Below are 230,686 nucleotides of genomic sequence, written 5' to 3'. Positions count from 1 at the left end.
ATTCCAAGTGAAAAATGTTTTGTTTTTTTCTTTCCCACATCCTCCAGACCGATAATTCTCAATATTTCTTCAATATAACTTTTTTTCTGTATTCCAAACAGCTTGCATTTGATATTCAGATTTTCATATGCAGTCATATTTCCATAAAGTCCCGGTGCCTCAATCAGACATCCTATCCGTGATCGAACTTTTTGCAAATCCTTTCCCTTGTATCCGAACATCTCGATTTCTCCACAAGTTGGCTTGGAAAGTCCACTGATCATCTTCAGACAAGTTGTCTTCCCAGCTCCATTCCGACCGATAAAACCATAAATAGCACCTTTTTTAATATGCATATTGACACTGTCCACAGCTTTATGGTGTCCATATTGCTTAGTCAAATTTCTTGTTTCCAATAACATTTCGCTCAAGTTTTTCATCTCCTTTTTCTTATCTGCATTTATCATAAAGGAATAATCCTAATCAAACGCAAATAAATAGTAAAAAAAGAGTAAAGATTATAGATGAAGACGATAACCGATTCCCCAGACTGTTTCAATATATTCCTCAGATGTAACTGTTTTTATCTTTTTACGAATATTGCTTATATGTACATCCAGAGTTTTTGTTTCACCCATATATGGTTCGTCCCACGCATATTCAAAAATGTCCTCTTTACTGAAAACCTGCTTCGGATTTCTGAGCAGTAATTCTAAAATCGCAAACTCCTGTCTTGTTATCTTAGGAAGTATTTTTCCACCAATGCTGACCTGAAAAGTAGCTTTGTTCAATACCATCTCTCTGAACGAAAGGTTAGATTCTTTTATTTCCTTTTCTTCTGTATGACGAAGCTGTACCTTAATTCTTGCCAGTACCTCTCTGATTTCAAAAGGTTTCGTTATATAATCATCAGCCCCACTAGTTAAAACCTTTACCTTTTCATCCAAGCTATCTTTCGCAGTCAAAACAATAACCGGAAGATTTCCCTTTTTCCGTATTTCCTCCAGAACTGCTTCTCCTGTAATTCCCGGCAACATCAAATCCAGCAACACCAGTGCATAGCTATGCTCCTGCATATTCAAAAGCAGCTTTGCCTCAGTTCCGGAAAACGCCTGCTCACAGGAATAGCCTGCTTTGGATAATGCTTCCTGAAGCAGATTATTGATATTTGTATCATCTTCTACAATCAGTATTTTCTGCATGATAGTTCTCTCCTCTATTTTACACTGTGAAAACATTATTTTCTTGCATTATACGCTTTTCCCTTTTTTCCCGCAATTACTCCCCACAGATTCCCGGAATTCTCCAGTACATAACATACTTTTTGTTCCAGCTGAACTTATAATTTTCAGTATTGCTGTGCTTCCAAGATGCATATATCACTTTTTCCTTACCATTATGTCTTTATTTCTCCATCAGTGCTTTCGCAACCCTTATCCCGCCCACAAATAGAGCCAAACTAGAGCCATTTGATAAAACAAATGCCGGAAGCCCGCATAAATACAGGCTTTCGGCATTTTAATCCGTTATTCAAACTCTACAAAGACTAACGCTTTTTGTTTAGGAATTATTCTCTGTAATGTTTCTCGTTCTTTTGATTATTTGATATATCCATATTATCCTGCCTATACGAGCTAATGTTATCATTTTGTTATCGGCATTGATAACACCTACTCGATAACTGTGGATAATAACTATATGTAGCATGTCAAATTATAAGCTATTTTGCTTAGAGATTCAACACAAAACTGAAATTTTACTTTTCCTTATATTCATCTGGTATTGCTATTTGAAATGTTTCACACAACAGCATCACATCATGCACATCATTTTTATCGTGTTCATATCCCAAATGAAGCATTACCTGACTCAATGGTTCAATACAAGAAACAGTTATATCTCCAACTTTTCCAATACCGGAAAAAGTTTTTGATGGAAATATATCTCCCTCATAAACAATTCCGTCATCTGTAAATTCAAAACAATGTAAATCAATGATTCTTTGTTTATCATCTTTCCAGACAGTATGACCATCCGTTGTATAATCAGTATTTACTTCCTCAAATCCATGCTGCTTAATCACATAAATATAATCATGATAATGTTTCAGTTCAACAAACAAATCAATATCATTGTGTATTCTTGATTCTCTTTTAAGAAGTGCATCAACACCCCATCCGCCATCTAAATATACTTTAATTTCGTTTTGCAAAGCATATTTTATAATTTCACATGCATCTTCTGTACGTACCATAATCTATCCTCCAAATTCAAATCTTTGTATGCTTTCCAACTCACTAAAAGCCTGAAATTTGTCAGTCTTTCATCCTTTTTGTTATCAATCACCAATTAGCTGTAATCCATTAGGATTTAGCTGATATATTTTATCGCACACCTCTTCAATATACTTTCTATCGTGAGAAATGCTAATGACAGCCCCCGGAAATTCTCGGAGCATTTTTCTTATTACCGGACCGGACAATGGTGAAAAATTTCTTGTCGGTTCATCCAGAATAAGAACATTTGCACCACTTAAGCTCATCCTCAAGAGAAGCACTTTCGCCTTTTGTCCGCCTGATAACTCCCGAATCGGATGCTCCATTTCATCTGGTGTGTATTTAAGTGAACCAAGGTATGTTCTAATTCTTGTACGCTCTTCTTTATCTCCTGTTTTATCAAGGTAATCAACCGGTGTAACATCCAAATCCAGCAGGTCTTCATAAGTTTGAGGCATATATTCTGCTTTAATGTCATTCCGATTTAGGAGTTCTTCCGCTATCTTTTTTAGAAGAGTCGTTTTTCCTGCCCCGTTGGCTCCTATCATACAGATTTTTTCTGAACCTTTTATTTTTAAATGAATTCCTTCTGCTAAAATTCTTTTGCCATCCGGAGTCACAAGCTTTGAAAGTTCATATTCTATGACCGTTTTTCCTGCGGGAATGTGTGAGTTTTCATCCCCTAATTTGACAAAGATTGCTTCTTCCTGTTCCGGCATCTGAGTCATATTTTCATCTTCTTTTTCAAATCTTCGTTCCATTGCCTTAACCGTATGCATTTTGTCCTTTAAGTTTTTGGCAACAGACGGTGCTTGTCTGGTACAACTTCTTAATGCACCTTGTACACTCTGCATAACTCTTTGATATTTTTCATCGCGAATCTTTTTCTCCCTACGGTCACTCAGTGCCCGCTGTTTTTGGATTTCAAATTTATGAAGCCGTTCTTCCACATAGCGTCTATAGGGAAGCTTTGCCACGGTATATCTCGCCTTTGTTTTTCGTATAATCTGCTCGATATGTATCACCATGTTGGCAGTACGCTCTATCAGCGTTTCATCGTGTGAAATAAAAAGCACAATGTGCTTCCAGTCATTTATGATTTTTTCCAGTAATGTAAGCGTCGCAATGTCGATGTCATTGGAAGGTTCGTCCAACAACAGCACAGAAACATCGCGAATGAAAAGCCTCATAAGTTGTGTCTTGACTTTTTCGCCTCCTGAAAGACTACCCATTGTCTGGTTACTGTAGAAAAAATCATTTTTCATTCCAAATTTTCCCGCAATAACAGACAATTCTTTAGGCGTTTTCTCCCAGAATATTTCCTCTTCAGAAAAATATTCGTATATTGTTTTTTCCTTATCTTCATCGAGCATCTCCTGCGGAAGATAACCAAGACGTTCGTGTCCCATTATCCTTTCCCCATCTGCTTCTATATAGTTTTCTACAAGCGACGGATTGTATATCCACTTCATTAATGTCGATTTCCCATTTCCCTCTTCTCCAATAATAACTGCCTTATCTCCATCATTTAGCACAAGGTTGAAATCATTAAGAATTATTCTCAGGTCTTTTTTATGTGTTAAATTTAATTTTTTTATCTGCAACATTAAAGTTTCTCCTTTTCGAAGTCTGAGCCAATTATTATTTTGAACACACAAAAACGAGTCTTTTTTGCATACGCAAAAATAGACTCGCTAAATAGCCCCTTATTTCTTTTCCAAAAGGAAAACAAAGGAAATGCCTCTTGCAATAATCCAACTTAAGCGTACACAAAACAAACCTATTCTCTACAGGCTCAATAACTATATGTGTCTTACTTAAATCAAATTATCTATTAATCATTTCCTCACCTTACACAAAATGTGCCTTTCTTTCTTCTAATGGCAATACTATCATACTGTATTTTTTGTGTCAATACATTTCACCTTATGGAAGTGCAAATTAAAATTTTCACTTCCTAATTATACATCCAACCATTACGAAATTCAATCTTTCACAACCTCTTTACAACCACAACCACAGCACTCCAGCAAACGCAGGAGCACCATACCGTAAAACGCTTATGTGTAAATCAACTCCGTTCCTACAACTTCCCTCACACAAGCCTGAATATTATTCATTCTTCCAATCCATTCGTAGGGATTATCTTTCTTTAATTGTTCCGTCACATCTTGTCTGTCGGCATATTCCTTTACCAGTCGAAGAAACATATCCTCTGCTTGCTTATCGACTTCTGCAAGATAACTATGCAGCTTTCCGCTTGTCAGCAGGTTCATATATAACACTTTATAGTGTTCCTTTAAATGCCTTGCATGTCGTTTCCCCCATAAACCAATCGGCTCTATTTCTTCTTCGGCTGGTACTGTGATGTTCGGCAATAAATAATCACCCACCTGTCTATAAGTTCCGCCCATTTCTTCAAAAATTGTCTTTGTCATTTTCCTTTTCCTCCTGTGATTTTTGTCTATCGTGATCGTGTATTATCACGCTTGCGACCTTTAACTGTTCTTGCCTGCTCCAACAAATCATCTATCTGTTTGCGACCAAAAACCTTACGGAGCAGGCTGTAATCTTTATTTTCTGCTTTTAGGATTTTGTTTTCTTCGGTCAATCTTTCATTGACTTTCTCCAAACGCTGATTGGTGCGGTATAACTGTGCATTCGCTGTATTCAGCCTATGATAGTTGTCCCACCCCTCAAAGCAGCGGGCAAGCACCGTTTTGACAAGTTGCTTCAATTTCCTTACAACCGGCTCTGCCATTTTGGTTTTATATGCCTTTGCAGTCATAAATTTCTCTGGTTCTGGCAACTGATATTTCGGTGCAGTATCAAGCTCTATTTCAAGATTTGACAGCTCGTCTTTTGCCTTATCATAGTTCAATACTCGTTCCGACAACACATCAAATTCAATCTGTTTCTGCTCGATTTTCGCACCTAATGCCGCCACTTCTTTTTCTCTTTCCTGCTTTTTATAATCCAAAACAGAAAGATGTTTTTCGTGTGTGCCTAAATGTTCCCACTCAATCCCATAACGTTCCATCACCGCCGCAAGCTGTTCTTTTTCGGACTGTATCCATTGCGACCACTCCGTATCGCCACGACTGCCGCCCTTAAAACCTTGCGTTGCAAGAGCCTGCTTTAGTGACACTCTTGTATCAAGTCCACGCTTGCTGCCTGTGGTAAAAGGTACAAAATCTATGTGCAGATGTGGTGTAGCTTCATCCATATGCAGATGAGCCGAGAACACCCGAAGCTGTGGATTTCGCTCCTGAAAACCCTGATAGTATTCATCTAAAATCTGCTTTGCCAGTTCTCCGTTTTCCGTATCGGCGTTCATATTTCCCTTACCGCCCACCTGTAAAATGATTTCGTGGAACGGTTTTTCCTGCTTGGAACTTCGGATTTTTTCATAATAATCTTTTATCTTTCGGTCTGACCTTATCTGCTTGGCATTGTATCTTTCCAATGCTTCATCAAACAATTCGTGATAAACTGTCTTTATATTTTCATTGCAGTAGTCGATATTGAGATGAGTACGAGTTCCGTCTACATTTTCTGCTCGGAACTTTCGGCTATTGTGATTGACCGAGCCTTTACCGACCATTGCACTTATCGTTCTCTGCATTTTTTCATCTCCCATCTGTAAATTTCAACATTCTCAGGTTTTGTTACTTTTGTCAAAAGTAACGCAAAAGCACTTTTGACGGGTACACCCATCAAAAATGCGACCTGTAAACAGGTTTTGCGTTCTCCGAAGGCTCTCCGAGGGGTGAGCGTGTGCCGGTGGCACACACGCCTGCGAACCGACCGAGCCAGCAGGCGAGACCAAAGAGCCGCCTTTGAAAAGGCACTCTCTGCACACTCCCCTAAACTTTATCCGGTGTCAAAGTGTGACGATGGTGACAATGTTTTTCACAGCGTGCTGCTCTCAAAAACATTGACACCTTTGACACCGTTTGTCACGCCGTCTGCTCGGTTTCTTTCCAAAGTGAAACCTTTCTTCCGTCGTGTGTGCGGCTGTTCTGATAACGGATACCGTAATCACGAAACAGCCTGCTTGCGTTGATACTGAGCCTTAAAGAAAGTACATTCGGCTTTATATCCACCGCAAGCCTTTCGCAAAGTTCCGAAGCAGTTCCTTCCCATCTGTCACTTTCCGAAAAGAGCGTATCCGCTATCTTCTCAAGCAGAGGTTCGGGCGGTTCTTTCCACATCTCCGTTTCCGATTTTGCAAAGTTCCACACCAATCGCTCGCTGTCCCTTACAAGATGGATTTTCATATCCTGCTGGTCTCTGCCAGCAACATCAAGTGTGGCATTGTTGGAAGTACGCTTGTCCTTACTGAGAACAAATGCACCGTCTGCCGCACCCATCAGACCATTCGTGCCTGAAATCATATCGAATATATCTTCCGATTTTTGTTTGCGTGTATGATGAACAATAAGCATTGAAACCTTGTAACTGTCTGCCAACGCTTTCAGCCTTGCCACAACATCATAATCACTTGCGTAGCTGTAATCTGCTCCGCCTGCTTCACGCACACGCTTTAAGGTGTCTATGATAATCAAGCCTGTGTCTGGGTGTTCCCTCATAAACCCTCTTATCTGTTCTTCCAGTCCGCCATTGACCGTTTTACATTCCGTTGCGAAATACAGATTGCCTGTCTCCTTTGCACCGAACATCTGAAACAATCGCTTCTGCAAACGTGGGTAATCATCTTCAAGGGCAAAATAAAGCACCGTTGCCTTACGCACCTTATACTCCCAAAGCGGTGTGCCTGTGCTGATATGATAGGCAAGCTGTGCCATCATAAAGCTCTTTCCCACTTTCGGGGAACCTACGAAAAGGTAAGTTCCCCTTTGGAGCAGACCGTCGATAAGTGGTGTCTGAACCTCAAACACCGTATCATACAGCGTTGTCATTGATACTGTTTTCAGATAGGAAGGGTCTAACTGTCTGAGTATTTCCCTTTGCATTTCTTCAAAAGATTGCTCGTACCCCTTGAAATCCGTATCCTGATTGACTATACTATTGTCAGTACATTTGGAAAGTGACTGTTCCGCATCTGTTGCCGCAGATACATTTGGAATAGTCATTTCTTTTTTATTCTCCATTCGCATCCTCTCCTTTCAAACCGCCGAGAATAATGGAAATCAGTTCTATTACACTCAGCAGTTCATCATCCACACCTTTTCCTGCTTCAATCCTTTTCAGTTCCGCAAGGACTGTGGCAAATTCCGTTTTCAACGCCTTATACACTCTCGGATTGCCCTGTACCACCACATCCTGATTTAAGCAACGGCGGTAACAATACTCCTGTTTTGGCAATCCTGATAGAGCTACAGCTCTGTTAATGAGTTCGTTTTCTTCGGGCGATACTCGAAACCCTACTGTGATATTCCTCCAACGATTTTTGTTATCTCTGTTCTTAGCTGACATTTTCAAAATCTCCTTTCCCTAAATCATCTAATTTTTCTGCCATCTCAATCTGCTTTGACGGAAAGAGGTGTGCGTACTGATAAGTAATATCAATACTTTCGTGACCAACTCGGTCAGCAATCGCCACCGCAGAAAAGCCCATATCAATCAAGAGTGAAATGTGGCTGTGACGGAGATCGTGAATGCGGATACGCTTCACGCCTGCCGCCTTTGCCCCTCTGTCCATCTCGTGATGAAGATAGCTTTTCGTCACCGTAAAGATACGGTCTTTCTTCTTCAATCCGTAAAGCATACCGAGATATTCTTTCATTTCCTCACACAGAAACTTCGGCATTTTAATCGTGCGGTTGCTCTTTTTCGTTTTCGGAGAAGTAATCACATCCTGCCCTTTCAAACGCTGATAGGATTTATTGATTGTGACTGTTTCCTTATCAAAGTTGAAATCTGCCGGAGTCAAAGCTAACAGCTCGCCCTCTCGGATACCGCACCAGTAAAGCATTTCAAACGCATAAAAGGAAACAGGCTTGTCCATCATCTCAAAAGAGAATTTCTTGTATTCTTCCTTTGTCCAGAACAGCATTTCCTTGTGTTCCTCACGTCCCATATTTCCCACCTTTGCCGCAGGATTGGAACGCAGTTCATAGTAGCGGACAGCGTGATTGAAAATGGCGGACAACTGATTGTGCAGCGTTTTCAGATACGTCTGTGAATAAGGCTTTTTCTTCTCATCACGATAGGCAAGCATTTCATTCTGCCAAGTAATAATCTCCTTTGTGGAAATCTCGCTGATTTTCAGTTTCCCGAAATACGGAAGTATCTTTGTGCGTATGATATGCTCTTTGGTAAGCCACGTGTTTTCCTTCAAACGGTTCTTCACATCATTGATATAAAGCTCCGTAAAGGCTTCAAAACTCATATCAAGGTCTGAAGAAGTCTGCAATTTGAACATTCTTTCCCATTCCTGTGCTTCTCGTTTGGTAGCAAAGCCACGCTTGCATTTCTGCTTGCGTTCCCCTTTCCAGTTCACATACCTTGCCATCACATACCAAGTACCGTTATCTTCATTCTTAAATACCGGCATTTACATTTCCCCCTTTCCTGCTCCGTAGAGCCTTTCGTAAAAATACTGGCGATTTACACGCCCTGCAATCGTAATAAAGCCCTTTGCTTTCAATTCCTCATTTAATTGTCTGATGAGTTTATATGCATAAGGTTTTGATACGTTTAGTTCCTGAGCCACATCTTCGGCTCGGATAAATCTGTTTTCCATATCCTTTTTCTTCCTTTCTTAAAATAATTTTTTGCTTGCCGCTTTCTCCGTGTTAAAGTTCCAACAGGCACTCCTGCTTGTCGGCAGGCGCTGTGCTGTCCCAATGCACCGCAGTACATCAGGCGCTCGCTCGTATAGGGGTTCCCGAAAAGTCGGAGACTTTTGGGGAAGAGGAGGAGCAGTGCAGCGAATGAGCTTTTGTGCTTGCACACAAGCGAACGATACGGAACTTGCTCCGACGAGGTCTTGGCGGTTTGGCTTTTCGGACGGTCATTCAGTTGTCGCATTAAGCATATTTGTTTAATTCGTAATTTATTTTACTAAACATATTTGCTATTGTCAAGTGGTTGCAAAGAAAATATTAAACATTTTTGTTTCGGTTTTTCTTGACTTCCACTAAACATTTCTGCTATACTTATTTCACTAAATATAAAAGGAGCGTATCATTATGGCTATCAGCGAAAGAATACATTTTTTCAGACTAATGCGTGGTATGACACAAAAGTATCTCGGTACAGCAATCGGTTTTCCAGAAAAGAGTGCTGATGTGCGTTTGGCACAGTACGAAACTGGTACACGCAAACCGAAAGCAGACCTTACAAATGCATTGGCACAGGTGCTTGATGTTTCTCCACAGGCTCTTGATGTTCCTGACATAGACAGCTATATCGGTCTTATGCACACTCTGTTTACCCTTGAAGATATTTACGGTCTTACTGTCAGTGAAGCAGACGGAGAGGTATGCTTAAAGGTCAACAAGGACAAAGGCAGAGAAGCATATGAACTCCTCAAAATGCTGTATGCTTGGAAAGAACAGGCAGACAAGCTATCTTCCGAAGAAATCAACAGAGAAGAATACGATAACTGGCGTTACCATTATCCAGAGTTCGACACCACACAGCGTTGGGCAAAAGTTCCATCACAGGAATTAAGTGACGCTCTCGTGGAAGCATTCAAAGACCACTTGAAAGATAAATAAGCACCTACAGGACCTGCCACTGGCAGCTCCCTACAGATGCTTTGGCAACGACAAAAAAGCCCTTAACTATGGTTATTAACCACAGCTAAGGGCTTAGTTTATAATATGGAATTTGTTCAGAGCCAAGCTCCGAACTTTAGTCTGCAAGCCACCTGTTAATTGTTCCGTTACCCATAAACCACTGGATAACAAGAATAATGGCACTTGCTATGACTGTTATCAATTTGTTATCAAAAGACTAATCGAAATCGCTGAAACCCGCATAAACACTGGCTTTTTTAAGCAACTCGATTTATTCAAACTCGATTTCGTAACAGCATTTCTGTGTACGTTCATCGTTAATTTTTCCACTAATTTTATGAATTTTATTTGTGATTACTTTCATTACTTTTATTTGTGTTCTCTAATAACATCATAATAACATCATTTATGTTTTTGTCAATACCAGTATATGTATCAAATATAGGCTGATGTTCTAATCTATCAGATTCACCTGCTTGTGCATTTTTTTCATTATCACAATTTTCTGCAATAATTTGAACCTCTGGATTCGTCATTGTGATAGACGGTTTTTTCCAAAACGGAGAAGGAATAACCGGATCAATTAAATCAGATTTGTCAAAATGCACTTTATTATCCTGTTCAACGTACATAATGCCTCCTTAAATTTAATGTTTTATCTCCAAAACATCTTCAACATCACAATCAAGCTCCTGGCATATAGCATCTATAACTTTAAGATTGACAGGTTCGTTTTTACCAAGCTTCGCTAATGTGGCATTACTGATTCCTATTTTATCCCGAAGCTCTGTCTTTTTCAAGTGCTTATCAATTAGTGTTTTCCACAGTCGATCGTAGCAAATCATCTTCTTTCTCCCCCTGTCTTTCGCAAAATTTTCTCTAATTTATCCATTATCGCAATCATATTTCGGTAAATCCTGTTAAAAATACGCTCCCTTTTAAGAGCTTCCTTTAGCTCGACAACCGATTGATTGTATTGCTCTTTCAATCTTTCATCAATCATATAATCACCTCTGTTTTATTATAAATTCGTTTTTCTGTTTTGTCAACTTTTTATTCTGCTTTTTCAGAAAAAATATTCAGAATATTAGAAAAAAGCATTGACACTGGGTGTACATATGGTAATATATTCATAGAAACAGAATAAAAGTTCAATAAAACAGAAAAACAATTTAGGAGGATAAATATATGTTAAAAAATCAATTATTCGGAGTTGAAGTAGAAATGACAGGTATTACAAGAGAAAAAGCAGCTCGTCTCGTTGCCGGAGTTCTTGGAACAACACCTTCTCATCCAGAATCAAATTGCTACCACACACGCACGATTGCTGATCAGGCAGCTCGTAAATGGAAAATTATGAGAGATTCATCTATTACACCAATAAGAAACGATGATACAATCGAGCCTCTTGATGAATACAGAGTCGAATTTGTAACACCGCCTCTCAATTATTCCGACATTGAACTTCTCCAAAACATCATACGAAAACTCCGAGAGAACGGAGCAAAGGCTCATAGCAGTTGCGGCATTCATATCCATGTCGATGGTGCAAACCATACAGCAGTATCTCTTAGAAGATTGGTTAACTTTATGACAGCCAGACAGGATCTGATTTACGAAGCTCTCCAAATCGGAGACCGCGAGAGTAACTGGTGCCACAAGCTCAACAAAACGCTACTTGATGCCATGAAAAAGGATAAGAATCTTACAAAAGAAAAAGCCGAAGAAATCTGGTATAGCAGAGCAAATGATGGTTATTGCGGTGGAATCGATCATCAGCATTACAATTCCACAAGATATCATGGAGTAAATCTCCATTCTTTCTTCACCAAGGGTACAGTGGAATTCAGACTTTTTAACAGCACACTTCACGCAGGAAAAATCAAGGCCTATATACAGTTTTGTTTAGCGGTATCTGCATGGGCTATTACTTCACAAGAAAAAATAGTATTCCGTTCAATGGAGGGATACTCACCAGAACAGAAAGTTACAATTATGAGAAACATTCTCACTCACCGCCTCGGACTTTATGGAGACGAATTTAAAACATGCAGGCTTCATCTTATGACACCACTTAAAAAAGCTGCCGGAATGACTTGTCGAGCAGCTTAGTAAAAAGTGCTGACCTACCGGCACAACGGGGAGATTGGAGAATAATATGGGAAAATTGTATGTAGCATACGGAAGCAATCTCAACTTAAAGCAAATGGCTTATAGATGCCCCTCTGCGAGTATTTATGGCACTGGACAATTAACTAACTGGGAACTTTTATATAGAGGCAGTGCAACCAATTCGCACGCAACAATAGCCAAAAAGCATGGTTCATATGTTCCTGTTCTACTATGGAATATTGAACCAGAAGACGAGAAAAGATTAGATATATATGAAGGATATCCCCGATATTATTATAAGCAGAATGTAATGGTTGATATTGGTGGGAAAAAGAAAAGAGCTATGGTCTATATTATGAACCAACAGCGTACACCCGGAAGACCATCTTTGACCTACATAGAAACCATCCGGCAGGGATACATTGATAACAATTTTGATTTAACACTATTTGAGAATTCATTGGATAGAAATACCATTGAATGCAGATAAATATTGTGGTATAAAAAAAGACGTTCGGTCCTTGAACGTCTTTCTCTATGACAGCAGTGTTGCAGCACTACTTGTCTGACGAAATCAAGGAGCCGGATCTGGTGTGGGTAATCTTCGCATAATCATTTGGCACCCTAACAATCAGTTCATCGAGTTCGCAATGTAGAGCCTCGCATATTAGGTCGAGGTGTTCCAAATTCACTCTATCTGTGTACTCATGGTACAATTCGCTGATGGTGTTGGGTCTGATTCCGGTTGCCCTGGCCAGATCCGCCTGACTCCATTTCATTTCGCCGAGCTTTGTAGATAGTAAAATTCTTATCATACGTCGTTGCTCCTTCCGTTATAAAATAGCATTTTCTGACATCTTTTTGTGTCGTTTGTTATTTTATAGCGGATTATGTTATATCTTATCGGTATAGGTTATGGAGCAACTGACCGTCTTGACTATTACAGTCTGTTTCCATAATCTTCATCAAGAGAAATCCATCTGTCTCTGTCTTTTTCTCCCGATTTTAATAATCCCCAGATTTTAGCTCCCGGACCTTCAGCTGTATCAATGATTGTAAATACATTTTTACCAGTATATTCCGGACTTCCATTTTTCTTCCAGTAATCATAAGTAGTTCCTGGTCCTTTTCTGATTCTGAGATCAGGAATTGTTACCCGGAACTTAAAAGGAGTACCATCATCTTTGATGCAAGGATAGATCTCATTACCATCATTATCAAATACCTTGTATCCGCTATTCTGCTTGCATAATTCAATGGCATTGTTCTGATTCTTGAATGCTCCAATCTGTGAGCCCGCATCATCCCAGCTCTTTCTTACTCTGTAATATCCCGTGCCTGCTGTCTGCTGCTTCTGCTCCGGTGTTGCTTTGAATGATACATATTCAGGTATGGTTGTGATAAAAAGCCCGCTCTTTAACTTGTACCACTTTTCATCTGCTGATATACCAACCACAGTGAATGTGCCTGCGTGTTCAACATGATCAACATACTTGTCCAATATACAAGGTGCTTTTCTTACATTAAGTCCATCATCCCCCGTGTAAATAATCTTCACAGAACCACTCAAAGGATTGACAGCCTGTGAACTTGTATCATCGCTGCTGTTATCTACTGGTGTATCTGGCACTGTGTCAATTGCCTGTCCTCCCATGGCTTTCTTGACATCTTCTCTAAACTGATCCATAGTAAGTCCAAACTTATTCCAAATGTGCTCAACATCTCCATGATTGCTTGCGATGCCTCTCTGATTTCCCTCATGATGTGAGATAATTACACCATCCTCCAATGGATTTAGCCCAAATTCCTTGCACCATTTAGCAAATACCTGTACTGCATTCGCATATGTTGCAAGGACATGTCTCTTGGTATTACTTCCATCTCCTGTCTCAATCCATGTAGCCCCTCCCACATACTTAATTGTAGCCGGCTCTGTCATTTCAAGAGATAAATGTGTGTTGTTGACACTGCCATTCTTTCCGCTTGCTCCATGCCATCCTCTTCTAGCCTTTTTCCTCTCCGGGAAAAGAGGTAAACACTGAATTGCATAAGCGTCAGCGCCTGTAACTGCATGAACACAGGCTCCTGTAGAAGTCTCCCAAATCTTTGCAAATACTTCCGGCTTAGGCTGCGGACACCCTACACTATGTAACATAGAGCCCTTTACAGTAATTTCATCTCCCGTTTTATTGCAGGGACTATTCGTTGCAATCTGCTTTCTGATTTCAATTCCCATATTCAATTCCTCCATTTCGTCATACTGTGTTAATTCATATTTCTTTATGATTGAGCAAATCTTAGACACATAATTTATATCTGTGGCATATCCTCCAGCTTTAATGATTTCAACCGCTTTTCTGTAGTCTTTTTCGTTTGCGATACCACAATATCTATGTTCCGTTCCATTCATAGCACCAACAAGATACATTGAATGGTCCTTTATGCTCATTTCTATGTCTGGATATGCCCTAAAATCCGCTTTGATAGTATAAATTTTTCCGGCCTCATCCTGCTCGTTTGTGACTTTTGTGTATTTTGATACTCTATCCCATACACTTCCCCACGAGTTGCTGCTCAGAGAGCATTTCATGCCGAAGTAATTATTAGCTTTCTTCGCCAATTCAGATGTGCCCCAGGAACTTTCAAGAATAGCCTGAGCAATCGTGACAGAGGCGAGGATTCCGTTCTCTTTCATATCACTTATCGCATATCCACATATTTTCTGAATAAAATCCTGTTCTTTCATGTGTTCCTCCTACAAATCTCTTTGATCATAGTTATTTTGTTCATTATCCAATTCTTTTATGGTCAGTACACAAAGTGCAATTAGACACAGCGGCCATGCTATTGATGCTAACACAAGAAATACCGGGAATATTACTATCCCCGGTGTATTCTCTGTGTGTCTTTTGGATATAGATTTATACATTGCCCTGCAAAGCAAAATCACTCCTGCTGTGAATCCTAAAATTGCAATGATTATGTAGACCATAATCACCGTTCTCATTTATCCTCCGGCTTATAGAACCTTTTCCAAATAGTAATCAGATATTCCCAACCTTTGCAGCAAACAATAGCAACAATAAATGAAGCAAAAATTACAGCCACAAGGTAATACCACACGAAGGTGATTTTCGCATATGAAATATATGCAAAAAAGGCTGTGACGCAAATTATAATTGACAGGATTAAGACCTGCAAAGATGTAGGAATTCTGTTAAGAATACCAATCTCCTTTGTGAACTCTGTAATTACAGAAATCAGTGTACAGATAACCGCAACTACAACAAGTAACTGTGACGCATTAGCAATAATAAATTCCATGTTCATGATGATTCCTCCTATAAATAATCTCAACTAAAGTTACATTCCAATTTGCGTAAATGCAAATCCTAGGACAATTCCTATTACCGCAGTTATTACATAACCAACGACTTTTCTCCACATTTCTCCGTCTTTGCTTTCCAAAGACACGAGACGTTTCCCCTGTGCCTCCTGCTCCCTAACCATGCTTTCAACACTCTGTGCCAGTTTTTCAATTGATACTGTAAGAGCGTTAATCTGCTTGGTAGTTTCCTCCAACTGTTCAATTCGTCGGTTCTGCCTGTGGTCTTCCTGTTCCATTCGCTTCTGGTATTCTTCATACTCAGCTCTTGTAATTGGATCCTCCATTGTTCTCTCACCTCCTTCCAAAGGGCATAAAAAAAGAGCCTTACGGCTCTAATTCGCTTTTCATATCGTTATACTGCCCGATAACTTCATCTACAATTGCTGTATCCTCCGCCAGTTTATCGTCCGAAAATTCCCTGTCATTTTTCAACAGTTGAATATCCGTTGCCTGTCTGGCTACGATTTTTCCAAGGCGGTATATGATTTCATCCTGTTTTTCAACCATATCCATATAAAGTTCGAGTAGTTCCAACATATTGTCTTCATCCATTGTCTGTATCAGCCTCCTTCGGATTGTGCGTAAGAACAAAATCCTCAAATATTTTCTTTTCCAAAGCCCTGCAGTCGCAATGGTCCATCAAGGCCTTATAACTCATAAGAGTGGAGCGGGCTCTATCAAGGTCTATCTCATAATCACGATAAAGCTCCTGTATTGTTTTTAAATGCCTTTTCATTCTCAGACTTGTGCTTTTCCTTAGTTTCACATTTCCAGGTCTTATTGTGTACCCGACAAATTCCATTCCATGTGATATTGGTCGAATTGCTGTCTTGTTATTTAGCTGCAACCTCAATTCATCACCAAGAAATTCTGAAAAACGATTCTTGTATCGATGCAACTCATCCTTATCCGTAGACAAGATAATCACATCGTCCATGTATCTAATGTAATATGGTATATGTTCTTCTCGCTTTGCCATCTGATCCATCGGATTCAGATACATATTCCCATACATGTGAGAAAGACCGCCACCAATAGCAATCCCTACATCCCACAGCATTTCATCATCGGGAATATCCAAAGGAGAACTAATTCCAACCGGAAGACCGAAGGCTCTGGATGCGTGACAAACATAGTGCTCCAAGAACCTCACAGCCTGCTTATCGCCAATTTTCTTCTGGATGATATTCATCAATATTTCATGGTTCATTCTATAAAAGAACTTCGCCACGTCCATTTTTAAGTAATACCAACGCTCGCCGCTTTTTTCGCAGTAGTCAACCCACTCTGCCAACCTCTGCATGGATTTTAGCTGCCCTCTTTCCTTAATACAAGAATAGGTATCGCTTATCATTCCTTTGCAGACTAGTGGATTTAATACATTGTAAGCTGCTCGCTGAATTACCTTGGTTGTATAATCTGAATAGATTACTTTCCTCAGTTTTGGTTCATATACATAAAAATGGTGGTATATATCTGGCGGATATTCATGAGTTCGCAGTCGATCCATAACAGAATGCAAATTGCCCTCTAGGTCGCCCCAAAACTGCAACTGTTCTGTTTCGTACCGTTTCCCTGCTCTCGAATCCTTTTCGGCTTGGAGCAGATTCTCAAAAGATGTTATTTCAGTGTAAATATTTTTGATAGACATATTATCTCCTTTCAGAGCATTGCGGAGTTCTCATATTACCCATGATACTGTCGGCATTCGTGCCTACCATCAGCAATAGCCTCTGTGCTACCGCCGAACTTTTCTTGCATGAGCAAAGGAGACGGAATCCTTTACACCTCTGTACTGACTGCACACCCATTAGGTCTGCAGCATCTGACTTGAAGGCAGAGCGGAGCGGAAGCCGATGTTCCAGTTCGCATTGGAGCGGGGATTGTTGAGGTTCAAGTTGAAGACGCCAGCGTTGGCACCATTGTTCCAGTTGCCCCCGCAAATCGGCAAACGCAGTATTCCGTACCCTATTTGTTTACACTCTTTATCCATCCTCCAACCATTCTGCCAATTTCAACCACCAGACCGGACCATTGTTCATATTTTTTCGGAGGCAAAAAACCTAAATTATATGACAACCGAACATATGCCTTCAGTTTTTCCACTTCTACATCCAATTCCTGCAGAGTAGTCTTCTTGTAATATTTCTTGTTGGCTTCGATAATCCTCTCCAACATTACATCCATACACCTCTTAATATCCACGACAAGGGCGAATTTCTCGCCCTTGGGATATTGTGCCAATGCAGGATAAGCATAGTTCATCATATCGAAGGTTTTCTGTAATATCTTTAATTCCTCCATAAAGTCCCTCTATACCATATTTTGTTACATTCTACCACATAAAGTTCTGCTTCAGATTTATTTGTTATTTTATATCGTATTTCGTTATTGCAAGGTAAAAAATAAAATAAGAGGCTGCTATCGCAGCCTCAGTCAGATTACAGTGCAACAGATTACAGATCAACAAAAGCGGAGCGGAAGCCGAAGCGCCAGTACGCATCGGAGCGGGGATGGCAGAGGTTCAAGTAGAAGACGCCAGCGTAGGCACCAGAGCTCCAGTCGCCCCCGCAAAACGGCAAACGCTCGCCAACAGGGTTGAACCAATGATAATCGCCTGCGTAATCTCCGTTTGGTTCGTCTGGGTAGAGCAATAACATCTTTGCAATTTCTGGAGCAGTAAGCCCGCTTGCAAGTGTCATATCTTTATACTGTCCACCGACACCGCTATCAGTCTTATATGTAATCGCACCAGAAGTAAGCTGAATTTTACTAGATACCCAATCCCACTTTAATGTTCCGGCTGTTCCAGGTTCTACAAGTGAGCCATCCGCCTTAATTGCTTTCCAGAGAGTAGAGGATGCCGACATATCACATTTGCTACCCATCGCTGCATTATTGTATGGAATGATCTGGATTTCTCCATCAACAAGACGCATGCCTGCATTCCACTCCCATACATTTCCGTTTAAGTCACAAATGCCATCTCCGTGATGGTTATGGTTCCATGTTACAGGTCCAGAACCTGTGAAACATCTTCCAGTTTTTCCGCTATCCTTTGAAGATTCCTCGCCGTGTTCATGTGTATAAGCCGAATCTTTTCCGTAATTATTGTTTCCATGCGGCATAGTGCCATTCTTGCGGCACCAGAGAGCAATATAAGCCCACTCTGCCATTGTTGCAAGGTGGAAGCCCGCTCCTTTATTTTCGCAAGCCTTTCTTGCAGCATCCCAATTCATGGAATTTGCAGGATCTCTGTGTCCAAGAGAATATGCCCTTTCATTTACAATAATATTCTGATACTTAGAATAATAAAAAGCGGTCTTCTCGACACTGTCCACATTAAACGCATAATGAACATTATCGCTAAGGCCACTTACAAGCTCTGAATTTTTTCCTTTTGGAATTCTTACATAAATTGATGGCATTCCGATGTCATCCAGTAATACCACATTTTTTCCACCTGACAGCTCGCTTACCGCAGCTGCCATCTGATCATAATTTCCCATAATAGTCCTCCTTATTCGATTGCATATAATTTGAGCGTAACATTTGCCATATTAAATGGAACAGGGGTTCTTTCCATAATTGTTTCGCTGCTGTTTTCTACCTCAGGATCATAATCTGGATTAGGAACTTCCTTTTCAATATACTGCCTTGCCGGAATCTCAATTTGTGCTGCATACTTTTCACCAAGCTGGCCAGAAGTAATCATCCCATTCTTTGCAATGCAAATGTCAACACATTCATCATTATCTCTCTCCAACTTTTCGCAATTGAGCATCAGCTCATCAGCAAATGTAATCTTATTTTTCGATACACTGTACTCAATTTTCTTTCCAACATTTACCTCTACGACTTTCATCTGTCATACCTCCTTAATTCTCTGCAGGCTTCGCCTGTCTTTTGGGCTACGCAGTCCGCCATATCCCTTTGTGCTTTGGTTGCATGTTCCGGATTGATACCATAATCCCGAAGGGTTCTGTTTGTTTCAGCTTTTCTTTCGTCACTATGAATAATGATATTTGCCACTACACCGTACCTCCTCCCTGTACAAAGCAGCGAACAGTCACGCTTTTAGCACTGCCTGTAAAAGCAATCTTAAAGCCATTCACCTGCTTATCATAGACAACCACATCGCCAACATTTACAGGATTGCCTTGTACTTCTGTGATAACCCTGTAATCCAATGTGCTACGCATATTCGCAAGCGCCACAGTCTTAACAGAATTATTAAAATAGAAATCCTTTGTGTTGGTCAATGTAACTTCAAGTTCCTCACCATCAACAGACTCTACGCTTTGCTGAGTATGCTTTACATTCTCTAACAAAAGAGCCAACATAAGTGAGTTGTTATGAATGCCCTGCTCCATGTGATTGAAGTGTTCGGCATCCATTGGAGTTCCCTCCTGGATAATCTCGTCCGAATCTTTGTCCTTTACTTCGTCAAGCCACTGTTCTGGTGTGTATGAGCCAGTTCTGTTGCCTTCCAAATATTCTGGTAATACATTCATCCCTATTCATCTCCTTTCTCGTAAATTGGAAATTCAAATTTAGCTAACACACCCTGATTTGCCGTCCTTTTAACGGCAACTTCCAGTCCTCCACAAATGCGACCGGTAATGTCCCAAAGGCGAATTCCGGTAATTGTGTGGGCTGTCTTGGGAGTGGTGAGCAAACTTACAATAAAAACAATCTTGTTGCCTGTGATTTTCTTACTATTGATTTTGGCATCATACCAATTTCCATTTACTTGGTACTGGAATTTATGAATAGAGCTCATCCATTCCTGCCGTCTTCTGTCGAGAAAATCTTTTTCCCAGAATCCCATCTTGCTACCTCCTATTCTTTATTTCCACAGCTTCTGGTTCCACATCGTCTGATGGTAGCCGAAGCAATGAATACATTTACATCTGCCTCTGTTTCTGATGATGAAACAGCAAGCGTTTTATATGCTTTACCAGCTTTGTGCTCTGGCGAGGCATATATCTCGGTTGATGTTCCAAGCATTATATTTTCCTCAGCTTGTATGCCGCTCTGAACATCCACGGATAAAGAATCAGCCAGCACTCCACCGCCAGATGTTTGACGGCCAGAAGCTGGCATGTTGTATTTCTGTAAATATGTGCTTCCATCGATAAGAATATCTTTCGGAATTATCATTCCCTTCTTTGCCTTATTTGGCTTCAATCCTGCCACACTTTGTCCAGACTGCAGAAAGTCTACGATTTGTAGGTTGCTGTCAATCTCAATTTCTATATCCTTTTTAAGCAATTGTCCAAGTGTCGCATTATATGCAGTTCCGCCTATCCGAATTGTACCTGTTTTGCTTGATTCAAAAGCTGCTATCAAGGCATTTGTATCCTGTTCGCAACGGATTTCGATAATAGTACCGAGTGTTGCTCTCCTCGGATGCGTACCACAAACAATGGTATTGCACCTCGGGACATCATACGAAGAAATCCAAAAATTAAAGGCTATCTCAACGATAGCCTTGATATAATACTCAAATTCAATTCTGACACCCGCAGGCTTTACCATTGGAACCTCGCCCAATGTAACAACTTTGCCTCCCGGTGTAAGGAATGGCATCGTAAGTATAATCACCGCAGGCAGAGCCGGATCCTCTCTGTAATAAATTGGAGATACATCCCACAGAAGTGCCAATCCATCCATAAGATCACGATAAGTACATTCGTTTGTATTGACCAGCATTTGATACTTTAAGAACTGCCGGTATCGTTCATCGCTGATAACCGGATCTTCAACATCTATGCCAGCTAAAACACCTGCTTCTTTTCGTGTAAGAGTTACAATATCTCCTACCATATCCAAATTCGCACCAACAGCACTCTCTAAATCTGTCTCTGCGTCAAGTTGTTTGAACACCCTATGTAAATCTTCCATTTGTTTTGCAAATACCGAAATAAGGTCTTCTATGTGCTTCTTTCCTTGAAACTGCTGTGGTAAATCGTCTAACCATTTATCAAGAATGCCCACTATATACCACCTCAATTCTTGTGTCGGCAATGACTATTTTCTGTCTGCTTTCCACACTTACATTTACTTTCGTGTACTCTTCACTGGTTGGTATATGCTCACTATCCTTTGTTGCTGCACATTTGATGTCAACATAGGTTACACCACCGACTGCAGAATAAATTCCATCATTAAAAGTCTGGGACAACATATTGTCGCCAGCCTGCAACTTTGAGGCATCTTCTACAATTGATTCTATTGTCAGATTTGCGTAATTAGTAGGTAAATATGACTTATCAGCATCCAAAGTAACTTTCATCCATACATAGATATATTCTGGTCTATTGAAACTTACAGGGATAGAATCTCCATACTCTGTTGCCACATTAACAGTAATAGAACCGAAGGTTTGAATTCCAGCAGCTTTTTTATCTAAAATAATACTTGCAATGCTTGTTTCATCTCCTCCGTCCACAATTATTTCAACACTGTGTGGTGGTCTTCCTTCTTTATCCGTATCATCCGTATCATTTTCATATCCTGTGGCACTCTCGACATTCGGAACATTATTTATCAGTTGCGAGCAAATACTGTCTATCATTCTTGTGGACCGAATAGCCGATTTTGCAAGATATGAATGTCTAAGTTCCACATCTGTTTCCTGTAATCTTCCATAAGTTGGTTCGATTAGATTCTCAACAGCATTAAATCCACTGATATTGGTAACCATAACAGTGATTGTTCCATTCGGGAATATGAGTTTTCCATACTCTACTGTGGCAAAATCAGCAAGAGTAGTGACACTTGATGTTGTTAAATTGTCTGACAGAACCAGGATGCCACTCCTTGAAGATGATTCGCAAATTATATCAAGCGTAATACTGCTTTCATTCACCGACACTTTATATCCATCTGGCTTAACAACCTTACTCAGCCCCTCAATAATAGACAATTCATCATCAGAACTGCTCGTAAAACTATACTGAACACCATTTATTGATACGGAATAAATAGCTCCCGTTACAGGAGCAGCAACTCTTATTGACACCCGATTGAAATTTTCTCTTGTTATAACGAATTCAGATACAGCCGCCAGTTTAGCTTGTGGTGCTGTATTTGTCGCAACTGTAGCTCCCTGCCTTACAACCGTTCCATCATCGCCTGTACAATGCAATGTGTAATAACTGTATTTATTAGGGCTTCGTCGAATGCCACCATACTGCACAGCATTATCAAGGCTTACTCCTTCAGCTGTAGACGGATATTTTGCATAATAACTGGCCTGTGCCACTTCCCAAAGTTCAGAAATTTGTCCGCCGTATGTTGTTATTAGTACATTCAGAAATGATTGAGGATCCAATCTGGTGTTAAATCCAAATTTTCCAGAAAGTTCTGAATGAAGTTCTTCCAATATTTCATCCAATCTTTTAATCTCGAATCCTTTATCTGTAATTCCATATTCAGCCACCAATCTTCACCTCTTCCTTATATGTTTTTTCATCTGTAACAGCTTCGTATCGGATTACTGCCGACCTTTTCAAGCTATCAATTTCTATAGATACATCATTAACTTCCGTAATTTCATCTACATTGAAAATTTGTTCTTCTATCAATTCTTTAATCTGGTCTATATCTGGATTTTTCACAAAAAGATATTCAAAATACGGAACACCGGCTTCATCATCCCATCTCCATTCTTGAAAAAACCACTTTAACCGAATTTTTATCTTTTGGCGAACAGAATTGGCAAGGACAATGTCTGTTCCCTTGAATGCCAAGTCGCCATTACTGTCGAGCAATATATCCACTTCCTCGCCTCCTTCTTTATTTTGCCTTTGATGTGTCTCCGTGTACACCTGTATGAGTGTGATTTATAAGAGATACATTCTTTGCTTTTACATCGCCACTCACAATCAGGTTTCCTTTTATTTCCACATTTTCTTTATTTATAGATAACTTAGAATTTCCATTCTGCAATATTATGCTTTCTTTGCTGCATGCCTCTTTCAGTGTCGCACTTCCCTTATTAAGCAGCCCCGGTATTGCTATTGCACTTGTCAAGTCAAAGCGAATGTCATTTTCAGATTCACCGCCTCCAATCCATGCGTCCAGTTCCTGTTCAGAAACTATGAGCAGGCAATCCATTCCTGCTGTTATCGGGAATGCGATATAAATATCATTCATTGGGCTTTGAGGAATGATAACTGGAACTTCTGTAACTGTTGGATATGCCATCTTTCTGCCGGCATCAGTCGTATATGTTCCATAAGGTTTTACAGTAGCAAAGCCTGTTCCTGCATTGAACGCAGTTATTTTTCCCGGTATAGCAGTGTGCATCTCTTCCATTACTGACCGTGCTGTTTTTTCAACCTGTTCTACAAATTCTTGTAACATTATTTCACCTCCAAAAGCTGGGCTGTACATATCCAATCGCCCTCAAGGTTGTCGCCATCAATCGTCAACTTATAAATCCTAAAATAGCCACGTACTTTGTCGCTTTCCAGTCTTACATAATCATTCACACCAATTGCTCCATTCAAAAAATACTTAACCTCATAGCCTATCTGACTATTGCTTTTCCCACTGCTGGAATCGTCACCCTCTGATGAAATAGTTATACGCTTAGGCACCTCTAATAGTCCCGTATCGGAACTTAAAAGATATGCCCTAGTCGTAATAGGTTCGTTTGGCTTTCTTATCTGTAAAACGGAATTCTGAATAGACCAAGAAAGACCACATGTTTTACACAATTTCTTCAGTACAGTCTTTGCAGGGCCAACAAAACTGAAACCATGCGGTAAAACCTTAAACTTGCAACCTTTTGAGTATATAACTGATACTCCCATAGCACCTGCAATCTCGTCAAATACCTCCTTACTGTCAACTCGTCCAGAGCGGGATATCTCCACATATGTGTCTCTCAAGGCTACTCTTCCATCCATAACCTCCAACTCTGTCATTCTGTCAGCCCCATCCATCTCTGTTGATGATGTAACTACATTTCCTGCCAGAATCAATGCAATGTGATTGGCATATCCCGCCTGTAATTCAATTACGCAATCTTCCGTGTCAAGGACGCTGAGATTGGCAGGGGATAAATTCCATATTTGTACCTTGGCTGTATTGGCAGTTTCTGATGTCGATTTTTCAATGCTAAAACTTATATGCAATGCATGCGGATTCTCTGTTGAAGTTTGACCGATTTGGAATCCGTTATGCCCCATTTTTCCAGCCTTCATAAGATATCTTCTGATAAAATTCTCCTGTGCCATTTTAATCCTCCCATTCATCCCAAGGTATAAAAACAAATTCTGCGGTTCCATTATTGAAAGATTCCCTTGTAAGTCTTGTTTCTTCACTAATTGCACCGAATATTCCATCCGGCAATGATGTGAAATTCATAAAATGTGTCAGCGGGAAATTAGGCACAATCTTGGTCGGAGAAATAATAGGATTTTCGTCGGTGTCTGATAATCCAAAGCTCCAAAAATCTCCTGTTCCATTGTATGTAAAGCGGATAAGATACTCTTTTTCTGCAATCGTCACCGACGATACGCTATCGTTCATATCCGGAACTGTAATATATAGCATTTACCCACCTCCTACAAAAATCCTGTTTTTTTCCCGATGTTATATAATATAGAGCCCTTCTTTCCACCACTCGACTTACCAGAGCCTCCGGATTTATTAGAGCCTCCAGATTTGCTTGTCGAAGAACCCGAAGATTTTGAACTACTGGATGACGTTGTCGCTTTTCCTGCGCTCTTCTTCGATTCTCCACTCTGCAAAATATATTTAGGTATGTAAACCGTTTTTCTTTTGGTTATATACACTTTCTTTAATGAAAACTGTATCTGTCGTGCGTACCCAATTTCCGAACTATGAGAAATTGACATTGATGTGATTCCCATACTGGTATATATCTTGTCTGTAGTGACAACCTTTACCAATTTTCTCTGAAAATACAATTTCTCAAACTTCTCACATATCTTCTTGGTTCTGCCCGCAGAAGGACTATGTCCTTTGCGATTTCTCCATGTAGCTGGGCTATCACTTATATATAGAGTGATGCTCAGCTGAATAGGTTTTAATATAATTGTGTCCGATACATTGTAACCATTTTCAACAGGATACTCAGGAATGTCAGCAGAATAGCTGATATCCTCGCTGATAAGAGCATCCCCTTCTATTCCGGCAATGCTAACCGGTTTTAGATTTCTTGCCATTCCTTTTCACCTACCTTGCATATGCCAGCCCTTTAGCCATATAGCTTGTGGCATCCTGTGCCGACTGTTTCATGCCCTTCGATACATTCTGTTGTGCCTGTACATCACTGCCAGAGTAAGAATTATTGAAGGTATTGTTCTGTGTCACATTTGTCGTATTACTTGTGTTATTTACTGCACTTCCAGTTGCTGTTGCAGCTGAAGCTGTAGCTCCTTTCATAAGGGTTGATATGCCGCCTGCAAGCCCTTTAACTTTGTCAAGAACAGTGTCCTCGTTTGAACTGATACCTTCGGCTAGTCCACCCATAAAATCAGGCATCCAACTTTCATAATCAGTTAGTGGTCCTTCATCCGGAACTGAGAAATGCAGAAATGATTTGATCTTATCTCCAATACCTTTTACAGCATTTACAATCCCCTGCACACCAGACATAATTCCGTTTTTTAAGCCCCCGATGAAATCAGCGCCCCATTGGACCGCCTTTGACGGAAGGCTTGTTATAAAGCTGATTGCCGCATTGAATCCATCAACAATAGCAGATTTGATATTCCCAACAGCACCTTTAATTCCACTCACTATATTATTGAATGTGGAACTTACGGAATTAGCTATGTTTGAAAAAATACTACTGAAAAAGTTGTATATGGACTGCAACACTGAAACTATCGTGTTATAAGCAGAATTGATTGCATTCGAAATAGTGCTTGTTATTGTATTCCATATTCCTGTCAAGAAAGAAACTATTCCATTCCATATTCCAGAGAAAAATGCACTTATTGCACCCCAAATTGCGTTCCAAAGTGCTTGCAAAGCACCTAACCCAATAGTCAGAACTGTTGATATTGTGTTCCATGCCTGCTGTAAGAAAGCTACAATCATATCCCATATTCCAGAGAATATCTGTTTGATAGCCTCCCATGCTCCAGACCAGTTTCCTGTGAATACAGAGCTTATAAAATTCGCAAGTCCTTTTATTACTTCGAGGAATCCATTTATAAATTGTCCGCAGTTGTCCCACAGCCCTTTAAACCATGCGAGTATCGTAGAGCCCCACGCATTCCAAAATGCCTGGATCCATCCAAATACAGTTTCTATTACAGTCGCAATAGCATTGAATACAGCACTCCCAGCTTCATATAAAGCATCCCAAACCGTTGACAAAGCATCGAGAATAGCTTGCCATACAGCTAAAAGTTTGTCCTTCGTGCTTGTTGTAGAACCATCTATACTATCTTCCGTTCCTCCAAATATCGTTGCCGCCAGCTGGGAGATAAATGTCCATACTCCACTCAGGAATGTTTTTATGATTCCCCAAACTCTCATGAAGTTAGCCTTTATACTTTCTCCATGCCTCTCGAAGAACCCTTTAACAGTATCAACCCACATTCCGGCAGCTTGTTTGAGAAAATCCCATACATTAAGCAGAAATTCTTTAACTTTCTGCCATGCTTTGAAAATAGCTTCCCTGGCATTATCTGCACCAATACCTGCCTTGTCAAATATTGTTCCAATAACAGAATCATTTCCCATAAGGAAATTTATAAAATCTTCAACAATCAGTGCCAACAGCACTACCGCCGCCACAATAGCCAAAGTCTTCAAATTTGCCAAGCTGAATAAGCCTTTCATTTTTGTAAGTAATGTAATAAATGCCTTTGCTCCAGATATGATTTTGCTCCAATTCATTACAATAAAAAAAGCTCCGGCAATAATAGCCAAGAGCTTCAGAGCGTTATCAACTCCACCAAGTTTATCTATAACATTTTTCACCATTCCCATGCCTTTTTTAGCCCCTATCTGCAAGGTCTGCATCATTCGATCAATAGCCGGCTTCAATCTTTTTACTAAAGCATGCATACCATTGAATGCTTTGGTTAGGATTCCTGTCTCTGATGTCAGCTTTTTCATCCCCACAGTTGCCTTTGATACTAGGGAATTTAGCAGTTTTAATACCATTACTGCCGGCTTTAAGAACGCATTTCCAGCAGCCGCTTTCAAATCCTGCACATTCTGTTTCAAATTACCAAGCTGATTGGTCCAGGTATCAGATTCTCTGGCCGCCTGTCCTATTGCACCAGAGGCTTTATTCGCATCCTCAACCATCTGCAGTAATGTCAACTGTTTTTCCGCTTCCGACAAGTCTTTAAACGACTTTCCGTACAACGCATTTGCGGCTGTATTTCTCGTTGTCTCAGTACATGAAAGACCAAGAGCAGCGTCATTTTCAAAATTACCTTTCAAGAAAGACTGGAGGGAATTAGTTACATCCTCTATACTTCTATCATAGAATGCGGCAGAATCCGCAACAGCTTTCATGGATCTGTCAGCAATATCTAATGCGTCCGCCTGTTCCATGCCTGTTGTTTTTGCAAATGCTGCTATCTGGGTAAAACTGCCCTTCATTCTATTTACGGTTACTCCAGTTTCATCAGCAATCTTATCAAGCTTGTCTGAAGCATCCTGCTCTAAATCTCCAAATACCTGCGAAAACTGTGATTTTAATGCCTCTGCATCTGCCGCTGCTTCCGCTAAGTTTGCAATGCCAGCAATTGAAAAACCTATTCCAATAGCGCCTAATAGCTTTGAAGCCATATTTTTTACACCTTTGATGGCATTCTCTGCAGCACCGACACTTTTCTGATCAACTTCAATACCAAATGCAACCGCAATATCTCTTATCGTCAATGCTATTCCCTCCTTTCTCTCATTTCCTCAGCCTTTCCATTCTGAATATCCATGTCCATACGATATAAAGCATATAGCTTCAATGCCTCGTCTAAGGTGTAATATTCCTTCAGCTCGAACATTGAAGCTAATTTAGCTTTAATCAATATGTACATTCTCAACTCCAGCTCGGAAAATTGTGAGGTGTCAAGTTTTCCGTATTTTACAATATCTTCCTCATCTTCTTCGCTATAGCCTCGCCTGCTTTCCCAGATGGGCCGGCGAGTCTCTTGAAAAAACCATTGAAGTTCAAACGGATAACATAAAAAGCGAGAATGAACATGTTCTGTACATCCCCGCAAAAAATCTCATTTACGATATCCATATCAAGTATTTCCTGTGAATACTCTCCTGTCTCCACATCGTCCTCATCCATTACAGGAAGTTCAACGACTACATTCTTATGAGCAATGAGCAATTTTTTCATCATCGATTCAACTTTGCTACCAGAAAACCCTTCCATACTCTTTGAAATGGAAGCGGCCGCATCATTTACATCAATGTCCATCAAATCTCCATCTTCTCCATCGCTTTCATTGTCGCTATTGCCTACAAGCGGCATAAGTGCTGCAAGAACCGGGGTAAGCAACGAAGCTAAATCTCCCGTAAGGTTTGCGGCAACCATAGCTGGAAAAGGTCTTATATAAAAATTCAGACCTCCAATCGTTTCCTTCTTTGGTTCAAGCTGCTTTAATCGTGCCATATTTTACCTCCTAACTTTCTACACCGTCAGCTACCACAATCTCCCACTCACGGTTGTTCTGAGCCTTTCCGTAAGTTTTGCCTGCGATTTTAGTAATCCAACCAGTAGAAGCACTGAATTTTTCATTTCCAACGAGATCTTTTACTGTAACAGGGAAAAATCCTTTTCCGTTTTTCTTCATCTTCTCATACATCTTCTTGCAATATGCGTTAGTCTTAGAGTTCTGAAGAACAGATACCTTTACTGTGTAAATAGAAGATGGATCTACGCTTACGCATACCTCTCCATCCGCTCCTGCTACATAACTATTACCGTCTCCGGCAGGCTCAATAACAATAAAGCTGTCATCAGCAAAACCGCTTGCAATATGGTTTCCAAGTGCAAGCGTTACCTTTTTCGGATTATAAGTTGTTACTCTTGGCATTAACCTTCACCTCCTTCTATGCGTACACAAGATTTCCATTGATATTTACAACCTGGATTGCTCCAGCTAATTTAGCTGTAAATTTGCAGCCTGTTAACTGTCGGGATGCCTTTTCTACATCACTCATACTTGCAGACGAAGGTACGATAATTGTATATCCTGGAATCTCGTTATCATCGTCGTCATACTCAGTTGGAGCAACACCCCCTACTTTCTGCCCCACTTTTAACGATTCTTCCATCTTACCTTCAATCGCAGTAATACCTTCATCAGTAAAAGGCACTTTCGTGTTCAACACAAGAAGATTAAATACTCTTTCCTGCATGTCATTCTTTAGCCAATCTCTGAATCGAATTGTGTCAATCCATTCGTTTCCAAGCACCTTACCGCCCATCGAACTTGTAACGTTCTTTTTAGCATAAGTCGTAAAATATGTGACATAGTTTCCATCACAGTATTTTTTCATATCAGTTGATAACTTGCACGGATATACCGCAGCCAGTTGTTTTAATCCCCATGTTTCACTTCCTGGATCATATCCAAAGCACTTAGCCATCATTGCCAACGAAATATAATAATTTTCGTCCGGTGTTTCCTCAACATCAGGGACACCACCTCCATAGACAGCAAAGCTGCGGAAATAATTCGTTGTGCTAACTGGCAAAGTCTGCTCAACAAATGTAAATCCAAAGATCTTCTTATTGGCTTCTGTCCATTTGATTGTTTCTTCAATATCTGCTTTATTAAGAAATGCTTTTGATAAAGCAATTCCATACCATCCGCCAGCTTCTTTCGCCCTGTCAAGAGTGACGCTAATTTTCTCATATGTAACAGGATCGCTTTCATCACTCACAACCTGTCTCGCAATAACATAAACAAGACTTGGCTTTGGTGATTGTGAAAATGCCACATTCGCCATAATGTATGCCTGTGATTCTGTTGAAAAGCCATAGTCCGCAAGTTCTCCTGCCTGCGCTACACTAATGACTTTTGTTCCGATATTGTCAGTTGATTTCTTTCCAACAACAGGTCCTTCAACAACAAGTAATACATTGTTGAAACTTTCGTCACTTGAACCCGGAGTAGAAATCTCAATGTCTACATTAACAATATCATCAAGATTATTTCTAATTGCCATTGTCTGTTTCCTCCTGTATTCTTATTTCTTCTATTGCATAGGTTTCTGCCTCTACAAATTCCTTCATTCCTCCACCGCTTGGATTCGGAACGGTTTGAATTCCAGATACTCCATACTTTCCATCAGCCAATCCGACAAATGTTATTGTGAATTCGCACATGGAACGATAATTGAATTTCGTATCTCCGATCAGCTCTGATAAATCTCTTATTGGTGGATTCATAACAATAGTTACATTCTTTTCAGCCAATTCTTCTGTAATTCCATCCGAATCAAGAAATCTGATAAATTCTTCCAAATCTTCTACTGCTGTATTCTCAAAGTAGCTTCCATTTCCAGCTTTTACCTCTTTCCCAACAGTATATAAGTTGATTTCAAAAATGAAATCATAATTGTAATATCTATGTTCTCTTTCATCGTCTGACAAAGGAAAGGCTGACCTATTCAAATTGCTATATCCAAGCGTTATATATGGCGGTTTAGGTGTTACACCTTTGGTTTTCGTCCACACCACCATCGCTCCTGGATGATATCGCTTAACAAGTTCGTAAATGAACTTCTTAACCTCCGAAAATGTCATTCTGTTTCCTCCATTTCAGAATTGCTCGGCTCTTTGTTCTCGCTGACTGGTATCAGCTTAAATGTTGATGTCCAATGCTTCAAAATTGTATTCCTGCTTAGGCGAGAAGACATACATTCAAACCATCTTCCATCATACAGAAGCTGGTCTGACCTAACACATTCTTCCTGTTTTGATGTTCTAACAGGGAAATCTCCAAAAGTTTTCAACATTTCCTCATCCCTGCTTCCACCAGCCTCTATAACTTCATCATCAGATAAAGTCTGCACATCAAGAACAACCTGGATATCTTCATACCCCGCTGTTGGATAACCATCTATAATCTTGTCTTCTCCATATCTTCTTAATGTGTATGTACTACCAAAAAATGGCATTAGTCAGAACCTCCTTTCTCCTGTATTACATAGTTAATAGACTGCCTCATACGACCTGTATCAATCAATGGTTTATCAGAACCCTTCCGCCTGATTGTTTCTGGCGAGTTTGGGACAAAATTACCATTAACGATTTCTTTCTGAATCAAGCCTTTCTGAAACACACCTATTTTCTTTAACACGTCTTCGGCAGAGCCACCTTTTACCAGCTGTGTTCTCATTGACTGCAAAAAGGCATTGATTTCTGGTGAATGTGCATCGACACTATCTCGCAGGAAAGGTCTTGACGGGATATGGACAGTGCCGAGTTCATTGAACATTGCTATATCAACTAAATCAACACCATCCTCGCTGCCTGCCCCCTGTTGTATGCCGATACGAACCTCAAGTTTATTAAGATCCTCCAACATTTTCTGAAATTTCTTGCCATCTGCAGTAACCTTCTCTTTAATCTTAACCGCCACAGTCCACACCCGCCGACACAATTGTGACAATGCAGCGCTTTCTCAAATTAAGATACTGCATACCATACACCGTTAATCCGAATTCCGAATCCGTCGCAGTGTTTCCTGCCTGATTATTGGAAAAGGACACCGATGTCTCACCTTCCGAAACAGAAGATAATCCAATGGTGTCCCCTATCGTTCCTATGCCGATTGTCTTTCCTAAACCAGACATTTTCATTTTATGTGCCGCTAAATATGCCAAAGCCTGCGGATACAACTTTCTGAACCTCTTTTTGCTGATAAGTGGCTCTGCAAGAGATATGAAAGTCTGTACTGTATCATCTGGTACATCTGCAAACTCGTCCATAGTCTTTCTTATAATTTCAAAGGCATCCACAATGGTCACCTCCTACTTGCTGAGTTCGGCTACAATTTTCTCCTTTAGAGTATCAACGGTATCATCGTCCGTTACCTCAAGTCCCATCCCTACAGCTTTTGTAAGAAGGTCATCTTTCTTCATGGTCTTTACAGCTTTAATCTCAGCTTCCTTGGTCTTTGCTGCCTTTTCCTGCTCTGCCTTATACTTTGCAATAGCTTCCTCTTCGATACGAGCTTTTTCAAGGTCACTAATACCTGTTTTCTCCTCCGCAGAGACATTCTGGGAGTCAACCACAATCCCTTTCTGCAGATAGTAAGAAATTACCGGATGGGTTTCCATTCCCTCCGGTAACTCTAAATCCGCTCCAGGAAGGAGTGGCTCTCCGTTGATTCCGATAATCTTTCTCGACTTATTGATAATCTTCATAATGTCATTTCCTCCTTAAATTCCGTATGCAAGAAGCATTGATAACGGATAATAAATGATAAGTCCAGCAGTTCTTGTTTCGCAAGGAATCTCTGTCTCAAGTTTCTGGACCTGCAATGGGTACTGGTAGAACGGAAGCGGAATTTCCAAACTGAACTTTTCCGGATCCTTCGTGTACATAAATGCAACATTCTTTCCTGTAGGATTGATATCAGTAGCGGAATCCTGTAACTCTGCCATGCTCTCGAAGTTCTTTAAGTATGGTGCATGTTCTTTGATAAAGCTGAGTACAGTAGTCTCCGTATCTGGAATTCTCCTTGTTGAAAGATCCATGTAAATGTACGATGGAAGAGCTAATGTATCAGGCTTTTCGATAGACATTGTAATCTTGTCAACAAATTTCTGCATGCCATTGATATCATCAAGAATCTGATCAGCAGTCTTATGTGCCCAGTCTGTGTACTTCTTTCCATCAACTTCAACCTCGGACAAAGTGTACAGAGGAATGTCGGTACCATCAGAGAAAATGCCGACGAGGTTATGTTTCTTATCGCCTGCAAAAGCAATCTTATTAACCATATAATCTGACGCTCTTCTTGCAGCTGCACCTTTTCTGGCATCAAGAGACTTTCCTGCCATTCTGGAAGCTCTCATTTCCTGCACATTGTAACCATAGCTGTCACCGACAGACTTAATAGAAGCAGTGTGAGATTCGCCCTGTACATCAACTCTAGGAAGGTCTGTGGCATAATTGTTAATGATTGCCGCCATACCGGTAATATCATAGCTGTAATATGTTGTGGTTTCTGCTCCCTCATTAACCTCAGAAGTGATAGGGAAGTAAGACAATGCAGAGAGCTCCGGATACTGCTTGTCATAAGTCTTTGTCTTTACCTGGTCAAGTTCTCTGGCAAAGAATACAGTTGCAGATTCAACACTATCAAAACGAAGCTGCTCACTTCCCGCAAGCCCCTTAACAAGGGTAGAGCCCTTTAATGCACTGTAATCATCCATGTTAAAATCTTTCATTCGTGAATACCTCCTTCTTATTTCTCCGCAGCTTTCACAACCGCACCCGGTCTGAACTCTGCGTTTGCAATGCCATTATCAGTTTCTCCAAGGAAAATAGCATTTACTTCCACCTTGGTTGCTGTATCTGCAGATGTTGTGAACTTTCCTGCCTCATCACCATCCGTAATTAAGTAAACCTTCTCCTTGTATGCAGGTTTAGCTGCTGCTCCAGTCTGCACCCAAATTCTTCCAAAATGAAGGCAGCCTACTGTACGCTTGCTGTTGATGGAAACATTGTTATCCATATCCTTTTCCACCATAACAGAATTGTGTACTACAACACCCTCAAAATCATCAGATGTTGCACCTGTTGCCGGAAGTTTTACGTCAGTGCCTTTATTTGTTCCAACGACAACACCAAGACCAAAGGCAACACCATCACCTTCTGCCTGTCTTGTTGTAACATCATGGGCCGATAAATCAAACAGCCCGCCGGCCACTCCTTTAGGAAAGCCAAAGCCATAACTTGTCTGTACTGCTGTGCTCATTACTTTCTACCTCCTGTCATATTCGCAATCATTTTCTTACGAGCAGATGTTGAATTACTAACCTCTTTTGCATCCTTGCGGACCTTATCAGCTGCAATTCTCTCTCTCTGATCATTAGTGCTCTTTCTCTCATGGAATGACTGCTTTGCAATGTCATAAGCTGCATTGATATAGCTGTCGCTCTTTCCATCAAGATTCATCTTCGGATTAACTGCCTTGATAATGCGTTTTCTTCCTTCTCTTACCGAAAGTCCCTCAACTCCATCAAGGTTTAATCGGTCAGCCATTCGGCACACATCAAGGCGGTCCTGAATAATTTTATCCACAGAATCCATGTTTACTCCTTTCTGTTTCTCCGGATCGCATTCTGCACCCGCTCCCTCATCATCCGAATCTGTGTTTTCGTCTGTAGGAGCAGTTTCTTCTTTCTCTCCAGCGTCTTCTCCTTCATCACCATTCATATCGCTCTGAGCCTGCATCTTGTCAATCTCCTGCAAGAGAGTATCAAGGTCTGCTTTCTGCTCTGCAATAATATCCTCTGGCGACATACCATCACCCTCAGCATCTCTGCGGTCAATATTCTCCTTGACCTTTTCAACGGGTGTCTTTTCCGGTTCTCCATTTTCCTCCGGATTGGCTGCTGGTGTTTCCTCTGGATCTTCTCCATCAACTCCCTCACCAGTTGCCTGATTTGCGGCTTTCTGAGCCTTGAATAAAGCAATAGCAGCTTCCATCTCTTCTGGTGTAAGCTCTTCGCCCTCATCAGCTCTTCGGCCTTTTGAATTAGGTTTGTACATAATTACTTTGCCTCCTTTTAAGATTTGTGTATCATCATCCTTGCCATCGATATTCAAGCGAGCAGTTTCTCCCGCTCTTGCTTCTCCGACAAGTGCAAGATGATTGATTTCGATATTTTTCTGAATACAATCGTATTTCTCTCCGTGATATACTCCCGGAGTATCATCAGTATCAAGGCTGTATCCAAGGGATAACTCTTTCAATCCGCAACTTTTCAAAGCATTTGTATCATGAATAATAATCTCACAGCGAACGCTATCTCCATCCCTGTATCCTTCACTCATAATTGTGCCTATCTGTTCTCTGCGGACATTCTCCTTATCCACTTCTCCAGCATCATGTGTAATGATGATTGGTTTGCCCTTGTAACTCTCCAACGATTTCTTGTCAAAGACATTCTCAGGCAATCGGAGTTCCCTCCGTGTGCTTCCATCATCATTCTTATACTCAAATATGCCACATGTAGTCACAATTGGGTGATCTACAAGATAGCCTTCATCTGTGTAATAAGTCTGATCCATGGAAATGCTGTCAATTCGTTTCAGCTTCACTTTCTGCACCTCCTGCTTTCTGTCACTTTTTCAATGCAACCACTTCCTTTCAAACTGGCAAATCCAGATTATCTATATCAAACACCGGAATTGCGCAACACCGGCATTGATAATCCTGTCCAGGATGGCATTTTCTGCCATTTCCTACATCTGGCGGATTGTCCCAGCTGATTATCTTTCCTTCCAGCTCTCTATGGCTTTTCCGCTCTCGTCTATCCATTACTCCAGACCATTCATACTTTGGCACACCCGCATCCCTCTGCTGGCTCTCCGTAATATCTGCATTAAGCTTTGCCGTTTGGTCTCTGGCAATCAGCTTTGCATGACGCTTACTCATTCCGTATTGCCGCTGAATCTCTTTTACAATATTGGTTGTAGTCGTTCCTTTCATGTAGTTTTCATATACCAGTTCTTTCATTCTATCGAGAGATTGATTCGGAACAGTCTTTATTAAATCCACATTATCAGACACCCATTTTTCCAACATCTTTGCGTAATATTCTCCAGAATAATAATCATCAAGCAAATTAATACCCAATGTCTTGCTTACCGCTTTCTTCCACTCTTTAACGGTGAGCTTATGGTCTAGGTTGGCAATTATATTTATCTGTCTTTTCAAGTCGTAAAGTCCAAAAGCGGCATCCAGTTCTCTTTGGATTGTCTTAAAAAGAATTGTGAGGCGAACTATTGTATTGTCTAAAGCTGAAAATCGTGCTGTCCTGCGTTTCTGCTCATTATCTTTCTTTGAATCCGCACGAAGCTGCGTGCCCTCATTAAGTATTTGCTTTATATCTGGCATATACTTCATAAGCACCTCTTTCTCGATAGCCATATATGCATTTACCAATCGCATATATTCTCTTTCCGCACTGTCCGGATACTTAGGTCTGTATTTACACGGGATAATCCGTTTTCCTTTGTTTTTCTCTTTCAATTCAGACCGAAGTAATTCTTTTCGTAACATTTCATCCAAGCTATCACCTTCTCTCATTGCCTCTTATTTGGAATTATGCTTGCAATCGTCTATTTCACTGCTGACACTAAAAAAGCCCCATAATGCCACGATTAGCGGCACTACAGGGCAAAAGAAAAGAGCCTCACACTCGCAAGGCTCGTATCTTATATTCCAAGTTCATCCAGATATTCTAAAATATCATCACTCTTTCTTGCAGGATCTTCCTTGATGTAATCTTTTACTTTCCGGATATCCTCATCATCATGCTTAACTGCACACAAAACGCAGCCAACAAAATCATCATAAGTATCACTTACATTCTCCAGAAGTTTCTTCAATTCATCCATCGGTCTAATCCTCCTCTGTCTTCATGAATATATCGTAATCATCAAATCCATGATTCTTGAATCTATAATAGTATGTAGGGCTATCTGGCTCATTTGAACTCGTGCGAATTGCGCACACTCTCTTTCCCTTGTACTTTGCATGATACACATTATTTATGTCATGCGTGACCTTTGCCTTTTCCTTTGCAGTCATTGGTAAGGACTGGGTTTTCTTTCTCTTAGAGTTGCTCTTCTTATTCTTTCCTCCACTACCCTTCGGGTACCTTCCAGAACCAGGGCCTCCGTCTGCTTCCATATTACTTTGACTTACCTCAGCTGTCAACCGAATTTCATCCAGTTGCCTTAGAAAGTCCTCAAGTGAAAGTCTAAACGGAAGGAATAAGTCCATGTCAAGAACACTTCCTATATCTTCAAAACGAGCATCTTCCATCTCTGTATTAAAGCATATTGGATTTCCATAATACTCTGTGCATAGAAAAACCTGCGAAGGACAATATTGTTCGGACATACCAGAAATCAAAGTTACCGGAATTATATTTGCTATATTGATGCCAAATTCTTCCCTTGTTTCTCTTATGGCTGCATCTTCCGGTGTTTCCCCTATTTCAATATGTCCTCCAGGTCCACACACAAGTCCATTGTCTTTCCTTGTGCCAACAAGCACTTTCCCATCTTTTACAACAATGACACCGCATCCGGTAGGAGTAACTGTATCAAACGCAGAATCAGTCTCGGTTTCTTCCTGTTCCTGCGGCTCTTTCACTTCTGCAGACAATGCCGTATTCGATGTCTCTGCTGATTCATTTGCATTAGTTGGAGCATCATCCACCATTGCTTCCCAATCATCTTCATCATCCAAAATATCGTTTACTGTAAACTCTCCGTTTTCAGCTAAACGTTTTCTGACTTCCGAAGCGTCAAGAGCCTGCATATCCACATAAACCTGTGCTGTCTGTGCCTTTGTAAGCTCCGTTGCAGCCTTTGTCTGATCTACTCCCGCCTGCTCCGCTTCGCTCAAATTCCATAAAGGCTTGAATTTCAGAGTATAGTCAGGAATTTCCTCAAACTCTCCCTTATACTTTCCGGCAATCAAGATAATATCAATCAGTACTCCAAGATTTCTTTTGAGGTTCAACTTCTGAATCTTATTCACATAGGAGTAATAGTTCTCCATATCTCCCTCTCCGGTGGAGTTTTCGCCGGCTGGTGACCTTCCAAAGAGCTTCGTCTGTGGGATGTTTGTTACTGCTGAAAGCATATTGCATGTCGCATCGATAATATCCTTTACTCCGGAAAATGTCACAGTCTTATAATCGTAATCTTCTCCGTTCGCATCAATAGCTATGGAATTGATGATGCCCTTCGCCATATCGATTATACGCAGTCTCCTAAGAACAATATCCTCGCCCTCGTCTGTTTCCAGAAGGTTGGCAAGGTCATTCATCTTATAAATTGCTTGTACCGCCCTATCAAGCAGCTTAACTCCATTCCCATGCGATGTAACAGTTTCCTGCAAGGCTTTATGTATCCTCGTGTACTCTGGCATGCCAAAGAAACGATATTCTGTCCTCGAGCTGGATTGTGGCAATGTTCCATTCTTGAACAATAGGCACCTGCTTTCGTGGACACGAAACTGCTTGCCATACATTGGAGATACATCGTAGAATTCAGGCTTTCCAAATTTCGACCATTTACCGGTCTTTGGATCGTGATTATATATGCTGTTGTAATCTGGTGTAATCAAAGGTCTTTCAAACACAAGCAGTTCATCAATCCCTCTGATATTATCCCAATCCACAGGCTCATCAATCTGTTTCCCATCATCAATTATCATCACCATAAGCGAACCGCCATATAGTCTCGACCATTTGATAGCTGTAGAAGCTGCACCCTCAAAGTCCAACTCGTCAAGTGAATCATTGATAAATGTTTCCAAGTCAACATCATTTACACCATATTCAAATCCACTACTAACAGCATCATCAGATGGGATATCTATTATCTTAGCGAACAATCCGTTTTCCTCGTAGTTCAGTGTGAGTTCCACATCTGTTACAGGATCATCACTCTCAAAGCGATACTGCTCTGACACATCATCTTGAGTACCATACTTATTCATCAGATTCTTATATCCATCTGCTCTGCTTTCTTTCTCATTGTCCTGCATTTCCTCACCTCCTAATCTACGAGACTTCCAATATTGAATGTCTTTTTCTGATAGCAAGACAGCGCAACCGCATCTGCTCTATCTGGGGAATCAATTCCTCGTTTCTTCATTTCCTCTTTGCTTTCAAGCAGCATCTTTCCCCTGCTCGTCAGCCTGTACTTCCTGCAAGTAAACTGAGCGACAAGCTCATTGTCATTTTCCAGACTTACTTCCTCCATCATCAAGGCATCTTTCACTGTGCCCCAAAGATATGTTGTCATATTGTCGTAAATATCACAGGCTTTCTGCTTCCCATCACCAATTGTTTCTTCCGGAACTTTACCTGCGGCATTAACCGGAACAATCACCATTCGTGTGAGCTTTTCTTCCTGTTTTACTTCCTCGAGGCGGTCTGTAACTCCGCCACCAAGGCCGCAATCATCAATGTTAATGTATATCTTCCCTCTGTATCGTGGGAACTCTGTTATAGCTTGTCTATAGAGCTGCACAATCTTTCCAACTGTTGTCATAAGACTTTGCCCTCTGAATGATACAGGAAGTGTTATTCTTCCTCCTACGTTCTTAGCAATAACTGTTTCATCCGAGCCATATCTCGCAACATCCACACCGAATGATATTCGCTTAATAGGGACATCGTCTGGCAAATCCAACATGCAGCAATGCTCTACTATAGAAAGAGCTATAAACACATCATCTTCCTGCTTTGGAAACTCTCCGAACACACGCACCAGCACGACATTACTGTCACGACCATACTTGCGTATAAGTGATTCAATATTCTGCTTGTTGGTTCTCTTACTGTCTGCAGATGATACCGTGTGGCACCTGTATATGGACCTATCTACATTAAAAGCATCGTAGAATGTTCCAGATGTTCTCGTCGGGTTCCCGCACATCAGCAGCTTATTGTTTGCACCAGAAAGAGTACCGAGTATTGCTTCCATGATAGGATCTGCAACACCAGAAGCTTCATCAACAATGAACAGCATATTATCTTCGTGAAAACCTTGCATATTCTCTGGCTTTGTAGCAGTCCTAGCTACGGCAAACCAACGCTTTTCGTTGCCAACCATATAAATATAGGTCTTCGTCCATTTGAGGATGTCTGAAAGTAAAGGAGACTTGCTCATCCACTTGCTGACTTCGGACCACAATACATCGTGCAACTGCTGTTTGGTAGGAGCTGTTGCAACAATTCTCGGATAGGGATAACAGCATAAAAACCACAGCAAAGCAACAGCTTCCATACCTGTTTTTCCAACACCCTGTCCAGACTTGATTGCAACCTTCGGGCTTTCTGCCAAATCCATCAAAGCTTGTTTTTGCCAATCATCAGGCTCAAACAGCAATACCTCTTGTGCAAATAGCACCGGATTTTTCCTGTATATTGGGATTTTCTTCTGGAAGAATTTTCTTCGTAATGTCCGTGAGTTCTTATTCATCTTCGCTCACTTCCTCTCCCAATACAGCTGCAATCCAATCATCAACCGCATCGTTGCCAGCACTTTCACTTTCAAGCCTTGCCTTTTCTATGCGATACTTGGACAACGCTTCAATAGCCTTTGTCTTTTTGCTCTGCACAGTAGAAAGTTCCTGTTCCAGCCTCGCTATGATCATATCCTTATTAGCTGTGTGTGTTGCTATATTATAGGACTTACCCGGAAGAATTTCTTTATTATCAACCTTCTCCTTCTGGCGCCTATCGTACTCTGCCTCTTCCTCTTGGTCTTTAAACGAGCGTTTTGACTCGCTTCGGTTCACATCCATTACCGCAACCTCTCCTTTTTGTTCGCGGTATTTATTGATTGCTTTAAGTATTCTTCGCTCTCTAATCGAAAAAAGCTGTATCTGTTCCATCAGTTGAAGCTCTGTATCTTCTGGAATAGACTCAAGAAGTTCCTGCTCATCTGAATCCAACGCATCCATAAATACAGGAACATAACCACCATGCTTTGTTCTGTCTGGTGGAGGGTTTGGGTTTGGATTGCCAGAACCGCCTTTTGCATTCTGATTTTTGGGTTGACCTCCCCTCTTTTTCTTTTGCAACGTTGCATTTTTCTTCTCATTTTTTTTCGCAACGTTGCACTTGTTTTTTTTTGAGGCTTTTCCCCATCCGTACCGGTTCTTCCAGCTGCGGACTGTTCCGTCTGAAACTTCCAGTTTCTTAGCAATCTCAACCATTGCCATACCATCATTGAATAGCTTTTCAGCTTGTGTTACTTTCTCACTCGGTGCTCTCGGCATATCACCACCTCTCTCCTGTTCGTTTTGCAATCGTGGACGCACAAAAGGGAGGGTGTATGCCCTCCCGTGTGTCACTCTCACGAATATTTATTGTTTTAACATTAAATCTTCGTTATAAACTCTGCTTTTGAATAACCTTGATTTGGTTTAATCATCATATTCAAAAAGTCCTCTTTGGAGAAGTCCGATAATCGGAATATTTCCTCTGGTCTCATACCAAGCTGCTTACCGATTTCTTCAACAGATTTCCCCTCTCCCATAAGCTCTCTAACAATCGCTTTCATAGGTTCAAGCAAATGTGTACCTCTTGCCCTGTTGTGGGTTACAGTACCGTAAATATTACCGGCTTTATCCTTATGTTCTACAATTACAACAGGAACCTTGCCTTCAAGCATTGATTTCAGAGGTTCTTCCCCTGCAACAGTCCAACGATGAAAGCCATCAATAATCGTGAAATCTGGTCTCACGACAATCGGCAGCGTCCATCCGTTGGTTAGTATGGATTGCTTCAGCAATTCCAAGTTCTGCTTCGATACTTTATTTGGGTTGTAATCGTTTGGTTTTACTCTGTCCCTGTCTACCCATTGGAGAGTGGAAAGCGGACTACTCAATTTCTTATCCATTTGTCATGCCCTCCTTCTTTTTGGCTTCTGTAATGTATTTACCATAGATTCTCTGATATAAAGCACGATAGGAACGCAGCTTTGGATCACCAGAAATAAGTCCTTCATATATAGCCTTGCAATCCTTATTGTCCGCAATAGCAGAAACACTCATAAAGAAGTTCCTGTATCGTTCCGCAACATATCTCTTGTGCTTCGTTTGGAAATTTCCATCCATATCAGAAAACAATTCTAAAAGGGCGGCCTTATAATCTTTTTCCGTCATCCCCTTCTCGTTTTGTTTTCTTGCAGCTGTGCTTCTACCGAACATCTCGCTATCCCAATACAAGGCGGCCAGATATGCGTTCGGTTCTCGCCTTACTATCCGTTCCATAAGATCCGGATAATATTCATTCATTTTGACAAGGCTTTTTGCCGTGTCAATCGAAAAGAACTGCGATACCCTCAATTGTCCTTTTCGTGTTCCTGACTGCCACAAGAACAGGTAAATCTCTGGTATGTCAACTTTTTCCCGAAGGAGGTAAAGCCATACATCATTATTGGTCCAATCATATATCGGAAATACCTGGTGTTTATTCGTCATGGTCTTTCCTGCTCTCAGCATAGTTGCAATATTCTGCAGTCTCTGTACTGATTCCGCTGTTCGGATTCCTGTAATCGTAATTCCTCCGCTGCATATTCTTGGAAGAAAATCCTGATATGCATCAATGCGAGGTCTTAACAGCGGATGGTTTCTGATTGCGAATGATGGTGGCTGTCTTACCCAAACATCTTTTTTATATCTGTCCCAACAAATAAATGTTTCATCGTTGGACAGTTCATTAAAGCAGTTGTAGTGTTTTACCTCAAGGCAATACCACTCAAACTTTGCTCCAATTAACATAAATCTTTTTCGCCATTCCCTCACCTTATCTTCCATGCAAGGGAAAATGGCTTCTTCATCTATAAATTGTACAATAAGCTGTGCCGGATTGATTTCCCCTGCCTGCACAAGCTCCATAACAAGCTGTGCCATACAAAGGCTGTCCTTACCACCGCTGAAAGACATATACACCGGCAATCCGTTTTGGAATACATTTCTTATACGGATTTTGGCGGCCTTTACAACATCTATACTGGATTCGCACCGCTTTATAGCCATATTTTCTCCCCGCATTTCGGACAGATAACAAATTTCTTTACTTCGGTGGTATCTTCACTGTCCTCTGGCATTTCCTGTTGTGGCTGAGCAATTGGCTGCGGTGCTGGTGTTGCCTGCTCCGCCTCCGCTTTTTGAATCTGCTGTTCTTTTCTCTCTCCGCTTTCTTTAATACTCTGGATTTCTTCATCATCCAAAGTGCCATACTCGGAGAGCTTTTCTGTAACATCCTCTGCCTCTGACACCATCTGCTTTAATATGTCTTCATCAAAGCCCGGGATATCAAGGTCGCCCTGCAGGTCTTCTAAAAAGCTATTGAGTGTATCGAGATTTTCAATACCTAAGCTGAAAATCTTGTTGTCTGCAATCATCAGCTTCTTTTTCTGATTTTCAGTAAGATTGTCATACTTATAAACATCAGCTGTTTCTTTTCCCATGGCAATCAATGTTTCATACAAACCATTTCCTGCCAAGATTACATTGTTTTCGTCAACAACAATCGGACGGATCTGTCCGAACATTTTGACACTTCTTTGGAACTCCTTCAGCTGTTGCTCCGTATGAATTCTGACATTCTTTTCTGGCTTCACAAGGTCCACCAGCTTCATTGTGATAATTTCCATCTTTGTATCCTCCTGTATTTTGATTGGAGGAACAAATCCGTATGATATATAAGCTATCTGCAAATAGCAAAAGACAGCACTTGCAATCCTTTGTCTGCAAATGCTGTCAAATGTCAGCAACTTATTTTATTGTCTTCAAGAATGCTTTTGCACTCTCAAAATATTCTGCCGCCTCATTTACTATGGAGCTGTCAATCTCATAGATTTCGCTCCAGGCATTCTCTGTACTTCCTGTCCATTGCCGTGCTGGCCAAGGATGTGTTCCGCACAGATAGCCATTTTTCCAATCATATATAGGCGGCATAGCCAAATTATAATAATGGATATATGCCAAAACCTGCTCATGCGTCCAATCTGACAAAGGGCTGTATCTTGTAACTCCCTGACTGTTGGTATAAATGTTATCTCCTTTTCCAACATAATTCCCATCAGCTCTTCGTCTTCCGAGAAGGAGCATATCAAGATTGTTTTCTTTGTAGTATTTTGCCTGTCCTCTGTGCTGAACAATGTGAAACCATTGGGCGGCATACTTGCTATCCTGTGGGAAAAGCATGTGCGGATGGGCAACAAGCCATTTTAAGTCCTGCCCTGTATTGATAATTGTCAATTCCGGAGGCTTATTATCCTCAACCCATTGCGTAAATGCTTTATACTCCAAATTGCTGATTACGAGGACGCAGGAGCTTATTCCTGCCCGACGGCAAATTTCTCCAAGAACAAGGGAATCTTTTCCACCGCTCCATGCATAGGCGGCTTGCTTTCCCTTTGTCTTGGCTTTAATATCCTGTATTGTCTTATTCACAAGCTGATCCAGTTCTTCTTTGGTTATCAGCTGTTCGATTTTGTCAAAAGTTTCTATCCAGTCAGAGTTTTTGATTCGCTGCTTTCTTCCGAGTACGCTATCCATTCTCTGCCCCCCTCTTTCTGCTTGCAATCAAAGCGACTGTTCCGGATAACAGGACTGTCAAAAGACTGCCTGCTGTTTTATAAGCTGCAGTTCCTGTGATATTTCCATAAGCAAATACAGGAAGTCCTATAATCAGTGCGGTCGCAATACCAGTAACAACACCTTCTGGTTTGAGCTTTACTCCCTTTAATGTAAATATTGTTGGGAGAAGCGTTGCTGCTCTGAGTGTGCCATACATTAAAAACAAATGCGTAACTGTAAGCCCTGGGATATTGGCAACTATAATTCCTATTACCAACAGCGCAACCATGGCAATCTTGGTCTTTCCGAGTGTATTCTTTTTGAATATGTCTGTTGTGAGGGATGATATTGCACACAGATTACTGTCAATCGTAGATAATAATCCAGATACAATCATAAATAAAAATGGGATTACCGCCCAGCTCGGAAATAACTCTGAAATGAGTTCAAAGTTAATCACACCTGTATCAATTGCCGTATATCCCATTCCAGCTCCGACAAACCCAAGGATTCCCATTGACAATGGCACCATGCCAAATAGAATTGCTCCAACAAAGAAAGCCCTTCCTATTCGATTTTTCTTTACACAAAATGCTCTCTGCCAAAAACATTGGTCGCCAAATGGTCCCGAGATAAGCCCAACTGTTGTGGGGAGTCCAAAACCAAGAAATATCTCTATACCTTTTGCAGAGAAAAGGGAGCTGCACTCTCCTGTATATCCGCCAATTCCTGCGAACATATTTTGAATACCACCACCATTCTTAATGCCGAAAACTGCAAAGCAAACGCTTGCAATCAACATAAAGACCATCTGTATAGAATCCGTCAGTATCGAAGCCTTTATTCCAGAGAACTGTGAATACGAATAGGCAATCACAGCCATGATTACTGTCATGATCCAGAATGGAATGCCTGTAAGCATACTTAATATTTTACTTCCTGCCAATAACTGGACTCCTGTAGATAATGCCGATAATGCTCCAAGCTGAAACAGGTAAATATTTTTTACCGATTCAGACTGGTATTTCTGGTGCATATATCCAGACAGTGTGATTCCTTCCGGCATTTCTTTTCTTATTCTCCTAGCAAACGGAATAAAGAATATGAGGCAAAGCACATTAGGTACCAGAAACCAAAACAGCCCTGCAAAGCCTTTGGTATAAGCATTCTCTGTTGATGTAAATAGTGAAGGAGCCCATATCCATGTAGCTGCAATGCTTAATGCAGATATAAACCATCCTGTATTTCTATTTCCAACACAAAACCTTTCGACGCTTTTCTCTTTGTTTGTCATAAGTACTGTTGCCGCAATCATAATTACCGCATAAGCAGCCAGCACCATAATTGTGTAATTCATTATTTTCCTCCAATCAATATTATTCTGGAGGAGCAGGTGCATTTCCTGTTCAATCGTCTCTCCTTTCTCGGAAAGTTTGCATCAAAAAAGAAGCCTGCAACAACTCTGCAGACTTCCCCGACGTTCGATTTAGAATTTTACAAATATGATTTTGCCATTTATAAGCTGTGATGTCAATGTAATTATTTTGTAGACGGTGGCTTTATCGTACTTTCAATCCGTCCACCCCGAATATAAGAGCGGTCAATCTTTCCTCTGCAACTCTCAAATCGGAATACACATTTTCCTTTGACATGTTGTGCTTTGCTGCAATCTCTTTTACAGTAAGAACCGGTTCTGCCATGTACTTATCCCAAACCACCTCGTATCTCCTGCGGTCTATATCCTGGTTCGGAGATTTTTCACAATAGGCATCATACAAACCAAACATCGTCTCGATATGTGAAACGATAATAGCCGTTCTGGTTGCACTTCTCTTGATGCTTTCAATGATCACCTCATTGTCATAAAGATTCATCATTGATTCCAAGATATCCAAAGCCGATTCCTCCATCTGTGTTCGCCCGAAAACTGAGTTTTCCGCATGTTCTTTGAGCATGTGATAATTACGCAGGAGCAGCTTTGTATTCCGCAATCTTCTGTCTGCCCGTTTTCCCTGCTCTTTTTTTCTTTCCTGATCATAGGTTTTTAATGCTTCCTTTGCTCCAATTTCAGCTGCATTTGCACAAATATCCTTCAATTGTTCTGGTGTAAGAGCTATTATAACTTTTTCTGCTCTTTCTTCTGTTGATTGGCTGTCCATGCTGTCGCCCTCCTTCTTTTTTATTTCAAATTCATAACGAATTATGATATAATCTAACTGTCTGTTGGGAGGGTTGCGAAAGCACTCTCCTTTTACTTTTCATCTGCTTTTATAAAATCCTCAATCGACATTTGCCCTGGTATTTCATAATATGGAAAATCGTCTGAAGCAGTACCTGTTTTTGAATCTCCATCACGGATCCGCATACTGGTACCGAACACTCTCTTATAACATACCGGTCCGTATCCTACTTCCTTGCTTTGTTGGCTTCTCAATTTTCTTCCGCATTCCATACAGACTGCCATCAGAAATCACCTCCCTCAAAGATAAATACCTTATGTGCCGGTAGTCTCTTGTCCTTAAAATCTTCCCAGTACATATATGCCCCAGAAGCTAAACAGGATGCCGAGTATTCTTCAATCTCCTTATCATTTTTAAGCCACACACAATGACCTGCGACATGTTCCTTTATTTCCTCCAGAAGTTCATTTTCCATAAGTGTCTGTATTATCTGCAAGGTAACTTCCAACCACTTCTCCGGAGTAAATTCTCCTATGTTGGTCTTGTAGAATTCCTTGAACACATTTTTCTGTCTGGTATTTCCAAATCGTGTAATGTATGTAGTTCCTATTGGCTCGCTCCTGCCTATTCGATGATGTATTGCATAGTCTGAAATACTAACTATTTTCATCCTCCACCTCCAGCCTGTCTGCAATAAGCCGAATAACATCTGCCATAATTGTTCGTTGGTCACTATTTTTTTGAACAATCTGATCAATCTCAATATCTGGAATCGATATCTCAATATCATTTAAAAATTTATTGACCATCTGTTTGCTCTCTTCCACTGTAAACGGTGGCATTTCATACTTTTGGGAACATCTACTCACAAATGCTTTATCTAAAATATCTAATCTATTTGTAGCCGCAATAACCACAACATCATTTGCAAGTTTGTCAAATTCCTGCATTAAAGTAACTGTAACCCTACCAATTTCCCGGTCTGCTCCACTTGAAGTTCTTTCTCTATTGCAACTTATAGTATCAACCTCGTCCAACATAAAAACACAAGGATTTGTAGAAGCATAGGTAAATGCCTGTGCAATGTTCCGAGAAGTAACCCCCATGTAACTATCCACAACCTTTGAAAAATTCAAATAGCAAAAAGGCAATCCCATTTTGTACGCTATGTACTTTCCAAACATTGTTTTGCCTGTCCCAGGCGGTCCATAGAGTAGAGTTGCATTTTTGTATGGTATCATCAGTTCCATAAGTTTCCCGCTAACCTTAGCCAGTCTGAAAATATTTTTTGCAATGATTTCCTGTCGTTCTGTCACATAGTAGCGATTCTCTTTGAACGACAAGGAAACATCTTCGCAAACAAGAATATCTTTGAGGTTTCCCGGAAGTTCTATCATTCCTGCTCCCTCCGATGTGAGGATGTTCTTATATCTGGTCACAAAACCTTTGTTTTTTTGCGTAGTGTCCGCATTCAATGCAGCCACCGCCCACTTTCTGGCTTCCCTTATATCATTCTCAGCAATTGACTTTATTAAGTTCTGTTCGTAGTTTCCTAATCCCATCACAGTCCCCTCTCTTTCAACTTTCGGTCAATAATGGGTACAAGCATTCTTACTGAGCATTTCATGTGTAAAGTAGTTGGAGCATCCACAATTTTACGGAGCATATCATAGTACACTTCCTCTGCAGATAAATCCTTAGCATATTCCTCTGCCTGTTCCCTCGTTTGCTCTACTATCTGAATACCTTTACACTTCTCTGAAATTTCATGTATCAGTTCTACAGCTCTGCTCGTAAACACTATTTCGTTATTATCTACTACTGGCTCTTCCAGCAACTTTTCCATAAGTTCATCTATCATTGTCTTTCCTTTCTGCATTTACTGCTTTCTCATATCCCAAGCACCTCATAAATCGTTCTGGTTTTCCACAGGCTTCATAATGTTTGCAGTCAATGCACACATTTTCTTTCTCATGTTTTTCCATCAAGAGGCTTCCCCACCTTCCGCAGTTTCATTTGCACTTTCCGCCCTGTTATTCCATACCTTTGCAGCCCTATCTTTGCACTCTTCAATACTGGTAATAGTATTGTCTTCATGGTTCATATCAGGACAATACCCCTCGGTTCTCGCACCACATTTTCTACACTGACACCAAATAGTGAACCCGTATTTCTTATTGACAGCCTTCATTACTGCCCTCCCGCCACAAAACGGACACGTTTTAAGTTCTATACTCATAATCTTTACCTCACAATTCTAAATTTTTTCCTATTCTGCCTTGCATGATAATCATCTATCACATATTCATGGCATTCCTCTCTTTCCATATTTTCGGGACTTTCTCCATCAAAATTATTGCATATATCGCAAAAGAAACACGGGTGCCAGTCGTATGGCACTTCTTCCGGATTGACAGTAAGGCTCTCTGCATTATTGATGCACGACCTGCATAAACAGTAGTAACATGGATCCACCATCGGAACTCTCTCTTGCTTATGTTCCGATGGCTTTTCCTCTGTTATATTCATAAATTTATCAAATGTTAGCTGACCGTTCATGGCTATTCATAGGTCGGCTCTGGCTTTGTATCGGAATAAACAAAATCCTCGTCTGCAGTCTCGTCTATGATAATTCGTGCATCCGCTCTCTGCAGTTTCGCAAGAAGCAAATCAAACTTATTCATGTGCCTAAGTGAATATATGTCAGGATTTGTGTCTGTTCTAATTTCCCATCCGGCTTTTCTATCCCCTGTCCAGTGCGAAAGACGTACTGTTCTGTTTAATTCATCCTGCTGTTCTTCATCATCCACTGTAAAGTCAATAGTTGCATACTTGAATGAGCTCCAGCTTCTCTCACCCTCTTCTTCGAATTCAAAATGTACATCCATCGCCTCGTATTCAGCATTATCCTCTATCACAACCTCTCGGCCCTCTACCTCCATATCACCGGCAACAAACTTCTTATATTCCTTGAACAAATCAGATATCTTTATATCTGTTTCCTGCGGTTCTTTCATCATAAACTTAAAATTTTCCAGCAAATTTTTGTTGTCAGTAAGGACAGACTTATTGACCATTTCCGTAAGAAGTGTGTCCAATTTTACAATGTATCCACTCATGTCGTAGCTTTCAATAAACGGAACTAAAACCTGCTCAACTCTTTCTTTGACCGCCTTTTCAAGCTTTCCATAATTAAATGAACTAGCTATTGCTTTTTCTATTCCATCCGTCACCTTTTCTCTAATAATCTGGTCAACAGTTCCATCCGATAGGATTTCATCTGTGATTCTCTTAATATCTTCATCAAAATTTGCCATACTATTTTCCTCCTAAATATCTATAATATTCGATTGCTGGTTTTATAGCTTTTTGTACACCTGTAAGCACATTTGCCAACCCTGTCTCTATATCCCGAACGTCAATACCATTCATCTGACAAGCTATAGCCAGCCTCATTTTATCTTCATCTGGAGCTTTGCACAGTGCTTCGTGAATCTGTTCTTTTGTCATAATATGCCTCCTAAATTTCATTTTAGGCTAAACCCTAAATACAAATCCCCTGCAGTAAGGTTCATCATCTTCATAAATCACAAATGTTTCATGTTCTATTGGAACATCATATGTCCATGATATTATCTTTCCGTTCTTATCTTTCTCTTCGCACCATTTTGCAGTAAATCCGAATACATCCGAACGCTCACAGTTGTGTACTATTCCACCATTAGGAATAGCCTTAACATATATTTTGCCACCTTCCCAGCAATCCCCCTCATCTGTTATTGCTCCCTCTAATTCAACCAGGTCATCACTTGCACCTGTAACAATTACAATTCTGTTATCTTTGGCAAGCTGTAATTCTTCTTTGGTAAACATTCGATAGTCATATTGTCTTCCATCAATTAAATTCGCAAATTCTTTTAATTCCATTGTCCTTCCTCCATCACTCTTAGTTATGCGTATCTCTAAAATTCTCCATAGCCCACTTATTTCCTGTAGCCTGCACCTTTGCTCTGATTCTCTCCTGTGGTGTAGAGCCTCTTCCAACACACGCAAGTATGGACTTTCTTACCGAACTTCCCTCGGTCAGCCCTGCATCATCCAGTGCCTCCTTTGTTCCGCACTCATCACATATCATTGTCTTGTTGTCTGCTCTCGACAGAGCCAACAGTCTTTTTGCCTCTTTTCCGCATCTTGGACACTTCATATTTTCTCTCCTTTTTGGTGTGATTTTCGCACTATGGCAGTGTGTATATGAGACTCTATTTTTTTGTTTGTCGGTTTATTGGTTCGTACATTATCACCCTATTATCTGTAGGATTCCATTTACACATAAAGCAAGGTGACTGCACATATATACTTTCATTTCCGTAACGATTATTTATATACCTTTTGTTTTTACAGTCTTTACAGCGTGGCATTTTTCTGTCCTTTCTGGTATGATTTCCACACCAATGGTCTTTGCGATATGCACCCATGCAGTAATTTTCATGGGTGCAGCTGTTACACATCTCCTTTGGTGTCATTCCTGGATAGCCTCGGGATCCTGCGGTTCTCTAACCTTCCATCCAAACAAACCTTTTTTAGCAACAACCTTCTCGCATTTTTCTGTAAGTGTAACTTCTCCGCTTCCCATCATCTGTAAAATTGTTGGTGTAGGTCTTCCAATCTCTGCCCCACATTTTGAACATATATATGGAATGCCCTTATCATATATCTTCCCGCAGTCCCTGCATCTACAAACTTTCTTATAATCTCTCACTAAAATAATCCTCCTTCCAAAATTGCTCTTGCAATAATGCAAGCTACAAATCCGATACAATATGTTCTCTTGTTATATCTGCTTTCATCAGCAACCATTCCGCAAAGCATAACAAACGCAATTATTATCAGTATTATTTTGAATACCATTTGTTTCTCCTTTCCGGGCGGAAGCACCTGCCGCCCCTTTTATTAGTGTGATATATTCCTTATCCGAGACCAATCAGATAACGCATATGAATTTTTGTTTATAGTTACATGGTACTTACTTTATAGCCACAGGGAGAACGATTGTCTTGAAATCGCTATCCTCCGCTTCTACAATCATTGGCATTTTAGGACCCTGCAGAGAAATTCCTACATTGTCACAATCAAATGCTTTTAGTGTTTCAATTACCAATCTGGCATCAAAACCTATTGTTAATTCCTCCGATATATCTTCCTGTAAATCAACAGTCTCATGGTAATCCGTTGTCTGGTCTTTGATACTTAAACCCAGCTGACTTCCTGCTATTTCAAATTTAACGGGGCATTTTTCAGCAGTACACATTTTGGCTCGTACCATTGCATCCAGAAGCTCTTTGCGAGATATTACAGTATGTAGTGGCAGTTCTTTAAACATATTCTGATATTTGTAATATTCTCCCTGTACAAGTCTTGTGCATATTTCAAAATCCTCCGTTGCAAATATAGCCATTGCATTACTATGTCTAATTCTTACCTCTCCGGTTAATCCGAGTGTCTTCAGCTTATCTATAGTATTCTTTGGAATAAGCAGCTCGAATTCTCCGTCATAATCAATCTTGTCCCATGCAAGGACATGCCCATCAAGTCCTACGAAATTCAACTGTCCGTCCTTAGCCTGCAGACACATAGTTGACATAGTGGCATTTCCTCCCTGTTGAGGAATTGCATAAGAAACTCTTTTTACGGATTCCAGTAATTGTCCCGCTTTAAGTGTAAACTCACTACCCTCTCCATCAATATCCGCTACCGGAAATGGTTCCGGATCCATTGTCTGATACTTATTTTTGATTTTGTCTGCTCTTATCGTCATTGTATTGCCATTTGAAACAGAAATATCTACTTCGCCGTCTGGCAGATTATTGATAAGGTCAAAGGCTCTCTCTGGAATAATAAAGCATTCTCCCTCTGTGCCCTCTAACTTCGCCTTAACGGTCATTTCTAAGTTGTTGGCGATTAAATACCCTTCCTTTACCAAAATCCCCTGTAAGATAGGCATTGTTGTCTTTTTGGGAACAACCCCCTTAATCTGATTAAGCTTTGTTGCAAGCTCCGTTTTCTGTATTTTCATCTTTCAATTCCACTCCTTCCAAAATAAGAATCGTGCATTGTTTTTCCTGCAACCTATAAGGCTCCAGTTCCTGTTCTGTCATAAATTTGTGGCAAAACAATTCTTTCATTTTCTTCCAAGTCGCCCATGGCACTCTATAGAATTTTGTTAGCCCTAGCGATACCATCACATAACAATGAGCACCGAACTTCTCGTATATGTCCAAGTTCTCCCATTGCGTATCTGTCACAACATTTTGTCTGATTCTGTCACCGTCAGTATGCTTCGCTTCAAACATAATCCCAGTTCCATCACAGAGGATTCCTTTGTAATCAGGCTGTCCTTTCTTCTCGTAATATCCTTTGACAGTTCCATCTCTGTCCTTGCCAGTGATGTGAAATGGCTCTGGTGTCTTTTCTATGTGAGCCCATCCGTTTCGCAGATAGAATTCGCACGCATTTGAAATCCACCTCTCGAACGTCTCTCCGGATACTTTGCTTCTCCTGCCAACAAGCTGTCTTCGAGGATCAGGCATCAGCTCTCACCTCCAGATGTTTTTCAAGAATAGCTTTTATATCAGCCAATTTAGTTGCTCCAATTCCTTTCACAGAGCTAATTTCCTCGATAATTCCTGTAATATCCACAGTTTTATGTTTGGGTGCCTGTGTTTTTCCACAATTAAAACCTTCACTTCTCGCCTTTTCCACTCTGTCCTCAACGTAATGTACCAGCTGCTCATCTGTCATTTTTCTTATCTTTACAGCCTTATTGTGAATAGCATTCTCGTCAGTTGTTCGTCTGCAGCTTCTCTTTGCCATATTGTTCTTCCTTTCTTCTTTTGACACTCTCTGGATTGCTATGCTGGCGGTATTGTCAGCATAACCCTCTCTGTTTGCGTTCCATTTACTCATCTTTATCACCTGGACCTATCGTTACGCTCTCTGCCAATCCAATAAGCTCCGGTATATCTAATCCAAGGTCTTTGCAAAACTCTTTGAAGCAATCCCTGCACATAAACCCGAATTGTTTGGGCTGTTCGCCTCTTTTTGACCTTGCCAGCAGGGTTATCATTTCGCTTTTTCTCAAATGAGCCTTGCATGATGCACAGCCATCAAACAACTTTGCTTTCAGCTTCGGGCTAATCTCCGAATGTTGCAGCTGCTTTGGAAATTCTCGGCGCATATTTTCTTCCCCGACAATCGGAATCAGACTGTCTTTCATGAAAACTGGCACGGAATTATAATCAGCTTTTACAACAATATCTTTTATCCATTGCAGTTCTGGCACTATTTTATTTTTGTTACGTCCCGTCTCTGCTCCGATGATTATCCAATCAACCTGTCGAAACATCACATTATGCTTAGAAACAATGTCTCCCATTAGTGGTTCAATGCTGACAAACGTATTGCATCCAGCAGGAAGATAATTAAATCTGTCAGCATCCGCATCACAGGTAATGGTTGTTCCGTACCACATATTTTCCAGTCCCGCCGGCACTCCAACTTCCGTATATCTCTCCGGATTCTTGGTGAGAAACAGGTAATTGTGAATTGGGTTATCCAAACAGGTTTCCATTACATCTCTGATCCATTCGCCTGGAACCCATTTCCCAAATATGTCAGCCATTGCTCCAACAAAAATGTTATTTCCCATTTTTAGCTTTTCCGGATAATCCATGCGGTACTTGTGATATGTAGGTTCAAATCCAAATGGATAAACCAATGTATTTCCCGTTTCATTTAGCATAGGTTTATCCAGAATGAATACATTTTCTGAGTTATCTGCCGCAGGCTCTGTTGAGTAATCTTTCTTCGCCATTAGATTCAGTCTTACATCTCCCGCAAATCTTGCTGTCATTCTTTTTGCGTAACAGTATGAGCAATTGTGCCGGCATCCGGTAATAGGATTCCATGTGTGATCACACCACTCAATTTTTGATTTATTCACAGCGTTCCTCCTTTCTGACATATCCAAGCTGAACTTCCTCTTCCCATGGAACATCTGAACAATTAACATGCTGTCCGCACTTACTACAATAATCCGGCTGATAATCTGGACCGGCATTGAGGATATGGTTACATCTAGGACAGATACAATACTGATGAAGCGTAATAACAAAGCCATACTTGTTGTATGTTCCGTGCTTGATTTTGGGTTTCCTTGCAATAAACTTCGGTATTATCAAGCTAGTTACCTGTTTCAGCATTTGTATCATCTCCCTCCACCCAATACTCTACAAAGTACATTGTCTGTCCTTTTCCTCCCGGCCGCTCTTTTCCAATCCTTACCGCATAGCCAGCTTTCACTAATAAGCAACAGAGGGAATTTCTATCCTCGTCATTGAGCTTCTGAAGTAAATTCTTTATTCTGTGTCTCTGATTGTCTGCCATTTATCATCCCGCCTTTCTTTTGGCATTCTTCTTGTTGTCACCTTGTATAGCTTCATTCATTTTCTTTTCAAATACTTTTACAAAGGCTTGAACATCTGCCGGCATTCCGCAGTTTTTAAAGCCTCTGCACTGAATAATTTTGTTATTTCTCCATTCCATAGTGAAATAAGATTTCTCTGGATGATCTGCTTTTCTGATGAAGAAAATATTTGTCTCTCCTCTTGCCACTCTATCGACATATCCTCCGACACAATGATGCAAAGCCTCGCCCTCCTTACGGATTTCATCTCCACTCTGAGGTACCACCAGTATCAAGCCTTTTCCCTTTATCTGGAAAGCATCTACCCCATCATTTCTGCTAAATATCTCTTCCATCGCTTTTTTTGTCTCGGCCATTTTCTTGGCGGCAAGTTTCTCTCTGCGTTTCTTTTCAGCTGCAGCTTTTTTATCTTGCAATGCCTTATATTCTTCCGCAGTTCTATCATGTACCTTTTTGAAATTGTTTGGCATGTAGATAAACTTGTTATCCAGATCGTATTTCAGCTCCCGGCACCATCCTATATACTCAAGCCAGTCATGTGCCATATTCTGTTTTCTCTCTATTCGTGGATCTGTTCTCTCTTTGTACCTGTTGTAGGAATAGCCCCACATGCAAGCATTCTTTTCTCCGATCGGGTATCTCTCACTTTCCTTGTCTATGTACCGGCAGAGCTTATGGAGCGATACCCTTCTGTTCTTCTCCTTCAGAAGATCTGTGTTGCATTCAAAGGTTTCGTAAAATTCCTTTAACTGCTCCGGCTTCATCTGGATATCAAGCCGCTGTGCCACCTGCAACAGTCGGAGTTCGTAATGATTGCCGTCTATTGCCTGTAGTGTCCTCGTATTGACCTTATTCAGCCCTAAGATTTCGTAGATGGTGTCAGCCTTATAATTGACCTTCCCCGTCATGTTCCCGCTGTAGTTGTAGCCTCTTACCACATCCTTTGCCAGCTGGTTCAAGCCCATTTTGCAGAACCACTCTAGCTTCGGGAATTTCAGATAAACATCAAGGGCATCCTCATATCTGAAAGCTGTGGTCGGGATGTTCTGTGCTAGAATTTCCAGTGCGGAATACTTCATCGGTGTGTGCTCCCATGCCTGTGGAAGATTTCCCGGATAGAGTATAGATTCCATACAAGCAATATTTCCCTCATCCGGAATCCAGCGAGAATTCCCTTTCTGGTGATACACTCCCCATTCATAGCTTTCTTTCATCAGCTTTTCGCCGAAGAATGTGCAGAAACAGCGGCTGTACTCATGCATGGTTTCTTCAATGCGTTTCTTACATATGCTGCCTGCTATCATTGCGTCATTCTTTATGTGTCTCCATGCTTTGAAGTACCGGAGTAAAAAACCTTCCTCCTGCCGATCCACATATATGAACCATCTTTCATCTACTATCTGGCATGGCATTTTCCCTCTTGCCTTATATGTCACTCTGCTTCCGCAGAAAGGACATTCCCCCTTTTCATTGTTCCGAAGTCTTATCCTGCTCCGGTCAACGATTCCTGTCTTCTGGCAGTGTGTACACTCAAATTCAGCCTTTCCCTTGGATGTCTCTTTATAAATTCCGTACCGACTGAAACTCATGCCATGCTCCCATACCCAGTCGGTAAAATCCTGTGAAGGCTCTCCTATCGGCTCCATCCGCAGATCAATCGGTGCAAGGACTTTTCTGTGTTTCTCTTCCAGTCGTTCTGCCTTGACCTTGTCCTGGAATCTGTCAATAGCATTCCATACGTTCTCGTCAGTGTCTTTGCGGTAAGCCTTGAAAAAGCTCTCCATGATGCCCTTGTCCTCTGCTGTCCAGATAAACACCTTTGGAATGTGTTCGCTTTTCCATGTTTTTTGATCCCATTTGTACTCCCACAGCCGGAAACCCTGCATATTATCAAATGCAGCTGTAAGCCATTTAACCTTTGACTGTGACAGGTCCTGCGTGATATAATCATCACTCGACAGAAATGTCCTAAATGCTGCTTCCGTTTTTCCTTTTTTGAGCTTCGACACCTCATAGAAATTCAGAAGCAGTATTTTGTTATCATCAACCAGCTCCGCAGTCACAATGTGCTCCATTCCGTCCAGTCTATCTGCCATTTCAACCATTTCTGCTGTTGCCTCTGGTCTAGGCAATGCAGACAGCTTTCTTTTTTCCATCGTACATCCCTCCTTACAGCCCCATCATTGAGAACAGATCCATCTGCCCTTCAAGTTCATTCGACCTCTTCTTAGGAGTTTCTTTCTTCTCTGGCTCTTTCTTTGGTTTTTCCGCCTTTGCTTCCGGCTTTGGAGCTTCTTGGGCTGCCTTATCTTTTTCAACCGCCTTCGCCTTTTTCTCTGCACGCTTCTTCATGCCGTCCAGGCGCTTCTGCTGATCAGCTTTCTGCTTCTTTTCTCTCTCCGCAGCTTCTTTAGCTTTTTTATCCTCCTCAGCCTTATCATCTTTATGGAAATAGTCCTCAGCCCATTCATAAACCACATCATCAAGAACTGCACAGCTACTACCTTTCGCCTGCTTTCTTGCCTGCTCGTAAATGTATTTGTAGCACTTCTCCCATGTCTTATGGTCTTGGCATACATCCGAAGCAAGACTTTCTGATTCCCTGCACCTTTCAATCAGATGTTTGATTATTGGATCTGCAAATGACTTATCCTTAGCCTTTTTCAATTCCTCCTGCAACTTCGTAACTGCCCCAACAACTCCGATATAAACAGAACTGTTATTTTTCTTTGCTGTTTCAACTTCCTCTGGTGTAGGCGCCGGAATTCCCTTCGCAATTTCTTCAAGGCTTGCTGTTCCCATTGGAATCATTTCATCTGTACCTATATTGTTATCAACCGCCTGCTCAAATGCCTGTTTCTCAATCCCTGCAATGGCTCTTCCAATCTCTGACTTCGGCTCTGTTTCATCCAGGCTTTCCATAGCCTCATATTCTTCTTTTAATCTGTCGTTCTCTATATCAAACAATGTGTTACCGTCAGCGTCATAGAATGCGGTTACTTTCTCTCTCTTTAATATCTTGTAGGTAGTATTCCCTACCTCAACTTCGCTCTTGCTATCTTCCGAAGAATATCCGTTTTCCAGATACTCAAGAACAGCTTTGCTCCATTCGTGTTCGTAATCTTGATTATCTCCTAATGCGTAGTGCATTACATTTCTACCTGTTTCCATAGGCTTCCTCCTTTTTATCGAAATCGAAAAACATATAAAAGTGCTCTTTTTCCACTGTTTTTTCGGTGGTTGCAGTTCCACCAAGACCGCCCATTGACTGGAACAATCTTCTCCATGTCCATATTTGATTTTGAAACATTGGCATATACCAGAGTTCCTGTCCATCTTTTTCATTAGGGAACAGTACATGCCCCGTCAAAGGATTTGTAATCGTATTTGCTATACACACATATCCTGCACATCCCAAAAGTGAAAGCTGTATGTAACACATCATCCCAGTTATTCTGTCTATGTCCTGTGCAACAAAAACCACATGATTTTGAAAATTATGTTTGCATTTCTTCATAGTATTTGCGGCAGCTATCAATGTTGCACCCGCTCCGCAGGCAGGATCGCATATAGATAAATACCCTTGCTTCTCGATATGGCTGTCAACATCCTCGCAGGTTATTTCAGACATCATCTTGCATACGCAATACGGTGTGAAAAACTGTCCTTTCCAGTGATTTCCTAGATTTAACTGCATATACATAGCCCCAAGAAAATCCTGTTCTGGATTTCTTTCTAAGGCTTCAACAATGATTGCAAGCATTTTTGCAGGAACTTCCACAGAACCAAGTCTCTCTATGCATTGTGCATATTCTTTTTCTCTGCTCTCATAATGCTCCGGGCTTCTGTCAGCCACATTGCTGATTGAACATGCCATAGCTGCCATCAAGTCGGCCCACACCTGCCAAGAACTTCGTGAATAACAGAGTTTTTGAAATTCGTCTAAAAATTCCTTTTCAGTCCCCTGTATAGCTTCACTATGCTTTGCCACCTAAAATCCTCCTTTTTGCCTCCTCAAACATTCGTTTTCTTTCTTCCAGCTGTTCTTCTGTAAGCTGCACCGGTTCTGGTTTATCTTCACTTTCTATCTTTGGCACTTCTTTCTTTTCTATCGCCGGTACATAATGTTGTTGCAGTAATGCCTTGTTCTGTGCGACGAAATCCGGAAGCGAATTTGTATTTTGTGCCTCCGCAGCTTTTCTCATATATGCCTCTCGGAAGTTCGCCCTTTCCGCAGTTGGATTTTCGCTCTGGCACAGCCTGCTCCATCCCAAATTTTTGACCACAGACAATGTCAGTTCGTCCATTATTGCGAATGCTTCCTGCGGATGATACCATCCGTAATCTGCCATAGCTTTTTGTACCACTCCCCAAGCTTCATCAAAACTCAGGATTTTGGGCTTGCACCTTTCCATACATAGTTTCCTTATTTCAGCTATATTGGGTGGAAAAACATTTGTGCAAATATGCTCCATAACAGCATTTTCAGCAATCTCATACGGAATATCTTTAAGTGTCATATACCAAAAATCCATTGAGGCATTATCTTCGAGTATTTTTGAAGCTGGATATGCGGATTTAATTCCGATTGCCAATGTCGCAAATTGCTGTTTATCCATTCGCCCACTCCCTTGCTCCTTGTGCAAACTGCTCTACCTTTGAGCCGCCGGCTGTCTGATTGTAAGATTGCGTATAACCAGGTGTTCCACCTCTGTTCTGGACCTTTGAAATCCAAGCATTGATAAATCGTTTCATTCCTCCTGCTGTTTTCCGTTTCCTTGGATTAGCATCACACCAGCCTTTCATCGCTCTTAGTTCCTGCATAATGTCAACAGCAGGATATAATTCTGCGAGTTCAAGAACATAACTCTGTGTAATTGGGTATTCTTCACCAGTATTCATCATGATACCTATTACTGGCGGCTCCGCAGCTACTGTCTGCTCGGAGCATATATTTGTATTGGTTTCCGATTCGGATTTGGATTCGGATTGGATTGGATTACGGACACATTTGTTGTCTGATGTTTTTATCTGCTGACCTTTGCTGTCAAATGTCAGCAATTCACAATCCTCTGAAAATCCGGGATACTTGCTCTTTTGATTACGAATTCTCTGATGATCCGCCCAAGTTACCAATTGCAGGTACGGTCTTCCCTGTGCCTCATACACTCTGACCAAGCCCACCGCCGACAACCTACCAAGCGCCTTATCTATATCTTTTTCCGTAATATCTTTCAGAGGAAAGCAGCTTCCCTTGATTATCTTTGCTCTTCCGTCGTATCTGCCGAAGTCATCACAGGTTACAATCAATCTATAGAACAGAACCTCCTCAAACCAAGATAAAGAATCTATTTCTTCACTCCTGCAGATGCTCTCCTTGATTATCCTGTTTGGCATTCGATCATCCTCCTTTCGGACACCGGAGGTTTTCCCTCCGGCTCCTGTCTTAATAAATTACCTTGCTACCATTTTCCGTTTTGACTACATCCAAATTCTGTGGGAATCTGGCTTTCATAGTCGGATCGTGTGTGATAGCCATTATTTTGATATTGTTATATCTGTTCTGTATTGTCTCCAATGCGTCGCAATATGCCTGTATTCCGTCCCCATCCAAGAATGGAGGCTCGTCAATAAAGAGCATTCCAAGCTGGATTCCTGCTGAAGATGATTTAATCTCTGCCAATGCAAGAATTACCGATAATGAAGACTTGACTTTCTCGCCTCCAGATTTTGAAAGGTATGGAAGTATCGACTTTCCGTATTCTTCAATGTAAATATCAAGCGATACCTTTTCTTTTCCATTTTTCTGTAATCTCTCTAATCGGAACTCCACTCCCATTTTTCCGCCAGTCATCTGTCCAAGAATGGTATTTGCTGTAGCTGTCAGCTGTGGAATAATAGAACGGATAATCTGATGTGGCACACCGCTCTGGCTAAATGCGACTTTCAATGTATCGTAATCAGCTGTCTCCTTGGCATATTCCACCTGCTTGTCCTGTAAAGCTGCAATATCCTGCTTCAACTTTGCAATCTGTTCCGATTTCTGCTGTAAAGCTCCAATTCGCATCTGTTTTTCCTTTACCATGCTGTTAATGGCATTCACTTCTGTATCCAGTCCGTTTACAATCGCCTGAGCCTCTTCCATTCCCGCCATAGCAAGTATCTCTTTATCAGCCTCTGCCTGTCTCTCTGAGATTTCATCATCGATACCGGTAATTTCTGCTGTCAACTCCAGAACCCTGTTCAATGCTGTTGCATTTCTTTCCTCTGCTACTGGGAGCATTTTTTCCTTTTCTACCCACGGATCAAGAGCAGTAATGGCACTAAGCACATGCACATGTTCTTCAAACGCTTTGGCATATATATCACGCTCTGTTTCTGCCTGTGTGCCCTTTAATTTGACCTCAGCAAGCCTGTTTTCTGCTTCTGATATATTTGACTTTAAATGTTCCAAAGCCGCCTTAATCAAAGCGAGATTGTTTTCCCTCTGGTTGATTTTTTCGAGCTGTGCCACATACGGAAGCAATGTTGCACATTCGTTTTGCAGGACTGTTAAAGCTGCCGCATCATATCCTATCGCATCCATTTCAGCCTGTTTGTTCTCTATTGCATATCTGCTCTTTGCAAGTTCGCAATCTCTGCGAGCGGCAATGTCTACATACAATGCTTCATGTACTTCCAGCTGTTCCTTTGCTTCGATGGCATCCTGCAAGAATTTACAATGTGCTTTCTCGATATCCACACATCCGGATTCATTCAATATTGCAACTTTCTTTTCAAGAAACTGCTTCTGCTCGTCCGCTTTCTGCTTCTCCCTATCAAAGCTTGACCTTGTCTCGCTTTCATGGAAAACTGCCGCAGAGTATTCAGTTTTTGCTTTCTGATATGCAACAGCTTTTTCCTGCATATCCTCTAACTCTGCTTTCTTTTTGGTGTATGTTTCGGCTTTCTGCCTGACCTCACCATCATTGGCCGAATCCAGTATCATTGCATTCTTTTCATCCTGTTTCTTCTGTAAAGCAGCCTGCAACTCCAGAATGTTCTTCTGTTCACTTTCAGCCTGCTTTGCAAGATTTTCAGCCTCCTGTTTCTTTGTGGTGTAGAGTGCTGACTGTCCTGCAAGTTCCAGTTCCCGCTTCAGCAAATCATTTCTTTCAGCAATCTTTTCCTCTATTTCAGGCTTCTGAGTGAGAGTTGCTAAACTGCTGTCTGCTATTGCCTGCTGTGTAGCTCTATTCTGCTCTGCAATGGTCTTTTTTGCCTGTAATGTTGTAACAGCTGCAAGAGCTTTCTTTCGCCTTTCTGCGGCTTCCTGCTGATTCGACAGAATAAGTTTCTTCTGGTCTCTCTCATTAATCTTTGCCTGCAGTCTGACTTCCTGCTCTGCCAATTCCGTCTTGCATGCTTCCAGTTCTTCGTCCGGCTTGCCAAATTCAGCGATTGTAACATTATGAATTGTGATTTCCTGCTTCAAATCCCTGTTCTTGGCTCCATTCACTTTCGCCTTGTCGGAAGCGATTCTCTCCATTAGCTGATACACTCCAAGTCCAAGAAGCGTTCCAAGGACTTCAACTCTTTCCTCTGGTTTTGCCTGTAGAAATAATCCGTACTGATCCTGCATAATCAGAGCGCATGACTTGAATGTAAAGCTGTCCATTCCGAGGATGTTCAATATTTCCTGCTGTGTATCGTTGTATCGTTCCTTGGAACAATCTTTCCATTCATTCTCAACAAACTGGGAGATATTCAAAGTTCCTTTTCCGGAACGGGCTCTGGTTCGTGTAACACGATACTTTTTCTCTCCGATACGGAATGTAAACATAATCGAACCGGAACGGACACTTTCATCATTTCTAAGCCATGGTGCCTTTCCTGTATCATCCTTGATTACACCCTCTCTCGGTTCTTCATAAAGGCAGTCGATAATCGCATCCATAAACAAGCTGCTCTTTCCTGCTCCATTCTGACCGTTGATTGTGCAGAAAGTGATATCCTCGAAATTAAATGTTTCCTCTTCGTAGTTACGATAATTCTTAACAGCAATTTCTACAGGTTCAAATGTTCCGCTATTTGCTGTCGCTGTCATGCTTGCCTCAGCTTCAGCAATAATCGGTCTTGCCTTTAATACAAGTTCCTGTATTCTTTCCTGCGGTACCTGCTTTTCCTCAAGATACTTAATAAGGTTTGCTTCTGGATCCGTGGCATTTTCAAGCTGTGTTCTGTTGGCGAATTCATCTATCTTGTCCGGAAGAATTTCCCATACCATAAATGCTCCGTCTTCCAGAAGCTCTCTTTCCAAAGTTGCCTTATTCAGAGCCTTGCTGTTTTCTGCGGTGCAGCTATAATGAACACGGACAATCTTTCCATCGATCTGTCCTCTCCACTTCTCAGTAGCAACAAAATCCATAGCCTGCATATTTATCTGTGTCACATCATCATCATTGAGTTCAATGGTTGCAAACTCTCTGATAGGTGTTTCATGGAAAATACTCTGCCATGTTCCCAGCTCGTGCCAGTTGTGAATCCAAAAGCCCCTCTGCTGTCCCTCATCATTAAAGTTCATGGCATTTATCGCACCGGAATAATACCAGTCTCTGTGCATTATCTTCTGTGGTCTGTGAATATGCCCTAAAGCAACCAGATTGTAATTGGCCGCCAATAAAGCCTCCTGCGGAATGATTGGCTCAAACTGTGTGAGCATCATTGTCTGTCCGCTCTCGGTATTGCATCCTGGCACTGTGTAATGTGCCATCAGAATACTTTTCTTTTCTGGAGAGCATTGTGCTTTCAACCCTGTTACAATATTTGATAATTCATTTGTAAACACCACATTTTCTTCATCACTTGACAATCCCGGATGATTAGCTCTGAACACTCCCCTGTCAAATCCCGGGAGCACCGCAATATCAACATCATCAAATGAAATTACCTGTGGGGTAATCACCACATGAACATTCGGAACATCTGCAAACATTTCAGAGAGGACGTTGAACTGTCCTGATCCGTCATGGTTTGGAGTGCCTCTCATAACAACGACCTGCTTTGATACTGCCGCAAGCTCTCTGATATAATGAATGGCAGTAATAATTTCCTCACAACACCTGTCGGACCACAGGCGGCCAACATGGAATATGTCACCAGATACAATCGAGTAATCCGGTTTTTCCTCATTTGCCACTCTGATCAGTTCATCCAGACATCTTTTCGTGTCCTCTGTTCGGAGATTTACTCCGTCCTTAACTGGGCTTCGGAATGTTCCAAGATGCCAGTCTGCTGTATGTAATATCTTCATTTCAACACCTCCATTGTTGCTTTCATCGCCATAATCATGTTATTTAGCTGCAGCTCTAATACCTTAAATACCGATTCCTCAATGCCGCAAAAATCAATGCCATCACCGGTCCATTCTTCCCCAACAATCAGTATGTTTCCTGTTATTGGAATATTGTGTTTATCAGTTTCATAAAGGTAACTGCCTATGAGATTCGGGATGATTACTTCTTTCAACAATCCCTCCTCGTCAATTAGCATACTTACGCACTGCCCCTTGACCTTAGTCGGATGGTCCATTTGGTGTAATTCTGTATATAATCGCTTTGGCATCACATGCTCATATAATCTGCAGTCATTTCCTATCAGCTCTCGAAGCTTATTGTTCTGTTCCTCATGTGTTCCTGTCGGAAACTCATGTACGGATAATTCCAAATCCGTTGAAATCTTAATCAGATTCATCACTTCCCAGCTCCTTTCTGACACTTCATGCAAAGAGGTCTTCCAAACTTATTTAGCGAGTATTCATATACTCTCGCATTGATTTCCGCCCCACATCCGTCACAATAATATCCTGTCGATTCATTCTCGACTGGCTCCTGTTGTGGTGGTGTCTGCTGTTCCTGGTCGAACCAGTTCTTCTCCTGCTCTCCTGCGACCGCATCATCCTCTGTCTGATCTGAGGCAAATGCCGGATTGTCCACTTCATCTTCCGGATTAAAGTCTGTTGAAAACGCTTCTCCGGAAAACGCTGTGGAAATTGCCGGTGGTGTGGATGAAGCTCCGAACATATTTCCCATAGAGTTCATTCCCTGCTGAAGCATTGCATTTCTTACTGTTGGATCCGTGTAGTCTGGTGCAAATGTAACTGTCGGAACAACGAATGGTTTTTCCAGCTCTGCTTTTGAATATGTTCCCTTGATTCCAAGCAAAGCTCTGATAACTCTAAGAATTGCTCCTGTCTGCGCCTTTTCAGAAGCAGTCTTTCTAAGGAGTGTCATATTTACAAGGATCGATCTCTCTATATACTTCTCTCTGTCGCTGTCAGCAATTACATAGTATTTGTCATACTTTCCGTACTGATTTGGTTCTGCTTCCTGTTTCCATTCCCCCTTGAACATTTCAGCGGCGGCCTTGGAAGCTCGCCAGTCATGAATACCCATGATTGACTTATCCATAAATTCAAGGCGGTACTTCGATTCTTCATCATCAAGGCAGATACGCTTTGTTTCCATGTGTGTCTTGTAGCTTCCATCCGGAAGTCTTACTGCTCCGTATGCCTTTCCGACATAGGTATTCGTATTCTCTCTTATGACTGTTGTGTACTCAGGGTGAAACTGGATTCCTGCCGCAGTTGCAAGCTTCATAAGAAGCGGCTTTGCAGGTGAGAAAACTTCCTCATATATGGCTTTTCCTTTTCCATCCTCTCCAGTCTTTACCTTTCCGACCGAGAAGATATCTCCTGAGCTTGGTGCTGTGTCCGCCACCACTTCCATAACGGAGCACTTATAAAATGGGTTGATCTGCACTGATGTAGCTGCTGGTAACAGCAGATTGCAGTTTGGATATTTGGACTGAATTTCAGCCAAAGCATTTGAATTGTTCATAGATAAAACCTCCATATTGTGTAATATTTGCTTGATTTATAAAGCAGAAACTGCTACAATATGGTTATTCGTAGGGGCACTCTGATTTATGATCGGGTGCTCTTTTTCCATATCCTGCAATGTTCTGCATAAATCCATAGTGAATTTTGAAAAAGCAAGGCTTCTCACATATTCCTCTGTGAGCTTCACAAGATACCAATGCTGTAACACAACCTGTCTGTGCTCACGCTGGTATATGTACTCCTGCTTATGCCTGGCATATTTCAATGCCTCCTCGAACTGTTCATCTGTAATTTCGCATCCGAGCAGTTCCTCTACTTCTTTTTTTTCTACAATTTCTTTCATTTTCCAATTCCTCCAATGAATCAAATAAATAGTTAATTGCTTTCCATGCTCCCCAGTAAACCACAGGGATTAATAAATACTCACCTCCGACAGCCTCGTATCCTCTCTCGATATAGGCAAGATGAAAAGCCCATTTCCCGATAGCGTATGTGACAAGCAGCGTCCAGATAACCGCTATCAAATCTCTTTTCAGAGTCTTCCTCATTTGTCCTCACTCCTTGTAAAAATAATGTTTTCCATGCTTAAACAGGAAAGTCAGATTTTCACTATGCCATGTAGAATCGCTCTTGCTCTCAAAGTAAGTTGCTCCATGGCTTTCATCCCATCCACCAGTCTGAATAAGCTGCAATGCTCTGTAACAGTCCTCGTCCGGCTCTACCTCGTCATATCTTCCGTTGCTGATCGGACTAAACTGCCCTTTCTGGAAGATAACCTCCTCGATAGTGTCCGGAAATTCATCATCCCAAACCCTATTCAGCACAACCAGCATCACGAGGGCTTTTCCCTCGGTGTCCTCTGATTCAGCTTCAGCCATTGCAATCTTGGCAAGCCTATACGCATCATCAGAATCCCAATCCATACTGCCGATTTTGGACTGCTCATTTTTTACCATTTCCTGTTCTTGTCCAGTTGTTGTGATTGGTTCCATTGTTGGCATTGCATCCGCTTCCTCAGAAACCACAGCTCTAACAATCATTTCTGTTTCATCTACTTCGTCTGCCGGAGTTCCCGTAAAGCTGAAAGCGAATGCAACCATGGATGTCAAAGAAATCACGAATACCAGTCCTAAACCCAAAAGACATTTGTTTCTCATGCTCCTATTGCACCTCCTTGGGGATGGTCAAACACAAATGACATCTGACCATTGCTATCATCCGCTCTTAAAAACTGACTGTAAAAAAATCTGCTTGTTTCCTGATGTTCTAGCTTTAAGCTCTCGCAATCGCATTTCTCTCCCGGATCCAGATTGCAACCGCACTTTGGACAAACATTGTAATATGCCATTTTGCACCTCCTATTCTTCAATCATGCATCTCTCAAAAAAATACTTTCTTGGGACTTTTCCTATCGGGTATGCCGGTGTAAGCTTGCCTGCTTTAACCAATTCGTCCCGAAGCTGCCTTATCAGCTCGTAGGCCTTGTTTTCCTTGCAATCAAGGTATTCCATCACTTCTTTTGCCCCGATATAATACTTTCCCGGTGTAGCAATGACACCCGGTGCTGTTGCTAATGCGTTCATTTGCTCACCTCCTGCGATAAATCTTGTTTGACAATCTGGTCCATAGTCACACCAAAGAAATCTGCTAGTTTTTCAAGAGTGTCTATTGTTGGTTTGACCTTTCCTGTCTCAATTGCGTTATAGCCTTGTTTCCCGCTATAGCCTAACAGCTCAGATATTTCCTGCTGTGTCATGCCATGCTTTTTACGGAGATATGCAAGATTAAGTGCATATACAGGTATCGGTGGTCTCATATCTGTCAGAACCAAATCATCAAGTGATACCCTGTAAAGTTTTGCCAAACTAACAATCGTGCCGATTGGTGGTTTACGACTACCACATTCCCACGAAGATATTGTCTTTTGTTCAATTCCAAAGAGAACTGCCAGCTCCCCCTGTGTCTTTCCGTTCTGTTCCCGAAGAAACTTTAAGTTTTCTGCTAAATACAACTTGCCACCTCCTCGTGCTTGGAGCTGCTTGTTGCTCCGAGCAAATATTGTATTGGTTTCCCGATTCGGATTTGGATTCGGATTGGATTGGATTACGGACATATTTGTTGTCACTTGCTGTCAAATGTCCGCAGCCTGTAAATAAAAAATTATTAAGCTCTACTCTGCCAATAGCACCGCCAGACTTTCCTCGTTTTCACTCGGTCCAATGATGCTGCCGACCATTCGAGCCCATTCTTACATATTCTTCTTAATCCAAAGCCTCATGCTCTGTGCGATTTCCTCTACCTCTTCCAAGTTTTTCACTACCTCATCAAGCTCCGGCTTTTCACTTTCGTCAATCACTCCATCTGATGTGATATCGAGAAGCATTTCTTTTGTTTTTCCAATTTTTCGGAAAACAGAAAGTGTTCTGACTGTAAGCCTGTCCAGATTTGCCAGCTCGACTTTAGGCATTTCGCATCCCAACGGACACATTGTCCTGCAAAAATAATTTTCCAATTCCGGAGCGTTATATAAATCTGCCATAAGTCTGATTTCCTCTGGATAAGGAATAGCAATGCCGCTTTCTATTCTGTAAAGCCGCCCTCTGTCAATCGACATATAGTCAGCAGCTCCTTCTCTGCTGCTCAACTGCTCATTGTGTGTTGCCGCCTCGCAACGGGCTTTGTAAAAGATGTTGGAGCTGGTCTTAGCTGTCACATTTGCCATTTTCTACATCACCTCCATGCGTTAAAATGGTATCAGTTGAAGTTTCTTGAACTTCTTTGGCAAAAAAAATTTTATATGTCATCTCTTTGGATAATCCGAGATGGATTGCGATTTGATTTGCTATATCTACGGAAATTGAGGTTTTCCCTTTTTCCATCAGGCAGTAACTGCTTTTGTCTTTGAAGCCAAGGCACTTTGCAAGTTTCTCCTGGGTTATACCGCGTTTCATTCGCTCTGCTCTCAATAGTGCCAGATCCATTGTTTTACCTCCTTATGTTGTTTATGTTTCTTCAACTTTCATGTTCATATTACTTCAACTTTATTTTGCTGTCAAGCGTTTTGTTGAAGTTTTTGCAACTTTGTTTTTATTTCTTCAATTTAGAAAGGATGTGGTATATAATGAGTTTGAAATTATTAAACTTACACGGAGGCGATTATTATGGCAAATCTATCTGATAGGATTAAAAGCCTCCGCTTGTCAGCAGATATGACGCAGGAAGAATTTGGCAAGAAGTTTGGAATAGTAAAATCAACCGTTTCATTATATGAAAGCGGAAAAAGTACCCCAAACGACCAAATAAAAAAGCAAATATGCGATTATTTCCATGTATCATTAGATTACTTACTCGGTGTTGACAGGCAGGGAGGACTTGATTATGCGAACTTTCAGATAGACGAATCTGAATTCGCTCTCGATTTCAAAATGCGAATTCGAGAACTAATTTCTGAGCAAGGAATGACCGAAGATGATTTCATGCAAAATACTGGATTTAGTAAAGACGAAATGGACGCTTATCTATATGGCAATAGGATGCCGTCTATAGAGGATCTTATAAAAATCACTGGTGCATTAAATGTATCTGCAGATTATCTTCTTGCCATTTCAAAGAGAAAAAGAATTTCATCGGACGAAGAATCGCTCCTTCAACTTTTTAACAAGTGCGATGAACAATGTAAAAATTATCTTGTAGCAAAGGCAGGTGTTTTGTGCGTAGAAGGTATCTCGGCAGTTGCAGCTGGTGAGTATGGCAAATACGCAGACGAAGAAAAAAAATCGTTTCCTTCGAGTGGTACCGAAGGAAAAGGGGCTTAAAAAAAATAACAGAACGATTGGAGGAATATTATGGTATGGACTGCAGCTTGGACCGACTTTGTTATCTGCCTCCTGTTTGGATGGCTTGGGGTTCATAAATTTAGAGAAAAGAAGATTGGTATGGGTATTCTTTACCTATGCACATTTGGATTGTTCTGTATCGGATGGTTTGTTGACTGCATCCGGTACCTGCTGGCCGCAATACACGGAGAACGCATCCAGGGTAACAGACCGATGCAGATTTCCGCAGGTGCACCGCTACCAGTTGTGCCATCAAATGTAATGCTTGCAAATGGAGAAGTGTGTCATTACTGTGGACCTGCTACTTTTGTTAAAACAAAGAATGTGGTCGTTGGATATTCCGGAGGAAGCCGTGGTACAAGTGTCCGTATTGCAAAAGGTATGTCGGTACATCTTGGGGCGAGAAAAGCAGCTCCAATCCGTGGTGACGTGCAGGAGCGTACACAGGGAGTTCTTTCTATTACGAATAAGAGAGTTGTATTTTCAGCAAACAAAGGAGCTTTCGATAAGAAGATTTCGGCATTGTCAGCTGTAACTCCTTATCAGAATGGCATTGCTTTCCAGTTCGGCGATCAACAGTATCCTTTGGAAACCCGCCAGCCGGAATATATTTATCAGATATTGGCTCGTGTGGTAAATTCATCTGAGGATATCTAATGCCGGCATATAAATACACTCTGAAAAGTGGAAAAACATTATGGTATGCTAATTTTTATTACACCGATTGGACTGGAGAAAAGAAGCATATCTGTAAACGAGGATTTAAAACACAGAGGGAAGCAAAAGATTATGAGAGGTCTTTTCTGGATCAGCAGAACACTTCAAGCGACATACTCTTTTCTTCCCTCGTCGCAAATTATCTGGAAGATATGGAACACCGCTTGAAACCTACAACAATGGAGAATAAGCGGTTTATTATTGAAACGAAACTGCTCCCCTACTTTGGAAAGCAGAAGATTTGTGACATTGATACAATAAAGGTCAGAAAATGGCAGAATGAGCTTATCTCCTATCGGGATGATGATGGAAAGCCATTCTCTCAAACATATCTAAAAACTGTGAATAATCAGCTGTCAGCAATAATGAACTACGCAGTATCTCATTACCGCCTACCTGTCAATCCATGCAAGGCGGCCGGCAGTATGGGAAAGAGCAAAGCAGATGAAATGAACATCTGGACGCAGGCTGAGTACGAGAAGTTTTCAAGTGCAATCAATAAATCATCGATGAAGCTTGCATTTGACATATTGTTTTATACCGGTATGCGTTCCGGAGAACTTCTGGCACTCACACCTGCAGACATTCTTTCGTCAAAAAGGATTGATATCAATAAGAACTATGCAAAAATTAAAGGCGAGGAGCTATTCCTGGAGCCTAAGACACCAAAGGCAAAAAGATGTATTTCCATTCCGGATTTCTTATATGATGATATTCAAGAATACATTTCCAAACTATATGGTATCGGAAATGGTGACAGGATATTTTACTTCCAGAAGACAGCTCTGGAAAAAGAAATGAAAAGAGTATCAGAAAGAATTGGTCTGAAGCCGATCAGAGTACATGACCTGCGGCACTCTCACGCAAGTATGCTGATAGAGCTTGGGTTTACCCCATTAGAGATTGCAGAACGTCTCGGCCACGAATCAATAAAGACTACTTTGGACACCTACTCACATCTTTATCCAGATAAAGATCAGAAGCTGGCAGACCGTTTGAACCAGTTTCGCAAGAATTGAATCTGTAAAGCCGTCTCAGACCGAGGCGGCTCTTTTTCTATCTGCGACTGTTTTCGATTGCACTTTTACAGGAAGCTGCACATCACAAGAATAATGCTCATTTTGAGTGGGAAAAGTAATGGCACATCATTCTTAACATCACATTAACATCACAGAGCAAAAGAAAAGAGCCACAAAGCCCATAAAATAAGGCTTCGCAGCTCAAATGTCCGTTATTCAAACTCAATCGTTCCAGGTGGCTTACTAGTCAAATCATACATTACCCTGTTCACACCCTTAACCTCATTGATAATCCTGTTCATTACCTTCTGAAGCACCTCAAATGGTATCTCTGAACAATCAGCTGTCATGAAGTCTGTTGTGTTTACAGCACGGAGTGCTACGGCGTAATCGTAAGTTCTGAAATCTCCCATACAGCCAACTGAACGCATATTGGTCAGGGCTGCGAAGTACTGACCGAGGCTTCTGTCGAGGCCTGCCTTTGCGATCTCCTCACGGTAGATGGCATCGGCATCCTGAACGATCTTGACCTTCTCGGCTGTGACCTCTCCGATGATTCTTATTCCAAGGCCTGGGCCTGGGAATGGCTGGCGGAATACCAGGTACTCTGGGATTCCAAGCTCAAGGCCGGCCTTGCGGACCTCATCCTTGAAGAGGAGACGGAGTGGCTCTACGATCTCCTTGAAATCTACATAGTCAGGAAGTCCGCCTACGTTGTGGTGGGACTTGATGACTGCTGACTTGTCAAGGCCTGACTCAATGACGTCAGGATATATGGTTCCCTGTACGAGGAAGTCCACGGCACCGATCTTCTTGGCCTCCTCCTCGAATACACGGATGAATTCCTCGCCTATTATCTTTCTCTTTGCCTCAGGCTCGGTTACTCCGGCAAGCTTGCTGTAGAATCTGTCCTGAGCATTTACTCTGATAAAGTTCAGGTCGTAAGGTCCATCTGGTCCGAATACCGCCTCAACCTCGTCGCCCTCGTTCTTACGGAGAAGACCGTGGTCTACGAACACACATGTGAGCTGCTTGCCTATCGCCTTGGACAGGAGAACTGCAGCTACTGATGAGTCCACACCACCTGACAGGGCGCACAGCACCTTGCCATCGCCTATCTTGGCACGGAGACTCTCTATTGTATCTTTTACAAATGAATCCATCTTCCAGTCGCCTGCACACTGGCATACATCCATGACAAATGCTCTGAGCATCTTCATACCTTCCTCGGTGTGCATAACCTCTGGGTGGAACTGAGTCGCATACAGCTTCTTCTCAGCATTCTCCATGGCTGCCACTGGGCATACAGGAGTGTAAGCTGTCTTCTTGAAGCCCTCTGGTACCTCTGCAATATAGTCTGTGTGACTCATCCAGCAGATGGTCTTGTCATTCACATCCGCAAACAGCTTGGATGTCTTGTCAACCTCAACCTCTGTTCTTCCATACTCGCTGACAGGGGCCGTACTGACCTTGCCGCCCAGCAGATGAGCCATGAGCTGTGAACCATAACATATTCCGAGAATAGGAATACCCAGTTCGAATATCTCCTTGCTGCAGCTAGGTGATTCGTCTTTGTATACGCTGTTTGGTCCGCCGGTAAAGATGATTCCCTTAGGGTTCATCTCTTTGATCTTCTCCAGCGGCAATGTGTACGGATGTACTTCGGCATATACATTACACTCTCTTACACGTCTGGCGATCAGCTGGTTGTACTGTCCGCCAAAGTCCAATACGATAATCAGTTCCTTATCCATGTATATCTCCTTTGTTGCCTTTTATTTACCTATAACATATTTCTGAACATTTCCTAGTATAACACAATATGCAGCACTTTTGTGCTGCATATTATCTAAAAATTATGTTGTTTTAATTATTTATGCATTTTACATATACGATAGCATTCGAACAGATACTTCACTGACAAATTTATATAACGCAGTAACGTCATCTGCCCTACCCACTCAATATTGAAATCTATTATATAACTATATTTATACCAATCTCTATTTTAATCCCTACTTCAGTTTCTCCTTCAGAACCTCAATACCCTTCTGGTACTGGCTGTCGTTCTTGCCCTGAAAGTCCTCGTAGGTGTAATCGTCTGGAAGGTCCACTTCTATATCAGGTGCAACACCCTTCTTGTGGATATCGTTGCCGTCGTGTGTGAAATACTTCTGTGTCGTGAGCTTGATCGCTGTGCCATCACCAAGTGGTATAACGCTCTGCACGATTCCCTTTCCGTAGGTATTCTTTCCTACAACAGTTGCAGCCCCAAATTCCTTGAGTGCCGATGTAAGTATCTCTGACGCACTGGCACTGTACTCATTTGTCAGGACTACCATAGGCATATCGAGGTATTCATCATCTGTCGATTTATACTCGTCCACAACCTTGCCGGTCTTGTCCTTGATGGACACTATGGTTCCCTCTGGGAGCAGATAGTCGCAAATGTTTACGACCGTGGTGAGCATTCCACCCGGATCACTTCTGACATCGATCATCAGTGCCTGCATGCCCTCCTTCTTGAGCTCCTCAACTGCCTTCTGGAAAAGCTCGTCTGTGTTGTCTATGAACTGCGTGATCCTCACATATCCGATCTTGTCGTCTATCATAAATGATGATACCGTGCTGTACTCAACTATCTCCCTGGTGATGGTGACATCGTGGTAAGCCTTATCACGCTCCCTGTATATCTTCAGCGTAACATCAGTTCCAGCATCGCCTCTTATGAGTGATACGAGGTAGTCAAGATCATCGTCTGTAGTGATCTCGTGATCGTCTATCTGTACAATAATGTCATCAGGCTGTATATCCACCTTCTCAGCCGGTGCACCCTCAAGGATATTTACCGCACGGACATATCCCGTATCCTCATCCTTGCTGACCGTAACTCCGATTCCGGCATACTCACCTGAATCATCCTCCTGCAGCTTGGCATATTCTTCCTTGGTGTAATACTGTGCATACGGATCGTCAAGGGATTCCATTATACCCTTGTATATGCCCTCCCTGATCGTATCATCGTCAATATCATTGTAATAATAATTGTCTATGATACTCTCGATCTTCGCTGTCTTGTCAAGTACGTCCGCATCCAACAGATTGCCATCATAGGTTATCTTGGTGGAACTGCCGGTTTTGCCGCTGAGTGTGCCACTGAACACACCTGATGTACCGCAGCCCGTCAGACCGATCACCGTACTTGCCAACACCGCTGTCACTACTATCTTCTTCAACATTTTCCTCATATCATTATCTCCTAACCTTGTATTGCCATCAAATACCTGAATCTCTCCATATCCCCTGCCCGGTCTACTGTCCAAGGAAGTCATGCGGATTGACATACGTTCCGTCTATCGACACGCCAAAATGGCAATGCGGACCTGTCGACACACCCGTACTTCCTGCCTTTGCTATGACCTGACCTTTCACAACCTTGTCGCCAACATTTACACATAGCTGTGAGTTGTGCATATATACCGTACATATTCCGCCGCCGTGGCTGATCATGACCATGTTGCCACCGCCGCCATTGTAGCAGGACATCACGACTGTGCCGGCCTCCGCCGCAACAATATCTGTTCCATAATCACAGCCTATATCAAGTCCCTGATGATATGTACTTGCTCCCGCTGTAGGAGCATCTCGGTAACCAAATTCATCCGTGATAACACCTCCGGTCGATACCGGCCACATGAATTTGCCCTTATATTTGGAAGTGTCGTATACCTTTCCATCCTTTGTATACACTCCAGTACCATTTGCATTTGCCTTGCCCATCTCCTGTCTTGATATCTCTGCGATACGTCTCTCAGCTTCCTCACGTGCCACAGTGAACTTGTTCATCAGCGATTTCTGGGCTTCTATATCACCATCATATCTGGTGATCTCTTCCTGCTTCTGATCTATAAGGGTCTGCAGTTCAGCCTCGTTACTCTCCAGATCCGTCTTGACCGACTCCACCTGTCTGAGGTCAGATTCAAGCTGCGCCTCATAATTGGCAATATCTGTCTTGGTCTTGATCAGCTTTGCAAGCTGCCTCTGATCGTATTCCGATATCTGGTCTATATACTCTGATTTATTGAGAAGATCGCTGAATGACATGGATGTGAGCAGGGCATCGACATATTCCGTCTCCCCCTCCTCATACAGATACTGTATTCTCTGCTTCATCCCCTCATACTGCTCATCCTCTGCCTTCTGAGCTTCATCCAGACTTTTCTGAGTTGTGTCTATCTCCGTCTGGAGCTCGTCTGTCTGCTCCTGCAGGCTCGTTATCTGAGTCTGGATGGATGTCATCTTGGCATCCAGATCCGCAACGTCCTGAACGATCTTGTTCTGCTGTTCCTCCAGAGAATCCAGAACGTCCTTGGCATTCTTCTCGTTTTCACTGGCATCATCCTTCTGACGCTCAGCCTCTTCCTTCGTCATGGCATATGCCATATTTCCCCCGGTCTGAGACGCAGCCATGCCCCCCATGACTACACATCCCGCAGCAAGCAATGCCATCCTTCTGATATTTCCTTTTACGTTGACTTTCTTTTTCATAATCTACTACTCCTTGTTATCCCCATCTAACAATTAACTAGTATATCTTATGTCGTCGTGCGTGAGCGCGATGACCTGCGCACGCATCAGCGTGCTTCATTATATTATATCGCCTGCCGGCTCAATGAGGGCATTCGCATCATGACGTCTTGCGCAAGCGCATCCGTCGCAATGCTCATTATATCATACTCTCAAATGCTTCCTCGTTGTAAGGATACTTCCTACCAGTCCAACACCGATACCAAGCACAAGTCCAACCGGTATCATGGTCTTGAACAGGTCATGCTGGCTCACAAATGCAAACAGCGTCGTAACAACCTTGAACCTTCCGGCCACATATGTCAGTATCTTATCATACATGTAATACAGAAGAACCAGAGGTATAGCCGAACCGACCGCGCCTATGATCACACCCTCTATGATGAACGGCGCCCTTACAAATACATTTGTCGCACCGATCAGCTTCATGATCCCTATCTCTTCCTTTCGCACCGTGATACCTATGGTGATAGTGTTGCTTATAAGGAAGATAGATACCAGCATCAGTATCACAACTATTCCTATGGACGCATATCCGACAAGGGATGACAGTGTCGTGATGCTATCCGCGGTCACGTCAGAGCTCTTGACCTTTCTGACTCCTGAAAGCCCCTGGGCAAATGCCACGAACTCCGGCTGTCTGGCCACATCCTTGAGTGTAACCTCATATGATGCCGAATTCTTGAGCGGGTTATCCTCTCCAAATGCGTCCTTTGCCGCCTGTGGATCATCGTAGTTCTGCTCAACAAATTTATTCCATGCATCATCCGCCGACACGTAATCCATCGTGTTTACATAATCCAGAGTTCTTATCTGTGATCCGATAAGCTGTATCGTGTCGTCCGACACATCCTCGTCAAAGAACACTGATATTGTAACTGTATTCTCAAGCTCCTGCATACCGGACTGGAAATTTACAACCACCGCATATATGATTCCAAAGAGGAACAGACATGATATGATGGTTCCAAGTGATGCAAGTGAGAACAGAATATTTCTTCTTATATTTGCAAAGCCCTGTCTGAGGATATAGAAAAATGTACTAATCTTCATCTATATATCCTCCTTCCTTCTCGTCGCTGATAATTACACCCTTCTTCAGAGTGATAACTCTCTTCTTCATCTCATTGACGATATCCTTGTTGTGGGTTACCACGACAACTGTGGTTCCTCTCTTGTTGATATCCTCAAGGAGGTTCATGATATCCAGTGAGTTCTTAGGATCAAGGTTTCCTGTAGGCTCGTCCGCCAGTATGATGTCCGGATTGTTGACCAGTGCTCTCGCCATGGCAACTCTCTGCTGCTCACCACCTGAGAGCTCCTTCGGGTATGATTTGTATTTGTCTGCAAGTCCAACCAGCGTCAGCATGGCCGGAACGCGTCTTCTGATGTATCTCGCCGGAGTCTGGATAACTCTCTGTGCAAATGCAACATTCTCGTATATAGTCCTGTCCTTCAGAAGCCTGAAGTTCTGGAATACGACTCCAATCCTTCTTCTGACCTTCGGTATATCTTTTCTCTTTATCTTACCATAGTCGTATCCGGCAACAGTGATATTGCCCTCCGTAGGATCGAGCTCCTTGAGCAGAAGCCTGAACAGAGTGGTCTTGCCCGAACCACTGCTTCCAACGATAAATACGAACTCGCCTTTCTCTATATTGATGTTCACATTCTTGAGCGCCTGATTGCCCCCAGGGTATGTCATACTCACGTTCTCTAACTCTATCATCTCATGTCTCCTATATTGCCTCTTTACGGCATAAACTGTACATTATCTTACATTTGTCCATAGTCGGATGATTCTGATTCATTTCATCCACGCTTCATTATACTACATATTGATTGTTTTGTTGTGTATAGTTTGTGAATTAAAATTAATACACGATGCGGCAGTCTTCATATATTCATATGTAAGGCTGCCGCTTCTATGCGATCTATATCCCAGACAACTGTCCACCGGACATTTTAATAATCCAGTGACTCCATGTACTTCATGTACTTTACAACCATAAGAGCGATCTTGAATGTGATGGCATCCTCGAATACTCTCAGATCAAGGCCTGTGCTCTTCTGCAACTTATCAAGTCTGTATACCAGAGTATTTCTGTGGATGTACAACTGTCTTGATGTCTCTGATACGTTCAGGCTGTTCTCAAAGAACTTGTTGATAGTTGACAAAGTCTCCTCGTCAAACTCATCAGGGCTCTTGCCGTCAAATATCTCTCTGATGAACATCTTGCACAGAGGAAGTGGAAGCTGGTAAATAAGTCGTCCTATTCCAAGATTGCTGTATGCTATGATATCTGTGTTCTCATAGAATATCTTTCCAACATCCAGAGCCATCTTAGCCTCTTTGTATGAACGTGAAACTTCCTTTATCTCATTGACAATTGTTCCGAATGACACATGTACAGATGACATCGCCTCGGTATTGAGCATGTCAACGATGACCTTGGCAATCTTGTTCATGTCGTCATATGTCTCGTTGGACTTGACTTCCTTGACAAGAATGATGTTCTTCTCGTCCACAGCAGTGATGAAATCCTTTGTCTTGGCTGAGAAGATATTACGTACTGTCTCAAGTGCATTGGTATCCTTCTCATTCTTTGTCTCTATGATAAATACGATTCTTCTCACATCAGTATCTATGTGGAGCTTCTTTGCTCTGTTGTAGATATCAACCAGAAGGAGATTGTCTAAGAGAAGGTTCTTGATAAAGTTGTCCTTGTCAAATCTCTCCTTGTATGCGACCAAAAGGTTCTGGATCTGAAATGCTGCAATCTTGCCGACCATATATGTATCATCGGTCTCGCCCTTTGCCATGAGAATATGCTCTAACTGGTTATCGTCAAACACCTTGAAGAACTGATAACCTCTTACAACCTGGCTCTCTGCCGGTGAATCAACAAATGCACGAACTGAATCCTCGCAGTCATCTATATCCTTAAGTGTTGACGCAAGCACTTTTCCCTCTGTGTCCAACACGCACAGGTCAGTTCTTGTTATACCTTTTAATCCGTCTATTGTATCCTGAAGAATCTGGTTTGATATCATTCTTTTCACTCCTTATACTCATTATACGTTTTATCCCGTAATCCATTACTCTTATTTTAAAGCAAAATTGTAGAAAAAAAAAGAGAAAATGCAGATTTTTTATATGTATTTTCTGCATTTTCTCAATTTTCCAAGAATTAAACTACTGTTTCCAGTTATCTGGAGTGTAATTGTAAGTTCTATGTGTTATCTAAGACTAGTTAACAAGGATCTCCTCTGTCTCCTTATCGAAGATATGGATCTTGCTTAAGTCAAATGCGAACTGAACTGTGTCGCCAGGTCTAGCTGTTGTACGAGCATTTACTCTTGCTGTGATATCGAACTGGTCGATTGTGAAGTATAAGTAAACCTCGGCACCAAGCATCTCGTAGATGTTGATTCTTGCATCGATTACGCTCTCTGGTGATGACTCGATGAAGAGCTGCTCATCATGAATATCCTCTGGACGGATACCAAGAACAACTTCCTTATCGATAGCATCAAGTGCGATAAGTCTCTCAGCCTTGCTGTCTGGAACCTTGATTGAATGTGAACCGAACATAAGGAGAACGTCAGCACCTGACTTAACAACCTTACAATCGATGAAGTTCATAGGTGGCATACCCATGAATCCGGCAACGAACAGGTTACATGGCTTGTCGTAGAGGTTCTGAGGTGTATCTACCTGCTGGATGATACCATCCTTCATAACTACGATTCTTGTACCAAGTGTCATAGCCTCTGTCTGGTCATGTGTTACGTAGATGATAGTTGTCTGGAGTCTCTGATGAAGCTTTGAGATCTCAACACGCATCTGTACACGAAGCTTAGCATCAAGGTTTGAAAGAGGCTCGTCCATAAGGAATACCTTTGGCTCACGGACAATTGCACGTCCCATAGCAACTCGCTGTCTCTGTCCACCTGATAAAGCCTTTGGCTTTCTGTCAAGAAGATGCTCGATATCAAGAATCTTAGCTGCCTCATGTACAGCCTTGTCGATCTTCTCCTTTGGAACCTTTCTTAACTTAAGTCCAAATGCCATGTTATCATATACTGACATATGTGGGTACAGAGCGTAGTTCTGGAATACCATCGCAATATCTCTGTCCTTTGGCTCTACATCGTTTACGAGCTTGTCGCCGATCCATAACTCACCTGAGCTGATATCCTCAAGTCCTGCTATCATTCTAAGAGTTGTTGACTTTCCACATCCTGATGGTCCAACAAAGATGATGAACTCCTTGTCTTCGATCTCAAGGTTGAAGTCCTTAACTGCGTTGAATCCGTTAGGATATACCTTGTAAATGTTCTTAAGTGATAAACTTGCCATTTGAAATTACCTCCGTAGTGTATATAATCTTGTTTTTGTTCACCCTAAAAACTATTGTTATTCTACATCATTGGCATTTTTCATTCTATGTGATTATTGCTCAAAAAAAATTTTGAACTTTTGTCTAAATTGTATACATGCACAAATTTTGCAACATTTTGACGGTTTTCGAACCGTTTTCCCTTGGTTTAAACTTCCTTTTTTGTGAAACCTTCACCATACCCATTTATGTCAATAGGGTTTTTCGTCACGTTTTCGGTATATTTTATTACTTTTGCCTATTGTTTTTACTCATATATATACTTGACAAACCAGAAAAATGTAGAACAGCCGGCAAAATCTGTAACATTTTGTACTACAGTAAAAAAACTCTACTGATATCGGTGTTTTCTATTACGATATCAGCAGAGTTTTCTATATATTTTCTACATATTCTTCTATATCTAGTTGTTGGCTGCGTTGTCCACACCTATTACTACGACAATGTCTGCACCTGAAATGTCGACATCTGAAGCAACAGATGAGTCAATATCTGATCTGTCAGCCGTTGCCGCTCCACCCAGAAGGCTTACAAGTCCGCTAACATCATATGAATCTGATGTGTAGATAACTGTTGTTGACTGATCTCCGTTGTCATATGTTCCTATATCTACTGATGTGTATCCATCCGCTGTGAGTGTTGTCTGCCATGTAGCTGCCACACCTGACACGCCTGATGCGTTGAGCACTACTACATTTGCACCCTTGGCATTTCCCGCATTTGCATCCTCTGTTGAAGCATCCTGTGAGCTGTCATCCGCTGATGTGTCTGAACTGTCTGCAGCATCGCCTGAACCTCCAAATGTAGGATCTGACGGATCTGACTCCTCAGTCACGATGCTTGTCTTATTGCCCGTGTCCGATGCGTCTGATTTCTTGCTCTTGCTGACGGTTCGTGCAAGCAGTACGAGCATGACAACTATAGCCACTGCAAGTATGATAACCGCTGCTCTGAGCATTGTATCTAAGAATAATTTCATTACTTTCTTACCCATTATATAGCCTCCATCTCAATATAAATGTATATTCTCATTTGTTAACAAAAACAACTAGAGTATACCAAAGTGCTTTTTTATTTTCAACATTTAATTCGCATGATATACTAGAATTAAATTTTTGTTCACAAATAGCGGAGGTACAGATTTGAAAACAGCGATAATAATTGGCGCCTCTACGGGCATCGGAAGGGAAACGGCCCTGGCGCTTTCAGACAAATATAACAGCATATCTATCACTTCATTCAAACACAAAGAAGAGCTTCTCTCTCTGAGAGACGAACTTACGGCAAAAGGCTGCATCTGTTACTGTGAGACCGGAGACGCCGGGGATATGGAATTTATGGAAAAGTTTATACAAAATACCATAGATCATCTCGGCAGCGACATCGATCTCCTCATCAACAATGCCGGCATATCTTATGTGGGGCTTATAAACGATATGACAGCCCAGGATTTTGACAGAACCATGAAGTCAAATGTGTACTCGGTTTTCAATAGCTGCCGACTCGTGGTTCCTCACATGATCCAGCTCCACAAAGGACACATAATCAATATCTCATCCGTGTGGGGAAATGTCGGTGCGTCGTGTGAGGTCGCATATTCAGCCTCCAAAGGTGCTGTAAATTCCTTCTCAAAGGCTCTTGGAAAGGAGCTTGCTCCAAGCGGTATAACCGTCAACGCCATAGCATTTGGCGCAATTGACACCTCCATGAACGGTCATCTGTCACCGGAGGAACGCCAGATGCTGGAGGATGAAATACCTGCAGGAAGAATGGCCACACCTTATGAAGCGGCAGATTTCATTGTGCACATTGCCGAGTGTGGAGAATACCTGAATGGCCAGGTGATCACATTTGATGGCGCATGGCAATAGGTGCTTTTCATCAAATTTTACAACAGCATAGGCGATTTTGTCCAAATTTCTATTGCTTAATTGTATATATTGCATTAGAATATATTATATATGTTATAGAATCGGGGTTATAAAATGGGATTTGGATTTGGGAAAAAGAAGAAAAATATTTCATCGGACACAGCTCCCGCCGCCGCAGATATCAAGACTACTCTTGACGAGGACGGCAATGTGGAGATTGTTTCCAAAAACTTCAAGATGAAGCCGACACAAAAGCTGGAGGAGCAACCATCCAGTGAAGGGGACACTTGGATCTGCTGGGGATGCGGACAGCCTACGGATCAGGATATCTGTCCTGTCTGCGGTAAGAAACGCACAAAGTAACAACACACACACAAGGGGCTGTGAAAAAACTCGATTGAGTTTTTTCGCAGCCCTTTTTTACTTTATTGCAATGCGGTCACTGCGCATCGCTTACATTTATTTTCTCTACACTCTGCTAAAATGTGATTCCAAGAGCATTTATTATGAGTCCCCACGCAAGTCCTGCAGCATACAGCACCACTGCTATCCTTATATTCTCCGCAGGTCTATGCCTGTTCATCCTAAAGAGCACCACAAGGCCTACTCCTGCACTCACCAGAAGTCCTGACATCATAGCACCCGCGCTGAGTATTCCCTGAAGATACAGCTCGGTTATTATGACTGATGCCGCACAGTTAGGAATAAGGCCCACCAACGCTGCTGCCGCCTCTCCAAGCACAGGCACATCATTGAATATGCGGGCTATGGATTCCTCTCCTATAGCCTCTATGATCACATTTATCACAAGTGAGAATATAAATATAAATATCGCAATCTTTGCAGTGTGCACCAGAGCAGATCTGAATATTCCCCCCTCGCAGTCGCAGTGTTCCTGTTCGCACACCTCATGGATATTCTTCTCTCCCAAATGTCCGTGGTCGTGACTGTGCTCATGGACATAGTCATGCACATGTCCCTTTCCTTTCTTCTCAGCAGCATCCTTATACACTATATTCTGTGTGTGCAGAGAGCTTTCTGCCGCTTTTGCAGAGTCACTGTGCGCATGTCCGCTATGGTGTTCGTGCTCATCATGTCCACCATGTCTGTGAACCGGATCTATCTTCTTTACCTGAACCGGCTTTCTCATTCTGTCCAGCACAAATCCTACCATATAGCCTGTTATTACGGCTATGACCGCCTTTGTCGCAAGGATCTTCACTATTGTCCCCGCGCTTATCGCGTCATTTGACAGCATGATCGGCAGCATCTCGTCCGAGGTTGACATGAACACGGCTATGAGCACGCCCGCCCCTATCACGCCTCCGCTGTACAGGTTGGATGCCATAAGTGAAAATCCGCACTGTGGCACTATTCCCAGCACTCCGCCAATCAATGGTCCAAGCTTCTCTGCCTTTCCAAGCACATGTGCCTGTCGGCCTGCAGTTTTTCTCTCAAGCCACTCCATGACCACATAGGTGATGAGCAGAAACGGGATGAGCTTCACCGTATCAAACAGTGCATCCTTAAATGAATCTATAAGCAATTCCTTCATATTATAAAACACTCCTTCTCAGATCAGCACTCGTAGATATTGTACCCACAATTGTCCTGACTGAATCCAAAATACTCCTCGTTGGTCATATCCATGAAATAGCTGCATATCGCCCTGCATATTCCGTTATGGCAGACAAACAACACCGACGAATCCGGATATGTCTCGCGGGTTTCAATTATCAGATCGTACGTTCTCCTGGCGATATCCATCATGGATTCTCCTCCGGGATATCTGTATGCGAACATCCTTTTGTTGTTCAGGAAATCCCTGTCGTCCCTCTGAACACCCTCATACACACCGTAATCCTGTTCTATAAGCCTCTCATCCGTGATGACAGGCAAATGCTTTCTCTCCGCCACCGCCCCGGCCGTCTCCTGTGCCCTGGAGAGCGGCGATGCTATTATCACGTCAATAGAGCAGCTATCCAATCTCTCTGCAAGGAGCTGTGCCTGCTGAAGTCCTTTATCTGTAAGATGGGAATCTGTCCTGCCACAGACCTTATTAAGTCTGTTCCATTCCGTCTCTCCGTGTCTTGCAACATATAACTTCATATGGGTTCTCCTTCCAGTCATATTGGGTATCTGCTCTTTTACCAACTGTGTATTAACTACAAAAATCTCATGTCTTTATAATATTAAGCATTTTTGCAAATTAATCAACTGTTTTCGGCTATTAAAGCGTCTGGAATTATCTTCTATATGCTCATGCTGTCTGAGCTCGAACTATTGTCTTTGTTCTGTAAACTGCCATTTGCGCTGTCATTCTGCCCATTATCTGAATCACCATCCGGTCTCTGCATATTTCCATCATCTGAATTGCCACCTGGTCTCTGCATATTTCCATCATCTGAGTTGCCGCCTGGTCTCTGCATATTTCCATCATCTGAGTTGCCGCCCGGTCTCTGCATTCCGCCATTATCTAAATTGCCGCCCGGTCTCTGCATTCCGCCTGAGCCCTCGCTGTACGTAATATCGTCCAGTGTAAATGTACTGTTCTGGTCACCGACAGTCAAAGTGTAGTTATCCCCCTGTTTCATGTCTGATGTGCTGATAACAACCGAGTTAAATTTCTTATCCACCTTATAGCTGAGCACCTCCTTGCCATCTGAATCAGTAAGTGTGATCGTTTCGCCGGCGTCAACCCACTCATCAAAGTTAACAAGAGCCGAGCACTGTGTGGACTCATCTCCAAATTCCTGAGCCATACCGGAACCACTCACAGCTACGATCTCGCCGCCTGTTATCGCCGCACACATTCCGTAGTCCATCGCCCCATTGCCATTGTCCGAAGGGCCGAGTACATATACGCTGCCTCCTGTGATTCCAATATAGCCGTTGGAATCTATTCCATCACCATTGGCATTTATATTTATCGTTCCTCCTGTTATAAGAATATATGCATCACTGTCGGCATCCATGTCCACTCCGCCCATGCCTGGGCCACCTCCAAAACCATCATGGTTGCCTCCCGAACCTGAGCTGCCTCCAGCTGCATTGAAGCCGTCATCACTGGATATCACATCTATATTACCGCCAGTCACAAGGATCTTATCCCCCTCTACCCCCTCATAACTCTTAGATACATCTATATCTCCACCGGTTATTATCAGAAGTCCCTCCGCATGGATCGCATCATCCCCAACCGATATGTTGATGTCTCCGCCTTCTATATATACATATCCATCCTGCTGGTCGTCATTTCCCGCATGTATACCATCCTCATCACAGCTCAGGTTAAATGTTCCGTCCGCAATTCTCACGCTATCCTTAGCGTTCAGGCAGTGATCCTGACTGTCTATGGTATAGGTGCCACCTGTAACCACCAGGTCATCCTTGGACAAGATTCCATGTCCCGTAGTGTCTTTGACCGTCAGACTTCCGGTGCCGCCCAGTGTAAGGTCGCATTTGGCAAATATCACGGCATCCACATTGTTGTCATCCGTCTGAACGTAGTCTCCGGACACCGTAAGACTGTTCTCTGCCCCTTCCGCCAACGTCACAAATACCTTGTCAGCGTTCTTCGCATATATTGCCGCATAATCCGCAGCCGTGATCGATACTCCGTCAAGTACAAGTTGAACCTTATCGTCATCGCCCGCATCCACCACGATGGTGCCGTCTGTGAGTGTCCCTGACAGAACGTATACACCTGCCGCTTTGATCGTCACCACACCATCCTCTATCTGTACATTTGAGCTGTCGCATGTGGCGGTCTTTCCCGACAGCGTTATCTTCGCAGCCTCGCTCTCATCATAGGTTCCCGCCAGATCCCGCTTCGTGAACATATCTGTTATATCTATAGCCGCATCGCTCATGGCTTCATCTATAGACGCCTGCATCTCCTCCACAGTCATCTCTGTCTTTACACTGGTATTCTCTGCATCCGCACTGCCATTTGGGCTTTCTTTATCAGCGTCCGTCTCTGTGCTCACATCACTTGTCACCTCAGTATCTGAAGTCGAGCTTGTGCTCTGGCTGGTTGAACATCCGGCAAGCATGGCCATGCACATGGCCGCTGTCAACCCTATAGCCAGACATTTGCGGATTCCCGCTCTATGTCTCATATATTTATTCTTCCTCATACGATCATCTCCTTACTAAGTATCTGCCTTATCAACTGACTTCTACAATGTCGTGTCCCCCGAATCCACCTGTGCCAGCATGATCTCAAGGTTGCCATTTCTCACTCTGAGCTTATCTATCATATCCTTCTGATTTGTGTCCTTCTTAAGCTTCACCACATATGTAAGCTTGAACAGGCTTCCCATGTTGGTCGTCTTCACATTTATCAGTCTGTAACTGTCTGTACAGTCGGCAAGTATCTCATCAAATGCCTCTGTATAGTCGAGATTTTCAGGCACGGTGATCTTCAGGGCTCTCTCTTCATCCCTTCCGCCGCCAAATCCAGTAAGGCTGCAAATGAACATCGCTCCGCCTAGTATGGCGGCAAATAATACTGCATATCCTATAAATCCCATTCCGGTCACAAGTCCAGCTCCCATCGCAAGGAATATGGCGCATATCTCCTTTGCCGAACCTGGAACCGATCTAAACCTTACAAGGCTGAATGCTCCTGCCACCGCAACGCCCGCGCCAACATTGCCATTTACCATCATGATCACCACGCACACAACCGCAGGTATAAGTGCCAATGTCACCAGAAAACTCTGGGTGTATTTACTTCTGAATGCGTAAACCAACGCAAGGAATACTCCTATTATAAGGGATACCGCTATGCAGATCAGAAACTCCTGCACTGATATCGTTGTCGCCGTTCCAAATATACTGTCAAATAATCCTGTCATCTTCTATATCCTCCTGCTTATGCTTGTCACTTTATAATTTACATAATTTGCCCTCGACTTATGTCAACCAACCATCTGTTTATACGCCTCTCCATACTTTGAAAATGACGTCTTGTATGCTCCATACTTTGTGAGCAGATGTGACAGCCACAGCGGGAACCCACCTGCCATCTTGATCTCCATCAACACCTTATATTCTGGTATGACCTTGTGCCCATATGGTTCTTTCTGAAGTGTCAGATCATCATTCTGCCACAGTATATTGTAATCAAACGTGATCCTGAGCTCCGGGTCATCCATCCCTCTCATATGAGAGAACCACTGCAGGCTCCAGATCTTTGTATACCTGCATGAAATAATCTATCTCTCTGCCAATCTGACAATCCTCGTGCAGCGGCTGACCTCCCACCAGATAATCCATAGCCTCCTGTTCAGGTACCTCCAGCCTTCTTTTGTACACAACCGATTTGTATTTCTTCTTGAGCTCAATAAAAACCTCTGAATCGTCATCCGGGACTCCATAGCTTCTTAGCCTGAGCTTCTCTTTGTAAACCGGCTTTTCTATGGAGTCTCTGATGAGCCTGTGGGAAGGAGTGTCGAAATATATGTTAATGATCTGGCTGTGTGCGAACCGGTCCGGCTGCATATACCTTATCATTTCGCTCATTATCTGCTTGTACTGGTATCGAGTCAGCATGTATTTAAGTTCATATCTTTTAAACGTGTTGTCTGCCATAAGCATCATCCTTTCTTGTCTTATCTCCTCTTGATGAGGCTATAATAACCTGCCAAACTTAAACGAAGTTTAAATATATAAAAGTATCCTGCGCTTACTTTTGGGGTATGTTCTCTATGTTGTATCTCCAATCGATAGTGCCGGCGACCGAGCTTTGACGCTTCTGTGCCGCCGCAGAGAGCCATGCGTCCTTATCGTGCTTGGCGCGGCGTGCATGATAGAAGCTAAGTCCAAGTGAGGGTAGACAAATATGATTGGATATACAACATAGAGATCACCCCAAAAGTAAGCGCAGGATACTGCTGCAACGCAAAAACGCCCATCTGCGGATCACTCCACAGATGGACGTCTATAGTCTTATATTATAATCTTATGTCTAGTTGATTTGAAGATATGGCTCTCGCCTATTACCTAGGATTAGCAAACGCCCTGAGCAAGCATAGCGTCAACAACCTTCTCGAAACCGGCGATGTTAGCACCTGCAACATAGTCTGCGTTTCCGCCAACTGTCATGTTGTATCTCTTTGCTGCATCTGAGATGTTAGCGTAGATTGTCTCCATGATTCCCTTGAGCTTGCCATCAACTTCCTCGAATGTCCATGAAAGTCTCTCGCTGTTCTGGCTCATCTCAAGAGCTGATGTAGCAACACCACCTGCATTTGCAGCCTTACCACCAACGAAGAGAACACCATTCTCCTGAAGGTACTTAGTAGCCTCAAGAGTTGTAGGCATGTTAGCGCCCTCTGTTACTGAGATAACGCCGTTTGCAACAAGCATCTTAGCATCGTCAAGGTTAAGCTCGTTCTGTGTAGCACATGGAAGAGCAAGGTCACACTTGATTGACCATACGCCGTGATCATTTGCATCCTTCTTTACATGGTACTCAGCTGATGGTCTGGCAGCAGCATAAGCATCAAGACGTGCTCTCTTAACTTCCTTAACTTCCTTAAGAAGTGCAACATCGATTCCTTCTGGATCGTAGATCCAACCTGTAGAATCTGAACATGTAACACACTTAGCACCTAACTGATGTGCCTTCTGGATTGCGTAGATTGCAACATTACCAGCACCTGATACTGCACAAGTCTTGCCTGCGATATCAATGTCATGATCCTTTAACAGTGCGTTTGTAAGGTAAAGCAGTCCGTAACCAGTAGCCTCTGTACGAGCAAGTGATCCACCATATGTAAGTCCCTTACCTGTGAGAACTCCCTCGTATGATCCACGGATTCTCTTGAACTGACCGAACATGAAACCGATCTCTCTAGCGCCTGTTCCGATATCTCCAGCTGGAACATCGACATCAGCACCGATATACTTGCAAAGCTCTGTCATGAAGCTCTGGCAGAATGCCATGATCTCTCTGTCTGACTTACCCTTAGGGTCGAAGTCTGAACCACCCTTACCACCACCGATTGGAAGTGTTGTAAGTGAGTTCTTGAAAACCTGCTCGAAACCAAGGAACTTAATGATACCAAGGTTTACTGATGGGTGAAGTCTGAGACCTCCCTTGTATGGTCCAATGGCATTGTTGAACTGTACACGGAAACCTCTGTTGACCTGTACCTGTCCGTTGTCATCTACCCATGGTACTCTGAACATGAGCTGTCTATCTGGCTCTGTGATTCTCTCAAGGATAGCGTTCTTTCTGTAAAGCTCCTCATTTGCCTCGATACAAGGTCTGAGTGAATCAAGAACCTCTGTTACTGCCTGTAAGAACTCAGGCTGATCTGCATTCTTCTTCTGTACTATCTCGAGTACTTCATCAACATATGACATAGTAAAAATCCTCCTAAACTGATTATATATCGTGACCTGTTAATTATTTCCTGACCACGCTCCCTATTATAGTATAGGAAATTAAGATTGTAAAGAAAAAACTTGTGAAATCTAAGTATTTTTTTGTTTTTGCTTAATTTTCCCCTGTTTTTATCAATTAAGCTTATTATTTATAAACATTCTTCTTGTTTTGGGGTATTTCCCGCTGAGTTAAACGTCTAAAGTCTTTTCGACACAGTTTTCAATTTTTACTTCTTCTCCTCATCGTGGTGAAGATCATTCTTCCAGTATCTGCATCTGTGCTTTACATTTGTGGAGAATACGATCTGAGTCTTGGTCTTGCCAAATCTCTGAAGTTCTCCAACAAAATGATCGAGATCTGCTGTTGTCTTGAAACGTACCTCTATGAGCATTGAGTAATCTCCTGTCACGCAGTTGCACTCCACAACATTTAACACGCTGTCTATATATGGATAGAACTCTGCCTTCTGCTCCGGCGAAACCTCCAGATTGATAAATGCTTTGATATAATGGCCCATGGCCTCTGGGTTGAGCTTGGTGGTAAATCCCTCAAGCACGCCCTCGGCAAGCATCCTGTCTATTCTTGTTCCAACTGCTGTAGGTGACATGGACACCTCAGCGCCTATATCCTTGAGTGATACACGTGCATTGTCCTGAAGCATGGCAAGTATCTTCTCATCCACCTCATCCAGTCTGTAGTATATCAGTTCTTTCTTTTCCATAAGATGTCTTCTCCTTCTCACTTTCTAAGGCAATTACAATATTATCCTACATAACCGCAATTGTCCTTTTCCCTATTCAAGCACCTTATCTCGTGGTGCAACTTGTGTTTCACAATCATATTAGCATATTTACTTAAGATTATAAATGTGTAGTGTCATTATATACCCTGCTCTGCGCAAATTACAACCTGATTTTTATGTATATTTACCGTTATACTCAACCTGGATTTTTACCCATAAGTTTTCGTCATTTTACGATATAATTATCCTCAAGCCAGTGCGCCACCCCATCCTCATCATTTGATGATATAACCGATGTGGCATACCTTTTTAGCTGTTCATCAGCATTTTGCACTGCGTAGCTTTCGTCAGCAAGTTCAAACATATCTATATCATTCCTGCCATCTCCAAAGGCAACCACCCTGTCGCATTCCAGAAGTTCCTGCAACTGTTTTATTGCATTTGCCTTAGATGCTGCAAACGGCATGATCTCCAGCCATTGTTCATCTGTATAAATGTCTTTCTGATATACACAGTGAAATGTTTCTTTATATTTATTGTACATTGGCTTTAATTTTTCCGGACTGTCAATGCAGGTTATGTAGAAAATATCTCCCACTTTCAAGTTCTCCGCAGACTTTACGACATTTGTCCTGACATCCCCCTGCCTGCTGAGCAGGAATTTCTTCATACCATCTGTGCACAGCTCCGGAACATACGAAAATTTCTCCCTGCCATCTATCCGCGCATACACTATCGGAAATATCTGATTACCGAACAGATCGTCAAGCACTGATCCTACCGATTCATCAAAGTAATTCGCAGCAAGGACTTCACCGGTAAGATTGTCCACTATAAACGCACCATTGTACACGATCAACGGAATTTCTGCCCGCAGTCCTTTTGTCACCTTCTTCGCTGTAACAAGTGAACGCGCCGTGGCATAAGAGAATATCATTCCTCTATCTGTCAGATTATTGATTACACTGTTTGTATACTCGGATGTGGTCTCATCGCTGCGAAGAAGCGTACCGTCCAGATCTGATACATATAAAGTTTTCATGTTGTCACCCACCTATCACAATTTTTCTGCAATACATACTATATTTCTACAACTCACACATTTTCATACAACGTGCATTATTTCTTATAATGCTTTCGTTTTCCCACAATTCACTCGATTTCCTACTACCCACTAGATTTTCAATTTTCTACTACATACTAGTTTCCATAACACTCTATCTTCTGTACAGGATTTCCACATCGCCGTCCACAAATCCAGCGGCAACAGCCTCGTACTTCTTAAGTTTCTCAGCATATTTTCCTTCTGTGAGATACTTTCTGATCATCTCACAGGAAATATCAAGTATCTTCTCCCAGCCTACACCCTGCTGCCATTCGTACAGATCTTCCCCTGTCGTGAACTCCTCGTAACAATTCCAGTCCTCGTCCTCCTCGTCAAAATAAGTTGAACTTATCAACTGGATCGACCAATGCAAGTCCACCTCTTCATATATATTGAAGTTGATCGCCACCCCCGGCAGCGGCATATTCTCATCTAAAATTCTGTCTAACCATTTTGCAAATTCATCATACATAACTAATCCCCCGTATATAAAACAAAGACTGATGTGAAGTATTCCCTATACACATCAGCCCTGTTTTTATGACTCTATATAATTATTACTTGTTGTTCTTGATGTACTCATCAATTCCCTTTGCACCAGCTCTGCCAGCTTCCATTGCAAGGATAACTGTTGCAGCACCTGTTACGGCATCGCCACCGGCATATACGCCTTCCTTGGTTGTCTGTCCGTTTGCCTCTTCTGCAACGATACACTTCCACTTGTTTGTCTCAAGTCCCTCTGTTGTAGATGAGATAAGTGGGTTTGGTGAAGTTCCAAGTGACATGATTACTGTGTCAACGTCCATTGTGAACTCTGAATCTGGAATCACAACAGGTCTTCTTCTGCCTGATGCGTCTGGCTCACCGAGCTCCATCTTCACACACTTCATACCGCATACCCAGCCGTTCTCATCCTCAAGGATCTCTGTTGGGTTTGTGAGGAGATCAAATATGATTCCCTCTTCCTTAGCGTGATGAACCTCCTCAACTCTGGCTGGGAGCTCCTCCTCTGAACGTCTGTATACGATATGTGTCTCAGCACCAAGTCTGAGTGCTGTTCTTGCTGCATCCATAGCAACATTTCCACCACCGACAACGGCAACCTTCTTACCTCTCATGATAGGTGTATTTGAATTCTCGTCAAACGCCTTCATGAGGTTGCTTCTTGTAAGGTACTCATTTGCTGAGAATACGCCGTTGGCATTCTCGCCTGGGATACCCATGAACTTAGGAAGTCCTGCACCTGATCCGATGAACACTGCGTCAAATCCCTCATCCTCAAGGAGAGAGTCAATTGTTACTGACTTTCCTACTACTACATTTGTCTCTATCTTAACACCAAGTGACTTGATGTTCTCGATCTCCTTGGCAACTACCTTCTCCTTTGGAAGACGGAACTCTGGAATTCCGTATACGAGAACTCCGCCCGGCTGGTGAAGTGCCTCGAATATAGTTACATCGTAACCCATCTTTGCAAGATCTCCGGCTGCTGTCACACCTGAAGGGCCTGATCCGATGACTGCCACCTTGTGACCATTCATCTCCTTTGCAGGCTCTGGCTTGATTCCGTTCTCACGGGCCCAGTCAGCAACAAATCTCTCAAGCTTACCGATGGATATCGCCTCGCCCTTGATTCCTCTGATACACTTCTGCTCACACTGTGTCTCCTGTGGACATACACGGCCACATACAGCAGGAAGTGCTGATGACTCGCTGATGATCTTGAACGCCTCAGCGAAATTGCCCTCCTTGACCTGAGCTATAAATCCAGGGATATTGATAGATACAGGACAGCCCTTCATACATGGGGCGTTCTTACATCCTATACATCTTGAAGCCTCAGCCATAGCCTCCTCTTCATTATATCCGTAACAAACCTCTTCAAAATTCTTTGCACGAACCTCTGGCTCCTGCTCACGAACTGGTACTCTCTTCCAAACATCTACTTCTATAGCCATTACTTGTCACCTCCACAGTTTCCACATCCGCCATGATGGGTATCGCCCTCTTTTGCTGCAAGGAATGCTCTGCCCTCTGCAGTCTTGTAGAGCTGCTGGCGCTGCATAGCCTCCTCAAAGTTCACCTTGTGACCATCGAACTCTGGTCCATCTACACACGCAAACTTAACCTCACCGCCAACAGTTACACGGCAGGCACCACACATACCTGTTCCGTCTACCATGATAGGGTTAAGGCTGACAACTGTAGGGATCTCAAGCTCCTTTGTGAGCTTACATACGAACTTCATCATGATCATAGGTCCGATGGCTACACATACATCATACTTATTGCCAGCGTCTACGAGCTTCTGGATCTCATTTGTAACGACGCCCTTGCTTCCATATGAACCGTCATCTGTCGTGATATACAGGTTGCCGGCTACCTTCTTCATCTTGTCCTCAAGAATGATGAGTGACTTGTTTCTTCCTCCGACGATGACATCAGCTTCGATGCCCTGCTCGTGGAGCCACTTTACCTGTGGGTATACAGGCGCTGTTCCAACACCACCTGCAACGAAGAGGATCTTCTTTTTCTTGAGCTCTTCTATATCTTCTTTGCAGAACTCTGATGGACATCCAAGTGGTCCAACGAAATCCGCAAATGAATCTCCTGCCTTCTTATTCTTCATCATCTCTGTAGCAGCTCCAACTACCTGGAATACTATAGTGATGGTTCCGTCCTCTCTTGAGTAATCGCAGATAGTGAGAGGGATTCTCTCTCCATCCTCTGAACCTCTGACAATTACAAACTGTCCCGGAAGACATTTATTTGCAACTCGTGGTGCAACCACGTCCATGAGGTATATGGTCTCTGTCAACTGTTCAACCTTAGTAATCTTATACACTCTGTGCTCCGTCCTTTCCGACAGCCAAATTCTGACTGTTATGATCATTTTATTCTGTAAATGGGTGCATTTGCCCCTATTTATACACGTACGTACTTAATTTAGCAAAAAATATCAACAAAATCAAGGTATATGTAAAAATATCACTGTTCTAAAAATGATCCTCAGGTACAAAAAATCCCGCCAAAAGAGAAATTTTTCTCTCTGGCAGGGACTATTATATCTTACTTTATATTACTGTCTCTTCCTCTTCGCCTTGGCCTTGAGTGCTTCCTCTTTCCTTCTCTCGTTCTCCTGAATTATAAGCTTCTTCATTCCCTCCAGCTTTTTCTGGTTCAGCTTTATCTGCTCCAGCTCACTCTCAGCCACCTGCTGTGCCTCTTCACTCTGAAAGCTGACAAACTTGTCAAATGCTCCCGGATAGGCAAATGTCTTTTCTACATTATTATAAGAAAATACAATTCTTATATGGCTTCCATCACATTCCATCACACTGCCTTCACCAAACTTCACATGGTTTACTTTTTCATTCTCAAACATTATTACATCCTCCTATCCATATTATTTCCATCTACAATACTGTTAAAACAAACTCACTAAAATTACGATATGATGCACCTGTCTGTTTCGATCTGCAAGGCTGACTCTGTTCACTATGTGTTCTTCCTGCTACTAATTATACTGTAACAAAAAAATCGGCACTTTTTCCAGTTAAAAATGCCGACTTTTTTATTTTCATGAAAATAGTCACTGCGAGTCATGGTTTTTGTTCATTATTGATTTCTCAAACACATGAACCATACAAAAATGTACTCATATTTTTACCAAGCCATATTGTGCACTTTTAATCTATCTTGCATTTGCTTTGAGAAGTTCCGCAACCTCCGCCTCTGTTGCAAGTGAGAGTGCCTTTGCTGCCAACTCATCTGCTTCAGCCTTCGACCACTTGGCTATCGCTCCTCTTGTCGCAAGGACTGAAGTGGCACTGACCGAAAACTCTCCCAGTCCAAATGATATGAGGAGAGGTATGAGCAACGGATCTGCTGCCGCCTCACCGCACATGCCTACCATGATGCCCGCTGTATTTGCCGCCTCGATGATATTCTTCATGGAGCGGAGAACTGCAGGATTGTAGGACGAATACAGATACGCAACCTTTGCATTGCCTCTGTCGACCGCCATGGTGTACTGTGTCAGGTCATTTGTGCCTATACTGAAGAAGTCTGCCTCCTTTGCGAGCAGGTCTGCTATGAGACTTGCCGCAGGAGTTTCTATCATTGCACCGACCTGGATATCCTTATTGTATGCTATATTCTCTGCATCAAGCTCAGCCATGAGCTCCTTAACAAGAGCCTTCACGCTTCTGATCTCATCAACACATGTGATAAGCGGTACCATGATCTTGATATCGCCAAATGCACTTGCGCGGAGAAGTGCCCTCAGCTGTACTCTGTATGAATCTTTATTCTGCAGACAATATCTCACTGCTCTGAAACCTAAGAACGGATTGTCCTCTTTCTCAAGTCCAAGGTATGGGATATCCTTGTCACCACCCACATCAAGTGTTCTGATGATGACTTCTCTGCCCTCCATGGTCTCGGCAGCCGCCTTGTACGCCTGGAACTGCTCTTCCTCAGATGGGAGCTCCGATGCGCCCATGAACAGGAACTCTGTTCTGAAAAGGCCAACGCCCTCTCCATCACATGCAGCAACCTGCTTTGCATCCTCCGGATTACCGATATTGCCATACAAATGTACCTTTACACCGTCAGCTGTGACTGTGTCTTTGCCTCTATATACCTCAAGAAGAGCCTTGTCGCTAAGATACTTCTCTCTCTTTGCCCGATATTCTTCTATATCTTCCGGGGACGGATCAAGTATGCAGATTCCATCGCATCCGTCAACTACTGCTGTCATTCCATCTGAAACCATGTCAACTATTCCATCCACGCTGAGTACCGCCGGTATCTCAAGTGCTCTCGCAAGAATAGCTGAGTGGGATGTCTTGCCACCAACCGCAGTGATGATTCCTGCCACATTCTCCTTGACGATTCCTGCTGTCATGGATGGGGTGAGATCCTCAGCCACAAGGATAGTTCCAGTTGGAACCTCTGATATGTTCACATCAGGTGTACCTGTGAGTATCTTGAGCATTCTCACCTTGATGTCGCCAATATCAGTTGCTCTCTGTCTTGTGAGCTCATCATCTGCCATCTGGAACATTCCGGCAAACATATCACATGTACTCTCAAATGCAGCCTCTGCACAGGTTCCGCTCATAATCGCGCCCTTTGTGATCTCATCCATCCCCGGATCTGTGAGGAGCAGTATGTGTCCCTCAAGGATCTCCGCATTGTGCTCTCCGACACTATCCTTCATGGCCTCTGCCATGGCATGTGTCTTCTCTGTAAATGCTGCAACTGCATCGTCATATCTCTTAATCTCTGCATCTGTATCTGTGATTGTTCTGTTCTCATATTCCGGCTTTGCGTCAGATATGATCACAACCTTTCCAACGCCGTAGCCGGCTGAACCCGCGATTCCTTTATTCATAAGAAAACCTCCAATTATTCTCTATACAACAAATGGTACTCAATCTGAGTACCATTTGTCCGTAACATTTACTGAAGTCTGATATCAGATTTCACTTATCATTTCCCTGCTGCAACGTCAGAACATCTACATGTCCTACTCGCCGAATCCTGACTCGATGAGCTCAACTGCCTTTGCAAGAGCCTCCTTCTCGTCTGCACCGTCACACTCTACTGTAACCTCAGCACCACACTTGATGCATGCTGCGATGATGAGCATTACGCTCTTGGCATTGATCTTCTTGCCTGCTACGTCGAGAGTTACTGCGCATGAGAACTTTGTCATCTCCTTTGCAAATACTCCTGCTGGTCTCATGTGAAGTCCCTGTTCATTTACTACTTTTACTGTCTGTGCTACCATAATAGTCTTCTCCTTTTCTAATACGGGCCGCAATGATCATTATACGACTGCAAGTGATTGTATATATCATTTTCGGGTCGCTCCCGCTTATTTCGGCCTGCAGCGGTACTAAGATGCCTCTGCCGAGCCATCTAAGAACCGGCGGCCTCAAATTCCCTTCAAATGATATATACAATCACTTGCAGAATTTGTGTTTCATAAGCGGCCCTTGTTTTGTTTAATAATATATTGTGACTTGTAATTATCTGCTTTATGGTTCTGTTTCTTATCAACCCTCGGATTTAGCAGAATTTTGTAAAAACATTTGATCTGCATTTTTCTGTTATATGGTATCACAGTCAGATGTTCCCCACACCTTTTTCGTTATTCCATATATCCGACAGATTTTCACAAACCCCAATTGTATAAATTATAACATTCTGTCGTTTTTTGTGCATTACTTTTGTGCAATTTTTAATCCTGAGCATTTTTCTTGATAAGACCGAGCATGATACATGTGATCACTGATCCTACAAGCCATGAGATGATGTATGGTAACCAGTTGCCTACTGTTGCGAATACAAAGATTCCGCCGTGAGGTGCCATCAGTGTACATTTGAATGCTGCTGACATTCCACCTGCAACTGCTGCGCCTACGAGTGTACATGGTATTACGTGGAGTGGATCTGCAGCTGCAAATGGTATTGCACCCTCTGTGATGAATCCACAAGCCATTACGATGTTTGATACTGTTGAGTTTCTCTCTGCCTTTGTGAACTTCTTAGGGAAGAAGATACATGCAAGAGCAATTCCAAGTGGAGGTACCATACCACCTACCATAACTGATGCCATTGAGATATAGCACGCCTGAACTGCTGGATCTGAAAGCTGTGCGCCGCCTGCGACAAGCTCTGACGCTGTTGCGAGAACCATTGTTCCGTATACATAAGCTGCCTTGTTGATAGGGCCGCCCATGTCTATCGCCATCATACCGCCGAGGATAATTCCAAGTGGGATGAGAAGATTTTTATTTGCAAGGGCTGTCAGCATATCTGAAAGTCCTGTATTGATCAATCCAATAATTGGATTGAGTATAAATATCATAAGTACTGCAACTATAAACATACCAACAAGTGGATATATAAGTGTTGGCTTAATTCCCTCCAGTGACTTAGGGAATTTGGAGCAGATCTTTCTAAGAAGAAGAACTACATATCCTGCAAGGAAACCTGCTGCGATACCGCCGAGGAAACCTGATACTGTATTTCCGCCGCCCTCTGCTACAAATCCAAACTTTGATATAAATGACTGGAATCCGCCAAGGTTATCTCCTGCCCATACATAACCAGACAAGGCTGCATTTCCGGAAGATGCCAGGATACCACCGAGGAATCCGACTGCAAGTCCAGGTCTGTCCGCTATGGACTCTGCTATAAATCCTGCAAGTACCGGAACCATCACGCCCATCGCCAGGCCGCCGGCATACTTGAAGAATGCTGAGAGCGGTGTCATGGAACCGAAGTTGGATCCACCTGTTGCACCGAATCCACAAAGTGTATCTATAAGGAATGCAAGAGCTGTGAGGATACCACCGCCGATTACGAATGGGAGCATGTGTGATACTCCGTTCATAAGATGCTTGTAGATCCTACTTCCCACACTGCCATTTGCACTGCTTGACTCTTTTCTGCCGCCCTCCTCGTGGTGAACAGGAACCTGACCATCCACGATCTTCTGTATGAGTTCCTCAGGCTTGTGTATTCCATCTGCTACTCTTGTGAAAAGAACTGGCTTTCCATCAAATCTTGCTGTTTCAACATTCTTGTCAGCTGCAACTATGATACCATCACAGTTTGCGATCTCTTCATCAGTAAGTATATTTTTTGCTCCGCCTGAACCATTTGTCTCAGCCTTTAAGGCATATCCCATCTTGGCGCCGGCCTTCTCAAGTGCCTCGGCTGCCATATATGTGTGAGCTATTCCTGTAGGACACGCTGTAACGGCAAGCACTCTAAAGCCTTTCTTCTCAGGAGCCTTCTCAACTGCCTTTTCCTCAGGCTTCTCTGCTGTCTCCTCTGGGAACTTTGCGTTCTCATATTTGTCAACGACTGCAAGGAATGCATCCTTGTCTGCTGCCTTCAGAAGCTCTGCTCTGAAGTCCTCATCCATGAGGAGCATAGACAGTCTTGAAAGCACCTCAAGATGTACATCTGATCCGCTCTCTGGTGCTGCGATCATGAAGAACAGGTTTGATGGCTGTCCGTCAAGTGAGTCGTAATCAACTCCATCTGGAACTGTCATAGCTGCAAGTCCAGGTCTCTTGACTGCCTTGTTCTTGGAGTGAGGGATTGCTATTCCTTCTCCTATAGCTGTTGAGCCCTCTTCCTCTCTCTTAAGTATTCCTTCTTTGTATGTTTTCTTGTCTGAGATGTTGCCTGCTGCATCGTGCAGGTTTACAAGGTAGTCGATCGCTGCATCCTTTGAATCTACCTTTACACCCAGAGCAATGCTTTCCTTTGATAAAAGCTCTGTAATTCTCATAAGCGTAACCTCCTCTTAAATAATCAGCCGCATCCACATATGCTACTGTGCGATATCTGAATCTCCTAAGTATTCCCTCTCATGACGGAACACGTACAATTTACTATAACTGCTTATAGAGTTCTTCTACTTTGTCCGCTGTGGCGAGGCCTTCTGAAAATGCTGTGGCACTTCCGGTTGCTGTTCCTCTCTTCAATGCTTCCATGTAATTGTGATCCTTCAGGTAGCTTGCTGTGAATCCTGCCACCATGGAATCACCTGCCCCTACTGAGTTCACAACTGTTCCCTTTGGAACTCCGATCTTGTGAACCTCTCCTGTCTCTGTGATGAGTATTGCTCCGTCCCCTGCCATGGATATGAGCACATTTCTTGCACCCATGACCTGGAGCTTCTTCGCATACTCAACGATCTCGTCATCGCTCTTTAAGACTACTCCGAACATCTCGCCAAGCTCATGGTTATTCGGCTTGATGAGGAATGGACGAAACTTCAATACATTGAGCAGAAGATCCCTTGTCGCATCCACCACGATGTCGATGTTCCTGTTCATAAGCTTCTCCATGATCTGCTCGTATATGTCAGATGGAAGTGAAGCAGGGATGGTTCCCGCAAGTATCAGGCAATCTCCCGACTGGAGCTTGTCCAGCTTGTCAAACATCTGCTGAAGCTCATCTTTCTTAATGTCGGGTCCCTGTCCGTTGATCTCCGTCTCCTGTTCTGCCTTGATCTTGACATTTATCCTGCTGAGACCATCCTTCAGCTGGATAAAATCTGTCTTAACTCCCATGGCCTTGACTCCGTCCTCAATCTCCTTACCGGTAAATCCGGCAACAAAACCGAGAGCTACGGAATCAACTCCTATGTTCTTAAGTACGGTTGAGACATTGATACCTTTGCCGCCATAGAATATGGCTTCTGACTTACTTCTGTTCACCATTCCAAGCTCAAGGCTGTCCATCTTGACAACATAATCGAGCGCCGGATTGAATGTCACCGTATAAATCATTATCTGAGTACCTCCTTTACAACTGTGGCGTCTATGTACTTATCATTTACAAGTCTGTCAGTGATAATACAGGCTTTTTCGATTGCTGCAAATGTCACTGCCGTCACCTTGTCGAACTTGCTGCTGTCAGCAAGGACTATGCTCGCATAAGATCTGTTCACCGCTTCCATCTTCACCATAGCCTCTTCCACATCAACCGTTGTGAATCCGTAATCCATATGGATTCCATTCGTTCCAAGAAAGCACTTTGTGAAATTGAACTTTTTCATGGAATTGACTGCCTCGGCTCCGATGATCGCCTCTGTGATCGGCTTAACAAGTCCGCCTATCATGTATGTTCTGAGGTTCTTCTTCAGAAGTCTCTTGGCATGTGCTATTCCATTGGTGACAAATGTAGCATTTGTTTCGCCGATATAGTCGATCATGAGCTCCGTGCTGGTTCCTGCATCTATAAATATGAAATCTTCATCATTGATCATCGTTGCCGCATATTTTGCAATGGCACTTTTCTCTTCGACGTTGAGCTGTGCCTTGGCTGAAACCGGTGCCTCATTGGTGATATATTCATGCTCGATCGCCTTGGCACCACCATGGAATCTCTTGATCTTACCCATATCGTCCAGAGCTATCAAATCTCTTCTTATAGTAGATTCTGACGCTCCCGTGATCTCCGTGAACTCTGCAACTGTCATAGACTTTTTCTCTTTCAGTGCATCTAAAATCGTTGTGTATCTATCCTCGGTCATCATAATAATTGCCTCCTGCCTTTTAAGTATGTCTCCTGTATATGTGTTTTTCGTGTTTGTGTATTTTCTTTTTTCGTGGCTTTTCAGAATGCATATATCTGCATCCGGTGCTTTTAACTTTTCTTTAGGATAACATATTTTTTGACTGTTTTCAATTATTTGCGATTGTTTCAAGGTGGTTTTCACTTGATTTCAGTCACTTTCAATCAATCTATATGCATAATATCATCGCAAATGAAGATTGTCAATCATTATTCCGCATATTTTTGAAGATTTTTGAATTGTTTTGATTGTTTTTGACTATTTGCAGGTTTGGTACTCGTTTTGCAGCTTCCAGCACACAAAATAAGACACCGACCAAATCTGATCCGTGCCTTACTCTGCGTTATCAATCTATGATTATTCTGCCACATCCGCAGGATTGACATGCACCATCACATGCTTTACCTTTGGAAAATTCTTCTCTATTCCCTCATGGACCTCTTCCGCTATCTCGTGCGCATGTCTTAATGTATATGAACCGTTTACACCTATCTCCACATCTACATATATTTTGTTGCCAAATATCCTTGTGTGGAGAAGATCAACACTGAGAACTTCTTTCTGGGCGAGCACAAAATCCCTCATCTCTTTCTCTGTCTCATCATCGCAGGAGTGATCCACCATCTTGTCCATGGCATCCTTGAAGATATCGTATGCCGCCTTAGCTATGAATACAAAGATAACAATACTTGCAATGGAATCCATAACCGGGAATCCCATCATCGCACCACCAATACCGACAAGCGCGCCGACCGATGACAGCGCATCTGATCGGTGATGCCATGCATCTGCCATAAGTGCGCTTGAATCTATCTTCTTCGCATAGTGTCTTGTGTACCAGTACATTATCTCCTTTGTGACAATGGATACAACAGCCGCCACCAGTGCCAGCATCCCCGGTTTCTGCAGGCTTTGGTAATTGCCACCGATTATGTCCTTAACCGCCTGCGAGCCGATCTTGATACCGGTATACAACAGCACTATAGACAACACAATCGCTGCCACACACTCAAGCCTCTCATGGCCGTAAGGATGTTCCTTGTCGGATTCCTTCGACGCCAGCTTCACCCCGATTATGACTATTATGGTGCTGAACACGTCTGATGCTGAATGTACCGCATCACTTATCATTGCATTTGAATGTGCAAATATTCCCGCAAATAATTTGAATACTGACAACAGTACGTTCTGTACTATCGTTATAAACGATACTTTATTTGCAACCTTTTTAAACTCATCCTCTGATACGGCAGATGCCGCCATCGTGTTTATTTTGTTTGCGCTTTCCATATAATCAGCCATCCTTTCTTAAATGAACACCAGTCTATTGATAATCACCTTAATCAAAAGACCGATGCTGTGCGATCAATAAATTTCAGAAAGCTCTTATCACTAAATATATGTGGGAGATTTTATAGAATGTCTAAAAGAGTATAAAAAAAACACCCACGACTCAGTATTAGTAACTACTGTCCCGTGGATGTAAAGATTCCACTGCCATGATGGCCCGACTCCTTGGCTTTCGCCAATGGTCTGCTCAGTTTGTACTGTAGATTTATATGCAGTGCAAAGAGTTAATTTAGGTTACCATCTATGGCAGTCTATGTCAATATTTATTTTCAGATCAAAATTCTTTTTCAAAACTGAACTTAATATCCTTGAGATCAAGTCCATTCGATTTCACATACAGTCGGAGCACATTGAATCTGCCGTAAAATTTGACCTCTTTCCTGATCACAACATCCTTGCCGTCAGTTCCGTTAAATGTGAAGTTGCTCACAGGGAATTCGTTGAAAAACAGGGTACACGGCAGCTGGGCAAGCTTTTCGAGTGTCGAGCTTCCCCTCAGGCTCACCTCATACTCTCCCGGATGTTCAACATCAAGGGCTATGACATAATTCGTGTCGGCGGTGCTGGCCTTCTCTGTCAGATCTATAAGTATGTCTCTGTCGACATTGATGTATTCCACATCATCAATTGAAAAATCGTCCGCCTGCTTTGGACGGTTTATTATCTCTACCTCTACAGGCTCTCCCACAAGACGCTTAAATGCATTCGTATTCATGGCAAAGTTACACACATTCTTTGCAATTCTCTGAAGCTCAGCTCTCAATATACGTCCGTCCTGAAGTGCCTCTATGACATTATCTCCGCCCATGTTCTTCGAGCCGTCCGGGCAGCACATATACATGTCATTCTGTGCCTGTATCATAGTCGCAAAGTCATTTGCATCCGGCTCCATACCCCTGCGGTTGATGGATGCCCACCAATCTGTCATGACCACGCCTGTAAATCCCCACTCATTTCTGAGTATCGTGGTATTCAGATCATAACTTCCTGCGGTGTAGAGACCATTTACCAGACCATATGTTGTCATGACAGAGTCGGCATATCCCGACTTGACAGCTATCTCAAATCCCTTCAGGTATATCTCCCTGAGTGCCCTCTGGGAGATGACCGAGTCCGTCGTATGGCGGTGATACTCCTGATTATTTCCGCAGAAATGCTTGATCGTTCCGGACACGCCGCTGGACTTAAGTCCCTCTAACTGTGCAGTTGCAATGGAACCCGTAAGGTATGGATCCTCGGAGAAATACTCAAAGTTTCGTCCATTAAGCGGGTGACGGTGGATATTCATTCCCGGTCCGAGAAGAACCTCAACCTTATTTGCTGTCATCTCAAGTCCGAGAAGTGCATACAGTCTGGTGTTCAATTCTTTGTTAAATGAACATCCGCACAGAGTGCCATTTGGAAGTGAGAATGCCTTCATACCTGAGTCGAGTCTCATTCCCGATGGTCCGTCATCACAGCACACCGACGGAATCTTATGTGCGATCAAATTTGGCGATACCCCGGCAAATGCTGACGCTGTTCCCGCCGTCACAAGAGAACTTCCCATTCCCTCGCCGCGAACAAAGCATGCCAGATCCTCATCATCAAACTGCGCTATGAACTCATCCATGGAAGCCTTGCCTTCCCTTACATCAAGAAGCGTAATTCCCTTGTCACCAGTAACCGGTATCTCCTCCGGCAGTTCCTGCTCTCTCCTGTCATACATATCAACAGTGACTAGAGATGTCTCCTCATACTCTATAAGCATCCTGCCGTTCTCATCACAGAATGGTTTCATGCGGTCAAACTTCTCATATGGTGCAAGTGCCTCCTGAAGTTTCTGAAGCTCCACTGTCTCAGCGAGCTCAAAGAACAGACACTCTGTTGTATTTCTTATGCTGTTTCCTACATGGATAGTGTAGTCTCCAGCTTCAAGCACATAACAGTTTCTATGGCCTGTCGCCCCTGAATCGTCAAATGATGCCATGCGGTCAAGTGGTATCTCAAACTTCAGCTCATCGCTGAGTCCCGGAACAAGCTCCTTTGTCTTCGCAAAATCAATGAGCACTCTGGATGGCTTGCCAAGCCTGCCCTGTGGCATCTCACCGTACACCTGGACAACCTCCTTGCCAAGTCTCTTTCCTGTATTTGTGACTTTGACACAGATATTCGCCACGCCTTTTTCAAAATCCAGGCTTGCATGCTTTACACCGATCTTGAAGTCTGTGTATGACAATCCGTATCCAAACGGATATCTGACCTTATCCTTTGCAAATGTCTCAAAGTAACGGTATCCCACATAGATATCCTCAGCGTAGAAGTTTCTCTCTTCGCCGCCGAAATTGTCATACGCAGGATAATCCTTGATATCGTAGGCTATCGTGTCTGTGAGTTTTCCTGAAGGGCTGACATCTCCTACGAGGACATCAGCCACTCCATATCCTCCGACCATTCCACCCTGCCATACATACATACAGGCATCCGGGGAAATCGTGTCAAGAAATGACATATCTATAAGACCGCCGACATTCAAGAGAACGACCATCTTCTGGAAATTCTCTCTGACAAGTCTAAGCATATCAGTCTCTATATCAGTGAGCATAAATGCTCCTTTTTCAAGTGTATTGTCCTTGTCCTCGCCTGCCGTCCTAGCGATTATCACTATGGCCGAATCCGACTCGCCGGCAGCCTCCTGCACGAGCTCCTCTGTAACCGGCATCTCTGCCTGTGACCACGGCTCCTGTCCCCAGCCAAGTCCCAGCTCCACAGGATGTTCCTCATCCCATGCGGCATAAGTCTCTGCCAGTTTCTGATTGACATTTACATCCTTGCACTCATTAAGTGCATCAAGGATTCCCACCACTCTGGCAACATTCACCATGCCGCCTGAACCGGTTCCACTCTTATAATAATGGTTCTGCATACGTCCAAATACAGAAACCGTCTCTCCCTGCTTAAGTGGCAGAGCTTTGTTGTCGTTCTTTAACAGAACCAGTCCCTCTGCAGCCATCTCACGGGCTGTCTTCTCATAGACCTCCCAGTCAAGTACTCTATCTTCCATCTGCCTACCTCCCAATATATCTTTGCTCAATTCCATATGGTGATATTGTACATCATACAAGTAAACTTTGATATGGAAAACTTTAACTTTTTGCTGTGCAAAACGCAAGCGAGTCAGACAGTTTGCTCCCCATTCATACTGCCGGAAACGGAAGATATAGTTGTTTGTCATCTGCCACGCTTTATATAATCCTCATCAAGCTTTGTACTCCATTCCCTGTCATCGAGGGCGGCAGCCCCCGCCATCGGCTCGGATGAGCGCATCGCATGCACCGCATTCCCTACAGCTCCATACACATTCTCTGTTCCAGCCTCGTCGCACACATAATTCACCGCCCGCTCCGGTCTTATTCCAAAGCGTCCTGCCTCCATGACAGCATCGATATTTGCTCCGATGAAGATGAATTCCCAGCCATACTTTTTCTGCTGGCGCTTAACCATCTTCTGTATCATCTCATAGCTGTAATTCCGGCTGGCGTTCTCCATTCCGTCTGTGATTATCACGAACAACGTCTTCTCAGACACATCCTCTTTTCTTGCATACTTGTGGATATTGCTGATATGGTGAATCGCACCTCCAAGCGCATCAAGCAGTGCTGTGCAGCCACCCACGTAATAGTCATTGTCCGTCATCTCTGGTACATTCTCAATAGGAATCCTGTCGTGCAGTACTCTGCTGAAGTCGTCAAAGAGCACAGTCGAAACGTACGCCTCTCCATCATCACCGCTATCTTTCTTCTGCTTTTCCATCATTGAATTGAATCCACCTATCGTGTCAGCCTCAAGTCCGTGCATTGAACCACTTCTGTCCAGAATAAATACTATCTCCGTAAGTCCTTTTTTCATAATCATCAACCTCACATTCTTTTATCTTAGTGTTTTTATGTGTTAGGAAATGCAAATGTGTAAACAATCTGCATGCACGTGCGTTTTAGAAATTAACCTTGGCATGTCCACTCTGCTTTCCCTTAATGTGAGTTAATAATAACCTGTATAACAAACAAAAAGGTCACCCCGCAGGCGACCTTCTCATTTTACTTTGTTTTATTCTGACAGCGAGGCAAGTCCATAGTCGAACAGAACTATATTGATCTTTATGACGCTGTATTCTTTATGTACTATATGATACTCCACGATCTTGTCCGTCTGAGAGATCGGTGAGAGTGCGTATCCGGCAAGCCCCAGGAAGTCAACAGTCTCATCAAGATTCAGGCGAAGCCCGACTGCCAGTGACAGAACTTTTTCCTTCGACGGCTTTATCCTGCCCTTCAGGAGCTTTGAGAAATACTGCTTGCTTATATTTGCCGCAGTGTAGACCTCTGAATTCTTAAGTCCCTTTTTGTTGATTAACTGCTGCAGATGTTTTTCAAAGCTGTCCGTATATATGCCCTTAAGCATGTCGTCCAAAGAACCATTTGAGGTGTTTTCATGTATTCCCGAACTCCTACCTGACTGTGCCGGTGTTCCATATTCCATAAACTGAGGTCTATGTTGACCGCAAAGATATTCTTCATCGAACCTTGCAGTGTCTTGGCATTCATCATACGATGACAAAGTGCGATATTCACTCAGATTTTTTTCAGCAACATATTCGTCATCTATTAAACTCTTCACATCATCATACCATTTTCCTGATACATGATATGAATGATCATCAAACACCACAAGCGTGATGTCCATCTCATGCTCCTGCAGAAATGATGTAAATGCATCAATTGCGATCTGAATTCCAAGCTCTTTAGGAAAGCCGTAAGAGCCCGTAGCCATCAGTGGAAATGCAATCGACTTGCATCTGTGTGCATATGCCATAACTAATGCTTTGTCATAACACCTTCTGAGAAGCTCAGGCTCCTGATGTCTTCCATCCACCCAGGCAGGTCCGCTTGAATGAATGATGTATCTCGCCGGAAGATCAAATGCTTTTGTGATTCCAACCTCTCCAGCCGCCAGAGTTCCAACCTTTGCCCTTGCCTTCAGAAGCCTGTCACGCCCCGCAGCCGCATATATTGCAGAGTCCACGCCAGCTCCCACGGCAACGTGCGGATTTGCCGTATTTACTACTGCATCTGCATGAACTTTTGTTATATCACTTCTAATAATCTTAAATGGCATTCGGCTGTCTCCCTGATTTGTTTGATATATTATGAACGATAATCCCCATTGATCTTCACGTAATCATATGTCAGGTCACAGCCCCATGCCTTGGCTGTCACGTCACCGATTCCAAGATCTATGTTGATGTGTATCTCATCTGAGCTCAATACCTTGGCTGCCTTCTCCTCTGAGAATGGTACGCCTGCGCCGTTGCGGCATACAGGAACTACGCCAAATTCTGACTCAAGGTCAACTGCAACCTTATCTATATCAAAGTCTGCCTCCGCATATCCGATGGCACAGAGAATACGTCCCCAGTTGGCATCCTCGCCAAACATAGCACACTTTGTAAGTGGGGAACGGATAACGCTCTTTGCCACGATGATGGCTGTGTCAAGATCAGGTGCCCCTGCAACTGTACACTCGATCATCTTGGTTGCGCCCTCGCCGTCTGATGCAAGCATCATGGTCATGCACTCCATAACTATATAGAGGGCCTTCTTGAACTTCTCATAAGCTTCGTTCTCCGTGTCGATGAGCTTGTTGCCAGCAAGGCCATTTGCCATGACTGTAAGGGTGTCATTTGTGGACTGGTCTCCATCTACTGAGAGACAGTTGTAAGTAACCTTTACGATCTCTGAGAGCGCCTTCTGGATCAGCTCTGATGTAATGGCTATGTCTGATGTGATGAAGTTAAGCGTTGTAGCCATGTTTGGATGGATCATTCCGCTTCCCTTTGCCATACCGCCTAAAGTACATGTCACACCGTCTATATCAAACTGAACAGCAACCTGCTTATCAACTGTGTCTGTGGTCATGATAGCATTTGCCGCCTTGTCGTTGCCGTCTGCTGAGAGACCGTCTGCAAGCTCTTTCATATGCTCCTCAAATGGCTCGATAGGGATGATCTGTCCGATGACGCCTGTTGAAGCATTGATGACAAGGTTCACATCTATACCCAGGGCATCCGCTGCAAGCTGGGATATCTTCTCAGCCTTCTCTATTCCATCTGCGTTGCATGTGTTGGCATTCTTGGAGTTCACAATGACCGCCTGTGCCTTGTTGCCAGATTTCTTCAGGTGCTCCTTGGTAACTGTAACCGGCGCGCCCTTCACCTTGTTCTGTGTATACACGCCTGCTGCCACACATGGCACCTCTGAAAATACCATTCCAAGATCATTCTTGTTCTTGTCAGGGTTCAGTCCACAGTTAAGTCCATTTGCCGTGAAACCCTTGGCCGCGCACACGCCACCGTCTACATATGTATAACCGTCATATATCTTCTTGTTCATAGTAATCCAATCCCTTCTAAAATGTATTTTAACCAATCTTCATCAATTGGATGCCAACTTAATGTTCGCAGCCAATTGATACATCCTATCTATTCACCCACGCAAGGAACTTGTCCAGTCTGCCCACGGTCTTGTCTTTTCCTATCACGTTCATGATCGTGAACAGGTCAGGTGAGTTCTGCTTGCCTGTTATGGCAACTCTTACTATGGTACATACATCTGTGATGCTGCCCTTGTATCCGTCAGGATTCTGCTTGTACTCCTTGACATTTGGACAGTAGCCGATCTTCTCGCCCATGACCTTCATGCTTGAGAACCAGTCCTCTGAGTCAAGGAAGAGATCATTCTTGTACTCCTCGATGACCTCTGTGATCATCTCCGGTGTGTACTTCTCGTCTATCTCATACTGGAGATCCAGCTCATCTTCTGGTGTGTACAGATAGCCGAACATAGCGCGCAGATCTGACCATTTGCCGACATCCTTGCGGACCTTCTTGCCTGACATCTTCCACAGATTGATGGTCTTCATGAAGCCGTCCTTATCCTGTGTGCCAAATGTGTATATGTTCTCGTCATGCTCCTTTGCCCACTCCATGATGAGGTCGTAACACTCCTCGGCTGTGAGCTTTGAGATCATCTCCTTGCTGACATCATTGAGCTTCACCATGTCAAAAAGTGCGCCGCTGACAGGCATCTTCTTGAGTGATAATGTAAAGTCGTCTATTGTCTTGTCTGCATGTGCTGCATGCCACTCTTCGTAGTTGGAGTTTGCTATTGTCATAAGGTACTCAAGCACGCTGACTGATGGGAATCCCTGCTCTGCATAGAAGCCAACCGCAGCCTCCGGGTCCTTTCTCTTGCTGAGCTTTCTCTTTCTCTGGTGCTCGCCCTCCTCGTCCACTGTAACCTCAAGCTTCATGATAGGTGCGATGTGCGCATACTTTGGAAGCGCAAATCCACACAGATCAAAGAGCTGCTTGTGAAGTGGATATGATGCAAGCCACTCGTCACCTCTGATGACAAGATTTGTCCTCATGAAATGATCGTCAACTGCATGTGCAAAATGGTATGTAGGTATTCCGTCTGACTTCAGAAGTACCACATCCATGATATTCTCAGGCATCTCGATCTTGCCCCTGATAGGATCGCTGTAGATAACAGTCTTTCCTGCCTCGCCCGGACTCTTGAGTCTAACAACATATGGCTCGCCCGCTGCAAGCTTCTCCTCTATCTGCTCGTATGTCAGATTTCTTCCTACTGCATACTCGCCGTAATATCCTATGTCAACCTTTGCAGCCTCCTGCTTTGCCCTGATCTCATCAAGCTCCTCGGCTGTTGTAAAGTCAGGATATGCATATCCCTCCTGCATAAGCTTCTTGACACAGGTCTGATATATCTCTTTTCTCTCGCTCTGCTTATATGGGCCATATATAGTCTCGCCACCCTCAAATGGTCCCTCGTCAAATCCAAGGTCAAACTTCTTCAGCGAATTGATGATCTCATTTACACCATCCTCAAGCTCTCTCTTTCTGTCAGTGTCCTCTATTCTGAGGTAGAACACGCCGCCACTCTGCTTTGCAAGCTTTCTTGAGATCATGGCTGCATACAGTCCACCGATGTGCATGTATCCTGTAGGGCTTGGCGCAAATCTTGTTACCCTTGCCCCCTCTGGAAGCTCTCTCTCCGGAAATCTCTTCTCAAGGTCATCCACTGTATCTGTTATATCTGCAAATATCAAATCCGCTAATTTGTTGTAATCCATCTCCTGTTTTCACCTTTCTGCTATATCACTTATCATCAAGAGTCTGCTTGATGATCGCTTCATTATATCCTGTCTGATTATAATTTGTATTATGTTTTACGTCAATTCCTTAAACCACAATGGCAATTGCATAGATTCCATATACTTATCGCCTTGACTTACACGTAAAATTTTCCACAACTATCTCATACACATTTACCGCTGCCAGCATCTGGTCTGAGTAGTTATACTTCTTCTTTTCTACCTTGTCAAACGATCTCATATTCTCGGTATTTCTCGCAAGCTGATGATTCATAAGGCAGTTGAGTGCCTCGCACTTTTCCTCAGGATCTGTCAGCTTTCTGGCTGTGCCATTTCCCATGATACTGCTGTAGAGATAACCAAAGCTGCAGGCATTTGGTCCCTCAACCAGATAGTGATCTGTATCCATCTCTATGGCCACCTTCGGATCCGCTGCCAGAGCATCCACCTTCCTGCCCTCACCGGCAGAGTGGAAATAAAGCTTCAGAACATCCTCCTCGTAGGTATAACCGAAATTCAGCGGAACTATGTACATTCCCTCTTCATCGTGAACCGCCATCCGGAACACCTTACACGAATCAAGTACATCCACTATCTCTTCACGATCTGTTATCATCCTGTCACTTCTCCGCATCTCCCGCATACAATACCTCCTTTTTCAGCGTACAATCTATTAAAATAGTATAAATGACGTCAGCATATTTGCAAGTTTTTTGAACTTTATATTATTCGGATTTTCAAAACTTTTTTATTTCTGATCCAGGCTCCACGCTTTAACTTTATATGATGTAACTCCAAGTATCGTCTCGCCGTCTATCTGAAGTGGTGTCGGACGATCAAATTCAACCTCAACCTCTTTTGCGTTGAATATATCAACATACTTTTCGTACTTGACATGCTCTCCCTTGAATATAGAAGGAAAGATCATAAGGGTTCCAAGCTTGCCCTTGCCGCGGAACACCATAACCGAAACTGTATGCTCCGGATTCAGTCTGTCCTGCCCGGGGGCAGCCATCATTCCGCCGCCATAATATCTGCCATTCATGGTTGGCACGAGCCAGGCATTTTTATATTCATGACGGACTCCATCCACTTTCACCACAGCATTTCTCGGTTTGAATGCGTAGAGCAGGCCTTTGATAGCTATAGCCGTATAGTTCACAGGCTTGTTCTTATGAGTTTTCTCATTCTTTGTCCTCTGGCGGTCGCCCTCCTCACAGCAGTAACCGTCTATTCCGAATCCAACATTGTTGATGAACAGCCACTTTTTGCCGTTGATCGTCACCTCCGGGAGATGCTGTATGTACTGATTTATCTGGTAATCCGGAGTGTCATGACTGTTATGTCCTATGTCCTTTGCAAAGTCATTGCCGCTTCCGGAGGCATAATAGTAGATGGTATTCTTCACATCCATGTCCTTTATGTCATTCACAAATATGTTCAGCGTTCCGTCACCGCCGCACAGGATAACCTCGTCATCCTCTGCAAGCGATCCCATGAACTCCGCATATGAAGCGATCTCTGTCATCTTCTTGAGTATCGCATCAGGATATGTATCTGCAAGTGTCTGCACGTCATACATACATTTGCCGTTGCCCGCCAGTGAATTATATAAAATGTACTTCCTTCCCATAGTTTTTACCCTTTTCATCTTTCTCAAGAACAAGTCTCACCCTGTCGCTGATCTCATTCTTCTTCATTGCTTTTACCTCATCGGCAGGTATCACATCCACCGCATCTATATAGACGTCAGATCTGCGCCTCAGCACATTCCTGTAGATGTTCTCCGTTCCATGTATCGCCATGACGACTATCGGCGCATGCGCTTTCTGGGCTATTCTGAAAACACCCGTGTGAAATGGCAGAAGTCCGCCCTGTCTGTTTCTCGTTCCCTCCGGGTATACTCCAACTGCCATATCTCCCTTCTGGAGAATCTCGGTAGCCGTCTTGATCGTAGACAATGCCTTACCCGGATCTGATCTGTCTATCGGCATAAAGCAGCATCTTCTGATGATCCTGCCGAATATCGGTATCTTAAAATTCTCCGGCTTGGATATAAATGCCACATCCCACTTCTTAAATACCTGCCATTCTATCAGCGGATCATAATTTGACAGATGATTTCCCACAAAGAGTGGTTTGACATCCACTGGAATCTTCTCCATGCCAGTCACATGCATTTTCACTCTTAGAAACCACATGGCAAATCCGGTGGCACCATACAGCAGATGCCTGTAGAACCTGCTGTCCTCCATATACTGCCTGTCAGTTCTCACGAACAGACTGCACACGAAGAGAAAAAGTATGTACATCAGAAATATGGCTATGACTCCGCCAAGTATATATATAATTATCACTTTTTATTCCACCCTTTTCTAATATCATCCATAAGCTTCATCATATATATAGACTCTGACAAAGGCATCGATTTACTCTGGAACTGTCCCTGTCTGATCATATCCAGACTCTCCATGATCTCATACTCATAACCACTTATCTGTTCCGGCACATCCACGTGTCTGATAAGCCTGTCCTCACAGTCGAACACATCTATCCCCTGCGGATTATTTATATTATCGACTATCATATATCCTTTCTCACCATAGAAGATTCCTTTTCTGTCCGATCTGCCATATATGCTGTGGGTCGTCACTGCCATCCTTCCGTCTTCGTATTTGACTGTTATGCTCTCCTGTCCGTCTACCCCGGTCTCATGCATCATGACAGACGATTCGATAGCTGAGATCTCCTTACCCATATGCATGACAATGAAGTTCAGCCCGTAAACTCCCACGTCTAAAAGGGCACCCCCTGCCAGCTCTGGTCTGATCAGGCGCTCTATCTTTGATATCGGATAGGACAGGTTGCAGGTCATTGTCTTGATCTCCCCTATCACACCTGATTCAAGAATTTCATTTATTATCTGTCTGGACGGCATATACCTCGTCCAGATTGCCTCGGCAACGTACACATTCTTCTCCGCTGCCAGAGCTGCGATCTCCTCAGCCTGCTTCGCATCGTAGGTAAATGCCTTCTCGCAAAGTACATTTCTTCCATGTTCTATGCAGAGCTTCATGTGCTCATAGTGATGTGAATGCGGCGTTGCAATGTATATAAGATCTATCGAGTCATCACTTACAAGTTCTTCATAACTTCCGTAAGCCTTATCTATATCAAATTCCCCGGCAAATGCATTTGCCTTTTCCAAGGTTCTTGAACCTACCGCATACAGTTCTACACCAGCCATCTTATTTATCGTATCTGCCATGACACCGGCAATCTTGCCTGCGCCCAATATTCCTATGTTCACGTGTTGTCCTCCTGTTATTTCTATATGTTTTCAAGTACTGTCGCTGCACATATCAATCTTTCCAAGTATTTCTCTTGTTGTTTTTTGACAAATTTTGACACTACACATCCGATTATAACACACGGCCTGAAAAAAAGGAGAAAAACTCCTGATGCCAGCGATAACTGACACCAGGAGTCCTCCCCTTTATCTTGAGCACCATAATAAGCACCCAACCCACTATATATGTTGTTCTATGCATCTCTATCGGCTACACATATTCTACAGTGTAAAATATGTTGTTCCACAATCCGCATGTTACTCTCTGTACATAAGGTAGCTGTACATATCTGCATAATCATGTCTCTCATTCTTGATGAAATCGATGGCTTCCCTTGGATGCTGATTCAGCATTCCGGTCAGCATGTATGGCACATCATAGCCCCATACTGCACCTCCCTTTGCCTTGAGCGGAACCATGTACTGCTCTATAAACTTCAAGATGTGGTACAGGTTGTACTTTGGATTTCTGAGGAATCCAAGAAGAAGCTCAAGCGCACAATTTCCTGCGCCCCTGCCCATACAGCTTACAGTTCCATCGAGCATGCTCGCACCACTCCTCATTGCCTCAACAGTGTTGGCATAGGCAAGCTTTAAGTTGTCGTGTGCATGTATTCCTATCTTCTTGCCATACTTCTCTCCAACTGCGACATATTTCTCCGCGAGTTTCTTGATCTGCTCAGGGTACAGTGAGCCGTAGCTGTCAACAATGTATATTCCATCTACATTGCTCTTACCAAGCAGCTCAAGGGCAAGATCGATATCCGACTCCTGATCCTTTGAAACTGCCATGATATTACATGTGGTCTCGTATCCCTTTGCATGTGCATCCTCAATCATCTCGATGGCTGCAGGCATGGTGTTGATGTATGTCGCCACCCTCACCAGATCGATAACACTGTCGGCTCTGTCGATGATATCCTTCTTGTAGTCGCATCTTCCGACATCAGCCATAACTGAAATTTTCAGATCTGTATTGTTCTCTCCAACGATGGCTCTTATATCCTCCTCGTTGCAGAACTTCCATTTGCCGAATTTGTTCACATCAAACATTTCCTTGGAGGCCTTATAGCCGAATTCCATATAATCAACCCCCGCCTTGATGTTCGCTTCATAGAGGGCTCTTATAAACTCGTCAGTAAAATAGAAATCGTTGACAAGTCCTCCATCTCTTATTGTTGCGTCAAGTACCTGAATGTCAGGTCTGTAGGTGATCAGATCTCCGCCTATCATAATAGTGTCCTCCTTCTTGTTTTTTGTTTTGATTTTCTCTTTTTCTCTTTTGGTTTTTCTCTCTGATATTTCTGAGTCTATTTACTGCAAAGCTGTTTTCCAGTTTGATTCTATTTACTACACCTCTGTCTTCCAGTTTGTATCCTATAGATATTTCTCCTCAGTTTTCTCAATTTAAACTTACGTCACTTTAACGCGTTGGTGTATGTTAGTGACTTTATTTAGTATAGCACATAAATAAATTAATGCAAGGACTTTATTTTATCTTTTATGCAAGTAAATCTACGTTTTAGCACAATTATATCGCAAATAAATAAAAAACAACCCAAAAGATACAATTTTCTGGAACTTTGTATCCTTTGGGCTATTTGGGTCGATTCTGGGATAATTTTTTTATCTTTTTCTTGTTTTCGCTGTCATCTGAGATAATCTGACTTGATCATGTTAATCCAAACAAATCTCAAGCAACTCTCACCCTGCTCGTGTCAACCCTAGACCAAAAAAAAATTGATTTTTTGTACCCTCAAATATCACTTTCCATTATACCTGCTATCGCAGTATATTGAAAGCAATACTTATGCCTGCAGAAGAAAGGAGTGCCATATTTTCTCGACACTCCAAACTCCATAAGCATCCATCTTACTTGAAAAATGGATCATCTGTATTCCATACAATCTCTATATTGTCCTCTCCATTGATAATCACTTTTTTGATTACCTTCTGGATTTTCTCTCTATCAAAAGATTCCATATTGATGATACTTTCTAACTGTGTCTCAAACTTACTAGAAGAATTATCTTCTGACGGTATTTCTGTTTTAAGCTGTTCGATTTCCTGATGCAATTCATCAATCTGCTCCACCATCGCCTTTGAACGCTTGACATACTCTTCTCTTGTGAGCTTGTCATCCTTATAATCAGAATACAACATCATCTTTTTACTGCTGAGGCTCTTCACCTTCTTTTCAAGTGTTGCAATCTTTTCTTCCGGAGATACTTCTTTCGATTTACCAGCTTTCTTTATTCCTTTCTCATCCAGATAAGCTGTTGCATACATATTTACAATTTTCATGATTGCATCTTCAACCTTGGCAATTTCCACCCTGTTGTTTTTGCATGGAGAATTTTCCTCAATTCTTGACGAGTAACAAAGAAGAATGTCACCTTTTATCCTTTTGCTGGGTGCTAAAGCTCTGCCACACACACCACAATAATAAAACGGATTATAGTTTCTCTTACCACGCTTTAAACGAACACATTTTTTTGAATTAGCGTGTGCCATATCAAATAATTCCTGAGTAATAATGGGTTCATGGCAATTTTCTATCACCATCCATTCGTCTTTAGGAACATAGCTTGAAGTGTTATTGCTGCCTATCCTCTTCTTAGTTTTATTCCATATCAGTTTTCCAAGATAAACTTCATCGTTTAATATATCCCGGATAGAAGAAGTACTCCACAGACTTTTTACTTCAACTACATGAAAAAAGTTTCTGCTTCCTTTTCTCTTTTTATATGCAGATGGTGTATCAATACCCTGAGCATTTAGGTAATTTGCCACTTCCGTTTTACTTTTGCCCTGTGCGGTCAGTTCAAATATCAGCTTAACCACTTCTGCTGCTTCCGGAACCAAGCTTTGCAAATATCTTATTGAAAGAAACACCAACACTTACTGTGATGCCAAGCTCTGACTTCATTCTCCTGCTGATTTCCTGTGCAATGAGCAATCCATCTCCTTTAAGGGAACTGCTCCCTGTCACATCAAGCCAGCACTCATCAATTCCATATGGCTCCTGTCTGTCCGTATATTCTGCATATATCTCATGAGCCATTCTTGAGAACCGAAGATATAAGTCCATTCTTGGTGATACAAATGTTATGTCCGGACAGACCTGCTTTGCCTGCCAGAGTGCCATTCCTGTTTTCACACCGTACTTCTTGGCAATATGGTCGGCTGTTAAGACAATCCCATGTCTTGCCTCCGGGTCACCGCCTACTGCCAGTGGCTTTCCTGCAAGCTCCGGATGATGCAGATGCTCAATCGAAGCATAGCAACAGTTGATATCTGAATGAAGTATTACCCTGTCTCCCATCTGCATAACCTCCTGCATTTAATCTGTCACTACCATAACCTTTAGTCCAAGTATATGAGTAATGTTTCTTACAGGGCATAGTATAACCCCAAGAATAATCGACTGTCAACGGACACATGTGTCCTTTTTCTCATTATATTGGATTTTTAACTTGAATAATTGGCACTATTGCTATATACTATGGAGTGAAAAGAGACATTTGAAATCAACAAAATGAAAGAAAAGAGGCGTATGTATGTACTCAATCGGAGAAATCATTTCATCATATAGAAAAAAGAAAGGCTTGCTCCAACAGGATCTCGCTGATGAACTGGCAAAGGAAGGCATTACCATTTCCTATAAAGCCATATCCAACTGGGAGAGAAATCTTGCTGAACCAAGCGTTACCATATTTTACAAAGTGTGTAGAATCCTTGGTATTACTAACATGTATGAGGCATATTTTGGAGTAAATCCTACTGATCCTTTCTCCTCACTTACTGATGAAGGCAGGGAAAAGGCTATGGATTATATCAATCTGCTCCACGCATCCGGAATGTATGAAAAGCAGACTGCTAAGATAATTCCATTCCGTAGCATTGATATTTTTGAAAATGCCGTATCAGCCGGAACCGGTAACTTCCTTGTAGACGGACCGAAAGAGACTGTACGCATAGATGAATCTATCCTGCCGGAAGATACTACTTTCGGTGTCCGCATTAGTGGTGACAGTATGGAACCTGAATTCCACGATGGTCAGATTGCATGGGTATTACAACAGGAATCTGTTGCTAATGGAGAAATCGGCATCTTCGCTCTAAACGGAGAAGCCTACATCAAGAAATTACAAAACAATAAAGACGGAATTTTCCTTATCTCGCTTAATGAAAAGTATGCACCTATCAAGGTTGGAGAAAACGACCGCTTAGACATATTTGGAAAAGTTCTTGGAAAATCTGATGCTTCTGCTATCACAGGACATTGCTGATAAAATTGCAAGTCCTTTTTATCGGACACATCATTTTGCATAATTGACAATAAGAAAATATCTATAGAACTGAAAGAAGGGATTTTTATGGCGGTTACCAATAATATCCGAGAAATCCGAGAACAGCGTGGCATTTACCAGGATGACCTTGCCGCTGCTATCGGATACAGCACCAAAACTGTCGGCAGGATAGAGCGTGGGGACAGCACCCCCTCCGCCGAGTTTATGCTTAGGATTTCAAAATACTTTAATATGCTGGTGGAAGATGTATTCCATGTGGAAGATTGAGCTGGGTATTATGTCCAACTCATCTTCTCAGCTCTGCAAACTGAAATTGAACTAAATCGCTGTGCGATGGCCTGAGAAGGCTGTGGCACAGTTTTCTCTTTAACTTAAAAAGGCAGTAGATAATGAGCCCTAAAAGTAGTATTGTTAAATCACCACAAAATAACAATCGAACAGGATCATCATTAACACTGCCATGAATAGAATAACACCAGAATCTCTTTTTCTCAAGAGGGTATCTTTAATACGTGAACATCCATGATGGCAGTGACTCATTAACGTTACTAGTATCATGGAGGTTTATTATGTACGAAAAATATTTTAACAAGCTCAGAGAGGAATGCCTGATTCGTAACAGGTCCTCCCGAACTGCAGATACCTATATCAACAACATACGTCACTTTATGAAGTGGACAGGCTATAAATCAATGGAAGATTTCTTCTCCAGTCCAAGCGAAAGAGCGATGACGGCAATGTCCGTCACCGCCCTTTGCTCAAAGGTTCGCAGCTGATTTATTCAGCGTTTTCTTTCTTCTTTTTGCTGTAAACGGTGATGCCGATCACTACGCCGCCGCTGACAAACAGCAGTGCGATCCAAAGGATCATATTGCTGTTGTCACCGGTCTGCGGAGAATCCGAATCGGTCGGCTTGCCCGGCTCAGTCGGTGTTCCGGTAGCCGGAATCTCAACTGCCGCCTTCTTGTAGCCGCAAACCCTGCACTCCTCATGCTTGGAGCCCTTTTGCGTTGCGGTCGCTTCCTTGTCAACAACCCACTTGAAGTCGTGTGCCGCCTTATCGGCCTTATCTCTGCAAGAGCACTCATGCCAGTGGTTCGTAGCATCGTTCTTCCAGTCGGAGCCGTAGCTGTGAGTATGCTCGCCGCCGGTTGCCGGGATAGTTTCGATTGTCATCGTATAACCGCAGACGGTGCATTTCTTATGCTTTGTGCCGCTTGTGGTAGCTGTTGCCGGGGTATCGATGATCCATTCGCCGGCGGTATGCGCTGCCTTGCTGCCCTCGATGATCACGCCGCAGCCGACAACGGTGCACTCTTTCCAGTGATCGGTATTATCGGACTTCCAGTCGGAAGCGCTATGACCTGTTGCCGCAAGGATTACGCTTGTCTTGTCGGTAATTTCGGATGCACCGGTTGCATCCTCAAACCACTTGTCACAGCCGTCGCAGGTGTAATATGCCGTGTTGCCTTTCTCCGTGCAAGTAGGAGCCTTTGCGGGAACGAGGGTCAGATTGTGCGTATGCGGTACGGTATTGTCATATCCGCAGGTGTCGCAGATGTTATCGCTACCGTAATCGTGAGCCGCCTCGTCCTTCTTTTCGTGGCAGCGAGAGCATTCTTTCCAATGATTGTCTGTGTCCTTGCTCCAATCGCTTGCCCATGCGTGCCCGAGCTGTGTACCTGCTGCTGTAAAGGTTTCTGTTGTGCTGATCTCTCCGCAGGAGCAGCTCTTGAAATATACTGCATCGTTGGTGCAGTCGGCAGCCGACTTGAGGGTTTCCGGCTTCTGAATTTCCTGATCGTAGGTATGGGTATGGGGAATTGTGTAGGTCGCTTTCACGCTGACTTCACTGTCAGGCATTATGAAAGTAGTGGTTTCACTGTTCGCATCTTCAAGAGTAGTGTTGCCGCTTTCTACTACCCACTTATCAAACACCTTACCATCAGGAGCCGCATTTGCGGTCAGAGTAATGGTTGTGCCTTGCGCCGCTTTACTGATTTCGCTTCCTGCACCGATTGTCGCTTTGCCGTCCGTTACGATGATGGAATACTCTTTACTCTCCCAGATTGCATAGAAGGTAGTATCCGAGCTTACTTCATAGGTCGTGCCGGAAATAACCGAACCGTCGGCACTGGTTGACCAGCCCTTGAACTGCTTGCCTTCCGGTTCAGTAAAACCGCAGGCGGGCAGGGTGTAGCTGCCGGAAACGCCGGTGACATCTGCCATTGTGCCGCCGCCACCGTTGGCATTGAATCTGACGGTATACTCGGTAGGTGCGTCTTTGGTTATCGTAATAGACAGCTCCTTTGTATCGCTGCCCCCGCTGTTTTCCGCCTTAACGGTGAAGGTGGCAGTTCCCTCTGCCGTGGGCTCTCCGCTGATCCCGCCGGTATTCTCATCCAGCTTCAGACCGTCGGGCAGAGCGCCGCCGCTGATGCTCCATGTGATGGGCGCAGTGCCGTCGGCTGCCAGGGTCTGGCTGTACGCCTCACCCACCTTGCCGTCCGGCAGGGCATCCGTGGTGATGGTCACGGTATGACTGCCCGAATCATCAAACAGTGCCATCAGCTTATCCACATCCGCCGAAACATTATCGCCCGGTGCGTAGAGCTTGCCGTCGCTGCCACGCCACTTAAAGTAGCTGCCGGTATTTCCATCCGGGCGGGTCAGGCCATCGGAGGCAGGCGCGGTAAAGCTCTCACCGTTTTTTACGATGATTTGAATATCCTCGGAGCTGCCGCCCAGCTTGCCGCCACCAAGGTCGAGGGTAATGGCTTTCAGCCCGTCAGCGCCCAGGGTTTTCGGGTTCAGGACCTCAAGGACAGGACGGAAACCGATGCCAGAGCGGGACCACGTAGCATTCCAGTCGCTCCAGTTGCGGGCGGAATTGTACCCGCGACGCGCACGGTTCACCAACAAAGAACTATCAGTATCCTGCCCCCACGAATGCACCTCACCACAGTTTTTGATATATCCATCGTCCTTGTCCAGTATCCTGTCCCATTCGTTGCTTTGGGGCGTGCCGCGTCGGGAATTGCCCGAGCCTGTACCATCACTTCCCGTGGACGGCGCACGCAGCGTATAGCTTATGCCGCCGGTGGCGTAATTTTTGCCAAAAATCAGACTTGCGTCATCCAGGTTATCCCATCCTACTGTATGTGTCACGATATAATCCGCCACAAACAGGCTGTGAACATATTCGTTCTTCTGTGCATACTCCTCGGTGGTTACCATCTCCGACGTGAGCTTGTAGGCATCCACTGTCCCGGCATAGGTAAAGGGAACATAGTGCAGCGACGTATCCGGCAGGCTGCTGTTTGCCGTGCCGGGGATGCCCACGCCGGAGAGGTCAAACCAATAGGTGTCGCCGGTCGTAAGAGTAAACTGCTCATCAAACTGCGCCGTCAGCCTGGCTACATCCGCCGGAACGTTATCGCCCGGTTCGTAGAGCTTGCCGTCGCTGCCAAGCCACATAAAGGAGCTGCCGGTATCTCCGTTGGGGCGGGTCAGACCGTCGGAGGCAGGCGCGGTAAAGCTCTCACCGTTTTTTACGATGATTTGAATATCCTCGGAGCTGTTACCCAGCTTGCCGCCGCCAAGATCAAGGGTAATGGCTTTCAGTCCGTAAGAGTCCAGCGTGCCAAGATTCTGGACTTCAAGGACAGGGCGGAAACCGACGTCCGGATAGGAGTTCGTAGCAGTGGTGGAGCTCCAGTAGCGGGCCGAAGTGTACCCGCGAATCGCACGGAGCGACGCGTCGACAGAAACAGTATCCTGTCCCCACGAATACATTTCATTCCAGTTTTGGATATATCCGCTGTCCTTATTCAGCATCGTGTCCCATTCGTTGCTTTGGGGCACGCCGCGTTCGGAATTGCCCGAACCTGTATAGTTACTTCCCACAGACGGTGCGCGCAGGGTATAGTCCACGCCGCCGCTGGCATAATTTTTGCCGAAAATCAGACCTTCGTCATTCAGGCCACCCCAGCTAATCGTATGCGTTACGGCATAGTCCGCCACAAACAGGCTGTGGGCGTATTTGTTCTGCTGTGCATACTCCTCGGTGGTCACCATCGCAGACGTGAGCTTGTAGGCTTCTATTGTTCCCGCATAGGTAAAGGGAACATAGTGCAGCGACGTATCAGGCAAAGAAACTGCGCCGTCTTCGTTCCCGGTGTTCACCGTGCCGGGAATACCCATTGCCGATAGGTCAAAGTAATAGGTGCCGCCGGGCTTGAGGGAAAACTGTTCTGATAAAGCAAACTGCGCCGTGAGCTTGGTAACGTCCGCCGGAACGTTGTCGCCGGGGGCGTAGAGCTTACCGTTGCTTCCGAGCCACATAAAGTAGCTGCCTGTATTTCCGTCCGGGCGGGTCAAACCGCCGGACGCAGGCGCGGTAAACTCGCTGCCGGTTTTCACAATGATTTGAATATCCTCGGAGCTATTCCCCAATTTGCCGCCGCCAAGGTCAAGGGTAACGACCTTCAGTCCGTCAGAGCCCAGTGTGTCAGGTTTCGGGACTTCAAGGACGGGGCGGAAACCGACGATCGGATAGGAGTACGAAGCATAGCTGAAGTTCCAGAAGCGGGCCGAAATGTACCCGCGAACCGCACGGTCCGACGCGTCGACAGAAACAGTATCCTGTCCCCACGAATACATTCCATTCCAGTTTTGGATATATCCGCTGTTCTTGTTCAGCATCGTGTCCCATTCGTTGCTTTGGGGCACGCCGCGTTGGGACTCATCCGAGCCTGTATAGTCACTTCCCACAGACGGTGCGCGCAGGGTATAGTCCACGCCGCCGGCGACATAGTCCTTGCCGAAAATCAGACTTTTCGTATTTAAGTCATCCCAGCTTACCGTATGCGTTACGGCATGGTCCGCTATAAACAGGCTGTGGTCGTATTTATACTGCTGTGCATACTCCTCGGTGGTTGCCATCGCAGATGTGAGCTTGTAGGCGTTCACTGCCCCTGCATAGGTAAAGGGAACATAGTGCATTGATTTGTCCGGTAAATCATCGTTTATTGTGCCTGGAATGTTCTCACCGGAGAGGTCAAAGTAATAAGTGCCGCCAGGAGTGAGGGCAAACTGCTCGGTGGCTGCCTCCTCCACCGTCAACGCTACCGTCTGAAATCGGCTGGCGTAGTCAGTCTGGTAATCACCATTATACTGCTCGGAGAACACATGGAGTTTATAATTTCCGCTGGCAAGGTCATGCGGCAGTGTAAAGCTGAGCTGTCTGTCTGCGGCAGTGGGCTTCATAATTCTTCCATAGTGGGTCGCACCGTTTTTACCCTCGATAATCGCAGAAATATATTCATTCTGCCCCGTTCTCGGCCCGGAAAAGTTCAGCGTAACCGTGCCGCCTGGTTTTCCTGCTGCGGTAGTTTCCGTTACCCTAAAAGTACGGGTATCGTCCAAAAGTGTCAATTTCCATTCGTCCCCGCTGTATTCCGGGATTTTGAACATTCCGTCAGCAGTACCTTTGCCGCCAACGGCTGCAGAAACGAGGAGGACAGAGTCCGGCTTCAAGTTGAAGGCAGGACGGGCTGCGTTGGTTTGGCCTACCCATTCACCGATCACAGCGCCCTTTTCATTGACCGTCCCCGCAGAATCAGGGTTCATTTTTCTAGGAGAACGGAGCCACCATACGTATGCACTATCGCCATAATTGGCGATACGCGCATTGTCATCGGTAAATCCGTAGGCTGCATTTTCCGCTTCCTCTGCCGAGAGGAAAAACACCTTGTCCCCATCCAGGATGTTGTCAGAAGCGGCATAGTACATACCGTATAGAGCATCACTTTTGCTGGTTGCCAAAACAGCTTTTTGCTCCGTAATGCTGAGACTTCTGCTGTAAAAGTCATTACACCAGTCCTGCGCACGGCTGCCCTTCCAGTCGTTGAAATATGGGGTCGTATAATCAAATTCTACGCCGCCATATTCCCCTGTCCCAAGCAGTGCATCAGAGAGCAGAAAAAATCCGTCCTCCTCCCGGGCATTGGGCATATTGGTTTTTGTATCCAGCACACGCCATTTGACGGTGCTGTTATTCCATGTGCCAAAATGAATATAGTCATAGCTGCTGTTTGTACTGTCATAACCGCTGATCCCACTTGTGCCAAGCTGTATGGCTTTTTTTACACTGTCATTATCGGCAAAGGCTGTTGTGGGCAAAAGACCCAATACCATGCAGCATATCACCAGGATGCTGAGTATTCGTTTCTTCATTGGCTTGTCTCCTCCTGTTCGTATCGGTTCGGCTTGTCCGTCCCGTCTTTTTTCTGGTTTTCTCTGATTCTGAGCCGGAAACACAGGACTGTAATTACCACCGCTGCCGCAAAGGAAACGATGGCCACCAGCACATAGCCGCCCGCGTCCTCCCGAAGAAGCATCGTGCCGAACACTCCCCTTGTGGCAGTCTGTCCCTTCCCGATGATCATGCCCGCCGCCTGCATCAGCACTGTACACAGCAGCATACACGCGGTGCTCAATCTATATATGCCCCGCCGCTGCCTCCGGCGGGTGTTTTCCCACACCCGCTGTTTGACGAGTGCGACCCGTTTTGCGGTATCGTACATATCCTTTGACCCCCTTCCCGGTTTGTCTGAAACTGTAATAAAAACCCTTTCACTTATATAGGTACAAAAAATCGAAAAAACTCTCACCAAAAACGAAAAATTTTTTAAAAAAATTTGAGAGCCGCCAAAAAGCAGCTCTCAAGTAGAGGATGTTCAGTTATTTTCTCTGCGATAATCGGAAAGCAGACAATCTTACCGCCGCCACCAGCAGCACCGGCATGGCGTAGGCGATGTACTGCGCCGTACCGCCGTAGGCAATCAGCAGATTGTAGGTGGCGTGGAATGTTATCGCCGCACACAGCAGACCGCAAGTGCCGGCCACCTTCAGCCACGTCCGCTGCCATGTGTATGCAAGACCGCCGCCTACGATCAGTCCGCAGAGGACGTGCATTGCTCCCGTGCCGAAGCCCCGGAAGAAGATGAAGGAGAAGCGGTCTGCGCCGTTTTGGATCAGATAGCACACATTTTCGAAGGTGGCGAAGGCGAGGGCGACCGTTATTGCCGCAACCTTGATTTTATCCCCCTCCGGCTCGAATACCAGAAGATAGAACACCAGCGGCAGCAGCTTCATCATTTCCTCCACCACCGGCGCGATCTCCGCCGTGGCGGCAAGGGCGTCCGCCTGACACACCGCCGCGAGGAAGGTGTTGATATAGGCCGAAAGCAGGCACACCCCCATCCCGGCAATGCAGAACAGGAAGAAGCGGAGCTGCCGCCTGCCCATGCACAAAGCGGCCACCAGCAGGGGAGATACCATGCAGAGGAAGATGTTTTCGATGTAGGTCATGCGTCCACCGCCTTTCTCGTGGCGGGCAGCAGGCCGAGAATGGCGAGCGTCAGCAGCATATCGCACCAGAAGGTGGGGCTTGCCAGAGAGGTATCCGGCCAAAAGCAGCCCACCGTCCAAAGCAGATACTCCGCAAACGCAAAGCACAGCACGCCGATGTGGTAGTACCGCATATTCCGCGCCGTGCCTGTCTGCCCATTGGCGTAGACCAGTCCACGGATGGCGCAGAAGGAGAGCCAAATCATCATGCCGCACCAGATCAGGTTGGAGAGAATATCCCCGAAGGTGCAGTAGAACGCCAGCAGCGGTACGCCGATCAGCGGCGAAAGCCATGCAGAGCGGCTGCGGAAGCTGCGCTCGTCCTGAGTGGTGAGCGTGGCCTGCAAAATGCGCAGGAAAATTACGCTGGCCACCCAGCCGAACTCCGAGACATAGAAAACGCGCGGTGTGGTATCGAACAGCAGCAGATACAGCGTCCAGTAGAGCGCGCCGAGGGCAAAGCAGCCGTAGAAGCACAGCAGCAGGAAATACGTCTGCCGCCCACTTTTTCGGTAGGCGATACCCGAAAGCAGTGCGCCGACGAACGTGGTCAGCAGTTGCAGCAGGTTCTCAATCAGCTCCATGCGCATCCTCGCTTTCCCTGTCCTGCCCGTCCTCTCGGCTCATCTGACGCAGCCGGAAGCACAGAACGGTCACGCACACGCCGAGTAAAAAAGCCAGCAGCCCGATGACGATGTATCCCAAGGCAGCGCCGCCGTGAAAGATGCTTGCCGCCGTTTCAAAGCCGGAGTAGTCGCCTGTCTGGATGCTCGCGGCAATGCCGGGCATGGCGAGGGACGCGCCAATGAGCAACGCAAGGCACGCCGCCACGGCGGAAGCCATGGTGACCGTATTGCGCCGCCGCCGTTTCTCCCGCTCAATTTTGGCGATGCGCCGCTTTGTCTCCGCGACGCGCTCCTCATAACTCCGCATCTGTGATCCCCTCCCGTTCTAAGAGCCTTCGCAGGCTCTTTTTTCCGCGATACACCATGTTGGTGATCTGTTTTACCGTTTTTCCCGTGACCTCCGCCGCCTGCGCGTAGCTAATATCCTCAAAATAGGTGAGATAGAGGACTTCCCGATAGTCCGGGTTTATTTCGCTCATGCAGCAATGCAGGACGCGGTTGCGCTCCTCCGTCCGGATGACCTCCTCCGCCAGCAGCCGTCCGTCCGGCTCGCCGGTCAGCGTATCGAGGCTGAACAGGGGCTTCCGTTTGCTCTTATGGCGCAGCGCCATGTGCCGCGCCGCCTTATAGAGATACGCCTTGAAGCCGCCGTCCCGTATCTTCGGCTTTTTGGTGAACAGATAGGCGAAAACGTCCAGCATCAGCTCCTCCGCCTCGTGAACGTCGTGCAGATAGCCGTCGATATACAGGGTCAGGGGGGCGCCGTATTTTTTCATCAGGGCATTGAGCCCTTCGTCGTCGCCGTTCAGATATTGGCGGTACAAGCTCTCGTCGCAGGCCATAGCGTTCACCTCCTTTTTGCGGATGCTTCCCATGCAGAGGGGTATCCGTCAGGTGCTTGTCCTGCCGGAATCGCGGTGCTGTCCTTGAAAGCGCGGGTCGGACGGTTTCTCCGCATTTTCCGGGATCGCCCATGAACGCCCGAACCGGGACGCGCCGGGGATCCGCCCTTCGGTGCAGTATTGGTTGACCCGCCGCTCTGACACGCCCCAACGGTAAGACGCCTCCCGAATGGAGATATAGCCCTTGATCCCGTTCATACCGCACCTCCGCATGGATAATACTCAACACGATACATTATATACGAATATCCGAATAAAAGCAAGCCCACACGGACGTTGGGACGCAGAATCTCTCCCACGTCCTCATATCTATCTGGCTTTATCTTCTCTTACCTTTGATACTTCCTTATGTGACGCTTCCTGCTTCACCTCATCCGCACCTCTAGCCTCAAATGCATCTGCATTATACTGATACTCCTGTGGTTCAGCGACCATCGGCGAATATACAATCTCTGCTTCTACTCGCTCAGCTTCTGCCCTCTCCGGCTCTGTCTGTTCCTGTGCTTTCGCATTTTCCATATGCTTTTCCTTATCAAGCTGCACATTCATAGCCAGATTATCCAACTTATCAATCGAAGCGTCCAGATGAAGCTTCATTGATACAAGCATCTTTTTCACTGCTTTCATAGGTGCAAGCACTGCCTTTGTAACTCCTGTGACAAATACCTGAAAGATTGTTTTCATCATTGACCAACCATGATCAATGCCGATTACTTCTAACTTGTTATTCATGTTCCTTTCACTTTTTTTCTGTATTGTCTGCATTATTGTTTTGCAAAATTTCATATAATTACCCACACCCTTTCAAGTGCTCGGTTTTGTCAGATGCAGGAATATCATCAGACCTGCCATAAAAATGCTTTTTCATTAATTCCTCATACAGTTCATCACTCTCTGCCTTAACTTTCATAAGACAGTAGAGAACCACTGTACTAATAATGATTACGAACCAAATTAACACCTTGCCCATTCGACCACTCCTCTCAAATAAAAAGAGGACCAAACCAGCTGATGGAATATTCCATCTTAAATGCTAATTTAGTCCTCACTAAATGTTTTGATATAAAATTGTACCTAATCTAAGCGCACAGATTCACTCTCAGACTGATTGTGGACATCTGTGATACTGACTTGGATTTTCGGTTTTGATATAACAGCGCTGCCTTATCTACCGCTAAATTGGTATAAAAATAAGGACTAAATTAGGCATAACCCCTTGATTTTACTGGTTTTCATCTAACTTGGTCCTATTATAACTCAAACACCAGTCTCCCAGTGCTTTTACTCAACTACAAGCTAGCTCAGATCCTCGCCGTTAGTCTCGATGACCTTCTTGTACCAGTAGAAGGAATCCTTTCTGTATCTCGCAAGATCCTTCATGTCAAACTCATCTCTGTTGACATATATAAAGCCGTATCTCTTGGTGATTCCCTCGTGGGTGGACACGAGATCAATTGCTGACCAAGGACAGTAACCCATCATCTCTGCGCCCTCGTCTGCTGCCAGCTTAATCTGCTCTATATGCTTTCTTAAGTACTCTATACGATAGTCGTCGTGTACCTTGCCGTCCTCTGTAAGCTTGTCATATGCGCCAAGACCATTTTCTGTCACAATCATAGGAAGGTGATATCTGCTGTACATCTCTCTTATAGTTGCCCTGAAGCCGTCAGGGTCTATCTCCCAGCCAAACTCTGTGCGGAGAAGATTTGGATTTGGATACGCCTTGTATACCCCCGGCTCAATACCGGCTGATTGCTGATCCTTTTTTTCCGAGTCCGTCACAGCAACCGGGCTGTCATCCCACTCAACCGTTGCAGTGTTATAATAATTGAAACCTATAAAATCAGGCTTTGCCTGCGCCATGATATCCATATCTCCAGCCTCAATAACAGGGATAGCGTCATGCTCTTCAAGGAACTTCCACACCAGGTCGTTGTATCTTCCATACACTGCCATATCAAGGTAAAGCCAGTTTCTTATCGCGTTGAAGTTCTGTGCTGCCAGGACATCCTTCGGCTTACATGTGGCAGGATATACCAGAGAGATGTTCGGGGCAGGACCAATCTTTGCTCCAGGGCACATCTCGTGGAGAAGTTTCATGGCCTTTGCCTGAGCAAGGAGCATGTGGTGATTCTCCTGGTAAAGCTTCTTGTATTTATTTGTCACGCCCTCCATGTTGCAGGTTCCGATCACGTCACCCACAAGTGTGAGCATGTTCTGCTCATTGATAGTCAGCCAGTACTTTACTCTGTCGCCATAATTTGTGTAGAGAAGCTTTGCAAATTCAACAAACTCGTCAACACTCTCTCTTCTCGACCAGCCACCTTTTTTCTCAAGAGCCGCAGGAAGATCAAAATGGAACATTGTGACAAGCGGCTCGATTCCGTACTTGAGGCACTCATTTATCACATTGTTGTAGAAGTCAATTCCCTCCTGGTTGACTCTGCCGGTTCCCTCTGGGAGGACCCTGCTCCACGCGATGGAGAATCTGAATGTCTTGAATCCCATCTCAGCCATGAGGGCTATGTCCTCTGCATATCTGTGGTAAAAATCAGCGCACACGTCCAGCTCACTTGTTCCCGCTGGAACTGTCTTGATATCCTGCACACTTGGACCCTTGCCGTGTGACAGATTGGCACCCTCAACCTGATATGCGCTTGTCGATGCTCCCCAGAGAAAATTCTCCGGGAGTCCATGTTTCTTTGTGATTATCATAATTTTCCCTCCATGGATTTACATTTTCAATAGTATTTATAAAAGAGATGAACCATCTGTTCCAGTTCATCTCCATCTTACGTTTGTTTTATTGCGATTTTATTTCACGCCCTCATACTTCTGCTTATAATTGTACAACGCGCCAAGAAGATTCGAATCATTGCGGAACTTGCATGTGTCGATAACCATGCCATCGTAGGTCTTTGTAATCTTTCTTATCTTGTCCACATACTTCTTAACCCCCGGAACAAAGTTCGGATTGGCACTCATTCCACCTCCGATAAGTATGACATCCGGATCTATCGTCATGTACAGGTTACAGCAGAGCTTTGCTATGGAGAAGTATGAGTCCTCAACCATATCTATGATCTCCTGATTGCCCTCATCTATCCATTGATATACCATCTCACCGGTCACCTCTTCTGGCTTCATATGCATTATCTTGGATGCCTTGTATGTAATGGAGCTTGCAGTACATGTTGAGGTTACCATGAACGGGTTATATTCAAATGTCTCCTCAACAGTCAGCTCTTCACAGCATCTGACATTATCAGCTTCTTCCCTTGTCATGTTCATGAGGGCATATGACAATTCACCTGCCAGAAGTCTCTTGCCTCTGTGGATCTTTCTGTCAATGATTATTCCACCGCCGATTCCTGTACCCACGACAACGACTGCTGCATTTGTAGCCGTGCTGGCATTGCCCAGCCACAACTCTGCGAGAGCCGCACATTTGCCATCGTTCTCAAGGGCTACAGACACACCGCCGCATGCCTCTGATATGAGATCACCAAGATGTGCACCATCAAGATACTTGATCCCGCCACCGCCGTACACTATGCCGCGCTCGACATCTATCTGTCCAGGAAGCCCCATGGCAATTCCTGTTATGTCACAGTCCAGTACCTTCTCGTCATACACCTTCTTGATCTGCGCCACAAATGCCGGAGTTCCAGCCTCGGCATATCTGTCGGTTGGAGTCTTACCCTTTCCCGATATATTGCCCTCATCGTCCATTAACGCATACTTTATAAATGTTGCCCCTACATCAAATACTAAATACATAAGTCCCTCCTACTTTTCTCATTACCCATTGTTTTTTTCTTTCTATATATATTTTCATATTCACCTTGTCACTCTCGTTCTCTCCACAGCATCCTTCCAGCCTGCAAGGAGCTTCTCCCTCTTATCCTCAGTTATCCCCGGCTTAAATCTTCTGTCGGCCTTCCAGTAGCCCTTGATCTCATCCAGACTGTCATAGTAGCCAACCGCAAGTCCAGCCAGATATGCAGCTCCCAGAGCTGTTGTCTCCGTGATCACAGGCCGCACTATCTCGGCATTCTCTATATCTGCCTGGAACTGCATCAGGAAGTTGTTGGCACTTGCACCACCGTCCACTCGAAGGCTTGTGATTGAAAGTCCTGCATCCATCTCCATAGCTGCAAGAACATCCGATGTCTCATATGCCAGTGATTCAACTGTCGCCCTGACAAAGTGCGCCTTATTTGTTCCCCTTGTGAGGCCGAACACTGCCCCTCTGGCGTACGCATCCCAGTAAGGAGCGCCAAGGCCAGTAAACGCAGGTACCACATATACACCATTACTGTCCGGCACCGACAGAGCAATGCGCTCAGTATCCGCCGCACTGTCTATGAGCTTCATCTCATCCCTGAGCCACTTGATGGCTGCTCCAGCCACAAACACACTTCCCTCAAGCGCATAGCTGACTTTTCCGTCAAGTCCTATGGCTATGGTGGTGAGAAGTCCCTGCTGCGAGTCAACTGCCTTATCCCCCGTATTCATGAGGAGGAAACAACCTGTTCCGTAGGTGTTCTTCACATCACCGGCCTCAAAGCAGCACTGTCCGAACAGCGCGGCCTGCTGATCTCCGGCAACTCCCGCTATAGGCACCTCACCGCCAAATATCTCTCTGTCCGTGTATCCGTATATCCCACTGGAATTTCTCACTGCCGGAAGCATGCTCTCCGGTATGTTGAACTTTGCAAGCAATTCCCTGTCCCACTCCAGTGTATGAATGTTGAATAGCATGGTACGCGATGCGTTTGTGTAGTCCGTTGCATGGACTCTTCCGCCTGTGAGCTTGTATATAAGCCATGTGTCAACAGTTCCGAACATCAGCTCCCCTGCCTCTGCGCGTTCCCTGGCTCCCGGCACATTGTCAAGTATCCACTCTATCTTCGTTGCAGAGAAATACGGATCAACTATCAGTCCCGTTTTCTCTCTTATCACCTTGTCATATCCTTCAGCCTTAAGCTGCTCTATCCTGTCCGCAGTTCTCCTGCACTGCCACACTATGGCATGGTACACCGGATTACCGGTCTTTCGATCCCACACTATGGTTGTCTCTCTCTGGTTGGTAATTCCTATTGCGGCTATGTCCTCGGTGCGGATTCCCATGGTCTCCCTCGCCTCCATCATCACCGACATCTGGGTTGCCCATATCTCCATAGGGTCATGCTCCACCCAGCCGTTATTCGGGAAATGCTGGGTGAACTCCTTCTGTTTCACTGAGCATATCCTGCCTTCCTTATCAAATATTATCGCCCTTGAGCTGGTCGTTCCCTGATCCAGCGCCATTATATAATCTGCCAAATTGCCCTCCTATTAACACGGACGCTCGGTTCTAGTGTTTTGCAACCAAACTGATGGGTATGCCTTCTCAGGGGACGCTCCCGCTCGTTTCGCCCTGCAGCGGTACTAAGATGCTGCTTAGCGCACCATCTAAGGACCGGCGGGCTCAAATGCCCCTGCGAAGGCATACCCATCAGCTTGGTTTATATACACTGTTAAGCCTCGCTGTTCTCCGTAATTATGTATGGTTCGTCGGGCAATTTTGCCCTGACAAACCTTTTTTCCTTCTTCCTTTTAAGTATCTATCAAATAAGCCAGAATCAAATAGTTCAGCTTAATTGTTTTGATCAAATTTTCTCAATCGTTTTTCAAATAATTCTCTCTCAAATGTTCGTTCACTCTCTCGACCTCTAGTTTGAAGTCTCTTGAGGACATGCGGATTGCACCCTGGCCCATGGTGACTATCTGCTCCAGTCCGTCCGATGTGACCACAGTGACCTTGTGCTTTCTCGCAAGCTCATGTGTGAGCTTTTCTATATGCGCATCCGCGGTCTCACCCTCCTTGGTGTACACCACCTCTATATCATCATAAGGGAATCTCTCGCCCTTGTTGTCCTTCACCTTGTAGCCGTCAAATACCACTATTAACTTACAGTTCATATATCCCTGATAGTTTGACAGTATGTCCATGAGCTTACCTCTGGCGGAGTCTATGTTGTGCTCCGACAGTTCCCGAAGTGTATCCCACGCAAATATGACGTTGTAACCATCCACTATGACATAATCCTCGCCAGTCTTTCTGCGCTTAAATGCTCCAGGTGTCGCTATTCCCCTGTCGGCTGGCCTGCTGCCCACAAGAGGCCCATTCCCGGGCTGTCTGTCTCTGGACTGACTCTTATTATACTGTCCATTTCCACGATATCCCGAATTTGAAGAATCTCCTGCCGTACCAACAGACGCGCCGCCTCCGGCTGTGCCATCACTTCCTCTGCCGGAAGTTCCATTTACCTTATATTCTGATGTGGTTCTCCTGAACCTTCCGTTCAGTGCCACATCCTTATCCTTGTAATCTCCGCCAAATGTCCTTGCAAATATCTCGCTGAGTTCCTCGTCCGTGATGGACATATCCGACACGCTCTTTCCCGGCCTGTTCACAGGAATATCCGTAACATCGCCATCCTCTGTATACCCCAGCTGACCTGAGATCTCAAATCCCGGATCCTCCTTCACATGCATGTTCTCATACACATCGTACCAATCAACCAGATAACCTGCACCGTGGGCACAGAATACCGATGATGATGGGTTAAACCTGTCAAGCTCAGGATCATAATGTCTCTCAGTCAGAACCTCTTCGGTGTTGTGACATGGCTGATAGCCGTCTATATCCACCTGAAGCCTGCCTGTACCTCTGGAAAATGCCGTGAGCTCACTATAATACTCTCTCATAGTGTATACCGGGGCATGTCCAGTGATAACCGTTGTCTCACCAGATATCTCCTGTCCGTCCATGCTGCCGCTCATCTTCACTATGTCAGCAAGCACTCTGCCCGCATACTCCTGCGGCACCTCTATTTTAAATGCATACACCGGCTCAAGCAAGACACTTTCCGCCATCATAAGTCCCTGTCTCACAGCCCTGTATGTCGCCTGCCTGAAATCACCGCCCTCGGTGTGCTTCTGATGTGCCCTGCCTGCGGTGATAGTTATCTTCATATCCGTGATCGGGGATCCCGTCAGCACCCCTCTGAATTCCCTTTCCTGTAGATGAGTCAGGATCAATCTCTGCCAGTTCTTGTCCAGAACATCCTCGCTGCAAATGCTGTCAAAGCACATACCGCTGCCATTTTCCATAGGTTCAAGCAGCAAATGTACTTCAGCGTAATGTCTGAGCGGTTCAAAGTGTCCCACTCCCATGACCGGAGCTGCAATCGTCTCCTTATATGATATCCTGCCCTGACCGTACGTGATGGCTATGCCAAATCTGTCTCTGACCATCTGCGCCACGACCTCCAGCTGCACCTGGCCCATGACCTTGATGTATATCTCACCGGCTGCCTCATTCCACTGCACCTGCAGCAATGGATCCTCTTCCTCCAGCTGTCTAAGCTTTGACACCATCGTGACCGCATCCACATCAGTCGGGTACATGACCTTATAGCTGAGAACCGGCTCCAGACTTGGAAGCTCTCCATCCGGGCAGGCACCGATTCCCTGTCTGCCGTAGGTATTCACCAGTCCCGGAACAGCACATACACAGCCCGCAGTGACATGATCCACCATGTCATACTTTGCACCGGAGTATACCCTTATCTGATTTACCTTTTCAAGTGTTTCCTCTCCTTGTCTGCCTGTAAGCGTGAGTACATCCTTTAGTCTCAGGGTTCCCCCTGTGATCTTCATATAGGTCAGCCTCTCTCCTTTGTCATCACGGCCGATCTTAAATACCCTCGCGCCAAATTCATCCCTTCGCCGAGGCTCTGTCACATATCTGTTCATTCCATCCAGCAGCTCAGCCACACCATCATTTTTAAGTGCCGAACCAAAGTAACAAGGAAAGAGCTTTCTGTCTGCCACAGCCTTAGCTATGTCATCTTCCCGGTTTTCCCCGGTCTCGAGGAATCTCTCCAGCATGTTCTCATCGCACATGGCTATGTGTTCACCAGCATCTTCACATAAAAAATCGACACAGCCATCACTCAGTCTGTGTCTGATATTGTCCATGAGATACTCCCTGCCATACCCCGTCATGTCCATCTTATTTACAAATATAAATACAGGAATCTCATATCTCTCAAGCAGTTTCCACAGCGTCTCCGTGTGGCTCTGCACTCCGTCCATGCCATTGATTACCAAAACCGCATAATCGAGGACCTGAAGAGTCCTCTCCATCTCCGTTCCGAAATCCACATGTCCTGGAGTGTCAAGCAGTGCTATATGCATATCACCAAAGTTAAGCTCCGCCTGCTTGGAAAATATCGTGATTCCCCTGTCCTTTTCCTGACTGTCTGTATCAAGGTATGTATCCTGATGATCCACACGTCCAAGCTTTCTGATACGTCCAGTCTGGTATAGCATCGCCTCGGAGAGTGTGGTCTTGCCTGAATCAACGTGGGCCAGTATGCCCGCGACTATGTTCTTCATATGTATCTTTTCCCTTCACCAGCCGATATATATCACCTGCCACGCATCTTGCTAACCATTGATATATATCGGTTCTTTATAAACTCATTTAACGGTTCAGCTATGAGTCTGTATCCGCCATACTATCGCCATACTAGATTCCCTGTTTTTCATTCTGCGCCGCCTTATATCTCTTGAACCTCTTGAAGAATATGGCTGTAAATGCACCTATGATAAAAGGGAACATGAATGTGGCAAATCTATAGAGAAGTGCCATGGCTCCGGCTGCAGCAGAACCAACAAGTCCCGAATAGATTGCTGTCATAACAAGCTCACTTGATCCGATTCCTCCCGGCATAGGAATGACTGCCGCCAGCATGACACTCATGGCTGTTATACCTATTGACGTGACAATATTCATATCACACAAGTTGTGACACACTATATAAGGTATGGCAAACCAGCACGCGAACTTGCATATATCAAGCAGCATGACTACCACTATAAGCCACGGTTTCTTAAGTACAACCCTGGTGGCATCCTCCATCATAGCTGTCTGCCCACTTAAACTGTCAATCTGCTTTGCAAATCGTCCTTTAAACAAAGCATCAGCTTTTTCAAGAAGCCATCTGAGGAATCTGTGAAACGGCGGCCAGCACGCAAAGAGCACTATCGCCATCGTTATGAGTATGGTCGCTATAACGCCGAGGACAACATATGAACTGTATTTGCCAAATACTCCAAGCATATATTCTCTGTTCGCAAGAAACAATGCCACCGCCATAACACATATGGTCATCTTGTGTATCGCATAATCAATAGAGTACAGACCAAGAGCTTTCGACGGCTGTATTCTGCAGTGTTTCATGAACAATGTGGATGCCACTATGGTACCGCTCCCAAGCGTTGACACCCTGTAAAATGACACAAAATACGTCATAATATTTGCATCGAAAAATGTCATATTGTTCTCCACCTGTCGCATGAGGATAAACGTTATGCAGCTCTCTATCACTCCGTATAAAAGCGTCGCTCCGAGAATAGCTGCCACGACCACAGGACTTGTCTTTACAAGCTGCGACATTATAGGGCCTGCCATGTCACGGAACACATATATGATAAGTCCGACCAGCACCAGCACACACAACCATTTTATAAGTGTTTTCTGTCTATCTGATAGTTTTTTCATAGTCTTATATCCCTTTTCCCCTAATATCAATTCATTCAGATCAGTCTTATCCCAATCTGCCCACCATCTCAAATGCACCGGCAATTAGCGACTGATCTCATGTTTCGTACAATAGATTAACAAGCTAAAGTGAAAAAAACAAGCATTTGTTATTTCATTCTGACATAATAGGTAGACTTGCCTGTACCACCTCTGCCTATATCGCCCTCTTTTACGAGTTTTCTGAGTGCTCCCTCTACCGAACTGATGCTGAGAGACGGACAAAGTTCCATTATATCCTGCTTTGTAAACTTTCCTATTTTCAGCAGTATTGCTTTTCGCACCATCTCAATCGCCGGCAACTTTTCCTCTACGATTTCAAAGCGCTCCTCAAAATCCTTATAAGCAGCCAGTATTGTCCCAAGGAGATATTTTATAAACGGGATCACGTCCTCTGTGCCCTCGTGCCAGCCTGCCTGGGCTTTCCCAAGCGACTTATAATATAACTCCTTATTCCCCGCTATCTTTGCCTCAAGAGAAATATACTTTCCAACATAGAATCCACTTCTATATAGCAGAAGCGTTGTGAGCAGTCTGCTCATTCTGCCATTGCCATCATTAAACGGGTGTATGCACAGAAAATCATGTATGAAAACAGGAATGACGATCAGCGGCTCCACCTCGAAATTACCGATCACCCTGTTGTATTCCCCACATATCCTGTCCAGCGCTTCCGGTGTCTCAAATGGAGCCATCGGCGTGAACAGGACTTCCGTATGCCCATCAGGATAAGTTGCGCTGATATAATTCTGCACCGTCTTTGTCCTTCCTGCAAATGGGTTATTCATATGACTGTACAACATCTTATGCAGCTGAAGTATATAATTCTGAGTTATAGGTATCGCATCAAAGCTTTCATGTATAACCCCCAGCACATCCCTGTAACCTGCTATCTCTTCCTCGGCTCTGTTCTTCGGTGTGGTCTTCTCCTCAACCAACTGCTTTATTCTTGTATTTGTTGTGACTATCCCCTCTATAGCATTGGACGCCTCCGTGCTCTGGATCTTTGCTATCTCCACAAGCTTATCCAGTTCATCTGGACGCTGTCTTAAATACAGTTCCTGTTTACCTGCATATCTATATATTGCAGCTATGAGTCCAAGCACTTCAGAATCCCATTTTTCTTCTTTTATTTTACTGTAATTAAAAGTTCTCATTCCCTTAATTTACTCCTTTTCCCTTAAATATTAGCACATTTTAAGGGAAAGTCAACCCGATTAAGGGCATTTCCCCTCAAAGTTCTATCAGTTTTAAGGTTATCCAATTGTATACTATTTATGCAGCTAATTAAGGGTACTTTCAAAAAAAGCCATCACATCAAAACACGATGTGGTGGCTTTTCCATATAAATTCTATATCACAGCAATTACTTTATATCCATTTAGCCGAATAACGGAGTTGAGTAATATCTGTCTCCACTGTCTGGAAGAAGTACTACGATATTCTTGCCTGCATACTCAGGGCGCTCTGCAATCTGCTTTGCTGCAAAGTAAGCTGCACCTGATGAGATTCCTACGAGGATTCCCTCTGCTGATGCGATCTCCTTTGCTGCTGCAAATGCATCATCATTCTCAACAGCGATGATCTCGTCGTATACCTTTGTATTTAAAGTGTCAGGAACAAATCCTGCACCGATTCCCTGTATCTTGTGTGCTCCAGAAACACCCTTTGAGAGAACTGGTGATGTGGCAGGCTCAACTGCGATGACCTTTACATCAGGATTCTTCTCCTTCAGATACTCGCCAACGCCTGTGATAGTTCCACCTGTTCCGATACCGGCTACAAATACATCTACCTTGCCGTCTGTATCCTCCCAGATTTCAGGACCAGTTGTGAGTCTGTGTGCCTTTGGATTGGATGGATTTACGAACTGTCCAGCTACAAAGCTGCCAGGGATCTCCTTTGAAAGCTCATCAGCCTTTGCGATGGCTCCCTTCATTCCCTTTGTTCCGTCTGTGAGAACTATCTCAGCACCGTATGCTTTGATGATGTTACGTCTCTCAACGCTCATGGTCTCAGGCATAACGATGATCGCCTTGTAACCCTTTGCTGTTGCTATGGATGCAAGACCGATACCTGTGTTGCCTGATGTAGGTTCGATGATGGTTGCGCCCGGCTTAAGTGTGCCGTCCTTCTCCGCATCCTCGATCATCTGGAATGCGATCCTGTCCTTAACACTTCCTGCTGGGTTAAAGTACTCCAGCTTCGCAAGGATATTTGCCTTGAGATTATTCTTCTTCTCTATGTTTGAAAGCTCCAGAAGTGGAGTCTTACCTATAAGCTCTGCTGCGCTCTTATAAATATTGCTCATTGTATAAAACCTCTCTTTCTAACTGCAAAATTTTAATATATGATTTGCGGTGCGAAAACCAAGTATATCTGTCGCAAGCCGCACCGCAAATATATTACTCCTGAATTGCCTTGAATGCCTCGTCAAGATCCTCGATGATATCGTCTATGTTCTCAGTACCTATTGAAAGTCTGATCGTGTTCTGCTTGATTCCCTGATCGATAAGCTCAGCCTCGTTCAGCTCTGAGTGAGTTGTTGATGCCGGGTGGATAGCCAGCGACTTAACATCAGCGACATTTGCAAGAAGTGAGAATATCTCCAGGTTGTCGATGAACTTCTTGGCTGTCTCTGCGTCACCCTTGATCTCAAATGTGAATATCGAACCACCGCCGTTAGGGAAGTACTTCTTGTACAGTCTCTGCTGCTCAGGATCTGTGGATACTGAAGGGTGATTTACCTTCTCAACAAGCGGATGGTTGTTCAGGTACTCAACTACCTTGAGTGCATTTGATACATGTCTCTCAACACGGAGTGACAGTGTCTCAAGTCCCTGAAGGAATATCCATGAGTGTATTGGTGAGATCGTAGCACCTGTGTCACGGAGAAGGATAGCTCTGATCCTTGTGACAAATGCTGCAGGACCTGCTGCGTCTACAAAGCTTACACCGTGGTAGCTCTCATTTGGCTCAGTGAGCTGTGGGAACTTGCCTGATGCCTTCCAGTCGAAGTTACCGCTGTCGATGATGACGCCACCGATAGTTGTTCCGTGTCCACCGATAAACTTTGTTGCTGAGTGAACTACGATGTCAGCGCCGTACTCGATAGGTCTTACGAGATATGGTGTTGCAAATGTGCTGTCGATCACAAGTGGAATCTTGTGTGCGTGAGCGATATTTGCTATTGTCTCGATATCTGAAACCTCTGAGTTAGGATTTCCAAGGACCTCGATGTAGAGAGCCTTTGTGTTCTCCTGGATAGCATCCTCAAATGCCTGTGGATCAAGTGGATCAACAAATGTTGTATCTACATTGTAATCCTTGAGTGTATGTGCAAGGAGATTGTATGTTCCGCCGTAGATATTCTTTGCTGCTACGATGTGGTCTCCTGCAAGTGCAAGGTTCTGAATTGTATATGTAACTGCCGCTGCACCTGAGCCAACTGCCAATGCTGCAACGCCACCCTCGAGGGCTGCGATTCTTCTCTCAAATACATCCTCTGTTGGATTTGTAAGTCTTCCGTAGATGTTGCCGGCATCCTTGAGTGCAAATCTGTCAGCTGCATGCTGTGAGTTGTGGAATACGAATGATGATGTCTGGTAGATTGGTACCGCTCTTGCATCTGTAACCGGGTCTGCTGTCTCCTGTCCTACGTGTAACTGTAATGTCTCAAACTTTAAATTTCTCTCTGCTCTTGTCTTCTTTGCCATGATCTTATTCTCCTTAAATTCAAATATTTTATCTGTCATGCGCACCTGCCCATTCATCTTGTCATGTATATGAGCTCATGTGGCATTATACTCTTCTTTATTATTCTCTGTCTATTATGTATGATCTGTTATTTATATCTGTGTCATGATTATTTGTTCTGTGTTCGCTTTAACAGCAGCAACACATGACTTCTATGAAACACATTCGTCTGTCTTCGTTAAGGTACTGTGGTTTAAATGTACTTCCCAGCATATCAACACCTCTTTCTCGATTTTCGTCTTTGAAATTTGACTTGATCGTATCATTTCTGTGATTATTTTTACTTTTCACATAATTCCTACTCGGAAACTATGAATTAAGCATAGCTGTATATTACAGCCTAATTCCCACTTTGTCAATAGGTTTTTTATGAATTATCTTGATTGTTTTTTTTCAGATGTTATAATAGACATGTAAATGATGTAAAATCATCAGTAAATACAGGCATTTGGGAGGTTTATATTATGAAAGTATCCACAAAAGGGCGTTACGCTCTGCGTTTTCTTATAAATATAGCATCGAGGACAGACGGCAAGCCAGTGAGCATAAAGGATGTTGCCGCACAGGAGGAAATATCCGAGAAATACCTTGAGCAGATCACTTCTGTGCTGAACTCCGGCGGGCTGGTGAAGAGCACCAGAGGGCCACAGGGAGGTTATCTTCTAAGGAAAGCACCGGAGGACATAACAGTTGGAATGGTTTTAAGGCTCACTGAGGGCGGCATATCTCCTGTTGCGTGCCTTGATGCAGATGAATTCCAGTGCGAACGCGAGGCAAGATGCTCCACCATAGGTCTCTGGCGCAGACTGGACAAAGCGATCCGGGACGTGGTAGACACCACCACCATCGCTGACCTTGTGGCAGAAAGACCTGAGGCGGCAGATAACTATTGCATTTAAAGCACATTTACCATATCAAAGCATAAAAGCATGTATATATGATTTCCAGCAGGGCAGCTGGGATTCATATATACATGCTTTTGTTATATTTTTATATTTTGACTTCAAAATCCGTACAACTTTCTCAACATACGGCCTTACACCATCCCTAGGGAACACATCTTCCGGCATCTCAAATCCGTGTTCCTCACGGTACATATAATACCTGTTATCTATTTATTCACCATATTTTTCACAGAGATCATATACCTCCCTCAAATTATGCATTTATTTACAAAAATAATACCCTGTCCTTGCGGACAGGGTAAGTGAACCTGTGGTGTAAAATTTTCGCTCTTACTTGTGAGCCATTGTCTTGATCTCTGTGTCGATCTTCTGTACGAACTCGTCAAGTGGAAGAACTGTTGTGTCAGCCTCACCGTGGAGTCTGTATGATACTGTTCCGTTCTCAGCCTCATTGAATCCGATTACGAGAAGGTATGGAACCTTCTGAACCTGACCCTCACGCATACGATAACCAAGCTTCTCTGCTCTGTCATCAAGCTCTACACGAACGTCGATGGCATCAAGGGCATCAACAACCTTGTGAGCATAAGCCATAAGATCCTCGTTGTCTGTCTTTACAGGCATAACTCTTACCTGTACAGGTGCAAGCCATGTTGGCAGATTGCCCTTTGTCTCCTCAAGGATGTAAGCCATGAATCTGTCGAGAGATCCAAGGATAGCTCTGTGGAGAACTACAGGTGTCTTCTTCTCGCCGTCCTTGTCGATATACTTCAGATCGAACTTAGCTGGCAGACAGAAGTCGAGCTGACATGTCGAGAGTGTATACTCATTTCCTACGGCCGGCTTAACATTTACATCAAGCTTTGGTCCGTAGAATGCAGCCTCACCGATCTCCTCTGTGTAATCGATTCCTATATCATCAAGAACTTTTCTAAGTGCATTCTCTGCTTTGTTCCACATCTCATCGTCATCGTGATACTTTACCTTGTCCTCTGGGTCACGGAGTGACAGTACGCATCTGTAATCTGTGATTCCGAAATCCTTGTATGTGTCAAATATGAGCTTAACAACTCCTGCAAACTCTTCCTCGATCTGGTCTGGTGTCACAAATATATGTGAATCGTTCTGACAGAAGTGTCTTCCTCTCTCAATACCCTTGAGTGTACCACTTGCCTCAAATCTGAAGTCGTGTGCGATCTCAGCGATCCTGATAGGAAGATCCTTATATGAGTGCATCTTGTTTGCATATATCATCATGTGGTGCGGGCAGTTCATTGGACGAAGTACAAATGACTCTCCCTCCATCTCCATTGCCGGGAACATGTTGTCCTTGTAGTGATCCCAGTGACCTGATGTCTTGTAGAGGTTTACTGTACCTACACAAGGTGTCATAACGTGGAGGTAGCCAAGCTTTCTCTCCTTGCGCTTGATGTAGTTCTCAAGCTCCTGCCATACTGTATATCCCTTTGGAAGGAACATTGGAAGTCCACGTCCTACAAGGTCATCGACCATGAAGAGCTGCATGTCCTTGCCGATCTTTCTGTGGTCTCTCTCCTTTGCCTCCTCAAGTAACTGAAGATGCTCCTCAAGCTCCTCCTTTGTAGGGAAGCACACACCATATATTCTCTGGAGAACCTTGTTCTTGCTGTCGCCCTTCCAGTAAGCTCCTGAATGTCTGATGAGCTTGAAGTTACGGCAAAGCTTTACATTGTCTACGTGAGGTCCACGGCAGAGGTCTGTGAAATCACCCTGCTCATAGCATGTGATCGTTCCATCCTCAAGTCCATTTATAAGATCGAGCTTGTACTCGTCATCCTTGAACATCTCAAGAGCTTCTTCCTTGGATATCTCCTTGCGGATGATCTTCTTGCCGCTCTTGGCAACCTTCTTCATCTCTTTCTCGATGGCTGCGAGATCTTCCTCGCCTCTGATAACGTCATCGCCGAGATCTACATCGTAGTAGAATCCTTCTGCAACTACCGGTCCTACCCAGAACTTTGCCTGTGGGTACAGATGCTTGATAGCCTGTGCCATAAGATGTGCACAGGAATGATTCAGTGTCTTAAGCTGTTCGTCTTCTTTGAAATTAACCATGTCAGTTCTCCTTCTTACTTCTTATAAAGTGAAAATAAATTGCATGTAACAACTAAAAAAGCACCCTTAGATATAATCTATCTAAGGGTGCGTATGCACGTTTCCACCTTAACTTTTAACTCAATTATGCCTTTAACGCAGCTACGCGGTGACGCTTATATCGCGCACGGCTCGGGAGTGGTCTTCATGTGATATATCATAAGCTGCTCCCACCATATGTTCTGGCTCACGTCTGATTCATATCTGAGTCCGATTCACATATGCAGCTCTCTCTGGATGCATCCACCACACTACTCTTTCCGTCTATGCCTTTGTCTTATCTGCCACCTAGTGTAGCACGATATATTTTTTTTCACAATAGTATTTTTTATTTTTTTGCCTTTATTTTTTCAACCATTTTCAGCCTTTTTCAGCCAATCAAACAGCCAACAGACTTCTCTCTACCTCATTTCCATGGAAAGACTCATATCCTGGCCGTCCACCATAAGAGTTCCCATGCTGCCGCATACCACAGGCATCATCGGTGACAGATGTCCGAGATCCACATCCATCACGACAGGCACATTGTATTTTCCTATGATTCCCAGCACAGCCTGATACTGGTCAAGGCCCATCATCTCCTGTCCAAACTGCAGCGGTCTGCCGATCATAAAGCCCTTACAGTATCTGAACCATCCGCCGTTGTCCATCTGCCACATGGCTCGTCTTATGGACATGACGTTCAGATCACAGGACTCGAGGAACCAGATAAATCCATCATCCTTATATCTCTCAAGGAATTCGCCAACATGGTCAAACTTTGTTCCTATAAGGTTCACCAGACAGTCCATGCAGCCGCCTATCATTCGCCCGCTCACCTGGAACTTCTCAGGATAGCCCTTTATCACTCTTGGCTCTGTGATGTTGTATGGCAAGAATGGATGTTCCTCATCCCTGAGGGATTCCTTCTCCCATCCGTCATATCCGGCAAATGACAGTTTCTGTCCCTGAAGGACCGCCATAGCATCCGCAACTGATCGGTGCCACGGCTCTTGTCCAAATGCCGCCGCACACGGACCATATATGGACGCCGTATCGCACAATGTCGTGAGCAGGAATGTGAGATTTGTGTTGTCCGAATATCCCATAAACCACTTCGGATCTGCTGCCCTCAGTCTGTCAAAATCAACATAGTTAAGTATCTCGCACATGAGCTCTCCGCCGCCGCAGGATATGAGTGCATCGTTCTTCTCCGATGTGTAATAGTCATTTATCTCCTGACCGCACAGCTCCGGCTTGTTGCTGATTCCTATGCCATCACCGGTATAACAATTTGGCCCGATCTGTATACCAAAACCCATATTCCTGAAGTTCTCCTGCGCTCTGCCAAATGCAGTCTTATACGGCTCTGTATCACAGCCAAATGATGGCGCAACGAAACCTATCGCATCGCCCCTTTTTATAAATTTCGGAAATCTCATATATCATACACAGGTATTTCCTGCTTACCTCCTTCTTATCGTTTTATCATATTCAGCCATCCGGTCCAAATCTCCAGACATCATAGATTTCTACATCAGTTTTAATATCCACTCCACCACGAACACGGTCACACATGCCGCAGCGGCAACTACTATAAGTCCCTTCTGCTTGATTCCAAGTATGAGTGCTACCGCAAATCCACACACAGCGCTTATAATACTCTCCGTACTGTATAAAATGGACGGAAGTGTCAACGCCGTGAGACACGAATACGGCACATAATATAGAAATGAATTGACAAATCTGTTCTCTATCTTCTTGCGGAACGCCACCAGCGGCACCATTCTTATGAGGTAAGTGACAACCGCCATGGTTATTATATATATGTATATATTCATCACTGCACCTCTTCTTTCTCAGCTCCCACAGGGAAGAATATAGCTCCGATCACAGACGCTGCCACAGTGCTTATGATTATGGCGATTCCCGTCGATATGAATTTGAATATCGGAACGTAATACAGCACGCATGATATGACTGCCGCCACAAGCGCAACTATGGCAACCGGTCTCGATTTCTTAGCGACCGGCATGACTATGGCAACGAACATTCCGTAGAGTGCCAAACTTAATGCGCTGCTGATGGACTTCGGAAGGATCCCGGATGCCACCGCACCGAACAGCGTTCCGCCCGTCCAGCCGACTATCGGAAGGAGCTGAAGTCCTATCATATACCCAAATGTCAATTCCTTCACATGGCCCATCGCCACCGCAAATATCTCGTCAGTATTTGCAAATGCTATTACGAGTCTCTCCTTGATTCCAACTGCCTCCCCAAGCTTCTGTGAAAGTGACAGGCTCATGAGAGAATATCTCAGATTGATTATGAACTGGGTGAGTATCATCTCAACCAGCGTTCCCCCTGCAAGGATAATCTTGAGTCCTGCAAACTGTCCCGCACTGGTTACATTTGTCAGGCTTATGATGACCGCCTGAAAACTTGTGAGTCCGCCCTTTACCGCCAGCAGACCAAAACTAAAACTTACTGCGAAATACCCCAGTGCTATCGGTATTCCATCCTTTAACCCTTTTCTAAATTCCATCTTAAATACTACTTCTTTCGTGACAAATTATGTTATCTCTTCCTTCTGCGTCCTCCGCAGTCGTAACACTTTACATACTTCCACACAAATCTGTCCTTGAACCCAAGGCCAAGATATGTGTATGCCCTTACCTTTGTATACAGCTTTCTGGCAGCCGCGATCTGCCTGTCATCCGGCTCAACGCGTCCGTATACAGCAGCCTGAACCCATTTTATAAACTCTGTGAACTCATCGCCCTTTATAAAGCTGCACGACTCCGTGACAGTGTCGGCATACTCCGTGTCGTTCTCACTGACGTTCTCTATGGCACCAGAAAACACCATCATATCATACATCGCCGTGGACATCTCGTATATAGCTGATATCCTGTTTCTTCCCACAAGCCTGCGTCTCCTGCGCGCAACTATCGTCCTTCTTCTGAAGATGACTGCGCCCCACAATATCAGTATCACGGCAAGCACAACAACGACTGTTCTGAACACTCTATTCTGTACAAGCTCCGACAGACCATCCCCGGCATCCCCTGGTGATCCCGACTGCGCATCTCCACTGCCATCATTCGGGACATCGACCTGATTGCCATTTTCTCCTGTGCCATTTGAAGAATCACCATCCATCTCCGTAGTGACTTCTGTATTCTCTGACATCTGGGTTGTCGAATCAGTTGTCGCCTCCGTTGTTACATCCGGACTTGAAGTCTCCTCAGAAGTCTCCGGCTCCTCTGTATCATCCGATGAATTGTCCGCAGTATTATCACCGCTGTAATCCGGTTCCTTCGGTATCCCCAAAGTATCCGCCCTGTCTCCAAGCGGTGTGGCATCCACGATCACCCAGTCACCGGCATCCTCACTGTACGCTTCAATCCACGCATGACTGTATTTATCCAGAACCACCGCACGGTATGTTCCATCCGACTGCTTTATCCACGCAGACGACGGCACCACATAACCTGTATTATACACGGTGGAGATTCCCAGTATCCTGAAGCCCACCGCCGCCGCAGAAGCAAAGTGAACACAATATCCCTCATGAACGTCATACATCGCACTGTTGACCGGATCCTCACCCTCGGTAAATTTCTTTGGTGCTGTGGTATATGACATATGCTGTCTTATATATGTCACCAATTTGTCCATGACCTCATTGGAAAACTTCTTATCTGTCGCATATCCCTGTATCTCTGATTCGTATCTTGCAAATGTATCCTTATCATAATACACCATGACCTCATCATCAGGGCTGTGTCCATCCGCCCTTCCGTGCCACGACCCATTCTCATATGTAACATAGCTTCTCGACTTGACGTAGAGATTTCCCTGAGGCTTATCCTCCCTGATTATCTCATCCACAACTTCATCACCGGGATTGACCTCAGAATCATCCACCTTATAATAACCTGAATATCCTTTGTTACTTTCCCCCGACAGAAAATATTCCATGTTGTCCACCATGTCGAGCAGTTTCCCTTGTTCCTTCACACCTCTGTCGTATACGCTGTCATATACAAGAATGGTGACAACAAGGCACGCGGCAAATACCGTCACAGGAACTGCAATGTTCCACACCACCGACAGCGGCTGTCCCATTCTCATGAGAACATATCTCGCCACGATAAGTGACAATACAGTAAGCACTACTCCGGGTGCACTCACAGGTACACTGAGTGTTGCGCCAGCAAGCATAAACAAAAATGCAAGTCCGATAGCTATCATCAGACTGTTACACCTGTATATCATATAAGTGGCAAAGAACATTGACACCGCCACTATAAAAAGCACAAATTCCGTCACAGCACTCACGCTGACATAGTCAAGATCTATGAGTCCTGTCTTTATCCCATAAACCTTTTTCAGATCATATGCTATGCTGTATACCATGCCCTTTCCTCCGGCATAGAGCAGCTTTCTTCTGGCAAGCCCCCATCCCAGCAACACAGTAACCGGAACCACAATATCCAGTATCCTCTGTTCTTTTCTCAAAATGTACCACAGAGAATAAACCAGTGCTATCACCAGACTTCCTATGATATACGCACCCACAAGATTGGTGGAGTCCATATATTTATTTATATCCGAGCTGTATGCGATATCGCCCACAAGGTATGTCATACCAAGCGACAACGCCCATACAGCCAGTCCCAAAACAACTCTCAATTCCACACCTCTGTAATTCTATGATGATGCCTGGAGAATCTACACCGTGATATAGGATTTTGCAAGATCCTCCTTTATGGTTTCAAATCCCACCTGAAAACTTTCATCTCCACACTCTATATTGCCATTCATGTCTATGTCGATGAAGCTTGTGAAATCCTCACCTCTGTATCTCTCTCTGTACATTCCTATCACATCGTAGCTGTCATTTGTCCTGGCATCCACATACGACAACCTTGCAGCGGCATCGTACACATCCTCCTCACGGACTATGCGGTATCTCGTTATGGACATCTCCTCCGGATCATACCACGCTATAAAGTGAGGGACTTTAACATCTATCAGTGAAAAGCTCACCGATACCATGGATTCCAGCGCAACAGACATTGCCTGTCCATAGTGACGGCAGTTTCTTCCATCGAGATCCATACAGATGATGACCGGACACGACAATGCCTTTGATGTATCCCTGACCATTATCTCATCCTGTCTGGCCGACAACTTCCAGTGGATACGGGTCATCCTGTCTCCAGGTCTGTACTCTCTCACCTGATACACCTCGGTCGAGTCATCGCTTCTCACATCCGAATAATATACATCACTGTCCGTCACAAAATCTCTTGTGTTCTTCGTGACCTCCACCGGAACGAGATAGCACTGAGGCAATACGTAAATGTACGCCGTTCCACCAACCTTTTTCCTGATTGAGAAAATATGGAAAGCATCATATATCCTGACGCCCGATGCCTTTATCTCGTATCTTCCGCTGACATCCAGCTTCATCTTTCCCACGCACTTTCCATACCTGTCATCTATCTGTTCAAATGTACTCTTCTTCTTTTTCTTCATACCCGGAGCAAGAACACTGAACACCGCTGCCACATGGGGTACCTGACCACCGGTGACAGATACCGCAAGTTCCGGACAAAATGTACTGTTCTTCTCAACCACAGGTATATTCATCTGCATCTTAACACTGGTTCTTATGTATCGCACGATCAGCCCGGCTATAAGACTCAGCATGACAGCAGTCATGATCACCGCTGCGAAAAAGTATGATTTTTCTTTATTGATTATTCCTATATATACACATGCCCCTATCAGGACAATATACAATATTCCTCGTCTCATACGACATCCTACCACTACACGCTTCCAAATCTCATGCTACTTTTTCGCCGAACTTCTTCGTCTAACCGACGGTTTGTACACCCTCTCCATTATGTCCTTGAGCACAGCCTCCTGTGTTATGTGGTTCACCCTTGCCTTGGCACTTAAGACTATCCTGTGTCTTATGACGTCCGTCCACACCATCTGCACATCCTCAGGTATGACAAAATCTCTCCCGCTTATATATGCCCAGCTCTTCGCCATCTTGGTGAGGGCTATCGTTCCTCTTGGACTCACTCCTAGCTCAAGGCTAGGATTCTCTCTGGTTCCAACAACAAGCTGGCCTATATAAGAATACACGTCATCACTGACCTTGACATGCTTTACTTCCTCCCTGATAAGCCGCAGCTCAGATGCACCTATTACAGGCTCTACATCCTGAAAGCCATCAGCGGAGGTCCTTCCCTTAACTATATCCAGTTCGCTCTCTATGGATGGATATCCCAGCTTAAGGCACACCATAAATCTGTCGAGCTGGGAATCAGGAAGAAGCTGTGTTCCGGCACTGCCGATAGGGTTCTCCGTGGCAATTACTATAAATGGATCCGGAACCTGATATGTCACTCCATCCACAGTCACATGTTCCTCCTCCATAACCTCGAGAAGTGCCGACTGTGTCTTTGGAGATGTTCTGTTTATCTCATCTGCGAGGAACAGATTGCACATAACAGCACCCGGTCTGTACACAAACTGATTTGTCGCCTTGTCGTACATCGTAAATCCCGTTATATCTCCCGGAAGGACATCCGGTGTAAACTGGACTCTCTTGGTCTGGAGCCCCATTGCATTTGCAAATGCAAGAGCCATCGTCGTCTTGCCGACTCCCGGTACATCGTCCATGAGAATGTTACCGCCTGCGATTATCGCCGCCATTATCTTGGCAATACACACGTCCTTGCCTATGACGACCTTCTTCACCTCATCTATAACGTCCATTACCTTGTCATTATAATTCATCTCGTTCTCCCATCCTTCAGATTATCTGTCTACATACGCAACAGGGAGGAAGCTCTTCCACTTCCTCCCTGTTATCATTGCTGCTGAAGCTTCGCCTTTACCGTCTCTATATTATTCATTATAACTCTGTATGTATCATTGTCCCCATAGACACTGTAGAGTTCTTCTGCCGCAAGCTGATAAAATTTGAGTGCCTGCTGGTAGTCCTCCTGTCTGTACCACACCTCTGCAACAGCAGACAGCGCAGCACTGTAGTGATATCCTCTGACACCCTTGAGCTGATATCTGCGCACCGCCTCCGTCAGCTTGTCCTGAGCTTCCTTGAGCCGACCTGCCCTGAGAAGGCTCTCGCCGAGATTGGCATATGTGGCAACAATCTCCGTACCGGCATTCTCATGTCTTTCTATGATGCTGAGCGCGTGCTCCAGTGCATCAACAGCCTTGTCGTAATCGCCAAGCTCCTGATAAATGAGCGCCACGTTGTTATAATAACCCGCCAGCAATATATCATATGGACCGAGCTGCTCCGAATATATGTCATACACCTTCCTGCAATAGGACAGGGCTTCCAACAGGTTACCTGCAGCCCTGTTCTCATTTGCAATATTCATGAGAGCGGTTCCATATGGAACTGTATCTTCAATCCCCATCTTATGAGCGAGCCTCATGACCTGCCTGCAAAAATACAGTGCCTTGTCGTGTTCTCCCGTGGTGCGGTGAAAACCGATAAGCTCATTGTATATCGCAAGCATGGAATCAGTATCCTTTTCATATTCAGCATCGCTGAGTGCCTGGGTAAGGTATCTCTCCACCTCCGGCAGTCTGTTCTCTGCGAACAGCTTATCAAGCCCGCTAAAAACCTCATTTATATTCATATAGTCAACCTCAATTTCTCTCACAATATCCTGTCATCACATCATAACACAATATTCGATTCATTTACAGACCCATTAAGGAAATCCATGGCATTGTCCAGAGTGGTCCTGCTTATCGCCTCCAGTGCCTCCTCTGTAAGGAATCCCTGATGAGACGTCACTATCACATTTGGAAATGACAACAGTCTCGCAGTGATCGAGGACTCCAGTATGTCATCCTCCCTGTTCTCAAATACATTTGGAGTCTCCTCCTCGTATACATCCAGCCCGATTCCGAAGAATTTTCTGCTTCTGATCCCAGCTATGAGATCGTCGGTCTTGATGAGTGCACCTCTGGAGGTATTCACCAGGATCACGTGATCCTTCATCATGCCAATGGTCTCTTCATTTATCATATGGTAGGTCTCGTCTGTCAGCGGACAGTGAAGCGATATAAGATCAGATCCCGCCAGAAGCTCAGGGAGCTCCACATATCTGACAAAATCAAGGTCCGGATTCTTATACATATCGTAAGCGATCACATCCATTCCAAATCCATGACATATCCTCGCCATGGCAGCCCCGATCTTACCGGTTCCGACGATACCGGCTGTCTTGCCGTAGAAGTTCATGCCTGTAAGTCCGACCAGACTGAAGTTGTTCTCCCTCACCTTTATATAGCTCTTGTGCAGTCTCCTGTTCACCGCCATGGCAAGTGCCATCGCATGCTCCGCCACAGCCTCAGGCGAATAGCCCGGAACCCTCATCACAGTTATACCGCATTTTTTTGCCGCATCCATATCCACGTTGTTGAAGCCCGCGCATCTCATCAGTATAAGCTTCACGCCTGCATCACTCAGCGCATTCACAACGGGTGCACTCACATCCGAGCTGACAAATGCACATATGGCGTCATACCCCTTTGCAAGTCTTGCGGTCTTCACCGACAGATCTGTGTCCACATAATCTATGGTCAGCTTGTCGTACTGATCTTTTATCGCATCGAACGACTCCATGTCATAACGCTTTGTATCATAAAATAATATATTCATATCTGTTCCTCCTGTTTTTTCCTCTATCGGTATAATGTGTAGCATTGCTTTTTTCTATGTACAAAAACGGAGATTCTCTGAACTGTGTACAGAGGATCTCCGTTTATTATTTGCGTGACAGTATAGCTGTAAGTCCCTGAGTCGGAACATGTGAGTCATCGTTATCCAACATGTTAGGCAGTGTAAGTGTCGCCTCATACACCTTGCCCTTTCTGCAGGTCGTGAATGATCCATTCATCTCCTCCGCCATCTTCTGACATGTCAATGTTCCTATGTGTGTGCTCTCCGCCTTGCCACCTTCTGGATTTATATAATTTCTGAAATAAATTCTTACCTTTCTCCGGTCTATATATACCCTTATATCTATAGTTTTGGACTTGTCCGAATACTTTCTGATGTTGGTAAATACATTGTCGGTTATCCTCTTCATACCCTGAAGATCAACGTAAATTTCGGCTTCCTTGTCCGAGATATCAATGTCGAACTGATATCCATTCTCGCCCAGGAGCACAACATACTCTCCAAGCATCTGGTCAAGGAACGGCCCCGCCGGGAACATCTCCATGTTGAGATCCTCACCGCCCTTTGAATATACATAGAAGTATCTGAACATCTTGTCCGACATCGTCCTGAGCTGCTCCGCCTTCTCAGCACTTATCCTTATGTATTCGTCAAGCTCCTTCTGGGATGAATACTCCTTGTTCTGCATGAGCTCCAGATATCCCGCCATGACTGTGAGCGGAGTTCTTATATCATGGGCCATGGCTGTGACCAGATCACTGTTCGCCTGCCATGCCTCACGCTCCCTGCTGAGCTGCTCAATAATGGTCTGCCTCATGGTGTCTACATTCTCCGCCAGCATACAGATCTCATCCTGACCGTGTATTGTTATCGGCCCATTGATATCCACATCCTTGATATCCATGACCTCATTTGTGAGGCGTCTCATTCTGCCTATCTCTCTTCCGAAATAGACTATTATCACACCGATGAACAGGATACAGCATATGACAAATATCGCTATCTCTCCGACATCCTTGATCGTATCATCCGAATAGTCAACTATGCAGACATCAAACACTCCATCCTTGAATAGCACAGGATAGAAATCGTAGTCAAATTCATTGAGGTCTCCTCGCAGCATGCTGGAATTGCCGTAGTAAGCTCCCTCATCCGCGGTCACCGCATCGGATTTCTTCTGGGATTCGCCGCTCGAGGATGCCTTCCTCTTGATCTTTCTGATATTTCCATAGTTGTCCTGTAACAGAATGATTATCTCACCAGTCTCCGAATTCGTTATGACATATTTGTATGCGCCCTTCTTCTCTATCATCCAGTCAGAGTCGAATACTATATCATTGTTGTTATAAATCAGTATGTACACATTGTCGTGCTGCTCCTGCCATGCCCTGAGTGCCTGCGTATCCGTAGCCTTTATGGAATGGCTGGTCACATATGAAGCAAAGCTCTGGATCTGTCTGGCGGATCTCTTCTGTGTATTCGTGTCACTCATGTATACATTTTTCATGTAGCTGTTCAGTGCAAATGCTCCTGCAAAAAAAGCCGATATGGACAATATTAGCCCAAGCAGTATGATCACAAACAGCTTTACCCTGAGTGTCCGCTTAAATGGCATCTTCATATCAGTCTACCTGATATCCCTTTCCATATATGGTCCTAATGATCTCAGGCTGCGCTGAGTTGTCCTCTATCTTCTGTCTGAGTCTGAGTATGTGTACCATGACCGTGTTGGAAGATGAAGGAAGATACTTCTCCTGCCATATATTCTCGTAGAGTGCCTCGAGTGACCATGGCTTTCCTCTGTGCTCCACCAGGAAGAACAGAAGTGCATACTCCTTGTCGGTGAGCTTGATGACCTCACCGTTCTTGATCACAATCCTCTTAAATGAGTCAATATTTATATTGCCGACTGAGATATTCTTTGGATCGGTCTCTGATTTTCCGCGGTACACCTTGTATCTTCTGATAAGAGCATTCACCTTGCGGTTAAACTCGCTCTGGGTGAATGGCTTTGCCAGGAAATCATCGCCACCCACATCGTATGCCTCGTTCTGATCCGGCTCCTTCGTCTTCGCCGTCAAGAAGAGGACTGGGATAGATGAAAACTCTCTGATCTGCTGGCATGCCTCAGTACCTGAAAGCTTTGGCATCATTATGTCCATAACTATGAGATCGATGTCCTTGTCCGCACGCACGGTCTCGACAGCCTCAACTCCATCGGCAGCCTCCACAACATCGTATCCAAGTCTCTTGAGATATATATTGAGCAACGTTCTGATGTCCTGCTCGTCGTCCACTATAAGTACTTTTACAGATTCTTTTTCGTTCTCCATATCGCATTACTCCTTATCCACACCAAATGTATGTACATTATAACAAATACTCATATCTTTATTCCATTCTAAACTTCTTTGTAAGGAAATTTAAGTCATAAAAAAAACGGGAACCCTCACTATGTGAGAAGTCCCCGCCTTTTCTTTATAAAATGATTGGAAGAGCTATAGTTAGGTGTGTCTAACTGTTTCTGAGTATATCCAAATTGCCAGCATATGTCAATAACCTGCCCGCCATTTGTAATGATAACATTTATCAGTTCGCTCTTCTCTCCTGTCTTCTTCGCTTTATGCCTCTCCATGCCCCCATGATCATGTCCCTGTACACGCCAGGATTGAATATGAGCAGCAATGGGAAGAGCTCCAGTCGTCCCGCAAGCATGTCAAACATCAGAACATACTTGGTAAATCCCGTCAGCCCGCCAAAGTTTCTGGTAGGTCCTACCTCAGAAAGACCCGGTCCTATATTGTTGAGACACGATGCCACCGCAGTGAAGTTAGTCACCAGATCCCTGCCCTCAAGGGACACAAGAAATACAGACAGGGTAAATATTCCCATCAGCGTGATGAAGTATACATTTACCGCCCTGACTACCTCGTGCTCCACCGGTTTGCCATCCATGTTTATCTTCTTGATATTCTTCGGATGGAAATACGAACTCAGCTCCTTGACAACGGTCTTGAACATTATCACGAGTCTCGACACCTTCATACCGCCACCAGTGCTTCCCGCACAAGCTCCGACAAACATCAGGATGACCAGCACCGTCTTACAGGTCTGTGACCACTGGTCAAAATCCGCCGATGCGTAACCCGTCGTGGTGATGATCGATGCCACCTGGAAGGCCGCATGTCGCAGGGCATCCCACATATTTGACATGGTGTTCATCAGACTTACAAACAGTATCACCACCGATGTCAGGATGATGAGGAAATATGTCCTGACCTCCTCCATGGAAAGTGCCTTTCGGATGTTCCTGAACAGCACAAAATAATAAAAGTTGAAATTCACACCAAACAATATCATGAACACAGTTACAACCCACTGTATATATGGTGAGAAGCTTCCAAAGCTGTCGTTCTTTATTCCAAAACCGCCTGTTCCGGCTGTTCCAAATGCCGTACACAGAGCATCGAACAATGACATATGTCCAAACATAAGGAAAATGACCTCCAGAACCGTCATTCCGAAGTAGATAACATACAATATCCTGGCAGTGTGCTTGAGTCTTGGAACAAGCTTTCCAACGGATGGTCCCGGGCTCTCCGCCTTCATCAGGTTCATATTTGAACCGGACGCACTGTTCATCGGAATGATGGCAAGCAGGAACACCAGAACTCCCATACCGCCTATCCAGTGGGTAAAACATCTCCACAGCATCATGCCGTGTGACATACTCTCCACATCGCTCAGTATGCTGGCTCCCGTTGTGGTGAATCCCGATATGGTCTCAAACAGTGCATTTGTGAACGAAGGGATCTCCCCTGAAATGACAAATGGCATGCAGCCAAATATACTGAGCAGTATCCAACTGAATGCCGTAGCTACACATCCCTCTTTGAGATATATGGTCTGATTTGCCGGTTTTCTAAGTGTCATAAGCGTTCCTATCACAAGACATGATATTATGACTATAAGGAACGCAAATATTTCATGTTCCTGATATATGAGAGATGTCAGGCATGGAATGATCATGAGCAGACCCTCAAGTCTTATGATCTGGCCAAGTATAAATACTATCATGGAATTATTCATAATCTTCTCCTAATCAAACTGCCTTAAGCAAGTATATCTCTTATATCCGTAAATCCTGTCTCAGTGGTGACTATCATGGCCGTATCTCCAACCTGTATAGAATCCTGACCTGTTGGAAGCAGGATCGAACCGTTTCGATTTATAAATGCTATGAGGAGGTTCTTCTTGAGATTGAGATCCTTCAGCGGTATATCCGTCACCTCCGACTTCTCATCCACACGGAACTCTATCGCCTCAGCTCTTGAGTCAAACATGTGGTAGAGTGTCTCTATGCTGTTACTGTTGGAATTCTTCTTCGCACGGACATATGCGACTATGGACTCCGCGGTTATACTGCATGGATATACAACACTTCCCAGATCAAGGCTGTTTATGACCTCTCTGAAATTGCTCCTGTTTATCTTGGTTATCGTCTTGGCATTTGAATGTTTGCGGGCATGGAGAGTCAAAAGTATATTCTCCTCATCGATTCCTGTCAGGGATACAAATGACTCAGTCTCCGCAAGGCCCTCCTCGTTCAGAGTCTCCTGATCCGTTCCATCACCGTTTATGATGATAGCTTTTGGTAAAAGCACAGAGAGCTCCTCGCATCGTTTCTTGCTCTCCTCAATGATCTTGACAGATATTCCCATGTTGACAAGCTGCCCAGCCAGATAGTAAGCGACATTGCCGCCTCCTATTATCATGGTGTCCTTGACCCTGGCAGTCTTAAAGCCTATATGCTCCATGAATTTTCTGGACATAGGTCTTGTTCCCACACATGACATGATATCTCCCGCCTTGAGCACAAAATCTCCGGAAGGGATATAGAACTCCCCGGCTCTCTCAACTGCCGCTATAAGTATATTTATCGGCTTCTGTTTATTTGCAAGATCCTTACCCAAATCAGCTATGCTCTTGTTGTCAAGCACGTTCTTCTCCGGGATCTTTATCCTGGTCATCTCCGCCTGTCCGTGTGCAAATGAATTTATCTCAAGAGCCGTTGGCAGATACAGTACCCTCGACACCTCGATTGCGGTCTCAAGCTCAGGGTTTATGATCATGGTAAGTCCAAGCTTCTCCCTGAGATAGCTTGCCTCCTTGCTGTAATCCGGGTCTCTGAGTCTCGCTATGGTCGCGCAGTCTCCGACCTGCTTGGCTATGGTACAGCACAGGATGTTGAGCTCATCCGACGACGTGACTGCAGCTATCAAATCTGCGTTCTGTATTCCCGCTTCAAGCTGCACGCTGTGATTTGCTCCGTTTCCAACTATTCCCATAACATCATACTGATTTGCGTATGTTGCGACCTTCTGGGGATCCTTGTCTATGATAGTTATATCATGCCCCTCATTTGCAAGCTGCTTGAGTATGGCCACGCCAACCTTTCCACAGCCCACTATTATGATCTTCAATCCCGTCTTCTTGCTTGATCTGCTACCAAACACGGATTTATCCTCCTTGATTACCTTCAATTAACTAAGCCAAGTATAGCATGCTAAATATAAAAATCAACACCTGCCACTTTTCTTTACTGAAACCTTACACGAACAGTCTTATTATGCAGCACACCAGCACAAATATGACAAATGCTATGCCGACTATCATATTTGTTCTCTTGCTGAAACCTTTGGTGGGTTTTCTGTAGATTCCGTCATCTTCTTTGTTCTTCTTCATAGCCTTTTCTGTCTCCTGTTTTATTGTTATGAGTTTATTTTATATGTGATTTTCCGCAATAGCCTTAAGCCTCTTTATGAGCAGATTCACATTTGTGTGCCTCTTCAAAGAATTTTCCCCACTCTTTATGAAATCCCATGACTCCCCATAAGTCATATCTGTAGTCACAGTCTCATTCTCCTCAAAAAAACGCTCCAGCGATCCCGACGTCTCATGCTTCATCGAGAACTCCGCCGCCCTCCGCACCTTGCCGTGCTCATCTGAATTTGCATCCCGATACAGGAAATGATCCAGGTTGCACGAAAAATAGTATACGGAGTATTTTATCTTTTTACTTCCTATCTTTATTGATGACAGCGAAGTGAGCACATCCAGATTCGCACTCTTGCAGAGATTGCGCTCCTTCACGTGATCCGGATTTGCCGTCACGATGATATCCGGGTAGTATACCGGCTTGTCTTCATTTCCCCCATCAGTCACGACCAGATTGTCATCTATGTACGCCCCATCCATATCCACAAAATGAATTATCTCCACAATGTCCTTCGGATACAGGCCCGTCCTCTTTAGCAGAGGACTGACCATTATCTCATCTATAAACCGCTCTATGTTGTCAGGATGTATGCCATTCTTTGAGGTTATATCACCGCCAAAGCTTCCGTCATCCTGCATGAGCATGGCAAATTCCAGAACAATATCAGGATCTATATCCTCAAGAAGCTGTCCAAATGGCACCTCAAGAGCATTCCGGTCCGACACTCCCTCGACAAGGAACAGGAAGATCTTCTTCTTAGGTCGTTTCCCCATGATCCATACCTGCCTTTCTGAATGCCGATACAATCTTGAACCTCTTCGTATTCCTATACAGCTCCTCGTCCTGTTCTCCAACCACGATCTCCCTGAAATAAGTATTTCTGAGATTGTTGCTGCTTCCGATTCCCTTCATACGGATATACCTATTTCTCGGATTTGTCGTGGTGAAATATATATAATCCTTGCTTATGACCTCCAACGGTCTGAGGTTATGCGATGTAAATATAAACTGCCCCTTGCCAGACTCCTGGAACGTCTGCAGCACCTCTCCCAGAAGATACTCAAACACACCGGCATCCAGCTCATCTATGGCTATCGTGCACGACTGCTCATTGTACGCATCTATTATCAGACTGAGCACCGACACGATCTTGCGGATACCGTCGGACTCGTACCTGAATGGCATGTGTACTCTTCCGTCAGGCGCAGCCTCCTGATTGTGGAACACACTCATGTCCGTCTCATTCCTGCTGGACACTATCTCCACCACATGTCCCATACTGCCATCCTTCATGAGGGCAGGCGACAGCTCGTGAAGATCAACATTAAGTCCCGGAACTATCTGGCTGAGGACTATGTTTATATTTTCAAACTGGCTCTTTATCTCGCTGAAGACTATCTCCGGCATGATGTTCGGCACATCCGTCTTCAGAAGGAATTTACCGCTCTGTGTGTATAGCGGAAGTCCGTAGTTGAGTCTTATATATCCTGTTGATTTCGTGTCTACCACATGAAGATAGAGCTGACTGTAGTACGCCAGCTCCAGTATAACCTGATAAAACTCAGAGTATAACCCGCACTCATCGCACACCTTTGCAGTTCCGAGCGAGAAGATAAACGACGCCGACTTTTCCTGCGCCAGTCTTCTCACCACATTCAGCTCATCCACGAACTTTCTGTCATTTGTTATGAAATATTTCTGCTTAGATACAGGCCCGAACGGCATGTCGTCAGTGCATGTGTCAATCACAGGCTGAAGTATCATCTTCCTGCCCTCAAAATCACCTGACATACTCAGTTTCTCACCCGATATGCGGACTCTGTAGCTCGGCTGGCCACTGTTCTGATCCTCTCCTCCGTACTGTCTGAACCCGTTATTTGTCTCATTCTCCACAGCGGACATGAGGAATTCGTACACAACCTTTCGGATGCGTCCGTCCTCGTACTGAAGGTCAAATGTAAACTCCAGTCTGGCCATCTCCTGACCCTTTGCCACACATTCTGCATACACCGCCGGAACCTCAGCTCCAATCATCAGAAGCTTCAGTATGGCAAGCGCCTCTATAAAACTCGTCTTACCCGAGCCGTTCTGTCCATAAAGTCCCAATATATCTGATTCTGTTCCATACGGAACAAACTTCTTTCCACAGGCAAATACTATCTCTCCATGCTCCACACTCTTGAAGTTGTCAAGCACCGCTTTCTGCAGTCTTATCGTGGGAAGCCTATCCCAGTGGTCTTCTCTAAATTGTCTGATTCTCATTCACGGTCTCCTCAGATGCTCTTAATATAACGTCATAAAACTGTATTACCATTATATTGTTATCTCCAATTTCCGTCAACAGCCATCAAGTTTTTCGAATTTTATATTCTGTTTTTTTGATCTTTCACAGCTTTACCATTTCTATATCTTAACGGTGGTTCTCCCACCGCCGCAGAAAATTTCCTGATAAAATAACTTACATTTGGGTAACCTGATTTCATGGCAATCTCGGTAACCGACAGATCTGTGGACTCGAGAAGATGTCTTGCATACTTAAGTCTAACATAGTTCACATACTGTGTGAGCGTCATGTGAAATCTCTCACTGAAGAATCTTGACATGTACTTTTCCGACAGATGAAAATGTTCAGAAAGCTCATCAAGACTTATGTGCTCATGATAATTATCCTGTATATATATAAGTATCTCCTTTTCCAGTCCACCTGACGCTCTCCCTGTCTTCGCTTCAAGCTGATCGTATTCCACTAAAAGATCTACAACCTGCAACAGTCTGATTCTCACCTGTATCTGTCTGTGTGTTCCAAATTTCCCATTTTCCTCTGACAACTCATCAAGAATAGGTATAAGTTTTTCAAGCAGATTCCGATTCGTCACTTCAGGTCTGAATTCCCGTGTGTGATTCCTAAGAGGAAAAAATATCTCATCCTCCAATTCATCCTTGGTCTGAAATGATATGAATTCCATCGGAAACAGAAATGTAAAATAATCCACCGGTGTTTCCGGGGCGGCCATCATATGCAGCACTCCCGGACTTACTATATATACAGCTCCGTCATCCCCTATAAATTTCTGTCCATCAATCTCAACCATAAGTGGACCTTTCCTTACATATATTATCTCCACCTCATCATGCCAATGAACCGGGATCTGGAATGCATGTGGCCAGTATCTCATATGATACTCACAAAATGGATATTCTCTTGTCCCGTGTGGATGATTTTCCTTTAATTCTGCGTACATCTTAATCTCCTGCCTCCACATTTGTCTCATACTACGTTGTCATACTACCCCATATGTGGAATATGTGCAACTTTTGATTGATATAGTACAAGATTCAGCCTGTGGAAATGCGATATTATACAATTTAGTTACAATATATAATTTGGCACTAGTCTGCAAAGGAGCAACGGTTATATGAAGAAATTATCTGCACTTTTTATACCTATATGTTTTGAAACACTTTTCTATATGTTGTCCGGTATGGTTGACACACTCATGCTATCATCAGTTGGGGACTATGCCGTGGGTGCTGTCGGAACCGCCAACAGTTATATCGGAATGTTCATCATCATGTTCTCCATCATATCATCCGGCATGATGACGGTCATGACTCAGAATATCGGCGCAGGCAGACCTGGGATTGCTTATCAGGCACGCCAGCTTGGTCTTATATTCAACTCAGTCATAGGTATGGGAATGTCTATATTCCTGTTCATTTTCTCCGGAAATATTCTTGATCTGATAGGAATAGCCGGAAACCTCAGGGAACCTGCCATGAGCTATCTTGAGATCGTTGGCGGAGGGTGCTTCCTGAACGCGCTGATTCCAATATTTGCAAGCTACCTCAGGGCATTTGGACATACAAAGCAGCCTCTCATCGCTACCATAATCGGCAACCTTGTAAACTTCGCCTTAAATGCAGTATTTCTCTTTGCGCTGCATAAAGGGGTGCAGGGTGTCGCTACAGCGACAGTCATATCCAAGGTTATCAACCTTGCAATTGTTATCTTTTTCTCCTGCACCCTTGTAAAAGCAGGAAAAAATCCCGAAAGGCTTTCTAACAGAACTGTCCTTTCACAGATCATCAGAGTCGGACTGCCATCTGCATTCGAATCCGTTCTGTACAATGTCGCCATGATGCTGGTGGTCAAGTTCCTGAACCAGATGGATACTGACGGAATAAATGTCACGGCACGATCCTACGCAACCCAGATAAGCAACTTCTCCTACTGCGTCGGCTCAGCGCTCGCCCAGGCAAATGCCATCATGACAGGATGGCATATCGGTTCCGGCGATATAGATGCATGTAAAAGAGATACCAAAAAGGCCGCCATCATCGGTGTGATCGTGGCGACCTGTCTTGAAACTTTATTTGCAGTCACAGCCCCATGGGCCATGAAACTGTTCACCGACAACCCGGACATGGTACATATTGTCACAAGGCTCCTTGCTATTGACATCATCCTCGAGGTTGGCAGAGTTACAAACCTTGTCTACGGCCAGGCCTTAAAGACCAGCGGAGATGCGGTATTCCCAGCCGTCATAGCAGCTGTCTTTATGTACGTGTGTGCTGTCGGCGGTACATGGATGTTCGGCCTGCACCTTGGGCTCCTTGCAACCGGCGCCTACATAGGCCTTACCTGTGACGAATGTGTACGCGCAGTTGGTATGGTCCTGCGCTGGCGAAGCGGAAAGTGGACGGAGAAGAAACTGGTGTGATAATACCCTAGTACCAGACATATTCCAGAATGTATCAGACCAGACATACGCCATGCATTTATCACAGTATTCCCCCTATCATATACACCACAAATGCCGCAAGCCACGCCACAACGCACTGCCAGATCACTACCATGACAGCCCAGCGATGTCCCATCTCTCTCTTGATGGAGGCGATGGCTGCTATACAAGGCGAGTAAAGCAGGCTGAATACGAGCAGCGATGCTGCAGCCCTGGTTGTGATAGCTGCGGTCACTGATCCGTTAAACAATATCTCAAGTGTGGATACCACACTCTCCTTCGCCATGATACCGCTTATGAGCGACGTACATATTCTCCAGTCGCCAAGTCCAAGCGGCTTAAATATCGGCACCAAAAGTCCGGCTATCGCAGCAAGTATGCTGTCCTGTGAGTCTTTCACCATATTGAGGTGCATATCAAAGCTCTGAAGGAACCAGATACATATAGTTGCAAGAAATATAACTGTGAACGCCTTCTGAAGAAAGTCCTTTGCCTTCTCCCACAGGAGCTGGCCTACGTTCTTCGCACCCGGAAGTCTGTAATTTGGAAGCTCCATGACAAAAGGAACCGCATTGCCCTTAAACAATGTGCTCCGATAAACCATAGCTACGATTATTCCTATCGCAATTCCGAGGAAATAAAGCCCTGCCATAATAAGACCGCCCTTTCCAGGAAAGAATGCGCTTACAAAGAACGCATATATAGGAAGCTTAGCCGAACAGCTCATGTATGGAGTGAGCAGAATAGTCATCTTTCGGTCTCTCTCACTCGGGAGTGTCCTGGTTGCCATGACGGCCGGAACCGTACAGCCAAAGCCTATCAGCATCGGAACTATACTCTTGCCGGAAAGTCCGATCTTCCTTAGCAGCTTATCCATGACAAATGCAACTCTGGCGATGTATCCGCTGTCTTCCATGAGCGACAGGAAGAAGAACAGGGTAACAATTATTGGAAGGAAGCTGAGCACACTTCCCACTCCTGCAAATATTCCATCCATAACAAGGCTCTTGACCACCACATTTACATTTGCTGCGGTGAGAAGCTTTCCCACCTGAACCGTAAGTGCATCTATCCCCATCTCTAAAAGTTTCTGAAGTCCAGCTCCGATCACGTTAAATGTCAGATAGAACACCGCCAGCATGATACCGATAAAGCACGGAATTGCTGTATACTTTCCGGTGAGGATACGATCTATCTTCTCGCTTCTGATCCTCTCCTTGCTCTCCTTTGGCTTAACTACGCAATTTTCACATACCTTTTCTATGAAATTAAATCTCATATCAGCTATGGCTGCACTTCTGTCAAGTCCTCGCTCTTTTTCCATCTGGATTATAAGATGTTCTATCGTCTCTTTCTCGTTTTCATCAAGTCCAAGCCTTTCAAGTATGAGATGATCTCCCTCTATGATCTTGGTCGCAGCGAATCTAAGCGGCAGATCTGCTGCCTTTACATGATCCTCTATAAGATGCGCCACCGCATGTATACATCTGTGAACAGCTCCGCCAAACTCATTCTCATCACAGAAGTCCTGTCTTCCAGGCTTTTCCTGATACTTGGCTATATGTATGGCGTGTCTTACAAGCTCATCCACACCCTCGTTCTTTGCCGCAGATATAGGAACAACCGGGGTTCCAAGCATGGCCTCCATCCCATTTACATCTATGGAGCCCGAATTGCCTGTGACCTCATCCATCATGTTGAGTGCAACGACAACCGGTATCTCCATCTCGAGAAGCTGCATCGTGAGATACATATTTCGCTCTATATTAGTAGCGTCTACTATATTGATGATAGCCTTTGGGTGATCGTCAAGCACAAAGTTTCTGGACACGATCTCCTCGCTGCTATAAGGGGACATCGAATATATTCCGGGAAGATCTGTCACGGAAGTATTCTCCCTACCCCTTATCGGACCATCCTTTCTGTCGACAGTTACTCCGGGGAAATTGCCTATATGCTGATTTGATCCGGTGAGCTGATTGAACAGAGTCGTCTTTCCACAGTTCTGGTTTCCAACCAGGGCAAATGTTAGTCTTGTTCCTTCCGGAAGCGGATCGCCGTCCCCTTTGACGTGATATTTTCCTTCCTCGCCAAGTCCCGGATGTTCCTTCTCCTCTATGATCTCAACTCTGGTGTGAGCTCTGGATCTTGTCTCTATCTGTTCTGCATCTATCTGCTCTGCATCAGCCAGTCTGAGTGTAAGTTCATATCCATGGATCTGAAACTCCATAGGATCGCCCATCGGAGCAAGCTTCACAAGGGTGAGCTCCGCACCGGGTATAACACCCATGTCAAGAAAATGCTGTCTTAGCTCTCCTTCACCGCCAACTGCCTTTATTCTGGCACTCTGTCCCACCTTCAAATCTCTCAGTGTCATAATTGATTATCCTTCTTTCATCATTCGTCCAGATTCATCCACGCAGTCTTTCAGTACCACAAAATCGTCTGTCGAATGCCGTCTATTTATGTCTATTGATATTTTTTCTCAATTATAACACGATGCGTTGTATGCGCAATATATAGATCCTGATTATCGTCTATATTTTCACGGCTTTTTCATGTGCATCTCTGTCTATAGAAATCAGTTCCTTAAGTTCCCTCACCGTGAACACGCCGCAGACAACTGCGGTAATGCCGTCCGCTATCGGTCCCGCATACATGACACCATCGATCCCCATGAATATAGGGAATATGATGATGAGAGGAAGCAGAAATAGTATCTGTCTTGTGAGTGACATGAACACACCAAGTCTCGCCTTTCCTATAGAGTTGAAGAAGTTTGATGTCACCGGCTGGATTCCATTTACGATGGTAAGAAACATATATATCCTGAAGTATCTCTCTGAAAACTGGAAGTACAGCTCGCTTCCCTCTCCAAATGCGCTGATGATCTGTCTGGGGAATATCTGGAATGCTGCAAATGCCACCACCGACAGAGCCGATGCTGCTGCCAGCGCCAGAAGATAAGTCTTTCTCACCCTCCTGTACTTTCCTGCGCCATAGTTGAAGCCTATGATCGGCTGGGTTCCCTGTGATATTCCTATAACGATCGCCATGAATATCATGTTTACCTTGCTTATTATTCCTGAACACGCAAGTGGTATGTCGCCTCCATACACCGACTGTGCTCCGTATCTTGACAAAGTATTGTTCATGACAACCTGGACTATCGCCATGGCTATCTGATTGAAACACGCCGACGCACCGAATCTGAATATATTGCCGCAGGGCTCTCCTCGCATAACAAAACTTTCCCTGGTAAGATGTATTGTCTTGAAATGGAACATATATCTGAGGCTTATGGCAAATGATATGATCTGTCCTGTGATAGTTGCCAACGCCGCACCGCGCATACCCATATCGAGCCCGAATATAAGTATCGGATCAAGTATAGTGTTGATGATGGCACCTGTCAGCATGGATATCATTGAATACCTCGGACTTCCATCAGCCATGATCAGCTTACTCATTCCGGTATTCGCTATCAGGAATGGGAAACCTATCGCTGTTATCCTTGTGTACTCCTGTGCAAATGGCAGAACCTTGTCAGTTGCGCCGAATGCCTTTAGCATAGGTGTCAGGAATATTGTCGTCACAAGGAAAAGTGCCACGCCAAATATCGCCATGAGACAGATTCCATTTCCTGCTGCCTCAGCCGACTTCTTCTCATCTCCGGCACCAAGCTTCAATGAAAAGCTGGTCGCACTTCCTATGCCAAGAAGAAGCGATATCGCGGTACATGCCGTTGAAAGAGGAAATGCTATATTTGTCGCAGCATTTCCAAGCATTCCCACTCCGTGTCCTATAAATATCTGGTCAACTATATTATAAAGTGCTGTCACCAGCATTGATATGATACACGGTATGGCAAAGGTTGTGAGCAGATGTGCCTCATTCTCATATCCAAGGGGATTGTTCTGATTTTCATTTGTCTTTGTGTTATCAGATGTCATGATTCTGTATTGCCTTTCTGTCTGTATTGCGACTCAGTTTTTCATTCCATATTTCTTCAGGTCTACCCGGTCATTTTCAACCTCTATGCCGTCTGCCCTCAGGCGGTCCGCCTGGACATTTGCTCCACCGAACGCAAATGCTCCCGCAAGCTCACCCTTGGAATTCACCACGCGGTAACACGGTATATTCTCAGGATCAGGATTTTTATGAAGTGCATTGCCCACGGCTCTCGCCATCTTCCTGTCACCTGCCATCTCCGCAACCTGGCCGTATGTTGCAACACATCCCTTCGGAATCTTCTTCACCGCATCGTAGATCCTCTTTGTCGGACTGTAGGTTACTATGTCATAGCTATCCGCTATCATCTGCTTCACCGCATCCTCTGGCACACTTCCATCAAGTATGATCGTATTCCAGTGCTCCTTGTTCTGGTGCCATCCAGGTATAACTGATTCAAATGCCTGCCTCCAGAAATCCCGGCTTTCCGGATCAGCCTTCACATTCAGATTGATATATCCATCCCTCTCATAAGTCCAAAGGAATGCCTTCTTGCTTCCCTTTACCCTGACAAGCTGCCAATTCTGGTCGTGAAATGGCGCCTCCTGGTAAGTGTCCGGAAATGAGAGACCATATGCCAAAGCTTCCTCTCTTGTTGTCATTTGTATTTTTCCTTTCCTGTGTTGCGATTATGTAATTATCTGTATCCCTTAAGATATCTCTTCTGCTCATCAGTTATGCGGTAGCTCTCCACTGCCTTCTGTATCGTCTTTCGGTGAACCCAGTCGGACATGCGGTGTTCTTCTATGTACGGAATGACCGCATCCCACTGCTTTGCCAGGGCTGTAGCCATGTACCACGCTATCATCATGTTGACATAATACTCATCAGACTCAACTCCCGCCACAAGCTTCACATACTCAGGCTCAAAATCCTCGTCAAGATAAAGTCTCATGAGCATTCCTATTCCGTACCTTATAGTATAGGTCTCGCTTGAGGCAATCCAGCACTTGATGACCGGTAGCAGTTCTTCCTTGTGCTTTTCAAAACACTTCGGCGCAGGAAAATCACATGTCGCCCAGTTATCTATATATGGAAGAAATCTTTCTATCTCCGAGATACATATGTCATAATCCTTTATCCTGGTTATGAGCATCATGTGGAGATTATTTTCCTCGTAATAATGGTGTGGAAGTTCTTTTATAAACTTTTCTGACAGTTCTGTTCCAGCTATACTCTTCGCATACTTTCTGAGCACTGGAACTCTTATGCCTATGACAGTCTCCTTGTCGGTGTCAGGCATAAGCCTGCTGTGAAAATCTCTGTACTTTATATCCTGAAGTTCAAACAGATGCTTTTGAATCTCCTCCATATTTTCACCTTACGCTTTCTAATTTTCTCGTTGTTAGTTTTCCATTTTCTACATTTTTCTATTCTAACTCATAATTGTATACAACTATTATATCTAATACTATCTGAATTTCTTCACATGCTCCGATATAAACCGAAACAGTTCGATATTGACCTTCTCATTCTTCTCCTCCGCCTCAAGATATTCAGGCACTGAAATATCTGTCTGAACCTCTCCGCATACATCAACACCCAATATTCTTGAATGTCTTATACCACCGGCATATCTTTCATCATTACGACAAGCGTCTGTATTTTTTTCTTCACCCTGACCGCCAAGAAAGACACCGAGCAGGTGTTCAAGTCCACCGATTGACATATCCCCCTGACTCCAGTTTGTCTCCGTGTATTCTGTTCCGAGGACGTCTTTGTCTATAGATATGTACAAAGGCAGATCTGTTCTGATATGGTTCAGCTTATCCTCAGGCAGTCCACCATGCAGGTCTTTGGCAGAAAATATCAACAGTCTTCCGCTTGAGATATCCCGGGAAATATCATACGAATCATCGTACTCAGCTTCTTGTACATTATACCCACATTTATAGCTTCCCACATTTTCTTGTCTCCCCTTGGAACCTTTATAACTTTCCAAAGTCTGCTCTATATCTGACTCCGGCGGACCTACAACCACCAGCTGTCTTAGATTTTCATTCTGTATAAGAGTCTGTCCCGCCCAGTCTCCGCAGCTCATCATTTCTGGAACCATAGGTATCTGCATGTCTGTATGATGATCATACATAACCAGCCCAAACGGTTCGGTTATATGATCTGTTATAATCTTCGTTATATAATGATAATTTCCCGAATCTATATAATGTATACCCTGGATTCCGTACGGCTCTATCCTGCCCCATATTTTTTCATACGCATTTTTTGAACAATACATATCTGTCTCTTGTATATCAGAGCAATCTATGTATCTGAATCTATCTATATCTTTTATATCCTCATCACGATATACGTGAGTAAAATCCAAAATCATATTCTCATTTTTCACCTTGCTGTCACCCATATACAACCCCCATATATACAATAACAAGTCAATTTCGCAGCAATATCGATTAACCTGTCAATAATAAAATAATCTTAATATAAAAATCGCCCGACTGTATTCTAACACAACCGGACGATTTTAATCACTATTTGTCTTTCTTTTTCCTTATGTGGATCTCCGGGATTGCCACCGTGTCATATGTCACAGACGAGTCATCCTCACCCACATTATCCTCATTGTCATCATGGCTCTTTGTGTTCACCTCAGGAATAGCCAGATTGTCAAATGACATGTTGAATCTGTGATGCTTTTTATGCTGTTCTTTATTTTTTTCTCTCATAGTTGGTTATACCCCCTAAAGTATGTTTATGAAAAATGTAATTACCAGGCTGTTCAGGAAGTCAGCAAATAAACTTCCTATAAGCGGTATTATCAGATATGCCTTGACCGAAGGAACATAGCGGTCGCATATAGCCTGCATGTTCGCCATGGCATTTGGCGTTGCTCCCATACCGAATCCGCATGTTCCGGCGGACAGAACCGCCGCATCGTAATCCCTGCCCATCACGTTGAACACAACAAAATATGTGAATAGCATCATGAGTATGAGCTGCGCCGAGAGCAGTATGATCAGCGGAAGTGCAAGTTCTGCAAGCTGCCACAGCTTCAGTGTGATCATCGCCATTCCAAGGAACAGTGACAGGCAGATACCACCAAGGTTGTTGATCTCACCCATGTATATATCAAACTTACCGGAATACTCTCCGATATTTCTGATGACCGCAGCCGCGATCATCGCACCTATATATATAGGAAATGTAAGTCCTGTCTTTGTGAGAAGTTCCGATATGATGGTTCCTATTCCTACGGCTATGATGAGCTGGAACACAGCTGCCGCATACATATTGGTATGGCGCTCGTGTTTCTTCTCATCCTCAACCAGTATACTGTCGTCCTCGGCAACTGCAGTGTCCAGAAGCTTCTTCCTGTCTATGAGTCTCTTGCCAATAGGTCCACCTATAAGACTTCCTGCGATAAGTCCAAATGTTGCCGCAGCCGTGCATATAGTTGTTGCCCCCTTGACATCAAAATCCTCCAGCACCGGGCCAAACGCTCCTGCAGTTCCATGACCACCTACCATAGGTATAGATCCCGTGCAGAGTCCAACAAGCGGATCAAGATGCAGCAGCTTACTCACCCCGAGTGCCAGAAAATTCTGGGACACTATAAGCACCACAACCAGTCCAAGGAATATGAACAACGACTTTCCTCCGCTCTTTAAAACCTTGAGATTCGCCTGGAATCCAACGGATGTGAAGAAGAATACCATGCACACCTCTCTCAGCGTATCGTCAAATGTAAATTCTGCTATGCCAAGACTGTAACACACACAGGTCAGGACTGCGAAAAGCAGACCTCCTATGACCGGCGCCGGTATGCAGAATTTCTCCAGGAAATTAATTCTTTTCTTCAAAAACTGTCCCAATATAAGTACCAGAACTGACACCGCCAGTGTCTGATACATATCTATCTGTATCTCCATGTAAGACCTCTCTTATCTATATTATATACACATGCAGACATCCGTGATCAGATACCATTTTACCCAATATCATCTGCATATATTCTTTTCCGCATTCAGTATATTTATTATCAGCAGCTGACAACTACTGTTCAGCCGGGATCTCTATTCCTTTTTTCTGATAATAAGCTTTCGCACCATCATGAAATGGAATGGTCACGTTCTTCACAGCCTCACTCTCATCTATCTGGAAGGTGAGTGCTATTGAATACTGGATATCCTGCGCATGTTCAAAGAGAAGTCCTGTGAGCTCCTCCACTATCTTCTCATCCATATCATCCCTGGCGAGGAGCACTGCTCTGACACCGAGTGTCACAACATCCTGAGTCTGTCCCTCGTAGGTTCCCGCTGGTATGGTGTAATCCGTATAGAAGCCGTACACGGATTTTAGTCTGTCCCTGCATTTGTCATCTATTCCGATGAGCTTTACGTCACATTCCTTAGACAGCTCCTCGATCACCGAGGTCTGTATACCTGCTGTACAAAAGAATGCATCTATCTTTCCTGATTTGAGTTCATTTGCCGCATCCACATAATCGAGATTAACCGTGTCCACAAGGGATTCCACAAGTCCGGTCATCTTAAGTATCTGCTCTGCATTTCTCTGGGTACCGGACTCCTCCTCACCCACAGAAATCTTCTTGCCCTGAAGATCATCCAAGCTGTCTATTCCCGAGTCAGATCTCACCACGATCTGACACGCCTCAGTGTACAGGCTGGCAACTGCCGAGTACCCTCTGTACCTCTTCTTGTCCGTGGCGCCTGTTCCGTTGTAGGCCGCATCCACCAGATCCGCCTGGGCTATCGCCATATCCACATATCCGTCGGACAGAAGCCTGATATTCGCCGTGGAGCCTGCAGTAGCCTTTACCTCAAAATCAAGATCCTCATCCTCCGAGGATGCTATCTGCGCAAATGCGTTGGAGAACGCATAGTATCCGCCGCCAACTCCCGCGGCTCCCAGCTTCACGGAATTGCCACCGATACCACACCCGGTCAGCGAAAGTGTCACCGCCATGATGGCCCCTGCCGCCATCAGACGTTTTATCAAATTCCTCTTTATCATGTCGTCCTCCTTGCTCTTCGCACAGCATTCTGTCTGAATCTTCTTTGTTCGTTTATTCATCACACGAAATAAAGGGCTTTTCAGCCCTTTATCACCGCCATCCATTTATTGAAAATACAATTTAAAATACATATTATTATTTTATCTGATTGTATTTAAAAGTCAACTCAGTATTACTATTTACTTATTATTCCCTGTCCATGCTCTTTAAAGTACACCATCATCTCATGGGTAAGGCTCAGGTGCTCCGGATAGTCCGGGATATCCTCACGCTTTACCCACTCTCCAGTTGCAAGCTCCTGTCTGTCTATAGTCAGATGTCCGTCACCGCCCTCCGGTATGTCTGCCTGACAGAAATAACCCATGAGAAGATTGCTGTCATAGCCCCATGGCTGTGACTTGTAATAAGTGATATTCTTAACGCTGATGCCGACCTCTTCCATGACTTCTCGTCTGACTGTCTGCTCAGCGCTCTCTCCTATCTCGGTAAATCCCGCAATCAGGGCATATCTCTTGTATTCTCTTCCAGCATATGTGGTAAGTATTATCCTGTCGCCGTCGATCACGCCCACTATGACAGCCGGGGCTATGACAGGAAATATCAGCCTGCCACAGGACGGACATCTGAGCATCCTCTCTTTTTCATCATGTACAGTTCTCTCTCCACAGGCGCCGCAGAACCTGTTGGTTCTGTACCACAGTGACAGATGCCAGCCGGTAGCCGCCGCAAGCACCGCAGCCTTCGGTTGGCACGCCCTTGTCTTATACATGCTTCGGTAATCATATCCCGGAGCTGTCAGTCGGTTATCTCCATTCCACAGAAAATATGCAGTATCATCTATTGAAAAGAGATAAACCAGATCCCCTATTTTCCTATCGCATCCGGTTATTTTCTGCAGTTCTCCATACGTCATAAACCCAAGCAGGTTCTCATTATCCATAACTTTCGCAAATATCATTTTCTCAGAAAAAGAGAGAACCATATCGTGATCCTCTGGTTCTCTCCTGTTACTATATTGATTATTAAACCTCTGTGGTTCTATATCCTGTATCATACCTATATTTCCTCCACTATTCCAGATGTCCAAAGATCTCAAAGAGAATGATATCCCTCATTTTCCCTATTATTTTCCTTCAAAGACTTCAACCTGTCAATCCTTAATGTTGGTTACAGCCATGCCATGTAAACATAAAAAATCAGGCAATCGGTATTTCGCCAATCGCCTGATCTTTTTTATGTAGATATTGTATTTAAAATCTTTACGGGGAACCCCCGCTCATCTATTAAGCCTCTGCCTTCTTAGCATTCTCCTTCTTCATATTAACAAGCTTCTTGATACATGTGATAGCCACGATGATACCAAGTACGATAAGGAATACTGCTACAATAAGCTGAAGTCCCTCTACAAGGAATGTTGCTGTTCCAGCCTGGAACTTCTGTACATTGCCTATTACATTGAGCACGATAGCTGTAAATGTAACAGCAAGCATTATCAGCATAGGTGGGTAGAGCATTGCGTGCTTTCTGTTTGTTGCCTTGAGGAATACTGCTACGCCTATAAGTACAAGGGCTGCAAGCATCTGGTTTGCTGATCCGAAGAGTGGCCATACATTTGAATATCCACCCTTGCAGAGAAGATAACCAAAGAACAGTGTTATAACTGTTGCAAAATACTTGTTTGTAAGTATCTTCTGCCATACAGGCATCTTGGATGTATCTGTTGTGTCTCCCATGAAGAGCTCCTGGAATGACATACGTCCGATACGTGCAACTGAGTCAAGTGATGTAAGAGCAAGTGCTGATACACACATTGTCATGAATACATTTGCAACTGAGTTTGGAAGTCCGAACTTCTCGAGGAATCCTGCGATACCCTGTGAGAAGATCTGGAAAGGTGTAAGACCCTCTGGAGCCTTGCCGCCAACTGCGACAGCACCAACTACTATAAGTGAGATAACTCCGAGGAGTGTCTCAAGGATCATTGCGCCGTAACCTACGAAAAGCATATCTTTTTCATTTCTTACTGTCTTAGATGATGTTCCTGATGAAACAAGGCTGTGGAAACCGGAAACCGCACCACAGGCGATCGTTACAAACAGTGTTGGGAACAGATAACTCTTAGCTCCTGTTGATGATACAACTGTGAAACCATTGAATGCATTCAGGTTCATATCAGGATGTCCTACCAGAACTCCGACAAATGCACCAACTAACATACCGATGAGCATGAATGTTGTCATGTAATCTCTTGGCTGCATGAGTAACCACATTGGAAGCACTGATGCAAGGAAAAGGTAAGCCATGATTACGTAATTCCACTGGTCACCATTTAAGTACCAAGGACATTTCATACCTACTGCAAACATTGCAACGATGAGGACGATGGCTACTATAGCTTTGAGCCACTCCCTCATATTCCTGCATGTCTTCATAACCACACCAAATACCATGGCAACTACGATGAACAGCATGGAAACTGTAGCTGCTGCAGCGCCGTTGAAGTTCTTTGTCACAGCTCCATCAGCTCCTGCTGTGAAACCGTTAAATGTCGATGAAACCATCGATGTAAATGCTGCTATAACAAGAAGTGTAAAGAGCCAGCAGAATAATGAAAAGAATCTTCTTCCTGCCTTGCCTATGTACTTCTCAATGACAAGTCCTATTGACTTACCCTCATTCTTGACCGATGCGTACAATGAACCAAAATCCTGAACTGCTCCGAAGAACACGCCTCCGACAAGCAGCCAGAGCAGAACCGGCACCCATCCGAACATGGCTGCAATGATAGGTCCCTGTACAGGGCCTGCACCTGCTATCGATGAAAACTGATGTGCAAATACTGTAAGCTTTGACGATGGTACATAATCCTTGCCATCCTCATTTGCAACTGCCGGGGTCTTTGCATTTGGATCTACACCCCATTTCTTGGCAAGCCATCTTCCATAGCCCAGATAGCCAGCACCTAAAACTACTACTGCGATAAGAATGATAACTAAACTATTCATATCTTTCTCCTTTCTCCCGCCTTGCAGCGGCTCCTTTTTTTAGTATATGCCTGCTCATGAATCCGTAATGACCTCAAGCTGGCTGATACATGATTTATTCGTACAAAGAGTTTATACATAAAAAACACATTAAAAAAGGCTTCCGTCTCTATGCAATCTCATAAAGACGAAAGCCTGTATACTTCCGCGTTACCACTTTATTTGCCATCATAAAAGGATGACCTCTCTGATCTCATCTCGCCTGACCACTACTCACTGTCTATTGAAATAAGCTTCTATGTAACGGTAGAAAACCGGTGACACCTAATGTCTCTGGCATCTCATGACCAGGGAATTCAGCGCACTGCTCGCAGAGGATAATCATCAAGGACATACACCGTCTCACACCAACCGGCGGCTCTCTGAAGTATGCGATCTTTGACGATCGTATTCTGTTCTTTGCATTTGCTCTTTGTTTGGTACATAAACTAGCACTGAAGTATTTTATTGTCAACCCATTTTTTCAAGTAAATAAAAACTCGTATTTTTTTCAAGTGTTTCAACGATATATGTACGCCTGCTGCATATTTTTTCTTGTGAAAACAAAGTATTTTTATCATCGACTCTCAAGACGTTCATGCCATCTCTTTCTTTTCTCGTCCGACCGGGATCTGTGCCAGAAGTATTGCGGCAAATATCAGCCCGCATCCTGCAAGCTGTCTTACCCCCATACGTTCTCCAAGGATGATCCAACCGGCAATGACAGAGAATACCGACTCAAGGCTCATGATCATTGAAGCGACAGTGGGATTTAGTCCGTTCTGTCCAACTATCTGAAGTGTATATGCCACACCACACGACAACACTCCTGCATAGAGTATCGGAATCCACGCACTCAATGTACCGAGAGGCTGCACCCATGCCGCAATCCCGGCCACACTGTGATGCATCTCCGAGAAAAACGCCGGGAATATGCTGAGAATCCCGCATACCCAGAACTGTATACATGACATTCTGACTCCATCCACAAGCGGTGAGAAATGGTCTATCACAAGTATATGTACTGCAAAAAGCAATGCACATACAAGCACCATAAGATCACTGCTCTGAAATGACAGTGAGCCGCTCATACAAAGCAGATAAAGCCCCACCACAGCTATAACTATTCCAAGCCATATATTCCAGCCACACTTCTTCTTCAAAAACAGGCTCAGAATTGGAACCAGCAATATGTAACACGCTGTGAGGAATCCCGCTTTGCCCGCTGGTGTTCCCATATAAAGTCCAAGCTGCTGTGCAGAGCTTGCCAGGAATAGAACAGTTCCACAACATAAACCGCCAATCACAAGTCTCTTTCTGTCTGATCTACTACATGGTTTCCTGTCAGATGGTTTTATCCTGTCAATTATAAATATGACCGGTATAAGAACAGCACCGCCGATCAGTGACCTTATTCCGTTGAAAGAGAACGGTCCGACCGCATCTCCTCCCTGTCTCTGTGCAACAAAAGCTACGCCCCATATAAAAGCTGTCAAAACCAGCAGCAGTGAGTTCCTTACCTGTCTACTCTTCATCTGTGAAACCTCTCGTTCTTTTTAGTCCGTGCCACAGCATAAACCATATAGGCACTCTCTTAGGTGTTGAGAATTGAACTGAGAAACGCCTTTGTCCTGTCATTCTGCGGATCCCCGAACAGCTGCTCCGGAGTTCCATCCTCAACTATGATCCCATCGGCCATAAATATAACACGGTCAGCCACTTCCCTGGCAAACCCCATCTCAAGCAGCAGTTTTTGCTGTGTTTCTTTATCAATTCTCTCAACAGTTTTATCATTTTCCCGGTGAAGAAACAAGTCCCCATGTATATATATTTTACCGTTTTACTACATACACAAAAAACGGCAATGGAGTTCATATGGCTCTATTGCCACTTTTTAATATCCCGATTCCAGCCTTTGCTCAAATTCATCCTTTGGCAGGGGCTTGTCAAACACATATCCCTGTACTATATCACAGCCAAGTTTTTCCAGGTAGTCAAGCTGCTGATGTGTCTCAACGCCCTCCGCAACTGACTTTTTCCCGAGTCTTCCTATGAGGTCTATTATGCTTGAAAACATTACTATATCCTGATGCTTATTATTGTTTACATCGTCAAAAGGTATCAGCGATTTGTCTATCTTGATGGTATCAAGGTCAACCTTTTTGATCATGTTGAGCGAAGAAAATCCTGTACCAAAATCATCTATAGATGTACTTATGCCTCGTTCCTTGAGTCTTCCTATCACGCTGGACATGATCTCATAATTCTGATAATCCTCACTTTCTGTGAGCTCTATCTCAATATAGCTTCTGTCTATCCCAAATCTGTCTATGGTACCGGTTATTCGTTCTACCAGATCGCCTTCTTCCAGATGTCTTCTGGAAAAATTGACTGATACAGGCACAATCTTCAGACCTTTATCCAGTCTGCTCTTCAAAAAACCGCATACCTGCTCAAGCATATAATAGTCAAGTCTGCACACGCTGCCCTCTCTCTCAAGCTGCGGAATAAATCTCGCAGGTGTGACCACCTGTCCATCTCTCACCCAGCGTACAAGTGCCTCCGCACCATATATGCTTTTGTCTGCAATCCTCACCTTGGGCTGATAATATACTACAAACTCACCCGCAGCAAGTGCCTGGGGAAAAGCAGCCAGAATCTCCTGGTCATCCATAAGATGCTTCTGAATCTCTTTTGTATATACCACTATAGAGCCCGCTCCGGTTTTTCTTGCTGCCTGATACGCAATGCTGGTTCTGGCCATAACTTCCCTCGGCTTATCAACGCCTTCCAGGCAGGCTATACCCGCTGTAACTCCCAGCTGGAATTCTCTTTTGACAGATCTGAACTCATGACTCATATGAACATCTTTAATCTTGCTTATAAAATCAGACGCATTCTCATTACGACAGATTACAACGAAATTATCTCCTCCAAGCCTTGCTATCTCCTCATCGCTGTCAAGATATGACTTCACCATCTGCGCATAATTTCTAAGTATCACATCTCCCTGTGAATAATCAAAAACCTTATTCACATACTTGAAATTGTGGATATTAAAAAATATGCCTGTATAATCACCAATCAGTCCGTTTTTTATCAGATTCACCGCATAATACATCAGGGAATCCTGACTGGCAACACCCGTGTTGATATCTGTATTCATGATCTTTTCAAGCATGCACTGAGCCAATGTCCGGTTGTACTGAATAAATATCTCCCTAAATATAAACCTGTGTGTCTGTATCTCCTCTTCTGAATAACCCGGACCATATGGATAATCCTTGATAAACACAGTACCACCGGTTCTGATCTTCATCTCTATATCAACGGGGGTACCCAATTCAGTCACTTCTCGCTCGTATAATACCACGCTGCTTCTTTCTCCAAGCGGCATAAACCTGTTTTTCGGAATATCAACAGTAATCTCCGCCTTTCCCAGCCTGAGCCTGTCAGCAATAGCAGCAAGACCATTCCTTATACACTGGATTCTCTGTTGCTGTGTATCCGCGTCCCCGCCTATGCACTCGAAGAATTCTTTCATCTGGCTGTCCATTTGTATGCTTTTATCAATTGTATTATCCATTCTCTCTCCTCCAGCCTTCAACACATAGCCTATATCGTCCGGTCTTAAATATCAAAATCGGCCCAAGCGCATCAAAAATTAATAAATATAAACTCTTCCTACATTATAGCAGTGGAAAAATGAATGCACAATGTATTATCCTACCCCTGGCGCCTTTTGCCCCAGAAAAACAAGGCAACTGTGCCAGGTCCTGTATGGCTTCCTATGGTAGTTCCTATATAATTTATCTCCACCTTGCCGTCAAGTTTTGGAAATCTCTCCTCAACAAGCCTTGCCACAGCCTCGGCATCCTCCATACATGCAGACTGCGATATATAGCACTTGCCGGAATAATCAAGCCCATCCTGTGCATTCTCCTCCATGCGCTTTACTATCTCCTGAATAACCTTCTTTTTACCTCTTATCTTTGATCTCGGTATCAGCCTGCCCTCGTTATCCATGTTGAGAAGTGGACATATTCCAAGTATTGTGCCAACCGTTCCAGCAGTCTTGGATATTCTTCCGCCTCTGATATAAAACGTGAGATCTGTTGAGAAGAACCAGTGGTTCAGGTCCAGCTTATGCTGTTCTATCCAGTCATGCAGCTCGTCTATGGACCTGCCTTCATCTCTCATGCCTGCCAGCGTGTCCATGATGAGCCCATATCCCGAGGAAGCCCCCAGGGAATCTACCACATAGAGTTTCCTGTCAGGGAATTCTTCCTCCAGATCCTCCCTGGCAATATTTGCAGAGTTTATAGACCCGCTTATTCCCGATGACAATGTCAGGTGAAGTATGTCATACCCCTGTTCAAGATAAGGTTTCCAGAAATCATAATATTCATCCGAATTTACCTGTGAGGTCTTCGTAGCCGCACCCTCTGTCATCTTCCTGTAAAATTCCTCAAATGGCATGGTCTGTCCCAGGTCATCAGAATGCTCCACTCCATCAAGCTCATAGTGAAAGCATATATATTTTACGTCTATTTTGTCAAAATGCTCCTTTGAAAGATCTGCTGTTGAGCAGCAGCTCAAGATATACTTTGCCATGTTTGTCCACCTCTCCAATATATTTATGATTACTTTTTTACATTCGCGTTTTCTTTTGATCTAGTATTAGCATTTTCTTTCGATTTAACATCCACTTTTTCTTATCATCGTTTCTTGCTTACTATTGTATCATCATCTGTACTTTATTCATAGTCATAAATACGATAAAAAACGGGTAAAAACACCCACAACACGTTGTTTTAAAAACCATGTCATGGGCGTTAATATATATGATCATTTGTCATTTAAAATACAGTTGTTATCGCAAGTCGTTCCTCAATCAGTTTTTTCGCAGTGTTGAACCGGTCAAGATAATCTCCCGATATCGTCTCACAGTGTACCCCATACTTGTCAAACCACGCCTTGAGCAAATCGCTGTAATGCCTTCTCTCCCGCATTATTTTCTCATTCCGGGTCCCATCCTGGACAAAATCCGTTCCATCAGGATCAAGGAACAACACAAGATCCCACTTATTTATTGCATTTATCGCGCCCGCCATATCTGTAAGCCTGCGTTTTTGTTCATCATCGTCCATGAGCAGATCACAATAAAATCCCGTAGTCAGTGCATCGGTATCCACAAACAACAGTCTGTTGCTATGCCTGGCTGCCCTGCGTACCTCGTCCTTCTGTCTGATGAAGTTCTCCACCAGATCATCTTCAACCATGAAATTCTCGCCACCCGCGTACTCACAGGTGTCACGTCCTATCTCCCGTACAAAATTCGTGTTATATGCCAGCGCAAGATTCTCAACCAGTGTGGATTTTCCTGTGGATTCACCGCCGACAACCAGAATCTTTCTGACGTAGTGATCCCTGCACACCTCTGGAATATACTCCCAATGCGCCGTCGCCCACTCACGGATCTCTGTCGAGGATACCGGAACCTCCGCCCTGTCAAAGTACACGACCTCACTCTCCGGACAGTACAGACTCTCAAACCTGCCGGTTCCAAGATAATCCGAACCACAGAACACTGCATCTATAGGCTTTCCTATCGTGTCCTTGATATCCTGTGCTCCCTTTTCCCAATAATAATCCGTATTATATTCTTCTTTTGAGACCGCCTTATCCTCTATCATGATTATCTTCACATTTGGCAGATGTCTTGTACTGTTAAGTATCCAGCGATATCTCAGTTCCTTTGAGGCAGACTCTCTGCCCTCACACCAGCTTATCATCACATACAGTTCCTCACACATCGCCGCAGCACGTATGATGTCGTGGATGTGTCCTATGTGAAGCGGATCAAACGAACCCCCATACATTCCTACCTTATATCTATACATAACTTGTCAGCCTCCCTTACTCTGTTGCCGTGCAGTCTTCGAAAACGTGTACTTCGTCCAGGCGATTTCTTCTGACCTCGCGTTCCCATCTGACACACATAATAACGGCATTTCCAAGGTATACTATCCACATGAGCAGCGTTGCTATGTTGTCATTGCCACTCACAAAGTTTTGTGCCCACATATATATTGTAAACACATCTACCGCAATCCATATCCACCACTGCTCCGCGAACATTCTTACAGATACAACCATCGCCACAACCGATGAAACCGTTGTAAACGCATCCACAAATGGCATGGCATCCCCGAGTCTCTTTAACAGCAGCCCATACAGAAATGTGCCAAGTGCCACCGCCAGCACCATGAATATCCTTCCCACCGCCTTCATGTGTTTCTTTCTGACCTCATGCGTCTCATCATTCATATGCCTTGACCACACATAGAATCCAACAAACTGCATAGGCACATAATATAGCGCATTGAGCATCGTCTCTCCGTACAGTGCAGCCTTATACGATATAACCGCGTAAAGCACAGTATTCACAAGACCGAATATGTACGCTGACAACTTCCCTTTTCCCGTGCACACTACACAGACCACGCCTGTGGTGGACGATATGATCCCCATAACCGTATCATCCCAATATATGGACAGCCCCACGATGACTGCACATGCGATAAGCAGCCAGGTGACCTCCAGCTTCTTCCAGCCCTCTATCTCATTTTTTATAAATTTCTTAAATGTCATCTATTCATTCCTCCCTTTTAAACATCAATCCACTACACTATAGTCTCTACTTCCTTGCATCATTCCTTCGTGTGAACAGTTTGGCAGGTCTGTATCTCTCACCGGACTGATATGCATCAGTCTCCTCAACATATTCCACAATCTTTCTTCTGAAGTTAGGTGTGGTAAGTTCCATGTCCCATATCTGTTCATATACATTCTGAAGCTCAGTGAGTGTAAATCTATCCGGCAGCAGGTCAAATGCCAGCTTCATATCTCTCCTGACATCCTCCCGCAGTCCTAGCACCGCCTCTGTTATGATTCTTGCGTGGTCAAATGCCAGTCCTTCACATTCCTCTATGTCGTAGCTGTCCGAGCTTCGTCCGCATGAGCTCATATCTGTTTTTCGCAGCACTGCCGTAAGTTTTATATCAGAGTCTGCATCCTTGAGAACCAGCCTGTATCTTTTCCCGTTTTGGACTTTATATGAAGCTTCAACTTCATTTTTCGCAATTTCTTCGCCTGTGCCTGACACCTCTGTCAGTTCAACCGTAAACCATCTTGCATCCTGTGCATCATCTCCTGCCTTAAGGCTACAGGCTCCGGCGTTCATAAGTGCCATATAAGTTGATGATATGACCCAGCCTCTCGGGTCTCTGCCCGGCTCGCCATACACTCCAACAAGCTTTACATATGCATCTCCTATACCGGTCTCTTCGCAAAGCTCTCTTCTGGCCGAATCTATGACATCCTCACCTTTTCTGCAGAACCCACCGGGCATAGCCCAGCTTCCTTTATATGGGAATCCACCTCTTCTTATCAGTAGTATCTTGAGCTTCTTCTCCTGAAGTCTTCTTACATCCTCGCACTCGTCATCCTTCATAACTGAAAATACAACCACATCCGCGGCAACAGATGGCCTGTCATATTTTGTCAGGTCATATCCGGCAAGGAATTCCTTCTCTTCGTCACTCATCTCATATGTCTTCATACGTATGCTTCATCCTCCTTTATATTTCCGCCGTTATCTGATTATGTCCACCTGACACATCGACATGGTGGCGAGCGCAGCCTCATGGCTCTCCGGCGTCACCCCGGCACAGCACCTCGCATCAACCTTGACATTTATCTCAGGGTACAGAGCCTTGATGATCAGAGCATTCGACACGACACATATATCCGTACAAAGACCTACCATCTCAACATCCTGAAGATCGAAGTCTCCCCATCCTGTATATCCAAAGCTGGTCTTGTTGATGTATATAGCGCCCGGGACTTCAAGACCTGCTGCGATCTCCCAGCCCTCAGTTTCCTCTATACAATGCGGAACCGGGAGATGACGACCTTCGTTTGTCTCCATGTAATCCTCATAATGCGTATCCCTGGTGAAGATGATCTCATCCCCGCGGTCAGCATACTCCTTTATCTTCTTTTTCACATTCTCCACGATGGCTGCAGCCTCCTTTGTTCCGAGAGCCCCATCAATGAAATCATTCTGCATGTCAACCACTATAAGCGTCTTTTTCCTGTTATCGTCCATAATTCTTCTCCTCCTGCATCTGCATGCGTTCCAACTTATTATCTTTTTGATAATATCTCCCGGTTATTTGTATGATATTATCATTTTGATAATATGTCAACCCATTATTTGAAACTTACTAAAAAACGGCAGTCCTGACATGCCATGTTCCAAGCCGAACCCGCATGCCAGCACTGCCGCGCTATTATATTTCAATTACATTTAATTATATGCAAATACTCTGTCAGTTCACACTCTGTCTCAATTTTCTTAGAAGTACAAATGCAAAGAACAGCACCGATATAACCGCGAACACCGCACCTACAAAACCGATATATGATATCGCGCCCTTGTCGCACACAATTCCGCCGATCCAGCTTCCACCTCCGATACCGAGGTTGAAAAGTCCTGAATATATGGCAGTCGCCACTGCGGAGCTCTTCTCATCAACACTTCTGATGACCTCCGACTGCGTGGTCACATTGAACGCCATGGCTGTTATTCCCCAGAATGCACATAGGAGTACCATGGTCGCCAACGTCTTTGACGCCGGAAGCAGAAGCAGCAGCCACACAAGAAGAGTTGCCATGACTGTACCGATAAATGCAAATCTGTGCTTGTCATAAAGCTTTGAGAACAGATAGCTTCCGAGAAGTCCCATCGCTCCAAATATCAGGAGCACTACAGTGATGACATTGTTCTGGAGCTTTGCAACCTGCTGCATGAACGGCTCTATATAACTGTACACCGTGTAGTATCCAAGCACGAACAGTATCGTCTGAATATACAGGCAGATGAGCACCGGATTCTTCAGAAGAGCAGGGAGATCCTTCACATGGAACTGCTCTCCGCTTGCGATCTTAGGGAATACAAATGCCATGTACACCAGAACCGCAAATGCTATGATTCCAACGATGAGGAATGTAACTCTCCATCCCATATACTGTCCAACAAGTCTTCCAAGCGGAAGTCCGGCTATAGTAGCTATGGATGTTCCAGTCACAACCATGCTCAGTGCAAATGATCTGTGTTCTTCATTTACAAGTCTTATGGCAACCGGTGAAGCGATCGACCAGAATATCGCATGGGTACACGCAACGCCTATACGCGATGCCATGAGCACTCCGTATGTCGGCGCGATCACGGACATGATCTGGCATATTCCAAACAGCGCGATCGTTCCCATGAACAGCTTCCTGAAATCTATCTTCGACACAAGAAGTATGAGCGGCAGGGACAACAGCATGACTATCCACGAATACACTGTGATAAGCATTCCCGCCTTCGACTCCGATATGCTGAACGACTTTGCAATGTCTGTCAGCAAGCCAATTGGCATAAATTCCGATGTGTTGAATATGAACGCCGAGACGGTCATTCCCACAAGCGGAAGCATTTCTTTTCTCGTCAATCTACTCTTCATATTTATTCCTCTTCCTAATAATATGTGGTATATATGATTATTTTTTTGTTCACCAGCCACATATTATAGGAAATGGAATTATGAGTCAATGCACTTTTGAATGGTTATACTGTCCAAATGTTAGATTGTACAAAAAAGAAGGCCGGAAACTCTCCGGCCTTCAGGGTTAAGGGAAAATTTTATGTGAAAAATTGTAGTACACTTACTTTACTGCGAGTCTCTCAAATGTCTCGCTCTCTTCAGGAATCGATCTGAGTCCTCCGCGCTTCTCGACACACAGGCTCGCAACCGCATTTCCGTATCTTGCACACTCTGCAAGCTCATCTATACTGAACTCCTCCAGTCTCTTATCCGCTCTGACAAGCTGTGATACAAATGCTCCCCAGAATGAATCTCCAGCCCCCGTCGTATCTACCACATGGCTGACGAAGCCGGGAACCTTCCGGCTTCCATCCCTGCTGCATATCAGCACACCCTCACTTCCCAGGGTGACCGCAACAAGTCTGACGCCGCTTCCCAGAAGATACTCTGCTGCCTCGTCCGGATCGGAAAATGGTGTGAGTAGCGCTGTTTCCTCGTCCGAAAGCTTCATTATATCTACAAATGGAAGAATACTCTTCATCCTCTCCATCGCATTTTCTCTGCTGTCCCACAGCGGTGCTCTGTAGTTCGGATCATACGATATCACCGCGCCGTATTTCTTTGCCTCCTTCACCGCCTGAAACGTGGTGGTTCTGGCCGGTTCATCCGTGAGAGACAGCGAACCTATATGGAACACCTTTGTGTCTCTTAACAGGTCGGCATCCACTTCCTTGTAACAGAGCATTGTGTCCGCTCCCGGCTTTCTGGCAAATGAGAATTCACGCTCTCCGTTCTCATCCAGAGTGACAAATGCCAAAGTGGTAAATACCGTATTGTCAACCACTATACCTCTGGTATCTATCCCTGCCTGCTTTGCCGTCTCAACAAGGAAATTGCCGTGCATGTCATCTCCAACCTTACCAATGAAGGCAGTTTTAAGCCCGGCTTTACCGACTGCCGTGAGCATGTTTACTGGAGCCCCTCCGGGATTCTGCTCGAAGAGCTTCATCCCGGAATCAGTGTTTCCGGCAGGGGTAAAGTCTATCAGGAACTCACCAAGAGCCACAACATCATATTTCTTTTCCATGTTGGATCCTCCTTGTGAATTTTACTTTCCTGTGATCTCTATGTCATAGAATTCTACTCTTGCATCCTGAGCCAGAAGTCCCGTCTCAAACTCAGGCTTTGCATAAATCCTGTATGTGAACGCAACCTGCTCTCCGACAAATACCTCCACCATGTCGTGGTCAACGATGATCTTCACATCTATCTCGGTGCCCTCTGTTATGTCAAATGTCTTCTCGCACACTCTGACACCATCAGGTCCCGGCTCAGTTGCAGGAGGCACAGCCTGACAGGACTGAACCCAGAATGGATCAACTCCCATAGGAAGATTTACCAGTGACACTCTCTGCATAGCCACATCGAACTCAAGGAGAAGGCATCCGCTTGCCTCTTTATCTGACTTGAGCAGTATGCCGAAATGGTCATACACCTCTCTAGGCATGATCTTGCACTTCAGCATATAGCTCTCCTCGCTGTGTCCAAGGAAGCCGTATGTACATGTACTGACTGAATCCATCTCGACCAGTCTGTCTCCGTGAAGCTCTGCATTTCCAAGAACCGGAATATAATCCCAATCTACATGCTTCTCGAATACATGCTCATACTCCTTAGGGAGCTTTACATCAAGTCCTCCATCCGCTGTGGCAACTACCTCATGCGGCACGCAGAAGGTTCCGCCCCAGTACCATTCACCTCTGTCGCTTCTGTCTGCTCTGTCGTGAGCCCAACCGAAGTAGAAGCGTCTGCCGTCATCATCCTGCATGGACTTGGCTGCGTAGAATCTTCTTCCGCCTATGCCATCCTTCTTTGGCTTTCTCCATGGGCCAAATGGTGACTTTGCAACTCTGTATATTGTATTTACATATTCTGAGAATCTTGAGTATGAGAGATACCAATTGTCTCCCATCTTGTACATCTCAGGGCACTCAGGACAGTTGGTGTGTCCCGGTGAATATATCGGTCCGTAATATTCCCAGTTGACCAGATCCTTTGATCTGTAGAGAACTATACATCCTCTTCTGGTTATCGGCATATCCAACCTTCTCGCTGATATGAGGATCCAGTAACATTTGTCCTCCTCATTGTAGAATACATATGGATCTCTCCAGTCAAGCTTCTCGTAAAGCTCTATCATAGGTGTGATGACCGGATTGGCTGCATCCTTCACCCACGTGATTCCATCGTCGCTTGTAGCGTGGCATATGGTCTGCTGATACTCTGCGGTGAGGCAGTAGCCTGTATAGAATGCATGGTATTTGCCCTCGCCGTATATGACTGATCCAGTCCATACTCCTGATGCATCCGGCTCGTCGCCCTCGCCCGGATAGAGCGCTGTAGGAAGCTCCTCCCAGTGCACCAGATCATCTGATACACTGTGGCTCCATGTTGTTCTGAGTCTTGCCGGGTACACTGTTGTTCCCGGAGGGGAAGTCAGTGAGAATATATGATATTTGCCCTCGTGGTAGAAAGGTATTGCATCTCCCGTGGAATCCGCGAAGGACATCTTTCTAAAAATCTCCATATTATCAGTCCTCTCTTTCTACTAGTTTGCTGCCAGTTTCTTCTTCTTGAGAAGCTCAAGCTTGCCCTTCTGTCCATCAAGGAGTACCGCACATGCGATGATAAGACCCTTGATGATGAGCTGCCAGTATGACGACACTCCGATAAGGTTAAGACCATTTGAGATGATTCCGATAACCATGGCACCAAATACTGTTCCGCTGATTCTTCCCTTACCACCTGTCATGGAAGTTCCTCCAAGTACGCAGGCTGCGATGGCATCAAGCTCGTAGCCGCTTCCAACTGAAGGCTGGCCTGAGTACATTCTTGAACAAAGTACAAGTCCTGCAAATGCTGAGAGAAGTCCAGATATTGTAAATACTATGATCTCTATCTTCTTGATAGGTACACCTGAAAGTCTTGCAGCCTCGCGGTTACCACCTATCGCATATACATATGTTCCAAACTTTGTCTTGCTGAGGATGAAGCTGAACAGTATGATGAGCACTACCATGTACACTACAGGAAGTGGGATCACATTGAACAGGTATCCTGTTCCGATCTCGATGAAGAGCTTGTTAGTGATACGTGTTGACTGTCCACCTGTGTAGACATAAGCTATACCACTTGCTATGTTCATCATGGCCATTGTGATGATGAATGCAGGCACCTTGAAGTTAGCAACTATAAAACCACTTATAAAGCCCGCTGCTGTACCAACCAGAAGTCCTGCAACTATGGCAACGCCGAGAGGGAGTCCCTGGTTAACTATAAATCCTACGGTCAGTGTTCCCGACATGGCTACTATCGATCCAACTGACAAGTCGATGTGTCCAAGTATAATTATCAGTGTCATTCCAAGTGCTATGTATGTGTTGATCGAAATCTGTCTAAGCACTGATATGATGTTGTTGGTCGTGAGAAACTTGTCCGTGGCAAGTGCTACCGCCACACACATGATTATCAGGACCACTATGATTCCTATGTTGCCCTTGACTATGGATGTCAGGGGATTGTTCTTTAATATAGAAGTTGCTTTTGAATTCTTCTTTGTCTCGCCCATATTATTCGATACCTCCTGCAGCGTATTTCATTATCTCTTCCTGTGAGAGCTCGTCCTTTGACAGCTTCTTCACGAGTCTTCCGGCTCTGACCACACATACGTTGTCGCACATGTTGATGATCTCAGGAAGCTCACTGGATACCATGATTATCGCTATGCCTTCCTTTGCCAGTTCATTGATTACTGTGTATATCTCAAATTTTGCATTTACATCCACGCCTCTGGTCGGCTCATCCAGAATAAGTACATCCGGCTTGGTCGCAAGCCATTTGCCCAGAACCACCTTCTGCTGGTTTCCACCTGACAGGCTGCCCGCCTCAATCTCTGGCGATGCCGCCTTTATCCTAAGTCTCTGTGAATAATGGTCTATTACCTCGCCGCGCTTCTTCTCGCTTATTGCGATTCCGTTCATATAGAATCTGAGGGATGAGAGTGTGAGGTTGAATGCCACGCTGTTGCCGAGTACCAGTCCCTGCTTCTTTCTGTCCTCAGGAACCAGCGCTATGCCTGATTTGATAGCCTGCATCGGATTCTTGAAGTGTACCGGCTTTCCTCCGAGTATCACCTCGCCTGATGTAGGCCGTGTTGCACCAAATACCGCCTCCATGATCTCACTTCGTCCGGCACCGACCAGACCTGAGAAGCCCAGGATCTCGCCCTTGTGTACCGAAAAACTTATATCTTCAAAGACACCTGTCTGGGAAAGATTCTTTACCTCCAGAGCAACCTCTGCCTTGTCCATGTCGCAGTAATCTCTTGCATAGAAGCTCTCCAGATCTCTTCCTACCATCATCGCAACCAGCTCATTCGGGTTGGTCTCTGATGTCTTTTTTGTTCCTACGTATGCACCATCCCTGATGACGGTAACTCTGTCAGATATCCTGAAGAGCTCCTCCATTCTATGGGAGATGTAGATTATACTTACCTGTTTCTTTCTGAGATTCTCAATGATCTCAAATAACTGCTCCACCTCTTCATTTGAAAGTGATGAGGTAGGCTCATCCATAACTATGATCTTACCGTTGAATGAGACCGCCTTGACGATCTCCACCATCTGCTGCTGTGCGATGGTCAGATTTTCTACTATAGTGTCTGCTTTTATATTCACACCGAGGGATGATATCATCTCCTCTGCTCTTCTGTTCATCTCTGCAAAGTCCAGCGTTCCGAGCTTTGTCCTTATCTCTCTGCCGAGAAACAGATTCTGTGCCACCGAAAGATATGGAACAAGTACGATTTCCTGATGTATTATTCCTATACCATTTTCTCTGGCAGCCGGAACTCCGTTGATCTTGACCTCCTTACCATTTACCTTGATGATTCCGCTGTCGGGCTGGTAAATTCCGCCGAGGACCTTGATCAGTGTGGACTTTCCTGCACCATTCTCACCGAGCAGTGCATGTACCTCTCCCAGCTCAAGGGAAAAGTCGATGCCACTTAAAGCATATATTCCGGAGAAGCTTTTCTTTATCCCTATCATTTCCAGAACTGTCTGTCCCATATTAAACCTCCAAGTTTCTAAAATAGATCTTTTGTTATCCTGCTTTTTCGGGATCTCGGCCGGAGATCTAAGATCCCCGGTCTCTCCCGTGTTATATACACCTACGTTGTGTCATGTATGTCCAGCCGGGGGCAGCCCCGTGCTGTTACTGCCGGCTTCGATCCGGCCTTACTGCCAATCGTTAACTGTCTGCTCAGCCTCATCCTTGAGTACGAGGTGTGAGTCAAGATATACCTTCTTCTCGTCGATCGTTGTATCTCCGCCCACATACTTCTGTGCTGCGTTGAATGCGTACTCAGCAATCTGTACAGGAACCTGACATGCAACTGCTGTGAACTCACCGTCAAGGAGTGCCTGCTTGCCATCTGGTGAAGCATCGATACTGTACACGCCGATCTTGCCAGTCTTATTTGCTGCCTTAACCGCTGCTGCAGCGCCAAGTGCTGAAGGATCATTGATACAGAAGAATGCCTGAAGATCTGTGTTTGCTGTGATGATATCCTCTGCAAGGCTCATTGATGCATCAAGTGCTGCCTCGCCATCCTGCTGTGCTACGATGTTGAACTTATCCTTGTTATCACCGAGTCCGTCAAGGAAACCATTTACACGGTCTACACAACTCTCATTTGATGGGAAGTCAAGGATCGCAATGTCTGCTCCGTCCGGATAATCTTTAGCCATCTGCTCACCGACAAGCTGTCCTGCCATGTAAGCATTTGTTCCAACGAACTGTGTTACGAAGTTCTCTATGTCATCCTCGATAACTGCTGTATCTACATTGAAGATTGGGATTCCTGCATCCTTGATCTCTGCAAGACCTGATGTGATACCTGCTGAATCAACCGGGATGATGAACACTGCGTCGTATCCACTATTTGCCACGTCTGATAACTGGCTGAGCTGTGTGTTCAGATCGTAGTCAGGATCAAGACATGTATATGATATTCCGTTCGCATCGCAGAGCTCCTTGAGCTTGGCATCGATTGAACTCTGGAATGTATTGTTGAGTGTGTTTGTACAGAATGCAAATGACAGGTCAGATGACTTTGTGCTCTCCTGTTTTGTACCTGATTCAGATGAACCGTTGCCCGAAGCGTTCCCTGAACCTGATCCACAACCTGCCAGTAAACTGAGTGACATGCACAGGCATGCTCCAACTGCTAATAACTTTTTAAATTTTCTCATAATTTTTACCTCCAATATCATGCGTTTTATTTTGCTAACTCGTTGTCGAAAAACTGTTTACAACCGGTTTAATTTACGTAAATTTTAAACCGTTTTTCGTCCCTTGCATGTTTTGATGATATAACCTTTGTCGGTTATTGTCAATATCAAGTGTTTTATTTATTGTTTATTCGTCATTATGTACAAATAACACCCGATTGCATTATAGGGTTCGCAGGTCTTTTATCATTTTTTACGTAAATATTTTGCGATATGTCATACTTATGGGATTTGTAGTGTATGATTGACACCCGTTACTTGTCACCTTGTATCTTGTAATCTTGTCCTTTGTCTCCGGTACCACTTCCCCGGGAATTTTCTCTTTTGGGTGTGGTTACAGCAACTTGGACACAAAATTGTATCCTTGGGAACTTCTCAGGCGAAAAAGATACAATCTTCCAAGGTCTTGTGTATAAACGCAAAAAATCCGCCAGAAAGATACAATTTTCTCTCTAACGGATTCTTTTTTAGATAAAAAGATACAGTTTCTAACTCTGTCCGGCACGGACTAACTAAAGATGTCATATCACCTCAATCTGTCCGGCATGGACTCATGGAAGATTTCCTTCCATGCAAGCCTGAGCTGTTTCGGCTCGACCTGATACGGCTGAACTCCCACATACTTTGGAAGCTGTTCTTCACTTACCAGGGACTTGGCAACAACCGCCGCAGCCGCTCTTCCCTGCTCGTATGGTCTCTGCGTGCTGAGTCCCTTGACTATTCCTTCTTCCATACACCGGGCTATACCATGGTCAAGATCAGTTGTGAACACCGCCACATCCTCCCTGCCAAGCTCCTTGAGCGCCTTTATAGCCAGAAGCGCCGGGCGATCCCAGCTCACATACATTGCCTCAATTTCAGGATTGGCAGTTATCACATCCTTGGCTACCTGATATGCATTGGATATTTCTCCAAAGCTCCTGATCGTCACTATGTCAATATCCGGGTAACTGTCCTTGATTATTCTCTCGGCGGCATTATCCCTGACTCTTGTTCCATAGAATGCCGCGCCATGAATAATAAAACCTGCCTTTTTTTTCTTATTTTCCTTACAATATTCTCCCAACATTCTTCCCGTGTTCGTTCCATTCTCCGACTCATTTACTGATACACAGGACACATAGCTGTTCTTGGACATACCCTCCGGAACATTGCTTATGAACACCAGCTTTGACACCTTTGAAAGCTCCTGAAACTTTTCTCTGGTACGGCTGTCATCCGCCGGAATAGCTATAACTGCATCCGGTTTCTGAAGTCTTATGCCATCGAGCTGTGCATTCTGAAGTTCCGAGTCAAAGTGCGCATCCATAACCGACACCACATCTATTCCAAACTGCTCAAGCTCCTCTCGGATACCCTTCTCATGGAGCTCCGCCCAGGACGTACCGGTATAATGAAATGATATGGCCACTCTGAAATGTCCTGCCTTCAGCCTCTGTTTTTCCTCCTTCGTCAGCACCACGGAATCCGGGGCAGCTGCCTTATCTCCAAATGGTCCATTATCCAGCATCTTGGTGGATTTCCTGACAACCAGTTCCACATCGGCATAGCAGTCATGGGATATGGCCGCACCTGTGTTGATCTTCTCAAAAAGCATTCCAACTGCCTTGGCGCTTAAGCCCTTCACATCTCTTCTGATTATGGTAAGCGGAGGATATGTAAGTTCCGACCAGCTCTCATCACCAAACCCAACCACAGATATCTCTCCCGGACAGTCGATTCCCATATCTCTCAGCGTCTTCATGAGATAGAGCGTTATTCTGTTGCCTCCCGCAAGGACCGCGGTCGGCCTGTACCTGCGGAGCGCCTTCTGGATGACGAGCATACAGTCATCCTCGCCATTTTCCAGGGTCACATCCACTATATTTGCATCATTTGTATTGATGTTGTACTTCTCCAGCGCATTTAAAAAGCCCCTGGTCCTCTCGTCCTTCGTCGTGCTGTCCGTGCTCTCCCGGAAGAACAATACATTCTTGTGTCCGCTGGACAACAGATAATCCGCCCCTTTGAATATCGCCTCACGATCCCTGAACTCAACGGAATCTATTCCCTCACCGAGTATATTTCTCTCCACACAGACAAATGGAACACCCGACTGTATGAGCTTTGTGTAGTTAGATGCCACATCGCTCACCGGCGCATGTATGATACCCGCAACCTTCTTGTTCACCAGAAGTCCGGCAAGCACCTGCGCCTCCTCCTTGAGATCATTATCTGTTATCGCCACAAGGAACTGATATCCTTGTACACTGACAAGCTGCTTCACATAAGCTACCACATCTCTGTATATCGTACTTTCAATGTTTGGAATGACTGCAACTATCGTGGACTCCCGGCCAACCAGCAGTTTTCTCTCCTTATCTGCTATCTTATTCTGATATCCGGTCTCTACTATGATCTTCTCTATCTTATCCACAAGCTCAGGTCTTACATACCTTGTCCTGTTTATAACATGTGATACAGTGGCTATGGACACCCCGGCCATATCCGCTATTTCCTTTATCGTAACCTTGCTTTTACTCATACAGCATCCTTTCTCCCTTGTAAGCCATATACATCAGTTCTGCCAATTGATATTCTCTCCCTGGATAAGTGGGTATCTGGCAAGCGAACTGCTATCCAGATCCTCTCTGTTCATATCAACAGCATTTATCTGGTGTCCCTCATAGGTATTGTAATAGTATATACCCTTATCGGCATTACAGCAGGACGTGTATATAGTGATCTCATATTTGTCAGATGCCACCTCACAGCATCCCCTCTGCTGATCCACAGAACCGAGTATATGGAAAAACTGGCTCACACTCTCAGCCTCAGAATCTCCAGACAGACTGTTCTGCTTCACAAATGCCACCCTGGCAAATCTCGACGTCGACGACAGATCCCCCGGAAGTCCTATGGCTCCCATGCCGCGGCTGTAAGTGACAAGCCCAACCTCAGGTGCAAATGTGTTCATAGGCTGCTTCGGTGACAATCCCATATACTGATTGAGCAGGAACATCTGCTGAGGAAATGGCGGGTTGTTCGTAAGAACCCCAATCGGATTCTCATACACATGAAGTCCGTCAGCCATACACTCCACAGTTATAGCTCCATTTCTGTCAGCTATTATCCAGTGGAGCTGCGCTGTAGGAAGCTGCTCGGAAAACGGTGTTCCTGTCAGGTTCATCCTGTCCAAAGCTACTCTTGCCTCTCCCACGCTGGCACAGCTTCCGAGTATCCACGGAATGAACTCGTACTGGGCAACATTGTCCCTGTCACCGCTCTCATCCACTTCCTGATACGCGGCATTTCCAACGAAATTCAGACCAGCCATTCCAAGTCCCTTCTCATTTATAGCGTCATAGTAGAGAGGATAGCCGCCTGCCACATGTGCCATTCCTATCACGGCATAATGGTGGTCCCTCCTGCCCATATATCGGAATTCAAATGGATAATTTCTCGGTGTCACAGTTATCTCGTCACCGTATGAGAATTCATAATCAAGTGTTCTTCCAAAATAGAAATTCTTTGTCTTATATGTCGCTGCTGTACACATATTTTGCCTCCTTACAAATTTCTGCAGATAATTTATATCATCATCTCAAAGCCATAACAGCTCTTTTCAAATCCATAGTGCTCATAGAAACCATGTGCCCCTGTCCTCGGAAGTCCGGAATCAAGGGTGATGGCCTTGCATCCCCTCTGCTTTGCAAGCTCCTTCGCATGATCCAGGAGTGCCACACCATATCCTTTACCATGGTCCTCCTCTCTTGTTATGAGACTTGACACATAGCATGTGAGCCCCGACATCCAGAATGTATTGAAATAGTCCCCATGGCACATGCCTCTGCAAATGCCTTCATCCCATAATAAAAACGCAAAGCTGCGTTCGTCATCTATGACGTCCATATATACTTTGTGTATTTCATCCCTGTCATATGTATTATATGTCCATAATTTTTCTATAAAATCAAATACAATATCAAAATCCTCTGCTGTCGCTTTTCTGATCTCCATAATTATATTCTCCTTTCCATTGAACACCAGCCATGCAAAATTTGCCTTCGGCAAATGGCTGGCGCTACATGTCAAGTTTTCACAGAAAACTTGACACATCCATTGAACACCAGCCATGCAAAATTTGCCTTCGGCAAATGGCTGGCGCTACATGTCAAGCCTCAGCCCACTTAAACTGACTTTGCACCGTCAACTAAATTACAGCCAATGCTTACATTATAAAATATCAAAGTGATTATTAACAGACCACCACCCATAAATTTATTATAAAATATCCCGGTAAAAAGTGAGGAGGCAGATACGCACAACACTGTATCTGCCTCCTCACTTTTATATCTTTGTCTCCACATCCGGGAATTCAAGTACTATCTCGAATCCATTCTGCCACTTTGAATTTGCCGTCACTGTGATACCCAGATCATGCGCCATCTCACTGACAAGATACAGTCCCATGCCCGTTGCATGCTTCCTGTTCTCACCCGAATCACCCGTGACACCCTTCTCGAATATGTATGGCATGTCACAGCTCTTTACACCTATGCCATTGTCACTCACGGACAGCAGCTTTTTGTTGCCCGCCGTCCAGAAGTCAAATGATATCTCCGGCTGTTCATTTGTGTATTTCATGGAATTGCTCACAAGCTGACCGAGTATAAACTGCAATCCCCTGCGGTCACTGTACACTGCTCCGTTCTCAAGACATTTTCTGACCCGTATGCCCCTCTCCTCAAGCAGTGATCTGTAGTCAGCTATCACCTCATCCACGCATTCTTCCACATCTATGCTCTCCATGAAATAATCCTTGGAATCGCTTTTCAGTCTGGCGTAGTAGAGCATCTGATCCACATAGTTCTGCATCTGGCTGGTCACATTGTCCATCTTCGTCACAACATTATGAGGCAGCTCATCTCTCCTGTTGTCCACCACAAATGTCAGCAGAGAGATGGGGGTCTTGATCTCATGTGCCCAGTTCTCCACATACTCCTGATAGTCCCTGAGCTGTCTGCCACTCTGCATCACTGAATCTCTCAGATCGTGAAGCTCCTCCGACAGCACGCTCACATATTCCTGTTCAGAAGCCCCGCACAGGCTCCTCATTTCTATCTCGCCCTGTTCATCCGGGGCAGCGACAAATCTCCTGAACGCCTCTATTTTCTTCCTGTCCTTTATACACAGCACCGAGCACACCGCCGCGAACAGTATCACAGTGAACACGCCAACCAGCACCCTTATTCTGACAAATGCCTCTGGTGCCACAAGCCACATGAAGAAGCAGAACGCCACGTCTGTCAGAAGCAGCAGACCAAGCCAGACAATATTCTGTTTTATAACAAGTCCAAATCTTTTCATATTCTCTCAATTACTCAAGCTTGTATCCAACGCCTCTTACAGCTATGATCTTTGCCTTTATATCCAGTCCCGCCATTGTCTTTTTGAGTCTTGTAAGATTCACCTGCAGGGCATTTTCATCTATATACTCCGATGTGCCCCACACTGCCTCACAAAGCTTCTCCTTAGACACGACATCTCCTCCGTTTGTCATAAGTGTTTCAAATATACGTCCCTGATTCTGTGGAAGCACCGCAGATCTCCCATCTATATACAGAGTGTATGTCTGAGTGTCCAGAAGAAACCCTTCTCCTTCGATCAGGTTCTGTCTGCCCTCGTACCTCTTGAGCACATTTGCCACCCGGGCCAGAAGCCGCTCACGGCGACATGGCTTCGTGAGGAATTCATCAGCGCCCAGCTCCAGCGCATGGAGCTCGTCCTTTAGCTGGTCCCTCGATGTGAGAACCAGCACAGGGACAGAGCTCCGCCTCTTGATCTCCCGGCATATGTCAAAGCCGCTTCTGCCAGGAAGATTGATATCCAGCAGAAGAATATCCGGAGCCATGTCCAGTATCTGTTCTATTATGTTGTCAAATCCATCTGGCTTAACTGCCCTGTATCCTGCCTTTGTCAGCATATCCAGAAGTTCATCGCACATGAGGACATCGTCCTCAACCACCATCACACACTTCACCGTTTACTCAACCCTTTCCGGTGTCATCATCGCCATGAGATATCTGTTGCTTGAGCGTTTCACCGCTGTCATATAGATATATTCTACCACACACAACAGGATTATCATAACCGCAGCTATGATAATTATCTGTTTCACTCTGCCGCGCATGAATTCTGACAGGATTCCCGTGAGCAGAGCACGCACACCGAATATACTGCTGACCGCCGCCACGGCAACCGGGATTCCAAAATACCAGCCCACCTGTCTGTTTGCTGAGCTGCAGAGCATTTCGTATGTCGCGCCAAGCTTCACAAGGGTTCTGTACCTTCTGCCGGACTTTCTCTGTCCCATCAGGAACTGAACACCGATTATGGTATTTGCAATTATGAGGAACACCACCGCCAGATAAAGCGTTATATATCCTGCAGCCACCGTGTAGAACATATTTCTTCCTATGTTCTGCAGATAACTCTCGCAATCAGCGTTTATGCTCTCAAAATCTATGCCGTCAAGCTTCTCATTTTCATCCATTATGGCTTTCATGAGGCCCTTACCGTCCACGATATCCTTTTTGAGAATGGCATTTACATATAACTCGTAATTGTCATTTGTCAATCTGGCAAATGTATCATCGTCCACGATAAGTCCGAACGACAGGGTTATCGATGAATCTGTCACAATCTTCGTGGTCTGGACCTCTCCGATCAGATGATACTCATCTCCTCTTACATCCACCTCCGGACTCTCTGCCAATACCTCATTCAGTAAACCCCCGCGGTAATCAGTAAAGAAATCCGTATAGAGTGCCAGTTCATTTTCTCCGAGCTCCAAAGGCTCCTTTCCCGCAGCCTCAAGCACCTTGTTGTACGCACTCTCCTGGATCAGGTAAGGGTATGTCATGTAAGACATGTTATTTATAAGCACATCCCTGTCCTCTGAAGCTTTGAGTTTTTCAAGCTCAGATATGACATTCCCCACGTTCACAGCATCATCATGGGACTCATTTTCACCCATCTTTATATAACCAAGCTTCATATCGAATACGTCCGAGAAATCCTCCAACACGCCGGCTTCCTCCAGCTTCGCGCGGATATTCCTGCTGTCCGCCTCAGCGTCATCCCCATATGAGGCAAATGTATAATCGAGCACATGATACATATTCTGTCTGGATATACATATGCCAACGCCCGAACCGCAGCAGCACAGAGCGCCGAGTATGAGTATCGAGCTTATTGCAAGCGTTCCAGATTTTGTTACTACATTTTCGTGTATCTGCCTGAAACCGAACACAGCAAGTGGTTTTGAGCCATTTGCACGTCTGGCCAGTGCATCAACAAAGAGCCTGAGACCGAAAAACAGCAGGAACATGCCAACAAATCCCAGTGTTATGGTGACCGCCATATATTTTACGCTGATCCACGAATAGCCGCCTATTCCCTGACAGTATGCAATGACCAGCGCAACAAGACCGAAGACTGCACTCACACCATACACAGGAGCCGGAAGCTGTTTCTTCTCTGTCTCCGGTGTATCTACAAGGAGATCGCCTATCTGCTTTCTTGCAAGCTTACCGCTCAGTATGAGAAATGCTGCAAGCTTTATCGCTACAAATCCAACAGTTGTCAGTATGACTGCCTGCAGTGAAAATGATACGTGATGACCTATAACGCCAAGACCTACCAGTCTGGCTGTGAGAAGGCTGACCACCTCAGACACCAGGATCGCTATAGGAAGTCCGATGAGCAGAGCCACTACGCTGCTGCCCAGATCCTCCGCCATCAGCAGGGCAAAAAGCTTTGATCTTCTCATCCCCATCATTATATACATTCCAAGTTCGTGCCTCCGTCGTTCGAGCTGGTATTTGCTTGCATAGTATATAAGAAAGAACAACATGACCAGTGAAAATACATAGAACACCGCCGCTATCTGAAGAAGACTGTTCACCGCGTCGCTTTCAAGACTTCTCAGGAATATCATCACATCCTGATGGGACAGCGCCAATATGATATAAAATGCCACTATGGACACAACCAGCGAAGCGAAGAACAGACCATTCTCTTTCCTGCTTCTCCTGCTGTTCCTCATTGCGAGTTTAAAGAACATTTGCGCTGCCTCCTCCCATCTGCGCCATCAGCTTGAGTATCCTCTCATAAAACTCCTGCTGTGACTCTCTCTCCATATCTCTTCTGAGCTCATGGAATATCCTGCCATCCTGTATGAAGAGTATCCTCTTGCAGAAGCTGGCCGCATTTGAGTCGTGGGTCACCATAAGTATGGTAGTGTTGTCATCCCTGTTCAGTCCCAACAGCTTCTCCATGAGTGCCTTTGCATTTCTTGAGTCGAGTGCTCCGGTCGGCTCGTCCGCAAGAACGATCCCCGGATTAAGTATGAGCGCTCTGGCGGCCGCAACCCTCTGCCTCTGACCACCAGACATCTGCGACGGGAATTTGTCAAGCACGTTATCTATCTCCAGATATGATGAAAGCTTTTCCAGTCTGCTTCTGCTCTCATCCTCGGATACACCGTGTATTGACAACGGAACCATAATGTTCTCTCTGCCTGTTAGATTGTCCAGAAGTTCAAAATTCTGGAACAGATAACCTATCTCCCTGCCTCTGTACTGCGCAAGCTTCGCACCTTTAAGCACCTGTATCTCTTTGCCCTGGAGCTCTATGGTTCCGCTGTCAGGCTTTATGACCGTTGCGATACAGTTCAGCAGTGTGGACTTTCCCGATCCACTGCTACCCATGATGCCAAGGAACTCCCCCGGCATGACCTGAAATGATATGCCGTCCAGAGCCTTAGTCTGGTTTGGCTTTTTGCCATAGTATTTCTTCAGTGATTCTATCTTTAATAAACTATCCATATTGTTCACCTTTCTTATTTTCATGGGGCCGGAATGCTATCACGAACTTTTGCCCGTTGCCCACGTTAATACAAAAGCAGCGCCGCTCTGATATCATAATATCAGAACGACGCTGTGATTAACACTTACACCTCTTGTAAGTTTTCCTCTCGGATAATCTGTATGTTTTATTGGATCTACTCTGCATCCCCAGTCTTTGGGACCTCGTGGACATCCATGTTCTTAGGAAGCACAAGATTCAGAATGATGGCAACTATGAATACAACAGCCACACAGTTCTCAGCAAATACCGTCTGCACGATCTTAGGGAAGATCTGGATAAGGGAGCCTATTCCTGCAATTATCATCGCGCTCTAAATTTGCTGTTTTAGCTTGTTCTTTACTCATTTTCTTTCCTGTATTTTTTGTCCATTTCAACAGAAATGATTCTACCATAGTTCGTGCAATATAGACATGTTTTTTTGTCGCTTTTTCCTATTTTTTTTAGTATAATGTAAATGCTAATTTTAAAAAATGGAGGGATAACTATGGCATGGTATGATGAGGCAGTATTTTATCACATTTATCCATTGGGACTTGCGGGAGCCCCTAAACAGAACGACTACGGTGAGCCTGTTCACCGCTTAAACACCCTGCTTCCATGGGTGGATCATATAAAGGAGATCGGCGGTTCAGCACTGTACATCGGACCGCTCTTTGAGTCAGTCGGACACGGCTATGAAACTACAGATTACAAGAAGCTCGACTCCCGACTCGGAACAAATGAGGACCTGACTGCATTTGTGGCTTACTGCCACGAGCAGGGCATAAAGGTCATCTTCGACGGAGTGTTCAACCACACAGGCCGTGACTTCTTCGCATTCAAGGACATCCAGGCAAACAGAGAGAATTCACAGTACAAAGACTGGTACTGCAACGTGAATTTCTGGGGCAACAACGAGTACAACGACGGTTTCTCTTACGACAACTGGGGAGGCTATAACCTTCTCGTCAAACTGAATCAGAAGAATCCGGCTGTCGTTGACTATATATGCGATGTGATTCGTTTCTGGGTGAGTGAGTTCGATGTGGACGGAATCAGACTTGACGCTGCGGACGTCCTTGATTTTGATTTCATGAAGGCACTGCGCCGCACAGCAAATGAAGTGAAGCCGGATTTCTGGCTCATGGGTGAGGTCATCCACGGCGACTACAGCCGCTGGGTAAACGGCGAGACTCTTCACAGTGTCACCAACTACACACTTCACAAGGCTCTGTACAGCGGGCACAACGACCACAACTATTTTGAAATTGCGCACACTGTAAGACGTCTCCAGAACATGGGAACATTAAAGCTCTACAACTTCGTAGACAACCATGATGTGGAGCGTATCTATACAAAGCTTACCAATAAGGCTCATTTTGCACCTGTACATGTATTGCTCTACACTCTTCCGGGTGTGCCTAGCATATACTACGGTTCAGAATTTGGCATTGAGGGACGCAAGGAATATGGCTCGGACGACAGCTTAAGACCAGCTCTCAATATAGAAGATTACAAGGATTCAGTAAAAACTAACCCTTGCACAGCACTCATCGCCGCACTCGGCAAGGTACGTCAGGCCGTTCCTGCACTGTCATATGGCAGCTACGATGAGCTGATGCTCACCAACAGACAGTTCGCATACGCGAGGGATCTTGACGGAACACGTGTCATCGTGTCAGTGAACAACGACGATGCCCCAGCCGGAATGCACCTTGCAGCAGGGAACTGCACAGCATACATCGGCGCCCTGTCAGGCGAAAAGGTATCTGTACAGGATGGTCATATCAACATAACCCAGCCAGGGGGCAGTGGTGAGATCTGGGTGCCTGAGGGAACAGACCTGGATGTAAAGCCGGTTAAGGTTGTGACGAAGACTGATAGCGAAGCTAAGACCAACACAGAAGATAAAGCAGCATCTGAAACAGCTACCGATGCAAAAGGCAATAAGGAAGCTGAACCAAAGATAGAATCCAAAGAATCCAAAGACATTGTGACTGCTACAGAATCTGCAGATGCTAAGAAAAACACTACTGATATTGAGAAGAATACTACTGCCGCCAACGAGGTAAAAGATTCAGCCAAGGACGCTTCTGCCCAAGCTGCCGCCGACACCCCGGTTGATCCAGAAACCATCACAGTTGACTGGAGCAAGTCTCCGGAATCCATGACAGTTCCAGAGCTTCAGGCTGCAGTCCTTGCAAAGCTTGCCGGAAACGGACCTGTTGACGCACAGATGAAAAAGACAGTCGTAGATAATATCTGGCACGACTCTCTCGTCAATTGGCTGAAGAGTTTCAGATAAAATTACGTAGAAACAGCCAGGTACATATTCTCCAAATTGGAGAACATACACCTGGCTATTTTTTCACCTAAAAATCAACAAATTGCAGCCTGCGGCCATCAAACCTGATATAACCATCAAAAAAACTGCTGACCATATCGCCTGACTGCTGAATATACCACTGTTTTCCAGATAAAATTCGTACGGATTTTCTGGATTGATATAAAGATATACCACATCGCCTTTACTTATATTCAGTCCATATACATATGTCTGCTCATACACTTTATACTGCTTATCCCTGTATGTAAATTCAAATACTCCCGCCTCCGGATATCTTCTGCCGGCTCTCATATCCTGTCTCATATCTGCACGTACATCATGGCATACAGCTTTCACAGTAAATGAACATCTTCGCTCAAGCGCTTTTCTCTTACATATCACAGAGAGCAGTGTTATTGCACTGACCACAAAGAATGCACAGGCAAATATCTCTGCATAAAATGCTCCAACATTGCAATTTTCTCTCCCCAATATCCGTTCCGGGAGCAATACTATCTTATCCGCAAAAGAGCCATCTTTCACAGCACACGCCGCCCATATCAGCGCCGATGCAGCACCGGCAAACACAGATATGAACACTATACCGATGATGCTCCCCCGCTTTCGCTTCTTAATCATCGGAATAAGAGTCTTTAGAATTATGACAAGAACTATCCCGACAAAAAACTGCCCCACAACAAGCATAACAGCATCCGTTCCGATCTCACTTGCAACAAATCCGGCTATAATACTGGCAACAAACCATATGCCAAATATTACGCCTCCAATTTTCTCAGGCATAGAAACATTTTTTTCTTCTAAATTGTTATTTCCCATATACCCCACCTCTCAGCAAATATCCCGCAGCGATCCTACTGCTCCCTGAACTTTATCTCGCCCGTAGCAGCGTCCATGCTGTCCACTATCGCAAGCGACTCAAGATGATATCCGAGATTCCTGATGACCTGACCACCTGTCTGGAAGCCCTTCTCAACTGCGATTCCGATTCCCTCTACGCTGGCGCCTGCTGACTTGACTATGGAGATGAGTCCCTGAAGCGCACATCCATTTGCAAGGAAATCATCTATGATAAGAATCTTGTCCTCCGGATTTATAAATTTTTTGGATACGATAACCTGATTCTTACACTTGTGTGTAAATGACTCAACCTCTGCCACATACACATCGCCCTCTATATTAATGCTCTTTGACTTCTTCGCAAATACAACAGGCACGTCAAAATGTCTGGCAACAACACAGGCAATGCCTATTCCGGATGCCTCTATAGTAAGGATCTTGTTGATCTCTGTTCCCTCAAATCTCTTCTTGAACTCCTCACCGATCTGATCAAACAGACGTATATCCATCTGGTGGTTCAGGAAACTATCCACCTTGAGAACATTGCCCTCCTTTACTATTCCATCCTTAGTTATTCTCTCTTCCAAAAAATTCACGTCGTAATTCCTCCTTGAATACCTGTCAAATACGAATCCGTCCGTACTCGCTCATTCTCTAAGTTCCAAACGCCATCTTCACCAACACTTTTATGCCATACGGAAATTATCCTCATCTCAATCTGACGTTACTGATTCGTATGTAATCATAATTATAGACATAATACAACAACAATCTAAGTTTTTCCACCCTAATTATATACATTCATATACAACTTTTACATGCGGTGTATTCAAGTAAATCACCACCGAACACAAATCTCACAATCACTAGATAAGTCCCCTGTTAGATGCCTCCCTGACCGCCCCGGCCTTATCAGTCACCCCGAGTTTCCTGTACACCTGGTTCAGATGATACTTTACATTCGCCTCCGACATGTTGAGTCTGTCCGCTATCTTCTGTCTGGACAAGCCCTCTGCCTGCAATTTAAGTATGGCTGTAGCCGTCTCACTGAGTTGAACATCATCCACTCCCGCTTTCATATATCCGGGGTAGTATCTCGTCATACTCTCAGTCTCCTTCTGCAGTTGTCTGAAATATGCCCTTCTTGCGGCTATCTCCTTATCGTCAGCACCATCTTTCTCGACTTTCCATCCACAGGTATTTATAAGAGTATTCACCGCCGCACCTTCTCTGGATATAATCCTTGTGAAGCTATATTCCATCGCAGTATCCATAGCATGGCACATCGCCTTTTTCCAGTCATCATTTTTTAATCGCTGCAAAGCTACAGCCATCAGCACACTACATTCTATCCCTATATACGTACGGGACATCATCTCAGCATAATATCTCAGCTTTGTCAGCAGCGAATATGCCTGTTCATTCCGTCCGCTTTGAAGGTATACTCTCACTTTGGTTAGATAGATAAACCTGTCATATATCCTGAATTCAACATTTTCATCCGGAGCATTTTCCATCCAACCTGTAACACAGGCTCTATCTCCTCTGTACAGGCTGCATCTGGTCTCAAATGCATATATATTGGGAAGGAGATTTTGTCCTTCCTCTTTTTCAGCCTTTCCCTCTATTCCATTCAAAACCTCAAGAGCCTCCTGTGGCTTTCCGTTCTGCAAATGCAGCCACGCCAATATACCATCAGCAACAAAGCACTGCTCGATTTTTCCTCCTGCTTCCGCCTGCATTCTGCCCTTTGCCGCAAGAGTTGCCACTTCATAATTATCTCCGCTCTTTTCAAGAAAACTCTCCGCCAAAGCAAGATTTACAAGGCCTTTTCCATATTTTCCAAGCACAAACTCAACTATCCTGCCAACCTTCGATGCCAGCTCTCTGTCTCTCTTGCTCCACTCACAGAAATCTTTTCCACCGTTCATCATTGAAGGCAGATTGGATGTAACCGACCATTCCTGTATTCTTACCTCCTTATTAAAGACCATTGTGTATGCTGACTTCAAAAGCTTTAATACATCAACACTTCCTCTGTGCGGCAGACCAATATCCAGATACAGCAAAAGCCCCTTTGCATTTTTCCTGGCACTTCCCTGGTTTTCATCTGCATATAATTTTAGTCTGTCGTACCATCTTTCACTCTCATCAGGATTTAGAAGGAGTGACTGCAGCATGCTCATACCACACATAAGCTCAGGACTTTTCTCGATGACATGATCCGGAAGTTCCAGGTAATATTTTTTCAGATCATAGTAATAACCACTGTTCGCCGCATGTCTGGCATTATCGACAAGTATTGAAACTATTCGCTCTGTAACTCCTGCATTTTCATACATCTCTAGAGCTTTCCTTATATCTCCGTTAAGTCTGTAAAACAGTCCGGCATTCTCATACAGGCCTCTTATACGCTCTTTCTCGTACTTCCGCTTAAGACGTCTGCGCATAGAGACCCTCATGTGAAACTGCAGTTGATATTGTGTATTGCCATCCTTATCCATCCGGCTGGTCATAAAGTTTCCAAGCCACTTTGCCCTCTCGATCAAAAGCTCACTGTCACTTCTTCCGGTTATCATCTCAGCCTGTTTTGTTGTAAACTCATCCACCACGGATATTTCCATGAGAAATTCCTGCATTTCCACATCCCAGTTATCATACACATGATACTCAAGGTAATTACACATCTCATCCTCAACGCGTCTCGAAAAATCATTATACATATCATCTGTTATCTCGCTTGTATATGCCATTTCCATGTATTTGATGTGGCACATCTCCACAGCCAGCGGAAGTCCTGTAGTCTCATAGTACATTCTCTGCACTTGTGCCTCATTGATACTAAATCCAGCGTATTCAGCATACTTCTTTATATCCTCCAGACTGAACATAAGCAGCTTGCTGTCCACCACATAAAATCCTTCTTGAAATCTTACAGCAGAAAGCCATGGGGGAACCGGACACCGGCCAACGAGTATAACCCATACGTCTTCTCTTCTAATGAGTTCTATGATCTGCTCCCTCACTGTGTCCACATCCCCCCATGAGAGCTCGTGCAGATTATCTATGACAATTATTTTTCTTGCGTTGCTGCTTTCTACCACAAGGTCATCCGGTCTGATACCGCCGGCATCCACCACCATGTACTTACGTGTTCCAAGATATCTGCTGACAAGAGTCGTCTTTCCCGAACCACTGACCCCGAATATATATGCAGTTACATTCCCTTCATCCGCTGTCTTCAGAAGCCTCCAGGCTTTTTTCGGTTTTATAAAACAGCCTTTATTACCCGAAGCCGTATTCCCCATATGTACAAATCTCCTTTTCTCACTTTTTAATCCCGGTATAGATAATCAACACCCTGTATATATCAGCAAAGGTGCCTGCATCCAGCCCCAACGGGCCGGATATCAAGCACCTCATGCAGCTACTATTTTTATTTTACTATAATCTGCACAGCCTGTGTAGTGCCATTTACAGCAATTACATAGACCGTACACTTTCCTGCGGCCTTTGCCTTTATTCTTCCTTTGGCATCAACTGTAGCAACATTTTTATTTGTACATGCATACAAATACCTTGCACCATGTGTGCCATCAAGCACCTTCTTGCTGGCATCTGCCTTGGTATATCCAGGTTTAAGCTTAATCGTCTGCTTAACTCCCAACACGTAACTCTTCCGTGGAAGCAGAACCTTCTTGATGTTGGTATATTTGCTGCTATTGGTAACTATATGAAGCATGACACTATTGTCTATATACTTCTTCTTACCATTTACCAGCTTATATGCCTTTACTCTCAGCTTGATCATATCTAACTTAGCAAGTGATTTGCCATTAATGCCGGATATTGTAACTCGGGTTGCCGATGCGCCCTTTACCGATTTAATAAGACTTTTCGAGTCAAAGTTTACATAGCACTTCTGTGCATATATATCATATCCGTCAGCCCTGTTAACCTTACCCCACACAACTGTCACTTTGTTTCCAGATACTACTGCATGGATATTCTTATTGATACCAGCTGTATTTTGTGCCGGTATTTTTGCTACAAACCTGGCATTGATTTTCATATTCTTATTTGCAGCAACCTTTACCGAAGTTTTTGTACTCTTGAAGCTTCCTGTCCAGCTTCCAAGTTTACAGTTTTTTGCCGCCTTTGCTGTGCAGATAAGAACCGTTCCCTCGATCACTGATGCACCATTCTTAACTGTTTTGCCTTCCGCAGTCTTGATTGTGATCGATCCGTTTTCAGTCTTTCCAATAGCTACCTTCACATACCTGAACTTGAATGCCGCGCTTATATTCATGTTCTTTGTCACCGTAAGTTTCACTGTAGTACCAGTCTTGCCTTTGGCATCTCCGCCCCAGGCTGACAGATCACAATGCTTTGCAGGAATTGCCTTGCAGATGATATCTGTGCCTTCCTGAACCAGCTGTCCGTTAGATATCTTCTTACCGTCAGCTGTTGTGACAGTTACCGTACCATTCTTCACTGTGGCAATACTTACCTTTGCATATCTTGCCTTAAAGGCTGCTCCCACTGTGATACTTCCGTCAAGGGCTTTTTCAAATGTGCTCTCAGCCTGATCTGCCGCATCCTCTGTCCATGCGTCAAAGTCATAGTACATATCCGGTGTTGCTGTGTATGTAAGAACAGTTTTCTCGTCAATCATTTCACCGTTCTCCACCTCTGTGCCATCTGGCTTTGTCACCTTTATGTTTCCATGCTCCGTATCTGCTATTGTTACAGAGTAAAGCTTAACTGCATCAACTTTAAACTCCATATTCTTTGTGACGTTTACATCACTTACAAGATATGCTCCTGTCTCAGTTCCATCCTCTGCAAGCACTGGCTGGACTGACATGATATTCTCTGACTCCTCTGAATTTTCAGCGTTCTCTGGTTCATCAATGATTATATCTCTGATTCTCCAGCCCTCAGCAGGTGTAATAACAACACTCGCATCTCCGTTCTCTCTTACCATATTATCAAGAACTACGCCATTGTCATTCTTGAATACCACATTGTCTGGTATCTTTGTAAGGTCTGTTATAGTGTAGGCTGTCTCCGGTGTGCTTTCACCACCTGCAGTCTCTATCAGATTATTATCTCTGTCATAATTTCCCTCTACAGGAATGGCATATCCAACTCTGTCAACAAGCTCTGCACTTACCTCTATGCTGTTTGTAACATCATTTAAAAGTATCTCGTTGGTAAATCCAAAGTCAGCGCCAGACTCTTCCTTGACAACCTTTCCGCCTCTGATGTACTTGACTGTCCATGCCTGGATCATATAATCATCAGAAGGTGTTATGGCAAATCTTACATCCTTGCCAGAACCTATTCTCACTAAGTTATTCTCAGCATTTATTGGCTTAAGTCCGCTTATATCTCCATCCTCGCCGGCATAACCTGTACTGATGTCTATATTGTCATATTTCTTAACTTCATCCTCATTCTTGAATATTACATTTACAAGAAGTGATGGTGCGATATATGCATATATCTCTGCATCCTTTGTTATGTCTGTCAGCTTGTATGTGAGTTCATCTGAATCAACATCTACTCCGTCAACTGTCCAGTGCTCAACTGTGTTGTATTCATCCTTAGGGGTAACTGTGATCGTCAGGTCCTTATGTCTCTTGAGCTTAACCTCTCCTGATACGATCTCAAGTTCCTCGCCGTCAGAAGATGCTGTGATCTTCGCCGATCCGGTTCCTGTTGTACCTACCTTAACTGTATACTCTGGAATCTCCACAAACTTAACATATACTGCCACATCTGTGTAGATAGTCTTCACCTCATAGGTAGTCTGCTCCAGTTCAGTGCCTTCTATAGCCTGTGTACACTCAGGATCAAGATACCAGCCCTCGATCATCTGGCCATCTGCAGGAGCTGCCGTAAATACTGCATCTCCGCCGGATACCTGGCTATCGCCACTTGTGATCTCAGCCTTCTCGTCCAGTCCATATACCGCTGTCACAGCTCCAAGAGCAGCATCATTTGCCTCAAAGGTTATAACTGACTTGAGTTCCTGCTTAGCAAAGTGAGCAACAACATCTATGTCAGATGCCACCTTGTCAACCACAAATACGTTGCTGCCAAGCTCCTCTGCTGTGTAATTCTTTGTTCCCTCTGCTGTCTTTACTGTAAATCCCGTACACTCCATATACTGATCCGGAATAGCCGTAAACTTAAGCATTCTGTCGCCTCTGATATCCGCAGACTCTCCATCAAGTGTTTCTCCTGATGTCACGTTCTCTGCCTCTATCTGTCCGGCTCCGTCCGCCGACCATGTTATCTTATACACAGGTCTGTCAAACACCGCCCTCACATCAACTCTCGTATCCTTTGGCACTTTGTATGCAAATGTCTCCTCTGCCACACCCTGGCTGATTCCATTTACAAGCCAGTCTGCAACTTCATATCCTTCTGCAGCCGTCGCTGTGAATTCCACATATGAAGCAGCACCTATCATATCTCCTGATTCGAGCACCAGCTTTGTAGATGTGATCATGGCGCTCACCTCACCTGTTCCCTCTGTCTCAGGACCAAATGTGAGTACATCACCAACCAGCTCAAGACCAGCCATAACTGTCACATCAGATGAATCTCCGTCAACCGTGATCTTAAGGGTATCATTTACTTTCTTGTCTGAATATAACTTTATATTCTCTGTCTCGCTTGTCAGCTTATGTCCATTTATGATCCATTCTTTTACATTGTATCCATCATCAGGCACAACCTTGAATGTGATGACAGAATCTCTGTATATGTCTGTGATCTGCGCAGATTTGCTCTCCGTCGCATCACTTATGGTATCTCCTATCTGTATGTATGAAGGGAGATTTTTTCTTGACACATCTGCACTTATAGAGCCGTGTGTCTTTCCTGACGCCTCTCCAGCAGAAGCCTTCTCTATCACTTTCAGAGAATACTCAGCCTTCACGGATGGTGAGATCTTTCTGTATGTGGCATTTACTGTCACATCCCCTGTAAATCCATCTGCCGGAGCACTCCACGTAAATGTGTATCTCTCTGTTCCGGACTCAGCATCCGCAGTCTCAGCCAGCTTTCCTTCTCCGCTGTCCTCCGCAAGACTGAATACATCCTCTCCTGCGTAATTTACCTTTATGTCAGCTATCTCATAATTTCTCTTCACCGCAAATGTGAATTTCAGATCATCCTTACTTGCATATGCGATACATCCGCCATTTGCCAGATCAGAATCTCCTGACCTTGCAGTCATCTCTGTGTCATTTCCTGATGTCCACGACACAACCGGCTGTTTGTAGAAGTATACGACAACCTTTGTATCCTTGCCGAGATATTCTAGTTCATACCTCTGGGCGCCAGCACCTTCTGCCTCAGCATCAACCTTCTCGCCATTTACCTCCCAGTATGCTATCTCATAGCCTTCATTTGGAGTTGCTGTAAATACTATGTCACTTCCCTGAAGCTGCTTGTCACCGGATACAAGTGCGTCTGTACTTCCGGTAGCCACAGCATCTACCACACCGGCTGCATCATCATCCGCACCATATGTCACCTTGTATCTGTTCGGCGCAGTGTACTTAACTGTATAATCGAGGTCTGAAGCTATATCATACACTGTCATCGTCCTGAGATCCGCTGATACAGTTCCAAGTTCCTGTCCATCTGCTGCTGACCATCCGTCGAGAAGTAGTCCTGACGGAACTGTAACCTGAATGGTTACGTTGTCGCCTCGGCTGACTTCATATATACCGTCTTCACCGCTCTCTATAATCACTGTGCCGTCAACTCGCTGAGCCTTGACTGTGACATCCACACCTGTTGTCACTGTAGTCTTTCCATCGCTTCCAACAGTTACAGGCGAGACTGATATTTTGAAATTCTGTGCCTCTGCAAAATATGCCGTGATAAGTGTATCCTCGCTGATCTCCTCTGCATCATATGTGAGAGATGTGTTATTTGTCACTCCATCTTCCGCGAGAACGGTCTCCGGAACTCCATCTTCTCCCGTAACAGTCCAATGATCCAGAACATATCCTGCTGCCGGAACCGCAGTGAGTCTTACCTTCTGTTCTATATGAATGTTTGCACCTGAACCGAACGATTTTCCAATTGTTCCATCCGTCACATAGTTTGCTTTGAGTGTTCCATGAGCCTCATTGTCAGGCTTGTATGTCAGCTTGTGATATACAGGCTCAAAGTTTACTGCTACATTCATGTTTGCTTTCAGCTTATCCATCTGGATCTGGTCATCGCTGCACGCCTTGCCACCGGATGTTCCACACTGTGGATCCGTAACTGTCTTTCCATTTAGTGACCAGCTCTTAACCTTATATCCCTTATGAGGAGTAGCAGCTAAAGTGATCGTTGAGTTCTCAGGGAGTCTTGTTCCACTGTCAACTGTGAGTCCGTCACTGTTTTCATTTCCAGGCTGCTGGTACTTGATTGAAACTGTGCCATGTGTATTTGCCGGTCTGGCAGTAACGGTGTACACGTTTCCTGTCAGTGTGTATGATGCCTTAACCAGGTTTATTATATATTTCTTCTCAAGTTCATTCATAACCTGTGAATGCTGATCGCCCACCTTTACGTATACAACATCTATATCATATATACCCGGCAGCAGCCCACTTGCTCCATCTGATCCGAGCTCGTAATCCCGGTCTCTCTGAGGCATTATGTCGGTATCCCATGCCTTGAGACCTGTTATCACCGCATCCTCGCACTCTCTTACAGAATCATTTACACTTTTCTCTGTATCCTGGGCAGCTATCTCAAGCTGTGCCCTTCCAACATTTATATTCTTCTGAGTCTTGTCTCCGCCATTTGATGCCGTTATCTGGAACATTCCAATAGACTTCGGTATAAACACGCCGTTTGCAAGTTCGTATTTGTCTGTGTCTTCAAATTCTCCTGTCTTATTATTCTTTATCTTAACTGTGTATTCTGAATCGTCCGTGATATCCTGAAGCTTTCCTGTATTGTCGTATGACACTCTCTCCAGAGACATCTTCACTGAATCTCCATATCTTACATTATCCTGCATGGTCAGATTCATGTTCGTCTTTCCCTCAAATGAGGTATATATAGCCATCGAGTCAGATATACTGTCGTTGTACTGTTTGTTTCCTGCAAAGTATACATATACGTTGTATATTCCTTGTCCGGATGACTCCCACTGTGCAGTATAGCAGCCATTTGCTCTGTCATACTTACCAGCTATGCGCTTGCTCTCAGGTCCTGTGATGACAAATTCCACATCTCCCTGTACATCCTCACCTGACAGTGATTTCGGCTGACAGCTGAGTGTGATCTTGTCTCCTGTATATGTGACCTCTGCCCCTGTGGTCTCAGATCTGACCGTCTTGGTCTGATATACTGATTTGAGATCAGTCTGGACCACCTTGACAGTATCTGACACATTCAGAGTCTTCTTTGAAGTCATCGTAAAACTTCCGCTTTCACTATCTGCCACATAATAGTACACCGTACTGTCTTCACTTCCCGATGTGTTTCCGAGAAGATAGAAGTTCTTGCTGCCATCCTCTGATACCCATTTTGCGAGTATCCTGTCATATGTAACATCATCAGATGCATATGACACCTTTTCACCTGCATAGTCATCTGCATTTACGCTGGCCAGCTTGTAAGTATTGCCATCAATATCTGCGATGAAATCTGATTCACTCACACCATATGCCGTGCCGCCCACATCAGATGCTTTAAATGTCTGTGATTCATCCACGTAACCATCGCTGTCCTTTTTGACGCTTACGCTGCATGGATAGTAATTCTCGTTACTATCTTTCCACATATAGTTTGTTCCGTCGCTGACAAGAATATATTCCCTGACTCCGGATGTTACTGTTATAAGATTTCTCTCCTTAGTCACGTTCTCCACCTTTGTAGTCTCTGAGCCCGATGCCCTGACTACGCTGCCATCCGACAGATCTTTATTCTCGGTATCGTTGTGCGCCAGAAGCATGACCTTGCTGTCCGCCTTATTTACAGTGAGTGTCGCAGTCTTGGTGTAGAGTGTGATGTCGTTGTAATAAACTCTGCATCGATATTCGTTTCCATCCATTTCATCACTTACATCAGTAAGTCTGAGCGTAGGATTGCTGCCTCCTGTCGATACGCTTCTCCATCCATTATCTGTATTAACCTGCCAGTTGTATCCAACGCTCTGGTTTACTCCATCCCCATCATAATAAACCGCATTTGCCGCAAATTCTGCATTTCCACCGGCAAACGTATTTGTATCATCAGGGTTCTTTGTTATATGGAAGTTAGAACTGTCCTGAAGTGTCGTCGCGGTTGCCGGACGGCTGAACAGACTCTTTGAACCATTTGCCTGAAGAGCCCTCACTGCAAATGTGTAAGTCCTGTTGGAATATAGTCCCTTCACTTCATAGTCAGTAACTGTATATGGCACAACTGCCTTGCTGTTGTAATTACCTCCTGCATCAACGATACAGACCTCATAGTAATCTGCATCATTGGACGGTGACCACTCAAGACTGACACTTTTTCTCGTTGTGTCGACAACAGAAAGTCCCATCGGCATACGCGCCGGACGAACAACATTCTTAACATCATAGCCAATGACGAACACTGAATCACTGTCGCTGTTCAGCTTTGCAGTGTTCACTCGCAGCTGCCAGTCAAATGAGAAGCCTGTGCAGTCTGCCGGAACATTGTCCACCGTTCCACTGTATGTAACACCATTCGAGCTTACACGGGTGTGACCAAGACCCGCATGCTGGCTTGATGTTACACCGACGATGACCTTATTACCGAGTCCTCCGCCTCCGGCACCAAGCTTTTCGTTCGCCTCAAGGAACACTTCAGTTGAATACTCATTCTCATCAGTCACAGATATCGTCTGAGTCTGATCTGCACCAGAGCTGGCATTTACAGAAGAATAATTGTTATTTCCACCTGACTGATAGGCGTACTTTAATTTACCTCCAAGAGTCTGGTATGTAGCAGGGTCTCCCGCTGTGTTATTCAGAATATTATTATATATCTCGTTGAGCCCCTTGCTCCTTCTTGCAACCTTGTCGTAATCTGCCACATCTATGATTGAAGTTGAAGGTCCGAGACATACCGGCATAACCACCGGCTCCCATTTTCTCGCAATCGGATCATATATGGAGTATTCGTAATACATATATTTCAAACAGTACAGAACAACCTGATCAGAACCTCCACCTGCGGCATTATATGTTATCTCATATTCCGTTGTCTGTGTATTTGCATATTCAAAGCTTGCTCCATACGAAAGTTCAACCTCTACCTCACCTGCTCCGATGAGCTGGATCTCCGACGACACATACGCGCCAACTGATATTGACAAGTTAGCTGATACCGTGTTCGATGAACCTTTGCTTGTTGAATATGATGTTCCACCGTTATTTACATATTCATATACTTCCTGAACATCATCAAAATACGGACTTGCCTGAAGGATTGCATAGACCTCTGGATTTGTGTATACCGGATACTCTCCCTCGTACTTTAACCGCACACTGTCATTATCAATATCCGGAAGACACAGTGAAACAAATGTTCCATACATATCCTGTCTGCTGTTCGACTGGCATACTACACCCTCCTGACTGCTGTATGGGCTGCCGCCATCCATAGAAAATGTCGCTATGTCCAGCCAGTAATAATCATCTTTATCATTGAGTTTCTTCTCTCTGTGCACTCCCACAACGCACACAAAACTCTGTCTGTAATTGTTCCCCTTGGCATCCTTATCGACACAGCCAACCCTGACATCGCCGATCCACACCTGATCTTTTTTCTTCTTGTCGTTGCCCTGATTGCGCTGGTCGGTACATATACTCATGCTTCCTATCTCCGAACCTGTTATTCCGCCATCTTCCAGTGAGAAAGCATATACCTCTGCGCCAAAAAGCACACTGTCATTTTCATTATTGCCGTTCATGCCCTTAAGGTCTGCACACGCAAGCGCCAGAGGTGCATTCACAGGTCTGTAATATTCGTTACTTTTAACCTCGTGATATTTCACGATTTCTTTACTCTTAGTCCCCAGGCTTCTCGTATGATAATCTGACAACACATAATTATCCGTCAGACTATCGTAGTATACGTATCTGTATGCAGCCTGCGTGGCTTCATATTCCCTCTGCACATATTGAGAATTGCTCGAATAATATCCACCAACTATAAGTCCTGTGACCATGGCTCCTGATCCAGGATACTTAAACCGGCCAAATGCACAATTTGCAGCATACATTCCATAGTTCTGTTTTCCGCCATCTGTGTCTCCAAGTGACACTTCATTCAGACCTTCTATAGGGACAAGTCCGCCGTCTTTATATGTATAGACGGTCATATGACCTGCCTTTGCCATGTTGTAATTCAGAACTGATCCAGATACGGCAACCGCGGCCTCATCCCGGCCATCCTGCTCCAGATCACCGCCGGCCAGAGTTACCACAGGAGCTCTTCCTATTCCATAATCACACCACGATCCATCCGTTCCACTTTCATAATTAGATGCAAGCCCGCCCGGTATGCTTATATTATTTCCCTTTGTGAACCTGCCGTTTCCCTTGCCATAATATACATCGACTATGGCATAGCGTATGTTCTGATCGTTTATATTTCTATCCTCGTAAGTTCCACAGTATACGAGAAGATCTTCAAAGCCATCTCCATTCAGATCGGCCTTTTCGATCTCAAACATCGCATCCAGCTCCTGCTGGTATCTTCTGATAAAATACAAAAGTCCATCGCTATATGTAGAATTCTTGTTTAAAGTAGGGGTAAGCGTAGCAATTGAATATCTTGTACCATCAGCTGCTATCTTGAAAATATTCACATCTATCTTTCCGCGGTACTCCTTGCCGTCTATGACAGTTTTAATACTTTTCCATCCAGCTGGACTGAATACTTTATCTCCATGTACTCTTAGCTCCGCAACGTAGTTGGTTTTTCCGTCGCCTCCATCAAATGCAACGCTTGTCGCATACAGGCCGCTAAAACCATTACTGTCCTTTTTTAGAACATTTCCCATGTTGCTACTTATGTTACTGTCTCCCGATCCGCCGTGTTCCACTTTCACATTATCTTCGCCAAGATCATAGAAACCATACGCTCCGTACAGATTGCCAAGGCTGCTGTTTACCTTTGTAGTCCTGTCCTTGAAATCTCCAATCCTGTCAAATCCGTCTCGCACAGTGTACTTGTTTCTGTAATTGCCGTTTGCCGCAACGTATACCTCATTCACCTCTGCAAATGTAGATATATTATCCTTGTCATACGGCACCGCAGCTTTGCTTTTGTCTATATCGGTGCTGAGACCCAGAGCTTTGTATGTACTCTCGTCAATCTCTGTCTCGACCACCGTCTTGCCTGTTTTCTTCGAGCTGTCCGCCGCGTATGCTTTTTGTCCGGGAATAAATCCGGACAGCATAGATAGCACCATACTGGCCGTCAGCGCCCAGCTTATCGCCCTCTTTCTCATAATTTCTTCCTCCCTTTCACTTAAAAAACTAACCATGAGCACCAGCCGTTTTAAGCTGCCACATTCTGATATCAATAATATATTTACAATTATAATTGCTGTGTTTTTCAATGTACACTAACCAAAAGGCTAGTAACAGGCGGTGAAAACAACTTTTTTACAAAAAAATCCACAGAACGTACCGTCTATACTGTACGCCCTGTGGATCGTAATAAGCATCTTGGCTATTCTGATACATGCCATATATAAAAGGATCACTCCACCGACTTAAGCGACTCCGCCATATTTATCTTATCAAGCTTGACTGACATGACTCTGTTGACAAGAAAATTAAACGCAAATGTCAGAACTATACTGTACACATAGCTCATCGGTGCTATATATGTATCAAATGCAACCATATCCACCTTGATCTGGCCTATGACAAATGCATGTAAAAAAACTCCAAGCACAAGTCCCACAGCGATTCCGAATGTCGTCAGGACTCTGTTCTCCCTGAACACATAAGCCGAAGTCTCGTTTTTGAAAAATCCCAGAACCTTTATGGTCGCTATCTCCCTGATTCGCTCTGTGATATTGATATTTGTAAGATTGTAAAGAACGATAAATGCAAGCGCACCAGCCGAGAGTATGACTACAATTACTATATAATTCAGACTCTCCATCATCTTGGATATTCTGTTCTTCATATCCTTGTTGATAGTCACTGACGCTGTTGCTGCATCACCCATAAGATCGGCAGATATCTCATGCGAATCTGCGCCTTCCTCAAGATTGAAGTACACCGATTTGTACTGAGGTGCCTCCCCCATCTGATCCTCATATGTTTCAGGTGAGATATACACATAGTTGTATACATGATTCCTGAATATGCCTGATATGGAGACTCTTATCTCTTTCATCCCGCTGTCTCTGACCGTTATTACATCGCCTGTTTTGATGTCATACTGTTCTGCCAGCGCAGTATTGATCACAGCTTCCCCTTTGCCCGGATATTCTATCTTCGCACCGTCTTTATCAGCAAACTTCATATACCTGTCAACGTGCTCAGGTTCTTCCATGATGACCATGTTCACGGACTTTACGCCTCCATCATGCACCAGCTCCCATGTAGATTCACTGACGAGATCATAGCAGGAGGTATCCTCCTCCAGCAGGTCTTTAAGACTACGGAATCGTTCATCTTCTCCATCACCCGCAATCGATGTATTCAGCGTTATCACTCCATCTCCGACCTGTATCTTCCCATACTGATTGTCAGCAAATCCGCTTATGGAATCATTTATTCCAAAGCCTGTGAGCAGCAGCGCTGTACATCCGCTTATTCCTATTATCATCATGAAAAAACGCTTTTTATATCTGAATACATTTCTGACACTTACCTTTCTCAGAAATTTCAGTCTCTTCCATATAAATGGGATATGCTCAAGGAACACCCTCTTGCCCGGTTTCGGAGCCTTAGGCCTCATAAGACTTGCCGCAGTCTCGGAAAGCTCGTATCTGCAGGAAAACCATGTTGTGCCAACAGTGCACAGAAGTGAGGCTGCCAGCACTCCAATAACCAGCGTCCAGTCTGTGGTTCTCTCAAGCGGCAGATGTATATACATCATATTATATGCATACCAGATAACCTCCGGAAATACATAGGTACCTATAAGATATCCACCTGCACATCCTACCACCGCCGCAGTTCCCGAATAGATCATATATTTTCCCATGATCGCCGCCTTGCCATAGCCGAGTGCCTTCAGCATGCCTATCATCGAGCGCTGTTCCTCAACCATCCTGTTCATGGTAGTCATACACACGAGAACGGCAACCAATATGAAAAATACAGGGAAAACCTTTGCAACTCCATTTACTATATCTGAATCACTCTCAAAGCAGACATATCCGATATTCGTCTCCCTGCCGAGTATGTAATAGTTCACACCATCTGCATCATCCAGCGTTATGTCCTTCACCATATCCTCCGTCATACCCTTTGCCATGAGGATATCCTTATATCTGTCCAGTACACTGGCCTTACATATTGACTCCCATTCGTCCTTCCTGTCGTCTATATAGTCTTCATACTCATCGGCATACAGATCAAACTTTCTGTCAAATTTCACATATACATCGGTGTAGCATTCACTGTCAAATGCTTCAGGACTGACATATACAAAGCCTGCGATCTTACCATTTCCAAGGGTTGTGGTGCCTCTTTCAAAATTAATATAAAGAGGGGAGTTGACAGTTCCGACAACGGTGAACTTCTTCACCTTCAGGATATCCTGTGTACTGCCGCCCTCACCTTCTGCAGCATCGTCATCTGCCACCTCTATGACATCGCCTGTCTTTATACTGTCCATCTTGGCATCTACAACACATTCATCTTCCTTTTCCGGCATGCGTCCGTCCACAAGACTCAGTTTGTTGATGTTTTCCGGAACTGACATAGTCTTCAGCACCCTGTCATTTTCGCCCTGGTTCTCGTATGGGACATCCAGGCTGTAACCGCCCTCTGCGTATAGCACATCCTTCTCCCCGGCAAATGAATTCACGTCATCATCCGTGTATCCAAGAGTCGACAGGAGATGCAGATCATAGAAATTTCCCTCGTCAAGGAAATTCGACATGGTATTCATCATGTCCGGTTTCGTCATCTTGAGCCCCGAGAAGAAACCCACGCCCAAGGCTATGATCGCCATGATGGCTGCAAATCTTCCAAATGTATTTTTTATCTCACGAAATGTCGTGCGTCTCATCATTGATTTCATAGGCCACCTACCATTCCAGATCTTCAACGTTCCTGATGTTATCATTCATAACCACTTTCTCCACAGTTCCGCTCTTAACCGTGATGACTCTGTCCGCCATGGCTGTGAGTGCCTGGTTATGCGTTATGACTATAACTGTCGTTCCCGTATTTCTGCATGTATCCTGAAGGAGCTTCAACACAGCCTTGCCTGTGTTGTAATCCAGAGCTCCGGTCGGCTCATCACAGAGCAGAAGCTTTGGATTCTTTGCAAGCGCCCTTGCTATGGCAACTCTCTGCTGCTCACCTCCGGAGAGCTGTGCCGGGAAGTTCGCCATACGATTCTCAAGTCCCACCTGCTTTAGAACTGTCGCAGCATCCAGCGGTTCCTTGCAGATCTGTGCCGCCAGCTCCACATTCTCAAGTGCTGTGAGGTTCTGTACCAGATTGTAGAACTGGAACACGAATCCCACATCATACCTTCTGTATGCCGTGAGCTGTCTCTTATTCAGAGTTGATATCTCTCTGCCATCCAGCTTCACACTGCCGCTTGTCAGAGTGTCCATACCGCCAAGTATATTCAAGATAGTAGTCTTGCCCGCACCGGAGGCTCCGACTATGACACAGAACTCTCCCTTTTCTATCTCGAAATCCACATCGCGCAGAGCATTGATCTCCACCTCTCCTGTCTTGTATACCTTCTTAACATCTTTAAATTCTACGTAGCTCATCCTGCACCATCCTTTCACTGTTCTTTCTTACAATCTCATCCAGACTCCACAGCCTTGCCTCGGTCACCCTGTCAAATTTGATCTCTATCCACTCTTCCGTTCCAGGCTTATATATTCCCGCAAAATCATCATTTTGTATTATCTCACAGTCCATCTCCAAAATAAACTTCTCTTCATCATCAGAGAGAACGACAACTGTAAAATCCAGATTTTCTTCCCCCGGCAAAATGTACCGATTTATCAAATGCCCCTCCAGAAGTCCGGGATCGTCAACAAACAAAACTATATGCCTATATCCGCCTACATTCTCGCTATTCACAAAATAATCCAGAGTACCATTTCTTTTCTGAAGCTCATTTGCCAGCATGTCTAACAAGCCCTTCACATCAGCTTCTCCTGCGGCAAAAGAGATTTCTCCATTCTTACGGTCCGCCAGATAAAGCTCATCATATCCTACCCATTCACCATCACCCGGATCACAGGCAAATGCTAGCTGAATCCTGTCATTTGTCTCATTTATCTCAAGCTGGCCTATGATATTTCTCGCTATATCAAATGCACTCTTTTTATTTCCATCACTTACTATTCCTATAACCCCGGTACGGCTGAGATCCAGCACCACCGGCAAGTCGTGGATAACTGCCGTTTTTATCTTCACCTCATTTGCAACGTCTGTGAGCTGTACCTCTCTCTCCCGCTTTCCGCCAGCCTCCTGAACCACCACATGATCAGATATATCCACACTGCCAAGCCCCAGTCTGACCATAAGATGATTGCAGGCCCTCGATCTATTCAGACATTCAGCCTGTGCCTCCGAAAAAAGGATTTGGACTACAGGATTGAATCTATCTCTCATATTATCCAAAATTTCCGTCTTATCGATCTCGATCAATCTGCACAAATGCTTTGCATAATTATTTCTCCTGATAGATTCAAGCTCCCCACGTTTCTCTTTCCCCGGTCTTGTCGAAAAATCCGCTATAGTACCCGGGATTACCCGCATCACTCCGAGGCCAATACACATAAGTATGAGCATAATGAAACCATACAGGTCTATGCCGGCGAATCCTATTGGATGCCAGCGCCCTCTATAGTAATACCCTTTCATGTCAGGATTCCTGCCCTTACCATTTACTGCCATAACTATCACGATCACAGCGATCACTGCCACAATGAGAATTTCCACCAGAAGTATCTTCATATTAAGCTTGTTCTGATTTTTGGGCGTAGAGGCTTTAGGCAGTACAAGCTTGTCCGGCGGCAAAAGCTTCTCATCCAGCTTACCCGTTTTTCTGACCTTATCTGTTGTTTCCGTTCCTTCCGCATTCTCCATATTTTTCATATTCCCCATGTGTCCCAAATCTATTATCCCATCAACACTCAATATATTTTAGTTCGAAAATATATCAGTCTGTCAAGTCCGACAATATATCCCATAAATATTTGTTATATATATTATACATCAGTAACCCCATATTCAGAAATCAAATTTATATATTGATGTTCCCACGACAAAAAAAGTCCCCCATACCTGCCTGATGCAGATACAGGGGACCTTTGTCTCATATACTATTTATGCTTTTTTGACTTTGGTGTAGCCGGTTCTTCAGCTGCTGCAGCGTTATGATTTGCTGTCGCATATACCTTCTGAACTACTTTCTTTTTCTTCAATGGATGCTTTGGGTTTTTATCCATTTTGAACACTTCCTTTCTGTTTTCCTAAAATGTTATATAACAGAAATCTGCAGTGCATATGTCAAACGGTCATGTGCACCACCGGTTGTGCTATCCTTTTCTTATCTTTGACTATGTTATAGTCCTCTATGCTAGCAATGTCAAGAGGTGAGTGCTAATTATTTTGTGAAGATTTTGTGAAGATTAGGTTCTCGCATATTAACCGGGAAAGCGTACTGCCCCTCGGCAAAGATATGGTTCAGATACCCCCAATTCCCCCGCGGTTCATTGACACCATTTTCTCAATTGGATATATTGTGGGTGTTATTAGCAAAAAGGAGCTGACAGCCATGCCGAGTCATCCCTTGAAAACAAGGCCATAAAGACCCCCGATGCAAATCGGATTATAGAGGCAAATATAGTCTACAATGTAAGAACCGGCGAACAGCTTACCAGGAGAAGACAAAATGCCAAGGGCTTCGAAGAGCTTCTTGACTGTGCCGGTGTCCTGTTCCTTGAAAATAACCAGACAGGAAATCTGAGGAGATTGTAATTCAAAGGCAATATATTCAAAAATTCCTCTCAGATCATTGTCAGCCTGCTCGGATATCTCTAATTCATATATCATATTCCATAATCCTTACGAATGTCAGTAAAGGCCTTTTTAGCATTTTTCGTCCGTCCAGCCTGCATATCCGCATATCCTTTCTCCAATTCTTCATCGAACTCTGCATCTGATAATGTGCTGATGTCAACAGGTCTGTCATATGGTATTTTTACCTCAAATGGAAGTCCTCTCTGTAAGATAATCTGTTTATAAAACATATTTATAGCACTGGAAGCAGGGATACCCAGCGTAGACAAGATACTTTCTGCTTTTTCTTTGACATCCGGTTCAATCCTTGCATATAAATTTGCAGATTTTGTAGCCATATAAAGCATCTCCTTTCATAAGTAGTGTTTCCATCTATCCTTAATTATAAGCATATGTCCGCACAACAGCAATACTTTTATCTCAAATAGAAATACACTATCATACACTTACTCATATAAGAAAAATATGTGGGAAGCGTATTGTATTGCTTCCCACTCTTTAATGTTAATTGCTCTACGGATTGTTCTATATCATTTTTCCCTCAAAATCCTGTAATTCATGAAATATATTATCTACTATAATACGTTCTCCTTCTATTCGATATAGCATAAAATATCTATGTCTTTCAAAATTAATTCTTCTATATCCCAGCTTTCTCAAGCGCAGATTATCACATAGTTTCAAACTTGAAGCAATTTTTTCCAAATTTCTTTTCGTATTCTCAAAGTCCTGAAGAACATTTGCTGCAGCCTGTTTACTATGTTTTTCAAATAAGAGATATTGAATAAAATTATCCAAATCATTCTCTGCATCTTTTGTCAAAACCACCTCATAAGTCATACTTCTTCCTCATATCATCTATCACAACATCAGCATCACGACATTCACCTTTTTCAGCATGTTGTCTTGACTTCGTCAGTTTGTCTATCATCTGTTCCTCTGTCATTGCCACATATGGATCTGTAACAACCCTTTTTATCTCAAATGGAAATCCATTATTTGCAACTGCCTGGGTAAGAAAAATTCTTATAGCTGTCGTAGTATCTGTTCCAAGATCATGAAATAATTTATCTGATTTTGACTTAAGATCATTGTCTACCCTTACCTGTATTGTGCTTGCCATTCTCATGCACCTCCTAGTATTAATAATATGCAACTTCACCGCTTCTTTATAAATTATAATACTTAATTTATGCCAATTCAATACAAATGTATTGTTTTAGTAGTGATATTCCATATGCAAACACTATGACATCAGCATCCTTCACATCTTCATATATTTCTATCATGTCATCCTGAATGAGATCATAGTTTCATTTTCACTCTATATATGATAATATGATTACGGTTAGATATATCTAACCGTATGGGTGGAATTAGAAATTACAACACAATTATTGAACGGAGGAAATACAATGAAGATAACAAAATGGGATGAACAGGCAGCCGAGGATATCGGCCATGCGTTTGGATATTACGACTACGGGCAAGAAACAGGTATGGGCGTGTTCTACAGCAGCAAAGAGGCAGTGGCAAATTACATAGCCGGCTACGTTCGTATGGCATTTGAGGGACAAATGCTCTACGCGACCAGCGAACGCGGCGAGGGGTATATCGCCTACACCCTGCCGGGACAGAAAATGAATTTCAAAGCTGGCATGGCTATCCTCAAAGCACTGTTTCGCAACATGAGCCTTAAAGAAATGATCTGCATGGGAAAAGCTCTGTCCAAGGGAGGAAAATCCCTTCAGGATCGAATGAAGAAAGAGAAGAAAGATTTTATATTCGTCGGCATGGTCTGCGTCCGCGAACAATACCAGGGACAGGGATACATGAGAAAAGTTCTGAACATGGCTTTCTCTGAGGGAAACAGATTGCACGTTCCAGTCATCCTTGAGACGGATGCCAAGTCAAAGTGCGACAAATACATGCATCTCGGCATGGAGCTTGAGGGTGTGCGCGATATGGGTGCTTATGGTAAGATGTACGATCTGATCAAATATCCTGATTAGAAAACTAAAAATGTCAGCTAGATATGAGTCCCAAACCATTGCTCATATTTATCTGGCATTTTTAATTTTATCTTTTTGACTTAATCTTGCTCTTCTGTGCATAAAATTTTCGCTTATTTGTTATAAACCTCCAAAAAGATACAAACTTTCGATTTTCTGTATCCTTTGCGCATTTTTCGTCAGAAAAAAGAAAGTTTTTTATCTTTTTAGGATAAGTCGAATTTTTCTACCCCAATATCACCATTCCCCTTAATAATCTTCTTGACATCTCATCCTCAAAAGATAAAAATAACAAGTGACTGACTAAAATTCAGCAAAGGATTCTATAGATACGAGGTTAGACAAATGTACCAGATAATGACAGCCGACGAGGCAATGGATCTTATAAATGACGGAGATGTGATCGCACTCAACTCATTTCTCGGCATAGATATTCCAATCGAGCTTCACGAGGCATTATATAAAAGATACCAGAGGACAGGTTCGCCGAAGCACCTCACCGCTATATCAAGCGCGGGCTTTGGTGCGTGGGATGAGAACAAGGCGGCAGAGGGATACATAAGAGACGGCGCCGTTGACAAGATCATCTGTGGACATTTCGGTGCCATGTACAGCACCAAGAAGCTTGTCCTTGAGGACAGATTTGAGGCATACAATCTCCCACTCGGCTGTATCTCACACGCAATACGTGCGCAGGCCGGCGGACTTCCGGGAGCACTCTCCAAGGTTGGTCTCGATATATTTGTCGATCCTAGACTTGAGGGACCGGGAATCAACAACATATCAAAGGATGACTCACTTGTTAAATACGTCGAGCTGGACGGTGAGGAATTCCTCTACTACAAGCTGCCGCTTATCAACGTGGCTATCATCAAGGGAACTGCTGCCGACCGCAAGGGCAACATCTCATTTGAGGATCTGTTTACCGCAGGAGATGCGCTGTCTATCTGTCAGGCCGTAAAGGCAAATGGCGGAAAGGTCATCGTGCAGGTTGACAGACTTGTGGCAAGGCCATCAAGACCTCACAATACCATCATTCCGGGATGTCTGGTTGACGCTATCGTTGAGATACCGCCGGAGCCAAGACACGCATCATACGAATCCCTGACAGGAAGTTTTGAGATTCCATATTCACAGTGGCAGGACTGGGCTGAAATGCTTTCCGGTCGTACCAAGACAAAGAATGTCGTCAATACAAGCGCAGAGATCATTGGAAGAAGGGCCGCTCTGGAATTGAAACCGGACGATATAGTCAACATAGGTGTTGGAATTCCGGAGACTGTATCCAAGTATGCCAGAGAGAACGGTATTCTGGACAAGATAACCCTGACCGTAGAATCCGGAGGTGTAGGAGGATTTCCGGCATCGGGCAAGGTGTTCGGCGCTGTTATCGGCGCGGACTCCATCTATGACATGGCAAACCAGTTTGATCTCTACAACAATGGCGGTCTTGATATCTGTTTCATGGGCGGAATCGAGGTTGACAGGTTCGGGAATGTAAATGCCCACAAGGGTCCTGGCGCATTTGCCGGTGTAGGCGGATTTGCAAATATCACCGCCAAGACAGCAACTGTTGTGTTCTGTCTCACATTTGATACGAAGGGGCTTGCCGTGGAAGACAATGACGGCATCGTGACCATCAAAAACGAGGGAAGCATTCCTAAGTTCGTAAACGATGTCAGAAGCATCAGTTTCTCAGGAAAACGTGCGCTGGCAAACAGACAGAGGGTTATATACGTCACAGAACGATGCGTATTTGAGCTCACTGAAAAGGGACTTAAGCTCATTGAGGTGTACCCGGGAATTGATCTTGAACATGACATTCTGAACAAGCTTCCTTTCAAGGTTGAGGTGGATGAAAGGCTGCGATAGCTAGAAGTCTGAGAAAAATAAATCCTAATATATTAAAAGGTCGTGAGAAGATCCCTACTCAAAATCTTCCCACGATCTTTTATGTACATCATTTTCTTATCTACATTAACTTTCTCACAATAACTAATGTTTCCCCACCAGCTCCACGCACACAATCTCTGGATAGTTAAACAGCCTCACCGGAACCACACTGTTGCCAAGGCCGCGGCTGACTATCATCTCGGTGCCATTCATATAATATTCACCTGCTGTATATTCTGGAAGAAATCCCTGATCCGGCGCCACTATCCCGCCGACAAATGGAAGTCTGAACTGTCCACCGTGGGCATGTCCGGAAAGCACGAGATCAACACCGATGCCGGCATACCTTGCGAGGTATTGTGGCTCATGTGCAAGAACTACTGTGAATTCTTTTTTCTCAGAGTCCTCATGCGCCACATTCTGAGCGTTATTCAGTAACGTCCCAAGTGTCCCATCCGCAATACTTTTATCGTCCAGCCCAACCAGCCTGAACTTTGCATCACCCCTGGATATCTCCACAACCTGATCATCCAGAATAACCGCCCCTGCACGGGTAAGTCCAGACATGAGCTCATCATACTCAGAAGCCTCCAGCCAATACTCATGGTTCCCTGTGACATAGTATACCGGACATATTTTCACGATCTCATCCACAAATTGGACTGCGCGGTCTACATTTGTGTTATTTGAGTCCACAAGATCTCCGGTCAGGACGATCATATCAGGTTCACATTCTCTTATCCTGTCCACCAGTTTCTGGTTATTCTTGCCAAACTTTGCATTGTGCAGATCCGATATCTGGACTATGCGATATCCCTCAAGATCTGCGCCAAGCTGCTCTGCCGCATATGTATAATGTGTGGTTTCAAGGTGTTTGTTCTGAAAATTGCAGAACAATATTATGACAATAACTATGCTCAGAGTAATTGCCAATTTTATATATTTCTGCTTTTTCGTATTTCTACTTTTTTGTTTTTTAGATTTTCCTTTCATTCGCAGCCCCACTTTTAAATTCCCCATTTCCCCTGTTTCTGAGTATCAGCCCACATAAAATTTTACACATAATCAGATGCGTCTATAGTTTCATCTGTTTCTTCACCATTTGAAGAACACGCAGCTCCCTCTTTATCATAACCTCATCGAAATAATTCTCACTGTGATACTCGTCATTTGCACATATCGCCTCATCGATTGGCAAGACTCTTAGCACAAATCCCGCCTCTCGCTCATATTCATCAAGTTCCTGTCCTATATTCGCAGCTTCAACATCACATATATAATAAAAGTTTTCCTGTTCAAATATCGTATTCTCCGATTTATCACTCTTCTGTCTTCGAAGTACACTTCCAAATTCTCTTATGCTATCAGGGATGACCACAAGCCCGGTCTCCTCGCGGACCTCACGGACAAGAGCTGCCTTTTTGTCCTCTCCGCCTTGAATACCGCCACCTGGAAATTTGTAATAGTGCTCCCGCCCACTGTAGACAAGGGCTATCTTGTCTCCCTGCAGGATGATTCCACGTGCCGATGGTCTGCAGTATACCTTGTAGCCCGCTTCGTAGTCCTTTATATCTATGTCAAATAATCTTTTCATCTCTTATTCGACCTCCGCCAAATCTTTCTCTCCTGGGCCTCCTTTATCAGCATATCTCGAAAATCCGGATGAGCTATGGAGATGAGCGCCTCAGCTCTCTCCCATGTGGAGCGTCCCTCAAGGTTGATGACTCCGTACTCTGTCGCAAGGAAATACACCTGACTTCTAGGGGAAGTGATGATATCTCCGTTGAACTGTGGCTTAACCCTGGAGTGTTTCACTCCGTTCCTGTCGGTGTGGGTGGAGCTCATGCATATAAACGCCTTGCCGCCATGGGAGCCAGATGCTCCGATCAGGAAATCAAGCTGTCCGCCGGTTCCGCTGATCTGGCGTGAACCGCTGCTCTCCGCCGCCACCTGTCCGTACAGATCCACAGCCACGCAACTGTTTATTGATACCATATTATCTATCTGCGATATGACATACGGTCTGTTCACATATTCAAGTGGGTACGCCGCTATCCCAGGATTGTCGTCCAGCCACTCATACAGCTCATTTGAACCGATGGCGCAGCCAAATACGCCTTTTCCACGGTCTATGTTCTTGTATTTATTTGTCAGCTTGCCCGCCTTGTACAGGGCCAGATATGCGTCCGAACAGAGCTCCGTGTGCATGGCAAGATCCTTGAGATCTGACTGGGCCAGCATCTCACCCACCGCATTTGGCATTCCTCCGATACCGAGCTGCAGTGTTGAACCGTCCACAATATACGGAATAAGCAGCTCCGCTATCTTCCGGTCAACCTCCCGCGGTGCCTGTGTTTTCACATCAGCAAATGGTTCATGCTCTCCCTCTACGATCATATCCACATCCGATATGTGAATACATTCGTCATATCCGCCGCGTATCTTAGGCATATGCTCATTCACCTCAACTATCACTATGTCAGCCTTCCTGGCAATAGGGGCAGCCACACCGGTATTCACCGAGAAGTTAAAATAACCATGCTTGTCCATAGGTCCCACCGACACCATGACCACATTTACATGGAGAAAATACTCATAATAAGCCGCATTATTGTGGAACACCATCGGTATATAATAGCATTTGCCCTCATCGCACAGCTTTCTCTCGTACTGCGAACAGTGCCAGCTATGATACACAAAATGCTCCTGACTGTCATCGCACTCTGCAACCTCTATAGGCCCAGCCATCAGATTACCCCTGATCTTCACATCGTGCAGCTCATCTCTCCGCTTTGCCAGTGCCCTGTCAAGTAGTACAGGTTTTCCAAGGGACGATGTGTAATCGACCCAGTCTCCATCCTTGACACACTCCACCGCAGCCTCCGGTGTACGCAGCTTTTCTCTATACATTTGCTGAAAATCGAACATATAAATCCCCCTTTATTGAATAACATTTCACCGCTTGTCCTCCCTCAACAGTCTCAACCACTATTATCAAATAAATCAAATACCATTTCAATATTTTTAGAGATATTCCACACAAAAATATTCATAATATTTTTTCGCCTTCACTGGCACAATGCTCATTTACATCTAATAGCAGAACGCAAAAGAGCCCCCCGCATACCTGAACCTTGCAGATACACGGAGGGCTCTACGAATATTAGTCATCTGTTATTAAGTAATCTCGCATTTCTTACATTATTCGATTGCGATGTAATTACTCTTCTCTACTTTCTTCTGCTCTTCCTTCTTAGGAATCGACAGTTTCAGTACGCCATGTTCATACTTTGCATGAATGTCTTCCTGGGAAACTCCCTCACCGACATAGAAACTTCTGCTCATGCTGCCGGCATAACGCTCACGTCTGATATATTTGCCGCTCTTCTTGTCCTTCTCATCCTTATCCAGACCCTTTGCAGCCTCAATTGTCAG

Annotated in this window: 225 protein-coding genes, 2 pseudogenes, 1 riboswitch and 1 other annotated feature (1 of these 229 cut by a window edge); of the genes and pseudogenes, 16 read left to right on the top strand and 211 right to left on the bottom strand. The window is 44.2% G+C overall.

The annotated features are described in order from the left end of the window. The 10 genes from DXD11_RS08985 to DXD11_RS08940 form a co-directional block, all read right to left on the bottom strand. Nucleotides 1-446 carry the 5' portion of an ABC transporter ATP-binding protein gene (locus tag DXD11_RS08985; protein WP_118758231.1) on the bottom strand. The gene continues 508 nt to the left of window position 1, outside the view, so only the first 446 of its 954 coding nucleotides appear in the window; its start codon is at nt 444-446; its stop codon lies beyond the left edge, outside the window. A 51-nt stretch (nt 447-497) separates the two neighbouring features. Continuing rightward, a complete protein-coding gene (locus tag DXD11_RS08980) occupies nt 498-1,181 on the bottom strand; it encodes a response regulator transcription factor (protein ID WP_187115875.1) in 684 nt (227 codons plus the stop codon). Between the two features lie 554 nt (nt 1,182-1,735). Then, nucleotides 1,736-2,233 carry a nucleotidyltransferase domain-containing protein gene (locus tag DXD11_RS08975; protein ID WP_009247521.1) on the bottom strand — a complete coding sequence of 166 codons (498 nt, stop codon included), beginning with the start codon at nt 2,231-2,233 and terminating at the stop codon, nt 1,736-1,738. A gap of 84 nt (nt 2,234-2,317) precedes the next feature. Next, nucleotides 2,318-3,862 (bottom strand): ATP-binding cassette domain-containing protein, encoded by a 1,545-nt coding sequence (locus tag DXD11_RS08970; RefSeq protein ID WP_009247522.1) that lies wholly within the window; start codon nt 3,860-3,862, stop codon nt 2,318-2,320. Between the two features lie 453 nt (nt 3,863-4,315). Continuing rightward, entirely contained in the window at nt 4,316-4,693 is a 378-nt protein-coding gene (locus DXD11_RS08965) for a TnpV protein (protein WP_009247523.1), read from the bottom strand. A gap of 26 nt (nt 4,694-4,719) precedes the next feature. Further along, nucleotides 4,720-5,859 carry a plasmid recombination protein gene (locus DXD11_RS08960; protein ID WP_019190307.1) on the bottom strand — a complete coding sequence of 380 codons (1,140 nt, stop codon included), beginning with the start codon at nt 5,857-5,859 and terminating at the stop codon, nt 4,720-4,722. Nucleotides 5,860-6,214: 355 nt separating this feature from the next. After that, on the bottom strand, nt 6,215-7,369 hold the full coding sequence (locus DXD11_RS08955; protein ID WP_009247525.1) for an AAA family ATPase: 1,155 nt from the start codon (nt 7,367-7,369) through the stop codon (nt 6,215-6,217). Next, on the bottom strand, nt 7,359-7,694 hold the full coding sequence (locus tag DXD11_RS08950; RefSeq protein WP_009247526.1) for a plasmid mobilization protein: 336 nt from the start codon (nt 7,692-7,694) through the stop codon (nt 7,359-7,361). The genes DXD11_RS08955 and DXD11_RS08950 overlap by 11 nt, the downstream gene beginning before the upstream one ends. Next, a complete protein-coding gene (locus tag DXD11_RS08945) occupies nt 7,684-8,775 on the bottom strand; it encodes a site-specific integrase (protein ID WP_009247527.1) in 1,092 nt (363 codons plus the stop codon). Before DXD11_RS08945 ends, DXD11_RS08950 begins: the two co-directional genes overlap by 11 nt. Then, the gene (locus tag DXD11_RS08940) at nt 8,776-8,964 is read right to left on the bottom strand and encodes a transcriptional regulator (RefSeq protein ID WP_009247528.1); all 189 of its coding nucleotides are present in this window, start codon (nt 8,962-8,964) and stop codon (nt 8,776-8,778) included. A 448-nt stretch (nt 8,965-9,412) separates the two neighbouring features. Between DXD11_RS08940 and DXD11_RS08935 the strand changes: the two genes are divergently transcribed. Continuing rightward, nucleotides 9,413-9,943 (top strand): helix-turn-helix domain-containing protein, encoded by a 531-nt coding sequence (locus tag DXD11_RS08935; protein ID WP_009247529.1) that lies wholly within the window; start codon nt 9,413-9,415, stop codon nt 9,941-9,943. A gap of 365 nt (nt 9,944-10,308) precedes the next feature. Here DXD11_RS08935 and DXD11_RS08930 read toward each other — a convergent pair whose 3' ends face one another. Genes DXD11_RS08930 through DXD11_RS14230 form a run of 3 tightly spaced genes read right to left on the bottom strand, consistent with a single transcriptional unit; the run spans nt 10,309 to nt 10,967 of the window. Further along, nucleotides 10,309-10,596, bottom strand: coding sequence for a hypothetical protein (locus DXD11_RS08930; protein ID WP_118592599.1), 288 nt, complete (start codon nt 10,594-10,596; stop codon nt 10,309-10,311). A 15-nt stretch (nt 10,597-10,611) separates the two neighbouring features. Beyond that, entirely contained in the window at nt 10,612-10,809 is a 198-nt protein-coding gene (locus tag DXD11_RS08925; protein WP_118343945.1) for a helix-turn-helix domain-containing protein, read from the bottom strand. Next, nucleotides 10,806-10,967: a hypothetical protein gene (locus DXD11_RS14230; RefSeq protein WP_158579432.1), complete on the bottom strand. Its 162-nt coding sequence runs from the start codon at nt 10,965-10,967 to the stop codon at nt 10,806-10,808. Before DXD11_RS14230 ends, DXD11_RS08925 begins: the two co-directional genes overlap by 4 nt. A 185-nt stretch (nt 10,968-11,152) precedes the next feature. Between DXD11_RS14230 and DXD11_RS08920 the strand changes: the two genes are divergently transcribed. Together DXD11_RS08920 and DXD11_RS08915 are read left to right on the top strand one after the other, a co-directional pair. Beyond that, on the top strand, nt 11,153-12,076 hold the full coding sequence (locus DXD11_RS08920; RefSeq protein WP_118343944.1) for an amidoligase family protein: 924 nt from the start codon (nt 11,153-11,155) through the stop codon (nt 12,074-12,076). A gap of 46 nt (nt 12,077-12,122) precedes the next feature. Beyond that, the gene (locus DXD11_RS08915; RefSeq protein WP_022463646.1) at nt 12,123-12,566 is read left to right on the top strand and encodes a gamma-glutamylcyclotransferase family protein; all 444 of its coding nucleotides are present in this window, start codon (nt 12,123-12,125) and stop codon (nt 12,564-12,566) included. A gap of 67 nt (nt 12,567-12,633) precedes the next feature. On the opposite strand, the gene DXD11_RS08910 is transcribed toward DXD11_RS08915, so the two are convergent. From DXD11_RS08910 to DXD11_RS08540, 77 genes are all read right to left on the bottom strand, one after another. Further along, nucleotides 12,634-12,891 (bottom strand): helix-turn-helix domain-containing protein, encoded by a 258-nt coding sequence (locus tag DXD11_RS08910; protein WP_003502325.1) that lies wholly within the window; start codon nt 12,889-12,891, stop codon nt 12,634-12,636. A gap of 125 nt (nt 12,892-13,016) precedes the next feature. Then, the gene (locus DXD11_RS14540) at nt 13,017-14,822 is read right to left on the bottom strand and encodes a glucosaminidase domain-containing protein (protein ID WP_243105844.1); all 1,806 of its coding nucleotides are present in this window, start codon (nt 14,820-14,822) and stop codon (nt 13,017-13,019) included. A gap of 257 nt (nt 14,823-15,079) precedes the next feature. Next, the gene (locus tag DXD11_RS08890; protein WP_003502323.1) at nt 15,080-15,406 is read right to left on the bottom strand and encodes a hypothetical protein; all 327 of its coding nucleotides are present in this window, start codon (nt 15,404-15,406) and stop codon (nt 15,080-15,082) included. Nucleotides 15,407-15,439: 33 nt separating this feature from the next. Then, nucleotides 15,440-15,748 (bottom strand): hypothetical protein, encoded by a 309-nt coding sequence (locus DXD11_RS08885; protein ID WP_118343942.1) that lies wholly within the window; start codon nt 15,746-15,748, stop codon nt 15,440-15,442. A 40-nt stretch (nt 15,749-15,788) separates the two neighbouring features. Next, entirely contained in the window at nt 15,789-16,016 is a 228-nt protein-coding gene (locus tag DXD11_RS08880; RefSeq protein WP_118343941.1) for a hypothetical protein, read from the bottom strand. Further along, complete coding sequence (locus tag DXD11_RS08875; protein WP_118758229.1) at nt 16,009-17,115, bottom strand: RNA-directed DNA polymerase; 1,107 nt, start codon at nt 17,113-17,115, stop codon at nt 16,009-16,011. The genes DXD11_RS08880 and DXD11_RS08875 overlap by 8 nt, the downstream gene beginning before the upstream one ends. 317 nt (nt 17,116-17,432) lie before the next feature. Continuing rightward, a complete protein-coding gene (gene avd, locus DXD11_RS08865) occupies nt 17,433-17,768 on the bottom strand; it encodes a diversity-generating retroelement protein Avd (RefSeq protein WP_118343938.1) in 336 nt (111 codons plus the stop codon). A 152-nt stretch (nt 17,769-17,920) separates the two neighbouring features. Further along, complete coding sequence (locus DXD11_RS08860) at nt 17,921-18,973, bottom strand: SUMF1/EgtB/PvdO family nonheme iron enzyme (RefSeq protein WP_118758227.1); 1,053 nt, start codon at nt 18,971-18,973, stop codon at nt 17,921-17,923. An 11-nt stretch (nt 18,974-18,984) separates the two neighbouring features. After that, nucleotides 18,985-19,329, bottom strand: coding sequence for a hypothetical protein (locus DXD11_RS08855; protein WP_118592595.1), 345 nt, complete (start codon nt 19,327-19,329; stop codon nt 18,985-18,987). Further along, nucleotides 19,326-19,496 (bottom strand): hypothetical protein, encoded by a 171-nt coding sequence (locus DXD11_RS14315; RefSeq protein WP_003502312.1) that lies wholly within the window; start codon nt 19,494-19,496, stop codon nt 19,326-19,328. Before DXD11_RS14315 ends, DXD11_RS08855 begins: the two co-directional genes overlap by 4 nt. Further along, nucleotides 19,496-19,978 (bottom strand): hypothetical protein, encoded by a 483-nt coding sequence (locus DXD11_RS08850; RefSeq protein ID WP_118758226.1) that lies wholly within the window; start codon nt 19,976-19,978, stop codon nt 19,496-19,498. The genes DXD11_RS14315 and DXD11_RS08850 overlap by 1 nt, the downstream gene beginning before the upstream one ends. A 2-nt stretch (nt 19,979-19,980) precedes the next feature. Beyond that, a complete protein-coding gene (locus tag DXD11_RS08845; RefSeq protein WP_022463640.1) occupies nt 19,981-20,295 on the bottom strand; it encodes a hypothetical protein in 315 nt (104 codons plus the stop codon). Between the two features lie 11 nt (nt 20,296-20,306). Then, nucleotides 20,307-21,464 carry a DUF2612 domain-containing protein gene (locus tag DXD11_RS08840; protein ID WP_158579431.1) on the bottom strand — a complete coding sequence of 386 codons (1,158 nt, stop codon included), beginning with the start codon at nt 21,462-21,464 and terminating at the stop codon, nt 20,307-20,309. Continuing rightward, nucleotides 21,451-22,911 (bottom strand): hypothetical protein, encoded by a 1,461-nt coding sequence (locus tag DXD11_RS08835; protein ID WP_118758224.1) that lies wholly within the window; start codon nt 22,909-22,911, stop codon nt 21,451-21,453. The genes DXD11_RS08840 and DXD11_RS08835 overlap by 14 nt, the downstream gene beginning before the upstream one ends. Further along, nucleotides 22,904-23,251, bottom strand: a complete 348-nt coding sequence (locus DXD11_RS08830; protein ID WP_003502290.1) for a hypothetical protein — start codon at nt 23,249-23,251, stop codon at nt 22,904-22,906. Before DXD11_RS08830 ends, DXD11_RS08835 begins: the two co-directional genes overlap by 8 nt. Nucleotides 23,252-23,267: 16 nt before the next feature. Continuing rightward, nucleotides 23,268-23,837, bottom strand: coding sequence for a Gp138 family membrane-puncturing spike protein (locus tag DXD11_RS08825; protein ID WP_118592591.1), 570 nt, complete (start codon nt 23,835-23,837; stop codon nt 23,268-23,270). Continuing rightward, entirely contained in the window at nt 23,837-24,715 is an 879-nt protein-coding gene (locus DXD11_RS08820; RefSeq protein ID WP_118758223.1) for a phage protein, read from the bottom strand. The genes DXD11_RS08825 and DXD11_RS08820 overlap by 1 nt, the downstream gene beginning before the upstream one ends. 1 nt (nt 24,716) lies before the next feature. Then, entirely contained in the window at nt 24,717-25,034 is a 318-nt protein-coding gene (locus DXD11_RS08815) for a phage baseplate plug family protein (protein ID WP_022463634.1), read from the bottom strand. 11 nt (nt 25,035-25,045) lie between these two features. After that, nucleotides 25,046-25,669: a phage baseplate protein gene (locus DXD11_RS08810; protein WP_118758222.1), complete on the bottom strand. Its 624-nt coding sequence runs from the start codon at nt 25,667-25,669 to the stop codon at nt 25,046-25,048. A 10-nt stretch (nt 25,670-25,679) separates the two neighbouring features. Then, nucleotides 25,680-28,355 (bottom strand): phage tail protein, encoded by a 2,676-nt coding sequence (locus DXD11_RS08805; RefSeq protein ID WP_118758221.1) that lies wholly within the window; start codon nt 28,353-28,355, stop codon nt 25,680-25,682. 2 nt (nt 28,356-28,357) lie between these two features. Next, complete coding sequence (locus DXD11_RS14225) at nt 28,358-28,510, bottom strand: hypothetical protein (RefSeq protein WP_003502280.1); 153 nt, start codon at nt 28,508-28,510, stop codon at nt 28,358-28,360. Nucleotides 28,511-28,557: 47 nt separating this feature from the next. Beyond that, a complete protein-coding gene (locus tag DXD11_RS08800) occupies nt 28,558-29,097 on the bottom strand; it encodes a phage tail assembly chaperone (protein ID WP_118758220.1) in 540 nt (179 codons plus the stop codon). Nucleotides 29,098-29,107: 10 nt separating this feature from the next. Next, on the bottom strand, nt 29,108-29,521 hold the full coding sequence (locus DXD11_RS08795) for a phage structural protein (RefSeq protein ID WP_003502276.1): 414 nt from the start codon (nt 29,519-29,521) through the stop codon (nt 29,108-29,110). Between the two features lie 16 nt (nt 29,522-29,537). Continuing rightward, nucleotides 29,538-30,659 carry a DUF3383 family protein gene (locus DXD11_RS08790; RefSeq protein WP_118758219.1) on the bottom strand — a complete coding sequence of 374 codons (1,122 nt, stop codon included), beginning with the start codon at nt 30,657-30,659 and terminating at the stop codon, nt 29,538-29,540. Further along, complete coding sequence (locus DXD11_RS08785; RefSeq protein ID WP_118758218.1) at nt 30,649-31,239, bottom strand: phage neck terminator protein; 591 nt, start codon at nt 31,237-31,239, stop codon at nt 30,649-30,651. The genes DXD11_RS08790 and DXD11_RS08785 overlap by 11 nt, the downstream gene beginning before the upstream one ends. Then, a complete protein-coding gene (locus DXD11_RS08780; protein ID WP_118758217.1) occupies nt 31,236-31,613 on the bottom strand; it encodes a hypothetical protein in 378 nt (125 codons plus the stop codon). Before DXD11_RS08780 ends, DXD11_RS08785 begins: the two co-directional genes overlap by 4 nt. Beyond that, nucleotides 31,613-32,077, bottom strand: a complete 465-nt coding sequence (locus tag DXD11_RS08775; RefSeq protein ID WP_055274170.1) for a hypothetical protein — start codon at nt 32,075-32,077, stop codon at nt 31,613-31,615. Before DXD11_RS08775 ends, DXD11_RS08780 begins: the two co-directional genes overlap by 1 nt. After that, nucleotides 32,067-32,456, bottom strand: a complete 390-nt coding sequence (locus tag DXD11_RS08770; protein WP_118758216.1) for a DUF4054 domain-containing protein — start codon at nt 32,454-32,456, stop codon at nt 32,067-32,069. The genes DXD11_RS08775 and DXD11_RS08770 overlap by 11 nt, the downstream gene beginning before the upstream one ends. A 12-nt stretch (nt 32,457-32,468) precedes the next feature. Beyond that, nucleotides 32,469-32,864 (bottom strand): hypothetical protein, encoded by a 396-nt coding sequence (locus tag DXD11_RS08765; RefSeq protein ID WP_118758215.1) that lies wholly within the window; start codon nt 32,862-32,864, stop codon nt 32,469-32,471. 15 nt (nt 32,865-32,879) lie between these two features. Continuing rightward, a complete protein-coding gene (locus tag DXD11_RS08760) occupies nt 32,880-33,893 on the bottom strand; it encodes a DUF2184 domain-containing protein (protein WP_118758214.1) in 1,014 nt (337 codons plus the stop codon). A gap of 17 nt (nt 33,894-33,910) precedes the next feature. Then, a complete protein-coding gene (locus DXD11_RS08755; RefSeq protein ID WP_118343921.1) occupies nt 33,911-34,423 on the bottom strand; it encodes a structural cement protein Gp24 in 513 nt (170 codons plus the stop codon). Continuing rightward, a complete protein-coding gene (locus DXD11_RS08750) occupies nt 34,423-35,772 on the bottom strand; it encodes a DUF2213 domain-containing protein (protein ID WP_118343920.1) in 1,350 nt (449 codons plus the stop codon). The genes DXD11_RS08755 and DXD11_RS08750 overlap by 1 nt, the downstream gene beginning before the upstream one ends. 49 nt (nt 35,773-35,821) lie before the next feature. Then, nucleotides 35,822-36,763, bottom strand: coding sequence for a phage head morphogenesis protein (locus DXD11_RS08745; RefSeq protein ID WP_118592575.1), 942 nt, complete (start codon nt 36,761-36,763; stop codon nt 35,822-35,824). A 128-nt stretch (nt 36,764-36,891) separates the two neighbouring features. Next, the gene (locus DXD11_RS08740) at nt 36,892-37,074 is read right to left on the bottom strand and encodes a hypothetical protein (RefSeq protein WP_118343918.1); all 183 of its coding nucleotides are present in this window, start codon (nt 37,072-37,074) and stop codon (nt 36,892-36,894) included. Between the two features lie 4 nt (nt 37,075-37,078). Then, nucleotides 37,079-39,241, bottom strand: a complete 2,163-nt coding sequence (locus tag DXD11_RS08735) for a phage portal protein (protein WP_118343917.1) — start codon at nt 39,239-39,241, stop codon at nt 37,079-37,081. 11 nt (nt 39,242-39,252) lie between these two features. After that, a complete protein-coding gene (locus tag DXD11_RS08730) occupies nt 39,253-40,683 on the bottom strand; it encodes a DEAD/DEAH box helicase family protein (protein WP_118758213.1) in 1,431 nt (476 codons plus the stop codon). Beyond that, a complete protein-coding gene (locus tag DXD11_RS08725) occupies nt 40,676-41,485 on the bottom strand; it encodes a terminase gpP N-terminus-related DNA-binding protein (RefSeq protein ID WP_055274178.1) in 810 nt (269 codons plus the stop codon). The genes DXD11_RS08730 and DXD11_RS08725 overlap by 8 nt, the downstream gene beginning before the upstream one ends. Nucleotides 41,486-41,586: 101 nt before the next feature. Further along, nucleotides 41,587-42,108, bottom strand: a complete 522-nt coding sequence (locus DXD11_RS08720; protein WP_003502242.1) for a ParB N-terminal domain-containing protein — start codon at nt 42,106-42,108, stop codon at nt 41,587-41,589. Continuing rightward, entirely contained in the window at nt 42,101-43,249 is a 1,149-nt protein-coding gene (locus DXD11_RS08715; protein WP_003502241.1) for a phosphoadenosine phosphosulfate reductase domain-containing protein, read from the bottom strand. Before DXD11_RS08715 ends, DXD11_RS08720 begins: the two co-directional genes overlap by 8 nt. Then, the gene (locus tag DXD11_RS08710) at nt 43,240-43,869 is read right to left on the bottom strand and encodes a ParB/Srx family N-terminal domain-containing protein (protein WP_055274213.1); all 630 of its coding nucleotides are present in this window, start codon (nt 43,867-43,869) and stop codon (nt 43,240-43,242) included. Before DXD11_RS08710 ends, DXD11_RS08715 begins: the two co-directional genes overlap by 10 nt. A 121-nt stretch (nt 43,870-43,990) precedes the next feature. Then, nucleotides 43,991-44,776, bottom strand: coding sequence for a phosphoadenosine phosphosulfate reductase domain-containing protein (locus DXD11_RS08705; RefSeq protein ID WP_003502239.1), 786 nt, complete (start codon nt 44,774-44,776; stop codon nt 43,991-43,993). Continuing rightward, a complete protein-coding gene (locus tag DXD11_RS08700; RefSeq protein ID WP_118758212.1) occupies nt 44,769-46,154 on the bottom strand; it encodes a sodium:solute symporter family transporter in 1,386 nt (461 codons plus the stop codon). Before DXD11_RS08700 ends, DXD11_RS08705 begins: the two co-directional genes overlap by 8 nt. Before the next feature lie 202 nt (nt 46,155-46,356). After that, nucleotides 46,357-46,956: a hypothetical protein gene (locus tag DXD11_RS08695; RefSeq protein WP_003502228.1), complete on the bottom strand. Its 600-nt coding sequence runs from the start codon at nt 46,954-46,956 to the stop codon at nt 46,357-46,359. 92 nt (nt 46,957-47,048) lie between these two features. Next, a complete protein-coding gene (locus tag DXD11_RS08690) occupies nt 47,049-47,261 on the bottom strand; it encodes a DUF6011 domain-containing protein (RefSeq protein ID WP_022464072.1) in 213 nt (70 codons plus the stop codon). Further along, complete coding sequence (locus DXD11_RS08685; protein ID WP_118758211.1) at nt 47,261-47,647, bottom strand: hypothetical protein; 387 nt, start codon at nt 47,645-47,647, stop codon at nt 47,261-47,263. Before DXD11_RS08685 ends, DXD11_RS08690 begins: the two co-directional genes overlap by 1 nt. Then, entirely contained in the window at nt 47,634-48,539 is a 906-nt protein-coding gene (locus DXD11_RS08680; RefSeq protein WP_022464070.1) for an ATP-binding protein, read from the bottom strand. Before DXD11_RS08680 ends, DXD11_RS08685 begins: the two co-directional genes overlap by 14 nt. Continuing rightward, nucleotides 48,539-48,838: a hypothetical protein gene (locus DXD11_RS08675; RefSeq protein WP_022464069.1), complete on the bottom strand. Its 300-nt coding sequence runs from the start codon at nt 48,836-48,838 to the stop codon at nt 48,539-48,541. Before DXD11_RS08675 ends, DXD11_RS08680 begins: the two co-directional genes overlap by 1 nt. After that, nucleotides 48,828-48,962, bottom strand: coding sequence for a hypothetical protein (locus DXD11_RS14705; RefSeq protein ID WP_022464068.1), 135 nt, complete (start codon nt 48,960-48,962; stop codon nt 48,828-48,830). Before DXD11_RS14705 ends, DXD11_RS08675 begins: the two co-directional genes overlap by 11 nt. Further along, the gene (locus DXD11_RS08670) at nt 48,962-49,216 is read right to left on the bottom strand and encodes a Lar family restriction alleviation protein (RefSeq protein ID WP_118758210.1); all 255 of its coding nucleotides are present in this window, start codon (nt 49,214-49,216) and stop codon (nt 48,962-48,964) included. The genes DXD11_RS14705 and DXD11_RS08670 overlap by 1 nt, the downstream gene beginning before the upstream one ends. 322 nt (nt 49,217-49,538) lie before the next feature. Further along, the gene (locus tag DXD11_RS08665) at nt 49,539-50,294 is read right to left on the bottom strand and encodes a hypothetical protein (protein ID WP_118758209.1); all 756 of its coding nucleotides are present in this window, start codon (nt 50,292-50,294) and stop codon (nt 49,539-49,541) included. 1 nt (nt 50,295) lies between these two features. Beyond that, nucleotides 50,296-50,487: a hypothetical protein gene (locus DXD11_RS08660; RefSeq protein WP_044911393.1), complete on the bottom strand. Its 192-nt coding sequence runs from the start codon at nt 50,485-50,487 to the stop codon at nt 50,296-50,298. A gap of 27 nt (nt 50,488-50,514) precedes the next feature. After that, on the bottom strand, nt 50,515-50,904 hold the full coding sequence (locus DXD11_RS08655; protein WP_022464063.1) for a hypothetical protein: 390 nt from the start codon (nt 50,902-50,904) through the stop codon (nt 50,515-50,517). Between the two features lie 19 nt (nt 50,905-50,923). After that, a complete protein-coding gene (locus DXD11_RS08650; RefSeq protein ID WP_118343905.1) occupies nt 50,924-51,181 on the bottom strand; it encodes a hypothetical protein in 258 nt (85 codons plus the stop codon). Between the two features lie 315 nt (nt 51,182-51,496). Further along, nucleotides 51,497-51,736 (bottom strand): hypothetical protein, encoded by a 240-nt coding sequence (locus tag DXD11_RS08645; protein ID WP_118592563.1) that lies wholly within the window; start codon nt 51,734-51,736, stop codon nt 51,497-51,499. Continuing rightward, the gene (locus tag DXD11_RS14220) at nt 51,736-51,885 is read right to left on the bottom strand and encodes a hypothetical protein (RefSeq protein ID WP_157133972.1); all 150 of its coding nucleotides are present in this window, start codon (nt 51,883-51,885) and stop codon (nt 51,736-51,738) included. The genes DXD11_RS08645 and DXD11_RS14220 overlap by 1 nt, the downstream gene beginning before the upstream one ends. 115 nt (nt 51,886-52,000) lie before the next feature. Further along, nucleotides 52,001-53,050, bottom strand: coding sequence for a DNA polymerase III subunit beta (locus DXD11_RS08640; protein ID WP_118758208.1), 1,050 nt, complete (start codon nt 53,048-53,050; stop codon nt 52,001-52,003). Further along, a complete protein-coding gene (locus DXD11_RS08635; RefSeq protein ID WP_118758207.1) occupies nt 53,013-53,564 on the bottom strand; it encodes a Holliday junction resolvase RecU in 552 nt (183 codons plus the stop codon). Before DXD11_RS08635 ends, DXD11_RS08640 begins: the two co-directional genes overlap by 38 nt. Further along, nucleotides 53,557-53,940: a hypothetical protein gene (locus DXD11_RS08630; RefSeq protein ID WP_243105843.1), complete on the bottom strand. Its 384-nt coding sequence runs from the start codon at nt 53,938-53,940 to the stop codon at nt 53,557-53,559. Before DXD11_RS08630 ends, DXD11_RS08635 begins: the two co-directional genes overlap by 8 nt. Beyond that, on the bottom strand, nt 53,933-54,976 hold the full coding sequence (locus DXD11_RS08625; RefSeq protein ID WP_243105842.1) for a DUF5131 family protein: 1,044 nt from the start codon (nt 54,974-54,976) through the stop codon (nt 53,933-53,935). Before DXD11_RS08625 ends, DXD11_RS08630 begins: the two co-directional genes overlap by 8 nt. Next, entirely contained in the window at nt 54,969-55,235 is a 267-nt protein-coding gene (locus DXD11_RS08620; protein ID WP_022464056.1) for a hypothetical protein, read from the bottom strand. The genes DXD11_RS08625 and DXD11_RS08620 overlap by 8 nt, the downstream gene beginning before the upstream one ends. Continuing rightward, nucleotides 55,216-55,419 carry a hypothetical protein gene (locus tag DXD11_RS08615; RefSeq protein WP_022464055.1) on the bottom strand — a complete coding sequence of 68 codons (204 nt, stop codon included), beginning with the start codon at nt 55,417-55,419 and terminating at the stop codon, nt 55,216-55,218. The genes DXD11_RS08620 and DXD11_RS08615 overlap by 20 nt, the downstream gene beginning before the upstream one ends. A gap of 3 nt (nt 55,420-55,422) precedes the next feature. Continuing rightward, nucleotides 55,423-57,615, bottom strand: coding sequence for a PcfJ domain-containing protein (locus DXD11_RS08610; RefSeq protein ID WP_118758205.1), 2,193 nt, complete (start codon nt 57,613-57,615; stop codon nt 55,423-55,425). A gap of 13 nt (nt 57,616-57,628) precedes the next feature. Beyond that, the gene (locus tag DXD11_RS08605) at nt 57,629-58,630 is read right to left on the bottom strand and encodes a PcfK-like family protein (RefSeq protein WP_118758204.1); all 1,002 of its coding nucleotides are present in this window, start codon (nt 58,628-58,630) and stop codon (nt 57,629-57,631) included. Further along, nucleotides 58,617-59,450 carry an N-6 DNA methylase gene (locus DXD11_RS08600; protein ID WP_055274193.1) on the bottom strand — a complete coding sequence of 278 codons (834 nt, stop codon included), beginning with the start codon at nt 59,448-59,450 and terminating at the stop codon, nt 58,617-58,619. Before DXD11_RS08600 ends, DXD11_RS08605 begins: the two co-directional genes overlap by 14 nt. Continuing rightward, nucleotides 59,437-60,078 carry a replicative helicase loader/inhibitor gene (locus DXD11_RS08595; RefSeq protein ID WP_118343898.1) on the bottom strand — a complete coding sequence of 214 codons (642 nt, stop codon included), beginning with the start codon at nt 60,076-60,078 and terminating at the stop codon, nt 59,437-59,439. Before DXD11_RS08595 ends, DXD11_RS08600 begins: the two co-directional genes overlap by 14 nt. After that, a complete protein-coding gene (locus tag DXD11_RS08590) occupies nt 60,071-60,856 on the bottom strand; it encodes a hypothetical protein (RefSeq protein WP_118343897.1) in 786 nt (261 codons plus the stop codon). The genes DXD11_RS08595 and DXD11_RS08590 overlap by 8 nt, the downstream gene beginning before the upstream one ends. 49 nt (nt 60,857-60,905) lie before the next feature. After that, entirely contained in the window at nt 60,906-64,751 is a 3,846-nt protein-coding gene (locus tag DXD11_RS08585; protein WP_118758203.1) for an AAA family ATPase, read from the bottom strand. After that, entirely contained in the window at nt 64,748-65,191 is a 444-nt protein-coding gene (locus DXD11_RS08580; protein ID WP_118343895.1) for a hypothetical protein, read from the bottom strand. The genes DXD11_RS08585 and DXD11_RS08580 overlap by 4 nt, the downstream gene beginning before the upstream one ends. Then, nucleotides 65,191-66,336, bottom strand: a complete 1,146-nt coding sequence (locus DXD11_RS08575) for a hypothetical protein (RefSeq protein WP_055274198.1) — start codon at nt 66,334-66,336, stop codon at nt 65,191-65,193. Before DXD11_RS08575 ends, DXD11_RS08580 begins: the two co-directional genes overlap by 1 nt. Before the next feature lie 36 nt (nt 66,337-66,372). Then, nucleotides 66,373-66,681 carry a hypothetical protein gene (locus DXD11_RS08570; RefSeq protein ID WP_118758202.1) on the bottom strand — a complete coding sequence of 103 codons (309 nt, stop codon included), beginning with the start codon at nt 66,679-66,681 and terminating at the stop codon, nt 66,373-66,375. Further along, a complete protein-coding gene (locus DXD11_RS14155) occupies nt 66,620-66,886 on the bottom strand; it encodes a hypothetical protein (protein ID WP_147360977.1) in 267 nt (88 codons plus the stop codon). The genes DXD11_RS08570 and DXD11_RS14155 overlap by 62 nt, the downstream gene beginning before the upstream one ends. 6 nt (nt 66,887-66,892) lie before the next feature. Further along, nucleotides 66,893-67,495 (bottom strand): cell wall hydrolase, encoded by a 603-nt coding sequence (locus DXD11_RS08565; protein ID WP_118758201.1) that lies wholly within the window; start codon nt 67,493-67,495, stop codon nt 66,893-66,895. Beyond that, entirely contained in the window at nt 67,492-67,686 is a 195-nt protein-coding gene (locus DXD11_RS08560) for a hypothetical protein (RefSeq protein ID WP_118758200.1), read from the bottom strand. The genes DXD11_RS08565 and DXD11_RS08560 overlap by 4 nt, the downstream gene beginning before the upstream one ends. 10 nt (nt 67,687-67,696) lie before the next feature. Continuing rightward, complete coding sequence (locus DXD11_RS08555; RefSeq protein WP_003502185.1) at nt 67,697-67,921, bottom strand: hypothetical protein; 225 nt, start codon at nt 67,919-67,921, stop codon at nt 67,697-67,699. Continuing rightward, nucleotides 67,918-68,349: a helix-turn-helix domain-containing protein gene (locus DXD11_RS08550; RefSeq protein WP_158579430.1), complete on the bottom strand. Its 432-nt coding sequence runs from the start codon at nt 68,347-68,349 to the stop codon at nt 67,918-67,920. The genes DXD11_RS08555 and DXD11_RS08550 overlap by 4 nt, the downstream gene beginning before the upstream one ends. Nucleotides 68,350-68,586: 237 nt before the next feature. Beyond that, the gene (locus tag DXD11_RS08545) at nt 68,587-69,060 is read right to left on the bottom strand and encodes a helix-turn-helix domain-containing protein (protein WP_044911390.1); all 474 of its coding nucleotides are present in this window, start codon (nt 69,058-69,060) and stop codon (nt 68,587-68,589) included. After that, nucleotides 69,041-69,319 carry a helix-turn-helix transcriptional regulator gene (locus tag DXD11_RS08540; RefSeq protein ID WP_118758198.1) on the bottom strand — a complete coding sequence of 93 codons (279 nt, stop codon included), beginning with the start codon at nt 69,317-69,319 and terminating at the stop codon, nt 69,041-69,043. Before DXD11_RS08540 ends, DXD11_RS08545 begins: the two co-directional genes overlap by 20 nt. Before the next feature lie 180 nt (nt 69,320-69,499). On the opposite strand from DXD11_RS08540, the gene DXD11_RS08535 reads away from it, so the two are divergent. The 3 genes from DXD11_RS08535 to DXD11_RS08525 are packed head-to-tail and all read left to right on the top strand — an operon-like array spanning nt 69,500 to nt 71,910. Next, nucleotides 69,500-70,153, top strand: coding sequence for a helix-turn-helix domain-containing protein (locus DXD11_RS08535; protein WP_118758197.1), 654 nt, complete (start codon nt 69,500-69,502; stop codon nt 70,151-70,153). Between the two features lie 30 nt (nt 70,154-70,183). Beyond that, entirely contained in the window at nt 70,184-70,831 is a 648-nt protein-coding gene (locus tag DXD11_RS08530) for a TM2 domain-containing protein (protein ID WP_118758196.1), read from the top strand. After that, nucleotides 70,831-71,910 (top strand): site-specific integrase, encoded by a 1,080-nt coding sequence (locus DXD11_RS08525; protein ID WP_118758195.1) that lies wholly within the window; start codon nt 70,831-70,833, stop codon nt 71,908-71,910. Before DXD11_RS08530 ends, DXD11_RS08525 begins: the two co-directional genes overlap by 1 nt. A gap of 212 nt (nt 71,911-72,122) precedes the next feature. Here DXD11_RS08525 and guaA read toward each other — a convergent pair whose 3' ends face one another. The 8 genes from guaA to DXD11_RS08485 all read right to left on the bottom strand — a co-directional run bounded on the left by guaA (nt 72,123) and on the right by DXD11_RS08485 (nt 81,894). Beyond that, a complete protein-coding gene (gene guaA / locus DXD11_RS08520; protein ID WP_118758194.1) occupies nt 72,123-73,664 on the bottom strand; it encodes a glutamine-hydrolyzing GMP synthase in 1,542 nt (513 codons plus the stop codon). Nucleotides 73,665-73,925: 261 nt separating this feature from the next. Continuing rightward, nucleotides 73,926-75,158, bottom strand: coding sequence for a S41 family peptidase (locus DXD11_RS08515; protein WP_118758193.1), 1,233 nt, complete (start codon nt 75,156-75,158; stop codon nt 73,926-73,928). 64 nt (nt 75,159-75,222) lie between these two features. After that, complete coding sequence (locus DXD11_RS08510; RefSeq protein ID WP_118758192.1) at nt 75,223-76,458, bottom strand: murein hydrolase activator EnvC family protein; 1,236 nt, start codon at nt 76,456-76,458, stop codon at nt 75,223-75,225. Nucleotides 76,459-76,641: 183 nt separating this feature from the next. Next, on the bottom strand, nt 76,642-77,550 hold the full coding sequence (ftsX, locus tag DXD11_RS08505) for a permease-like cell division protein FtsX (protein ID WP_118758191.1): 909 nt from the start codon (nt 77,548-77,550) through the stop codon (nt 76,642-76,644). Further along, on the bottom strand, nt 77,540-78,226 hold the full coding sequence (gene ftsE, locus DXD11_RS08500; protein ID WP_022216898.1) for a cell division ATP-binding protein FtsE: 687 nt from the start codon (nt 78,224-78,226) through the stop codon (nt 77,540-77,542). The genes ftsX and ftsE overlap by 11 nt, the downstream gene beginning before the upstream one ends. A gap of 236 nt (nt 78,227-78,462) precedes the next feature. After that, complete coding sequence (locus tag DXD11_RS08495; RefSeq protein WP_055224350.1) at nt 78,463-79,551, bottom strand: PucR family transcriptional regulator; 1,089 nt, start codon at nt 79,549-79,551, stop codon at nt 78,463-78,465. Between the two features lie 196 nt (nt 79,552-79,747). Beyond that, entirely contained in the window at nt 79,748-80,860 is a 1,113-nt protein-coding gene (locus tag DXD11_RS08490) for an ABC transporter ATP-binding protein (protein ID WP_004851294.1), read from the bottom strand. 443 nt (nt 80,861-81,303) lie between these two features. Then, nucleotides 81,304-81,894: a LytR C-terminal domain-containing protein gene (locus tag DXD11_RS08485; protein ID WP_118758190.1), complete on the bottom strand. Its 591-nt coding sequence runs from the start codon at nt 81,892-81,894 to the stop codon at nt 81,304-81,306. Between the two features lie 148 nt (nt 81,895-82,042). Between DXD11_RS08485 and DXD11_RS08480 the strand changes: the two genes are divergently transcribed. After that, the gene (locus DXD11_RS08480) at nt 82,043-82,771 is read left to right on the top strand and encodes an SDR family NAD(P)-dependent oxidoreductase (protein WP_118758189.1); all 729 of its coding nucleotides are present in this window, start codon (nt 82,043-82,045) and stop codon (nt 82,769-82,771) included. 114 nt (nt 82,772-82,885) lie between these two features. After that, entirely contained in the window at nt 82,886-83,134 is a 249-nt protein-coding gene (locus DXD11_RS08475) for a hypothetical protein (protein WP_117551205.1), read from the top strand. A 115-nt stretch (nt 83,135-83,249) separates the two neighbouring features. Here DXD11_RS08475 and DXD11_RS08470 read toward each other — a convergent pair whose 3' ends face one another. The 31 genes and pseudogenes from DXD11_RS08470 to DXD11_RS08325 all read right to left on the bottom strand — a co-directional run. Then, entirely contained in the window at nt 83,250-84,326 is a 1,077-nt protein-coding gene (locus DXD11_RS08470) for a putative manganese transporter (protein ID WP_118758188.1), read from the bottom strand. Between the two features lie 23 nt (nt 84,327-84,349). Continuing rightward, on the bottom strand, nt 84,350-84,880 hold the full coding sequence (locus DXD11_RS08465) for a histidine phosphatase family protein (protein ID WP_118758187.1): 531 nt from the start codon (nt 84,878-84,880) through the stop codon (nt 84,350-84,352). A gap of 143 nt (nt 84,881-85,023) precedes the next feature. Next, nucleotides 85,024-86,910, bottom strand: coding sequence for a carbohydrate-binding domain-containing protein (locus DXD11_RS08460; protein ID WP_118758186.1), 1,887 nt, complete (start codon nt 86,908-86,910; stop codon nt 85,024-85,026). A gap of 42 nt (nt 86,911-86,952) precedes the next feature. Continuing rightward, complete coding sequence (locus tag DXD11_RS08455) at nt 86,953-87,633, bottom strand: DUF4956 domain-containing protein (RefSeq protein WP_118758185.1); 681 nt, start codon at nt 87,631-87,633, stop codon at nt 86,953-86,955. A 63-nt stretch (nt 87,634-87,696) separates the two neighbouring features. Further along, entirely contained in the window at nt 87,697-87,942 is a 246-nt protein-coding gene (locus DXD11_RS14790; RefSeq protein WP_330426626.1) for a VTC domain-containing protein, read from the bottom strand. Next, nucleotides 87,926-88,369: a VTC domain-containing protein gene (locus DXD11_RS08450; RefSeq protein ID WP_330426625.1), complete on the bottom strand. Its 444-nt coding sequence runs from the start codon at nt 88,367-88,369 to the stop codon at nt 87,926-87,928. Before DXD11_RS08450 ends, DXD11_RS14790 begins: the two co-directional genes overlap by 17 nt. A 417-nt stretch (nt 88,370-88,786) precedes the next feature. Further along, nucleotides 88,787-90,148, bottom strand: a complete 1,362-nt coding sequence (gene gdhA, locus DXD11_RS08445; protein ID WP_004851315.1) for an NADP-specific glutamate dehydrogenase — start codon at nt 90,146-90,148, stop codon at nt 88,787-88,789. Between the two features lie 248 nt (nt 90,149-90,396). After that, nucleotides 90,397-90,891 (bottom strand): Lrp/AsnC family transcriptional regulator, encoded by a 495-nt coding sequence (locus tag DXD11_RS08440; RefSeq protein ID WP_015534003.1) that lies wholly within the window; start codon nt 90,889-90,891, stop codon nt 90,397-90,399. Nucleotides 90,892-91,138: 247 nt separating this feature from the next. Then, nucleotides 91,139-91,954 carry an HAD family hydrolase gene (locus DXD11_RS08435; protein ID WP_118758184.1) on the bottom strand — a complete coding sequence of 272 codons (816 nt, stop codon included), beginning with the start codon at nt 91,952-91,954 and terminating at the stop codon, nt 91,139-91,141. Nucleotides 91,955-92,129: 175 nt separating this feature from the next. Then, complete coding sequence (locus DXD11_RS08430; protein WP_004851321.1) at nt 92,130-92,489, bottom strand: hypothetical protein; 360 nt, start codon at nt 92,487-92,489, stop codon at nt 92,130-92,132. 85 nt (nt 92,490-92,574) lie between these two features. Then, nucleotides 92,575-93,975 (bottom strand): NADPH-dependent glutamate synthase, encoded by a 1,401-nt coding sequence (gene gltA / locus DXD11_RS08425; RefSeq protein WP_118758183.1) that lies wholly within the window; start codon nt 93,973-93,975, stop codon nt 92,575-92,577. Beyond that, nucleotides 93,975-94,862 carry a sulfide/dihydroorotate dehydrogenase-like FAD/NAD-binding protein gene (locus tag DXD11_RS08420; protein ID WP_022058413.1) on the bottom strand — a complete coding sequence of 296 codons (888 nt, stop codon included), beginning with the start codon at nt 94,860-94,862 and terminating at the stop codon, nt 93,975-93,977. Before DXD11_RS08420 ends, gltA begins: the two co-directional genes overlap by 1 nt. A gap of 234 nt (nt 94,863-95,096) precedes the next feature. Beyond that, the gene (locus tag DXD11_RS08415) at nt 95,097-95,402 is read right to left on the bottom strand and encodes a hypothetical protein (protein WP_118758182.1); all 306 of its coding nucleotides are present in this window, start codon (nt 95,400-95,402) and stop codon (nt 95,097-95,099) included. 309 nt (nt 95,403-95,711) lie between these two features. After that, the gene (gene ptsP / locus DXD11_RS08410; RefSeq protein WP_118758181.1) at nt 95,712-97,415 is read right to left on the bottom strand and encodes a phosphoenolpyruvate--protein phosphotransferase; all 1,704 of its coding nucleotides are present in this window, start codon (nt 97,413-97,415) and stop codon (nt 95,712-95,714) included. A 135-nt stretch (nt 97,416-97,550) separates the two neighbouring features. After that, nucleotides 97,551-97,814 (bottom strand): HPr family phosphocarrier protein, encoded by a 264-nt coding sequence (locus tag DXD11_RS08405; RefSeq protein ID WP_022216909.1) that lies wholly within the window; start codon nt 97,812-97,814, stop codon nt 97,551-97,553. Between the two features lie 453 nt (nt 97,815-98,267). After that, a complete protein-coding gene (locus DXD11_RS08400; protein WP_118758180.1) occupies nt 98,268-100,334 on the bottom strand; it encodes a PTS fructose transporter subunit IIABC in 2,067 nt (688 codons plus the stop codon). A 103-nt stretch (nt 100,335-100,437) separates the two neighbouring features. Beyond that, nucleotides 100,438-101,340, bottom strand: coding sequence for a 1-phosphofructokinase (gene pfkB, locus DXD11_RS08395; protein ID WP_118758179.1), 903 nt, complete (start codon nt 101,338-101,340; stop codon nt 100,438-100,440). Next, complete coding sequence (locus tag DXD11_RS08390) at nt 101,340-102,089, bottom strand: DeoR/GlpR family DNA-binding transcription regulator (protein ID WP_118017780.1); 750 nt, start codon at nt 102,087-102,089, stop codon at nt 101,340-101,342. Before DXD11_RS08390 ends, pfkB begins: the two co-directional genes overlap by 1 nt. Nucleotides 102,090-102,485: 396 nt before the next feature. Further along, nucleotides 102,486-103,418 carry a cation diffusion facilitator family transporter gene (locus DXD11_RS08385; RefSeq protein ID WP_118758178.1) on the bottom strand — a complete coding sequence of 311 codons (933 nt, stop codon included), beginning with the start codon at nt 103,416-103,418 and terminating at the stop codon, nt 102,486-102,488. A gap of 177 nt (nt 103,419-103,595) precedes the next feature. After that, nucleotides 103,596-103,679: riboswitch (NiCo riboswitch) on the bottom strand. A 73-nt stretch (nt 103,680-103,752) separates the two neighbouring features. Then, nucleotides 103,753-106,521 (bottom strand): glycoside hydrolase family 3 protein, encoded by a 2,769-nt coding sequence (locus DXD11_RS08380; protein ID WP_118758177.1) that lies wholly within the window; start codon nt 106,519-106,521, stop codon nt 103,753-103,755. 167 nt (nt 106,522-106,688) lie between these two features. Next, on the bottom strand, nt 106,689-107,366 hold the full coding sequence (locus tag DXD11_RS08375) for a vWA domain-containing protein (protein WP_118758176.1): 678 nt from the start codon (nt 107,364-107,366) through the stop codon (nt 106,689-106,691). Between the two features lie 198 nt (nt 107,367-107,564). Further along, nucleotides 107,565-108,632, bottom strand: coding sequence for a macro domain-containing protein (locus DXD11_RS08370; RefSeq protein WP_118758175.1), 1,068 nt, complete (start codon nt 108,630-108,632; stop codon nt 107,565-107,567). A 29-nt stretch (nt 108,633-108,661) separates the two neighbouring features. After that, nucleotides 108,662-109,906 (bottom strand): bifunctional glutamate N-acetyltransferase/amino-acid acetyltransferase ArgJ, encoded by a 1,245-nt coding sequence (gene argJ / locus DXD11_RS08365; protein ID WP_117551187.1) that lies wholly within the window; start codon nt 109,904-109,906, stop codon nt 108,662-108,664. 85 nt (nt 109,907-109,991) lie between these two features. After that, nucleotides 109,992-111,668 (bottom strand): glutamate--tRNA ligase, encoded by a 1,677-nt coding sequence (gene gltX / locus DXD11_RS08360; RefSeq protein WP_118758174.1) that lies wholly within the window; start codon nt 111,666-111,668, stop codon nt 109,992-109,994. Nucleotides 111,669-111,813: 145 nt separating this feature from the next. Beyond that, a complete protein-coding gene (locus tag DXD11_RS08355) occupies nt 111,814-112,332 on the bottom strand; it encodes a pyridoxamine 5'-phosphate oxidase family protein (RefSeq protein WP_015534017.1) in 519 nt (172 codons plus the stop codon). A 105-nt stretch (nt 112,333-112,437) separates the two neighbouring features. Next, nucleotides 112,438-113,322: a diacylglycerol/lipid kinase family protein gene (locus DXD11_RS08350; RefSeq protein WP_118758173.1), complete on the bottom strand. Its 885-nt coding sequence runs from the start codon at nt 113,320-113,322 to the stop codon at nt 112,438-112,440. Continuing rightward, nucleotides 113,297-114,046: a lysophospholipid acyltransferase family protein gene (locus DXD11_RS08345; protein ID WP_118758172.1), complete on the bottom strand. Its 750-nt coding sequence runs from the start codon at nt 114,044-114,046 to the stop codon at nt 113,297-113,299. Before DXD11_RS08345 ends, DXD11_RS08350 begins: the two co-directional genes overlap by 26 nt. Next, nucleotides 114,043-114,999 (bottom strand): Gfo/Idh/MocA family protein, encoded by a 957-nt coding sequence (locus tag DXD11_RS08340; RefSeq protein ID WP_118758171.1) that lies wholly within the window; start codon nt 114,997-114,999, stop codon nt 114,043-114,045. The genes DXD11_RS08345 and DXD11_RS08340 overlap by 4 nt, the downstream gene beginning before the upstream one ends. Before the next feature lie 297 nt (nt 115,000-115,296). After that, on the bottom strand, nt 115,297-116,271 hold the full coding sequence (locus tag DXD11_RS08335; RefSeq protein WP_118758170.1) for an aldolase catalytic domain-containing protein: 975 nt from the start codon (nt 116,269-116,271) through the stop codon (nt 115,297-115,299). Nucleotides 116,272-116,910: 639 nt separating this feature from the next. After that, nucleotides 116,911-117,882 (bottom strand): recombinase family protein, encoded by a 972-nt coding sequence (locus DXD11_RS08330; RefSeq protein ID WP_243105841.1) that lies wholly within the window; start codon nt 117,880-117,882, stop codon nt 116,911-116,913. Nucleotides 117,883-117,895: 13 nt separating this feature from the next. After that, nucleotides 117,896-118,363, bottom strand: a pseudogene (locus DXD11_RS08325) (DNA polymerase Y family protein); the annotation flags it as partial. Between the two features lie 235 nt (nt 118,364-118,598). Between DXD11_RS08325 and DXD11_RS08320 the strand changes: the two are divergent. The 3 genes from DXD11_RS08320 to DXD11_RS08310 all read left to right on the top strand — a co-directional run bounded on the left by DXD11_RS08320 (nt 118,599) and on the right by DXD11_RS08310 (nt 120,127). Continuing rightward, the gene (locus tag DXD11_RS08320) at nt 118,599-119,330 is read left to right on the top strand and encodes a helix-turn-helix domain-containing protein (RefSeq protein ID WP_118758168.1); all 732 of its coding nucleotides are present in this window, start codon (nt 118,599-118,601) and stop codon (nt 119,328-119,330) included. Nucleotides 119,331-119,417: 87 nt separating this feature from the next. Continuing rightward, nucleotides 119,418-119,618: a helix-turn-helix transcriptional regulator gene (locus tag DXD11_RS08315; RefSeq protein WP_004611564.1), complete on the top strand. Its 201-nt coding sequence runs from the start codon at nt 119,418-119,420 to the stop codon at nt 119,616-119,618. Between the two features lie 302 nt (nt 119,619-119,920). Then, nucleotides 119,921-120,127, top strand: a complete 207-nt coding sequence (locus DXD11_RS08310) for a hypothetical protein (RefSeq protein WP_117781706.1) — start codon at nt 119,921-119,923, stop codon at nt 120,125-120,127. 1 nt (nt 120,128) lies between these two features. Here DXD11_RS08310 and DXD11_RS08295 read toward each other — a convergent pair whose 3' ends face one another. The 17 genes from DXD11_RS08295 to DXD11_RS08215 form a co-directional block, all read right to left on the bottom strand. Then, complete coding sequence (locus DXD11_RS08295; RefSeq protein ID WP_243105840.1) at nt 120,129-125,588, bottom strand: DUF6273 domain-containing protein; 5,460 nt, start codon at nt 125,586-125,588, stop codon at nt 120,129-120,131. After that, the gene (locus DXD11_RS08290) at nt 125,585-125,938 is read right to left on the bottom strand and encodes a glycosyltransferase (RefSeq protein WP_118758167.1); all 354 of its coding nucleotides are present in this window, start codon (nt 125,936-125,938) and stop codon (nt 125,585-125,587) included. Before DXD11_RS08290 ends, DXD11_RS08295 begins: the two co-directional genes overlap by 4 nt. A 157-nt stretch (nt 125,939-126,095) precedes the next feature. Next, nucleotides 126,096-126,725, bottom strand: coding sequence for a PrsW family glutamic-type intramembrane protease (locus tag DXD11_RS08285; protein WP_243105839.1), 630 nt, complete (start codon nt 126,723-126,725; stop codon nt 126,096-126,098). Then, entirely contained in the window at nt 126,722-127,348 is a 627-nt protein-coding gene (locus tag DXD11_RS14535) for a histidine kinase (protein ID WP_227572938.1), read from the bottom strand. The genes DXD11_RS08285 and DXD11_RS14535 overlap by 4 nt, the downstream gene beginning before the upstream one ends. Continuing rightward, nucleotides 127,335-127,697 carry a DUF4179 domain-containing protein gene (locus DXD11_RS08275; protein WP_118758166.1) on the bottom strand — a complete coding sequence of 121 codons (363 nt, stop codon included), beginning with the start codon at nt 127,695-127,697 and terminating at the stop codon, nt 127,335-127,337. Before DXD11_RS08275 ends, DXD11_RS14535 begins: the two co-directional genes overlap by 14 nt. Further along, a complete protein-coding gene (locus DXD11_RS08270) occupies nt 127,684-128,232 on the bottom strand; it encodes an RNA polymerase sigma factor (RefSeq protein WP_243105838.1) in 549 nt (182 codons plus the stop codon). Before DXD11_RS08270 ends, DXD11_RS08275 begins: the two co-directional genes overlap by 14 nt. A 48-nt stretch (nt 128,233-128,280) precedes the next feature. Further along, a complete protein-coding gene (locus DXD11_RS14215; protein WP_158579429.1) occupies nt 128,281-128,490 on the bottom strand; it encodes a DNA-binding protein in 210 nt (69 codons plus the stop codon). A 111-nt stretch (nt 128,491-128,601) separates the two neighbouring features. Next, a complete protein-coding gene (locus tag DXD11_RS08260; RefSeq protein ID WP_118758248.1) occupies nt 128,602-129,024 on the bottom strand; it encodes a DUF6674 family protein in 423 nt (140 codons plus the stop codon). Between the two features lie 58 nt (nt 129,025-129,082). Then, entirely contained in the window at nt 129,083-129,262 is a 180-nt protein-coding gene (locus tag DXD11_RS08255; protein WP_055238209.1) for a hypothetical protein, read from the bottom strand. Between the two features lie 326 nt (nt 129,263-129,588). Then, nucleotides 129,589-131,007: a glycoside hydrolase family 1 protein gene (locus tag DXD11_RS08250; RefSeq protein ID WP_055224569.1), complete on the bottom strand. Its 1,419-nt coding sequence runs from the start codon at nt 131,005-131,007 to the stop codon at nt 129,589-129,591. Nucleotides 131,008-131,106: 99 nt separating this feature from the next. After that, nucleotides 131,107-132,072, bottom strand: coding sequence for an ROK family protein (locus DXD11_RS08245; RefSeq protein ID WP_015534022.1), 966 nt, complete (start codon nt 132,070-132,072; stop codon nt 131,107-131,109). 60 nt (nt 132,073-132,132) lie between these two features. Beyond that, entirely contained in the window at nt 132,133-133,620 is a 1,488-nt protein-coding gene (gene glpK, locus DXD11_RS08240) for a glycerol kinase GlpK (protein ID WP_118758164.1), read from the bottom strand. Nucleotides 133,621-133,956: 336 nt separating this feature from the next. Further along, nucleotides 133,957-136,743 carry a translation factor GTPase family protein gene (locus tag DXD11_RS08235; RefSeq protein ID WP_118758163.1) on the bottom strand — a complete coding sequence of 929 codons (2,787 nt, stop codon included), beginning with the start codon at nt 136,741-136,743 and terminating at the stop codon, nt 133,957-133,959. Nucleotides 136,744-136,876: 133 nt separating this feature from the next. Continuing rightward, on the bottom strand, nt 136,877-137,911 hold the full coding sequence (locus DXD11_RS08230; RefSeq protein ID WP_117874825.1) for a lysylphosphatidylglycerol synthase transmembrane domain-containing protein: 1,035 nt from the start codon (nt 137,909-137,911) through the stop codon (nt 136,877-136,879). Between the two features lie 149 nt (nt 137,912-138,060). Continuing rightward, on the bottom strand, nt 138,061-139,107 hold the full coding sequence (locus DXD11_RS08225; protein WP_118758162.1) for a Fic family protein: 1,047 nt from the start codon (nt 139,105-139,107) through the stop codon (nt 138,061-138,063). Between the two features lie 224 nt (nt 139,108-139,331). Further along, complete coding sequence (gene cysK / locus DXD11_RS08220; protein WP_118758161.1) at nt 139,332-140,261, bottom strand: cysteine synthase A; 930 nt, start codon at nt 140,259-140,261, stop codon at nt 139,332-139,334. A 94-nt stretch (nt 140,262-140,355) separates the two neighbouring features. Then, nucleotides 140,356-141,666 (bottom strand): O-acetylhomoserine aminocarboxypropyltransferase/cysteine synthase family protein, encoded by a 1,311-nt coding sequence (locus DXD11_RS08215; protein ID WP_015534026.1) that lies wholly within the window; start codon nt 141,664-141,666, stop codon nt 140,356-140,358. A gap of 504 nt (nt 141,667-142,170) precedes the next feature. Between DXD11_RS08215 and DXD11_RS08210 the strand changes: the two genes are divergently transcribed. Continuing rightward, a complete protein-coding gene (locus DXD11_RS08210; RefSeq protein WP_015534027.1) occupies nt 142,171-142,605 on the top strand; it encodes an RrF2 family transcriptional regulator in 435 nt (144 codons plus the stop codon). 336 nt (nt 142,606-142,941) lie between these two features. Here DXD11_RS08210 and thrS read toward each other — a convergent pair whose 3' ends face one another. The 17 genes from thrS to DXD11_RS08125 all read right to left on the bottom strand — a co-directional run bounded on the left by thrS (nt 142,942) and on the right by DXD11_RS08125 (nt 162,496). Beyond that, complete coding sequence (gene thrS, locus DXD11_RS08200) at nt 142,942-144,705, bottom strand: threonine--tRNA ligase (RefSeq protein WP_022216928.1); 1,764 nt, start codon at nt 144,703-144,705, stop codon at nt 142,942-142,944. A 440-nt stretch (nt 144,706-145,145) separates the two neighbouring features. Continuing rightward, nucleotides 145,146-146,165, bottom strand: a complete 1,020-nt coding sequence (locus DXD11_RS08195) for a S66 family peptidase (RefSeq protein WP_118758159.1) — start codon at nt 146,163-146,165, stop codon at nt 145,146-145,148. 90 nt (nt 146,166-146,255) lie between these two features. Further along, entirely contained in the window at nt 146,256-146,564 is a 309-nt protein-coding gene (locus tag DXD11_RS08190; protein ID WP_004851383.1) for an AzlD domain-containing protein, read from the bottom strand. Further along, nucleotides 146,564-147,268 carry an AzlC family ABC transporter permease gene (locus DXD11_RS08185; protein WP_118758158.1) on the bottom strand — a complete coding sequence of 235 codons (705 nt, stop codon included), beginning with the start codon at nt 147,266-147,268 and terminating at the stop codon, nt 146,564-146,566. The genes DXD11_RS08190 and DXD11_RS08185 overlap by 1 nt, the downstream gene beginning before the upstream one ends. 32 nt (nt 147,269-147,300) lie before the next feature. Then, nucleotides 147,301-149,421: a transglutaminase-like domain-containing protein gene (locus DXD11_RS08180; RefSeq protein ID WP_118758157.1), complete on the bottom strand. Its 2,121-nt coding sequence runs from the start codon at nt 149,419-149,421 to the stop codon at nt 147,301-147,303. A 39-nt stretch (nt 149,422-149,460) separates the two neighbouring features. Then, a complete protein-coding gene (locus DXD11_RS08175) occupies nt 149,461-150,552 on the bottom strand; it encodes a DUF58 domain-containing protein (protein WP_055224555.1) in 1,092 nt (363 codons plus the stop codon). Nucleotides 150,553-150,588: 36 nt separating this feature from the next. Then, the gene (locus DXD11_RS08170; protein ID WP_055224553.1) at nt 150,589-151,548 is read right to left on the bottom strand and encodes an AAA family ATPase; all 960 of its coding nucleotides are present in this window, start codon (nt 151,546-151,548) and stop codon (nt 150,589-150,591) included. Between the two features lie 74 nt (nt 151,549-151,622). Further along, the gene (locus DXD11_RS08165) at nt 151,623-152,423 is read right to left on the bottom strand and encodes a tetratricopeptide repeat protein (RefSeq protein WP_015534032.1); all 801 of its coding nucleotides are present in this window, start codon (nt 152,421-152,423) and stop codon (nt 151,623-151,625) included. Between the two features lie 41 nt (nt 152,424-152,464). Continuing rightward, on the bottom strand, nt 152,465-153,454 hold the full coding sequence (locus DXD11_RS08160; protein ID WP_015534033.1) for a 2-hydroxyacid dehydrogenase: 990 nt from the start codon (nt 153,452-153,454) through the stop codon (nt 152,465-152,467). Between the two features lie 106 nt (nt 153,455-153,560). Further along, the gene (locus tag DXD11_RS08155) at nt 153,561-155,096 is read right to left on the bottom strand and encodes a HAMP domain-containing sensor histidine kinase (RefSeq protein ID WP_118758156.1); all 1,536 of its coding nucleotides are present in this window, start codon (nt 155,094-155,096) and stop codon (nt 153,561-153,563) included. A gap of 1 nt (nt 155,097) precedes the next feature. Continuing rightward, on the bottom strand, nt 155,098-155,808 hold the full coding sequence (locus DXD11_RS08150; RefSeq protein ID WP_015534035.1) for a response regulator transcription factor: 711 nt from the start codon (nt 155,806-155,808) through the stop codon (nt 155,098-155,100). Between the two features lie 256 nt (nt 155,809-156,064). Continuing rightward, nucleotides 156,065-157,564, bottom strand: a complete 1,500-nt coding sequence (locus DXD11_RS08145; protein WP_117551151.1) for a TrkH family potassium uptake protein — start codon at nt 157,562-157,564, stop codon at nt 156,065-156,067. A gap of 23 nt (nt 157,565-157,587) precedes the next feature. After that, nucleotides 157,588-158,991, bottom strand: a complete 1,404-nt coding sequence (trkA, locus tag DXD11_RS08140; RefSeq protein WP_165854738.1) for a Trk system potassium transporter TrkA — start codon at nt 158,989-158,991, stop codon at nt 157,588-157,590. Nucleotides 158,992-159,085: 94 nt separating this feature from the next. Next, on the bottom strand, nt 159,086-159,220 hold the full coding sequence (locus tag DXD11_RS14700) for a hypothetical protein (RefSeq protein ID WP_015534037.1): 135 nt from the start codon (nt 159,218-159,220) through the stop codon (nt 159,086-159,088). A gap of 39 nt (nt 159,221-159,259) precedes the next feature. Beyond that, the gene (locus DXD11_RS08135; protein ID WP_118758155.1) at nt 159,260-160,027 is read right to left on the bottom strand and encodes a hypothetical protein; all 768 of its coding nucleotides are present in this window, start codon (nt 160,025-160,027) and stop codon (nt 159,260-159,262) included. Next, nucleotides 160,011-161,516: an AAA family ATPase gene (locus DXD11_RS08130; protein ID WP_015534039.1), complete on the bottom strand. Its 1,506-nt coding sequence runs from the start codon at nt 161,514-161,516 to the stop codon at nt 160,011-160,013. Before DXD11_RS08130 ends, DXD11_RS08135 begins: the two co-directional genes overlap by 17 nt. A 101-nt stretch (nt 161,517-161,617) precedes the next feature. Further along, nucleotides 161,618-162,496, bottom strand: a complete 879-nt coding sequence (locus tag DXD11_RS08125; protein WP_118758154.1) for an AraC family transcriptional regulator — start codon at nt 162,494-162,496, stop codon at nt 161,618-161,620. A gap of 174 nt (nt 162,497-162,670) precedes the next feature. Between DXD11_RS08125 and DXD11_RS08120 the strand changes: the two genes are divergently transcribed. Beyond that, the gene (locus DXD11_RS08120; protein ID WP_118758153.1) at nt 162,671-163,975 is read left to right on the top strand and encodes an MATE family efflux transporter; all 1,305 of its coding nucleotides are present in this window, start codon (nt 162,671-162,673) and stop codon (nt 163,973-163,975) included. 61 nt (nt 163,976-164,036) lie between these two features. On the opposite strand, the gene feoB is transcribed toward DXD11_RS08120, so the two are convergent. The 32 genes and pseudogenes from feoB to DXD11_RS07960 form a co-directional block, all read right to left on the bottom strand. Beyond that, entirely contained in the window at nt 164,037-166,373 is a 2,337-nt protein-coding gene (gene feoB, locus DXD11_RS08115) for a ferrous iron transport protein B (RefSeq protein ID WP_015534041.1), read from the bottom strand. A gap of 160 nt (nt 166,374-166,533) precedes the next feature. After that, nucleotides 166,534-167,949: an MATE family efflux transporter gene (locus tag DXD11_RS08110; RefSeq protein ID WP_118758152.1), complete on the bottom strand. Its 1,416-nt coding sequence runs from the start codon at nt 167,947-167,949 to the stop codon at nt 166,534-166,536. A gap of 33 nt (nt 167,950-167,982) precedes the next feature. Further along, the gene (locus DXD11_RS08105) at nt 167,983-168,609 is read right to left on the bottom strand and encodes a methylated-DNA--[protein]-cysteine S-methyltransferase (RefSeq protein ID WP_055280618.1); all 627 of its coding nucleotides are present in this window, start codon (nt 168,607-168,609) and stop codon (nt 167,983-167,985) included. Between the two features lie 35 nt (nt 168,610-168,644). Continuing rightward, nucleotides 168,645-169,319, bottom strand: coding sequence for a DNA alkylation repair protein (locus DXD11_RS08100; protein ID WP_118758151.1), 675 nt, complete (start codon nt 169,317-169,319; stop codon nt 168,645-168,647). A 99-nt stretch (nt 169,320-169,418) separates the two neighbouring features. Then, on the bottom strand, nt 169,419-170,369 hold the full coding sequence (locus DXD11_RS08095) for an arginase (protein WP_117551137.1): 951 nt from the start codon (nt 170,367-170,369) through the stop codon (nt 169,419-169,421). A gap of 127 nt (nt 170,370-170,496) precedes the next feature. Beyond that, nucleotides 170,497-170,691, bottom strand: a complete 195-nt coding sequence (locus DXD11_RS08090; protein WP_004851427.1) for a hypothetical protein — start codon at nt 170,689-170,691, stop codon at nt 170,497-170,499. A 15-nt stretch (nt 170,692-170,706) separates the two neighbouring features. Further along, entirely contained in the window at nt 170,707-171,894 is a 1,188-nt protein-coding gene (gene gltS, locus DXD11_RS08085; RefSeq protein ID WP_055273905.1) for a sodium/glutamate symporter, read from the bottom strand. A 124-nt stretch (nt 171,895-172,018) separates the two neighbouring features. Next, nucleotides 172,019-172,996 (bottom strand): TAXI family TRAP transporter solute-binding subunit, encoded by a 978-nt coding sequence (locus tag DXD11_RS08080; protein ID WP_118758247.1) that lies wholly within the window; start codon nt 172,994-172,996, stop codon nt 172,019-172,021. A 179-nt stretch (nt 172,997-173,175) separates the two neighbouring features. Next, nucleotides 173,176-174,054, bottom strand: a complete 879-nt coding sequence (gene nudC, locus DXD11_RS08075) for an NAD(+) diphosphatase (protein ID WP_117551135.1) — start codon at nt 174,052-174,054, stop codon at nt 173,176-173,178. A 229-nt stretch (nt 174,055-174,283) separates the two neighbouring features. After that, complete coding sequence (locus DXD11_RS08070; protein WP_117551134.1) at nt 174,284-176,005, bottom strand: carbon starvation CstA family protein; 1,722 nt, start codon at nt 176,003-176,005, stop codon at nt 174,284-174,286. Between the two features lie 159 nt (nt 176,006-176,164). Then, nucleotides 176,165-176,453 (bottom strand) — a binding site (T-box leader). A gap of 166 nt (nt 176,454-176,619) precedes the next feature. Beyond that, on the bottom strand, nt 176,620-177,558 hold the full coding sequence (locus DXD11_RS08065) for a DMT family transporter (protein ID WP_118758150.1): 939 nt from the start codon (nt 177,556-177,558) through the stop codon (nt 176,620-176,622). Between the two features lie 59 nt (nt 177,559-177,617). Further along, nucleotides 177,618-177,764: pseudogene (locus tag DXD11_RS08060) on the bottom strand (polar amino acid ABC transporter ATP-binding protein); the annotation flags it as partial. Nucleotides 177,765-177,917: 153 nt separating this feature from the next. Then, entirely contained in the window at nt 177,918-179,609 is a 1,692-nt protein-coding gene (locus DXD11_RS08055; protein WP_117551129.1) for a putative bifunctional diguanylate cyclase/phosphodiesterase, read from the bottom strand. A gap of 140 nt (nt 179,610-179,749) precedes the next feature. Next, nucleotides 179,750-180,637, bottom strand: coding sequence for a DegV family protein (locus tag DXD11_RS08050; protein ID WP_117551128.1), 888 nt, complete (start codon nt 180,635-180,637; stop codon nt 179,750-179,752). A gap of 245 nt (nt 180,638-180,882) precedes the next feature. Next, complete coding sequence (locus DXD11_RS08045; RefSeq protein ID WP_118758149.1) at nt 180,883-181,926, bottom strand: AAA family ATPase; 1,044 nt, start codon at nt 181,924-181,926, stop codon at nt 180,883-180,885. 16 nt (nt 181,927-181,942) lie between these two features. Continuing rightward, nucleotides 181,943-182,677 carry a nicotinamide riboside transporter PnuC gene (pnuC, locus tag DXD11_RS08040; RefSeq protein ID WP_118758148.1) on the bottom strand — a complete coding sequence of 245 codons (735 nt, stop codon included), beginning with the start codon at nt 182,675-182,677 and terminating at the stop codon, nt 181,943-181,945. A 46-nt stretch (nt 182,678-182,723) separates the two neighbouring features. Beyond that, a complete protein-coding gene (locus DXD11_RS08035) occupies nt 182,724-183,647 on the bottom strand; it encodes an NUDIX hydrolase (protein ID WP_118758147.1) in 924 nt (307 codons plus the stop codon). A 33-nt stretch (nt 183,648-183,680) separates the two neighbouring features. After that, nucleotides 183,681-184,196 (bottom strand): cysteine hydrolase family protein, encoded by a 516-nt coding sequence (locus DXD11_RS08030; RefSeq protein WP_118758146.1) that lies wholly within the window; start codon nt 184,194-184,196, stop codon nt 183,681-183,683. A 223-nt stretch (nt 184,197-184,419) separates the two neighbouring features. Further along, nucleotides 184,420-185,598 (bottom strand): sugar transporter, encoded by a 1,179-nt coding sequence (locus DXD11_RS08025; RefSeq protein ID WP_055272485.1) that lies wholly within the window; start codon nt 185,596-185,598, stop codon nt 184,420-184,422. Nucleotides 185,599-185,800: 202 nt separating this feature from the next. After that, the gene (locus DXD11_RS08020; RefSeq protein WP_118758145.1) at nt 185,801-186,766 is read right to left on the bottom strand and encodes a carbohydrate kinase family protein; all 966 of its coding nucleotides are present in this window, start codon (nt 186,764-186,766) and stop codon (nt 185,801-185,803) included. 21 nt (nt 186,767-186,787) lie between these two features. Beyond that, a complete protein-coding gene (locus DXD11_RS08015) occupies nt 186,788-188,266 on the bottom strand; it encodes a glycoside hydrolase family 32 protein (RefSeq protein ID WP_118758144.1) in 1,479 nt (492 codons plus the stop codon). Nucleotides 188,267-188,287: 21 nt separating this feature from the next. Further along, nucleotides 188,288-189,307 carry an ABC transporter permease gene (locus DXD11_RS08010; protein ID WP_118758143.1) on the bottom strand — a complete coding sequence of 340 codons (1,020 nt, stop codon included), beginning with the start codon at nt 189,305-189,307 and terminating at the stop codon, nt 188,288-188,290. 1 nt (nt 189,308) lies between these two features. Beyond that, complete coding sequence (locus tag DXD11_RS08005) at nt 189,309-190,808, bottom strand: sugar ABC transporter ATP-binding protein (RefSeq protein ID WP_117551113.1); 1,500 nt, start codon at nt 190,806-190,808, stop codon at nt 189,309-189,311. Between the two features lie 168 nt (nt 190,809-190,976). Further along, nucleotides 190,977-191,993: a sugar ABC transporter substrate-binding protein gene (locus DXD11_RS08000; protein ID WP_118758142.1), complete on the bottom strand. Its 1,017-nt coding sequence runs from the start codon at nt 191,991-191,993 to the stop codon at nt 190,977-190,979. A 565-nt stretch (nt 191,994-192,558) separates the two neighbouring features. After that, on the bottom strand, nt 192,559-194,556 hold the full coding sequence (locus DXD11_RS07995) for a LacI family DNA-binding transcriptional regulator (RefSeq protein WP_117874878.1): 1,998 nt from the start codon (nt 194,554-194,556) through the stop codon (nt 192,559-192,561). 33 nt (nt 194,557-194,589) lie between these two features. Then, entirely contained in the window at nt 194,590-195,570 is a 981-nt protein-coding gene (bsh, locus tag DXD11_RS07990) for a choloylglycine hydrolase (protein ID WP_118758141.1), read from the bottom strand. A 32-nt stretch (nt 195,571-195,602) separates the two neighbouring features. Next, nucleotides 195,603-196,031: a GNAT family N-acetyltransferase gene (locus DXD11_RS07985; protein WP_118758140.1), complete on the bottom strand. Its 429-nt coding sequence runs from the start codon at nt 196,029-196,031 to the stop codon at nt 195,603-195,605. A gap of 330 nt (nt 196,032-196,361) precedes the next feature. After that, a complete protein-coding gene (locus DXD11_RS07980) occupies nt 196,362-197,381 on the bottom strand; it encodes a sensor histidine kinase (RefSeq protein ID WP_118758139.1) in 1,020 nt (339 codons plus the stop codon). 10 nt (nt 197,382-197,391) lie between these two features. After that, entirely contained in the window at nt 197,392-198,042 is a 651-nt protein-coding gene (locus DXD11_RS07975; RefSeq protein WP_117874886.1) for a response regulator transcription factor, read from the bottom strand. Between the two features lie 15 nt (nt 198,043-198,057). Next, nucleotides 198,058-200,139, bottom strand: coding sequence for an FtsX-like permease family protein (locus tag DXD11_RS07970; protein ID WP_118758138.1), 2,082 nt, complete (start codon nt 200,137-200,139; stop codon nt 198,058-198,060). Beyond that, nucleotides 200,129-200,902: an ABC transporter ATP-binding protein gene (locus DXD11_RS07965; RefSeq protein WP_118758137.1), complete on the bottom strand. Its 774-nt coding sequence runs from the start codon at nt 200,900-200,902 to the stop codon at nt 200,129-200,131. The genes DXD11_RS07970 and DXD11_RS07965 overlap by 11 nt, the downstream gene beginning before the upstream one ends. 176 nt (nt 200,903-201,078) lie before the next feature. Next, nucleotides 201,079-201,249 carry a hypothetical protein gene (locus DXD11_RS07960; protein WP_158579428.1) on the bottom strand — a complete coding sequence of 57 codons (171 nt, stop codon included), beginning with the start codon at nt 201,247-201,249 and terminating at the stop codon, nt 201,079-201,081. A gap of 180 nt (nt 201,250-201,429) precedes the next feature. Between DXD11_RS07960 and DXD11_RS07955 the strand changes: the two genes are divergently transcribed. Further along, the gene (locus DXD11_RS07955; RefSeq protein WP_118758136.1) at nt 201,430-203,229 is read left to right on the top strand and encodes an alpha-amylase family glycosyl hydrolase; all 1,800 of its coding nucleotides are present in this window, start codon (nt 201,430-201,432) and stop codon (nt 203,227-203,229) included. Between the two features lie 63 nt (nt 203,230-203,292). On the opposite strand, the gene DXD11_RS07950 is transcribed toward DXD11_RS07955, so the two are convergent. From DXD11_RS07950 to DXD11_RS07900, 12 genes are all read right to left on the bottom strand, one after another. Next, a complete protein-coding gene (locus DXD11_RS07950) occupies nt 203,293-204,087 on the bottom strand; it encodes a hypothetical protein (protein WP_118758135.1) in 795 nt (264 codons plus the stop codon). A gap of 35 nt (nt 204,088-204,122) precedes the next feature. Next, entirely contained in the window at nt 204,123-204,704 is a 582-nt protein-coding gene (locus DXD11_RS07945; protein ID WP_004849872.1) for a xanthine phosphoribosyltransferase, read from the bottom strand. A gap of 270 nt (nt 204,705-204,974) precedes the next feature. Next, a complete protein-coding gene (locus tag DXD11_RS07940; RefSeq protein WP_118017846.1) occupies nt 204,975-207,416 on the bottom strand; it encodes a LuxR C-terminal-related transcriptional regulator in 2,442 nt (813 codons plus the stop codon). Between the two features lie 128 nt (nt 207,417-207,544). Further along, a complete protein-coding gene (locus DXD11_RS07935) occupies nt 207,545-217,606 on the bottom strand; it encodes an InlB B-repeat-containing protein (protein ID WP_158579427.1) in 10,062 nt (3,353 codons plus the stop codon). A gap of 254 nt (nt 217,607-217,860) precedes the next feature. Beyond that, nucleotides 217,861-220,413, bottom strand: coding sequence for an ABC transporter permease (locus tag DXD11_RS07930; RefSeq protein WP_118758133.1), 2,553 nt, complete (start codon nt 220,411-220,413; stop codon nt 217,861-217,863). Further along, nucleotides 220,376-221,077, bottom strand: a complete 702-nt coding sequence (locus tag DXD11_RS07925) for an ABC transporter ATP-binding protein (RefSeq protein WP_118758132.1) — start codon at nt 221,075-221,077, stop codon at nt 220,376-220,378. Before DXD11_RS07925 ends, DXD11_RS07930 begins: the two co-directional genes overlap by 38 nt. Then, complete coding sequence (locus DXD11_RS07920; RefSeq protein WP_118758131.1) at nt 221,058-222,410, bottom strand: hypothetical protein; 1,353 nt, start codon at nt 222,408-222,410, stop codon at nt 221,058-221,060. Before DXD11_RS07920 ends, DXD11_RS07925 begins: the two co-directional genes overlap by 20 nt. 236 nt (nt 222,411-222,646) lie before the next feature. Continuing rightward, a complete protein-coding gene (locus DXD11_RS14695) occupies nt 222,647-222,772 on the bottom strand; it encodes a hypothetical protein (RefSeq protein WP_015534073.1) in 126 nt (41 codons plus the stop codon). A gap of 337 nt (nt 222,773-223,109) precedes the next feature. Beyond that, nucleotides 223,110-223,379, bottom strand: coding sequence for a hypothetical protein (locus DXD11_RS14530; protein ID WP_118758130.1), 270 nt, complete (start codon nt 223,377-223,379; stop codon nt 223,110-223,112). After that, on the bottom strand, nt 223,376-223,684 hold the full coding sequence (locus tag DXD11_RS07910; protein WP_118758129.1) for a type II toxin-antitoxin system RelB/DinJ family antitoxin: 309 nt from the start codon (nt 223,682-223,684) through the stop codon (nt 223,376-223,378). Before DXD11_RS07910 ends, DXD11_RS14530 begins: the two co-directional genes overlap by 4 nt. Before the next feature lie 187 nt (nt 223,685-223,871). Next, nucleotides 223,872-224,186 (bottom strand): type II toxin-antitoxin system RelE/ParE family toxin, encoded by a 315-nt coding sequence (locus tag DXD11_RS07905; protein WP_117551080.1) that lies wholly within the window; start codon nt 224,184-224,186, stop codon nt 223,872-223,874. Beyond that, a complete protein-coding gene (locus DXD11_RS07900; RefSeq protein WP_117551079.1) occupies nt 224,176-224,469 on the bottom strand; it encodes a type II toxin-antitoxin system RelB/DinJ family antitoxin in 294 nt (97 codons plus the stop codon). Before DXD11_RS07900 ends, DXD11_RS07905 begins: the two co-directional genes overlap by 11 nt. 292 nt (nt 224,470-224,761) lie before the next feature. On the opposite strand from DXD11_RS07900, the gene DXD11_RS07895 reads away from it, so the two are divergent. Beyond that, entirely contained in the window at nt 224,762-225,358 is a 597-nt protein-coding gene (locus DXD11_RS07895; protein ID WP_117551077.1) for an N-acetyltransferase, read from the top strand. Nucleotides 225,359-225,703: 345 nt separating this feature from the next. After that, nucleotides 225,704-227,230 (top strand): CoA-transferase, encoded by a 1,527-nt coding sequence (locus DXD11_RS07890; RefSeq protein WP_015534080.1) that lies wholly within the window; start codon nt 225,704-225,706, stop codon nt 227,228-227,230. 123 nt (nt 227,231-227,353) lie between these two features. Here DXD11_RS07890 and DXD11_RS07885 read toward each other — a convergent pair whose 3' ends face one another. From DXD11_RS07885 to DXD11_RS07870, 4 genes are all read right to left on the bottom strand, one after another. Next, nucleotides 227,354-228,184, bottom strand: a complete 831-nt coding sequence (locus DXD11_RS07885) for a metallophosphoesterase (protein WP_243105837.1) — start codon at nt 228,182-228,184, stop codon at nt 227,354-227,356. 142 nt (nt 228,185-228,326) lie between these two features. Continuing rightward, nucleotides 228,327-228,845, bottom strand: a complete 519-nt coding sequence (locus DXD11_RS07880; RefSeq protein ID WP_118758127.1) for an NUDIX domain-containing protein — start codon at nt 228,843-228,845, stop codon at nt 228,327-228,329. Continuing rightward, complete coding sequence (locus DXD11_RS07875; RefSeq protein ID WP_117551070.1) at nt 228,842-230,179, bottom strand: acetyl-CoA hydrolase/transferase family protein; 1,338 nt, start codon at nt 230,177-230,179, stop codon at nt 228,842-228,844. Before DXD11_RS07875 ends, DXD11_RS07880 begins: the two co-directional genes overlap by 4 nt. A gap of 273 nt (nt 230,180-230,452) precedes the next feature. Next, a partial coding sequence (locus tag DXD11_RS07870; RefSeq protein ID WP_147360975.1) for an Hsp20 family protein occupies nt 230,453-230,686 on the bottom strand: 234 nt, incomplete at its 5' end.

The sequence above is a fragment of the Coprococcus sp. TF11-13 genome (assembly GCF_003481085.1).
Lineage (GTDB): Bacteria > Bacillota > Clostridia > Lachnospirales > Lachnospiraceae > Coprococcus > Coprococcus aceti.
This window is presented reverse-complemented; position numbering and strand designations above follow the sequence as displayed.

Excerpts from the sequence above, each read along its gene's own strand:
- DXD11_RS08170 (WP_055224553.1), bottom strand. The coding sequence starts at position 151,548 with ATGAATTATAATGACAAGGTAATGGACGTTATAGATGAGGTGAAGAAG.
- DXD11_RS08130 (WP_015534039.1), bottom strand. The coding sequence starts at position 161,516 with ATGAGAATCAGACAATTTAGAGAAGACCACTGGGATAGGCTTCCCACG.
- DXD11_RS08475 (WP_117551205.1), top strand. The coding sequence starts at position 82,886 with ATGGGATTTGGATTTGGGAAAAAGAAGAAAAATATTTCATCGGACACA.
- DXD11_RS08785 (WP_118758218.1), bottom strand. The coding sequence starts at position 31,239 with ATGACATTTTCGGAGGTTAAGAAGTTCATTTACGAACTTGTTAAGCGA.
- DXD11_RS08725 (WP_055274178.1), bottom strand. The coding sequence starts at position 41,485 with ATGCCGAGAGCACCGAGTGAGAAAGTAACACAAGCTGAAAAGCTATTC.
- DXD11_RS08665 (WP_118758209.1), bottom strand. The coding sequence starts at position 50,294 with ATGGCAAATTTTGATGAAGATATTAAGAGAATCACAGATGAAATCCTA.
- DXD11_RS08695 (WP_003502228.1), bottom strand. The coding sequence starts at position 46,956 with ATGGACAGCCAATCAACAGAAGAAAGAGCAGAAAAAGTTATAATAGCT.
- DXD11_RS08460 (WP_118758186.1), bottom strand. The coding sequence starts at position 86,910 with ATGAGGAAGAATAAATATATGAGACATAGAGCGGGAATCCGCAAATGT.
- DXD11_RS08135 (WP_118758155.1), bottom strand. The coding sequence starts at position 160,027 with ATGGGGAAACGACCTAAGAAGAAGATCTTCCTGTTCCTTGTCGAGGGA.
- DXD11_RS08965 (WP_009247523.1), bottom strand. The coding sequence starts at position 4,693 with ATGACAAAGACAATTTTTGAAGAAATGGGCGGAACTTATAGACAGGTG.
- DXD11_RS08470 (WP_118758188.1), bottom strand. The coding sequence starts at position 84,326 with ATGAAGGAATTGCTTATAGATTCATTTAAGGATGCACTGTTTGATACG.
- cysK (WP_118758161.1), bottom strand. The coding sequence starts at position 140,261 with ATGAGCAATATTTATAAGAGCGCAGCAGAGCTTATAGGTAAGACTCCA.
- DXD11_RS08440 (WP_015534003.1), bottom strand. The coding sequence starts at position 90,891 with ATGGAAAAGAAAGAACTGATATACTACAGACTGGATGAGGTGGATGAG.
- DXD11_RS08560 (WP_118758200.1), bottom strand. The coding sequence starts at position 67,686 with ATGGCATATTACAATGTTTGTCCAAAGTGCGGTTGCAATCTGGATCCG.
- DXD11_RS08335 (WP_118758170.1), bottom strand. The coding sequence starts at position 116,271 with ATGATAGGCGGAGATCTGATCACCTACAGACCTGACATTCAGGTACTT.
- DXD11_RS08455 (WP_118758185.1), bottom strand. The coding sequence starts at position 87,633 with ATGACAGGATTATTTGACAGTATATTTGGAACGGCGACAACGATATCA.
- DXD11_RS14540 (WP_243105844.1), bottom strand. The coding sequence starts at position 14,822 with ATGAAAGAACAGGATTTTATTCAGAAAATATGTGGATATGCGATAAGT.
- DXD11_RS08680 (WP_022464070.1), bottom strand. The coding sequence starts at position 48,539 with ATGGGATTAGGAAACTACGAACAGAACTTAATAAAGTCAATTGCTGAG.
- DXD11_RS07910 (WP_118758129.1), bottom strand. The coding sequence starts at position 223,684 with ATGGCTACAAAATCTGCAAATTTATATGCAAGGATTGAACCGGATGTC.
- DXD11_RS08465 (WP_118758187.1), bottom strand. The coding sequence starts at position 84,880 with ATGAAGTTATATGTTGCAAGACACGGAGAGACGGAATGGAACAGACTT.
- DXD11_RS08705 (WP_003502239.1), bottom strand. The coding sequence starts at position 44,776 with ATGGATAGCGTACTCGGAAGAAAGCAGCGAATCAAAAACTCTGACTGG.
- DXD11_RS07950 (WP_118758135.1), bottom strand. The coding sequence starts at position 204,087 with ATGGGAAATAACAATTTAGAAGAAAAAAATGTTTCTATGCCTGAGAAA.
- DXD11_RS08825 (WP_118592591.1), bottom strand. The coding sequence starts at position 23,837 with ATGTTACAAGAATTTGTAGAACAGGTTGAAAAAACAGCACGGTCAGTA.
- DXD11_RS08350 (WP_118758173.1), bottom strand. The coding sequence starts at position 113,322 with ATGGGAAGGAAGTACATTTTATATAATTCACTGGCGGGCAACGGCAAA.
- DXD11_RS07995 (WP_117874878.1), bottom strand. The coding sequence starts at position 194,556 with ATGAGTAAAAGCAAGGTTACGATAAAGGAAATAGCGGATATGGCCGGG.
- DXD11_RS08980 (WP_187115875.1), bottom strand. The coding sequence starts at position 1,181 with ATGCAGAAAATACTGATTGTAGAAGATGATACAAATATCAATAATCTG.
- DXD11_RS08815 (WP_022463634.1), bottom strand. The coding sequence starts at position 25,034 with ATGCTATATATTACAGTTCCGGATATGAACGATAGCGTATCGTCGGTG.
- DXD11_RS08000 (WP_118758142.1), bottom strand. The coding sequence starts at position 191,993 with ATGAGAAAATTTAAAAAGTTATTAGCAGTTGGAGCATGCCTGTGCATG.
- DXD11_RS07880 (WP_118758127.1), bottom strand. The coding sequence starts at position 228,845 with ATGAAAAGATTATTTGACATAGATATAAAGGACTACGAAGCGGGCTAC.
- DXD11_RS08295 (WP_243105840.1), bottom strand. The coding sequence starts at position 125,588 with ATGAAGAAACGAATACTCAGCATCCTGGTGATATGCTGCATGGTATTG.
- DXD11_RS14155 (WP_147360977.1), bottom strand. The coding sequence starts at position 66,886 with ATGAGGAAGACTCTGAAAAGAGATTTGATAGCGGTTATCTGGACGCTG.
- DXD11_RS07975 (WP_117874886.1), bottom strand. The coding sequence starts at position 198,042 with ATGGTGGTTGAGGACGATGTCCTCATGTGCGATGAACTTCTGGATATG.
- DXD11_RS07900 (WP_117551079.1), bottom strand. The coding sequence starts at position 224,469 with ATGGCAAGCACAATACAGGTAAGGGTAGACAATGATCTTAAGTCAAAA.
- DXD11_RS08850 (WP_118758226.1), bottom strand. The coding sequence starts at position 19,978 with ATGAATGTATTACCAGAATATTTGGAAGGCAACAGAACTGGCTCATAC.
- DXD11_RS07940 (WP_118017846.1), bottom strand. The coding sequence starts at position 207,416 with ATGGGGAATACGGCTTCGGGTAATAAAGGCTGTTTTATAAAACCGAAA.
- thrS (WP_022216928.1), bottom strand. The coding sequence starts at position 144,705 with ATGGTTAATTTCAAAGAAGACGAACAGCTTAAGACACTGAATCATTCC.
- DXD11_RS08595 (WP_118343898.1), bottom strand. The coding sequence starts at position 60,078 with ATGGATAAACAGCAATTTGCGACATTGGCAATCGGAATTAAATCCGCA.
- DXD11_RS08110 (WP_118758152.1), bottom strand. The coding sequence starts at position 167,949 with ATGACATCTGATAACACAAAGACAAATGAAAATCAGAACAATCCCCTT.
- DXD11_RS08745 (WP_118592575.1), bottom strand. The coding sequence starts at position 36,763 with ATGAGAGAAGGTGATAGCTTGGATGAAATGTTACGAAAAGAATTACTT.
- DXD11_RS08450 (WP_330426625.1), bottom strand. The coding sequence starts at position 88,369 with ATGGCAGACAACACGTTTAAAAGATATGAACTTAAATACATGCTGACT.
- DXD11_RS08285 (WP_243105839.1), bottom strand. The coding sequence starts at position 126,725 with ATGACCTACATCGAAAACATCTTCCTCTGCATGGTATCTCCCCTGCTG.
- DXD11_RS14705 (WP_022464068.1), bottom strand. The coding sequence starts at position 48,962 with ATGGAAAAACATGAGAAAGAAAATGTGTGCATTGACTGCAAACATTAT.
- DXD11_RS08510 (WP_118758192.1), bottom strand. The coding sequence starts at position 76,458 with ATGAAAAAGAAAGTCAACGTAAAAGGAAATATCAGAAGGATGGCATTG.
- DXD11_RS08540 (WP_118758198.1), bottom strand. The coding sequence starts at position 69,319 with ATGGATCTGGCACTATTGAGAGCAGAGCGAATGAAACGCGGTATAACC.
- DXD11_RS08910 (WP_003502325.1), bottom strand. The coding sequence starts at position 12,891 with ATGATAAGAATTTTACTATCTACAAAGCTCGGCGAAATGAAATGGAGT.
- DXD11_RS08495 (WP_055224350.1), bottom strand. The coding sequence starts at position 79,551 with ATGATATCAAACCAGATTCTTCAGGATACAATAGACGGATTAAAAGGT.
- DXD11_RS08215 (WP_015534026.1), bottom strand. The coding sequence starts at position 141,666 with ATGGCAAAGAAGACAAGAGCAGAGAGAAATTTAAAGTTTGAGACATTA.
- DXD11_RS14535 (WP_227572938.1), bottom strand. The coding sequence starts at position 127,348 with ATGGAGCTGATTGAGAACCTGCTGCAACTGCTGACCACGTTCGTCGGC.
- DXD11_RS08880 (WP_118343941.1), bottom strand. The coding sequence starts at position 16,016 with ATGGATGAAGACAATATGTTGGAACTACTCGAACTTTATATGGATATG.
- bsh (WP_118758141.1), bottom strand. The coding sequence starts at position 195,570 with ATGTGTACAGCAGCGACATATAAGACAAAGAATTTCTATTTTGGAAGA.
- DXD11_RS08090 (WP_004851427.1), bottom strand. The coding sequence starts at position 170,691 with ATGAGAGAAAAAAATAAAGAACAGCATAAAAAGCATCACAGATTCAAC.
- DXD11_RS08045 (WP_118758149.1), bottom strand. The coding sequence starts at position 181,926 with ATGTATAGATATAAGGTAGGAATGTATGGGGGTTCGTTTGATCCGCTT.
- DXD11_RS08530 (WP_118758196.1), top strand. The coding sequence starts at position 70,184 with ATGGTATGGACTGCAGCTTGGACCGACTTTGTTATCTGCCTCCTGTTT.
- gltS (WP_055273905.1), bottom strand. The coding sequence starts at position 171,894 with ATGGAGATACAGATAGATATGTATCAGACACTGGCGGTGTCAGTTCTG.
- DXD11_RS14215 (WP_158579429.1), bottom strand. The coding sequence starts at position 128,490 with ATGAACGGGATCAAGGGCTATATCTCCATTCGGGAGGCGTCTTACCGT.
- DXD11_RS08845 (WP_022463640.1), bottom strand. The coding sequence starts at position 20,295 with ATGGGATTCTGGGAAAAAGATTTTCTCGACAGAAGACGGCAGGAATGG.
- DXD11_RS08375 (WP_118758176.1), bottom strand. The coding sequence starts at position 107,366 with ATGAAAAAAGGACTTACGGAGATAGTATTTATTCTGGACAGAAGTGGT.
- DXD11_RS08670 (WP_118758210.1), bottom strand. The coding sequence starts at position 49,216 with ATGAGTATAGAACTTAAAACGTGTCCGTTTTGTGGCGGGAGGGCAGTA.
- DXD11_RS14790 (WP_330426626.1), bottom strand. The coding sequence starts at position 87,942 with ATGAGAGGGATGGATGACCCGGAGCTCAGGATCACGTTTGATTACAAT.
- DXD11_RS08590 (WP_118343897.1), bottom strand. The coding sequence starts at position 60,856 with ATGCCAAACAGGATAATCAAGGAGAGCATCTGCAGGAGTGAAGAAATA.
- DXD11_RS08610 (WP_118758205.1), bottom strand. The coding sequence starts at position 57,615 with ATGGAAAAAAGAAAGCTGTCTGCATTGCCTAGACCAGAGGCAACAGCA.
- DXD11_RS07960 (WP_158579428.1), bottom strand. The coding sequence starts at position 201,249 with ATGATAATTGCAGGAATAGGCTCCCTTATCCAGATCTTCCCTAAGATC.
- DXD11_RS08580 (WP_118343895.1), bottom strand. The coding sequence starts at position 65,191 with ATGAATCTGATTAAGATTTCAACGGATTTGGAATTATCCGTACATGAG.
- DXD11_RS14695 (WP_015534073.1), bottom strand. The coding sequence starts at position 222,772 with ATGGATAAAAACCCAAAGCATCCATTGAAGAAAAAGAAAGTAGTTCAG.
- DXD11_RS08940 (WP_009247528.1), bottom strand. The coding sequence starts at position 8,964 with ATGGAAAACAGATTTATCCGAGCCGAAGATGTGGCTCAGGAACTAAAC.
- DXD11_RS08035 (WP_118758147.1), bottom strand. The coding sequence starts at position 183,647 with ATGAAGACATATGAGATGAGTGACGAAGAGAAGGAATTCCTTGCCGGA.
- DXD11_RS08800 (WP_118758220.1), bottom strand. The coding sequence starts at position 29,097 with ATGGCACGATTAAAGCAGCTTGAACCAAAGAAGGAAACGATTGGAGGT.
- DXD11_RS08780 (WP_118758217.1), bottom strand. The coding sequence starts at position 31,613 with ATGCCATTTTTTGGTAGTACATACACATTAAGAAGATATGGAGAAGAC.
- DXD11_RS08585 (WP_118758203.1), bottom strand. The coding sequence starts at position 64,751 with ATGAAGATATTACATACAGCAGACTGGCATCTTGGAACATTCCGAAGC.
- DXD11_RS08765 (WP_118758215.1), bottom strand. The coding sequence starts at position 32,864 with ATGAAGATTATCAATAAGTCGAGAAAGATTATCGGAATCAACGGAGAG.
- DXD11_RS08700 (WP_118758212.1), bottom strand. The coding sequence starts at position 46,154 with ATGAATTACACAATTATGGTGCTGGCTGCTTATGCGGTAATTATGATT.
- DXD11_RS08630 (WP_243105843.1), bottom strand. The coding sequence starts at position 53,940 with ATGAGTAAATGGAACGCAAACAGAGAGGGTTATGCTGACAATACCGCC.
- ftsX (WP_118758191.1), bottom strand. The coding sequence starts at position 77,550 with ATGAAGATTAGTACATTTTTCTATATCCTCAGACAGGGCTTTGCAAAT.
- ptsP (WP_118758181.1), bottom strand. The coding sequence starts at position 97,415 with ATGAATAAAGGAATCGCGGGTTCAGCCGGCTACGGCGTTGGAAAGGTT.
- DXD11_RS08525 (WP_118758195.1), top strand. The coding sequence starts at position 70,831 with ATGCCGGCATATAAATACACTCTGAAAAGTGGAAAAACATTATGGTAT.
- DXD11_RS08405 (WP_022216909.1), bottom strand. The coding sequence starts at position 97,814 with ATGGTAGCACAGACAGTAAAAGTAGTAAATGAACAGGGACTTCACATG.
- DXD11_RS08310 (WP_117781706.1), top strand. The coding sequence starts at position 119,921 with ATGTACGAAAAATATTTTAACAAGCTCAGAGAGGAATGCCTGATTCGT.
- DXD11_RS08875 (WP_118758229.1), bottom strand. The coding sequence starts at position 17,115 with ATGTCTATCAAAAATATTTACACTGAAATAACATCTTTTGAGAATCTG.
- ftsE (WP_022216898.1), bottom strand. The coding sequence starts at position 78,226 with ATGATAGAGTTAGAGAACGTGAGTATGACATACCCTGGGGGCAATCAG.
- DXD11_RS08710 (WP_055274213.1), bottom strand. The coding sequence starts at position 43,869 with ATGGAAATTATCACAATGAAGCTGGTGGACCTTGTGAAGCCAGAAAAG.
- DXD11_RS08935 (WP_009247529.1), top strand. The coding sequence starts at position 9,413 with ATGGCTATCAGCGAAAGAATACATTTTTTCAGACTAATGCGTGGTATG.
- DXD11_RS08535 (WP_118758197.1), top strand. The coding sequence starts at position 69,500 with ATGGCAAATCTATCTGATAGGATTAAAAGCCTCCGCTTGTCAGCAGAT.
- gltA (WP_118758183.1), bottom strand. The coding sequence starts at position 93,975 with ATGGCTATAGAAGTAGATGTTTGGAAGAGAGTACCAGTTCGTGAGCAG.
- DXD11_RS08015 (WP_118758144.1), bottom strand. The coding sequence starts at position 188,266 with ATGGAGATTTTTAGAAAGATGTCCTTCGCGGATTCCACGGGAGATGCA.
- DXD11_RS08270 (WP_243105838.1), bottom strand. The coding sequence starts at position 128,232 with ATGGCCTGCGACGAGAGCTTGTACCGCCAATATCTGAACGGCGACGAC.
- DXD11_RS14230 (WP_158579432.1), bottom strand. The coding sequence starts at position 10,967 with ATGATTGATGAAAGATTGAAAGAGCAATACAATCAATCGGTTGTCGAG.
- DXD11_RS08210 (WP_015534027.1), top strand. The coding sequence starts at position 142,171 with ATGAAAGTATCCACAAAAGGGCGTTACGCTCTGCGTTTTCTTATAAAT.
- DXD11_RS08570 (WP_118758202.1), bottom strand. The coding sequence starts at position 66,681 with ATGAAAGAAATTGTAGAAAAAAAAGAAGTAGAGGAACTGCTCGGATGC.
- DXD11_RS08650 (WP_118343905.1), bottom strand. The coding sequence starts at position 51,181 with ATGAAGTGTCCAAGATGCGGAAAAGAGGCAAAAAGACTGTTGGCTCTG.
- DXD11_RS08020 (WP_118758145.1), bottom strand. The coding sequence starts at position 186,766 with ATGGAAAAGAAATATGATGTTGTGGCTCTTGGTGAGTTCCTGATAGAC.
- DXD11_RS08715 (WP_003502241.1), bottom strand. The coding sequence starts at position 43,249 with ATGGCTATAAAGCGGTGCGAATCCAGTATAGATGTTGTAAAGGCCGCC.
- DXD11_RS07970 (WP_118758138.1), bottom strand. The coding sequence starts at position 200,139 with ATGTTCTTTAAACTCGCAATGAGGAACAGCAGGAGAAGCAGGAAAGAG.
- DXD11_RS08555 (WP_003502185.1), bottom strand. The coding sequence starts at position 67,921 with ATGAACGCATTAGCAACAGCACCGGGTGTCATTGCTACACCGGGAAAG.
- DXD11_RS08615 (WP_022464055.1), bottom strand. The coding sequence starts at position 55,419 with ATGGCAGACAATCAGAGACACAGAATAAAGAATTTACTTCAGAAGCTC.
- DXD11_RS08890 (WP_003502323.1), bottom strand. The coding sequence starts at position 15,406 with ATGAACATGGAATTTATTATTGCTAATGCGTCACAGTTACTTGTTGTA.
- DXD11_RS08160 (WP_015534033.1), bottom strand. The coding sequence starts at position 153,454 with ATGAATATATTATTTTATGATACAAAGCGTTATGACATGGAGTCGTTC.
- DXD11_RS07955 (WP_118758136.1), top strand. The coding sequence starts at position 201,430 with ATGGCATGGTATGATGAGGCAGTATTTTATCACATTTATCCATTGGGA.
- DXD11_RS08920 (WP_118343944.1), top strand. The coding sequence starts at position 11,153 with ATGTTAAAAAATCAATTATTCGGAGTTGAAGTAGAAATGACAGGTATT.
- DXD11_RS08655 (WP_022464063.1), bottom strand. The coding sequence starts at position 50,904 with ATGGAATTAAAAGAATTTGCGAATTTAATTGATGGAAGACAATATGAC.
- DXD11_RS08235 (WP_118758163.1), bottom strand. The coding sequence starts at position 136,743 with ATGAAGAACATAGTCGCGGGCATACTGGCCCACGTTGATTCAGGCAAG.
- DXD11_RS08735 (WP_118343917.1), bottom strand. The coding sequence starts at position 39,241 with ATGCAGGACAATGAGAAAGAAAGCAGAGCAGATGGATATAAGAATCTG.
- DXD11_RS08790 (WP_118758219.1), bottom strand. The coding sequence starts at position 30,659 with ATGGCAATTAGAAATAATCTTGATGATATTGTTAATGTAGACATTGAG.
- DXD11_RS07935 (WP_158579427.1), bottom strand. The coding sequence starts at position 217,606 with ATGAGAAAGAGGGCGATAAGCTGGGCGCTGACGGCCAGTATGGTGCTA.
- DXD11_RS08720 (WP_003502242.1), bottom strand. The coding sequence starts at position 42,108 with ATGGATAAGAAATTGAGTAGTCCGCTTTCCACTCTCCAATGGGTAGAC.
- DXD11_RS08675 (WP_022464069.1), bottom strand. The coding sequence starts at position 48,838 with ATGATAGATGAACTTATGGAAAAGTTGCTGGAAGAGCCAGTAGTAGAT.
- DXD11_RS08855 (WP_118592595.1), bottom strand. The coding sequence starts at position 19,329 with ATGAAAGTCGTAGAGGTAAATGTTGGAAAGAAAATTGAGTACAGTGTA.
- pfkB (WP_118758179.1), bottom strand. The coding sequence starts at position 101,340 with ATGATTTATACGGTGACATTCAATCCGGCGCTCGATTATGTTGTCAAG.
- DXD11_RS08250 (WP_055224569.1), bottom strand. The coding sequence starts at position 131,007 with ATGATAATCACAAAGAAACATGGACTCCCGGAGAATTTTCTCTGGGGA.
- DXD11_RS08860 (WP_118758227.1), bottom strand. The coding sequence starts at position 18,973 with ATGGGAAATTATGATCAGATGGCAGCTGCGGTAAGCGAGCTGTCAGGT.
- DXD11_RS07985 (WP_118758140.1), bottom strand. The coding sequence starts at position 196,031 with ATGGAGATCAGAAAAGCGACAGCAGAGGATTTTGATATTGTATTTGAT.
- DXD11_RS07980 (WP_118758139.1), bottom strand. The coding sequence starts at position 197,381 with ATGAAAAGATTTGGACTTGTTATAAAACAGAATATTGTCTGGCTTGGT.
- DXD11_RS08950 (WP_009247526.1), bottom strand. The coding sequence starts at position 7,694 with ATGTCAGCTAAGAACAGAGATAACAAAAATCGTTGGAGGAATATCACA.
- DXD11_RS08925 (WP_118343945.1), bottom strand. The coding sequence starts at position 10,809 with ATGATTTGCTACGATCGACTGTGGAAAACACTAATTGATAAGCACTTG.
- DXD11_RS08230 (WP_117874825.1), bottom strand. The coding sequence starts at position 137,911 with ATGAAAAAACTATCAGATAGACAGAAAACACTTATAAAATGGTTGTGT.
- DXD11_RS08380 (WP_118758177.1), bottom strand. The coding sequence starts at position 106,521 with ATGGAAGATAGAGTACTTGACTGGGAGGTCTATGAGAAGACAGCCCGT.
- DXD11_RS08545 (WP_044911390.1), bottom strand. The coding sequence starts at position 69,060 with ATGGCAAATGTGACAGCTAAGACCAGCTCCAACATCTTTTACAAAGCC.
- DXD11_RS14220 (WP_157133972.1), bottom strand. The coding sequence starts at position 51,885 with ATGGTATTCAAAATAATACTGATAATAATTGCGTTTGTTATGCTTTGC.
- DXD11_RS08355 (WP_015534017.1), bottom strand. The coding sequence starts at position 112,332 with ATGCGGGAGATGCGGAGAAGTGACAGGATGATAACAGATCGTGAAGAG.
- DXD11_RS08120 (WP_118758153.1), top strand. The coding sequence starts at position 162,671 with ATGAAGAAATTATCTGCACTTTTTATACCTATATGTTTTGAAACACTT.
- DXD11_RS07875 (WP_117551070.1), bottom strand. The coding sequence starts at position 230,179 with ATGTTCGATTTTCAGCAAATGTATAGAGAAAAGCTGCGTACACCGGAG.
- DXD11_RS08050 (WP_117551128.1), bottom strand. The coding sequence starts at position 180,637 with ATGGCAAAGTATATCTTGAGCTGCTGCTCAACAGCAGATCTTTCAAAG.
- DXD11_RS08740 (WP_118343918.1), bottom strand. The coding sequence starts at position 37,074 with ATGGATGAATTGAAGAAACTTCTGGAGAATGTAAGTGATACTTATGAT.
- DXD11_RS08025 (WP_055272485.1), bottom strand. The coding sequence starts at position 185,598 with ATGAAGAGTAGATTGACGAGAAAAGAAATGCTTCCGCTTGTGGGAATG.
- DXD11_RS08485 (WP_118758190.1), bottom strand. The coding sequence starts at position 81,894 with ATGGGTAAGAAAGTAATGAAATTATTCTTAGATACAATGCTCAGAGCA.
- DXD11_RS08730 (WP_118758213.1), bottom strand. The coding sequence starts at position 40,683 with ATGAATAAGAACTCACGGACATTACGAAGAAAATTCTTCCAGAAGAAA.
- DXD11_RS14530 (WP_118758130.1), bottom strand. The coding sequence starts at position 223,379 with ATGATATATGAATTAGAGATATCCGAGCAGGCTGACAATGATCTGAGA.
- DXD11_RS08640 (WP_118758208.1), bottom strand. The coding sequence starts at position 53,050 with ATGAAAATACAGAAAACGGAGCTTGCAACAAAGCTTAATCAGATTAAG.
- argJ (WP_117551187.1), bottom strand. The coding sequence starts at position 109,906 with ATGAACAAGAAGATATATGACGGTTATACATATGTAGACGGTGGCGTG.
- DXD11_RS08315 (WP_004611564.1), top strand. The coding sequence starts at position 119,418 with ATGGCGGTTACCAATAATATCCGAGAAATCCGAGAACAGCGTGGCATT.
- DXD11_RS08490 (WP_004851294.1), bottom strand. The coding sequence starts at position 80,860 with ATGGCAAGTTTATCACTTAAGAACATTTACAAGGTATATCCTAACGGA.
- DXD11_RS08620 (WP_022464056.1), bottom strand. The coding sequence starts at position 55,235 with ATGCTGAAACAGGTAACTAGCTTGATAATACCGAAGTTTATTGCAAGG.
- pnuC (WP_118758148.1), bottom strand. The coding sequence starts at position 182,677 with ATGACATTTAAGAAATTTATAAAAAATGAGATAGAGGGCTGGAAGAAG.
- DXD11_RS08660 (WP_044911393.1), bottom strand. The coding sequence starts at position 50,487 with ATGACAAAAGAACAGATTCACGAAGCACTGTGCAAAGCTCCAGATGAA.
- DXD11_RS08930 (WP_118592599.1), bottom strand. The coding sequence starts at position 10,596 with ATGTACGTTGAACAGGATAATAAAGTGCATTTTGACAAATCTGATTTA.
- DXD11_RS08155 (WP_118758156.1), bottom strand. The coding sequence starts at position 155,096 with ATGAAGATGCCATTTAAGCGGACACTCAGGGTAAAGCTGTTTGTGATC.
- DXD11_RS08960 (WP_019190307.1), bottom strand. The coding sequence starts at position 5,859 with ATGGTCGGTAAAGGCTCGGTCAATCACAATAGCCGAAAGTTCCGAGCA.
- DXD11_RS07920 (WP_118758131.1), bottom strand. The coding sequence starts at position 222,410 with ATGGAGAATGCGGAAGGAACGGAAACAACAGATAAGGTCAGAAAAACG.
- DXD11_RS08190 (WP_004851383.1), bottom strand. The coding sequence starts at position 146,564 with ATGAATATATACATATATATAATAACCATGGCGGTTGTCACTTACCTC.
- DXD11_RS07925 (WP_118758132.1), bottom strand. The coding sequence starts at position 221,077 with ATGAGCTACGTAGAATTTAAAGATGTTAAGAAGGTATACAAGACAGGA.
- DXD11_RS08065 (WP_118758150.1), bottom strand. The coding sequence starts at position 177,558 with ATGAAGAGTAGACAGGTAAGGAACTCACTGCTGCTGGTTTTGACAGCT.
- DXD11_RS08575 (WP_055274198.1), bottom strand. The coding sequence starts at position 66,336 with ATGAACAATTCAAATGCTTTGGCTGAAATTCAGTCCAAATATCCAAAC.
- DXD11_RS08010 (WP_118758143.1), bottom strand. The coding sequence starts at position 189,307 with ATGGGCGAGACAAAGAAGAATTCAAAAGCAACTTCTATATTAAAGAAC.
- DXD11_RS07965 (WP_118758137.1), bottom strand. The coding sequence starts at position 200,902 with ATGGATAGTTTATTAAAGATAGAATCACTGAAGAAATACTATGGCAAA.
- DXD11_RS08565 (WP_118758201.1), bottom strand. The coding sequence starts at position 67,495 with ATGAGAAACAAATGTCTTTTGGGTTTAGGACTGGTATTCGTGATTTCT.
- DXD11_RS08150 (WP_015534035.1), bottom strand. The coding sequence starts at position 155,808 with ATGGAGAACGAAAAAGAATCTGTAAAAGTACTTATAGTGGACGACGAG.
- DXD11_RS08195 (WP_118758159.1), bottom strand. The coding sequence starts at position 146,165 with ATGAGATTTCCGAAATTTATAAAAAGGGGCGATGCGATAGGTTTCGTT.
- nudC (WP_117551135.1), bottom strand. The coding sequence starts at position 174,054 with ATGATACAGGATATAGAACCACAGAGGTTTAATAATCAATATAGTAAC.
- DXD11_RS08435 (WP_118758184.1), bottom strand. The coding sequence starts at position 91,954 with ATGAAAACTTTATATGTATCAGATCTGGACGGTACGCTTCTTCGCAGC.
- DXD11_RS08515 (WP_118758193.1), bottom strand. The coding sequence starts at position 75,158 with ATGAGGAAAATGTTGAAGAAGATAGTAGTGACAGCGGTGTTGGCAAGT.
- DXD11_RS08005 (WP_117551113.1), bottom strand. The coding sequence starts at position 190,808 with ATGGGACAGACAGTTCTGGAAATGATAGGGATAAAGAAAAGCTTCTCC.
- DXD11_RS08685 (WP_118758211.1), bottom strand. The coding sequence starts at position 47,647 with ATGAAAATAGTTAGTATTTCAGACTATGCAATACATCATCGAATAGGC.
- DXD11_RS14700 (WP_015534037.1), bottom strand. The coding sequence starts at position 159,220 with ATGAAGAAGAACAAAGAAGATGACGGAATCTACAGAAAACCCACCAAA.
- DXD11_RS08810 (WP_118758222.1), bottom strand. The coding sequence starts at position 25,669 with ATGGCAAGAAATCTAAAACCGGTTAGCATTGCCGGAATAGAAGGGGAT.
- DXD11_RS08390 (WP_118017780.1), bottom strand. The coding sequence starts at position 102,089 with ATGATGACCGAGGATAGATACACAACGATTTTAGATGCACTGAAAGAG.
- DXD11_RS07930 (WP_118758133.1), bottom strand. The coding sequence starts at position 220,413 with ATGATAACATCAGGAACGTTGAAGATCTGGAATGGTAGGTGGCCTATG.
- DXD11_RS08070 (WP_117551134.1), bottom strand. The coding sequence starts at position 176,005 with ATGAATAGTTTAGTTATCATTCTTATCGCAGTAGTAGTTTTAGGTGCT.
- DXD11_RS07905 (WP_117551080.1), bottom strand. The coding sequence starts at position 224,186 with ATGACTTATGAGGTGGTTTTGACAAAAGATGCAGAGAATGATTTGGAT.
- DXD11_RS08690 (WP_022464072.1), bottom strand. The coding sequence starts at position 47,261 with ATGGCAGTCTGTATGGAATGCGGAAGAAAATTGAGAAGCCAACAAAGC.
- DXD11_RS07895 (WP_117551077.1), top strand. The coding sequence starts at position 224,762 with ATGAAGATAACAAAATGGGATGAACAGGCAGCCGAGGATATCGGCCAT.
- DXD11_RS08185 (WP_118758158.1), bottom strand. The coding sequence starts at position 147,268 with ATGGAATTTAGAAAAGGGTTAAAGGATGGAATACCGATAGCACTGGGG.
- DXD11_RS08385 (WP_118758178.1), bottom strand. The coding sequence starts at position 103,418 with ATGGAAAGCGCAAACAAAATAAACACGATGGCGGCATCTGCCGTATCA.
- DXD11_RS08430 (WP_004851321.1), bottom strand. The coding sequence starts at position 92,489 with ATGTATGATGAATTTGCAAAATGGTTAGACAGAATTTTAGATGAGAAT.
- DXD11_RS08415 (WP_118758182.1), bottom strand. The coding sequence starts at position 95,402 with ATGTTTGAGAATGAAAAAGTAAACCATGTGAAGTTTGGTGAAGGCAGT.
- DXD11_RS07890 (WP_015534080.1), top strand. The coding sequence starts at position 225,704 with ATGTACCAGATAATGACAGCCGACGAGGCAATGGATCTTATAAATGAC.
- DXD11_RS08885 (WP_118343942.1), bottom strand. The coding sequence starts at position 15,748 with ATGGAGGATCCAATTACAAGAGCTGAGTATGAAGAATACCAGAAGCGA.
- DXD11_RS14225 (WP_003502280.1), bottom strand. The coding sequence starts at position 28,510 with ATGTACATATTGATTAAAGCTAAATTAGCTTCAATGTTCGAGCTGAAG.
- DXD11_RS08145 (WP_117551151.1), bottom strand. The coding sequence starts at position 157,564 with ATGAATAATTCCATGATAGTATTTATACTTGGCCAGATCATAAGACTT.
- guaA (WP_118758194.1), bottom strand. The coding sequence starts at position 73,664 with ATGGATAAGGAACTGATTATCGTATTGGACTTTGGCGGACAGTACAAC.
- DXD11_RS08915 (WP_022463646.1), top strand. The coding sequence starts at position 12,123 with ATGGGAAAATTGTATGTAGCATACGGAAGCAATCTCAACTTAAAGCAA.
- DXD11_RS08290 (WP_118758167.1), bottom strand. The coding sequence starts at position 125,938 with ATGTACGATACCGCAAAACGGGTCGCACTCGTCAAACAGCGGGTGTGG.
- DXD11_RS08970 (WP_009247522.1), bottom strand. The coding sequence starts at position 3,862 with ATGTTGCAGATAAAAAAATTAAATTTAACACATAAAAAAGACCTGAGA.
- DXD11_RS08260 (WP_118758248.1), bottom strand. The coding sequence starts at position 129,024 with ATGAATAACAAGTTAGAAGTAATCGGCATTGATCATGGTTGGTCAATG.
- DXD11_RS08095 (WP_117551137.1), bottom strand. The coding sequence starts at position 170,369 with ATGGGTGACAGCAAGGTGAAAAATGAGAATATGATTTTGGATTTTACT.
- gltX (WP_118758174.1), bottom strand. The coding sequence starts at position 111,668 with ATGGATTACAACAAATTAGCGGATTTGATATTTGCAGATATAACAGAT.
- DXD11_RS08370 (WP_118758175.1), bottom strand. The coding sequence starts at position 108,632 with ATGCCATTTAAGATTATTAGAAGTGATATAACAAAAGTTCATGCAGAT.
- DXD11_RS08400 (WP_118758180.1), bottom strand. The coding sequence starts at position 100,334 with ATGAGAATTACAGAGCTTTTATCAAAGGAAAGCATTGCTCTGGGTGTA.
- avd (WP_118343938.1), bottom strand. The coding sequence starts at position 17,768 with ATGGAGGAATTAAAGATATTACAGAAAACCTTCGATATGATGAACTAT.
- DXD11_RS08755 (WP_118343921.1), bottom strand. The coding sequence starts at position 34,423 with ATGAGCACAGCAGTACAGACAAGTTATGGCTTTGGCTTTCCTAAAGGA.
- DXD11_RS08975 (WP_009247521.1), bottom strand. The coding sequence starts at position 2,233 with ATGGTACGTACAGAAGATGCATGTGAAATTATAAAATATGCTTTGCAA.
- DXD11_RS08030 (WP_118758146.1), bottom strand. The coding sequence starts at position 184,196 with ATGGACGATAACAGGAAAAAGACGCTTATAGTGGTTGACATGCAGAAT.
- DXD11_RS08275 (WP_118758166.1), bottom strand. The coding sequence starts at position 127,697 with ATGCGGAGTTATGAGGAGCGCGTCGCGGAGACAAAGCGGCGCATCGCC.
- feoB (WP_015534041.1), bottom strand. The coding sequence starts at position 166,373 with ATGACACTGAGAGATTTGAAGGTGGGACAGAGTGCCAGAATAAAGGCA.
- DXD11_RS08320 (WP_118758168.1), top strand. The coding sequence starts at position 118,599 with ATGTACTCAATCGGAGAAATCATTTCATCATATAGAAAAAAGAAAGGC.
- gdhA (WP_004851315.1), bottom strand. The coding sequence starts at position 90,148 with ATGTCATATGTTGATGAAGTACTCGAGATAGTACAGAAGAAGAATGCA.
- DXD11_RS08105 (WP_055280618.1), bottom strand. The coding sequence starts at position 168,609 with ATGACAACAAGAGAGGAAGCTTTGGCATATGGTCTCTCATTTCCGGAC.
- DXD11_RS08945 (WP_009247527.1), bottom strand. The coding sequence starts at position 8,775 with ATGCCGGTATTTAAGAATGAAGATAACGGTACTTGGTATGTGATGGCA.
- DXD11_RS08125 (WP_118758154.1), bottom strand. The coding sequence starts at position 162,496 with ATGTACGCAGAATTAAAGGAAAATCATCCACACGGGACAAGAGAATAT.
- DXD11_RS08165 (WP_015534032.1), bottom strand. The coding sequence starts at position 152,423 with ATGAATATAAATGAGGTTTTTAGCGGGCTTGATAAGCTGTTCGCAGAG.
- DXD11_RS08100 (WP_118758151.1), bottom strand. The coding sequence starts at position 169,319 with ATGGAGGAGATTCAAAAGCATCTGTTTGAACTTCAGGATATAAAGTAC.
- DXD11_RS08760 (WP_118758214.1), bottom strand. The coding sequence starts at position 33,893 with ATGAAAGATTTTAACATGGATGATTACAGTGCATTAAAGGGCTCTACC.
- DXD11_RS08245 (WP_015534022.1), bottom strand. The coding sequence starts at position 132,072 with ATGTATTTAGTATTTGATGTAGGGGCAACATTTATAAAGTATGCGTTA.
- DXD11_RS08605 (WP_118758204.1), bottom strand. The coding sequence starts at position 58,630 with ATGGAAACAGGTAGAAATGTAATGCACTACGCATTAGGAGATAATCAA.
- DXD11_RS08055 (WP_117551129.1), bottom strand. The coding sequence starts at position 179,609 with ATGGATAATACAATTGATAAAAGCATACAAATGGACAGCCAGATGAAA.
- DXD11_RS08795 (WP_003502276.1), bottom strand. The coding sequence starts at position 29,521 with ATGCCAAGAGTAACAACTTATAATCCGAAAAAGGTAACGCTTGCACTT.
- DXD11_RS08955 (WP_009247525.1), bottom strand. The coding sequence starts at position 7,369 with ATGGAGAATAAAAAAGAAATGACTATTCCAAATGTATCTGCGGCAACA.
- DXD11_RS08820 (WP_118758223.1), bottom strand. The coding sequence starts at position 24,715 with ATGGCACAGGAGAATTTTATCAGAAGATATCTTATGAAGGCTGGAAAA.
- DXD11_RS08175 (WP_055224555.1), bottom strand. The coding sequence starts at position 150,552 with ATGAGACGAGGAATATTGTATATTGTCCTGATAGGGGCATGTGTATAT.
- DXD11_RS08225 (WP_118758162.1), bottom strand. The coding sequence starts at position 139,107 with ATGAGAACTTTTAATTACAGTAAAATAAAAGAAGAAAAATGGGATTCT.
- DXD11_RS08255 (WP_055238209.1), bottom strand. The coding sequence starts at position 129,262 with ATGGGCAAGGTGTTAATTTGGTTCGTAATCATTATTAGTACAGTGGTT.
- DXD11_RS08635 (WP_118758207.1), bottom strand. The coding sequence starts at position 53,564 with ATGCCTGATCCTCGAAGACAGCTTGTTGGCAGGAGAAGCAAAGTATCC.